Source organism: Cuneatibacter sp. NSJ-177, assembly GCF_022867805.1.
Classification (GTDB): domain Bacteria; phylum Bacillota; class Clostridia; order Lachnospirales; family Lachnospiraceae; genus Pseudolachnospira.
Map to the genome: position 1 here is coordinate 1 of NZ_JALIFO010000002.1, position 230686 is coordinate 230686.

Here is a 230686-nt window from a genome sequence, read left to right on the forward strand (position 1 = left end):
ATCCACATCTCCCATTACTGCTGCTGTACCGATCATAGCAATCGCGGCTTCCGCCACTGTCTTTACTGCCCGTACCCCGGCAGCTTTAATCCACAGCTTCGCTTTGTCCTTGTTCACTCGTATCTCCTTTCTCAGCGCACGTATTGCGCGATCAACATAATCAACCCTACCGCCAATCCGCCAGACAACGTAGATACGATGGCTGTAAATGCCGTCTTTTTGGCGCTATTCCATCGTTCGGCAGGCTCGTTTTCAAGTTTCTCCAACCTTGTTCCCTGATTTCGCTGCTCTTCCATCATATTTTTCATATTTAAGGCTAGCTCTCGAACGGAAAGCACCAATTCCTGAATCACCTTGTTTTGTTCCTCTTGATCGCTCATCCGGTGCTTTAGGGATTTTATTTCATGGTCATGGGCGGTCAGCTTCAGGGCGATTTCTTCATCCTGCATAACAAGCTCCTCTCAAATCGCATATTAAAACGCCCGACCTAAGTCGGACGCTTTACGGTACAATTTGATTCACTAAATAGTAATTTACTTCTCAGGGCATATCCAGTGGGATCAATTTATATGAGTACCAGTTCTACCAACCCTGGCACCTTATTTGGTGGAAGTTGGGAAGCATGGGGAAGCGGACGGGTTCCTATTGGAGTGAATTCTTCAGATTCTGATTTTTCAACTGCCGGGAAAACCGGAGGAGCTAAGGCAGTCAATCTCAACCATAGTCATACTGTCAATAGCCATAGCCATACAACGGCTAATCATACGCTGACTGTGGCGGAAATGCCGAGACATCAGCATCCTATTGCAAATTCTGCGAGCGGATCATACGTCGCATCCGGCGCTTCATGGTTTGCCTCTACCGGATGGGGGCCAGACCTGAATCCTCCAAGGGTAAATACTGATAATATTGGTGGCGGTGGGGCGCACAACCACGGTAATACAGGTGATAGTTCGCCTGGTACCAATTCCGCTTTATCAACCACCCAAAGTGTTGTACAGCCATATATCACGTGTTATATGTGGAAGCGGACAGCTTAAAGCTAATTTCAGGCAGTTCTTAGCCACATATAGCAGGTAATAAATGGCTGTACAATGCTTTGAACTGTGGATAACTGTGTATTTGTTCCAGGCGATGCTCCCCCACTGTTTACAGATGATGCCCCTCCGGTTGCTGGAGATGCCTCTCCGGTATTTCCGTGGCCATGCGAAGCTCCTGCTCCTACACTCCCTGTAGTGGTTAATTCCTCTTGGTTTAAGTTATTGCCAGAACTCCATCCACCGAAACTCCAACCTGCTCCAGATGAGGGAAGTCGTAAAGCCTTGTTAATGGAATGGCTATGACTTGGAATTTCGTTTATGGACAATGAGTGTCCATTTGTAGTATGAACATGGCTATTGACCGTATGTGAATGCGATATTGTATGTGTATGGCTGCTGACAGTATGACTATGACTTAAGTTGATTGTTTTCGTTCCACCTGTTTTTCCGGCGGGAGAGAAATCAGAATCTGAAGAATTAACTCCGACCGGAACTCGCCCACTTCCCCAAGCTTCCCAGGTGCCACCGAAGAGCGTCCCTGGGTTGGTGGAACTAGTACTCATATAAATTGAGCCCACCGGATAAACCCTCAGAAATAAATTACTATTTAGTTCACTAATCTTATCATCCAACGTTTTCAAAACACGATCCAGCTCATCCGCATTTCCATTAAAATCCTCGATGTTGTAAAAATCATTCGGCTCCGGCTTCTTCAGGGAATAATTCGTTGTTGTTTTCATACGATTGCCTCACTCCTTATGTCTTTATTTGTGTACGTGCTCAGGGTGCCGTGCGTCAGTCCCCCTAGCTTGTCATGGGTATTGTACAGTAAGTCCACACTACGCATCAAATTACAAGGTATCACCTCATCGATCATTTCTGCGACTGCTTCTAGCATATGCTTCGAAGTCAGGGCAACTTTAATTTCAATATAGTAAGCCCCGGGCTCCAACCTCAGGCTGTACCCATCGGCTCCGCACAAAAAAGCCAAACGCTCTTTCAAATACCATAAATTGTACAAACTCCCCTCACTAAACTTTGCCAAAAGCTGAAAGCGTCTTTCCTGAGCCGTGGCTCCAGGCTGCTTTATAATTCCGTAGGCGCGCTCAAACCGTTCCAGACCAATCTCACTTGCAGTCAAGATAAACTGATCTGATAGATTCAACTGCTGCTGCACAACTAGCTGGGCAATCTCCGGCTGCTCGGCCCCCATAATAAGCTTCATCTCCCGGATTCCTGCCAGAAAATCCGGAAGATATTCAATTAAATTTTTATGCTCCATTAAACGTCCCCCTTGTAGGCAACTCATCATCACCTAAAACTAGATTCCGATCAGATCCATTTAACAAGGTATTCTGAACATCGAGCACGTCATCCAGCTCCAGAATTCTGGACTCAATCTGGCTTACCCGAACGATGGAAGACTCGCTAGACTCCCACTCTTTGCTGATCTCGGCAAAGTAATTATCAATTACCTCATTGATCGATGCCGCTGCAGAAGCATAGCCATATCCAGTTCGATAAGTTACTGTCATTTCAATGTTAATTGGCAATGCTTCGGCTCCTACCACGGTTACGATGTGTCCAATAGGGGCAAATCCTTTCCCCTTACCTACCTCATCCACTGGATCCAGAGCTGACTGTACGGAGTCAATCAGAGTTTGACTTGGTGGCTTATACTGGGCATCTATAATCATTACTTTTACTGTTCCGCCGCCATTCCAGACTGGATACACTTTGCACCCTCCGACTCCATTAAGGGCATTGGTAATCATTTTGTAATCTGTCACGTTTCCTCCAAAGGGTTGCGTGTCCAAGGATGCAAAATACCGGCTACGGAGCACTTCTGTATCTTCTTCATCTTCTCCGGGTATTAAGATGCCCATAATCTGAGCACTCTCCAATCCTTCTATGTAGTTAATCGGAATCAAAGTTCCCACGGTGATGTTACCCACCTCACCCGCAGTCTCACATTTCAGCTTATATCTTCCTGGTTCAATCTGCTCTGAACAGACAAAATTCAGCGATTCACAGTTAAATCTCTGTCCCAGAAGATCAATCGTAGTCGGCGTAAACACCCCTTGTAAAACCGCATTGGTTGCTTCTTCCGGTAGAATTCCTCGCTCCGCGCATCGATGAATCAAATATTCTCTAGACGCTGTATCTGCGAAGGTCTCATTCAGTAGTAGATCCATTTCCAGATACATGATGGACATTTCCGCCGCAGCCGGTGCAAGGGCGTCATAAATGATGGATCCTTCCCGCTTATCGATCCCCGTAGGAATTCTTTCCAGCATACGGTTCATGATTGCATCAAACGTCATATTTTCATACACCGGTCCTCACCTCCTTTTCCATATCCAGATCACCATACACCGTCTGGACCTGGAAGGACACAGACACTGCATTCCGCCGATGGTTAAAACTAAAATTGTTAACTGCTAAAATTCGCTCATCATAAATCAGCGCTTCTGTAATATTATCGCTGATTTTTGCGTAAACCAAAGGCATTGGCCCACCAATTAACTCCTCCAGCTCGATGCCATATCTCCAGCTATATATTTCGTACCGGTAACGCTCCGTGTTAAGTGCCAACAAAACAAACTGCCGGATTGCCTCCAAGCCATCACATTGTCCGCGTATCATGCCCTTATCCAAATCAACCAAGTAGGTTTTATTCGGCATCACGGCCACGGTGAAATCCAACAAATTCTCATACTGCGGGATCATATCTCCACCACCTCACCCAGGATAATATATTTCTGGCCGCCCTGCTTCCGAAGCAGAAGCACTTGCATTCCCTTTGACAGGGTACCAGCACTTTCAAGTTTGATCAGGTGCTCTTTTGCAAGGATTAGTTTTTGTTCCACTTGGATCTGAAAAGGATCGGAGGACACGACTTTCCCGGCCATGACCGCGGCAGGCGCATTTTGTTCAACAGCATCCAATGCTGCTCTCTTTACAATTTCTAAGATATCAGACATTGAACTCTCCTTTCACACCCGATAGGCTCAGATTCATAAAGTGCTCCCCATTGGAGAATGTATGGCGAACACTTTCCACCACCATAAAGTTCCGTAGTTTGATCTCTCCCAGGTCCATCATAACTACCACAGAGGAACCACCGCGTACCCGAATATCACCGAACACGTTATTAATCACCAGTTCCCGCTGCTTTTTGTTATAATAGTTCAGCAGAACCGACGCTTTCGTTTTAGCGGTTTCCGCATCCTCGGCCTTATCATAATATTGCAGGATTCCCCAGGCGGCTTGGTTATCAGTTCCATTTGCCATGTAGATTTCCCGCTCTCCGGTAGTATCATTGTCATAGGCGATTTTGATCCGGTTATACACATCTTTATCTATCGTGCTGGTATAGCTATAATCGCCAGCTGTATCTTTGTCTATCAGAATAGGCAAAATCATAGACTGGATGTTTTTCAGGCATAGCTTCCCAAAATCGTCATACAGTACATACAATCGCCCTGTATTCAGCACGGTCTCATCAGCCGCATTTCCTAGTATGTCAAACAGAGTCGCCTCTTCAATCCGGCTTGGAATCACATATCCGGTGTCCTCGATTTCCCCACAGGTCAACCCATAGTCATCTGCAATCATACGAAGAAGATCCGAATACTTTTTGTTAGAGTAAGCTAATGTATCCTTATTTTTCAAATACCGAAGCTGGTCATAACAAGTAAGCTCCCACACGCGCTCCTCCTTTCGGTTTCGCCCGAAGATATAGCCGTAAAAAACATTTTCCCCGTTTACCCGAAAACTGATCGGGTTTCCCTCTTGTATCCCCAGCTTCCCATCATCCAGCACGGTCAACTTAAGCGAACCAGGTGAACTCTTTCGGTTGTACTCCAGAGTTATTTTGTCCGCAACAGTAGGCATATAAATTTGGTCGTTTTGAATCAGGATTTCACACCCTCGTGATAGCACTATCCCGTTGTTCTTAAGCTCCGTATATTTATAGGCCCCTGGAGCACCAGTGATGGATCTGTTGGCGACGCTCGTAATTTCCACTGTCTGTGGTGCGCTAGCACTCTGATCTGTGGTGGTGATAGTCTTGTTTCCAGATTTTCCGGCGAGTGAAGAATCTAAATTCGACAACCCCGTCTGGCCAAACCCCAGTACATATCGATCGTCCACACTATACTTTCTTCGAGCAACACTGTCTGAGGTATTCCCTTCAATAGTATGAATTTTTGAGCCTTCCATCTTTTCTACAATTCCAGTATGTGTTGCATCGGATTGAGTATATTTCCTGGAAAAAAATATAATATCGCCGCGTAAGGGCGTATAATCTCCACCATAGGCCTTACTTTTTTTATACTTTCCTCGCGCTTTAAACCATCTCAAACCTTCATCACAGTCCGCATACTTAGGCACATGAGTTCCTAAGACTCCTGCTTGTTCCGCACACCAACTGACGAAGATGGCGCACCAAGCCGTGCTGGAAGAAAACCCGCCGTACCACTTTATAAACTTATCGTGCCCCTTGCCGGACTCACTCACGCCGATCTGGGAAATAGCGACACTTACAATATCAGTCATGATACCTCCCTTCTATGCCGGCAACCGAAGGACCACTCCAGGGTATATCCAATGTCCGTTCGATGAACTCTTTTTCCCGTACTTCCTGGCAGCCGCTTCAATGGTATCTTTATTTAATTCGTAGATGTCCTTCCACCGCAGCTCATCGCCAAGTTCCTTACGGGCAATTTTCCAAAGATTGTCTCCTTTTTTTATTGTGTAGTTCTTCTCCGGTTCTTTTTCCGGCCGGCTCTCTGTCACCGTTGCCTCCGGTTTGGACGTTTCTTTTTTTTGAATCGTGAACGTTTTCGTTCCATATTCCCGATATTGCTTCAAGTCAATGGATACGGTAAAATCCAACCCATTCTTCACATCCTCAGAAATCGTATATTTTTCCAGCGTCACCATCATAGACAGCGGGAGATCCAATGCCTGTCCGTTATCCAACTGGCGCAGCACCCGGAAAGAAAACGCCTTCCCCTGAACCTTCAACTGCTCCAGTACACTCAGATAATAAGATGGTTTCTGGAATCCGCTCTGATACCTCGCAAAAGGATACTCGGTGGCTGGAAGCAAACATTCAAAGGAGAGATCAGTCAGTCCGGGAGTCTTAGGTAAATTTATTTCTCCCTCATTGATCAATACCATTGTCTTATTCTTGTTGCTAATTTTCGTCTGCAACTTAGATGGAGCAACAGGAAGCAACACATCTCCCAAGTAAAACAGATACATTAAATATGCACCCCCTCTGCACTGATCATCAAAGCACCTTCCAGCTTTTGAGTCAGCACATTCATCACGCCATCAATGTCCATGTCGGAGCTGATCTGATTCGTCATACCCGTCATATCCACCTTGATTTCCGCTGTGGTAAACTGGTTAATTGCTTGCCTTTCAGCAATCTCCCGCAGGTACTTCAACTCCTCGCTGCTGGTAGATACCGAATCCTTAATATCCCCGGTATTGTCCGCGATGTCCGATACTCCACCAGCCACCGTATCCCAGTTTGAACTTGTATAGTCTCCGGCATCCGGGATGTCAATTTCTGGGAATAAAGACGAAGGATCAAAGTTCGATATTTTTTCATCGATACCCTGCCCGAAGTCATAGCCTGTATCCCACGCTGTAGAGTATTCAAATCTTTCCACATGGTAATCTTGCGCATTGACCTTTGCCATGACTTCTTCGCCCTTACCGAAAGTGGAGTCCACCCAGCTGCCAAGCGAGTCTCGCCACCCAGTAACACTCTGCGCCAAATTTGAACCAAAAATGGTGTCGATTACACTCGCAAGCGATTCTAGCAAAGAAAGAATTGTATCGACCAAATCAAAGAACAATCGAGCAATCGCCCCCACCGGATCATTGAATACATTCGCAAAGAAGTTAGCAAATGTTGCGATAAAATTCCAAAGCACAACAAAAACATCGATTACGGCGTTGATTAGAGCAACAAACAAATTTCCGATGAATGCTGCCGCTACAGTCAAAGCACCGCAAATTATTCCAGTTGCACTTATGCTGGACCCAGTCACCTTGTTTATAACTGCAACCACGGCGTAGATAGCTGCGATGATTGCTATAATGATAATCAGTATCCAAGTAAGCGGAGAAGACAGCAGAGCAGTATTAAATCCATATTGCGCTGTTGTGGCAGCCGCTGTTGCGCTAGCCTGCGTTCCAGTTGCTGCTGCATGTGCGTACGAAAGCAAACAAGACACCACTTTTACCGCATTACCTGCCAATTCTGCCCCCTTTGTTATAAGCAGCCAGCCATAGTATATAGCCAATGCTGCGGCAATTCCGTATACAATCGGGGAGATAATCGACCAATTCTCAGCCACAAATGCTGCCCCCTGAGTCAGCAGATCCAGAGCACCAAGCGCGATACCAGCCAAAACAACCAGTGCATCTGTAATCCCATTGATCAACGCGTCAAATCCAGAGCTATTTGCGATCTCGTTAAGCTTTTGTAACGCCGGCTGGAATGCCATCATTGCTCTGTTTCCGATATCCGTAGCCATCTGCTCAAAGGTACGTGGCATCTCCTCAAACTGGGCCTCAATCTCCTCAGTTGCGCCCAACATCGCATTTTTCACAATATCCGCAGTGATCTCACCTTCTGACGCCATTTCCCGGATCTCGCCGATGCCAACCCCCAAGTAGTCGGCAATGGTCTGGATCACATTCGGCGCCGCCTCGAATACCGCGTTCAGTTCCTCTCCACGCAGTACACCGGAACCCAATGCCTGGGTGAGCTGCAGGGATGCGGAGGACATTTCTTGTTGAGACGCCCCCGCAATCACAAACTGCTTATTTAAGTTCTCTGCAAACTGGATCGTTTCTGCGTTGGAGGCAAATGCGTCTCCTGCTCTGACCCCAAGTTTTGCCACGATATCGGCCGTGGCTGTATAGGACGCCCTGGATCGCTGTGCTGCCAGGTAGATTTGGTCTTGCAGCTCTTTTGTGGTCTGCATTCCGTCGTTCATCATATTTAACCGCGCTGTGGTTTGTGTAAGTGTGTCCGACAAATCCAGCACTGTACCGACTGTCCTGATACTCGCATAAGCAGCGACCAATTTCTTTGCCCTTCCAGCCAGACTATCTGCTTCGCTTGATCCACGCTGAAAACTTTGATTCAACTGCTCCTGCTGTTCTTCAGCTCTCGCCAGGTTTTGAGTCATCTCCTCAATGCTGACACTCGCCTGGGCAATTTCCTGCCTGATAGCATCAAAATCCCCTGCATTGACACTGGCATCACAGGCACTCTGCATAGACTGGAATGCGGATACCGTCATGTTTAACGCAGCGGTGATCCGCATCAGGGGGGCTGCCATCGCATCATTTAATTGTACTGCAGTTTGTATCGTTGCCATAGTGCCCTCCTACTTTCGCTTAGCCTCGCGCTCACGACGCTTTTCCTCCGCAACTCGGAGCTGGATCGAAGCAATAACAAATGCTTTTTCCTGGGGATCCAGCTCCGCAAACGCGGAAGGCTTCCAATGAAACTGATGAAGGCAATAGTGAGCAAACCCTGCATCACTATCGCCCTCAATTAGTTTTTTGCCTCATCAACCTTTTGCTCCATCGAAACGTCAAAACCACTAAAATTTTGGACAAATGCCGCCAAATCCTGGTATTCTCCCGGATTATCCACCATCTCACGGACAAGATCCTCCGGATTGGTGACCCCATAAGAATCCTGAAGCTCTGCATCATACAGATTCGGGCACACCACAGATTCTGCCACCATCTTAGCAAGGTACTTGTTGGAGTCAAGTTTAGGACGGTACATGTGAGGTTTTCCGGGGATAGGAATCTCCTTCATACATGCCTCTCGGATTGCCTCATCCTCCCGTGTGCTCAGCGCCCGAATTTCCCACTGCAAAGGCTTTCCCTGCTCATCCACCAAAGACTTAGTCGCAGGGTAGAAAGCATTGGCCTTCGTCATTTTGTTCTGCTTTAAAAATCTAGTAAATTTACTCATGACTCCTCCTTTATCTCATACCCGCGAGTTGCTTAAACTCTTCGGCCAGGCGAAAATCTTCGAAAGTGAAATCCATCTCCTCGTCCAGATACTCTCCATTGGAATCAAATTTCGCCAGGATTCCTCCGTTGATGTTGCAGTCCACGAAAATCATCCTGTGCCGGCCAGCGTCAGATGCCGGATCGTCATTGGTAACCTGGATGTCAAAATAGACATCTTTTCCGGTATCCTTATAAGACAACATCATCTTCCGGAAAATATCCGTGTTGTAATGGAAGGTAGCTTTCCCGGTTCCCTTCCACCCAGACGCCTTGTTCCCCGTCCCAGTCTTTCCAAGAATCGGTACTTCCGTTTTTGTCTTCTCAAATTTCGCTTCAAAATCAATTGCTTGCATAAAGTTATACCGATTTCCATCAATAGTCACATAGCACTGTGCCAATTTGGCTGATACTGAATCCTTTGCAAGCATGGTAGCTGCTGTAGCCATATCTTACTCCTTCCTAACCAATCTGAACTGTCATATAAAGCTGAGCCATCGTACCGGTAACCCTCACATTCTCTGTCACAACCACGGCCTTACGGCTGTCTCCCTCCGACACAGAAATGTCTCCGTCATTCACTCCCTCGATCGCACCCAGGTCCTGCAGCTTCTGATGGTATGTGACAAGATCCGACCATAGAGCAGCCCGAGCATCCGCGTCATTCGGCATGATCCCCAGATATTTACTATTAAACAATGTCGCAATGTCGTTTCCGATCTGGTCAAGCACTCGAATGACTTTATTGTCCTTAAACTCTTCTTGTTTTTCGTTGGAGAGCGTCACCAGGGAATTGATATCCTCCAGAACACGCACCTCGCTGCCCACGCGGTGAAAGATGAATTTTCCGGACTGCAAGGCTGACGCCAGCTGCTTTTGCGTATATTCCACGTTTACATCAAAATTTCCATCATAGAGTTTATTGGTACTCGAAGCATTGATCGCACAGCTCGCAGTGACCCCAGTAACCCAATACACCAGGGATGACGCTGGCCACCCACTGTCCGTCACTGTGTTGGCCAGATTGATTACACCCTCATAGTCTCCCTCATAATCCTGCAGCACCAGCTGAAATTTGGCTCCCACCTCGTCACGCATACGCCGGACATAATTAGCATACAAAGCTTTCGTTACTACATCCGTGACCACGGCTCCCATTGCGTTAAATGAATAGGATTCCGCCTTGTCCAAATATTCCTGGTGTTTATCGCCGGTCGTCGTGCCATTCGTACCGCCGGTAAAAGTGTCGGCGGCCGTCGCCACAAGCGAGGCATCTTTTTTCCACGTCACAAAAGGGTTATCCTCCAGATTAGCAGCTGACGTAACAGTCTGACTGTCAATCAAATCCGCTTCCAAGTAGGTTTTAACGTCAAACGCATTTTCATCATCAACGTTCGCCTGGACCACAACCTTTAAGGCATTCCCTCTGGTACCGCTATAAACTGCGGTGCCAAACGTCCCAGACGCCTTGACGCCACCGCCGTTAAGCCGATAGGCATACAAGGTCTGCACATTCAAAAACAGATCCGCAAGCCCCTTCATCTTCTCGTGCGATGCCGGATAGCCAAAGAGCTCTTGCGCACGATTTCGGAAGTCATTCGCACTCACCTCAAAAATACTGTCCTCAGGACCCCAGTCCAGCTCCAGGGGCAGGGTAGCCGTGCCTCGGTCGGATAAAACACTTCCAACCTTTGCAGCGGACACGAAATTGATATAGCTCCCCGGCAAGACCTTATCCTGCGCGGTGAATTTTCCGCCTCCCAATGCCATTTCACTTCACCTTTCCTTTCATATATTTGTCAATCGCCGTATCAATTTGCTTCAGTGTATATCTACCGGTATCCTCCAGCATGGCCCCCAACAAGTCTCTCCGGTCCTGATACCTCGATGAGGTTAAGATCTGACTCTTCTCGTATGTCGGTTCTACATTTTTAGCTAATTCAGCCACTTTCTACTCCTTTCTCTGGACAATGTCACACGTCACCGATTCCATTTCATCTCCATGTGCCCCTCCCGCGCGTAGGAATACGGGATATCCCGCATAAAAATTCAGCGCTTCTTCTCTGGGCTCCGCGCGTAGGCCGGCAGCATAAACCACCTTGTTTAGCACGATGATTAACTCAAGGCATTCAAAAAGCCTTTCCGCGGCATCGCTCATTTCCTCGTGAACCTGGCTGGTCCCAGGGAAATACTGGATCACATATTCATTTTCCTGCCTGTGCCACGGCCCCCGCACACGCTCCCGACTGGTGCTTACGGGCTGCACAAAAAAGCAAGGGGCCTGAAATCCCTGCTCCAATGGATCCACATATACGGGGTGCTCAAACTCCTCGCGGATGGCAGCTACAATGCCGTACAATATATCATTATCCATTGAAACACCTCTCAAGCTCTTTTAGGATCTTGCGCTCGACAATCTTCGGGGCCATACGGTTCATCTCGATCTCGGTTTTGGTCATAAAGAACTTACCCTGCACCCATCCGGTATGATCCCTAGTCCGGTGACCAAACTCTACATAAGCTGCATATTCCACCGGATTGATAATGCTGATCTCGTATCTGTCTCCCGAATCAATAATGGTTCCTGCAGTCCATCCACGACGGAGATTTCCACCGGTTCGACCGCTACCGGTAGGGTAGACACCCACCGGAGTTCGTTTTATGAGCATCCTCAGTGTTCGGGATGCGATTTCTTTTGCACAAGCTTCCATGATTTTCCTACGGTTTCTCTGTAGCTCATTTATCCGCTGCTGCAATTCGATCAGCTCGTGAAAATCACAACTTCCCCATGTCGCCATTATGCCCACCCCTCAAATAGTTTTAACGGGATTTCCTGATGGGATGAGTATATAGCACCTTTCCCACTTCTGGCATATTCCGTGGTCCCCCCACATTGAGTCACCACGATCTTGCTTCCCGGTCGAACCTCGTGTTCTGGAGACAAAAAAAGGATAATTTGCTGATCTTGATCAGTAACCGTGCCACTGCCCTCCGCAGATGAAAGCTGGGAGTAAGACAATCGACATGGTGCATCTAATAAAACTGCATCTTCTTGAGTTCTAGTAATTCTTGTAATTGGATCTTCATAGGATCTTATCTCATAAATCGTACAGACTCCGGAATACATACTTTCTGCCGCCTGCCTTACCTCTTGCAACGCAGAAAAAACACTACGGTTCATAAGGCCACCTCAAGTTTCTATACCGATTCAACCATTGTTTGTCGCGGACATTCAGCTCTGTGATTGTCACCCAGGAATTATCTGAGGATTGGGCGAAAGAAACCCTTACATCTCCCTCGCTGATACTTGCAACCGGGGGGGTATATCCGCCAGCATTGGATTCCTCAAATTCCAAAATCCCCTGAACTTTCCTCCGTACAAATGATTCCAACTCGTCCGGGATCCGGTGCCAAGATAAATTACAATAATCACAAACCGCCTGAATAGTATCCAAGATTTTTAAATCGTAATCTCCTGTGTCAAGCTGCAGATTTGTTTTGACTTTCTTCATCATTTCATTTTTATCCATCACAGCCCCCTATTCAGTCGTCCCTCGCGATCGCAGATTATGATGAGTATATTTTTTCAATTGGCCATGTGTCGAATGGCCAAGATAATTATGGGTTACAATTGTGATACTGATTATATACTGTTCTTTAATTCTTACAGGGTTTTTACTCAATTCTACCCGCTCAATCACAATCAATCAGATCACCTCCATCTGCTCCCGGTTTTTAATCATCTCATCCGCGATACGTAAGGTAATCTCAAGTACATATAGTCGGCTTTTGCACGTAGGCTGAAGTTTTACATCCACGTAGCTTCCTCTATCTTCCTGTGACACCTGGCATACACCAGATGACTCCACTTCTCCATTATGCAGTAGACGCCAAGATGCCTCTTTAATAACAAAATATTCAGATTGGACTGAATGGACAAAATATTTCACATGTCGGTCCTCTCCTAAAATAAATCGAATCACAAAGACACCTCCTGGCATACCGGATAAATCCGGTCTAATACTGTCATACGTGGCTGAAGGTCAAACAGGTATTTAGGCAGAGGCAACATGTGTATACAAAGGTTGCCTGCATCCACAGTATACAACAACTTAGCTATATAAGACCAATTCCCTGCTTCATCCTCGGCGACGATTTCTACTACATATTCCCCATCTGTATCTAGGGGAACCAGTATATTCCACCGATCCCCCTCTTCGCACTCCAAGACCACGTCCGTACCATCTATCTTTCCGAATACCCTTGCTACTGCCATATCTTTAATCCGTCACTTCAACACTGATAACATAGGTTTTACCACAATCCACTGGATTCGGAGTAATGGACACAGACATAATCACCGGCGCTATTGTATCCAGCGTTACGGTCCTTGTCACTGTTGTGGATTTGCCTGCAGAATCCGTGGAAACAACCGTAATGGTATTGGCACCGGAGACTAGTGTCAAAGCTTTACTGAAACTCCCATTTTCGTTCACTGTCACAGCTTCTGCCGTACCGCTATTAAGCTTTATGGTTACCGTACATGGGCTAGAAGTCACATCATTGGTAGTACCTGTGACCGTACAAGCAGATTTATTCGTCACCAACCCATTTGTTGGCGCCGTTACACTTAAAGTCGGTGGAACAGTATCGATCTTGAAGGTAACGCTTTTTTGAGTCGCTGCATTACCATCATTGTCGAATGCGTCAACTTTAATCGAATGACTGCCATCCGCAAGTGCTGATGCCGGCGTATATGTACACTCATACCCACCAGTGATAGCCGTCTTAGTAATCGCGTCGCCAGTCACCTTGCTACCGCTATCAATAGTAATCCCGATTGTTGCTGACGCAACGCCTGAATCGTTATCGGTAACCTTCCATTTAACAACAGGCTTGTTGTTGACAATAAGCGCCGATGCCGTTGGATAAGTAATGGTAATAACCGGGGCCGTCTTCTCTTTGACCTTCAGTTTCAGACTTTCCCCCAGCGTGGCATCCGTATCGGTCTTAGTAGTCACGTTTCCCGCCTGATCGGTCGCTTTTATTGTTATCGGGTACTAATGACCGCTGTTTTGATTATAACTGGAGATGCTGGGGGCAGCGACGGTTGCCTCGTACTTCCCCGTACTACTGTTCAGAGTCAAATTTGTGGTTACGCCATTAACGATGGCCTGTACCGTTTTTACTGCCATCTATTCATCCTCCTATCCAAGCTTGTGCTTAAAGGCGACAATTCGGATCTGCTTTGGTTCATATACTGGTGTCCAATTTACTGCGTTCTGAAGCTCATCACGAGATGGGCCCTCCGTTTTGGCCACACTAGCACTGGTAAAAGCAACTCCACGGGGATGCAGAATCATGGTCTTACGGTTAATCAAGTAATCCACACCAGAGCCTTTACGCTTTGCACGGTCTGTCTCCGTTGGTACAAACCCTGCGGGGGTTCCATTGCCGAGAGCTACTGCACCTGCGCCGAAGAGATACGTGGTATACACTCCGGATTTTACCGGGCATCCATCATCCACAATCACCCGCTTACCCTGGTATGTACCAAAAGCCACGTCATTGGAGGGCTGCACCACATCGATCAGATTCTGCTTTTTCAGGTATGCTTCCGTCGCACTGTGCATGCAGATGCCAGTGAGCTGAGCCTTAGCGTCACCCAGCAATTGCTCAGCATCAATGAACGCGGACCCACTCCAATTAGCCGCTGCACCGGACTTGCTAGAGATATCCAGAAGATTGGAGGCCAGCCTCGTCTGAGCTGCAACAGCTGATTCCCCGGATCCAGATGCCGGAACTGTACCAAAAACTCCGTTTAAGATAGCCACTAATTCTTTCTGCATATCACGTTCCCAAAAGCGTGCTACCAACATGGCAATGGCCGCCATTGGATCCGCGCCAGATAAAGCTGCGGATAAATCCGTTGCGCTCCACATCTTGGCTCGGCGGATAATGGCCGCTACATCCTTGTTGGATTCGATCTTGTTATCATCCAAGTCCGTACCCTCAATGATCTGCTCCGATTCACCGGTCAGATCCTCGAAAAATGGCATATTTACCGTGGGGGCTGCTTGGGAGGCTAGACTGTCAAACTCCTGGTTATTGGCGACGATTCCACTCTGCACTAGCGCAGAAAGTTCCATCGTCCGATTAATTACATAAGGATTAAATAATTCGGGGACAATCACGTCCTGTAAAGTAGTTCCAGACATATTTTCCTATTCCTTTCTCTTACAATTTGACTCCGGCAGCCGCTGCCAGCTCTCTGGCCCGCGCCGGATCTGTTTTGAAAAGCTCACCTTGCTTGGTGAGATTAAAATTTTCCTTGGCCCAGGGATTCCCCACGTCGGGATTTCCCCCACGCGCGGGATTATATCCTGTTGGTTTATCAGCTTTGAACAGATGAGGCATTGACTCTTTCAACGGTTTAACGATATCATCCACCCCGATCGGGTTCCCTTCCTTGTCAAAGGCGAATTTCTCAATTCCCCCCTGCTTATAGATCAGGTAATCGGCATCCACCACGCCAGCGGACGCAAGTTTCTCCTTCAGGGTATATTCCCTGCGGGTGTTTTCCGTCACGGCTTTGAGCTTTCTGATCTCTGTCTCGTAGGTAGCTATTTTGTTCTGTAGCTCCTCATTATCACCGTTTGCTTTTTTCAAGTCGGTTATGGTGTCATTCGCCGTCTTCAGCTCGGCCACCTTGTCGTTAAACTCTTTTTTAGGCACCGCGTGCTTTGGAAACTCAGCATTCACCAATTCCATCACCGATGCCACATTCAGAACACCGTCTTTGAACTCTGCCTTTTCCAGGATCGCTTTCAACCATTCCATGTTCCTGTCCTCCATAGATTTTTATTCCCGCTCTCCGGGTACTGGGATTCCGCCGGTTATTCTCGCGGCTGAGTAGTAGTTTACCCTCATTTCGGAGCATAAAAATACCACCGGCATTAGCCCGTGGTATCTGTTACCATTTAATAATCCGTATCATCGTCATACTTATGCTCTTCCCCTAGGTATTCTTCCCAGGTAATGTCCTGCACGATACACTCCTCAATCATGTCTACAATCTCTGATATCGACAAGGTAAGCTCCGCTGTCGAAACACCCACACCAAAATGCTCTTCATAACGTTTGAGGGCTTTCGTAAACTCCGGAAAATCATCTGACTTTGGTGGCCGATTCAAAAAATCTGGCAAAATGTACTCTGACATCGCATCATCCTCCAAACAATTTCAAAAACTCTTTATACGCAGTCGGAAATACAGATTTGATAATCTCCACTTCCTCCGAACTCCTCATGGTAGCACTGTAAAAATGCGCAAAAGCTTCCCTCTCCAGACGATTCGGTGAATTCCAGTACTCCGGTTCTCCATGCTTCCAACGACCGACACATTGATTATTACTCATTGCACCAAATAAGTCTGATACAGCATGGTACTCATTCGCTTGTATTTTTTGGCTTATTTCTGCATATGCTGCCGCTATGTTTATATTATATTGTTTTTGATAAGCTTTTACAAGTGCGTCAAAATCGGATCTCAGCATATCCCCGAAAGATGGCGATGCGCTGGATACTCGTCCTGCGGCTCTGTCTAAAGCATGGCCAATTTCATGGAATGCCGTCGTATATTTTCCTCTGGAATTTGTGAAGTCCGCCTTCAAATTCATCCAAATTCCTTCCGTGTTTGTTCGTCCTCTTCCCGTCGTACGAATATTTTTAAACCGTACGGCATCCATGTGGGCCAAAGTAAAACTACGAACCGGTTCTGGCGCAGAAGCAATGATTTCCTCGATATCTGTTCGGTATCGTTCCGGTAACTGGTCAATCGTTCGTGCCTCAGCATAAGCAAACATCTTGTCCACTTTATCGGATATAGACTCCCCGGATGGCTCCGCTTCAACGTATAGCTGCTTCCACGCCCTATATGTCATGTCCGGTACATAATAGGTGCCGCCGGTACTGTCTCGAACCGCGCGGGTTTCGCTTACGGTAAACTCGTCATCAAAATACGGACATGTCGTTCCACGGCATCGCGGATGGAAGGGCGGTGCCGTCAATCCAACAGCAAAGTCACACCGTGGGAACTGTTTCCCATCCATGTCCTGGCATATAGGGCAAGTATGTGAATCCAGCGTTTCCACCACCTCAAAAGCTTCTATATCAAGTTCTTGGAAGCATTGTTCCTGCGCCACGGAAGATATTGCTGCAGACTCAGTCATAATCAAATTGCCTGCCTGAGATCTGCTGACCTGCATACATCTTGCCAGGTTATCAATCGCACGCTGAGGCAGCTCGCCGCGGATGATATTCTGAGCCAGCTCAGTATGCAAACTTTGAACGAGCTTATCCTTATTCGCCCAGATCCGGTCCGAAAACGTCTTTCCATCTTGGGCCCAGGGACGTTTCAGAAGTGCATCGATTTTCCGGAAATCCAAGGCTGCCAGATTGGTGCCAACGCCGGTGCCACGTGCGATCTCATAAGCAGATCGGTAATAGTTCTCCGAAAAGCTCTTTTGTAGGAAATCAGTCATCCCGCCCTCAAACTCGGTAAACAAAAGCTCCGCATGTTGCTGCATCTGAAGCTTCATGGCTTTCAGATAGGATATGTGATATCTGGCTGAGGCGTTTTCTAGCTGCTTCATCCAACGCTGATTTAGCGCGTTTTTCTGACCGACCTTGACATATTCCTCCACGGACCACTTAAACTCTTCCAACTCTGAGATATTGAGAAATCGTTTAGCGCTGGCGTAGCTGATATCATTATTCTCGGCGAGGCGCCGGTACCAACGCTCTAGATCCATCTGAATGCTATTCTGAGCCCGCCGAAACTGTTCTTGGACATCGCAAAAATAGGCCTGACTTCTTTGGTATTGCTCATCCTCCAAAGCCTCAAAACGCGTTTTCCAGTAGTCCTTACTTCTCGTTGTCATTCAGGTCACCATCTCCATCCTCGGCCCGGTCACCCCCATCATTTGCGTTGACGCGAGTGCCAAAGGCATCTTGGTATGCCTCCTCCGCCGCTTTCTTCTCCGCTGCAAGAAGGGCCTCCTCCTTTTCGGGGTCCTCCACCCAGGGGTGGCGGGCAATGATTGTCGTATCGGAAATGATTCCTTTGCTTTGTTGAGCAATCTGGGACAGCTCTAGGTCGTTCCGAACCGAGGTTCGAGTCCAAGTCTGCACGATAGTATCATCTTTGATCGGAAGCCCCAGCAGCCGGCAAACGCAGCGAATAAAGCGGCCAAACCCCAGCCGAAACTCTGTCTCCTGAAGCCCGGCCTTAAGTTCCAAAAGCGAGTAAAGGAAGTTAAGAGCCACTCCGGAGCTATTGCCGAAATTCTGGGGATCTGGGTCAATGCCCTGGCCTTGCTCGAAAATACACTGTCTGGTCGCCTTCAGGAGTTTTTCACGGGCCTCAACCGGAATCTCGATAGTGAGGGTAGATACACCTGACTTATCGTCCCCGCCCTCACTATCAATCTGGATCGCTTTGTATTCCTTTAGATCTGTCAGAAATTCTCGGAGATTAGCACCTCCGTAATTTGTCAGGACAAATATAACTTCCTGGATGTCCTCCAAATCATTCAAAAAGCCGCTGAACACTTTGCAATAAGTGTCAATCAGCGGCTTGATACTGATCAGATCATTGGTGTTGATATTATTGTTAAAAAACGGAAAAAATGGAACCTCACCAACGCCGTGCTCATACCTACCTGTCGGCTCGCACAACACTGGATCTATAAACACCTGATACGGAATCAGCTGCTCTAACTCATCCCCCGCCTTTAGCCGGTAGACATCGCACTCCGTGTCGTTCCAGTATTCGTAGATCGTATAAACATCCCCGGTAACGTCATCTACATCCTGATATCGCCTCAAACACCCGAGTAATTCATTTTCCAGGTTTTTGGACCACACTGGGATAATCTGCTCCGCTGGCACATTCGCATATTTCCATCCGTCCTCGCTTCTCCAAATATGCAGCCACCCTACTGCGCTGTTGGACGCATCAATACAGAGGTCTTTGCACACTTTGGGATATTTGTCCCCCAAAAAAGAGCTCAGCTTCTTATTTGCGCCCTTGTTCCCAAGATCAAACAAAGGTGGAGAGGTAAACATGTAAGAAGCCTTCTGGTTTACTAGAAGGCCGTGAAAATTAAAGGGGATCCGATTGTCCGCGCTCCTCATCGGGTTCTCTTCTCTGTCTTTTGGAGGCTCCTCAATCAAAATATCCGTCCTGTTCATATAATAATTCCAAGCCTTTTGCGACTGTCCCACAAAAGCGGAGTGCCCTGCCTGGTATTTCCGGATCAGGCCCTTAATCACTTGAATATCCACATTTTCACCTCTCTACTTCATAACTTTCATGCCTTTTCCACGGCTTAATACTCGGAGAAGGCTCGACGCACTGTCCGGGCTGTCGTCGTGCTCTGTAAATTCGTTGTAATCCAAGATTTCATTGATATACTCTGGATCTGTCTCCTCAAGCCAGATCATGTCTTTCCAGTTCTTCCGCAGATATGTGGATATCTTCATAAACTTGTTCATGCTTTCGTGATATCCATGTACTGGGAGACCTAGCTTTTTGATCTCTTTCCGCAGATAACCCTTGTCTGCGTTGTCCTCACACTCGATTGTCCCAAGGCGAAAACGTTCGTGGTATGCCGCGATCTCCGTCAGGCAGTCATCGACGTGGCGTTTCCAGCGTCTTCCAAAGCCAATGATTCGGCCATCCGGCAGCTTGTGCAGCGCTGTAAGGGCAGTCCCATCCTCGCCGCCATAGGCAGCGTCAATGTGAGCAATCCCATTATATATCTGTGTCTCATCAGACGTAAATTTAGGATCCCGAAACATAGCATCCGCATCAGCAATATGTTTGAGCTCATAGTTGGCTGCAAAAAGGGAGTCGCTCATAGACTGCCGTAACTCTTCTAGCTTATCCCGGGTGATTAATCCCGTGGAATAGCAGTCAAACCGGCTCACATTCGGCATGATGGAAATTGCATCCTCCTTATGCCACGGTGTTCCTGTATTGATAAACCGACCGCCTCGGTTTCGGATGTTTTGGAGCTCCATATACTGGATTTTGGTACGCTCCCTTTCAGCTCGGCTGATCCGGTCCTTCAGGTTAACAATATCATCCGTCACGACGATGTCAGCATGTTTGCCAGTTATACTGGTACCGATTCCAAGTCCTAGCACCTGGGAGGCACCACGGGCGGATGTACAGAGGTTTGTGCTGAATTCACTATCCGTCTGCTTGACAAATTCCAGTCTGACCCCGTAAAGATCCTTTACAAGCTGCTGTATGCAGCCAGACTGCATGATCTTTTCAGTTTGCTTGATCACCTCTGCCACGTCCACATCCGTCTTACGGAAGAACATAATGTTCTGGTTCGGCCGGATGATCGGATGGATTGCCAGAAACAAGGAGAGATCTGTGGTCTTATAGGAGCCGCGGTGGGCCAACAGCGTCTGATCCTTTTCAGTGTATAAAAAAGACCGCAGCCACTCGTTATGCAGCTCGGTCAAATCGGTGAAGCCGACCCAATGGCCTATCCTATACGGTTCGCTATATAGGAGGTCAAGTGCCTGCTTTTTTCTGCTGTTCAAAATACTCCTCCATTGCCTTAATGGACTCATCAAGTACCGGCATAGCCAAATCCAGCTTGTCATTCCACATACCCAGGTGGCGTCCCAGCATTTCCAATGCTTTTTCTTTATCATTCAGCTTAATCTCGATACCGTTTGCCCCCTCTTTTATTCCGGCAATAGCGCTGACCTGGGCATCCGAAAGAAATTCGGTGGACTTAATTATAACTTGGCTAGTAATACCGTTGTTTTGGATTTCTGCATAGTCCGTCGCCCGGGCGAAGGCAATAGCCGCTAGCTCTTGTACAACTCTATCTTGTGTTACCTCAGTGCGCTGCTGCCGCTCCTCCATACGTTGCTGAATATATGCTGCAACCTTAACATTCCTTAACAGCCTGGCAGCCGCGGCCGCGGCAGTTTCCTCTTTCTTTACAGAGGGGTATGCGGTAAGATATGCCCTTGTTGCGTTCAGATCAACCAAGTAATCGTCTGCAAATATTTTTTGTTTTCTGGTCAATTCAGGCTCACCACCTTTTAAAATCTTGACACTTTGCCGGGCCATAACATGTATCAAAAGTATAATATTTCTAAATATCCTATTTTTGCGCTTGACATATACGTACGTATATGTTATAATTAAACCATAGAAAGGAGGTGACAAGATGGAAGAAACGATACAAAAGATGAAGGAACTAATCAAACTGTTAGAACAGCTCGAAAAGCTCCTCATCAAGCTCATATCAGTTATTGGTTGGCTCCTCATACTGATTAAGCTACTCTCTTAGAGGTTGGGGCTTCGGCCCCTTCCTCTAAGGAAATTATACCATATTCGATCTTCCATCGCAAGTATGAGAAAAGAAACCGGAAAACTCTTAATTCACACTGCAATCTGTATCGGCTTAATTGCCTTTCTCCTTGCTTTAGTATCATTATTATTCAAAGGAGGCATTTAAATGGACGAGAAAAAATATTCAGCCCAGCAAAAACACCTGCGTTCCAAGTATGTCCGTTTCCCTCTCGATCTGAAACCGGATATGTTGGAGGCATTCCGCCAGAAATGTGACGAGATTGGAACGACTCCTACTGCGGAAATAAAGAAGTTCATAGCCAAATTTATTCAAGATTAGGCGGCTTCGGCCGTCTTTTCTTTTTCCTGCCGCCGGTGAAGGGGGAAAAGGCCGGCGGCTTAAGGAGGAGATGAACGAAAAAGCAGGCTTCCATCCTTGGTTGCCTGCTTTCATGATATTAGTATAGCATACCATTCATGGGCATCGTGGGCAACTTTTGAAAAATGAATAAAACTTTCTGCTTGCCGTCCTCCTGTCCATCCCGACTTCTTCCCCAATTTCCTCCCACTTCATATTATTTACGCATCTAAGCCGCAAAATCAGCCTCGTTTCTGAATTTTCTACACACTCAAGAAATTCCTCGAAGCGCTTTCTTTCATATTGCAATTTTCTAAGTGCATAGTTTAGTATGTCTTGAATCTGCTGTTTTTTTGCCAGATATTCATCTGTGACATCAATATGTTCTCCCCCCTTTGGCATATCGCTCATTATGATAGGTTTATAATATGTTCTGGCTTCCTCCATTCTTGCAAGTTCCATCTGTAAAGCTTTTATCTCTAGGTTGATATAATAAATCTGATTTGCCTCTTCTATTGTCACCTGTTGCCTCCCAGAACTAGTTCTATGTATGTACGTGATACCCACAGACCACAAGGCCGCTCCATTACTACCAAATATTGATATTTTCCTACCACCCGGCAGTACTCTTTCCGCCTCACCACGCTTTCGTCTCCCATCGATGCGGCTTCCACTGTTATGCAGATTTTTTGGCCTACCTGGATCCAGCCCCGCTGTTCCTCAATCTCCCAGGGCATGATCCCGCCTTGTATTTCGCTCCTCGGCCCATCCCTGTGTACTCTGACCGCCTCTTCTGCCGGCATTCCCATCCTTAACCGTTTCTGGACCAAATGGGTACGGTGCTGCAAACCATACGCCTTTGAGATTGCATATGCAGAGGCCAAGCCGCCCCGAAAGGGGAATAGTTCTTTTGCTTTACATCCCATATATTCTTGCTCCTCTATAGCTCAGTTTAAATAAACTGCCTCTGCCTTTCTCACGGGCTGGCTGCAATATTCTACCGTAACATTCCGTTGATAAGAAAACACACTGCCACAGCAAGGGCAAACACACTCGTCTTCATCATCGTCAGCTTCCCAGCTGTCGCCATCTTCATACCCACAATATGGACAAGTAATCTGTCCAGTGTAGTCTTTGTCTTCTGGCTCTTCGCCATCTATAAAAACTTTCTGCGACTTTAATTTTTCAACGTATGCCGTATGATTCATACCACCTTTTCCGTGCAGAGAAGTAATGCTGTATGCAGTATCGCCTATAATTAGCGTATCTCCAATGTCGACTTCTCTATCAGTCTCTATGATAGGCTTAATTCCGTCGTCTTCTGGAGTTGACCCGTTTGGGATATAATCCCATAACCGTTTACGTCCCAAATCCGCATAATCAAAAATTTTCATCAAGTTCCTCCATCAAAACTTAATTTACCTTCTCAAATCGCCGGCGGAGGAATTCCTCCCACTTGGCTTCCTGTTTCTCCTCGCGCTGCCTGGGGCAATTACTCTGGTCCCAGTCACAGCGGTCCTCGTCATCGCAGTCTGTGCATTTCATCGTTCCATCTCCTCTTTCAAAATTTTGATTACTTTTCTTCTCTTCGTGGGATTGGCAATGGCAGCCTTTTCGGCTCTGAGTTTCGTGATCAGCCGGCTGATTTCCTGTATGCGGTCCTCGTCGCGATTAGCCTGATCCTCCTCTGCGGCCAGATCTTCCCGTAGGGCCGCCATCAGCGCCTCGTCACCGCCCCGCCGGATCAATTTCATCAGCCTGCGGCAATCGGCTGGACCACTGCGGCGGATGAACTCCGGCAGATTGATATCCATGCGTCCGTTTGGGGTTTTTATGTGCAGCATCCTTATACCTCCGTATTCTGGCCTTGACAGCCTCCAACAGGCTCTCCTGGCCCATCGTTTTGCTTTCCAATCTTCGTACCACCTCTTCGTCCATGGTCCCAGCGGCGATCAGTCGGTGAATAACAACCGCTTCCTGCTGCCCCTGCCGGTACAGCCTAGCGTTTGCTTGCTGATACAGTTCCAAGCTCCAGGTAAGCCCGTACCAAACAATGATATGCCCACCGGCCTGAAGGTTCAGTCCATGGCCCATGCTCGCTGGCTGCGCCAGCAGCAGCGGGATCCGCCCGGTGTTCCAATCCCGGATATCCTGTTGCCCCTGGATTGTCCGCGTTGCCCCGAACCGTTCTCGCAGCTGGTCCAGCTCAAAGCGGTAATTGTAGAACACCAGGACCGGCTGCCCCTGGGAAAACTCCAGGATATCCGCCAGGGCATCCAGCTTCCGCTCGTGGATCTTCACTGGCACCCCGGCGGCATCATAGACGCATCCATCCGCCATCTGCAGCAGCTTGTTACAAGCGGCGGCCGCCGTCACTGCTGTGATCGTCTCCCCTTCCAGTTCCAAGATACGCTGTCGTTCCAACTCTCGATATCTGGCTTCCTCCGCCGGCGCCAGCTTCACCTTGATATCGTTGACCGTTAGCTCCGGCATCGTAAGATAGTCCTCGGCCTTCATGGAGATGCAGACATCTGATATCTTCTTTGTGATGGCCTCCGCGGATCCCGGCTTTAGCTCCCAGGTGTACACCACTGGACCGTTGACCTTGGCCGGGAAAAAATACCGCTGCCGGTAGCAGGTGATCGTTTTCCCCAGGCGCTCTCCGCGGTCGATCAGGTACAGCTGCGGCCACAGGTCGATCATGCCGTTCGGCGCCGGGGTCCCGGTGAGCCCCACAAACCGATCCGCCAATGGTATCATCTTCCGCAGGGCCTTAAAGCGCTTCGCCTGGTTATTTTTAAAGCTTGATAGCTCATCCACCACCACCATATCAAAGTTCCACTTATGATTTTCCACCAGCCAGACCACATTCTCCCGATTGATCACATAGACATCCGCGTCCTCCCTGAGTGCTTCCAGACGCTCCTTCGCGCTGCCCAATACACGGGAGATTTTCAGGTGCTGCAAGTGATCCCACTTTTCTGCTTCCGTGGTCCAGGTATCCTCCGCTACCCGTTTCGGGGCGATGACTAATACCCGGAAGATTGTAAAGCGGTCATAGATCAGTTCATGAATCGCGGTAAGAGTACACACGGTCTTGCCTAAGCCCATCTCCAAAAACAAGCCGCAGGATGGCAGTTCCAAGATCTTCTCTATGGCGTGTGTCTGATAATCATGCGGTACGAATTTCATCCTTCAGCTCCTTGATCAGCGCCTTTGCCTGTTCCATCCCCTTCACCCGGCGTACCCGGCAACCCAAGCGCTCCAACTCTTTCAACTGCCATTTCTGGATTCCAGAAAATCTCCCTACCTCCGTTTTTAGCTCCACGAAGTAGACCTTCCCGCCAGGAAAAATATATATCCGATCCGGCACCCCGGGATTCCCTGGACTTACAAATTTCCGCGAGATGCCCCCCAACGATTTCACCTTTTGATTCAGCCATTCTTCCAGATCTTTTTCCAGCACGCCCAATCCTCCTTTTCTGCTCTCTCTGCTCTCGCGTACGCGTATACGTTTGTAACGCGTGTTTTACGGGTGTATATTCCTTATTTTTTATTATTACAACTTTATAATAGTAATAAGGGCAGAAGGGGCAGAAAAATTCGTGAACCCCTTGATTTCACTGGCTTTTTGTTTCTGCCCCTTGTCCAAAATAACGGCAGAACTTACGGCAGACATGGCAGAAAATCTAAAAGTTTTTTTCTGCCCCTAAAATTTTTTTTCTGCCCTAAAATCGTATTTTTCTGCCCTTCTTTCTGCCCTTCTTTCATAAACTTTTACGGCGGTTGAATACCCCCTTATCGCCTGTTTTTTAGGGTTTTGTTTCCACTCCGGCAGCTTCTCCAGAATCTTTTTAATCTCGTTCCGGTCCTTCGCCGTCATGACCTTAAGGGGGCTTCCAAAACACTCACACCAGATTTCCTGATAGCATACCCGTGTCCTTTTCAGAGATCCCTCTCCTCCCCCATAGCGGAACCAATCGCTCCTCGCTTCCACATCCCACCGGTACCAGTCTTCTGGCAACAGGGTATCCAAATATTCCTGGACCATGCCCATCCGGGGATCCTCCTCGATGGCTGCCTGCTGGCGTCTGGCTGCCTCCTCGGCTGCCTCGCCTTCCAGGGTTAGAGGCTCTCCGGCTTCATACCTTACAAGCGCCTCAGCCCAGATCTGATCCACTTCTGCGGTGGTCAGGTCCCAGACCTTCTTTTCGCCTATCCTAGGCGTCTCTACGGGCCACCAGCGGCGTCCGCCTGTGGTATCCCGCAGGAATCCTTCCTCCTCATTCGTCGTTCCGATGAAAATGCACTGCCGGGGATGGTGCCCGACCCGGTGCCCGTAGCTGGCCCGGTACTGGTCATCTTGGCGGCTGATAAACCCCTTCAGGCTGTTTGTCCCGGCCACCCCCATTCCAGCCAGCTCTCCGATCTCCATGATCCAGATCCCTTGCAACTTCTCGGCAGCAGTTTTGTCCCGAATATCCGCCAGATTGAGAGAATCAGAATACCATGGCCCCGCCAACTTATGCACCAGGGTGCTCTTCCCAATGCCCTGAGGCCCGACCAGAGTCAGCGTATAGTCAAACTTACATCCCGGCTGCTTCACTCTGGCAATGGCGGCGCACAGTGTCTTCCGCATGACTGATTTTGTGTAAATGCTGTCCTCGGCTCCCAGATAGTCCATCAGCAGGGTGTCGACCCGGCATATACCATCCCAGGCGGGCAGACTGTCCAAATATTCCCTTACCGGATGGTAGGCCCGGTCATCGGCCACTTTCGTCACGGCGGACAGGATCCGGGTCTTGGTAAATTCTGCATAGCTTGCATCCAGATAGTTTTCCAGCTGGGCATCGTCTGCGTCCCGCCAAAACCGTCCTTCCTTCGCCCAGGGGAGGCCTTCCCCGCGGATTTCCAGATTATCCGCCATCTGATTGAACACGATGGTTTTCAGGCAGGGATCATTCTGCATGATGAGGCGGACGTTCTTCAGGGAGTTTGCGATAGTCCCACCTTTTCCGACTTCCAGCTGATCCACCCAGGCCGCCGGATCTTCCCCAAAATCCTTTATGGATTCCTGCTTCCGCTCCTCCAGCAGGGTGTGCTTGGTGCCAGGATCATCCTGGACAAACTCAATCATGGCTTTGTAACTTGGCAGTTTTACGTTTTCTGTGTCCGGCGTTACGTTCTCATCCTGGGCGCCAAACTTGTGAATTCGGACCAGATCAAAGGCATTGCAGAGCTTCCCGCCGGCCGGATCGGTGGCATGGTTGCTGTAGGCAAAGCGGTCATCGTAGATTACAAGACCCGCCGCCGTGGATCCTTCCGCGTAGGTGTAGCGGCCCGGCATGGAGCAGGGAATGTAGATGTCGGACAGAAATTCCTTTATGGCATCTTCGACGCTGTACGTCCGGCAGAAGGCCCCGATCAGGCCGCTCTTAGTCAGGGGATCCCCCTGCTTATCCGCAAGCTTCCTCCGGCGTTCCCCTGCCCGGCTGCTCTCCGGCCAGTAGGACGTATCTCTCCAATCCGGATACCGGTCCAGCACCGCGTCGGCACAGGTCCAGGGATCGTCATAGTACCGGAAAATATATTCACCGTCTGCCGACACACTGGCCCAGTACATCAGCCGGCTGGGCTGGTAGGTGGTGTCGTCGAAATAGTCCATTCCGATATCGTCCGCCAGCTTCCGGCTGATGGCCTCATATTCCTCCGGCGTCACCGGCCGATCAAGCGGAATAAGAACGCGAAACCGGGGCTTTTCCGGGCTGTGCTTGTGGGTGGAGTAGACGGCATAGCCACAGCCTAAAAACATCTCCAGATCCTCCAGCAGACCCGGCTCCGCAAAGTCTGCGTCCAGGGTTACCAGCTGGCGCGCCTCTACCGTATCACTCTTCCGGCGGCCTCCCCGCAGGCTCCCGCCAACAAAACCGCCCACGTCCTTGATATGATCTTGATCCGACTTTGACATCTTCAAATATTCCGCATGGGTTTCCGGAGTACGGGTCGGCTCGGACAACTTCCGAAGCAACCAAGACCAGGACACGGACCTGTTTTTCCAAGTTTTTTCCATCCGGCTTTTCCCGGTGGAGATCGGCATTTTCCCGTCGTATTTCAGCGGTATCCGGTAATTAGCCAGGCTTTCTATCATCTTCCCGCCTCCTAATCTTTCTTGTAATACGGTGTACAGTAGGTATCCCCCTTCAGCGGAAGGTCCGGCGCCCAGGGGATGGACTGCCCCATGATTTCGGTAATACGTCTCTCTGCCGTCTGGTCGGACAGGGGTACCTCACAGATAATCTCATCGTGGACGTGCATCACAATCCGGTAGCCGGCCTCCGTAACCCGAAGCATGGCGACTGCCAGACAGTCCCGTGCCGTGGCCTGAACAATGTTCTCCACCAGCTTCCCGCCGTAGGTCTCCAATCGTCCCCACTTCTTGCTCTTCTGGTCCACGCCCGAATAGGTGATGGATTCCTTGCCGGTATCTTCGATCCGGGCATTATAATAAGCGATCTTCCGTCCAGATGGTAGTTGCATAAACAGGATTCCGTCTCGATAGGAGTATTCCAGGCCATGCTTCAGGCGCACCCTTCGCCTTTCCCGGATCGAGGTCTTGGCCGCGGCTTCCGCGTTCTTCCAAAACTTCACAATATGGGGATTGGCACGGCGCCAGTTTTCCACCAGCATCGGAATCTCCTCCTCCGGGATGCTGCCATCCTTGTCCATGGACTTGATCGCTCCGACATGCCCTTGGTATCCCAGAGCCAGCTCCGCGATCTTCCCCTGCTGCCGAAGCTTGGAGCCTTTTTTAATCTGATCGATCGGGACATGGAACATCTGGGAGGCGGACGCCTCGTAGATCTTCCCGTGGGTCCGGAACACCTCCAGCCGCCACTCCTCGCCGGCCAGCCAGGCAATCACCCGGGCCTCGATGGCTGAAAAATCGGAAACGATAAACTGGCACCCCGACGGCGCCACGAATGCCGTGCGGATCAGCTGAGAGAAGACAAAGGGGATCCCCGGGAACAGCATCTCCAGGGTATCGAAGTCCCCCGCAGCCGCAAAATCCCGTGCGAGGTCAATATCCGGCAGCTTGTTCTGTGGAAGGTTATGAACCTGCACGATTCTTCCCGCCCAGCGTCCGGTCCGGTTGGCCCCATAAAATTGAAGGATGCCTCTCAGACGTCCATCCCCGCAGACAGCCTGCTCCATCGCCTGATACTTCTTGACGCTGGTCTTTGCTGACAGCTGCCGGATCTCAAGCATCCTTCGTACTTCCGGGTTCAGGTTCTCTGCACTCAGAGCCGTCGCCACCGTCTCCTTTCGCAGGTTCGGTATCTCGCAGCCATGGTCCGCCAGCCAGGGGCGCAGCTGGGCAGGGCTGTTGGGATTGGCCAGTCCGGTGATCTCCCGGGCTTCCGCTTTCAGCCGGGTCTGATATTCCCCGTCATAACAGATGATCTTGTCTGCAAAGTCCATATCCAGGAGAATCCCTCGGTCATTGATATGCTGGTCCATGGACCAAAGCTCCTGCTCTGTCTGCGGTACCGGATAACTGGACAGCTTCTCCCGGATGGCGGTTTCTGCCACCACATCCTGGCGGTTGTACTCGATAAACAGCTTCCACTTATCCGGGTCATGGGAGGGATAATTCCGGGTCCGTCCGCCGTTGGTCTTGGTCGGCTTGCAGGGTTTACAGAAATAGTCAATCAGCCGCTTGCCAATGGAAGCCTTTGTCTCATCTTCTCCCAGATCCAGGGCCGCACCTACCCCCGCCAGATTCCCCGGCAGTCCCAGGGTAGCCGCCAGGACCATCGTACACCGCCACTCCTCCGGAGGCATGGGTACGCCGAAATACTTGGCAAGACAGGTCCGCTCAAAGTTTGCATTGTAAGCTGTCTTGATAACGCCCCGGGAGAGCAGAGCCGCTGTGAAGTCAGGGTCCAGCTCGATCAATTCTTCCCACCGGCTGGGGCCGTCATCTGCCAGGATCCATTCCGTCAAATCCAGGACCCGGACCGGACCGTCAGCCAGCTGGTACCCGATCAGCAGGATTTCAAAATCCGGGGAATCCGCGTAAGCGTAAACCCCGGATTCCCTGATATCCTTCCCGCTGTAGGTTTCAATATCGATTGCGAGAGTTTTCATACTTTCTCCACTTGAATCACAAGACATAAAAAGTCATCCTCGGTCCGGCAGCCCACCGGGTGCAGGGAAAGCACACGACGATCTGCGATTGATCCGGAATAGTCAAACTCCTTCTTTTGGCATCGTAGAATATAATCATTATGCTTATCCCAGATTTGAATTCCCGATGATTCCGTCAGCAGTGGAACAATATCCTTTACTTTCATTCAATGTCTCCTCAATCCAGCATGTCATCATCTTCCTCTTCAAAGTCCCGAAGAGCGGATTCTGCCGTCACGACAGCACCAAAGGGTTCATCATCCCGAACCTTTTTGATCGCATTCAGGCCAGCGCCGATCCCACGGTTTCCGTTTGTGTCATAGGAGAACAGGTTGACGCTTGCCCTGGCCCAGCAGCCGGAATATATCTCTGACTGATCCAGGATCTCATCTCCCTCCTGGTCAAAGAGGATCGGTTTGCTTTCGCTGCTGGCATTCATGAAGTACATCCCTGCGTATTCCGGATGCTCTTCCACGTCTTTTTCTTCGTCTCCATCCCGCAGTGGGCTTTTCAGTCCGGTCGGGATCTTCCCTTTGCCGAAGCGTTCCGCCCACTCTTTCTTTTCTTCTTCGATTGCTGCCTGGATCTTCTTTACCTGTGTCTTGTCCTTTTTCGGGATCAGCAAGCAGACGGAGTATTTCTCCGGCTGTCCCGCGCTCATGGCCTTGGGCTTAAAGATGTTGGCGTAAGACAGACGTACATTTTTGGTAACCAGTTTCGTGCTCATGTTATTTTTCCTCCTCAAAATCAGCGGCAGCCTGCGCCGCAGTATTCAGTTCCGGTCGTTTGTCCGATTCGGGGACCAGGACCGGCTTCCCTTCCGGTTTCACCACCAAGTCACTCAGCAGCTCCCCGAACTTCTTCTTTCCTACCATTTGCTCCATAGCCGTAATTCCCAGCAGCTTCTTCTCATAGATAAGGGTGTCCTGATAGCCTGCCTTGTTCAGGGCCTGGGCCACCTGCAGCTCGTTCGCATATTTGCGGTTACTGCGGCCTTCCACCAGCTTCCATCCGTCAAACTTCCTGCCGGCCAGAGCCTCATGATAAGCATACTCCGACAGATCCTTCACCCAGGCGGCCAGCCGGTCAGCCTGCGCCAGAACTTTCCCGATCTCTTCATCAGACAGCAGCGCCGGATCTTCAAACTCGTACTTAGTCATGGCCAGGTTTTCTTCCGCCCGGGCTCTGCAGGTTGCTCGTGCCCGGCAGAACCGGCAATGATCGCCAGGCTGGAAATTTCCCTCCCCGGCATAGGCCGTGGCTGCTGCAGGTCTCACCGTGTTCTCCGCCCAGGCCAGCAGTTCCTCCGCCGTTATCTCTTGGGAGGTGCGGCTTTCCAAGCGAGGCTGGATGATGTGCATGGCAATGTTCCGAATGTCATACAATAGGGAGTGTTCCAGGTATGCCCCCAGACCGTACAGCCGCAGCTGGGGGTTCTCCTCCGCCGTGACTCCTACGCCCCGGCCAAACTTCAAGTCCACGACGTGGATGGTGTCGTCTGCGATCATCACCACATCGCAAGTTCCGAAGCCATCGGGGGCATATTCCGAGTAATCCAGGCGCTGCTCAAAGAGGATCTGCGCATCCGGACACTTTTTTCGGACGCTATTCCACAGCTCCCACACCTGGCCGGCGTAATCGGATATTTCCTCCTCCATTTCCCTGGTATATAACTCTTCTTCCCGGATCTTATTCATCCGGCCAGTAAAGGCCTTTTTTGATATCTCGTTGTTATTGTAGCGCAGGATCAACTCCGCCATCTTATGAGCCAGAGTTCCCTCGGCAGCGTACTTGCTACCAGGGTCCGGGAATTCCAGTTCCAGCCGGGCGGACGGCGGACAGGACATCCACCGTTTTGCGCCACTCGGGCCCAGCAGTGCATGATCTCCCATCACAGTGCCTCCGCTTTCTCCATCAGCTCGCCGTAGCGGGCCGGATCTACACTGGACAGCTTTCCGCCGCCCATCTCTTTCAGGATCGCCTGAACCTCCGCCCTCTTCCCTGCTTTGGTTTTTCCAGCGAGAAACGCCCGTACTTCCTCAACGGTGTACTGTTTCTCTGAAGGGTCGACCGTCTTCGGGAGAGGCTCGGCCACCGGTGATGGCGCTGCCGGCTGCTGCACTGGCTCAGGCTGAAGTTCCACCGTCGTCGGCCGCGGTGCGGCAGCTTCCTTCTGATCCGTCGCGCCCAGCAGCTCGCGCGCAAATGCCTTCATCTCCTCAAAATCTTTAAACTCGATCATGATTCCCATTTTAAAATCCTCCTTTTAGTTGTTCGTACTCTTCCGGCGTCAAGGTCAGGCCCTTGCTCATCCGGGTGTAATCTTCGTTCCATCTCCGCAGGTCCAGCGTTGCTGGTCGCCCGTTCCAACTGGTTCGAGTCAACGCTAAGTGCCATATTCCCCTCGCCGGGAATTCCTTCAGCACTTGTTCCACGTTAAAATCCACTTTACAATCCTCCGTTTCTGCCCTATAATAAGGGCATAGGTTTTTGGTTATCGGGTCGCCATGTTGCAGCATGACGGCCTATTTTAATACCAGCAACGCAGCCATCCCTGGAAGATCGCAGGGAATCCGAATAGCTATTGGTCGGCAGCCATCAAATATTAGATGGATTCCCGTCCTTTTTTCCAGCTCATGAATCTCTTTCAAAGTCATGTCTTCCAGTTCTTTCCCATACATCAGCGTCACCCTCTCACCTCCCTCTGATCAACATCACCGTGTTGACACCGAAGAACACCATCCCCAATCCCAGAATCGCCAGCGTACTCTTATTGGCTAACACCAGCAGGATCACGATCCAACCAATTATGTAGACTAGGGCCAGTAATGTGCTGATGCTCTCATACTTCAATCGCTTCATCCAATATCATCCTTTCTCCCAGCCGCTGCCAATGTGGGCCGTACTGGGCATATTTTTTTACCCACTCCAGATAGATCAGGTATTCATAATTCTTGGCGCCAGATCGGCAGCACGTCCCAATCGGTAGCATGCCAGCCTGCATTTTCTGCCGGACCCCCTCGGCACTGATGTTGAGAAGTTCCGCAGCTTCTTCTGGCGATATCCTCGTTAATAACGGCATCTGTTCTCACCTCCCATTTGATGTTATCCTAACTTCAAGTGTGATTGTCAACTCCGCTGGTTCTCCGGCGGAGTGCTGCACATTGTATGAAAGGACTCTCTTAAGTTCGATCCCGTCCAGATACAGTTTTTCACCCTCTTTAATATCAAAGCAATTTGTGTGTTCCACGTCTCTCCCCTCATTCCTATCCCATGTCCTCTTCTGTGTAGGCCGCTTTTTTAAGTTTCGTTGGTATTCCTTGTTGTTGAGTTTTTCTCAACTTTTCGATTAAAAAAATATATATGCACCTCACTATATGGTATTTCCAGTGCCTCGGTAGAGTTTTCAATCTCTTCTTGTCTCCAATCTACAACATTATTTAATTTATTGCTGACAGAAACCTCCGAAAGACCTATGGCGTTAGCGAAAGCGGCTTGTGTCCCAAATTTTTCCCGTATCCGCCCTTTTAATTTTCTGTAATCGAATGGTGCTTTATCCATCTAATTTTCACCTCCTAAATAGTTTAGTTTTTCTCAACTGACTATATCTTATCATTTCTCACAGTTGTCGTCAATCCCCTTTTTAAGTTTTTCTCAACTTTTTTAAATAACAGTTGATTTATTCTTAACTATGCCTTATACTATATTTAAAGATTCCTTTAAGGAGGGATATATGGAAAAGGCTGAAACGAAGGATCGAATAAAATATGCTTTAGAATTAAGAAATATGAGACAATCAGAATTAGTTGAAAAAACAGGAATTGACAAAGGACAGATGAGCTCCTATTTATCAGGAAAATACAAGCCCAGGCAGAGAAATCTCCACCTTATCGCAAATGTTCTGTCTGTAGATGAGGCATGGCTCATGGGATATGATGTTCCGATGGAACGAGTTAGATTTGAGGATTTATCAAAAACCCAGCGTGAGCGAGATTTGCTTACAGCGTTTAAGAAATTAAATGACGATGGTAAAGATAAAGTAATAGAATATACTAATGACTTGATTGATAGTCCCAAATACTCAAATACTATTTCGACACCAGCTCCCTCTATCCTCATGGCTGCGCACAACGACAATGCCGACGACCCTGAAGAACTAAAGAAAATCCAACGGGACCTGAAGATGCTGAAAAAGATTGACGAACAGAAAAAATAAAGGTTTTTACTGGTGAGGAAAAGTCTATGACAAAATATGAATGTACGTTACAGGGCGCTACAGACAGAGGCCTCCAGGTCATTGAAAATCTGGATTTTGACTCAGAATCTGCCGGGCTGATCTATGGAAATACCATAGGTTTGCACCGTCGTCTCTGGGCGTATAGGGAAAAGGCATGTGTTTTGGCCGAAGAAATTGCCCATCACGATGTCAATGTGGGAAACATTACTGATCAAAACGACACAAATAACCGTTGGCAGGAACACAAGGCCCGGACATTGGCATACGATCGGCTAATCGGCCTTTGTGGGTTGATACAATGCTTTAAGGCAGGCGACCGGAATTTGTATGAAATGGCTGAAAGGCTTGAAGTTTCCGAAGCCTTTCTTCATGATGCCCTTTACTCCTACAAACTCCGTTATGGTGAGGGTATACAAGTTGATAATTTTTGGGTGTCTTTTGAACCATATTTTGATATTGCAGAAATGATTGATTAGCTACGATAACTATAGTATACTAAAACAAACAGAGTAAGCATGGTAAAAATGGCCTCTGCACCAACAGAGACAGACTAGCAGATATCTGAATTATAGTTGCTCCCTTCACTAGAAGTGTGGGTTGAAACAATAAATCGCCTGAGGAGGAGAAATTTATGAAAGTTGCTAAAATTGTAGGAAGCATAATCAGTCTCGTTATGGTTTATCTTGGCTTTTCCACATACCAAAAAGATCATCAACCTCAAAACCTAATTGTCAGTGCTATATTTGCTCTTCTATTCCTCTTTTTAGTGTATAAAATAATTAAACCGGGAAAGAAAAAAGAGAAACCAATTAATAATCCTGCCTCAACGTCGGTAGACTCACCAGTACAGACTGCTTACGGTAAACATATAAACGGTCTACCAATTGCCGAGAATACACAGTGCACTCTCAATTCCTATCCCCAAAAGATCGAGATACAGGCCAGCGGAACCACCTTTAATCTTAAACGAGATAAAATAACGGATATTTGTCTTCAAACAGAAACAGAAATTCAGAAACAATATGTTTCTAGTGTCGGGGGAGCCGTTGGAGGTGCTGTTCTTTTCGGGCCGCTTGGCGCGATGATTGGCGGACGCGCCAAAGAAAAGAAATCGAGAACTGTTAGTACATATTTTATAATTACCTATGCTAGTGAAAATGGGATTCAATACATCGGATTCGATGTCACAAATAACTACGCTAAAGCGGGTAAAATAGTCGACGAATTTAAAAAGAGTAACCTTAATTCTGGTCATACTGTGGATCTATAACTAAAAACCGGCCCCTGTTGGCGCAGGAACCGGTTTTAATAGCCCACCAAAGGATGGACAAATACATTGACGAGTATAGTATACCATCCTCTGGCGGGCAGGGTCAAGTACCCTGTTATTTTTATGCCCAAAATTCGCAGTCCGCGCCATCCAAAACACGCGGATTATAGGAGGATGATCATTTATGGCAACGAAACGTACAAGCCGCCCGATGCGGCTTCCCAATGGCTTCGGCAGCGTCGTAAAACTATCTGGCAAGCGCCGAAATCCATATATGGCCCGCCCGCCGGTTACAGAGTATTATCCAAACGGCAATCCCATTACGCCAAAAGCAATCGGCGTCTATCCGGACTGGCATCAGGCCTACGCAGCACTTTTGGAATATAACAAAAACCCTTATGATGTAGACGCCCGGCGGATCACTTTTGCCGAAGTCTATCAGAAGATGGTTGCTGAAAAGAAAAAAGGTAAACGCAAGCTATCATCCGCAACATATCGAGCATATGATGCAGCATTTAAAAACAGTTCCGTTCTCCATAGGATGGCTTTCTTTGGCATCCGCGTGAACCATATGCAGGGTGTCATAGACGATTGCCCATTAAAGCACTCTTCTCTAGAGCAGATAAAGAATCTATACCGCCAGATGTATAAGTACGCAATGAAGTATGATATCTGTGAAAAAGACTACTCTGAGTATGTGTCAATCAATATCCCGGAGGACGACGAAAATGGAGTTCCCTTTACGGAATCCGAACTTTTAATTCTCTGGAAAAATGAAGGAGACTCGATAGTAGACATCATGCTGGTCATGGTGTACAGCGGTTTCCGGATATCAGCCTACAAAAATCTGGAAATCAATTTTGAAGATCGCTATTTCCGCGGAGGAGTGAAGACTGCCGCTGGCAAGAACCGAATTGTCCCTATCCATGATTCTATCTATCCTATCGTTGTACGGCTCTACGAGGCTCAAGGCGCGATTTTAAATGTGACCCCGGAGAACTTTAGGGGTATGATGTATCAAAAGCTGGAATCGCTCAAAATACAGCGCCATACTCCGCACGACTGCCGCCACACCTTTTCATGGCTATGCGACAAGTACGGCGTGGACGAGCTATCCAAAAAGCTTATGCTTGGTCACTCCCTTGGAACCGATGTCACGAATCGAAAATACGGTCACAGAACTTTGACACAATTAAAGGCAGAGATCCAAAAGATTGTCACTAGTACGTTACTTAATAATATATGATTTCAAATTATCTGACAGGCAAAATACACTATTTCACGTGGTTTTGCCTATTTTATTGCCTTGATCTCCTTAGCGGTTCTTTAACAATTTTTCCTCTCTGACTTCTCCCTCTTTTTCTGCGCTGAAAAAGAGGGTTTTTCTTTTTTCGTCGTCTAAGGTCGAAAGATGTTGAAATAAGAGACATGTTTTTCCTTTACATTTACACATTCATGTCCAATTCTGTCCATTACACTTTTTTTCTTGGCTTTTTATCCTATTTTGTTCCTATCCCATAATACGAAGGAGAGACGTTCTATGAAACAGAAAGAAATCTATCAGCTCATCGTCACCATTTCCGGGCGGCCGGCCTCCGTCGGCTATCGCCAGCTAACACGGGCCGTTGCTCTTGTCGTTCAAAGGAAGGAATTTCCGGTCCGCTGCCTGACCAGCGAACTCTATCCGGAAATCGCCAGAGATACCCACAGCTCGCCCCAGAATGTGGCCAGAAATATTGCGCGGGCCGTGGAAGACTGCTGGGAACATGGGAACCGAAAAGAACTGGAACGGATTGCCGGACGGCGTCTGACAGAAAAGCCATCTCCCGGTGAAATGATTCTCTACCTGTTTAATTATTGTATCGCCAAAGAGGAGCAAAAAGACTAAGCAACACAAAAGGGAAGGCATCTCGTTCCGTGCCTTCCCCTCTTCTTAATTGGTCTCTTCGGCCATCCGGTAGCCAATACCGATTTCAGTAAAGATATACTGGGGCTCCGCGGGATTTTTTTCAATCTTCCGGCGGATGTTTGCCATGTTCACCCGCAGGATCCGGTTGTCTTCTTCCACGTAAGGCCCCCACACCTGGGTCATAATCGCATCGTGAGTCACCACCCGGCCCGCGTTTTTGGCGAGCAGCGACACCAGCTTATATTCCACGGCGGTCAGATGAATCTCCTCTCCGGCCAAGGTTACGATGCGCCGGGCAAAATCAATACACAGATCGCCTACTTTATAGCAGGAGCTTGGCCCTCCGTTCGGCGTCACCAACTGATTATTATGGCGCAGCGCGGTTCGGATCCGGGCTAAAAGTTCCGAGGAGCCGAACGGCTTTGTAATGTAGTCGTCCGCTCCCAGATCCAAGACCTGCACTTTCTCCCGCTCCTGGGTTCTGGCAGAGATCACGATCACCGGCAGGCTGGACCACTCCCTTACCTTTCGTATAATCTCACTGCCGTCCATATCCGGAAGCCCCAGATCCAGGAGCACCAGGTCGGGACAGCGGGAAGTAATGATCGAAAGTCCTTCCGACGCGGTATGTGCGATACTGATGCGGTAATCCTGCACCTGAAGGGCTGCTTTGATAAAATTACAGATACTTTTCTCATCTTCGATGATTAAAATGTGTACTTTATTGGACATCGGAATTCTCCTCCCTATCCTTCCATTCCTTTGAGCCGCATTTCAATAATATGAAATCACAAGGAAATTATAAAGCAGATTTCTGTACTCCGCAAGAGGGAATCCAATCCGGCTGCCGTTCCGCGCCGGTTGGGAAAAAATACCTGCCACGTCACACTCCGCAGTTCCTTCTTCGTTTTCTTTTTTCATATAAGAATGAACAAAAAATAAAATTGACTTATCAACCATTATTCGTTATACTATCGGTTGGAATGAGATTGACAAGTCAACTAAGGAGGTCCGGCATGATCACACTGCTCGGCAAATATGTAGCCACCCTCTACCGAAATGAGCTAAAATACATCAATACCGTCATGAAGCCCTACGGGCTCGGCTATTCCAGCTACTATTTTCTTCTCTATATCTCCAAAAATGAAGGCACCAGCCAAAAAGCCCTCTGCCGGTCGCTCTCCCTGGACGAAGCGATGGCCACCCGCGCCATGAAGCGCCTGGAAGAAGAAGGCTTTGTGCTGCGGAAACGGGAGGCGCCAAATCCCCATTCCAACGCCCTTTATCTGACGGAAAAAGGCTGGGAGCTGGTCCCGAAGATCAAGGCTGCTCTGACCGAGCTGTGGAGCGGCCTTACCGAAACATTGAGCCCGGAAGAAACAGATACTTTGACGGAGCTTTTACACACCCTGGTAAAAAATGCGTCGTCCCAGGTCTTAGAAAAAAATGAAAAGGAGGATTCTTCCCATGGACAAAGCCAATAATCCCCTGGGTACAGAAAAAATCACACGGCTGCTGGCCCGGTTTGCCATTCCCAGCATCATCGCGATGGTGGTCAGCGCTCTTTACAACATTGTCGATCAATTTTTTATTGGCCAGAGCGTCGGTATGCTGGGTAACGCCGCCACCAATGTTGCGTTCCCTCTGTCGATCACCTGTACCTCCGTCTCCCTGCTCTGCGGAATCGGCGGTTCCGCCAATTTCAACCTGTCCCTCGGATCCGGAGACAGCAAGCGGGCCGAGCGCTTTGCCGGGAACGCGATCTTCCTGATGCTGACCATTGGGATCGGCCTGTGCATCGTTGTCCGCCTTTTCCTTAGGCCGATGATGCTGCTCTTTGGCGCAACGCCCGATATTCTGGACTACTCGCTGACCTATACCGGCATTACCTCGTTGGGTTTTCCGTTCCTGATCTTAGCCACCGGGGGCTCCAATCTGGTCCGGGCGGACGGCAGCCCAAAATATTCCATGGTCTGTACGTTGACCGGCGCGGTGCTCAATACGATTCTGGACCCGCTGTTTATCTTCGTCTTTCACATGGGTATTGCCGGGGCGGCCTGGGCAACCGTAATCGGACAAGTGGTCTCCGCCGTCATGGTCGGAACCTACCTGATACACTATAAAACCGTCCGCCTGACGCTGCAATCCCTGAAGCCGTCCAGACAGTTCTGCCTGCGAATTCTTTCGCTGGGCATGGCTCCGTTCTTCAATCAGCTTGCCATGATGGTGGTCCAGGTTGTGATGAACAACACCCTGACTTATTACGGCGGCCAGTCTGTCTACGGGCCGGAAATTCCTCTGGCCTGCGCCGGAATCATTTCCAAAGTCGGTATGATCTTTTTCTCCCTGGTCATCGGACTCGCCCAGGGACTTCAGCCCATCGTCAGCTTCAACTACGGAGCCGGGAAATATAAGCGGGTCGAGGAAACGTTCCTACGGGCCGCCGCCATCGCCACCGCGATCTCCGTCGGCGCATTCCTGCTGTTTCAGATCTTTCCGCGCCAGATCATCGGACTCTTCGGAGAGGGCTCGGAAGAATACTTCCATTTTGCAGAACAGTATTTTCGGATTTATCTGTTTTTCACCTTTATCAATGGACTCCAGCCGATTGCAGCCAATCTGTTTACTTCGATCGGAAAAGCCACCAGGGGTGTTTTCCTGTCGCTGACCCGGCAGATTCTTTTCCTTTTGCCGCTGATTGTTCTTCTTCCGATGTTTCTCGGCATCGACGGGGTCATGTATGCCGGTCCCGTCGCCGACCTAGCCGCCGCGCTGCTGGCAGTTTTCTTCGCCGTGCGGGAGCTGAAACTGATGCGGATGCTAGAACACGGCAGCTCTTCAATCGCTGCAAACTCCAATGCCTCCTGCCAATAAAACAAAAAGAACACAGGAACCTTCTCCATCTAGGCCAGGTTTCTGTGTTCTTTCTTCTTACTGATTCTCTATTTCGTTTCCGACTCTTCGCTCTTCTTGTTGTTCTCATAGTATTCCACAATATGCCGTACAAACTGCTGCATCAACTTCCGCTTGTGTTCCATCTCCTTCGGCACTACCAGCACCGTATTCCGCGCAAGAGGACGGTCAATCCGGACAGACTTCACATCATACCGTGACGTCGCCACACGCTTAGAAAGCAGAGACACGCCAAAATCTTCCTCAATTAACCCTAGAATCGTGTCGACTTGATCACATTCAAATACAATATGAGGAACGATCCCCACTTGCCGGAAGGAATCTCTTATGATGGAATTCAAACTATAGCTTTTGTCTAAGATTACAAATTTTTCTTCCGCCAGTTCCTTCCAGGAAACGACCTCCCGCTCCGCCAGCGGATGATTCCGATTTACAACCAGATGATACTCGTCCTCCACCAATGTGTACCGGTCAAAGGCTGTTAAATCATAAGCATCTATATTGGAGGTATCTCTCTTTGCCGAAATGATATGAGCGATAAACGCCATATCAATCTTCTTTGAAATCAGAAGATTCATTAAACTTAAAGTGTCTCCCTTGTCAATTTCAATTTCCACATCGCCATCCGGAAATAAATTTAAGAAGGATGCGATTGGCGTTGTCAGCCCTACACGTCCCATGTGTTCAATACTCCCGATATGGAGAATCCCGCCGACCGTATACTTCTTCATAGCATTCTGCATCTGGTAATATCCATCCAACATCGCCCGCGCATACTCATCAAACTCACGGCCTGCCGGTGTCAGCTCGGTCTGTCGCTTGCTCCTGTCGAAAAGTTTTACCTTCAACTCGTCCTCCAGCTTGCTGATGTATTTGGAAAGAGATGATTGAGAGATCGCCACCTCATAGGAGGCCTCGGTAAAGCTCTTACAATCTACAACACTGATAAAACACTTAAGCTGAAACACATCCATTGGCTTTCCTCCTCTGTGAATCTTGTACAAAAAGAGATTTTTTCATCATACCATTTTACATTACAAAATGCAATGTCTTCATCTCTTTCCAATATGGAATATACTCTTTCCAAATTGAAATTGTTTTTCTGAAGCGAGATAGGTACAATACGAGATAAGAAAAACATGAGAGAAAGGAAACACCCTATGCACCATCAAAATCATTTCGATTTAGTCATTGTGGGCGGAGGGACTGCTGGTACGTTCAGTGCAATTGCTGCGGCCAGAGAAGGGCTGAGCACCGCTGTCATTGAGAAAAATTCATATCTCGGCGGCATGGCCACTGGCTCCGGGCTGACCGAGATGAACGCGGCCGGCTTTCGGGAATCCCCGCTCTACAAGGGCATTGAAAAAGAAATCTTCGATGAAATGATTGCCGAAGGATTTGCCGAGTACCATTTCGCAGTCCCGATGTCCTCCAACAAGGAAGTCAAAATCGACCGTCTTCGCTACAATCCGGAAATGCTAAAGATTCTGCTGGAGACCAAGGCAACGGAAAGTGGCGTTACACTCTTCTACCAGGCAGAGCTGGATTCCGCCGAAGAAAATGAAGACGGCTGTATCGTACACGCCCGCAGTCTGTATGAGACTTTCACCCTGACCAGTGATTATCTGATCGATGCCACAGGAAATGCGGATTTAATTCGAAAACTAGGCTGTGAAACAATCAAAACTCAGGCTGATAAACAGCTGGTCTCTACGCTGATGTTCCGACTTTCCAATGTAGATCTAACCAAACTGGACGCCTTCATCCACAGTGAAGAACTAGGAAAAATCATTCAGGAAGGCTATGAAGCCGGTATCTTAAAGGGAAAAATACTTGCCTTTACGCCAATTCCCGGCACAAAGGACGTCAGTTTAAATGTGACACGGGCCAAATTTGACTACGAAGATATCCGCGGCGCCTCCATGGGATTGGCTGAAGCCCGCCGCCAAATCCTCCCAGTTTATCATTTTGTTCAGAAGCGCGTACCGGGCATGGAGGCCTCCTATATCGCCAATATTGCTTCCGTGATCGGTGTCCGGGACGGCCGCCGTATTCAGGGACAATACATGCTGACGCTGGATGATTTGGAGCAGATGACCAATTTCGAGGACAGCATCGCCTGCGGCTGCTATCCCATGGATATCCATGACCCGGTCACGAACTCCGTAATCTGGAAGGTGCTGCCCGGCGTCTACCACATCCCTTACCGAAGTCTCCTTCCCAAGGGACTGCATCGCACTCTGGCAGCCGGAAAATGTCTAGGCGCCGAAAAGAAAGCTTTTGCCGCCATCCGCGTGATGCCGATTATGATGAACGTCGGTGAATCTGCCGGATACGCTGTGGCACTGGCTAAATGTGAGAAAAAGAAATTGGATGAATTGACGGCTGCTTCTCTCTCGCAATGCCTGACAGATAAGTATTCCCGTTAAATGTACAAAAGGAGATAAACTATGAAACAAAACAAAACCAAATTGATCATGATGATCGTATCCATCCTTTTTATCCTTGGTTTTCAGTTCATTCCTGCGCCGGAGGGCCTCTCGGTCACCAGCATGCAGGTCATTGGGCTGTTCATCGGTATTATGCTGATGTGGAACTTCATCGGTATTGACTGGCCCAGTTTCCTCTGTATGGCGCTGCTGGCTGTGTTCGAAATCATGAAGCCAGCCGATATCTTTAAAAGCGGTTTCGGCAACGCGACCATCGCTTTTCTTCTGGTATTCTTCATGCTCAGCCATGTACTGAGCCAAGTTGGTTTTTCCCGCCGTATGGCAATCTGGTGCATTACCAACAAAATTGCAAGAAAGAGTCCCTGGGCGTTTGTAATCATGTTTCTGTTTGGCGCTATGTTTATGGCTTCCTTTATGTCCCAGACTGCTGCACTCCTGATCTTTCTTCCGATCGCAGAGCAGATCTTTAAGGAGCTGGACTACATCAAAGGAGACCGTTTCCCTCAGATGCTGGTCCTTGGCCTTGGCATTGCCGTCGGAATCGGTTCCGCCAACACGCCTTTAGGACATGCGATTATCTTGATCCCAATCCAGCTTTTGGCTGAACAGACCGGGCTTAGCGTCAACATTGTTTCCTACAGCATTTTTGGTATCGTGACCGGCATCCTGATCTTCCTTGTGCTGATTCTGGTATACCGTTTTATTTATCGCCCCGACATCACAAAACTGCAAACCTACGACGTAACGACGCTGCGTTCAGAGATCAAGCCGATGAGCAAACAGGAAAAACTTTCTTCCGCCCTTTTTATCGCCGTTATTATCATCTGGATCTTGCAGGGCTGCCTTAAAAATTTTATGCCGACTGTTGGTGCTTACCTGGCTGGCCTTGGCAATGCCGTTCCAGTATTGATCGCTATCATTATCCTCTGTGTAGTAGAAATTGATGGAAAGCCTGTTATGAACTTTAAGGATGCCGCTACCAATGGTGTTCCGTGGAGTGCATTGATCTTTAACGCCGCAGTTCTGGTGCTTAGTGGCGCACTAGTTCTGGATAAAGTCGGCATCTCCGATTTCCTGGTTGCAAAGGTCTCTCCTCTGGTTCAGGGAATGAATCCTTCCATTTTCATTCTGGTGATTTCGGTGCTCTGCATCCTCTGCACGAACTTTTCTTCCAACACCGTGTGCGCCACCGTATTCTATACGATCTCCGCACCGATCGCTCTGGCAATGGGCAATGTAAACATGGTTGCACTGGCTTCCGTCATCGGCGCCGCTGCCTCCTACGCATTCGCCACCCCGCCCAGCACCATGCCGATGGCGGTTGTGGCCGGTACTGGCTGGGTTGATGTAAAAGCGATGTTCAAGTACGGCGGACTGATGGCAATCGCCAGCATGCTGATTCTGGCCTTCATCGGCTATCCGATTGCAGCAGCCGTGCTGTAACAATCAGTTCTTTCTAAAACGAAAGTATAAAACAAGCTCCTGTCTTTACAATAAGGCAGGAGCTTGTTTTATGCCATCCCTTTTCAAAAAAGCCTCTATTTTCTGGTAAAGCCAAAGGCGCACCCGCAAACGCCCCCTACAATGTGGGACAGATGCGAGATATTATCCGCCGTAAAAATTCCGTCGTAAACCTCCTGCCCCAGATACAAAATTGCCACAACGATCAGCGTCAGCGGAATCTGTCCGCGCCCCACGCTGGTCATCGAAGCCAGAACGATCATCATAAAGACAATCCCGCTGGCCCCCATCAGGGCCACGCCGGGAAAGAAAACCATGTTCACCGCCCCGGTCACCAGGGCGACCACCGCGAACATCTGCAGCATGGCCCGGCTCCCATACTTTTCCTCCAAAATCGGCCCCAGAAGCAAGAACAGCATCATATTTCCGGTCAAATGGGCCAGATTCGCGTGGCCCAGCACATGTCCGAACAGCCGCACGTAGGTCAGCGGATCCAAAAGCGAACTACGGTAGACGCAAAAAAGCATCTGATCGGTCCACCCGCGAGTCAGCTGCCCCAATCCCAGCACACAGAAAGACACCAGGGCAAAGGTTAAAACAACCGGCGAATTATACTGAATTTTTTTGAAAAATGATATCATAGCGTATGGATAAACCTCCGAAATGCAGTCCTGCCTTCCTTCGTCACTTTGTAAACTCCCGCGTCTTCCAAAACCCGGCGGAACACGTCGCCGGTTTCCCTTCGCAAGATCTCTGAAACGGTCTCACTCTCAAAGCGTCCGTACTTCGCTTTCAGCTCCTCCGCCCAGTCCGCATGTTTCTCTAAATCCGCCTGTCCGCGAATCTCGGTTCCTTCCACCAACGCCCGGCCCAACGCGTCCAGTTCCTTTTTCAGCCGCGCCGGAAGAATGGCAAGCCCCATCACCTCAATCAGACCGATATTTTCTTTTTTAATGTGATGCAGTTCCTGGTGCGGATGGTAAAGGCCCAAAGGATGTTCCGGTGTGGTCAAATTATTTCGAAGCACTAAATCCAGCTCAAACTTGCCGCCCCGCATCCGCGCAATCGGCGTGATGGTATTGTGGGGTTCCCCCTCGCTCTCAGCCAAAACCATGGCCTCGGCATCCGTGTATCCCCGCCATTTTTCCAGAACATGCCCGGCCAGACGCACCAGCTCCTCCCGGTCCTCCGAGGACAGGCGGATCACCGAGAGCGGCCAATGGACAATACCTGCCGTCACGTTCGAAAATCCCTCTACGAGAAACGCCTCTTCCACCTGCGCCCGCTCCATCGGAAACTCGTAGCAGCCTCCTTGAAAGTGATCATGGCTCAGGATGGATCCCCCCACGATCGGAAGGTCCGCGTTGGACCCGACAAAGTAGTGAGGAAACTGCGCCACAAAGTCCAGCAGGCGGCGGAACGTCTCCGTCTCGATCTTCATCGGCACATGCTCGCCGTTAAAAACGATGCAGTGTTCATTGTAATAAACATAAGGGGAATACTGGAACCACCACTCCGCTCCGCCGATTGCAACCGGGACGATCCGGTGATTCTCTCTGGCGGGGAAATCCAGCCGCCCGGCGTAGCCCACGCACTCCCGGCAGAGCTGGCATTTGGGATATCCGCCCTGCTTCGCCGTCTTGGCCGCTGCGATCGCCTTGGGATCCTTTTCCGGCTTGGACAGGTTGATGGAGATATCCAGAGGGCCGTAAGGGCTTTCCGCCGCCCATCGGATATCTTTTTTCACCCGGTAGCGCCGGATGTAATCGGAATCCTGGCTCAACCGGTAGAAATATTCCGTGGCCGCCCGCGGGGATTTCTGGTAACGGCGCTGAAACTCTGCGATCACCTGGGAGGGACGGGGCACCAGGCAGTTCATCAGCTTCGTATCAAACAAGTCCCGGCCGGTCACTGACTGATCCTTTAAAATCCCTCTCTTTGCCGCCTCATCCAGCAGCCCGGCAAGGATCTCCGGCAAGTCCTCTTCGCCTGGATTCTCCGGCTCCGTATATTCCGGTTCCTGAAAAATCTCCAGCAGCAGGTTCGTCGTATAAATTCGCTCGTACTCCGATATCAATCCGGTACGGATACCATAATCCACTAATTGGCGGATCCTTTGATTCAGCATGTCTCAATCCCTCTCTTTTTTATTGCGTTCCTCGGCCGCTCAAAAAAACTTCTTGATTGATTTTATTTTATCACAGAATCCCAAACTTTTCCTTGCTTTTTTCACAATCTATGTTAGAATCTCAGGGTGGGAGGAGTACCAATTTATGTTTACGATCCGAGAAGGCCTTGCAGCCATTGATTTTTCTAAAGTTACAGCCATGCTGGCGGCTACTCACTGGAGCCCCGGAATCACCGAAGAGGAGGTCCGCAAAGGGGCGGAGAATTCCGCGCTGGTCACCGGCGCGTTCCGGGAAGACGGAACGCAGATCGGCTATGCCCGCGTGGTCTCCGATAAGACCCGTTTTGCCTACCTGATGGATGTGATTGTGGAAGAATCCTGCCGGGCATCCGGCATCGGGGAGCAGATGATCTCCTATCTCTTAAATCATCCGGAACTGAAAGACGTCTATCAGTGGATGCTGGTCACCACCTACGCCCATGATTTCTATGAGAAATGCGGTTTTACCCGGACCGCCCGCGCTAATGACCTGATGGAGATCCGAAAACCGAGACCAAGATAAGATAAAGACTTTTATAGAAGGCTGAAAGATGGAGCAGCCGGGACTTACCCGTCCCGGCTGCTCCATCTTTCTTGTTTCATAGGAAATTCCTTTGGAATTCCCTATGAAACAAGATACGCTCCGCTATGGAGGCACACGCAAATGCAAAGGAAAATGTCGCTGACGCGACACATTTGCGGCGCAGAATTTCGCGGCGCGAAATTCTCTCTTACGCCTCTTCCTTCGGAAGAATGATATTCAAAATAATCGCCACAATCGTTGCCACCACCACCGGCGATTTTCCAAAAATCGTCGTGGCCCAATCCGGAAACTGGGACAGGGACGCCGACGCCTGGGACACACCCATGCCCAGGGCCGCAGCCAAGCCGACAATCGAGGTATTCCGGTAGTTCATCGGCGCCGACGTCACCAGCTTCATGCCGGTCATCGCAATCGATGCGAATACCGATATGGTAGCGCCTCCCAAAACGCACTGGGGAATGGTCGTCAGGATGGCCGAAAACTTCGGCACCAGACCGGCCAGCAAAATCAAGGCGGCCGCCATCCCTAAAACAATCCGGTTGATCACCTTGGTCGTCACCACAATGCCAACGTTCTGGCTGTAAGTCGCCGTCGGAAGGCCGCCCAGCACAGCGCCGAGAATATTGGATGCGCCGTAGGCCACGATTCCTCGCTGGAGCTCTCCGTCCGTAGGCTCCCGGTCCATGCCTCCGATCGTCGTCGCCGTATAGTCCCCGATGGCCTGTATGGAGTTGATGGCAAACAGGATCCCGATGGCCGTACAGGCCGATATATCAAAGGATATCCCAAAGTGCATGATCTTGGGAAGCTGGAAGAATCCGGCTTCCGCCACCGGACTTAAATCCACCATTCCGAAAAACGCCGCCACCACGTAGCCGAACGCCATGCCGAGCAGAATCGACGCCAGCTTCGCCAGCCCCTTGGCATAATGATTCAGAACCGTCACTGCAATCAGAGTCAGAATCGCGATCATCCAGTTCTGCCAGGAACCGTACAGCAGCGCCGGCGTGGCCAGCCTGGCTGCATCGGTATTCCCGGTGCCTCCCGCCATGTAATTGACCGCGGTCGGATAAAGGGAAAGCCCGATGGTAAAAACGACCGTGCCGGTGATCAGAGGAGGAAAGAGCCCCCGGAGCTTTTTCACAAAAAGCCCGACCAGAATCGCCACGACGCCGCCCACTATCTGAGCGCCGAAAATCGTCGCCACATCGTAGTCCCCGGCAACCGCCACCAAACTCGGCACATAAGCAAAGCTGACTCCCATGATCATCGGGAGCCGGGACCCTAAAACGCCGAAAATAGGAAACAGTTGAATGAATGTGGATAATGCGGCAATGACAAGCGCCGCCTGAATTAAAAGAACCCGGTCCTCCACGGCCAGACCCGCCGCGTTGGATACCAAAATAGCAGGTGTCACACACCCGACAATCATAGCCACCACATGCTGGATCGCCAGGGGAAGCGCCTGTCGAAGCGGCGGAACGCCATCCAAATCAAAAATGGAGCCCTTCCGCCCGGAAATCTGCTTTTCTGCCATAAATCAATCTCCTCCTACCATTCTTCCTCCAACAGGAATGAATCACCCTCACCATTCGTCGGATTCCAATTGATTTACTCGCTATCACCCGCCTACAGCATAGCATAGAATCCGTCCAAATTCAAGGAAATTTTTTTGTATTAATCTATAGATATTCTGTTTTCTTTCCTTATTTTCCTTCAAATTATTTGACGTTTCCGGAGTTATAGAATTGACAGGCCCAATGAAAAATGATACACTTTTTGTATAAAAAAAAGGAGGAACCGTATATGAAAAAATTTGTATCCGCATTCTTGAGTTTCGCGATGATTTTCAGCTTAGCCGCCTGCGGCAGCGGAAACAGCGAAACGACGGCAGCGCCTACCACGACGCCTGCCGCAACTACATCTGCCGACACCACGGCCGCTGAGAAAGACACCACAGCCGCCGCTACGACGGCAGCAGAGGCCACCACAGCGGCGACCGGCGATGTTGACTATTCCAAGCTGAAGATTGGCTTTGTCCATATCTCCGATCCCAGTGACAAGGGCTACACCTACAATCACGACCTGGGAACTCAGAAGATGGCGAAGGAGCTGGGACTGGATGTTAACACTCAGATCATCAACAAGTACAACATTCCGGAAGGCGCTGAGTGCGGCACCGCGCTGCGCGAGCTGGTAGACGCCGGCTGCAATATCATCTTTGCAACCAGCTTCGGCTTTGAGAACTATGTCCTGGAAGTTGCCAAAGAATATCCCGACGTTCAGTTCTGCCATGCCACCGGTTATCAGGCGGCTACCAGCGGACTGAGCAACGTACATAACTATTTTGGTGAGATTCATCAGGCCCGTTACCTGTCCGGTATCGCCGCCGGCCTGAAGACCAGCACCAACAAGATCGGTTATGTCGCCGCTATGGCAACCCCTGAGGTAATCAGCGGTTACGATGCGTTTTACCTGGGCGCCAAAAGCGTAAACCCGGATGTCACGATGGAAGTAATGTACACCAACAGCTGGAACGATCCGACCAAGGAGGCACAGGTTGCCAAGGCTCTGATCGACGACGGCTGCGACGTGATCGGCCAGCACTGCGATTCCACTGCGGCGGCCACCACGGCGGAGCAGAACGGCGTGTTCCACGTTGGATACAATTCCGACATGAGAGACGCTGCCCCGAAGGCTTCCCTGACCTCCGCAGTCTGGGATTGGTCCATCTATCTGGAGTACGCTGTGAACTGCGTGGCTAAGGGTGAGGCCATCGACGTTGACTGGTCCAAGGGCCTCAAAGACGGCGTCTGCGATATCTCCCCTCTGAACGACAGCATTATTGCCGACGGAACCAAAGAAGCCATCGACGCAGCCCGTGAAAAGTTCCTGACCTCTGATTGGGATGTTTTCACCGGCCCGCTGAAGGATAATGAAGGCAATGAGGTTGTAAAAGAGGGTGAAACCTTCAAAGAGCCCGCTTCCGCCCCCAGCTTCAATCATATCCTGGAAGGCATTACGGTTAAAGAGTAATCCGAGCTGTTTCGGATTTCCGGGACAGAGCCGCTTATCTGCGGCCCTGTCCCTTTTCTAAAAAGGAAGCTATGGAGGAAGAAGAGTGCAAACGCGGTTTGCCCTGTTCTTCACTCATAGAAACAAGGAGGGAGAAGGTTTGGAAAATACGAAGACGAATGCCGTGGAGATGAAAAACGTCACAAAAACGTTCGGTTCCGTCGTCGCCAACCACGATGTGAACCTGACGCTGCGTACCGGGGAGATTTTAGCTCTGCTCGGGGAAAACGGCAGCGGAAAGACAACGCTGATGAATATGCTGTCCGGCATTTATTTCCCGGACCACGGAGAAATCTACATTCATGGCAAAGAGGTATCCATCCGTTCGCCGAAGGACGCATTTGCCCTGGGGATCGGCATGATCCACCAGCACTTTAAGCTGGTCGACGTGCTGACGGCGGCGGAAAATATTGTTTTGGGACTGCCCGGCGGCGCCACAATCAACCGAAAACTGCTGTCCCAGAAAATCCGCGATATCTCTCAAAAATATGGTTTTGATATTGATCCGGATAAAAAGATCTATCAGATGTCGGTTTCGGAAAAGCAGACGGTGGAGATTATCAAAGTGCTTTACCGAGGCGCAGGTATCCTGATCCTCGACGAGCCCACCGCCGTGCTGACTCCCCAGGAAACGGAAAAGCTGTTCCGCGTGCTGCGGGCGATGAAGGACGACAACAAAGCAATCATCATTATCACCCACAAGCTCCACGAGGTGCTCTCGGTCTCCGACCGGGTCGCTATCCTGCGCAAGGGGGAATATATCGATACCGTAGAGACGGGAAAGGCCACCCAGCAGTCCCTGACCGAGATGATGGTGGGACACAGCGTAAGCCTTTCCATCGACCGGCCGGAGGGGATCCCGAAAAAGGACTGCCTGAAGGTTCATTCCTTAACCTGTATCAATTCGGACGGCGTGAAGAAACTGGATCAGGTCTCTTTCGACGCCTTCGGCGGGGAAATCCTCGGCGTGGCCGGTATTGCCGGAAGCGGCCAGAAAGAGCTCTGCGAAGCCCTGACCGGGCTCTATCCGGTGAAGGGGGGATCCATCCTCTTCCACAATGAGGTGGACGGCCATCTGGTGGATGAAAATCTGGTCGGAAAATCTCCCGACGAGATCATTAAAAAAGGAATTTCCATGGCATTTGTGCCGGAAGACCGGCTGGGCATGGGACTGGTCGCCTCCCTGGACATGGTGGACAATATCATGCTGAAAAATTACCGGCAGAATTCCGGTCCTTTTGTGGACCGGGAGACGCCGAAAAAGACGGCGGAGCGCCTAATCGAAGAGCTCCAGATCGTAACCCCAGGCGTCCACACGCCGATCCGCCGCCTCTCCGGCGGAAACGTCCAGAAAGTGCTTCTCGGCCGGGAAATCGAATGCAGTCCCCAGCTTTTAATCGTCGCTTACCCGGCGCGGGGACTTGACATCAACTCCTCCTATACGGTTTACGATCTGCTGAACCAGCAGAAAAAGAAAGGGGTTGCCGTCATCTTCATCGGTGAAGATCTGGATGTCCTTTTGGAGATCTCCGACCGGCTTTTAGTCCTGTGCGGCGGCCAGGTCAGCGGTATTGTGGATCCCCGCACCACCTCAAAGGAAGAAATCGGCCTGATGATGGTGCATGTCGGCGACCAGAATAAGGAAAATCAAGCAAACTTACAAAAAGAGAGAAAGGAGGCGGCCACTCATGAGTAAGGAAATCCGGGAACATCAGGAACCCTTTGTCCGCATGGTCAAGCGGGCCAGCATCGAACCGAAGAAAGCCTGGCTCATCCGCGGCATTGCCCTCTTAGGCGCAATCATCACCGGGGGGCTCTTGATCCTGACGCTTGGCCACAATCCCTTTGAAGTATACGCCAGCATGGTTCAGGGCGCTTTTGGAAAGAAAATTGCCATTCAGGAAACCGTGAAACTGACCATTCCTCTGCTGATCACCGGCATCGGCATTTCCCTCGCCTTTAAAATGCGTTTTTGGAATATCGGCGCGGAGGGCCAGATCTTGGCCGGAGCCATCGCAGCCTCTTCCATTGCCATCTACTTTGATCACCTGCCCCACGCAATCGTTTTAATCCTGATGGGCTTGGCGGCTTTCATTGCAGGCGGCATCTATGGGATGATCCCGGCGTTCTTCAAGGCCAAGTGGAACACCAATGAAACGCTTTTCACCTTGATGATGAATTACATTGCGCTCCAATTCGTGATCTTCCTGGAGCATCAGGCCAGTTGGCAGGATTCCCGCAGCACATTCCCCAAGGTCCGCATGTTTACGGACACGGCGCGCCTGCCGAAGGTTTTCGGTGTACATATCGGATGGATCATTGCCCTGATTATCGTAGTAGCCGCTTTTATCTATCTGACGAAGACCAAGCATGGATATGAGATTTCCGTCGTCGGCGAGTCCGCCAATACGGCACGTTATGCCGGTATGAACGTGAGACGGATCCTGGTCCGCACCATGTTTCTCTCCGCGGCCCTGGCAGGCCTGGTCGGTTTCCTCCAGGTGTCCGGTTCCGACGGCACTCTGACCGAGACCACGGCTGGCGGCGTTGGATTTACCGCCATCACAGTGGCCTGGCTTGGCCATATGAATCCCTTTGCAATGGTGGTGGTCTCCCTGTTCATCGCCATGCTGGAGCGCGGCTCCAACAGTATTCAGACCTCCCACAACATTCCGGCCTCGGCGGCCGATCTGTTGACCGGCCTGATTCTGTTTTTCATGCTGGGCTGCGAATTCTTTATCAACTATAAGCTGATCTTCCGCGGAAGCAGAAAGGAGGAGGCAAATGGATAATATCATCAATCTGTTGAACGCCGCCGTGGCAGCAGGTACCCCCCTGCTTCTCGGCACTCTCGGAGAAATCCTGACGGAAAAATCCGGCAACCTGAACCTTGGTGTGGAAGGCATGATGTTTATGGGCGCAGTCTCCGGCCTGGCCGGCGGGCTGGCAGCCGAACAGTGGCTGGGCGGAGCCGGAGTGATGGCAGCCGTAGGCGCTCTCTTGATCTCCTTTTTGGCCGGCGCGCTCGGCGCTCTGATCTATTCGTTTTTGACCATCACCCTCCGGGCGAACCAGAATGTAACCGGTCTGACGCTGACCATCTTCGGCACCGGCTTCGGCAACTTTTTCGGAGAGATCCTGGGCCAGCGCTCCGCCACCGGCTTTGCGCAGGTGACCCAGGGCACCCAAGCCATGTTCCAGCCCATCCATTTCGGCGCTCTCTCTGATATTCCGATTTTGGGGAAACTTCTCTTCTCCTACAACTGGATCGTGTATTTTTCGGTTGCTCTGGCAATCCTGATGGCCTGGTTCTTTAAGAAATCCCGGACCGGCCTGAACCTGAGGGCGGTCGGGGAAGACCCGGCAACCGCCGATGCGGCCGGGATCAATGTGACCCGCTATAAATACCTGGCCACGATTGTCGGAGGAGGAATCTGCGGCATCGGCGGCATGTACATGTGCATGGTCACCTGCAACGGCATCTGGGTTCACGGCTGCGTCAGCGGCTACGGCTGGCTGGCCGTGGCGCTTGTGATCTTCGCCACCTGGAATCCGGCCCGTGCCATCCTCTGCGGCATTATCTTCGGAGGCCTGACCGTACTCCGGATGTATTTCCCGATCAAGGGTCTGGCCACGCAGTTTTACGATATGGTCCCCTACATCGTGACCATCGTCGTGCTGGTGATCACCAGTATCCGGCAGAGCAGAGAACACAGCCAGCCGAAGAGCTGCGGGAATAACTATTTCCGGGAAGAGCGGTAAGGCTGGCTTTTCTTCACTTCTCTCTTTGATGAATGAGCGCAGCTCAGATCATAAAAAAGCAGACCTTCCGTGGGAACTCCATACAAGATTTGGAATCAAAGATCTTTTGAAACCTTTTCCTGCCGGAATCCCCATCGAAGGCCTGCTCTTTTTCTACGATCTTCCGTCACTTCCGATAAACAGATCGGATTTCCTGTTTCTACAAAACCGCCGGCAGAAAACCTTCCCCTTCCAGCACATATTTCATAAATTTCAGGCTCTCCGAGGCCATCTGATCCATTTCCTGCTCCGAGGCCCCGCCGGATAGGTCTCTCCATACCCCTAGTTCATTCCCGATACTGCCTCCCGGCAGAATGAACGGCTCCATCGTCACCGGTCCGTCAAAATGGATCTGCCGCAATGCGTGCCGGATCTCATTCCAAGGAATCCTTCCAGCCCCCGGAAGTTTTCGGTTGCACTCCCCTGTGTGAAAATATCCCAAAGCCTTCCCTGCCGTATGGATTGCCGCGGAAAAACTGTCTTCTTCAATATTCATATGGAAGGTATCCAGGATCAGGCGGACGTTTTCCTTTCCCAGTTCCTTTAAAAAGGCAACCCCCTCCTCTGCGGTATTGATGAGATATCCTTCATACCGGCATACGACCTCCATCATCAACGTAATTCCACAATCCCCTGCCTGTCCGGCGAGCCGGTCCATCCGGGCCAGCAGCCGCTCCCGGTCCCCTTCCTTGTCGATCGGCAAAGGGAGGGCCTGCGGAGCGCAAGAATAGTGGTTGCCGCCGAGATAAGGGATACCAAGCCGCTCCAGCACTTGAAAAATCCGCCCATAGTAGCGGAAGGCATGATCCACAACCGCCTGGTCCTGGGAAGCGAGATTGCAGTCCGGGCCGGGCCCGAACCCGGCGTGCAGTTCCACTTCCCATTCTTCCGCTTCCCGGCGCAGCGCATCCAGTTCCGCCTCGGTTTTCTCAACCAGATAGCCGCTGGACACGGCCAAAATATCAAAACCACACTTCTTAGCCCTCGAAACGAGCGGCAGATAATCCCCGCTCCAATCCCGCTTCCAATAGCCGTAAAACATTCCGTACTTCAAGTTTTGCCTCCTCTTCGACCATAGAATTAGCCTTCCCTTTCGGGGGCTTTCTTCGTATTGCCCGTCCTCTACGCCTCCTGTGGGGTAAACATGACCCGCATCACTGCTTTATCATTCAGGGCCGTATCAAACGCCTCCGTATACCGGGAGAGAGGATAATACCGGATTGGCACTTGATCCAGCGGGAATTCTCCTGTGGATATCACTTCCAAAGCTTTTGTAAAATCTTCCCGCGTATACTGACGGCTTCCAGTCAGCTCGATTTCCCTGCCAAGCAAATCCCGTTCCAGTTCCACCGGCTTCGCAGCCTCCCCCACATTGATCACCCGCCCCCCGCTTTTCACCACATGGACCGCCTGGGAAAAAGTAGGGCCAACACTGGCTGCGTCATAGACGACATCCACACCGCCTTCGCCGTATCTCTCCTGGATCGTCCGGATCAAATCTTCCTTTCCGGAGTCAATGACCTGGTCCGCTCCAAACTTTTCGGCAAGGGCCAGCCGTTCCGGAGCCACATCGCTCATGATAATTTTTTCCGCGCCTCCCCAACGGACTGCCTGGGCAATCAGGAGCCCGATCGCACCAGCTCCCAGGATCAAGACGGTATCCCCCTTTTGAATCTTTCCCCGCCCCAGGCAGTGCATGGCTACTGCCACCGGCTCCACCAGGCAGCCTGTCGTAAAATCCATCTCTTGGGGAAGAGGGATCACCATCCGGGCAGGAACCGAAACATACTCGGCAAAACCGCCGGGGAAACCGGGACGCCCCCCGATAAAATCCTGGGAGCGGCACAGGTTGTATGCGCCGGATTTGCAAAAATCACAGCGCCCGCATCCGATTCCCGGTTCCGCAGTCACCCGGTCTCCCGGCTGGAATCCAGCCGCCTTCCGGCCAACGGAGTGCACGGTCCCTGCAAACTCATGTCCCAACACCAGCGGGAACTTGGTCCCTTTGTACTCCGCCCGGTAAAAGTGGGCGTCGGAACCGCAGATCCCTGCCCTCTCCACGCGGATCACCACATCCTCATCCCCCGGCGCCGGTACCGGCGCCTCCTCCAGCTGCAACGTTTCCCTGTCAGTCAATACAATCCGTTTCATTTCATACGCTCCTTTTTCTCTAAAGGCCGCCCAGATAGGCCGCTTTCACGCTCTCATGATTCAGCAGTTCTCTCCCGGTGCCTTGAAGGACAATGTTTCCTACCTCCAGCACATAGGCTTTGTCGGCCAGCGACAAGGCCATCCGCGCGTTCTGCTCCACTAAAACAATTGTCACACCCTGCTCGCGGATTCGCAGGATCGTCTCAAAAACCTGCTCCACCACTACCGGGGCCAATCCCAGGGACGGTTCGTCCATCAGCAAAATTTTCGGCTCCGCCATCATCGCCCGGCCGATTGCCAGCATCTGCTGTTCTCCGCCGCTCAAGGTATCCGCCACCTGATGGATCCGCTCCTTAAGACGTGGAAACAGGCCAAAAACCCGTTCCAGGGATTGGCGTTCCTTTTTCTCCTTCCGATGGGTGTAATAGCCCATCATCAGGTTTTCCTCCACCGTCATGCTGCAAAAGCACCGCCGGCCCTCCGGTACCTGCACAATTCCCATCTGGGCGATCTTCGGCGCTCCCGCCGACTGAATCTCCCGGCCCTCAAAATAAATTTTCCCGCAGGTCTGCTTCATCAATCCGGAGACCGACATCAGGGTAGTGGACTTTCCTGCCCCGTTTGCACCGATCAAAGCGACGATCTCTCCTTGATCTGCCTCAAAGGATATTCCATGCAGCGCTTCGATCTGATCGTACCGTGCAATGAGATTTTCAATTTGAAGGATGCTCATGGTTTACCCCCTTTCCCAGATAGGCATCGATGACCAGCGGATTCTTCTGAACCTCTTTCGCATTGCCTTCCGCGATTTTCACGCCATGGTCTATGACGACAATGTGGTCGGAAAGCTCCATCACCATGTTCATGTCATGCTCGATCAGCAGGATGGTCAGCCCACTGCCCTGAAGCTCCTGGATCAGACGGATCATCGTCTTTTTCTCCGCCGGATTCATGCCCGCCACAGGCTCATCCAAAAGCAGAAGGGACGGTTCCGTAGCCAAGGCGCGGGCAATCTCCAGCCGCCTTTGATCCCCGTAAGACAACTCGCTGGCGCGGGAATCCCAGAGCTGTTCAATCCCCATATAGCGGAGCAGCCCCAGCGCTTTCTCTAGGACCCGTTCTTCCTCCTGCCTCTCTGCTTTTGTTCTCAGCATCCCGGCAATCGGTCCTGCTTTTGTCCTCGCATAGGTTCCGATCAGGACATTGTCCAGCACGCTGATCTCACGAAACACTTTGATTTTCTGAAAAGTCCTGGCCATCCCCAGCCGGCAGATCTGGTAGTCGTCCAGGCTGGTCACGTCCTGGCCCTGAAACCAGACTTTTCCCGAAGTCACCTGATAATAGCCGGTGATCAGATTGATCAAAGTGGATTTCCCTGCTCCGTTGGGACCGATCAGGCCCAATATTTTTCCTTTATCTAGTTGAAAGGAAACACCGTCCACTGCATGGAGAGCCCCAAAATATTTACAGACTCCCTCCAGCTTCAGCACGAGCCGGTCATCCGCCGCCGGTCCCGCCGTTTTCTTTCCGTCATCACTCACCGCCTTCTCCTCCCTTTTCATTTAATAAATTCCCTCTGGAAATCGCTATGCACTGTCGTGCCTTCCCACGATTGTTCCCAGTCCCAGGAAAGCTTACCGATTCTCGCCTGCTTCCAGAATCCGGCGCACCTGATCTTTTTTGATCCGGGATATGCGGTGGCTTGCCTTCCAGAGTCCCTGGGGCCTGCGGACGGCAAAGCACAACAGTAGGACCGCATAGAACAACATCCGTGTGTTGGTCATATATCTTCGCAGGGGCTCCGGCAAAATCGTCAAAAGCAGCACGCCGAGGATTACGCCAAACACATTTCCCGTGCCCCCGACTACCACCATGCTGAGGATCAGCGTCGAGTCTGTGGAAGTAAAATTAACCGGGCTCACAAAGGACTGGCTGGCCGCAAAAAGCACGCCGGCAAGACCGGCCGGCACCGCTCCGATTCCATTGGCCAAGATCTTCAGGTTCTTTGTATTCAGCCCCATGGCTCCGGCGGCGTCCTCATCCTCCCGGATTGCAGCCATCCCCCTCCCAATCCGGGACTGGGAGATCCGGTGCAGCAGGAACGCCTCCAGGGCGACCAAAATGGCAATGGCATAATAAAATTTCCCCGGGGAATCCAGAGTCAAAATCCCCAGATCCGGTTTGTCGATCGACATAATCCCCAGCGCCCCATTGGTCAGCTGCATGTTATTCACAATCAGATAAAAAACTTCCCCAAAGGCCAGCGTCACCAGCGCCAGATAGTCCCCCCGCAGCCGCGCTGTGGGAATGGAAAGCACCGCGCCCAAAATCCCGGTCAGAATCCCGGCAAGCACAAACACAAGAAGGAAGGGAACATGAAGCCCCAAGTGGGGAGAGGCTAAAATCGCATAAAGATATGCGCCAATCCCGTAAAACGCCACATATCCCAAATGGAACTGCCCAACGTTTCCCAGAATCACATTGAGGCCCAAGGCGCACATCAGCATTAGGCCGGTGTTGATCAGGATCCGTACCCACCAATTTCCAAAAGCAGGCATTGCTGCGATCAGGACCGCCAGGGCGGCGACGAGAAGCCATTTCACCGGTTTCGGCCTTTCTTCCATCCACCTGCCGGCCTGCTCCGTAAAAGGAATCCTGGAGCTTCGATCGGATTTTTTCTTTCCTACCATATCACGACCTCCCTTTAATCGGCTCTCCGAACAGGCCCTGGGGCCGGAACAAAAGCACCAGCATCAACAAAATCAGGGCAAACACCTTGGAATACTCCGAACCGATCACGCCATTGGTCAATAGCGGCAGATAGCCGGAACCAATGGTCTCCATCAGCCCCAGGAGCATGGCGCCTGCTACGGAACCGCGGATGCTTCCGATTCCTCCCACGACCGCTGCAATCCAGGCCCTGGTAGCCACCTGGCTTCCCATGCTGTAAACCGATTGGCCGTAATACATGCTGTAAAGCACCGCGCTGATACCAGCGATCGCCGGGCCTAAAATAAACACAACCTGAATGACCCGGTTTACATTGACCCCCATCAAGGAAGCCGCCGCCCGGTCCTCTGAGACGGCCCGGATTGCCCTTCCCATATAGGTGCGATGAACAATAAATGTCAGAAGGAGCAAAATTCCAATGGTAATCCCGCCGATAAAAATCTGTAGACTAGTCACATTGGCCCCCGCCACCGTAAAGGTTTTAGACGGCAGAAGCATCGGAAAACCCTTGGCGCTTCCCCCGGAGACCAGCATTGCCACATTGTCCATGGTCATCCCGGCCGCCATCGCGGCGATCACAACCGACAGCCGGCTGGCATTCTGCAGAGGACGGTAGGCCAACCGCTCCAAAGCCAAGCCGAGCAAAGCGCAGAAGGCAGCCGCAGCCACTGAAACCAAAAGGAATACCAGGATTTTACTCGTACTGCTCATCTCCACTGTCTCCGACGTCAACTGCCCTTCAATGACATGTAAGCCCTTCAGCATAAACCAGGCAAACATGGAACCCGACATAAAAATAGAAGCATGGGCAAAATTGATCATACGCATCACGCCGTAAACCATCGTATACCCCAGTGCAATCAGCGCAATGATGCAGCCGGAGACAAGTCCGTTTACTATCTGCTGTGCCAGCATACCGATCCCTCCTTACAGATCTCATCCTTTCCGGAAAAATCCGGGGAAGGAAAAACAGCTCTCCTTCCCTGGACGATCCCCCGTTGTTCTCTATTCATATTTGGCAGAAATTTTTTCAATCTGGGAGAATTCCCCGGCTGCCGTACACTGCCACACGAAAGTGATTGGTTCTGCCAAGCGGCCTTTCTCGTCAAAACTCCAATGGAATTCTTCCATACAGATCCCATCCATTTCCGTTTCACGGAGAGCAGCGATCACCGCCTCCTTCTCTGTCGATCCGGCCCGCTCAATGGCGTCCGCAATCACGAATACACTGTCATAGGCATAGAAGGACCACGGTTCCGGGTTCAAACCGAAATCTGCCTGGCAGCGTTCGGTGAATGCCCGCGTCGCATCATTCATGGTCTTTTCATTCCGGTCCGGAGCTGAACTGATCGTATAAGCTCCCACCAGGTCTGCCCCTGCCTGATCCATGATCTCCGCCCCATCCAGCTCTGCCCCGATAAAAATCATATCGGTCATGCCGAGGGACACCATCTGTTTGCGGAACCGTCCCGCCTCCACAGCCATACCAGTGTAGATGGCGTCCGGATTCTCATTCTTGATCTTCGTCAGGATTGCCGAATAGTCTGCGCTGTCCGTATCCACTCCCTGGAAGCTGGTCACGGTCATCCCCAGTTCCTCCGCCTTGGCTTTGAATTTTTCCGTCACGCCCTGCCCCCAGGTTGTTTTGTTATGCACAATCGCTACGCTTTTAGCGCCCAGGGTGTCGTGAAGATACATCGCCGCTACCGGCCCCATCAGGCTGTCATTGATACTGTTGATAAAAATATTGGTGGCTCCCTGCTCTGTAATCTGGGAATTGCTGGCATTGGTGACCTGGGGAATATTGGCCTCCATGGTAATCGGGAGGGCAGCCAGGGTCACCCCGCTGTAGGCAGGCCCCAGAAGCCCAGCATATTTGGAATCATCCACAATACCCTGAATCACGGTTACCCCCTGCTGAGGATCCCCCGCATCGTCGTAACAGTCCAAAATCACCTTCCGGCCCAAAACGCCTCCGGCTGCATTGATCTCATCCACCGCCATCAGCATCACCTTTTTTTGGACCTCCCACTGGTAGACATCCTCCCCGGTCAAGGGCATGGTCGCCGCCAGATAAATCGGGTTGCTCTCATCCAATGTGCCGGAGGCGGCGGCGCCTTCCGACGTGCCTCCCGCCGTAGTGGCCTCTGTCCCGCCTTGCGGCGTAGATGCCGGCTCTGCCTCCTTACCGCAGGCACAGACAGAACCCATCATCCCCAGGACCAATAAAACGGCTAATATTGACTTTTTTTTCATTTTCATCCTATTTCCCCCTTTGCTTTTTCCATCCTTCTTCTATTTTCCCGGTAATGCCTCCAACCCCTGATACGTGCCGCTCAAACAGCCATAGATTCTCCGGTACATCCCGTAGGTTTTATCATAAAGCTCCTCGTTCGCCGGAATCGGTACGGTTTTGATCGTTCCGCTTTGCAGCCATTGTTGGTAAAACGGATCCAGATCTGAAAAATATCCTGCTCCCATTGCCGCCAGATAACAGCCTGCCAGGGTCTCTTCCCCACACGGGTTGTAGATTGTCTCCACCCCCAGCACATCGCTGGTAATCTGCCTCCACAGGGCGCTCTTGGCCCCGCCTCCGCTGACGCTGATCCGGTGAACCGGCGTCACCTCTCCGTTTTTCACCATCTCTTCCATTGCCTGCCGGACACTGTAACAATAGGACTCCATAATGGCCCGGTAAACATGGGTAACACTGTGATCCAGCCGAAGCCCGTACAAAACGCCCCGTGCATGCGGATCCTTCGTTGGGTTCCTCTCCCCGTTCAGATGGGGCAAAAATATCAGCCGGTCCGCACCGATCGGAAGGCGCGCTGCTTTTTCATCCATCCAGGCAAAGAAATTTTTCCGGTCATTTTGGGCCTGTACAGATTCCGCCTTGGCAAATTCGGCCCGGAACCATTCCAGCAGGATCCCGCTGACCGGGAATGCCGGCCCCATTTCGATCGGGTCTTTTGGGAGCCCCATCATGGTTGGCTTTTTTAGAAAAACAGACAAATCCTCTGCCATCCCAAAATACATGCCGACGCTGCCGAAATAGAGCATGCCGTCTCCCCGGCCTCTGACCCCGGCCGCCATCAATGACTCATAAAAATCGCCGGTTCCCACACAGACCCTGGTGTTTGTTGTCAGGCCAGTCAATTCCGCCGCGTCCTCCGACAAGAAACAATTGGCATCAACCGGGGACTTTACCTGGGGCAGCTCGCAAAGCCCCAATCCAATCGCCGCCAGGACCTGGGGGTCGAATTCCTTCTTCTGCGGGTTGAACAAAGGCGTCACCCAGCAGGCCGTGTTGAAATCAATGGCATAACAGCCGGTGAGGCGATAATACAGGTAGCTGTGAGCATAAAAAAGCTTTCTCACTTTCCCGTATTCTTCCGGCTCATTCTCCCGAACCCAGAGAAGGCGCGGAATAATATAGGTACTCTTCTCACAATGATCCCACGGCGTCACGCCAAAATCGAAAAGCGTGTGTTCCGGCTCCCGGATATCCGACTGGGTGATCCCGTTTCTCAAAGGACGGCCTTCCTCATCGGTTAGCCCGATGGAAGGGCACATGCCGCTGACCATGATGGATCTCACTCCCTCCGGCCGGACGCCGGAATCCTCCATAAGCCGGCGGATGATCCGGACAGCATCCAGCCACCAGTTCTGTTCCATGTCATGTTCCGCCCATCCAGGCTGTGGGCTTTGAACCAGATGGCCGATTGAATGGCTGGAAAGCAATCTGCCGCCGGCATCCATCAGCGCCCCTTTGGTGTTGGTGGTCCCAATATCCACACTGATAAACAGTTCTGTCAAAGACTCTTCCTCCCCTCTGACCGGCTACCGGCCGCAAGTTTCCCGGTAAATCTCCACGGCTTCTTCCACCCCGGCTCCGTGGTGAACCAAAGCCACCAGCCCTTTCGTCATTCCGAGCGGACAAGGGTCCTGCCAAATTTGGCGTCCAAACACGCATCCGGCTGCCCCTGCCTTCAGGGCATCCTGCATCATAACAAACGTATCCCGCGGTGTCGCGCATTTTTTTCCGCCTGCAATGATAATCGGAACTGGGCAAGCCTTTGTCACTGTCTGAAAGCTTTCCACACTCCCGGTATAATCCGTCTTCACCAGATCTGCGCCGAATTCCGAGGCAATCCGTGCCTCAGAAGCCACCACCTCCGGCTCGTAAGGGTCCGCCACGCCGGGCGAAGGGCACGCGTGCATCTCTGCAATGCTGACCAGTCCATAGCGGTCGGACGCCGCCGCAAGTCCCCCGATGATCCGCAGAGTCTCTGCATCTACCCCGATCCCTGGAAATCCATAGGAGATCACCGCATCGGCTCCGATCCGCAGCGCATCCTCAACCTGATACACTTGGTGCCATTCACGGAACTGTTCCCAATCGTCCCTGAACCGGGTCGCCCCTGTATCCATGCGGAGCACCTTGGCCAGATTACCGTCCAAAAGACTGCGGTAATGCTTCATCACTCCATAAGAAGTCATAATCGCATCGGCCCCGCCCTCGATCGCCGCCTCCATGGCCGGAACCGGATCCTCCAGTCCCCGGAATATTCCATTCATTCTGGCATGGTCCATCGCCAGCATCACCACCCGGCCGTCCTTGCCGAGAATTCTGCCAACCGCCGGTTTTTTGTCATATTTCATTTTGCCTTCCTCCTTCCCAAACCTTGTCTGTGTATTCATCTTCCTTCCACGGCCGCTGGTAGGAAGTGTTTAAAATTATAGCAGAGATTATTTTTCCCGTATATGTCACACGCTTTTAAACTTTATCCTTCAAAATGTGCTATAGATACAATTTGTTTATTTTTTATCTTTTTATTCTTTTATTCTTTTTTATTTTTTCTGCTTATATATTATTATTTTTTAATTTTTCTTTGATTTAGGTACAATTACATTTAAATCCTTTGCCTATCCTGTTAATTATTTTTGTGTTTTTATACCAATACCCTGTTTCTTCTACTATTACCGTTGAATTGACAAACAAAAAAATATGTTGTACGATAGGAAGCATAAAGCGGATCGTTCTTTCCGGAGGTATCGAATATGGATGTTTCTGATCTCATTAACGAGCTATCTTCCTACCATCCCCTAGCTCTCAATATGTGCGACCACTGCCGTTCCTTCTCACAGGTCATGAAAATCCCGGAGTCCAGGGAAAACTTCCAGGAGGATACCCTCTACATCGGCACGGTATCCCAGGCCAAACGGCATCTCTCCAACATCAATTTCCTGCTGCTCCTCCTCATACGGGACCAAGAATCCATTCCTTCCGGCTGGGTCCCCGGCAATACGATTTACCTGTTCGACCGGATGTTAGACAGCGAAAAACTTTTGCTTCAATGCCGTTCCATTCTCAAGACATACGATGCCTATCTGCACCATTCCAGCAATCTTCTAAACCTGATGTTGACCGGTTCCTCTTTGGAAAGTATGGTGGATGCGGCAGCCCTTATCCTGCAAAATCCTCTTGTGGTCGTGGACCTCAACTTTAAAATCCTGGCATTCTCCCATGAGCAGCCACTGAGTAACCACCAATGGCTTCGAGCCATCAGCAGAGGCTACTGCTCCTTTGAATTCATCGCTGAATTCCAGCAGTCACGCCAGGTCCAGGAAGCATCCTCCTCCAAACGCCCTTTTTCCGTTCTCCTATCGGATGGAATGCAAATATGCGTCAGTAAAATGATGTTTCAACAGCAGCATTCCGGATATCTGATCGCTTTTGAACATAAATCGCCCTTTAGCTGGATGAACACGGACCTGATGGTGCTGGCCAGCAATGTGATTTCCTACATTGTAAAGACGCAAAATGAGCTGGACCGGACGATCCACGGCTATTATGGGGAGCATATCATCATTGAATGTCTGATGGGAGAATTCAAGAACCGTCAAGGTTTTCAGGAACGGATCCGGAATACAGAATTTGAGCAGCCGGCCCTTTACCGGGTGATTGTGATCGATGTGGAGCATTATCAAAATTTTGATCCCAAAAAAGAAGTGTTAAAAGAACAATTTTCCAAAATGTTTCTATCTTCGTGGACGATCTGGTGTATGGGGCATGTAGTCTGCGTGGTCAACACCAGCGAAATGGAGGATACCTTCCCGGAAATCCTGGAAGCGGAGCGGGAATTTTTCCTGGACAAGCATCTCCGGCTGGGAATCAGCGACACTTTTTCCGATCTGTATGAGATAGCCGCCTACGATAAGCAAAGTCTGAGAACTCTGGATCTGTCCGCCAAGCTCCGGCCGGAACACTGGTTCTGTTTTTACGACGATTACAAATTTTATGATTTGATTCAAAGCACATCCCACACAAGAATTGAGAACTTTTTCTCCGTCGCGTTTCGGAAGGTCCAAAATTATGATCAGGAAAATCACACAGACTATCTGGAGACCATCTATGAGTACCTGATCTGCGGAAAAAACCTGAACAAGACCGCCAACAAACTTTACGTTCACAAAAATACGGTCTCCTACCGCATCGGTAAAGCAAAGGAGTTGTTCGGTATTGACTTGGCCAATACCCGGATCAGCGTCTATTTCCTCTACTCTTACTGGATGATGCAGATGTTGGATTTACAAATGCTGGAGGAGGTGAAATAGGCACGTATCCCCCTCTTTCCAGCCGGTTCTATGTATGGAGACCCAAAATACCGCAGGCTTTCACAGCCTGCGGTATTTTGGGTCTCCATGTTAATACTTTCTTTTATCACCCATTAAACGTCAGAGGATCCAATCCCATATGCCCATTGCATTCCAGCCCGCGCATGGCTTCCATCTCCGTCTCTGTCAGGCTGAAATCGAAGACATCGGCATTCTCTCTAATGCGCTCTGCATGGCCGGATTTGGGAATCGGCACCGTTCCCCGTTGCAGATGCCAGCGCAGGATCACCTGGCTTGGCGTTTTCCCGTATTTCCCGCTCAGGCTCTTGATCGTCTCATTGTCCTGATAACGCCCGCGCCCGATCGGGCTGTAGGCGATCCTGACAATGCCCCGCTCTTTGCAGAAATCCTGAAGATCGTTCTGCTGGTAACCCGGATGCACTTCCATCTCATTGATGGCAGGATAAGCTCCGAATTGACGGCGAACCACCTCGATCTGATCTTCTTGGAAGTTGGATACCCCGACGGTCCGAATGAGCCCCCGCTCCCTCAGATTCAGCAAGACCTCATAGGCTCTCAGCCTCCTGGCCTCGTCGGTTCCGGGCCAGTGCAGCAGCATGGCGTCCAGATACTCCACGCCCAATTCCTTCATGGAGGTTACAACGGCTTCCTCTGCCGCATCGTAGGCGGTCGGCCAGACCTTAGAGAGTACGAACAAGTCTTCCCTTTTCCCGGCAAACTGCTTCAGCGCAGCACCGACCTCCGCCTCATTCCCGTACCGGGCCGCAGAATCGATATAGCGGTATCCGGTTTCAATCGCCGTAGCCACGGCCTTGGTGATTTCATCCCCATAAGAATTATAGCAGCCAAATCCAAAGACCGGCATCTCCCTGCCATCCAGCAGCTCTGTCTGATCCGTAATTGTCATCATTTTTCACACTCCTTCATTTTATTTTCCGCAGGCTTCTTTGATCTTCCTTACCACGTCCCGGAGCATCAAGCCTGTCCCATCCACGGTCACATGTGCGTATCGCTCGTAGAGAGGAACCCGTTCGTCGTAGAGATCCCGCAGGGACTGATCCTCCCGGACCGAGACGCCTCTCTGCGCCAGATCTCCCAGCCGCTCCTCGATCTCCTCATAGGTCAGCCTCAGGTACACCACGGTTCCGATGTTCCTCAGATGTTCCATGGCTTTGCACCCGTACACTACGCTTCCCCCTGTGGCAATGATGGATCGCTCGGCTTCGATGGAGGCATTGACTTCCTCCTCGATCTGATTGAAACGTATCAGTCCCTCCTGCTCAATGATTTCACACAGAAGCCGTTTTTCCCTGGCCTGGATCAGCAGATCGGAATCGATAAACTCATAGCCCAGATTTTTGGCCAATACCACGCCAACGGTGCTCTTCCCGCATCCCGGCATTCCGATTAAAACAATGTTGTCCACGTCCGCCTCCTTTGTCAATATTTTATCATCATACAATATTCTGCGTTCAAAATCAATGGGGACTTCTCTCCCGTTTTTCATCGAGTGATTGAAAAAGAAGAGAGGATTGCGGTTTCCAAAATAGAAAACGCTGTCCTCTCCTCTTTTCCTTTCATCCGCCTTCTTCTGTACCCATCTCTGCGGCCGGATAAAAACCGGTTAGGCTGCGCCGCCTGCCAGCTGATCCAGGGATTTAAATTGGTATCCCATCTCCTCCCATTTCGTCAAAAGCTCATCCATGATCTCCGCGTTGGTCTGGGAAGTGCTGTGCAGCAGGACGACGGCGCCGGGGTGAATCCGGCCGAGCAGCTTTTTAAACGCTTCCTCCTTGGTCGGCTGCTGATCCTGATACCAGTCCACATAGGCCAAGCTCCAGAAAAACGTCTGATATCCCATCTCCTTTGCCATAGAAAGATTGGATTCGCTGTATTTTCCCTGGGGCGGCCGGTAATATTTCGTCATCGGGGCTCCGACGATCTGTTCATACAGGGTTTCTACATCCTGAAGCTCCTTGGCAAAAGCTTCTTTCGTAGAAATCTTGGACATGTCCGGGTGGGTGTAGGTATGATTTCCGATGGTATGGCCCTCCTCGACGATCCGACGGATCAGATCCGGGTCGGATTTCATCAAAGTCCCGACTACGAAAAAGGTTGCCGGAGCATTGTGTTTTTTCAGCGCATCCAAAATGGCCGGCATATTTCCATTCTCATACCCACAGTCAAAGGTGAGATACAGCACTTTTTCCGTCGTATCCTCGGCATAGTAGGCATTATACTGCTTGAGCTCCTCAAAGCTGGCATTGGCAACCGGAGGTTCGCCTTCCTGCTGAAAACTCAATCCCCAGTCCCCCTCGGCCGCCGCGGGAACCGCTTCCGGCTGAAAATATTCGACGCCCCGCGCCGTCAGATCCCCGGCCAGGAAAGCCGCGGCAAAGAGGAGGAGCACCCTCGCTCCCTTTACAATCTTCCGTTTCATATACGACCACCAATCAGAGTTTGTATTAAATATATGGATTCGGCTGGCTTTTATGCCAGGCTTTTTGTTCCGTTTCCTCTTCCCGGCATAGGATTCCCTACCATCCCTAGTTGATCCAGCAGATCAATGGATCTTGTCCATAGCAAAAAGCAGTCCCCGGATCCCGGAAACTGCTTTTGCTGTCAGCGGCATGTTTCATTTTCTGCGGATAATGGGACTTGAACCCATACCTCGTGAGAGACAGGAACCTAAATCCTGCGTGTCTGCCAATTCCACCATATCCGCGCAATTTCTGATAGAAAAAACAAGCTTGAATATCAAGCCTGTTTCAAACGTGCGTGAGAAGATTCGAACTCCCGGCCTTCTGATCCGTAGTCAGACGCTCTATCCAGCTGAGCTACACGCACTGATTCTGCCATATTTATGGGCAACTGCCGGCAACCGGAATCGAACCGGTACGAGTGTCGCCACCCGCAGGATTTTAAGTCCTGTGCGTCTGCCAGTTCCGCCATGCCGGCATGGAAGCTGTATGCGACCAACGACCCGAATGGGACTCGAACCCACGACCTCCGCCGTGACAGGGCGGCGCTCTAACCAACTGAGCCATCGGGCCAAACAAAAATTTTCACACCCGGAGGATGCGCAATGGACCTTCGGGGACTCGAACCCAGGACCGACCGGTTATGAGCCGGTTGCTCTAACCAACTGAGCTAAAGGTCCAAGCGAAGTGACTCCGACGGGAATCGAACCCGTGTTACCGCCGTGAAAGGGCGATGTCTTAACCGCTTGACCACGGAGCCAAAAGCATTCCCCGGTAAGGGACTGACCTAAAATAGAATATCACATTTACCAGGGAAATGCAAGGACTTTTTCGCAAGGATTTTTTACAAATTTCATGATCCGCCGCAGCCTTCTTCCCGGCAAACTGCGCTTTCAAAAATGCAGGGAAGACCGGGCTATATTTAGGACAGCATCATCCGGTCGTTGGCAAAGTTTCCGCCGCTGGCCTGCTCGAATTTCTCCAGGAGGTCCGAAACCTTCAGTTTCTTCTTCTCCTCTCCCGCGACATCGTAGATGATTCTTCCCTCGTACATCATCACCAACCGGTTTCCGTGGGCGATGGCGTCCTTCATATTATGGGTGATCATGATGGCGGTCAGATGATCCTTCGCAATGATCCGGTCCGTCGCGTCCAACACTTTAGCCGCGGTCTTCGGATCCAGGGCCGCTGTGTGCTCATCCAAGAGCAGCAGCTTCGGTTTTTTTAATGTCGCCATCAAAAGCGTCAGCGCCTGGCGCTGTCCGCCGGAGAGCAGGCCAACCTTCGAGGTGAGCCGGTCTTCCAAGCCCAGATCCAAAATCCGCAGCTGCTCCTGAAACAGCGTCCGCTCCTTGTGGGTGATCCCTGGACGGAGGGTCCGAAGCGCCCCTCTGCGGGAGGCTAAAGCCATATTCTCTTCGATCTGCATGCTGGCGGCGGTCCCGGTCATGGGATCCTGGAACACGCGGCCCAGATAACGGGCCCGCTTAAATTCGGGTAGACGCGTCACATTGATCCCATCGATCTCGATTCTTCCCTCGTCCACCGGCCAGACGCCGGCCACTGCGTTGAGCATTGTGGATTTTCCCGCGCCGTTTCCGCCGATGACCGTGACAAAATCGCCGTCCTCCAGGTGAAGAGACAGGCCGTTCAGCGCTGTCTTTTCATTGACGGTTCCCACATTAAAGGTTTTACTGATTTCTTTGATATTAAGCACGGGAAGCGCCTCCTTTTTTCAACGATTTCACAGGCTTGGAGAAATACTTTCCTTTGATATAAGGGATCGCCAAAAACACAGCGACGACCAGAGCGGAAAGCAGCTTCAAATCATTGGAATTTAGGCCGAGCCACAGGACTATCTGGAGAACCAGATAATAAAGAATTGCGCCCAGGGCCACCGAGAGCAGCTTAAATGCGAAATTCCCGGAGATCTTTCCGAACACAACCTGTCCGATGATCACGGCGGCCAGACCGATGACAATGGCGCCTCTTCCCATGTTCACATCGGCAAAGCCCTGATATTGGGCGTACAGACCGCTGGCAAAAGCCACGATGCCGTTGGAGAGCATCAGGCCCAGGATCTTGCTGAAATTGGTATTGATCCCCTGGGCCCGCGACATGTTGGGATTGGAGCCCGTCGCACGGATCGAGCAGCCGAGCTCGGTGCCGAAGAACCAGTATAAAATTCCGATCAGGACAAGAATGATCAGCGCGACGATGAAAATGGTGTTCTGATAAAACGGAACATCCTTCACATTGCGCAGGGATACCAGCAGAGGATACTTGTCCACACTGATGGCTTGATTAGCCTTGCCTCCCATAATCCGAAGATTGATGGAATAAAGGCCAAGCTGAGTCAAGATGCCCGCCAGGATGGCCGGGATCCCCATGGTTGTATGGAACAGCCCCGTCACCAGTCCGGCCAGCATTCCGGCTCCAAAGGCGCACAGCAGAGAAAAGCCAACGGAATGGCCGTCCAGCATCAGCATGATACAGACCGCGCCGCCGGTGCACATGGTCCCATCCACAGTCAGATCCGCCAGATCCAAAACTTTGTAGGTAATGTACACGCCGATGGCCATGATGCCCCAGATCAGTCCCTGGGCGCACGCCCCCGGCAGCGCGTTGAACAGTGCAGTAATATCGAGATTCACACTACTATCCTCCCATTCTCCAATAATCGCTTTCGATCGAAATACCATCCCAATCAGAGTAAAGTGCAAAAATGGGATGCTGCAAAAACGCCCGGTCGGATGTTACTGCCGCCTATTCCTCAATGGCCACATAATCATCCGGCACCGTGATGTTCAGCGCTTCGCAGTTCGCCTTATTGTATTTCTTGACCACCTTGGGAGCGAACTCAACCGGCATGGCGGAAATATCCGCATTGTTTACCAGAATCTCGTAAGCCATCTCGCCGGCTTTGTAGCCGATATCGTAGTAGTCGATGGACAGAGTAGCTGCGCCGCAGCCCTTGCAGATTCCCTCTTCACCGGCGACAACAGGAATCCCGGCGGGCTGGCAGATGTTATTGATGATCTCGGTGTTGTTGGCCGCCGTGTTGTCCGTAGGCACGTAGAGAACTTCGCATTCAGAGACAGCCGTGGTCGTGATGGAGGCGATATCGTTGGAATCCGCAAAGGTGTAGGTCTTGCAGGTATATCCCAGCTTTTCCAGTTCCGCCTTCACGACATTCACCTGGTAGGTGGAGTTCGGCTCAGCCGAACAATACAGAAGGCCGACGGTCTTCGCATCCGGGAACAGCTCATGAAGCATGGCCGCCTGATCCGCCAGAGGAGCCAGATCCGAGGTACCGGAGATGTTTGTCCCGGTGGTGCCGTTCCAGTTGTCGATCTCCAGAGCCGTCGCATAGTCGGTGATGGAGGTTCCCAAAATTGGAATCTCGTTGGTGCCCGCCGCGGCTGCCTGAAGGGAAGCGGTGGCGTTGGCAAGGATCAGATCCACGTTTCCGGAAACAAACTGATTGATGATCGTCGCACACGTCGAAGAATCTCCGGACGCATTCTGCAAATCAAAGGTTACATGATCCTCTCCGAGGAGGTCGGTCAATGCCTTCTGGAACCCTTCCGTGGCGGAATCCAATGCCACATGTTGGGTCAGCTGGCAGATTCCAATCTTGTAAACCTTGCCGTCCGCAACTGCCCCGGTCGACTCCGCTCCGCTGGAAGCAGCCGGCGCAGTTGTCTCCGCAGCAGTCGTGGCCTCCGCCTTTGTGGTAGCCGCTTCGGTCGTCCCGGCCGCCGCCGTCGTGGTTCCGGAGCCAGAACCGCACCCCGTCAGTGTTGCCATTGCCATGACCAATGCCATGGCAAGCGCCGCCATTTTTTTCATAACTCTTTTCCTCCCATTGCTTTAATCCTGCCACGCTTTAACGCGTGCAAGCGTTAATGATAATAAGTAGACTATACCTCGAACCCTCTGCTTCGTCAAGCAGAAAATTCTATAATTTTCCTTTCTTTTCGAAACAACAGCCGGTTTTGACACTTTTGTCCTCTTTTTTCTTTGTACAATGAGAAATAGCGGCTACAGCGGAGCCCACCGGAGTATAAGCTCAAGGGCCTTGGCTCGCGGCGATAAAAAAGTGCGGAAACCTGATCTTTTTGATCCTCCAAAGAAGAGTCCAAAAAAATCGGATTTCCGCACGGATTCCTTTCTCTCATTTCCCGGATGCCTGCCCGGCAAAAGCCGCGCGCCCGGCTGTTACAGGTACCAGCCTCCGGTGATATTTACCGTGTCCCCGGTGATATAGGCGGACTTTTCCGAGGCCAGGAACACAAAGAGATCCGCCACCTCTTCCACCGTTCCGAACCGCTTCATAGGAATCAGCTTGTGGTGCAGGTCATTATAATATTGGTTGTTGGCAGCCGACATCTCAGTCTCGATCCGCCCGGCGGCCACGGCGTTCACCGTGACCCCGAAAGGGGCCAGCTCATAGGCCAACGCGCGGGTCAGGCCCACGACGCCGGTTTTGGAAACCGTATAGCAGGCGGAAGCCGGCCCGTGCTCGCTGGAGGTCAGGCCCACCACCGAGGACATGTTAAGAATCCTGCCGTATTTTTGCTCCATCATCCCCTTCGCGGCCGCCTTGGAAAAATAAAACATGGAATTCAGGTTCACATCGATCACCCGCTGCCACTGTTCCACGGTGATGTCATAGAACGGAAGTTTCATTCCACCCTCGGCTTTCGGCGAAATGCCCGCGATATTTGCTAAGATATCGATGCCGCCTAAAAATTCCGCCGCCGCCCGGACGGTCTGCTCCGCCTGCGCCGGATCCGCCACATCGCAGACAAACGCCTTGGCCCGCACCCCAAGGTCCAAAAGCTCCGCCTCAGACGCTTTCAGCTTTTCCTCATTGGTGCCGCAGATGACGACGTCCGCCTTATTTTTTGCAAAAGCCAGGGCCACGGCCTTTCCGATTCCTCTCGTGCCGCCGGTCACCAGGGCTCTTTTTTTCTCTAACATTTTATCCTCCTACTTTACATACCCCAACAAAGAGGGCAGGAACATGGTCAACGGTTTCCATGCACAGGTTACCACAAGAGTCAGCGCATTGCAAGCCACAAAGGGAAGGGCTGCCCGGAACAGCCGGAAGATGTCCACCTTGGCAATGCCCGAACCGATAAAGAGGCAATTTCCAACCGGAGGCGTCGTCAGACCGATTCCCAGGTTAATGGTCAAAATACAGCCAAACTGGATGGGATCGATCCCGTAAGCCTGCACCACCGGCAGTAAAATCGGGGCGAACAAGATCATGGCCGGAACCAGGTCCATCACACAGCCGACCAGGAAGAGGAACAGGTTGATCAGCAGGATCACCAGGATCCCATTGTCCAAGGTCTCTGAGAAAAAGTGGACCAGCAGCGCCGGGATCTGTTCCATATTAATAATCCACGCAACCACCGTGGCCACCCCGACAATCAAAAGCGCTACGGAGGTCGTGACCGCCGAGCGGATCAAAAGCTTGGGAAGCTGGCTGATCTTGTATTCCTTATAGATGAACACGCCGAGGAACAGAGCGTAGAGAACGGCCACCACGCCAACCTCAGAAGCCGTAGCAATGCCAAGACCGCAGCCCAGCAGAATGATCAGCGGCAGCACCAAGGCCAGACAGCTTTCTTTAAACGCAACGCAGATCTCCCGGAAGCTGGCGCGCGGGGAGCAGGGATAGCCGCGCTTTTTCGAAATGAAATAGGCCACGATCATCTGGGTAACGCCCACCATGATGCCGGGGAGCAGGCCGCCGATGAACAGCGCTCCGATGGAGACGCCGGCACAAAGCCCATAAATGCACTGGGGGATGCTGGGCGGAATCAAGACGCCGATGGTCGAGGAAGCCACTGTGATTCCGGCCGCATATTCCGCATCATATCCTTCCTCCACCATGGAAGGGATCATCAAACCGCCGATAGCCGCGGTATCCGCCACCGCGGAGCCGCTGATGCCGCCGAAAAACATGCTGGCCAGCACATTGACCAGGCCGCTGCCTCCGGGGATATGGCCCACCAGGGCTGTGGAAAACCGCACCAGACGTTTGGCAAGCCCGGTCTCTCCGCAGAGGTTGCCGGCAATGATATAGAGCGGCACTGCGATCATGCTGAACGAGTTGACACCATTCACCATCTTGTGAGTAAACGTTACCATCTGAAAATCACTGTTGAAGATCGCCACGATGGCCGCCGTGCCCAGAGCAAACGCAATCGGAGCGCCCATGATAATCAAAAGAAAAAAGAGTCCCATCAAAATTGCCGTCATAGTTCCTTAACCTCCTTTCCCATCAGGCGGGCGGTATAGCCCACCGCCATCAGCACGCTGGAAAGCGGCAGATTGATATACCAAAACGCATATGAAATCTTAATAGCCTCCGATAAGCTCCGGATATTTTCTTTCACCAAAACCGATCCATAGTAAAACACCACCACGATAAAAACATAGACGGACAGATGCGAAAGAAAGCGGAAGACAAGCTCCAGCCAGCTGGGAAAATGAAGCCTGGAAATATCTAACTGCACGTGCATTCCATTTCGGAGAGCAATGGCTGCGCCCCAAAATACCACCCAAACCAGCATCAGCTGGCAGAGCTCCGTGCTCCAGCGGGGGGAGTTGTTCAGAAGATACCGAAATGCCACCTGTATCGTGACGGAAACAATCAGTACGATTGTTGCAAGGCAGACCACCCAATTTGCGATCCGAAACATCCAGTCATCCAAGAAAAAGAGCACTTTCCTGCATGCTTTCATTGGTTTTCCTCCTGTTGATTTTTCTATTCTTGCCTATCAAACAAGCGAAACGGGCGGGCCGCAGTCCGCCCGCCCATACCGCCTCTTTGCTTCTAATCCGCCAATGCCTGAATGTCAGCCACCAGTTGTTTAGAGAAATCGTCCACCAGGTAATCCGGCCAAACTTTTTCCATCACGACATCCTTCATCTTGGCTACTTCTTCCGCCGGCATTTCCGTGACTTCCATCTTTTCCTTCAACTCCGCAAGGAGCTCCGAGTTCCTTTTGGTATTCTCCTCCCCGGCCACATCGCAGGCGTATTTGCCCGCCTCGGCCAGCGCTTCCTGCACGTCCGCAGGATAGGTATCCCAGACTTTTTTCGAGAATTGGAGCTGATCGCAGATCGTGGAATGGTTGGTCACGCACAGATAATCCTGCACCTCATAAAACGCGCTGGTGGAAATCAGCTGGTACGGGTTCTCCTGGGCATCCACCACCTTGGTCTGAAGCGCCGTGTACAATTCGCTGAAATCCAGCGGCGTCGGGTTGGCTCCCCAGGCGGAGAACGAATCCATCAGTACCGGCGTATTGGGGGTCCGGATCACCAGCCCTTTCAAATCTTCCATCTTCTCGATCTTCCGGCTGGAAGTAATCTGTCGGAAACCAGCCTCAAACATGCCAAGCATCTTGATTCCGGCGCTGTCGAAACACTCCGCCACGCGCTCCCTGACGCTTGCACCCTCGTCGCCTCTTAAAACCTTGGTCATATGCTCGTCGCTGGAAAACAGATACGGAAGGTTCAGCACGTCCAGGCGGGAATCAATCTGGGAATGCCGCCCAAAAGCCACCGCATCCAGGGTTCCCATCTGCATTGCCTCGATCATCTCGGTCTGAGTCCCCAGAACCGCATTCGGGTAAATGATGACCTCCACCCGGTCCGCTCCCAGCAGTTCCACCGCCTTATCCCGGAACGCCTCGGCGCAGACCTGATAAATATTGTCCTCCGACATGGAATGGCCGATCCGGATGGTAATCTTTTCTCCGCCGCCCGACTCGCTCGAAGGCGCCTCGGTGGCTGCTGCGGCAGCTGTGGTCCCTCCTGCCGCGCTAGTGCCGTCCGCAGCCGCCGTGGTGGAAGTATTTCCCCCTCCGCAGCCGCTGAGTATCAATCCCGCCGCCATGGCTGCGCTCAATACCAAAGACAGTCCCCGATTTCTTTTCTTCATACTTTAATCTCCTTCCCTTTTGAATGGGTTATCCCCATCTTCTCAAAACCATCCGGATCTACACGAAATCGATCCGCCTTCCCTCTTCCGCCGACTGGTAAGCTGCATAGAGAACCTGCGTCGCCAATTTCGCCAGCCCGATCCCGGACTCCGCCGGCCTTCCTTCCGCCGCGGCCAGAAGAAAATCCTGCATTTCTTCCGCATATCCGTAGATGCTTTCCTTTAAAATCTCCGGCTGGGTCCAGCCCAGTTTCGTCGAGAGCATCATGGCCAAAGGCTCCTCCTCCATCCCGCGCTCATCGGCCAGATATAGATTCATCAAATCGGTGGGGCCGATCTTACAGTGCATGACCGTATCATTGCAGTAAACTTCGACATAATCCTTCATCCCGCCCAGCACCGTATCGGTGGAGAGCACCACCGCTTTGGTTCCGTCCAGAAAGGTAACGGTCACATTGGCGAAGTCCTCCACATCATCCGGTCTTGCATGGATGTAGCGGTGTTCCCACTCCGACAGGCATTCGGTGGCCCGGCCGGTGTCGGCCAGCACGCTCCGAATGCCGAATTCCTCACCCCGGCACCGGCTCTCCCATTGTTTCAGATACAAAATCCCGGTCAGTGGGTGCGTCCCGCAGCGGATCAGCGTCCCGCCTCCGGTTTTCTTCCAGGTACCGGCGGCCAGGGAGGTGGACCCTTTCAGGCTGGTCTCCCCCTTTAGAAAAAGGATCTTGCTCTTCCGCTTTTCCAGAATCGACTTTGCTTTTTGGACCGCCGGTGCATAGATGAAATTTTCCGCATAGAAAAATTGTTTTCCGCTCTCTGCAATCAGCTGCTCCAGCTCTTTTAAATCCTCATCAATCTTCCGCCGCATCCGGCCGCAGGGAACCCGCATGCCGACCGGAGCCGGATCCCCGGCCTGGCCGAAATAACCCGTCAGCGGTTTTTCGCAGATCACATGTTTCCCGGCCCGCAGGGCATGGCAGATAAAAGGAAAATGCAGATACGGAGGCGTAAGAATATCGATGAGATCAATCTCCGGATCTTTCAACATTTCTTCAAAGCTTGCCGTCGCCTGCTCATAGCCGTACTCCCCCTTCAATTCCTCGGCCCGTCTCTGATCCGTGTCACAGACGGTTTTCAGCCGGAACGGCACCCCTGATACCTTTTTCAAAGCCTCTGCGTGCAGTCTGGCGGCAAATCCGCTGCCCACGGTCCCGATGACGAGGGGGCGGAGTCCGTTCCTATTAATATTGGAGCCCTCCATTGACATCTAAAACCTCCCCTGTGGTCCAGGCGGCGTCGTCGCTGGCCAGGTAGGCGATGGCGGCCGCTGCCTCCGAAACCTTCCCCAACCGGTGAATTCGCGTGCCTTCTTTCAGACGCTCGATGTGCTCCTGCGTCAGGGAAGACAGCATCCGGCCTGCCAGAGGTCCCGGCGCCACACAGTTCACAGTGATGTTCCACGGGCCCAGCTCATATCCAAGGAGCTGTGTCATGCCCACCAGACCGGCTTTGGACGCCGCATAGTTGACGCCGACGCCGGGTCGGCCGCGGCGGCCTCCGATGGAGGACACCAACACGATCCGGCCATAGTTTTGTTCCTTCATGATCGGAACGGCGGCTTTCACACAGTAAAACACGCTGGTGATATTGACGTCCATGACTTTGTGCCACTCCTCCGTGGTCAGAACATCGATGGGCTTATGGATCAGAATTCCCTGGGAGCAGACCAGAACATCCAAGCGCCCATATGTCTTTTGGATCGTCTCGGCGGTCTTCACGCAGCCTTCATAGTCCAGAGCGTCCCCCGCCAGATAGTGGATCCGGCCCTCATAGCCTTTTTCCTCCAATTTCCGGCATTCTTCGCCAAGGCGCTCTTCGGAGCGGCTGCTTAAAATCACGGTCGCCCCTTCCTCCAAAAGGCGCTCCGCCGTTGCACAGGCAATATCGCCGCTGCCCCCTGTGATCCATACAATTTTCCCCTCATACCGTTCCATGACAATTTCTCCTTTTATTCAAAATTTTTCTTGGCATATTCCAGGGCTCTTCTGGCGTGTTCTTCCAGGCCGATCTCCCCCAGCCGTTCCAGATGAGGCACCTCGATCCCCCGCGAGACGCCGGGCAGTTTTTTCAGGACTCCGGCGATGTCAATCTCACCCTCGCCGGGATACAGACGTTCCGCCCGTCCCGTATGTACCAGTGCTTCCTCCTCCTCCGGAATCTCCTTGTATGTATCGCAGAGATGAACGTAGTTGAACCATTCTCTCGGCATCGAGTCAAACTCTTCCAGCTTGCAGCGGGAACGGTGGAAATGCAGCAGGTCCACCACCACGCCGACATTCTTCTTTCCCGAACGAAGCAGCAGCTCTTTTACCGTCTTCATGTCCTTTACGCTGGCCCAGGTGACGAATTCCACGTTCACCGTCATATCGTATTTCTCAGCCAGCTCGCAGAGCTCGCAGAATTTCTCCGTGTAATAATCGGAATCCGGGGTCCAGATATTCGTCAGGATGTGATGAACGCCCAGACGGGAAATCGCTTCCAGCGCCGGTTCATAGGCTGCGATGTCGACGCCGTCATAGATCCTGGCGTTCTCCGTGTCGTTGATAAAAATCCCCGTATCCTTTAGCGCCTGCTCGGTATCCCGAAAGAGCTGTTTGTCCGCCGCAATATCGTGGGGGACTTCGCCTTTCAGACCCATCGGGATCGTCCGCAGGCTGACGCACTGATAGCCCGCCTTTGCCGCAGCATGTATGAATTTCGGCGGTGGACAGGTGATATCGCTCAGATGTACCAGAGAATAAACGGTTTCCATAGTCAATCTCCTCCTACTGTTTTGTGAATTATTTTTACTTTTCCTTCCATATAATCCGATTATACTTTCTCTTCCGTCACGTTGCCAATGTTATATTTACATCTTAACATGGCCAAAATTCATATTTTCCAGTCAGCGCGCTCTTGCACTTGATGGAAATATGCGCCTTTGCTATAATACAAGTGTTATCCAAATCAGCAGTGTTTCTGGCGGCCTTGCTGGCTATCTTTCATGCGCCGAGCATATCCTCTGCACGCGGAGGTAAATTTACCCAGTCAGCAATCAAGATTAGCGCTGGACCATTTCTGTCTTCAAGGCCGGCATGGGGATCTGCCCTGTTTTCTCTTATAATTCTAATCACCGCATTTCATAAAATCGGGTTTCATGACGCGCCAATGATTCATCATCCGCCGCCATGATCAAAGGAGGCTCTTGTGAATTTACAGCAACTATATTATTTTCAGGCCATTGTCAAAGAAGGTAGCTACACCAAAGCAGCGGAGAAACTGAGAATCACCCAGTCCAGCCTCAGCCATTCCATGGCCAATCTGGAGCAGGAGCTAAAGCTGGAGCTCTTTGAAAAACAGGGGCATCAAATCCGTCCGACCCCGTTTGGAAGACAATTTTTAGATCATGCCGGCCGGGCCATCAAAGAAGTGGAGGCAATCCGGGAAGAAGCAGAAGCCGCGGTCAATCCCAGGCATGGCCGGATCCGGCTCTCCGTGGCCCACACGATGACCTTTGGTTTTCTGCCCAATATGCTGCGGTATTTCCGCCAAATTCCGGAAAATGAAGAGATTCAGTTTGATTTTGTGGAAATGGAATCCAGTTTGGAAGCCATGAAGCAGATCGAGGAGGGTACGATTGATCTGGCCTTCGGCGCTAAGATTTTAAAGCCTGGATTTCGCTTTTTTGAAGTGATGCGGGAAGAATTGATTGCGATTGTGATAAAAAATCATCCGCTGGCGGAGCGGGAAAACGTCAGTTTAAGAGAACTTTTGGCCTATCCTCTGGTCACCTACAGCTATTCCTGCGGCACCAGGCTGATCATTGACCAGATTCTCCTGAACCATGGAGTCACCCCTCCTGCCATCAAGGAAGTCAAAAATGAAAAAATGATTGCAAGTATCGTCTCCGCCGGTCTCGGCGTGGGGATCATTCCGCGGCAGCCGGAGCTGGATTTGTATGATATCTCGGCCGTCACACTGGAAAATCACGCGCTGCGCCGTTCCCTTTACATGATGTGGAATATCAACCAGCCCATGCCCACAGCGGTGAAAAACTTTCGGGATTTTATTCTGGACGTCCTGAAAACAGAGGATTAGCGTTTCGTTATATCCCGTTCAGCTGATAGAATTCCAATATGTGATCCACAAAACGGCTGCATACCTGGGAGCGGAGTTCTCGCTTCGGGGCAATGATAGCCGTATTTCTTTCTATCGGCACCTCCATGCTGACCGCACAGATATGAGGGCTCTCGATGACCATCCGGCGGGAAAGAATGGAAATGCCGAAGTTTTCAAGGAGAAGAAGCACATTGTCGTGGACGCATGGTAAAAAAACCTATACCACCGGTGTCTTAGTCGTGGGAGGGTGTGAAAAATTCTCAGCAGAACAAAAAACGAATCAAATGGTAAAAACTGCATTTGGAAGCACCTCGTGCAGTTTACCGCGCAGTCTGCTGGCATGGTATCTATTGTACCTTTCTCTCCGCCGCCCGAATGGTTCTGTGCAGTTCACGGAACAGGACATTGATATCCACTGGCTTTGATACAAAGCCGGACATACCTGCAGCCAGGGCCGCATCTACATTTTCCTGAAAAGAGTTGGCAGTCATTGCAATGATCGGTATCGTTTGGGCGTCAGAACGATCCAGGCTTCGGATGGCTTTTGCTGCATTCAGCCCGTTCATCTCCGGCATCTGGATGTCCATGAGAATTGCCTGAAATTCTCATGGAGTGCTTGCTTCAAAGCGTTCCACCGCCAATTTTCCGTTTTCCACCCGCTGTATACCGGCTCCCTGGGCTCCCAAAAGTTCCATGGCGATCTCTGCACTCAGATCATTGTCTTCCGCAAAAAGAATCCTGACACCGTGCAGAGTCATGTCCGTTTTTTGGCACAGCTCAGGCTGCTGACTATGCTCCCCAAAAGGAAGGGTAATCGTAAAATAAAAGGTACTGCCCCGGCCCAGTTCGCTGTACAAAAGCAAATCACCGCCCATGAGCCGCACAATGCTTCGGCTGATGGGAAGCCCCAAGCCGGTTCCCATGCTCTTGGAGGTGCTGGTTCCCACCTGCTCAAAGCTCTGGAACACACGCTCCTGGCTTTCGGGTGCGATTCCCACGCCGGTATCAATCACCTGGACCGTCAGCGCCTGATCAGTCCGGCCGGCGGGTGCGCCGTCTACACGAAGCGTAACGCTGCCGCCCTCATAGGTAAACTTGAACGCATTGGACAGCAGATTCAAAATCACCTGCCTCAAACGGACATTGTCGCCCAGATAAGTTTCCGCACGCACGTTATTCTCGATCTGAAACTCTAAACCACGGCGTTCCGCGTCCATAGCCAGCATACTTTCAATATTTTCCAGTAGTTCGTCCATGGAGAAGGGCGCACAGTTTCATACTCCCCACAAAGTTTAATACACCATTTATTATTCTGCCTTAATATACCGTGCGCTCCGCGCCTGACCGATCCGCTTAATACTTCCGCTTTTCACCATAGCGCCCAGCACAGCTTCCACCGTAGTTGGGCTGACATCCGGCAAGATTTGACAGACTTCTGCCTTGGAAATGGGCGTAAGGCTGTTCAGCACGGTTGCCTCCACACGGGCCTTCTTCGTGATTTTCTTCCCATGCACAACGGCAAACCGCTTGTCCAGCTCCTTATAGCACATATACAGCGTGGAAAGAAAGTTTTCTATAAAAGGAAAGTAGCTGTTTTCGTTATTTTCCCAACCTTCTGAAGATTGACGTAAGGCTTCGTAATAGTAAGCTTTATAGCTGTTAATCTGCGCCTCGAAAGAAACATACTTTCCAGCATCATAGCCGTTTTTATAAAGCAGAAGCAGGGAAAGTAACCGGGACATTCTTCCATTACCGTCCCGGAACGGGTGGATACATAGAAAATCCAAAATCACACAGGGAATAAGAAGAAGCTGGTTGATATTGGCGTCATTTCTGGCTTCCAGATACGCCAGTTCCAGCTGCTCCATCGCCTGAGATGTTTCCGCCGCAGGCGTGGGACGAAAACGCACCCGCCTCTGGCCCTGGGCGTCCACCTCCAGAATCACGTTGTCATCAGTCTTATATTGACCGCCGTACTCATATCCGGCAATGGACATCATCATTTCGTGAAGCCGTAAAATATCGCTCTGTCGAAAATCCAAATGTTTGTATCCCAGATGGATAGTATTCAGCGCATCCCTGTATCCGGCAATCTCGGCTTCGTTATGATTTAAGGGAGCACTGTTTTGGTTGACAATCGCGTTGATACGCTCGTCGCTGGTGACAATGCCCTCGATAGCATTGGAGCTTTTGACCGACTGCACCTTGGCAATGGCCTCCAGTTCTGTAAAAATCCGCGTATACTCCTCCTTCCGCACACCCGCCATGGTTTTCAGCGATGCGATGCTGGAAGTCAGGTTGATAAAGTTTGCAGGTAGCAAACCATTGTTTAAAAAGGAATAATCAAATATCCTCATTCCATAGCCTCCATTTTTCCTGCATATAATTTTACCATATTATATGCAGGAATTCAAGCAGTTACACTCTTTTTCTGCATATATTATTTTAAAATATATTCAATAGGCTATGTAAAAGGGGCTGTTGCAAAATGACGGATATTCCGTCATGATATGCTCCCTTCTAGGTAGACAAGTAAAATAATAAAAACTTGTCACTTAGGAGGGAGTATATTTTTCACTTCAAAAAAACCCACAAACATAATGTCTGTGGGTTTTCTATACATTGCAATATGCAGCTGATTATCGTTTGCTGAACTGCGGTGCGCGACGTGCAGCTTTGAGGCCGTACTTCTTTCTCTCTTTCATACGAGGGTCTCTGGTCAGATAGCCTGCTTTTTTCAGGATCGGACGGAACTCCGAGTCTACCTGCAGCAGTGCGCGGGACAGGCCGTGACGGATTGCGCCCGCCTGGCCGGTAAAACCGCCACCGTGTACGTTTACGACCACGTCGAACTTGTCGCCGGTGCTGGTCGCTTCCAGAGGCTGACGAACCACTACCTTTAAGGTCTCCAGACCAAAGTACTCGTCAATGCTTCTCTTGTTGATCGTGATATTTCCATTTCCCGGAACCAGATAAACGCGAGCAATGCTCTTTTTTCTTCTGCCGGTGCCATAGCATTTGTTAGCCATTGTATTTTCCTCCTTCTACCCTGATTAGATTTCCAGCGCTTCCGGCTTCTGAGCCTGCTGCTCATGCTCCGGTCCGGCATATACGTGAAGCTTCGTCAGCATCTGAGCTCCCAGGGGTCCCTTGGGAAGCATGCCCTTCACTGCCAGTTCCACAACCTTCTCCGGCTTTTTCGCCATCATCTCGCGAAGGGTGGTCTCCTTCATTCCGCCAACGTACTCGGAATGTCTACGGTAAATCTTCTGATCCAGCTTCTTGCCGGTTACCGTAACCTTGGCAGCGTTTACAACAATCACATAATCTCCGGTGTCTATATGAGGAGTGAAAATCGGTTTCTTCTTACCTCTCAATACATTGGCAACTTCCGATGCCAAACGACCTAACGTTTTTCCCTCGGCGTCGACGACATACCATTTTCTCTCAATTGTCGACGGGCTGGCCATAAAAGTCTTCATGGGGTGAGCCTCCTTAATTTTATCTTTTCTTCCTATAAAGTGCCTATCATGAAGTGGTTCCGCCCGTTTCCGGGGCATTGGATTTCTGGCGTCTCCACCTGATGCCGCAGTAATAAATTATATTACACTTCGCGGTGTGTGTCAATCCCTTTTTGTGGAAAAAGTGAGGTAAATCACGGGTTGGGGGGATTTTTCAGCTTGATTTCCATCAGGCACAGCCCTTCTGCCGGAGCCTTGGGACCGGCGAAGGTCCGATCCCTTTTTCCCAAGATTTCTCCGACCTCATCCGGCGTCCAATACCCGGTTCCCACCCGGATCAAAGTCCCCGCGATGATCCGCACCATATTATACAGAAAGCCTGTCCCGCTGACGCGGATTTTAATCAAAGGCCCTTCTTTTTTTACATCCAGATCCAAAATCGTCCGGACCGTGGTCTCCACCTGGGAGCCAGCCGAGCAGAAACTCTGAAAGTCATGTTCTCCGATCAGGTATTCGGCTCCCTCCTTCATCGCCTCCACGTTTAAAGGCGTATAAAAAAAATAGGAATACAGGCGGAACACCGGATTGGGGAGTCTTCCGTTATAAATCGTATACTCGTAAGTCTTTACACTGTCACATTTTCTCGGATGAAACCGCGGGGGCACCTCCTCGGATTTTTGCACCGCGATATCCGATGGCAGACTTTGATTCACCGCATAACAGATCTTTTCCGCGGGGATTTTGGTCTCGGTGTCAAACACACAGAGGTTTCCCATCGCGTGAACGCCGGAATCCGTCCGGCTCGCGCCCTGCACCTTGACCGGCTCTTTGAGGAGCCTTGTCAGTTCCCGGTTCAAAACCTCCTCAATCGTGATGCCGTTGGGCTGAATCTGCCAGCCGCAGTAATGGGTGCCGTCATAGGCAACCGTCAGCATAATCCGCTTCATTGCCCTGCCCCCCTCCCCTTCGCTTCCGCAGCCCGGAACAGTTCATCGAATTTTGGCGCGCTTCGTTTCAGGGAAACTGGCCGGCCTTCCCGGTTGAGAAAGCAATGGCTGCTTGCGCCCAAACAACGCAGTTCGCCGCTTGCCGCATCTTCCACCCGGTAAGAAAGCGTCATCTTCACCCCATTGTATTGCTGAAGGCACAGGCGGACTGTCACCGTATCACCGAAGTGAACCATGGATTTATACTCCGCTTCGACGGAAAGTACCGGGCTGACGATTCCCTGGGCTTCCATGACATCATAGCCGAAACCAATCTGATTCATAAAATCGATTCTGGCTTCCTCGAACCAACGGATATAATTGGAATGATGGATGATTCCCATCTGATCGGTTTCATAATACTGCGCTTTATGCTGATAAGGGACATACGTCTCCACGGTAGTTCTCCTTCTGTTCGTTTCTAAAGAATCCGTTTTCTATCCTACCATATAATTTTTGATTTCTCAACGGTTTTTGGCGTCCTTCCTTGCGCAGGGCTCCCAAAATAGGGTATAATAGGAACAAAACCACTTGGCCGGAAGGCCGATGTAAACTCACGGGAGGGTGTTACATGAAGAAGGAACTATTGCGCTTGCGGGAGGCCATGGAAAAAAGAGGATTGGATGCCTATCTGATTCCCACCGCAGATTTCCATGGCTCAGAGTATGTCAGTGAACATTTTCAGTTCAGAAAATATGTCTCCGGCTTCTCCGGCTCCGCCGGGACTTTGGTCGTCACGCCGGAAGCCGCGGGTCTGTGGACCGACGGCCGGTATTTTCTCCAGGCCGGGCAGCAGCTTGCCGGGACCGGAATTGATCTTTACCGGATGGGGACCCCAAATACCGAATCCATCCACGAATTTTTAGGGAGGCGGATGCCGGAAGGCGGCTGTCTGGGGATGGACGGCAGAACCGTATCCTTCCAGATGGGCCGCCACCTGGAAAACATGTTGGAATACAAAAAAATCACGCTGGCTTATGAGGAAGACCTGGCCGATGAAATCTGGGAAGACCGCCCGCCGGTTCTGCCGCAGCCGGTCTGGTCTCTGCCGCTCTCCTCCGCCGGAGAATCCAGAAAAGAGAAACTGGCGAAGGTACGGCAAAAAGTCCAGGACAGCGGGGCCAATTCCCATCTCATCACCGGTCTGGACGACATTGCCTGGCTGTTCAATCTCCGCGGGAACGACATTCCCTGCAATCCGGTTTTCTTCTCTTACTGCCTGCTGACCCCGGAGAAGACAGAGCTGTTTCTCTATCCGCAGGCGCTTCCGGAGGAGGTACGCCGGGAGCTGACGGAGGATGGAATTGGTATCCGCTCTTACGAGGAGATCTACCGTGCTTTAGAGGAGCTTCCTTCCTCCTGCCGCCTTCTCCTTGACAATTCCCGCGTCAATTACCGCCTGAAAAAAACAATCCCCAAGCCAATCCACCGGGTTTTCGGGCCGAATCCGTCCACGCTCCTAAAGGCGGTAAAAAATCCTACTGAAATTGCCTGCCTGAAGGAAGCCAACCGGAAAGACGGCGCCGCCATGGTGAAATTCCTTTGCTGGCTGAAAGAGACCGTCGGCAAGGAGCCGGTGACCGAACTCTCGGCAGCCGCCCGCCTGGAAGAATTCCGCCGGGAGCAGGAAGGCTTTCTGGAGCCAAGCTTTGACACAATCGCCGGTTACGGTCCCCACGCGTCGGTGATTCACTATAAAGCCACCCCAGAATCAGATTCCCCGCTGGAACCCGAAGGCTTTTTCCTTGTGGATTCCGGCGGACACTATCTGGAGGGCACCACCGATATCACCCGCACCATCGTCCTGGGGCCGCTGACGGATGAGAAGCGGGCCCGTTATACCACCGTTCTGAGGAGTATGCTAAACCTGGCCGGCGCGCAATTTCCTTATGGCTGCCGGGGGGAGCATCTGGACGTTTTGGCGCGCCGTCCTCTCTGGGAGCAGGGATTGGATTACCGCCACGGAACCGGACACGGAGTCGGTTTTCTTTTGAATGTCCACGAAGGCCCCAACCGCTTTGCCTATAACACAGACCCGGAAAGGCCGAGCTGCGTGCTGGAACCCGGCATGGTGACCACCGATGAACCCGGCTACTATGAGGACGGAGCCTTCGGAATCCGGATCGAAAACGATTTGCTCTGCGTCTCCGGGCCGGAAACCGCCTATGGCCGTTTTCTCGCCTTGGAGCCTCTGACGCTCTGCCCTATCGATACGGAAGCCGTTGACCCCTCCCTGATGTCCCGCCGGGAGATCAGCCTGCTGAATCAATACCATGCGCTGGTATGGGAGCAGCTCTCCGGCCTTCTGCCGGAAAAAGAAAGAGCCTGGCTGCAAGAAGCAACCAGACCCATTTGATCATTCCTTTTCCCGTCTAACCTCTTTTCAGTACCCGAAGGGCGTCCGCATAGCCAAGCCCCATCCGGCGCCGGACCCCCTCCGGGGAAAAATCCAATGTTCCGTCAAAAAAATCTCCGATGCTCTCGCTGGGCCGGATCACCAAAAATTCCGCACCGGGAAATTTTTTCTCCGGGACCTCGGCGTGATCCGACAGTAATACAGCGATCAGTTTTCGATATCCTTTTTCATATAAAGGCCTCACCGGCAGGTTATCCGCCACGCCCCCGTCAATAAAGGGCTGCCCATTGATCTCCACCGGCGGGCAGACGCCGGGAAAGGCGGAGGAGGCCAGCAAAATCGCGCGACGTTCCGCGCTGCTTTTATCGTTCAGGCAAAAATAGCGGCATTCCTTCGTACCGGCCGGGCAGGCATTGGCGTAAACTTCAACGGCCCAGCCGGAACTCTCCGGGCCGCCGACTGCCTCTCCCATCCTTCCGATCAGAGCGCCCAAATCCTCCATCGTCACGGCCTGTTTTGGATCTCCCGTCTGCCTCAGCGGTTTTAAATTCTTCCACGTCTGTTCCGCCCGCTCCAGGTCGCCGCCAGCAAAAAATGCGGCGTTCAGCGCACCGATGGACGCTCCGGAGACCGCCTGAATCCGGCCGGTAAAACCGCATTGTTCCATTGCTTTCATTGCGCCGATCTGGTAAGCGCCTTTTCCGCCGCCGCCGGCCAGCACCAATCCATAAGAATCCATTGAAATCCTCCTGTCAGCCGGCTCTGCATTCTCTGCGGGCAGAACCGTCTATTTCCCTCGCTTTTCCAAAAACCCGGAGGTCAGCGACAGCAGCAGCAGGAACAGCGCCGTGGCAGCCGCTCCCAGGGGCAGCAAAAGCCCAACCATCCGGAACGTAATCCATTCCAGTGAAAACAATTGTCCCAGGAACAAAAAGGCCAGGACAAACGCCGTCCCCACTGCGCCGAAAAGCAGCACTCGCTGCCAGGTAAACGGAATACATACCTTAAACAAAATCATCATGCCGGTATACCCCAAAAGCACAACCGCCATAGTGGAAATCTGCGCGGTGGAAAAGTGCATGTTCCGCGCTAAAAGCACCAGTAAAATCGTATTGAACACGTTGGTCAGCGCCCCTGGAATCGCTTTCCGGATGATATTCCAAAGGAATTTCCCACGGACCCGTTCCCGGTTGGGCTCCAGCGCAAGAATAAAGGAAGGCGCCCCGATGGTCAATGAGCTGATCAGGGTGAACTGAATGGGCTCAAAGGGGTAGGTAGCGTGAAGGAAGATAAAAATCACTGCCAGGATCGCGCTGAAAAACGTTTTTACCAAGAACAAGGAGGCCGACCGTTGCAGATTGTTAATCGAACGCCGTCCTTCCGCCACGATATGGGGCATGGAGGCAAAGTTGGAGTCCAACAAAACCAACTGGCTGACCGTGCGGGCCGCGTCGCTGCCGGAAGCCATCGCAATGCTGCAATCGCTTTCTTTCAGCGCCAGCACATCGTTCACGCCGTCCCCGGTCATGGCTACGGTGTGGCCCTCGGCTTTCAGCCCCTGCACCAGCTGTAATTTTTGCTGCGGCGTCACCCGGCCGAACACGGTGTACTTTTTCGCAGCCTCCTGGACCTCTTCCACACTGTGAAGCGTCGTGGCGTCCACATAACGGTCCGCGCCGGGCAGGCCGACCCGCCGGGCAATACAGGCCACGGTTCTCGCGTTGTCTCCGGAAATCACTTTAAGATCCACTCCCTGCTCCACAAAATAACTCAGGGTCTTCTCCGCATTTTCCCGGATCGTATCGCTGACAAAAAGCAGGGCAACCGGCTCCAGCCCTCGTGGAAGCTCCTGGCCGCGGAACCGTTCCCGGCTTGCCGCAAGCACCAGCACCCGCTGTCCCTTAGAGGCCGCCTCGTCAATCTGGCCGCGGAAGGGCTCCAGCCCTTTCTTCAGCACAAACTGTTCTGCTCCCACCACATAAGTGCCGTGTCCCGGAAATTCAACGCCGCTCCATTTTCTGGACGAAGAAAAAGGAACCATCGCTCCTGGTTTCCACCCCGGCGATTTCGGGCAGAACTTCCGCATAGCCTGGGCCGTCGGGTTATGGTCCGGCAGAGAAGCCACAATGGAGGCAATCGCATTTCTGGCTTCCTCCTTCGTATGGCCTGCCAGGGGATGCAGGCGATCCACCTGCATGTCCCCGGTGGTGATGGTTCCGGTCTTATCCAGACAGAGCACATCCACCCGCGCCAGAGTCTCGATGGAGTAGAGCTCCTGAACCAACGCATTTTTCCTTCCCAGACGGATCACGCCGACCGCCAGCACCACGCTGGTCAGCAATACCAGACCTTCCGGGATCATGCCGACCAGAGCCGCCACCGTGCTGACAATGGCTTTTTCCTTGGTCATCGCCCCGAAGAAAACCTGTTTGCAAAACAGGGCGATGCCCACCGGGATAATCGAAAATCCGATCACCTTGATGATTTTATTGATACTGTCCATAATCTCCGAGTTGGGCCGCTTCAGATATTTGGCGTTCCGGCTGATCTGGGACGCATAGTTTTCTTCTCCGACATGGACTACCTTGGACCATGCGGTTCCGGAAACCACAAAGCTTCCGGAAAGAACCGAGTCCCCCGCGGTCTTTAAAATCGGGTTGGGTTCCCCGGTGATCAGAGATTCGTTGACTTCGCAGCTCCCGGAGAGGAGGATACTGTCCGCACAAATCTGGTTTCCGGCCTCCAGGACCATCACGTCATCCTTCACCAGTCCTTCGACCGGGATCACCTGTGTCTTCCCGTCCCTCCGGACATGGGCCTTCGGCGCCGCAATCAAGGACAGCTTGTCGATCAGCCGCTTGGCCCGGATTTCCTGTACGGTGCCGATCACCGCATTGCAGATGATCACTCCCATAAACAGCATATTTTTATAGGATCCCACCATCAAAATCAGCGATGCCAAAATCACATTTAGAATGTTGAACGGGGTCACAACATTGTTCCAAAGGATTTCTCCAAAGCTTTTGCTTCGGATTTCCTCCTCCCCGTTCACCAAGCCTTTTTCTATCCGCTCCTGAACCTCCCGGCTCGTCAGACCGGTCAGGCCGTCTCCCTCCATGGCTCACTCCTCGTTTCTATGTAAAATCATTTCTGTATCTCAGAATCCATATCCCAATCTGACAACCGTCCCGGAGACCGCCTATGCCAAAAGGCGGTCCCTCCTTCCCGTATGACGGAAATTTCCTGGGATGAAAGAAGAGCTGCCACAGGAGTCGGAAAACAGACTCCCTCCTGGGAATACTCTTCTCCTGCTCCTGTAACAGCCCTCTCCTCGTCTCTTAGTTAGCCGCCGTAGTCTCTGCCTGCGTCGTAGTCTCCGCCGCGGTCGTTTCCGCTTCGCTCGTCCCGGCCGCCGTGGTGCTCTCCTGTCCGGCCGCGGTGGTTGCCGCAGACGTGGTCTCCGCCGCAGTGGTCTCACCGGCTGCGGCCGTCGAGGCCTCCGTGGTCTCTCCCGCTTCCGTGGTGGCGTCGCCGGCAGCCGATGTCGATTCGGCCGTGGTGGCTTCCGTCGGCTTCTCCACGTAAATCATCTGATCCACCTTCAGGTCATCCCAGGCCTTCTGCACTTCATATTCTGGTGCAGCGGCCGCCCATTCGGCGTAAACGGAGTTAAAGTATTCTTCCCTCTTGGAATCCTCCACCTCCGCGCGTTTCTTCTCGGTGGCCTCCTCATCCAAATCCGAAGTACACTGAATCACATACCAGCCGGTCTCTGCAGTTACCTTCTTGATCTCTCCGGTCTTCATCGTGGAGCCTTCCTGATACAAAACCGATGTATTTTCCGGATCCACCTTCAGATAACTCTGGGTTGAACTGCTCGTCCCAAGCTCCTCTGCGAAATCGCTGAACTTCTTTCCTTCATTCAGCCTTTTTTCCATCTCATCCGCCAGCGCCTCGCCGGTCAGCTTTTCCGTATCGGATGCTTCCGTGCTCTCGGTGCTGTCCGTGCCGGAGCTGTTGCTGACGAACACATACTCCAGCGTAAATTCCTGGGACTCTTCGTCGGAGACGGTGACCTCTGTCTCCTGTTTCACTGCATCCCACACCTTAACGGCTAAAGCGTTCTTTTCCATCCAGCCTTGAATGCTCTCGTCACTGGCATCCGAGTATTCTTTGAACTCCTCCGCAAAGGCGTCCCGGAATTTCGCGATCTGCTCCGTGACCTTCGTCTTGTCCTCGTCGGTCAGGCTGATGCCCTTCTCTTCCGCGTGATCATTCAGGATGCAGGTCTGGATCAACTGCGCCATCACGTCTTCCTTCATCTGCTGGGACAGCGTCTTATTCCCGTCGATCGAAGCTTCCCACATATTGGCGTAGCCGTAATACTGGTACATCAGGCCGTACTGTGCTTCCGTGGCCCACTGTTCATACCGCAGCCAGAAATTGGCTTCATCCAGATACACCGTCTGATCTCCATACTTGAGCGCCGGCGTGGTCGCATATTCATCCATGGATGTGGAACATCCTGCCGCGGTCCCTACCATCAAAGCAGCCGCCAACAGCGCTCCAATCCCTTTTTTCCATCCCTTCATATCTGCCTCCAAAGGTTATATTCTCCGGTTTTTGCCGGACGCGCCAAAAAGTACGCAGTTTTTGACACACTAAGGGTATTATAAAACCTTTTTCCTTTTCTAGCAACAATTTTATTGGAAATCACGAATTTTTCATGATTCCGTAAGAATCAAAAAATGCGCGCGGGGATGGCCTGCTGACCATCACCCACCACATGCAGAAAGAGGCGCTGGAGCTATACGATGAAATCATCTACATGGATCAGGGACGAATCGTCGAAATGGGCTCTTTTGAGGAATTGATGGAGCGCCGGGGCGGATTTTACGAATTTTTCCGCCTGAAAAAATAGCCCTTCCGGAAACCCGTTCCGTCAGTCCTCGATTTTGCTAAAAACCCGTTTAGAATACAGTCCGATCAGTAAGGATACCACAGCCGCCCCAATCATTACCACCCATTCGCTTCCCGCGAACCGGTCAAACAGCACTCCGTAGAGAGCCTGCCCCACCGGCTGGGCGCACATGGAAATCGAGATCATAGCAGCAAGAATCTTTCCCACCAGATGGGCCGGGCTCTCCCTCTGAACCAATGTAAACATCTGCACCGAGAACAAAGTCGCCGCCCCCATGGCCGCAAAGCTGAGTCCGGTAATCACCCAGTAGCAGGCTTCTGCCGGGAGTCCCGCCATCAGGGCGAGGCCCACGATGCCAACCGCCAGGGAACAGGCGGCAAGTAAGAGCGGGGAATCTTTCAGATGAAGCCTCTGGGACAGAACCGCCGCCAAGAGTCCTCCGACCAGGCCGCCCAGGGCCAGCGCCGCTTCGGCCAGGCCCATCCGCATGTCGCTCATCCCCAGAACCTGGACCACCAGCACCGGAATTCCAATCATCATCACAGCAGACAGCACCAGATTAAATGCCGCCACCAAAAAGACCACCGTGAAGAAAATTGGTTTCTCTGTCCTGACGAATCGATAGCTTTCCGCCAAATCCTCTCTGGCCACTCGAAAAATCCCCTGGGTCCGCGGCTGACGCTGATGAGGAATATGGATGAAAATCTCCATGACCGCGGAGACCGCAAAGCAGACAATGCTGACCAGGAGGATCGGAAAGATCCCGGCCGCCCCAAAGATCGCGCCGCCGATCACCGGCCCCAAAAGTCCGGACAGCGTGCTGACCTGATTGATCACCGCATTTCCCGCCATCAGATTCTCATCGGACACCAGCGCCGGGATACTGGCCTGCACAGCCGGCTGGTAGGTGCCCGATATCCCGTACAGCAGCATCAAGACCACAATAAACAGCGGCACGGTCGGCACTTTTCCAAGAGACAGGTAAAAAACTGTAATCAAAATCGCCGTGGAAAAGTCTAAAATCACCATGATGTTTCTTTTATTGACCCGGTCGGCCAGGATGCCTCCGATCAGGGAAAGCACGATCATCGGAATCATCGAGCAGGCCGTCACCGCCCCGAAAAGGGATGAGGAGCCCGTCTCCCGAAGCAGGTAGAGCGGCAGGGCGAACCGCAGGATCGCATTGCCGAACAGAGAGATAATCTGCCCGATTACTACGAGGGTAAAGTCCCTCCGGAATAGTTTCTGGGTATTGGTTTTCATCGTATCCTCCTTTTATCAAACCAACCGTCGGTTTGTATAATGGTAAAATAAAATCCGTTTTCCCGGATTTTACTCCTTCTTTCCTTCCTGCTGAACCCGGCAGTACTCCTTGTACTGGTTGATGATCTCCTCATCCTCCAGATCAATCCCGGCGCCCTGCAGCAACCTGGCAAAGACCAGGCAGCGCCGTCCCATCGTCTCCTCGTCGGCAGGATAAATCAGCGGGTTCAGCCAGATATTGCTCAGAATAATCATGGCTTCCGCCAGCTCCCCCGGCGCTTCCGTTTGAATCGAACCGTCCGCAATGCCCTGCTCGATCACCGGCTTCACATACTGGGGGGCAACCATCTCATAAATCTCCTGGATCTGGGCCGCCAGAAAACGGGGATTTTCCAGCAGATTTGGAGCAATCCGAACCAGGGACCTCTGATTTCCATTGGAAACGGCCGCGCGGAACAGTTCCCGCAGCTTATCTTCCCCATTCAGGGAAGCATCGTCGCGGATTTTCGAGAGCAACTGTACATTTTCCTCTCCCATCCGGTCGCAGACCGCCTCAAAGATATCTTCCTTGGAGCCAAAATGATGATAGATCGCTCCTTTTGATAACTTTGTCTCATCGATTATATCCTGGAGCGAGGCACCGTCGTACCCCTTTTCCAGAAACAGATGGGCTGCCGCATCCAATATCTTCCGGACCGTCTCCTCCGGATATTTGTTTCTTGCCATCCCCAACCTCCAAACAGACCGTCGGTCTGTATAAAAGATACCACAGGGATGCCCTCTTGTCAAGCAATATTTCCCTTGCTTACCGAGGACATCCGGCCTCCTCCAGCAGTGCCTTTAAATCCCCAAGAATGCTGCGGACCGTCTCCAACATTTTCACTGGATCCGTATTCCGTTTCCGCTGATCCCGGTAAGTAAAACAAGGATTCTTTCCGGCCGATACCCGGAGGTCTCCCTTGTACTTTCCGATCATCGGCGCAATCCGGGACGGATCTACCGGCGCTTCCGCAAACATCGTAAATTTCAATTCTTCCTGATTGCCCGACACTTCGGTCACATACGCCTCGTGGGCCAGCGACTTTAACAGCGACACCCGGAGCAGGTTCTGCACCGGCTTCGGCAGTTCCCCGAACCTGTCGATCAGTTCGTCCTGCATATCCATATAGTCTTCGTCGTTCTCGATCCCGGCGATCCGCTTATAGAGGTTCATCTTCTGCGCCTCATTGCGGACATAACCGGCGGGCAGATAGGCGTCGATTTCCAGATCGATTTCCGTTTCGAAATCCGCCGTGCTCTTCTTCTCACCCTTTGCCTCCTGGACGGCTGTTCCCAGCAGCTTGCAGTAGAGATCATACCCCACCGCTTCCATGTGGCCGTGCTGCTCCGCACCCAAAAGGTTCCCGGCGCCGCGAAGCTCCAGATCCCGCATGGCAATCCGGATGCCGGATCCCAGCTCCGTATACTCCCGGATCGCCTGGAGCCGCTTTTCCGCGATCTCTGGCAACATCTTGTCCCGGCGGTACATTAAAAACGCATAGGCGGTCCGGCTGGAGCGGCCCACGCGGCCCCGCAGCTGATAGAGCTGGGACAGGCCGAACCGGTCGGCGTCGTGGATGATAATCGTGTTGACATTGGATATATCCAGGCCGGTCTCGATAATCGTTGTGGAGACCAGCACATCGATCTCCCCGTTGATAAAGTCCAGCATGATCCGTTCCAATTCATGCTCCCGCATCTGCCCGTGGGCAAAAACCACATTGGCCTCCGGCACCAAGGACGCGATATGGTTCGTCATATCCGAAATATTTTTCACCTGGTTATAGACATAATAAACCTGGCCGCCCCGGTCCAGCTCTCTCTGGATGGCCTCCCGCACCAGTTCGTCGTTGAACTCCATCACATAGGTCTGGATCGCCACCCGGTCCATCGGTGCTTCTTCCAGTACACTCATATCCCGGATCCCGATCAGGCTCATATGCAGCGTCCGGGGGATCGGCGTTGCCGTCAAGGTCAGAACATCGATATTTTCCTTCAGCTGCTTGATCTTTTCTTTGTCGGAAACGCCGAAGCGCTGTTCCTCGTCAATGATCAGCAATCCCAGATCCTTAAACCGGACATCCTTGGAAAGCAGGCGGTGCGTCCCGATCACAATGTCCACCATGCCCCGTTTTAATCCCTCGATGGTCTTTTTCTGTTCCCCCGGCGTCCGGAACCGGCAGAGCAGGTCCACTTGAACCGGGTATTCCTTCATCCGCTGGACAAAGGTATTGTAGTGCTGCTGGGCCAGGATCGTCGTGGGCACCAGGTAAGCCACCTGTTTTCCGTCCTGCACGGCTTTAAACGCCGCCCGGATCGCCACCTCGGTCTTGCCGTATCCCACGTCGCCGCAGATCAGCCGGTCCATGATCTTTCCGTGCTCCATATCGCTTTTGACCGCTTCGATGGCGCGCATCTGATCCTCGGTCTCCTCATAGGGAAACTGTTCCTCAAACTCTTTCTGCCAGACCGAATCCTCGCTGTAGACGAACCCTTTCTCATTCTGCCTAGCCGCATACAGGCGCACCAAATCCTGCGCGATCTCCCGGACCGCCCCGCGCACTTTAGTCTTGGTCTTATGCCACTCGGCACCGCCAAGCCGGTTCAGTTTCGGCACCTTTTCCGCATCGGACCCGGCATATTTTTGAACCAGATTCATCTGAGTGACGGGAATATACAGGTTGCCGCCGTCCCCGTAGGTGATTTTCATGTAGTCTTTGGCTACGCCGCTCACCTCGATCCGTTCGGTTCCCTTATAAACGCCTAGCCCGTGATTTTCATGGATCACATAATCCCCGACGGCGAGCTGGGAAAACTCCTGAATCTTCCGCCCCTCATAAGCGGTCTTTTTCTTCTTCTTTTTCTGGTTTTTGCCGAACAAGTCCCCCTCGGCCAGAACCAGGAAACGAAGCATCGGATAAGAGAAGCCCTTGTGAATGCTGCCGCAGGTCACCAACACCTGGCCGGGATGAACCGTCTTATTCTCCTCCTCCGAGAAAAAAGCGGCCAATCCGTATTCCTGGAGGTTGGTCGAAAGGCGCGCCCCGCGGGTCCGGGATCCGGAGAGCAGAACCACCCGGTAGTTCTCTCTTTTCCAGCGCTTCAAATCCGCAATCAGGGTCTCAAAGCTATCCTGGTAGGAATGAAGGGTCTGGGCCTGAATCTGATAGCGCCCTTCTACTTTTAGGCTGCCGCCCTTTTGCTCCAGGCCGGTCAGCGCCACCGCCCTTTTACGGCCCAGCAGGGAAAAGACCTCCCCAGCCGACAAAAGGGAGGGGATTTTGCCCGCGTCCTCCAGCCCGTTTTCCAGCCGGTGTACCATGCTCTCCTGGAATTCCTTTGCCACGCCGCCTGCCTTTTCCTCCAGCCGCGCAGGCTCATCCAGAAAGAACAGCGAGTCTTCCGGAAAATATTCCAAAAACGGGATCGTCGGAGCCTTCTCCTCCTCCCACTCATCTTCCGCCGGATAAATCCGCACCGACTCCAAATTTTCCATGGAACGCTGGCTTTCGATGTCAAAGCTCCGGATGGAATCAATCTCATCGCCCCAAAGCTCGATCCGGACCGGCACTTCCTCGGTCAGCGGGAAGATGTCGAGTATTCCTCCCCGGACGGCAAATTGGCCGGAGCCCTCCACCTGGGCCTCCCTCTCATATCCCATCTCCGCCAGTTTTTTCCCAAACCTGGTCAGATCCAGCTGCTGGCCGACTTCCAAGGATAGGATGCGCTGCTTCAGCTCCTTTGCATCCGCAATCCGGTCCATACAGCCGTCCACAGTGGTGACGATGATCCCCCGTCCTTCTTCCAGCATCTGCTTCCAGACCGCCATCCGCTGCTGCACCAGCAGATTTCCGTGAATATCCGCCTGATAAAACAGCAAATCCTTGGCCGGGTAGAAAAAAACGGCGTCAGAAAAACACCGGGCATCCTCGCAGATCTCTTTTGCCCGCGAATCATTGTAGGTCACGATCAGGGAAAGCGGAGAAGATTCCGCCAGCCGGCAGGCCAGATGAACCTTCTGCGAGTCCACACAGCCGCTGATTAAGAGCGGCCCCCGCCCCGTGGCCAATGAATTTTTGATCTCTTCATACTCCTTTAGTTCCTCCAAAGGACAATCAAAGCTCGCCGCCATTTTCTTCCTTTCTCTTGAACGCGTTAAACCGGTTCATTGCCTCCTTCACCCCGTCGGTGAGGATGAATTCCGCAGCCTCCGCAGCCAGCTTTACCGACTCTTTTATCGCCGCCTGCTCCTCTCTGCTGAAATGTCCCAGCACATAGTCGGCCAGATCCATCTGCTCCGGCTTCCCGCCAACTCCCACTTTGATCCGCGGAAATTCCTGGGTGCCCAGATGGCCGATGATGCTCTTCATGCCGTTGTGGCCTCCTGCGCTTCCCTTGGCGCGGATCCGGATCTGCCCGATCTCCAGGCTGATGTCGTCGTAAATCACCAATAGCTCGGACGGCTCCAATTTATAATAATCCATCAAGGGGCGGATACATTCGCCGCTCAGATTCATAAATGTCAGCGGTTTCACCAATAAAACCTTTTCGCCGCCGATGATCCCGGCGCCGCACAATCCTCTCTGCCGGTTTGTGTTCACTCGTATAGAATATTTTTCCGCCAGCCGGTCAATGACTGCAAATCCGGTATTATGCCTGGTTCCTTCATATTTTGCAGCCGGATTTCCCAGCCCTGCAATGATTTTCATGATTCCCTCCGTTAATCTGTCCTGCGGCAGCGATATCGTAACGCTGCCAAATCGTTTCTATTGTAACAAAGGGCCGGGCGGCGGTCAAGCCGAGGAATCCTTTTGTTTTGACAAAGATTCGAAGGATGGCTATACTAAAAATAGTAAAAGGAGGAAGATCCGATGAAACAGATTCTCCACGCAGTGCTTGTCGGCCTGGGAGCCGTCGGCATCATGTACGGAAAACAAATCGTAGACCATCTGGGGCCGGAGTCTCTGACCGTCATGGCGGATGCCGAACGGGTTCAGCGCTATCGAACCGGAGGCATCCTGGCCAACGGAGAACCCTGTCCGTTCCGCTACCGTTCCTGGGAAGAGGCGGAGGGGCCGGCCGACGCTGTCTTTTTTGCCACGAAATATACCACGTTTGCCGATGCGGCGGACCGTGCGGCGGCCGTGATCGGCCCGGACACGATTTTGGTCTCGCTGTTAAACGGGATTGTCAGTGAAGAGGATCTGGCCCGCCGCTATGGCGAGAAAAATCTGATCTACTGCTCGGTCCAGGGCATGGACGCCACGAGAACCGGGAATCACGTAACGTATCAAAACCTGGGCTATGCCGCCGTCGGGGAAAAGGATGGTTCGCAGAGCGAAAACTTGCTGGCCGTCCGGGATTTCCTCGCCTCCGCCGGACTGGACTGCCGGATTCCGGAGGACATCCGGCATCACCAATGGAGCAAAATGATGCTGAACACCGGCATCAACCAGGTGACCGCCGTCTATGGAACCACCTACGGCGGCGTCATGTCGGATCCAAAGCTCACCGCCCTGACCAGGGCAGCGATGAAAGAGGTGCAGGCCGTGGCCGAGCCGGAGGGCGTCCACTTGACCGATGAGGAGATCGACGATTGGCTGAAACTGGTGGCCAGCCTGGCTCCCGACGGCACCTCCTCCATGTGCCAGGACACCAGGAGCCGCCGGAAAACCGAAGTCGGCTTGTTCGGCGGGACCGCGGTCCGTCTGGGAAGGAAACATCACATTCCGACTCCGGTGAACGACGAACTGGTGAAAAGGATCCATGAGATCGAGGCTTCGTGGGAGTAAAAAGAAATATTAGCATTTATCTGTAAAAATACGGGTTCCGGCCCTGGCTGACGCCAAGGGCCGGAACCCGCTTTTCACTTAAAAGAACTCATTTTTGATCAACCCAAACGCCACTCCCTGTTAATGGGTTACAATCCGAACGGCTCCTTCCTCTCCCTTGATCTGGGTTCCCGCCATAATCTTGGTCCGGGACTCCACGATACAGTTCTCCAGAGCCACCCCGTCCCCGATGGAAACATCGTTCAGGATGATGCAGTTCCGGATATGGCAGTTTCCGCCGACAAACACTTTTTTAAAGATCACGGAATCCTTTATTGTGCCGTTGATGATGGTTCCGCTGGCCACCAGACTGTTTTCCACAAAGGATCCCGGATTAAATTTAGCTGGCGGATTGTCGTCCACCTTGGTGTAAATCTCAGGAAAACCATAGAAGAATTCCTGGCGCACCTCCGGCTTTAGGAAGTCCATATTGCACTGGTAGAAGGCGTCCACCGTCGCAATGTTTGCCCAATACCCTTTCAGATTATAGGCGTAAATCCGCTTCGCCTTCCGCTGGCGCATCAGCACGTCCCGCACGAAATCGAACCACTCCATCTCCTCGCACTGCTCCAAAAGAGAGATCAGGAGGCGGCGGCGGATGATATAGATGCCGCAGGAAACCGTATTCAGTTCGCTGATCACCGGCTTCTCCTCAAACCCGGTAATCCGCATGTCCTCATCCAGTTCCACAACACCGAAACGGCTGACATCCGTCCCGGCCGGGAGCTTTTTGCAGACCACGGTGATATCGGCTTCCTTCTGCATGTGGTATTCGATCACTTTGTTGTAATCCACTTTATAGACCCCGTCCCCCGGAGCAATCACCACATAGGGCTCATGGCTGTCCCGCAGGAAATTCAGGTTCTGCGCCAGAGCATCCGCGGTTCCCCGGTACCACTCATTGTTCTGAGGAGTGATTGTCGGGTTAAAGACGAACAAACCGCCCTGTTTCCGGCCAAAATCCCACCATTTGGAGGAACTCAGGTGCTCGTTGAGGGAGCGGGAACTATACTGGGTGATGACCGCAACCTTGCCGATCTGAGAATTTGTCATGTTGCTGAGCACAAAATCAATCGCCCGGTAGCTCCCGGCCACTGGCATCGCGGCCACGGCCCGCTTGTTGCTGAGTTCCCTCATCCTGCGGCCGTTTCCGCCGGCTAAAATGATTCCTAATGCTTTCATCCCATCTCACCTGCCTTCACAATGTATCCTCCGTCTTCCAGACGTCCGTTCGGGTAATCCTCCAGCTCCGTACAACCGGATATGGCCGTATTCTTTCCAACCGATACTCCGGCCGGGATAGAAGAATTCTCATCTACCGTCACAAGATCGCTGCAATACACCCTGGGATCCAGCTTGCTCTCCGCATAATTCCCCTGGCCCAGGACTGCATTCTCGCCGACCGCAGTATTGTCCGCGATAATCGCTTTTTCCACTCTGGCGTTCTTGCCGATCTTTACGCCGCTCATCACAATGGAGTCTTGGATCACGGCCCCTTCCTCCACCAGCACGTTCGGCCCCAGGACCGAATGGATCACAGTCCCATAGATCGAAGAGCCCTCGCCGATGATGGAACGCTCCGCCCGTGCGCCCGAAGCCATGTAAAGAGGCGGAAGCGCGGCCTCCCTGGTATAGATTTTCCAGAACTCCTCATAGAGATTAAATTCGGGCACCAAGTCCACCAGGCCCATATTGGCCTCCCAATAGGAGCTCAATGTGCCCACGTCCTTCCAATAGCCGTTGAACTCATAGGTGTAAAGGTTATTGGTCTTTTCAAAACAGTAGGGAATGATATGCTTTCCAAAATCGCATCCCTGCACGTCTTTCAGCGAAATCAGCGCTTCTCTGAGGATTTCCCAGTTAAAAATATAGATACCCATCGAAGCCAGGTTGCTCCTGGGATTCGCAGGTTTTTCCTCAAATGCCGTGATCTTCCGGTTCTCGTCGGTCACGACGATCCCGAACCGGCTGGCCTCCTCCCAGGGCACGGGCATCGAGGCGATGGTCGCATCGGCGCCGTTCCTCTGGTGGCATTCCAGCATTTCCTCATAATCCATCTTATAGATATGGTCGCCGGAAAGGATCAGCACATACTCCGGATGATGCTGCTCCATGTATTCCAGGTTCTGATAGATGGCATTGGCTGTTCCGGTATACCACTCGCTGTCCTCGCTCTTTTCATATGGCGGCAACACCGTCACTCCTCCGTCACGCTTGTCCAAATCCCAAGGAAGTCCGGTTCCAATGTGGCTGTTCAGCCGCAGAGGCTGATACTGAGTCAGGACACCCACCGTGTCCACCCCGGAATTCACACAGTTGCTCAAGGGAAAATCAATGATCCGGTACTTTCCTCCGAACGCCACCGCCGGCTTTGCGACTTTCGCCGTCAAAACACCGAGGCGGCTTCCCTGCCCTCCCGCCAGCAGCATGGCAATCATTTTCTTTTTCATCACAGCTTCCCTCCCTTTCTAACAAGTACATAAATCCCTCCGATTTTCTCCTCATTCCTCAAAAATGCTCATTTTTCCGGAACGAGGTTCGGTATGTACTTGAAAATCTTTGCTAATTCTATAAATTTACAGATATTATACCACAGGATTTCCGACTTGAAAAGCATGTTGCTAATACATTTTTCCTATAATCGTTTTTTGATAAATCGTGGAAATCTGCGAAATCCAGTTGAAGACAACCCTTAAATCTACTATAATCGGGATAGGCAACTTTTATGACAAGTTTTTTTGAAGGAGGTACTATTTTGCGTTTTCTGCACACCGCCGATATTCATCTGGGCGCCGTCCCCGACGCCGGAAAACCCTGGAGCAAGGAGCGGGCGGACGCCATCGGCGCCACCTTCCGCAAAATCCTGCAGGACGCCGTAGACAAAGAGGCGGATCTGCTCCTGATTGCCGGCGATCTCTTCCACCGGCAGCCCCTGAAGCGGGAATTAAAGGACATCAACTATTTATTCTCCAAGCTGACGCACACTCAAGTCGTGCTGATTGCAGGAAACCACGACTATCTTTCCGAAACCTCCTCCTATCTCGACTATCCCTGGGCGGAAAATGTACATTTCCTGACCTCCGCATCCATGACATCCGTCTATTTGGAGGACATCAACACCGAGGTCCACGGTCTCAGCTATCACCGGCCGGAGATCCGGGAACCGCTCTATGACGGCTGCCGGGCGCCTTCGGACGGGCGTTATCACATCCTTCTGGCCCATGGAGGGGACGCGCTGCATATTCCGTTCCGCCCCACTGCTTTTACCGGCTCCGGTTTTCGGTATGTGGCCCTTGGACATATCCACCAGCCGCAGGTTTTTGAGGAAGTGCCTGCCGCCTATCCTGGCTCACCGGAACCCTTGGACCGCACGGACACCGGCCCCCGCGGATATATCTTCGGCGAAATCCTTCGGGATAAAACCAGGCTGGACTGGGTGCCCGCCGCCTCGGCCCAATATGTGCCGCTGTCCATAACGACCGACCGGAATACCACGACGCCCCAGATTCTCGATATCATCCGCCCCGAACTAACAAGGCATCCCGGCGATATCTACAAGCTGCGCCTGACCGGGTTCCGGGATCCGGAAATCACATTTGACACGGAAAGTTTGAAAAATGCCGGGAGAATCGTGGAAGTCATCGACGGCACGGAACCGGAATACGATCTGGAGGCTCTTGAGAGGGACCATGCCAATGATTTGATCGGCTACTATATCCGCGCGCTGTCGTCCGGGGAAGAAGACCCTATCCGGAAAAAAGCGCTCTATTACGGGCTGCAGGCTCTGTGCAGCACCGAAAACAGATAAGGAGTTTTCTTTGAAGATTCGTCGCATTCACATCAATCATTTTGGAAAACTGGAAAATCAGACCATCTCCTTCTCACAGGGAATCCATGTGATTTCCGGGGAAAATGAGAGCGGTAAAAGCACCCTGCACGCCTTTTTGCAGGCCATGCTCTTCGGGATCGAGCGAAGCCGCGGCAGAGGGGCGCGGACCGACGCTTACAGCCGCTATCTGCCCTGGAACGGCAGCAATACCTATGGCGGCGTCATGGAACTGGAAAAGGACGGCGTCTGCTATTCCATCCACCGGAATTTTGAGAAGAACGTCCAGCCTTGTACCCTGGTCGATGAAACCCACGCCAAAGAACTGACCCCGTCCGGCGCCAACTTCAGCGAACTGTTCTCCGGCCTGACTCCCGCGCTTTACGCCAACACCCTGTCCGTCGGTCAACTGCGCGCGGCCACCGGCCCGGAGCTTGCCGACGAGTTACGAAATCACATTGTAAACCTGCGCTCTGCCGGGTCTTCCTCCGTGGATATCTCCCAGGCGCTGCTTTCCCTCAAAAAAGAGAAGAAGAAACAAGAAAGCGCCTTTTCGCGGGAGGCAGACCATGAGAATGTGGAACTTGGGAAGCGAATTCACATTCTGGAAGAAGAGCTGAAAACCATGCCGGCCGGCAAGGAAATCCCTTCCCTGGAGCATAAAAAAGATACGCTGGACCGGGAAATCCTGCGTTTGGGAGCCCATCACCAGCAGTTGACCAATATCATCTCCCGTGGGGAAGAAAGCCTGAAAAATCACCAGATCGCCCAGGAAGCAGACGTGGAAGAAACCCTGGAGCAGGTGAGAGAGCTGGAAGAAGACCGGCAAAAATTCCTTTCCCATTACCGGAAGCCTCTGACCGGGGCGCTTCGCCCTCTGGCAGCGGCACTGGGACTCATCCTGGCGGCGGGAGCTCTGGCCGGACTCTGGTTTTCCTGTACCTTGGTCCTGTCCCGCCACTATCTGCCCGCCATCGGGGTCTTCCTCGGCAGCATTGTCAGCGGCACGCTGGCCGTCCGGCTGGGCCGGAGGCGGGAGGCATCCTCGGATTACCGGGAAAACTGCCGCATGATGAGAGAAATCTATGAATACCACTTCGGGGAAAACCCGGATGTTCCGGATGAGGAGCTGGCTTCTCTGCTGGAAGAGAGGCTGAACCACTGCCGGAATCTCTATCAAACCATTGCTCAAAGCCACCAGACTCTGCGCCAGGACATGGACGCTCTGCTGAAAGCCCAGCAAAAGCAGCCGGCCATCCTGGCCCAGCTGGAACAGGCCCGCCGGCAGCAATGGCTGATGGAGCAAAAAGAAGAAGCGCTCCGCTCCCTGCAAAACCATCGGGATGCAATCCAGGAAGCAGTCCAGATGAACCGCCGGGTGGAAGAAGAAATCGCCGCGATCACGCTGGCCATGGAAACCATGCAGGAACTCTCCTCCACGGTATTCGATTCCTTCGGCTTTTTCCTGGAAGAAAAGGCTTCGGAGTTGGTGAAAGGACTGACTGACGGCGCATATGCAGGGCTTGCCATCGACGAGGATCTCAGTTTGTCCCTGATCCAGGACGGCAAGAGAATTCCTCTGTACCAGGCGAGCACCGGCACTATCGAACAGGTCTATCTGGCGTTTCGGCTGGCCTGCGTCGAATTCTTGTGGCCGGATGAACAGATGCCGCTTTTCCTGGACGACAGCTTTGCCTACTACGACAGCGAACGGCTTTCCGCCACGCTTCGGTGGCTTTCAGAGAATTACAGTGGGCAAATCTTCCTCTTCACCTGTCATCAGAGGGAGGAAGAAATCTTGTCCGCCGCAAAAATCCCGTACCACAGAATCCCCTTATCTTAAAAGTGCACGAAAAAACGGAGTCGTTTCTCACGGCTCCGTTTTTTACTGTAGACAAAGCCCGTCGCAGCAGGGCTTTTAATCAATTTTTGACCGCTGATTCCACCGCAGGGCTGTCCGGTGGCAGAAAAAATTCGGGAACAGTCAATCAGGACTGCAGCGCATTCGAGATCAGATCCCATACGCTGTCAGACTCCATGCCGAGTTTCCAGCCGGCTAATCCGGCCAGGTCAAAGGACTTTACAGCCTCCAGCTTTGCCTTGATCGACTCCTCGTCCTCCAGCCAAATCTGGTACGTAGTTCCATCCTGATCCATCTCCGCGTAGTTCTGGCCCAATTCCTCCTGCCAGATTACCGTGTACTCCGGACTGTCGGCCAGCGCCTTTGCTTCGTCCATGCTCTTCACTTCCGAAGTCAGCTCCGCTCCCTCGGTCTTCCAAAGCCGGGTATAGAAAGGAAAAGCCGTCACCACTTTCTCCGCAGGCACTTCCTTCAATGTGTCTTCCACTCCCTGCCGCACGAAATCCACCGAAGCGGTGGAACCGGCCTCGGATCCATTGTAATGCTCGTCGTAAGCCATGATGATGACATAGTCGGCCACCACGCCCTGCTCGGCCCGGTGATAGTGCTCCGTCCAGGCCGAGGGCACATAGTTATCCACGGACAGGATCAATCCCCGTTTCCGGCAGGCGACGGAAAGTTCGCGGATAAACTGGATATATCCCTCTCCGGCCGAGGAAGGAAGTTTCTCCAAATCCACGTTGATACCGTCGAGATCGTACTCTTCCGCATACTGGATCAGGCCGTTGATCAGATTGGTCCGGTGGGAAGTGACGTTCAAAAGCTTTTCCGCGTCGACTCCCTCAATGTTGATATTCTCCACCAGCGCCCAGATCTGGATCCCCTTATCGTGGGCCTTCTGCACATAGTCATGGTTTGCCCTGGACTCCAGGTTCCCCTCCTCGTCTTTGATGGAAAACCAGGTGGGTGCCAGTACATTCAGCCCTTTCGCATCGGCCAGCAGAGAATCCAGAGAATTCACACCGGATTCCTCAAACACCTGATGCCAAACCAGGAAAACTTTCTGATCCAGCGTGGTCCGTGTGTATTCCGGCTGAACCGAAGGACCTTCGTCCGTTTCCGTGCGGACATCCTTCAAGTCTTCCTTCGAAATATAACCGACATATCCGTCTTTCGTGTAGACCTTGTCCCAGTCCTCGCCCTGCTCCATCACGAGAAGACCGCTTCCCGGCTCCACGTCTGTGAGAATCGGACTCTTCACATCGGCTTCCGTGCGGACCTGGGCCGTCTCGGCCACATCCGCTCTCGTGCTTTCGCCCCACTGAGTTCGCAGAAATACCCGGTTAGGGTTGGAAAAAGAATCCACCTGAATATTTGTATACTGGGCAACATAATCTAAGGATACATAGATGGTATCCTCCCGATTCAGGAAAACCGGCCCGCCTTCAAATATCGTATCCGAAGCAGCCGTAGCCACCTCGGAGGCGGTCGTCACGACCAGCAGTTTTTCCGTACTGTCCCAATAAAACCGGCTGTTCAATTCCTTTTGTACAATGGAAAGGTCCAGATAGGCGCGCTTGGCTTCCCAGACCGCGCGGGTTTCCGATAGAACCCCGTTCGATATGACAACAGCCGACCCTTCGGACACCGGATATATTTTACCAAGGTCGGCCCGCTCCGCTGAGGGCGTGTTCATATGAATCAATTCATAGATGATACCTACAACCAAAACGATGAGGATCAGGGCGGCGACTACCAATACGGGAAGGTTCTTATTGCGTTTCGCGTTCGTCGAGCTCATGAAATACCTCCTTAACCTCCGACGATTATAACATAACATATGGTAATTTTCAAACGCTCTTCAGGAATCGCGGAAATTTCTTTTCGGCAGAAGATTCTCCGGCGCATCCGTTTCAGATATCGCTCGTTATTTTGTCAAACCGTATTTCTATCAGTTTGCCCCGTTCGTCCTGAATATAATCTCTCATGTAGGCTCCGGCCTCCCTGAACACACACAAATCGGCAATGTCCTCCGCGGACTTCGCCTTTCCCTCCACGGTCAGGGAGATTCCTGCCTTTTGATAAGCGAGAAGCGTTTTAAGTAAGATCTGATATTCTTCGTGATATATTAGAGATGATTGCTTCATACGTAACCCTTGCTCTCGTATTTTGAGATGAACAAAGACCTTCCCGCATTGGCCCCGGCAAACGCGTTTCATCTCGGAATACATTCTACAAAATTAGACCGTTTTCGTCACGCAATCAGCCGGTACGAATCGTATCAATTATTGCATAGCGACGACAAAGTACGTTTTTTGTTCTTATCCCCTCTTTTCAAACTTTTTCGGGTATGCAGCTATAAAATTTTAACCTTTTTCACATAATATTTCCTTTACATTCATAAAGTATTTGGGGTATACTAATGAAAAGACAGAGTTAGATGGGATGTGAGATCATGAAAATAGAACGTATCAGTGAAAATCAAATCCGCTGTACTTTAAATCGGAACGATTTGTCCGCCCGTCAGCTGACTCTTCGTGAGCTTGCCTATGGGACAGACAAGGCCCGTGTGCTGTTTCGGGAGATGATTCAGCGCGCCACGGCAGAAGTAGGTTTCGATGCGGAAGATATCCCGTTGATGATAGAGGCAATTCCTCTCTCCAGCGATGGGATTATGTTAATCATAACAAAAATTGATGACCCGGAGGAGCTGGACACCCGCTTCGCCAAGTTTACGCCGTCCGACCAGGAGGAGTTCAGCATTCCGGATGAGGAGGAAGATTTGGATTTGTCATTCCCTTCCGGAGTCGGCGATATGCTCGACGCCCTGAACCGCTATGTGGAGAATCAGCAGCCGGAGACGTCCGTGCGGACCCGCTGCTTCCGTTTTTCCAAACTGGACAATGTCATCGAATCCGCCCATGCCCTGCGGGGTCTGGAAATCGGAGCCAATACGCTATATAAGGCGGGTGACGGGATGTTTTATCTGACCGTCAGTAGCGCCGGCCAGTCGCCGGAGGATTTTACCCGGCTCTGTAACCGGATGCTGGAGTACGGTTCCCCGCTCCGCACGGTGAATGGAATCGAGCTCTACTACGAAGAGCACTACGACGCCTTGATCAAAGACAATGCGTTGGAGCTGCTGGCAAATGTGTAAAAGATAATGAAAACCAAATCTGTGAGACAAAGTTTGAGCCGCTCTTTGGAGCGGCTCAAACTGCGCCTTTCAGTAAAAGAAGGCAGCATTCCAAAGGCAGCACCGCTGACCAAATCCAAATCAGAGACGCCCACGTCCCTACCCCGGCCGCAATCAGCAGCAGAACCAGAGGAACCAGATATTTCCTTGGATGATGCCACAGGTCGCTCTCGGTTTTCCAGCCGCGGATCGGGCGCATCCATTCCAAAAGAACGGTTAAAACCGCACTTTGCAGGTCAAACAGCGCCGCCGTCCAGATATCCATTCCGCCCACGTTGCGGTAGATCAGCTGCCAGCTGCACAGGTATAAAAGATAGAGGAACCCGCTGACCATACAGAGAAACAGGCTGTAACGGCTGCAAAACCGGACGGTTTGTCCAGGCAGCATTCGGATCGACCGCTCCAGGTTTTGGTCGCTGGAAAGCAGGGTGCCGATGGGGGTATTGATGCTGAGAATAGCAAATCCAAACGGCAGCATCCTTATCCCTTCGAAGGACCCAAACAGCAGCGGCAAGAAGCAGGCGATGCCGCATAACCCCGCCGTGTTGGCCAGATAGCTCGGATTGGCCGAGAGATACCGCGTCAGATAGACAAAGACGCTCCCCTTTCTTCCCTTATGCCGCGCCGGCCGTTTCACCTGGGAAGCCGGGTAAAAAGCGTAGGCGTCCGCGGGGCGCAGAGATAGCGCCGCGCCGAACCAGCTGAGCAGGGAAACGGCGATAACCGCCGGAGCCTGACGGACAAAAAAAATCACGAAGAAGATACCGGCTATCCAGACGGCAGGCAGCCCATAATTCTTTTTCTGAAACATTAAAGTGAATGCCGCAGCCAGGAAACAGGCGTTGACTCCGCAGACAAAAGCCGCGGCGATCTCAAAACCGCTCCACGCTTTGACGACAAAAAACAAAGTCCAGACAGGCAGCGTTTTCGTGAGAATTGTACCTCCCCCTAAAGCCAGGACATAGGAAAACACAAAGTCCCGGTTCTCAAAGGGAAGCAGAAACATCCCATTAAGAGTTTCCGCTTGGCGGCTCCCGTGAAGCATCTGCCACATGATGCACATGCTGAAACCAGTGGAAGCAAAGAAAAGGACGTACGGCGCAACCGGCAGTTTGATTTCCGCCGCATAGACTGCGACAAACAAAATCACGCACACTGACAGACTGTGCCTGATACTCTCGTATTTTGCCCCAAAGAGTTGTTTAGTGAAGGCATGCAGCATTTTTTTCAAAGGAAAGCACCTCCCGGATGGTTCCGGCCGCAATTTCTTCGCCGGTAAAGGTCTGTCTGATCTTCCCCTGCTCCAGCACAAGGACCTGGTCCGAAGTCAGGCAGATGCTCTCTAAGATATGGGAAGAAAATAGAATCGTCCCATGTTCTTTATAACTTCCCATCTGCCGGTACAAAAACTCCGTGCTTTGAAAATCCAGGCCATTGACGGGTTCATCCAGTAAAAGCAACTCCGGCTGAAGGGCAAACGCAGTAATCAAATCTGCTTTTTTCCGGTTCCCGGTGGACAGTTCTTTTAGAAGGACATCGGTGTACGCTTCAAAATGGAAGCCTTCGATCCACTCGGAAGCATCCGGCAAGGGAACGCCGTAGGATGCGGCCACATACGAAAGATACTCCCGAAAGGTGAAATACGGAAACGAGCGGCCTTCCGCAAACACGATAAAACGTTCTTTTTTAAAGGCTCTGTCGCGGAAAGAAAACGGACGCCCATGCCAGGCAGCGCCGCTCAGCCGGAAACCGTTCAAAAGACCGGCCACTGTTTTGATCAAAGTGGTTTTTCCGGCTCCGTTTAGCCCGATCAGCCCCACCACTTCCTTTTCCCTCAAATCCAGAGAAAGATCCGAAAGGACAGGCTGATCCGGCGCGTACCAAACACTGAGATTTTGGAGGGAGAGAAGGGTTGTGCCGTTCATGTGAAATCACCTCCGATTGTCTTTATTTTTCTTCCAGAGCGAATAAGCGGAGAGTAAAAACACGCCTCCAAGAACAAGGTACATCAGCGCGAAGGGGATATTCGCGGTGAAGAAGCTGTAAATCATGCAGGCCAGAAAGACGATGCCGAGAATCAGGCGGAAATAAATGTGACGCATAATCAAACCTCCTATCCGAAGAACTTGTAATCGTTTCGATGAAGAAAGCATACACCAAAATCACAGGTTCTGCGGAAATGTCCGCAAACAGCAGGTTTTTGACCACGAAAACAAAGCGGACCCCAAATGGAGCCCGCCTGAGAGCAAAAGACTAGATTCGTTTCACAGGATGAAAGGACAAAGTGGCGACGGACCGGAACACGCCGCCGGCGTAGTCCGTATCGACCGAGCCGTCATAGCGCTCCACGGCGGTGCGGACGCTTTTTAGTCCCCAGCCGTGCATGGCGGCATCCTCTTTGGAAGTCAAAAGCCGCCCTTCTTCTTGAACCGGCGCTTGCCCGCATCCATTTTCCACTTTGATGATGAGCATATTATTAATGCGGCGGATGGTCAGGTTCAAAAAGCGCAGATGCTCCGGAGCCGTTCCGGCCGCTTCTACGGCATTGTCCAATAGATTTCCCAAAATCGTCGTCAGGTCAACGTTTCGGATGTTGGTGTTGCGGGGAAATTCGATATTTACCTTGGTCCTAACCTGCCTCTGCTCTGCTAGCGCCACTTTACTGCTGATCAGATAATCCACGGCCCGGTCGCCGGTCCAGACGGTCTCTGCAATCTCCTTCATGGGCGTACGCAAATCCTCGCAGTATTGCAGGGCCGCTTCCACTTCCCCCTGCTTTAGCGTTTGATAGATCGCTTCTATATGGTTGTGCAGGTCGTGGTACAGTTTTGCATTGGCCGAGTAGGTCCGGCTCAATGTCTGAAAATCCCGTTCCAGGATTTCCGCCTGTTCTTCTTTCAGGCGCGCGATTTCCGCTTCCATATCTCTCTGCCGTCCCATACGGTAGAATAAAATCGCAAACAGCAGCAGCATCGACAGGATAACCCAGGCGCCGGTCCTATCGTCGCCGATGGGCAGGATGGTTTGTTCCGACAGGGTAACCGTGCCGAAGAGCCCCAGCATGGCAAGGATCGAAACGACCCGGAACGCTTGTGGATTTCCCGGATTCCAGCGTTTGGCAAACAGCACGGCGAGTACGGCCAGGAACAGACGCGTCAGCCAGACGCCGGCCAGGGATTCCGGCGCTCCTGCATCCAGAAACGCTGCGGTCCGGAACAAGATCCCGAAGGCAGCCGAAAATAGAAACTCCCACAGCGCTACGCCGACTTCATAGAAAAAGATCAAAAACAGGCAGATTCGCAGCCGTTCCCGCAGGGAATACCAGGAAACCGCGGCCACGAGAAGGATTTCTGCGGCGATCAAACCGGCCGCAGGCACATAAGCCGCGCCGAAAATCGTGACGGCAGCTTCCCCAAAAACGGCCAGAATCCATGCGTTCCGGGGCAGCGAAACATTCAGCAGCTTCGTCAAAAGAAACAGCCCAAAAAACAACCGCAATTCGTTGGTCAGCAGACCGGACAGGACTTGATACCATTCGCTCATATGTGCGCCCCCCAGAACCGGTTGATCTGCTGTTTGACTTCGGACAGATGGGAACGGCTGATCGGAAGCCGCTCCCCATTTTTTAAAACCGCCGTCCCGCCGCTGATCTTCATGACCTGAATGATATTGACAATATACCCGCGGTCAATAAAGAGAAATTCCGGAGCATTCAATTCCTCGTAGACTTGCTGCAGGCTCTTTCTGACCTTCGAGGTTCCGGCGCGGGAGATAATGCTGGCGTTCTTCCCGTCCCGCTCGATATAGTAGATATCCTTGAAGGGAATCTTCTCCATACGGCTGCTGGTCTGAATGGTATATTCCTGCCCGGCCTCCAGCTCGATCCATTTTGCGGCGTCCGTCACTGCGGCGGCCAGCTTCTGATCCAAATTGTTTTTGGGGACATAGCGGAAGACCGACAGCTCGTAGGCGTCTATGGCATATTCGATGTGCGAAGTCACAAAGATGATTTTGACGTTTGGCAAAAATGCCCGGATCTTCTCCGGAATCTCCATTCCGCTGATCCCCGGCATCTCGATATCCAGCAAGATCAGATCATAGAAAAAATGATCATCCGCAATATCATCGATCAGATTGCTGCTCCTGGTATAGGCAGTGATTTCGTAACCGATTCCGCACTGCTGTAAGCTGCGTTTCACAACTTCCTCATCCAGGGCGATGGCCTTTTCCTCATCGTCACAGATTGCAATTTTGATCACAGCCGTCACCTCCCTTCTCTCTGTCCACTTAAAATATTTGATTAATCCCTGATCAGCCAAGGGCTCACCTCCCTGCCGGCTGTCCTGATCTGATCTCTTTTTCCAACGACCGCTTTCATTTTCGTTTTTCCGCGGAAAATCTCCCTTTCACCTGTCGAAACAACACGATGACATTTTCTTGCTTTCTCTCTTCCTTTTGTCATATAATGAAGGAGGCGGAGGCCTGTCCTCCCCCATCAGCAATAGGTCACAGGAACCGGAAAGGGGACAAGATGGAAGAACAACGCTATCTGATATCCGAGGCCTCCAAAATCACAGGCACAGAGGCACATGTTTTACGGTACTGGGAAGATGAGCTGGCATTAAAAATACCAAGGAACGAATTAGGACATCGCTATTATACGGAGGAGCACATCCGGTTATTCCAGGAAATTCAGGAGCTGAAAAATAAAGGCTACCAGCTTCGGGTCATCAAAGACCTGTTAGGCGGCGATAAGATCCTGCCCGACACCAAGGAGCTTGCGCTCCCCTCCGAGGAGGACGTCCAACAGATCCAAGCCGCGAAGATGGAGCAGTTCCAGAATATCATGACCAACATCATGGCCGAGGCCCTGGCCAGAAACAATGACACTCTCAGCAAAGAGGTCAGCAATCAGGTCGGGGACAAGCTGGTCAAGGAGATGAATTATGTGCTCCGGGAGCGGGAAGAGCAGGAGGAGGAACGCTTTAAGCGCCTCGACGAATCTCTTCGCGCCATGCAGCAAAAAAACAAAGTGCGCGCCGAAGCGGCGGCGGCCAAAGCACCCGTTGTCAAGCTGAAAAAGAAACGCTTTCCCTTTCGAAAGCAAAAGTAAAAGGAATCGCTGTGCAGGCTCTTGCGCAGCGTTTTCCTACTTTATAGGGGATTTTTCCGGAATTTCCCATCAAACAAAAAAACTGTCTCACAGCGATGCCAAATCACTCATGCGACAGTCTTTTTATGATCATTTTTCCATGTATTGACCGGTATTTTGTTCCCATTCGTCCGCTTCAAAAATCCCCGGACCGGGAACAACCGGCATTCACGGCGTCAGCTGAATCATCAGCCCTCGGAAATCGCGCCGTTCGGGCAGGTAGCTGCACAGGTACCGCAGTCGATGCAGGTGTCCGCGTCAATTACATATTTGTCATCGCCCTCGGAAATTGCGTTAACCGGACATTCTGCTTCGCAGGCGCCGCAGCTTACACACTCGTCAGAAATCACGTATGCCATAACTATATCCTCCTAAAAGATTGATTTTAGGATATTGTAATACAAGCTCCTTCAGAATTCAAGTGAAAGTTTCATTTTCTGATAAAATTTTGTTTTTCCCCTGGGACGCCGATCCAAAGCGGGAAAAAACCGGAAACAAGCTTCCAAAATTTCTCTGAATAAGACTTTGGTTTTTCCATAAACTATCCCCGATAAGCCGGCTTTCCGGCTTCGCTTTTCACTGGACAATCCTCCTGCTCTATGCTATACTGATACCGGAGCCGGAAGGCTTATGTACAGCGGAAATCCCGCCGAGACAAGGAAAAAAGGAGGAACTAATCCATGGCTTTAACCATTAATAAAGATATGCTGATCGGTGAAATTCTTCAAAAGGATATCAGCATCGCTCCGATCCTGATGGCAGCCGGAATGCACTGCATCGGCTGCCCCTCCTCTCAGGGCGAATCCCTGGAAGAGGCCTGCATGGTACACGGAATGGACTGCGACCAGCTGGTAAACACGGTCAACGAGTACCTGGCCAATAAAGAGAACGCATAAATAGGGTGCTGGATTCCATTTCCGGTCCTAATGCCGAAACGAGTCAAAAGGGAGCGTGGATGCGCTCCCTTTTCTTTTCCCGATTTGCTGCGTAATCACGCCAAAACCGAAGCAGGTATGCTCCGGTTTCCCATCATCCCGAAAGGAGAATCATCCCGTGGACCATTCCCACCACATTCATCTTCTGGCCACCGGCGGCACCATCGCCGGAAAAGGAAAGGCAGGAAAGACCAGCGGCTATGAAGCCGGGAGCCTGCCTCCGGACAGCTTGCTTGAGACGCTGCCGCCCCTTCCCTCTTCCATTCATCTGACCGTGGAGCAGATTTGCAGCATCGACAGCAATGAGGTCGACGATCAGCTCTGGCTGACCCTGGTCCGGAGAATCAACGAACTGTCCCAAACGGATATCGACGGCTTCGTCATCACCCATGGCACCGATACTATGGATGAAACCGCCTATTTCCTGAACTTGACGGTGAAGACGGAAAAACCGGTGATCCTGACCGGAGCCATGCGACCTTCCACCGCAGCCAGCGCCGACGGACCGCTGAACCTGTACCAGGCCATCCACCTGGCCGACAAGCCGGAAGCTTCCGGCAAAGGAGTGCTGGTTTGCTTCTGCGACAGCATCTATTCCGGCCGGGACGTACAGAAGATCAACACCTACAAGACCGATGCGTTCAACGAACAGGACCTTTCCTGCCTCGGCTACATGCGCGATGAGGAATGCTATTTTATGAATGAAAGCCTGGCGATCCATACCACGGCCAGCTGCTTTGACGTCAGCCGGCTGGACCGTCTGCCGCGGGTGGATATTCTTTTTTTCTATGCCGGAGCCCCGGCCGACGCGCTGGACTATCATGCCTCCAAGGCCCAGGGACTTGTGATCGCCGGGACAGGCAGCGGAAACTACAGTCCGGAATGGAAGAACAAGATCAGCGAACTGGCCGCCCGCCGGATCCCCGTGGTGCGGGCTTCCCGGATCGGCCACGGGATCGTCAGCCGGGATATTCATTTTGAAGGCTCTGAGAACTGTTTCCCGGCCTATACGCTGCCGCCCCAGAAAGCGCGCATCCTGCTCTCCCTGGCTCTGACGGTGACGGATTCCTATGAGGAGATGGAAAAACTGTTCCGGACCTACTAAAAAGAATTTCGCTCTGCGAAATTTATGCGCCGCAAATGTGCCACATCCTGTGGTAGAAAAGAGCTGCCGTAAAATTATGAGATTTTACGGCAGCTTTTCTATTTTTCTTCCATACAAATCCGGTAAATATTCACCGGCCGTCCCTTCAGCCCAAGGCGTTTCTGCCCTACGATCTGCGCGGCCCCGCCTTCCTCCAGGTGGGATAAAATTTTATTGGCCGTGCGCAGGGAGACACCCAGCCGGTTGGTCAGGATTTCCGAGGTCAGTTCCTCATTGCCGCTGCTGCGGGAAAATTCCAGGATCTTCAAAACATTTTCCGAAGACAGGCGGCAGCGGGATGCTACCTTTTCCACGAAGTCCGAGGAGACCGCCTCCGTCTGACCGTCCCCTTTCCGGACCCGGTGGTTGGCCAGGAGAATAATATTGTTTTGATTGTTGATCAGATAACTTTGAAAAACCCCCTCCGAAGCCCGGCGCGCCGACAGAGCCGCCGCCTCATAGGCATTTTCTCTGGCCTGCTGGAGGCTGATGCCGATCCCATAACCCACGCCGCCTTTAAAACGCAGCTCCTGGCGCAGATATTCGTACAGGGGGCTTCTCGTGAAATTCTCCGTCATCTGCTGCACGGTTTGAGCGTCTGTATAAATCTCAAAATCCGTCTGAACCGGCTTCAAAATCAGGTTATATCCGGTCTTCTGGCTGAAATTGTATATGGCCTGCTGGAATTTCAAACTTCTCTCTTCCCCACGGGCCCCAGCCTCCTCGGAACGCATATCAAAATAGATCAGAGCGGTCAGACCGTTTTTCATGGTCTGAAGTTCCAGCCCTTTTCTCAGCAGGTCAATCTTATAGAGGATTTCGTTCCGGGTCGGCTCAATGAAATGGTAGGGTACCCCCCGCTCCTCAAACATCCGGATCGCAACTACCGAACGGGTCACGAAAAAACGGATCCTCCCCTCCTCAATGGCTCTGCGGTGACGGGTCACCATCTCCTGCTCGTAAGTGATGGTCTGATCCTCCGTAAAATTCCGCACCATCACCACCTCGTCCGTCATCATCTGCTCTAAACGATTGTGGAGTACGATTTCCCTCAGATCATCCTGCTCTCCCATCAAATCCAGGCGGATGCTGCCCAGATCCAACCCCGGACTCAAGACGCTTTTTTCCAGCAGATAGCGGTAATAGCTCTCCACCGTCGTGTTGAAATATTCCTGCGGCACATCCCGGCGCGGGGACAGCAGAGATATAAACCGGTCAGAAAATACGCCGGAGCTCAAAAAACCGTCGTATTCCTTTTCCGTAGCCAAAAAAGCTTCCTTTAAGTCCATCAAGGAATCGACATAGTAATAATCAACCCGCAGGCCCGGAAATTGTTCCTTTACGATCTTCCCCTCCGTCTGCAGACGGCTGTAAAATGCAACCTTGTATTCCATAAACCTTCTCTCTCATCCCCCGCTGTCTTTCCTCGCGTTTCCAGCAACTATTAAAACTTTACCACAATCTGGACCGAAGTTCAATCTCTGTCGCTTTCCATCCGCCAAACAAAAAGAGCGCTGCAAAATTCGTTCAGCCGAGGCTTTCGGCCTGCCCAACCGGCAGACTTTCTGCTCTGTGACCCTTCGTATTTTGCAGCGCGTCTTCCTTTTCTCTATCTACTTTCTCTCCCACTCCGAAAATAGCTTCTAATCCTCAACCACTCCGGTCAAAAACGCGTCCGTACTCTCCATAAAGCTGCAGTTCCTAGTATGCTCCACAAAAATCCCGTTTCCCACAAAGCGGATCCGCAGAGTGTTGATATAAGAGGTTTCCTCAAAGCAGAGTTTCAGGCAGTAACTCCCATCTTCCTTCCAGGCCCCGCTTGCCGCCACCTTCTCAAACAGGATGGAAATGTCCGTGTCCGTATCCTTTGTCTTTACCGAGGTTTCCCCCTCGGCCCAACAGTCAAACCCGATCGGGGCGGTAAACACGCCTTCCCGGCTTTCCAGCGTAAAGGAATCCTTCCCTTCCTCCGAAAAGTGGAAGGTCAGAGCATTCCAGTTCAGCCGGTTATCCCCCAGGCGGTAGCGCCTTCCGGAATAAGCAAGACGCTCTTCGGCTCCGGAGGGGCGTCCCGCGGGAACCGGAATGCGGAACCCGGAAATCCGCTTCCGCTCTTCCTCCCAAAGGGCTTCCCCCTGCACCATTCCTGTCTTTCCCAGGGCTTCAGACGACTCCTTCATTCCCGGAACCAGAACCTCCCAGACCAGATTTTCAATGGCTTGGCGCTCCGGCCCATTGGCGCCCGCCGTGTAAACCACCACGGCTCCCAGTTCCGGGAACACGGTGCAGATCTGACCGCAGGCTCCGCGAAGGGAAAACGCATTTTCCCTGGAATCCACCCAGATCTGGTAGCCGTAGCCAGCCATGTCAGGGTTCGCCTTCGAGTGCATGGGAATCTGCACGGTTGTGGCCCGGTTCACCCAATCCTCGCTTAAGAGCTGCCGGTCTTTCCAGCGTCCTTTCTGCATCAGGAAAATTCCGGTTTTCAGCAGATCTTCGGTCTTAACCATCAAACCCCAGCCGCCGACATCATACCCCTTCGGGTCCAGCTCCCAGGTAGCTCCCGTGATGCCAAGAGGTCCGAACAGCTTTTCTTCCAAATATTCCAGTATGGTTCTCCCGGTCGCAAGCTGCACGATCACCGAGAGCATGTAGGTGCCGTGGGTACAGTAGACAAACTCTGTTCCCGGCTCATAGGCCACATAGTGGTGAAAGAAATTCCGGACCCAGTCAATGTCGTCCAGGATCTTTTCCTCGTGGAAGCAGCCGGGGCTCCGGGCCAGAACATCGTCGGGCCGCGGCCAGTTAAAATCATGGGGATCCGCGGCAAATCCGGTGCTCATGGTCAGGAGATGCCGCACCGTCATCTTTTCCATATTTTCACAGGTCTTAGCCGGAAGGCGGTCCTGAAAAAAGGAAACCACCGACTGGTCCAAAGACAATACCCCTTCCTCCACGGCAAAACCTACCGCAAGGCCGGTATAGGTTTTGCTGGCGGAAAACAGCGTGTGGCCCAGTTCCCTCCGGTAAGGCTCCCAGTAAGCTTCCGCCGCGATCCCGCCGTTCTTGTAGACCAAAAAGGAGTGAAGGCCCAGTTCGGGATCCTCCAGCTTCCGATACAATTCCGCCAACGAGGCGGGGGAAATCCCCGCCTCGTCCGCCGTAATCCGTTTAAATTCACTCATCTCCTATACCTCTTCACTCTTTTTCTTCCGGTCCACGCGGGATCTCCAGGCATGGAGGATCAGGGCGACGGCAATGATGCCATAGCAGGCCACCATCCGGAAGTATCCTCCGACCATGGAATTGGAGAACATGTTCTGGGCCGCCAGAGGGCTGACGTTGAACAGCAGATGGAACAAAAGCGTGCCTAAAATCGCCTGCCCGATCGTGGCCTTCTGCACCGAGGCTCCGCCGATCAAAATGGCGGCGACGCAGTAGGTTCCCACTTTTTCATGGCCGTAGTAGGTATCCATGGTTCCCAGGTTCTGGTAGAAGATAATCTGTCCCAGAGCGGCAATCACCGTGGAAAGGATGATCGCCTGGATCCTTACCTTATCCACCCGGATCCCGGCGGAGGCAGCCACCTTGCGGTCATGGCCGACCGCCCGCATATCCTGGCCCAGCTTCGTCTTCATAAACGCCTGGATCAAAATGCAGACTCCGATGATGACCAGATACGTCGGGATCGGCACCCGCACCATCATCTTATACATGACGAGGGCAGGCAGATTGTATCCCACCGCGCCGGCCACGATCAGGGCGGCGCTGATGCCAAGGCGGATCCGGTATTTCTTTTCCCGGTTCTTTTTGACCAGAACGCGGAAGAGATAGTAAAGCAGGAACAATGCTCCAAAGAACATCATAGCCGTAAACAGATCCACCTTCGTGCTGACGCCGAAGATCTTAATGTCATCCAGGGCGTACTGCATGGAATCCAGGGCAATCGTATTTTTGATGCCGATTCCGCTGGAAAGCAGCAGATCTGAGGAAAATTTGATCACGCCGCCTGCGATGAACAGGAAGATAAACTGATAGATTCCATTGGCAAAGAAGCCAAGGATCATGCTGGTGATCATTTCCTGCCCTTTGGTCTGGTTCAGCATCTTTCCGGCCAGGAAGCCGCAGAAGGAGGCCACCACCATCGCGATCAGCATGGCGATCAGGATCGCAGGCAGCCCCTGGATCTTCCAGATGCTGACCAGGATCAGCCCCACCTGACCGCTCATGGCGCCGAGGACAATACCGAAGTTCAGGCCCATGCCGCTGATGACCGGCAGGATCAAAGAGAGCACCAGGAGGGCGTTCCGGTCAAACCGGTTCACTAAATCCGACAGGATGGTCGGTATGCCGGTTCCCGAATAATAGACGCCGACCGCACAGAAACAGGCAAACAGCAGAGGGACAATGTTTTTTCCCAGGAAGCCCCTGACTTTTCCGTTCTTTCCCATTATCTTTCACCTCCTGCCTGAGACAGCGCGTACAAAATGATACCGTTGGATACGATGATCCGGAATACCTCGGACAGATTTCCGTCCGGAAGCAGCATGTTGGCCACCGGGAGCGCCGCGGTCAGCATGGTCTGGAACAGCAAGGTTCCGATGATTGCATGCCAGACGCTGACCTTTTTCATTGTAGCGCCGCCTAAAAGCACCGCTGCCATCGGGGTAAAGGACATGGTAAGCGGGGCTTCGTACATCGAATAAAAGCCATAGCTCTGCGCGTAAACCACAATGCCGAGGGCGCCCAGGGCCGTCGAGAGGGACGCGCCGATGATCCGGCAGCGGTTCACGTGGATTCCCGAAGAATTGGCGTACTCCGGGTTGTCCCCGGCTGCCTGGAGCGTCACGCCCACCTTGCTCTTACAGAAAATCCGGATGATCCAGCAGATGCCAAACACAAACAGAAATAGCCCGGTTGGGATCGTAACGCCGCCGATCTGAAATGACAGAAAATTATTGAGCACATGCTCGTAGTATCCGCTTAAGGTGACCGTGGAGCGGACACCGTCGCCGCCCATGGGCCAGATGATCGCCGGATTCTTAAAGGGCGCGATAAACCAGAACATACAGAGCAGATAGACCACCGCATAGCCCAGATAGTTTCCGATCAGCATCTCTGATCCTTTAACCCCGTTTAGAATCCGACCGTAAAGGACGCCGACGGCGCTCCCGATCACCAGGGCGATCAGGCTGGCGCAGGCGATGCCGACCCAGGAGGTCAGTCCCATCTCAATGCTGACGAGGCCGCCGAACAGGCCGCAGACGATGCCGATGGCAAGGCCCATGTTGAGGCCGATGCCGGAGAGAATCGCAGGCATCATGGCCAGCGCAAAAATCAAGTTCATCCCAAAGCGGACCAGGGAGTCGCTGACCAGCTGCTTCATATCCTGCCCCTGCAAAAAGGCGCCGATGAAGATCAGGATGATAAAGGCAATGATGATGATGCGGGGCAGCCCCAGCTGGTGCATCCGTTTTTTAACCGTTTCCATAGTATCACCTCTCTACTTTCCGCCCATGGCAAGGCCAAATTCCTCGTTGGTCGCATCCGGCGGCAGAATGTCCGCCACTTTACCGCCTGAGACAATGGCGATCCGGTCGCAGACCTGGCGCAGCTCCCCAAGCTCCGAGGACGTGAACAGAATGGTGACGCCAGTCTCCTCATTGATCCGGGAGATCGTCTCCAGCACGATGGATTTCGCGCCGATGTCGATGCCTCTGGTCGGTTCCGAGACCAAGAGTACGTCCGGCTGCAGCAGAATTGCCTTCGCAATACAAACTTTCTGCTGGTTTCCGCCGGAAAGGCTCTTCACCTCCTGTTTCGGCCCGGTGCAGCGGATTTGAAATTCTTCTATGTATTTCTTCGCGGTCTCCTCCACCTTTTTCTTGTCGATCTGGTGGAAAGGCCCGAATTTCCGAAAGAACTCATCGTGGTTTACCATGGCCGGAATCACCATGTTCATCTCGATAGAAAGATCCGGCGCAAATCCTTGCTGCTTCCGGTCCTCAGACACAAAAGCAAATTTTGCCCCGATGGAACTTTTCGGGGAATTCAGCTTTAAAGGCTTTCCGAATACGGTGATCTCCCCGAAAGTCGGATAGATTCCCATGATTCCGTTGGCAACGCCCAGTTTTCCCTGTCCGGCCAGGCCGCCGATACCGAGGATTTCCCCTTTATATACATCCAGATTGATGCCGCTGACCCGCTCCCCCGGCATATCCACCCGGAGGTTTTTGATCGACACGGCAATCTCTTTGTTTTCCGATTCGTCCCGGTCGCGCTGCTTTACGGCGACCAGCTCTCTGCCCACCATCAGCTCGGCGATCTCGCCGGCCGTGGTATCCGCAATTTTCATGGTCTTCACATTCAGTCCGTCCCGCAGGATCGTGACCGTATCCGCCACGTACATAATCTCGCCGATCCGGTGGGTGATCAGCAAGACGGCGATGCCAAGTTTCGACAGCCGCTTGATGATATCCAGGACGATCTCCGCTTCGGACTCCGCCAATACCGCCGTGGGTTCATCCAGGATCAATAACTTTACGTTACTCTTATCCAGCTCGCGTGCGATTTCTACAAACTGCATGTAGCCGACCGGAAGGGTTTCCACGTCGGCGTGGGGATCCAGCTCCACCCCCAGCCGGTCCAGGGATGCCTCGGCATCCTTTTCGATCTGTTCAAAATCCACATTGCGGAGCTGCTTGCCGAAAACGCGGCTCAATGCGCCGTTTTTCAGGGGTTCCCGGTTCAGCTTGATGTTCTCTCCGACCGTAAAGCCGGGGATCAGCATGAACTCCTGGTGAACCATGCCGATGCCGTAGGCAATGGCTTCCTGAGGTTTTTTGATCTGCACTTCCTTCCCGTCGATCAGGACCTTTCCCGTATATCCCCCGGTGGACGAGATCACCGGCATTCCAAACAGGATATTCATCAGCGTGGATTTTCCTGCGCCGTTCTCCCCGCAGAGCGCGTAGATCTCTCCGGGCATAATATCCAGTGAAACATCCTGAAGCACCTGGTTGCCGGAAAATGCTTTTCCGATATTTTTCATGGAAAGCACTGGTGTAATTTCAGCCATGTGTTTCCTCCTCTCAATTCTTTTCCCATGGATAACTGCAAGACTTTTTCTTTACGCTGATTCGCAAAAAGCACCATAGAGTGCCCCCTTATGGTGCTTTTCGCGTCAGCCAAAAGGCGATCGATACCGGATTACAGGGTTACGAAATCCATCAGGAAGGCAAAATACTGCGGGTAGGTCGTCCCGTTATTTTCCCATTCGGTCAGATAGACGTTCACATCCATACCGGCCATCTCATCAGCCCGCTTGTCGATGAGGTCGGTCATCGCTTTGATATCGGTTTTCTCCGTGATCGTGCCCTCGGCATAAGCGCAGGCATAATCATAGATTGCATAGAAGTAAAGTGCGGAAGAAGCGACCGGCCAGGTCGCGGTGCGCCCGGTCATGCCAAGCTCCGCCATCTTTGCCTTGATCTGCTCCACAGCATACTGGGCGTCGTTGGACTTGTCGTCCGGGATCTGGATACCCAGGCCGCTGATGAATCCCTGGAACGGGCTGGGGTCACAGGTGGAAGGAAGCATGGCTCCGCTCTCCACGGTGGCCTTCACGATCACGTCCATCATGGCCGTGTTGGTTCCAAAGAACGCGGTATCTTTGCCGTACTCGGTTACCTTCTTCGGGATGTCCTCCAGGATAAACTGCTGGGTTCCGGTTACACCGGCGTCGCCCATGGGATCCGGGGAGGTCTCTTCCACGAACTTGATGCCAAGCTCCTCACATTTCGCCTTCATGATGTCGCGGCGGTTTGCCAGAAGCTCCATGGCCATATGGCGCGGGAAAGAATAATGTACAAATGTGGTGGCTCCCATGGCCTTGGCCTGCTCGATAATCGTATTTCCCATGCCGGTCTGGTTCGGGTTCAGCATAACGTCGAAGGCGGCAGCCGACACAGCCGGGTCCTCGGCCACAACGCCGCAGGCATACCACACGTCCGGACGGACTTCCTTACAGGCCTTCACAGCCGCTGCGCAGCCGTCCTGCTCCTGGAAGATCAACAGCGCTTTCACGCTCTCGTCGGAAACCAGAGAAAGCGCCGTGGACATAATGGCTTCCGGCTCCTTGTTCGGAAGCACCGCGCCGACGATCTTATCGCCGTACTCGGCTTTCAGATTCTCATAGGCACGCACCGGCTCCTCGCCCTGGGAAGAATCCGTGTAAATGATGGCGATCTTATAATCCGAGGCCGCCTGGGCTCCGGTCGCGTCTGCCGCTGTGGATCCACCGGCCGCCGTTCCAGCTGCCGTCGTGCCGTCCGCTGCGCCTCCCGCCGCCGTGGTGGTGGTATTGCCGCCGGAACATCCGGCCAGCACAACCATCATTGCGGCCATCGCGATAGCCGCTGCTTTCTTACCTAATCTGAGTTTCATGGGATCACGCTCCTTTTCTTGTCTGTTTTTTTCACATTTTCCCAATGTGTCGAACACTCCTTGACTTCTCCTTCCGCAGATGTTACTATAATGCTGTATTTAAAGAATGCTTTCGGAATGTTCTTAATTATCATAGCATACTTTTTTACCATCCGCAAGTATTACTTGTCGAAAATCTACAACTCATCATAAAAAGGAGAGAACAGATGGACAACAGAAAAATAGAGGCGGCCGGCTGCATGGCGGATTTGACCCGTTGGTACCGGGACCTGCATCAAATTCCGGAGATCGGTCTGAATCTGCCGGAGACTTCCGCCTACATAAAAAAAGAGCTGACGGCCATGGGGTATCAGCCGGTCACTCTCTGCAATCACAGCCTGTGCGCGCTGCTCGCCGGATCGCGTCCGGGGCCGACCATACTCCTGCGGGCCGACATGGACGCTCTTCCCATGGAAGAAATCAACGATCTCCCTTTCCGCAGCCAAAAAAAGAATGCGGCCCACATGTGCGGCCATGACTCCCATATGGCCATGCTCCTCGGCGCGGCCAAACTGCTGAAAGCCCGTCAAACCGAGCTGGCCGGAAACGTCAAATTTATGTTCCAGGCCGGGGAGGAGGGGTTCAACGGTGCTCTGGAAATGGTTCAGGCGGGAATTTTGGAGAATCCGAAGGTGGACGCCGCCATGGCCCTTCACTGTCTCTGCGGAGACCGGTATCCCGCCGGGACCATGCTCTGCGCCGTGGACGGACCGGCCAAGGCTTCTGCGGACACCTTCTCCATCCGCGTCTATGGAACCGGCTGCCACGGCGCGATGCCGGAGACCGGCGTGGATGTGATCAATATCCTCTGCCATATCCAAAACAATCTCCAGACCATTGTCAGCCGGGAAATCAGCTGCTTTGCGCCTGCGGTCCTCTCCATCTGCCATATCGACGCCGGCAGCGCCGCCAATATTCTGCCGGAGGAGGGGATGATGGAGGGAACGATCCGCACCTTTGATGAAGCGGTGCGCAAAAAAATCAAACAGCGCCTTTCGGAGATTGCAGACGCCACAGCAGCTCAGTTCGGAGGCCGGGCAGAAGTGCTTTACGCCGACTGCCTCGGCGCAACCATCAATGATACAGATCTGGCTGCCGAACTGTTCTCTTATGTGAAGGATCTGTTGGGCCCGGAGCAAACAGACGTCATCGGACCGATCATGGGCGCGGAGGACTTTTCGGAAGTCAGCAGCCGGGTTCCCACCGTTTACATGGACTTAAGCTTTGGAAGCATCAAGGAAGGCTATCCCCACCGCGTCCACAGCCCCTACTTCCGGATCAATGAGGAAGCCCTTCCGGTCGGGGCCGCCTGCTTTGCGGAGTGCGCCATGCGGTATTTAGAGACCCACGGGAAGAAGGGGGCGGATTCCGCCTCTTAAACGCCGGAACTTTTCCACAGAAAAAGGAGCGGGAGGATTTTTTTGTCCTTCTGCTCCTTTGCTTTTCCCTTCCTGTTAACCGGGCCAAACGATCCGGCGGCAGGCAGCCGCGCCCGCCAATGTCCTAAGCCTCGCTCCGGTGAACTTCTTTCCCGCCCATGAATACAACCTTCAACCGGTTCAGGGCCGTGATGTCCTCCGCCGCATTTCCTTCGACCACGATCAAATCCGCTTGCAATCCCTCCTTCAGCTGGCCGGTCAGGGATTCGATCCCCAGCACCCTGGCCGGATTGCCGGTGGCGGTCTGGATCGCCTGCAGCGGAGTGATTCCATACTCCACCATCAAAGATAACTCCCGGTTGATCGGAAGAGGCGGCGCGTTGTACAGGACCATGTCGCTTCCGGCCAGAACCGTCACGCCGGTATCATACAGCTTTTTGAAATTATTTTTATAGGCAAAGTAGGCGGGCTCAAAGAAGCCCATATCCCGGATCGCCTTCGCCGCAATGCGGTCGCTGGGATCCGCACCGGAGGCAATGATCTCTTTGGTGAACTCGTACAAAACCGTGTAGGCCGTGATGGTCGGATCCCAAGCAATGCCCTTTTCCGCCATCTGCTCCGCCTGCTCCACGGTCAGGAATGTACCGTGCTCGATGGTGTCGAAGCCCGCATCGATACACATCTGGATCGAGGGTGGAATCCCCGCGTGAACCACGCACTTTCTTCCGACCCGGTGGGTTTCATCCACCGCAGCGTCCAGCTCTTCCTGGGTAAATTCCGGAATCGACGCCCGGTTGCTGGTTAGAATCTTGATCCAGTCCGCGCCGTCGCGGATCTGTTCCCGGATTTTTTTTCGGATCGGCCAGGGCCCGTCTACTTCCGGAATCCCGTCGTCATGGCCGTGGCCTCCGGTCATGCAGATTCCCGTGTCGGTGTGGAAAATCCGCGGCACCGTGAGATATCCTTTCTCGCCGGCCAGACGCAGCTGCTTCATCAGATTGTGGGGGGAAGAAACGTCACGCACCGTGGTAATCCCTAGCCGGATCGCATGCTTGGCCTGCTCCGCCGCATAGTAGGCAATCATGAAATCATCAAAATTCGCCTGGTCCGGCTGGCTGTAATAGTAGCCGAAATGGACGTGCATGTCGAACAGGCCGGGAAGCAGGGTAGCGTCCCCATAGTCTGTCACCGGCTCATCTGGATACCGCGCCGTTATTTCCTGCTTCGTCCCGACGCTGCTGATCGTGCCGTCCTCCCCGACACGCAGAGCGCCGTCCAGGATCACGGTCTTGCCGTCCCCAATCACCAGGTGCTTCGCAGTATAGATCATATGGTTTCCTCCTTTTTTCTCTGGAATTCACTAGACCTTGTTACGAACTGAATTCCAGACTCTCCATTTCTTATTGTAGCATATTCAGGAAGGAAATCAATATTTTGCAGAAAAATCTTTGCGAATCCCTGGAATGCCTGCCTACCGCACGTTTTTCTGGACTTCCCGCCGCCTTTCTCCCATCAGATCAAATGATACCGCCGGAGCAGTTCCTCCACCATGGTGCCGGAAACCTTTTTCAGCGCTTTCTTCTCCAAAAACTCCGCCATAAACGGCAGTTTCACGTCCGCAAGCTTTTTCCCGTCCATCAGTTTGGAGGTGGCATCCAGAAGGCAGCGCACATCGTAGACACTGCCCCAGACTTCCGGCACGCCCCGGTCAATGTCAAGGAGCGTATAGACAGCCTCCATTCCGGTGCGGACCGAGTATTCGGTGGTAAAGATCGTATCCCGCGGCGTTTCCGCAAACTGGCCGATAAAGGCAAAGTTCACGCAGCCCTCCGGCACCACATCGGGGCGGTCGCCTTTCCGGCGGGGCATAAAGAACGCGGTGATATAAGGCATCATGACCGGCACGCAGACGGCCGAGTGAGCGGCCATCTCCGGAATCTCTTCCTCCGGCACACCCAGGTGGTACAGCCATTCTTCCGTGATCTCCATACCGGTGCAGTCCCGCATGGGCTTTTTGATAAAGTCGCCGGGCCGGTCGGTATAAAGCCCGTACACCCAGACGCAGAGCTGATCTTTCGGCTGCTCTCTAAACTGGGGCTGGCGGTTCACGGTCCAGCTCATGTACCAGCCGGAATCCTTGACAGTCACAATCCCGCCGGTGACCACCTTGCCGGAGAAGGGGTCCCGCTTACAGATCTTTTCAATGTAAGGCGGGATCTTTCCGTCCAGGGTGGTGACGGTGGCGGATTCCCAATTGCTCTTTTCAATATCCGAGCAGAATTTTTCCGGCCGGCCAAAGGTATCATCCTGCGCCGCAATGTTCCTCCACAGATCCCAGCAGTCGCCCTCGCCGTCCTTGACCGTGACAACCGCCGGGTGGTTCTGGTCCCCATAGGCCGAGCTGTCCGTACAGCAGCCGTTGGTCACGAATACCAGGTCGTCCTCGATCAGATCGATGGTCTCTTCGTTTCCGTTCCGGATGCAGATGATCTGTCTCGCAATCTTTTTCTCCCCCTGCTTTTCAAAGATCACGTTCGTCACCTTCACCCCGTACTCAAAGCGGACGCCGTGGCTTTCCAGATACTTGACCATGGGCAGAATCAGGGATTCATACTGATTGTACTTGGTAAAGCGAAGGGCGCGGAAATCCGGAAGTCCTCCGACATGGTGAATATAGCGCTGAATATAAAGCTTCATCTCCAGAGCAGAATGCCAGGTCTCAAAGGCAAACATGGTCTGCCAGTAGAGCCAGAAATTGGACTGGTAAAATTCCTCGTCAAATACATCGTCGATGGTTTTGTCATAAAGCTCCTCATCCGGCGTGAAGAACAGCTTCATGATCTCCATGGCCGCTTTGTCGGAGAGGGCGAATTTCCCGTCGGTGTGAGCGTCTTCTCCTCGGTTCACCGTGGCACGGCAAAGGGAGTAGTTGGGATCGTGTTTGTTCAGCCAATAATATTCATCCAGCACGCTGACGTCCTCGGTCTCAATCGAGGGGATCGAGCGGAATAAATCCCAGAGGCACTCGAAATGATTGTCCATCTCCCGGCCGCCCCGCATGATAAATCCCTTGGTGGGATCTTTGATGCCGTCGCAGGAACCGCCGGCCAGATGAAGTTCCTCCAGAATATGAATGTGCTCCCCTTTCATCTGTCCGTCCCGGACCAGGAAACAGGCCGCCGACAGGGAGGCAAGTCCGCTGCCCACCAGGTAGGCTGATTTTTTATCCACATCCTTCGGCTTTTCCGGTCTCGCAAAGGCTTCGTAATTTCCATTTGAATAATACATTTGTTTCTCCTCCTTTGATTTGTTCTGTATATAGGATAGCCTTTTCTATCCCGGAATGCCATAGACAGAAAAACCGCTGTGCCGGAATTTTCGGCACAGCGGTTTTTCTGTCAAAATTTTATACATTCGATATGTTTTGTCTGGTTTTGCCGGTCTGGAATTTTTCCAGAGCCCGCGCGATATCCCCGTGGATCAGCACGGCCAGCCGGCCGACGATCTGCTCCGGATCCTGCTTCATCCCGCCGCGGATCCACTCCAGCATCAGCCCGACAAAGGCATACTTATAAAAGTCTGCAATAAATTTCTTGTCCTCCTCCCGGACATTCCGCCCGGTGGCCTGCTCTTCCACCACTCCGATCAGCAGCCCATAGGTGACTTGGTACAGATAGCGCTCCACCTGTTCTCTGCTGACGGAATGATAGACGTTCAGGATAAAAGGCTTGTTCTCCTGAACCGCCTCAAAAATCTGTAAAAACCCCTGCTGCCAGGTGTCATAGGTCTTTTTTCCGTCCAGCGCCTTCGAGGCTTCGTCCATACAGGTCCACTCAATCAGATCGTAGATATCCTTGAAGTGGTAATAAAAGGTCTGACGGTTCACCTCACAGTCCTCCACGATATCAATCACCGTAATCTTATCGAGAGGCTTTTTCAACAGTAGTTTTTTCAGGGAAGCGGCCAGCGCCCGCTTGGTAGTCTGAGACAAATTTTTGCAGCGCTCCTTATTTCTTCATATTTACGAACTTCGTGTAGTTCGGCAGCCATACCAGCTCCACGGTTCCGATGGGGCCGTTTCTCTGCTTCGCCACGATGACCTCCGCAATGTTTTTTGCGGTGCTGTCCTTGTTATAGTAGTCGTCCCGGTACAGGAACATCACAACATCGGCGTCCTGCTCGATGGCCCCGGATTCCCGGAGGTCCGAAAGCATGGGTCTCTTATCGTTTCTGGATTCCACGGCGCGGCTCAGCTGGGACAGAGCCAGCACCGGCACATTCAGCTCACGGGCAAGCCCTTTCAGGGAACGGGAGATTTCCGAGATTTCCTGCTGCCGGTTGTCGGAGCTGCGTCCGCTGCCGCTCATCAGCTGCAGGTAATCGATAATGATCACGCTCAAGCCGAATTCCAGCTTGTACTTCCGGCACTTGGTCCGCATCTCCGAGATGGAGATACCCGGCGTATCATCAATGATCAGCTTGGAGCGGCCCACCGTGTTGACGCCCTCCACCAGGCGGTCCCAGTCGTCATCGGTCAGATTACCGGTCCGGATCGCCTGGGAATCCACGCGGGACTCCATCGCAAACAGACGGTTCACCAACTGTTCCTTTGACATTTCCAAACTGAAGATCGCCGCACAAAGATTCTTTTTAAAAGCCACGTGCTGGGCGATGTTTAACACAAATGCGGTTTTTCCCATGGACGGGCGGGCAGCGATCAGAATCAAATCCGAAGGCTGGAGTCCCGCCATCCGGTAATCCAGGTCCGTAAAACCGGTCGGAATTCCGGTCACCGGGTTCTTGCTCTTCGACGCTTTATGAATCCGCTCCAAGGCGTTGAGAGCCACTTCCTGAATCGGCACAAAGTCGTCGCTCCGGCGGCGGTTCAGGATATGAAACATCGTTTTTTCCGTGTCCGCCAGGATGTTGTCCACGCTATCCTTGCCCGCATAGCAGGCGTTGGCGATCTCCTCGTTTGCCTTGATCAGGCGGCGGAGGACTGCCTTTTCCGCTACAATCTCCGCGTAATATTTCGCGTTGGCGGATATCGGGACCGCCGCGATCAGCTCGCCGATATAGGCCATGCTGCTGACCTCCGGCGGCACATCCTTTTCCTGCAGGCGGTTCTGAAGGGTCAGCAAATCCACCGGACGGCCTTCTTCGTAAAGCTCGATCATGGCATCGTAGATGATGCCGTACTGGCGATGATAAAAATCTTCTCCGCCGATGATGTTCTCCACGACGGAGATCGCCTCATTGTCCAAAATCATCGAGCCGATCACGGTCTGCTCCGCCTCAATACTGTGAGGCTGCACCCGCTTGACGAGAGCCTCTTCCATACCTGCCGTCTCCTTATACTTCCGTTACTACAACCTTCAGGTTCGCCGTCACATCCTTGTGGAGTTTTACCGGCACCAGATGGGTGCCCAGGGTTTTGATCGGTTCCGGCAGAACCACTTTCTTCTTGTCCAGCTCCAGGCCGCACTGATCCTTGGCCGCCTGCACGATTTCCTTTGAGGAGATCGCGCCGAAAAGGCGTCCGCCCTCGCCGACCTTCACCGCCAGCTTCACGCATTTCTTCTCCAGCTCCGCGCCCAAGGCCTGGGCTTCCGCCAGCTGCTCGGCCGCCTGCTTTGCCTCAAAGGCTTTCTGCTGCTTTAACTGGTTCAGGTTCTGGGCGGTTGCCTCCACCCCCAGCTTCTTCGGGAGGATGAAATTCCTCGCGTAACCATCGTTTACCTTTACCACGTCGCCTTTTTTTCCCAATGCTTTTACATCCTGCAATAATACAACCTGCATATTAAATAGCTCCTTCTTCTAACATCTGCAATATTGTTTCCTTGACCAGCGCCTTGGCTTCTTCCACCGTACAGCCGGCCAACTGGGTGCCGGCCGTGCTCAGATGGCCGCCGCCTCCCAACCGCTCCATGATCAGCTGCACATTGACCTCATCGATCGAACGGGCGCTGACGTAAACCTTATCCTCAAACTTTGTAAATACAATGGAAGCCTTCACACCGATCACGTCCAGCAGCTCATTGGCCGCCTGGGCTCCTACGATCATCGGGCTCTCGATTCCTTCGCTGGGACAGATCCCCAGGGCAAAAGAACCCTCAAAAATTTCAGCGTTCCGCAAAGTCTCCGCCTTGGCACGATAATCCTCCATACGTTCCCGGAACAATTTGCGCACCCGGGTCATATCCGCGCCGCTCCGGCGCAGGAACGCGGCTGCCTCAAAGGTACGGACGCCGGTTTTGCTGACAAAATTATTTGTGTCCACCACGATACCGGCATAGAGCGCCTCCGCCTCCACCGCCTTCAGCTTCAAGTCATCGGAAAAATACTGGAGGATCTCCGCCACCATCTCGCAGGCAGACGAAGCGTAGGGCTCGATGTAGGACAGCGTCGCCCGCTCCACGGTCTCTCCGCCCTGGCGGTGATGATCCAGCACCACAATGCTGGACGCCCGCTTTAAAAGCTCCGGACACTCGCTGTAGCTGGGCTTGTTGACGTCCACCACCACCACGGTGGTGTTCTCATCCAAAAGCTCCAAGGCCCGCTCACTGCCGACAAACATATCCTCCGGGTAGTCGCTGTTCCCCTCGAAGCGCTCTTTCATCGGGCGCACCGAGGAGGTTACATTGTCAATGACAATGCTGGCTCTTTTGCCCAAAGTCTTTGCCGCGCGGAAAATACCGATCCCGGCTCCGAAGGCGTCGAAATCCGCCAGCTTATGTCCCATAATCAACAGTTGATCCTTGGTCGCAAGGAGTTCCTTTAACGCCTGGGCCTTCACCCTTGCCTTCACGCGGGTCGTGGTCTCCTTCTGCTGGGTCTTGCCGCCAAAATATTTGTTGCCTTCCGGATTGCGGACAATGGCCTGGTCGCCGCCGCGTCCCAGGGCCAGATCCATGGCCATACGGGCATATTCCCCGTTTCTCGCATAGGTTTCCCCGCCGACTCCCACGCTGATGCTCAGGGTGACCGGGGTCTCATTTCCGATGTTCAGAGCTTTCACGTCTTCCAGCACGGAAAAACGTTCCTCCTCCGCCTTTTTCAAATCCTTTTGTTTCAGCAGAAGGAAAAATTTATCCTTCTCCATCCTGCGGACGATCCCTTCATGGGAACTGAAATACTGGTTGATCTTCCGTTCGATCAGCGCCGCTAAAAGGGATTGACGCACCGACTCGGTGCTGTTCATGACTTCCTCATAGTTGTCGACATAGATCAGGCCGATGGCAGCCTTCTGCCCCTCCATCTCCGCCAAAGTCGCCAGATGATCCGTCTCATCGAACAGGCTGACCGAGATCAGCGGGGTGTCGCAAGAGATCCACTGCATCTCCACCTGAAAGTCCGTCCCTTCAAAGTGGATGTGGTCGGTTTTTTCTTCGCCTTCTTTTGGAAGGCTTTTGGAAAGCTCCGGAAACAGATTGCACAAGTGTTTTTGATAGTGCGGATTCTCATAGGTGATTTTCTCAAAGCTTCGGTTCATCCACAGGAAATTTCCCTTTTCATCCACCAGCGCGTAGGGGATCGGGATCTCCTCCAGCTGCTTTTTCTGAACGCGGTCAAAGGATGTGGCAAAATCCACCATTTCCTTGGTCAGACGTGTCTTCCAGAATAAAAACCACCAAAAAGAAAAAATCGTATACGCACATGCAAAGATCAGCGCCGCCGCCACGGCCCCGCTTTCCAGGACGCAGGCAATCAGTGCCAACGCAATGACCGCCGGCAGTACATAAAAGGGCCAGTAGAGAGTCATCTTCAATCGGCCGCGTATTGTACCGTCATTTTTCATTTTTTCGCCTCCAGGCCCTATTCACTTCGGGACAGTGCCTTCACATTCTATCTGTACATAGCCCCATAAAATGGGAAAATACTGATTTTGTAGCTATAATAGTATACCATAAACCGCAAAACCTTGCAACCAGATTAGACAGGATGCCTCCTGCTGCACCGGCAAAAAGGCCGGTTTCTTATTTGAAGATACCGGCCTTTCCGTATTTTTATTTCATTCCTTGTATTCTCTCTTTATGGTACGTTGCGTCTGCCCCATGATTAATCCACCAGAACTCCCGCCTGATACACGGCCTCCAAGGCTTCCGTAAACGCTTGAAGCTTCTCGTAAGGGTTCTCCGACAGGATCAGCACATCCGCCGTCTTTCCTTCGTCCAGGGATCCGATCTGCTCTTCGAGCCCTAACACTTCCGCCGCAGTCAGGGTCGCGCTGCGGATCACCTCGGCGGACGGCATCCCGTATTCCTCCATGGTCAGCATTTCCTGGAAGGCTGCTGGCTGAGGTCCAAAGTTCGGGGACCCCGAATCCGTGCCCAGCGCAATCCGGACGCCCATCTCCCGCGCTCTCGCAAAAGTGCTCTTTTGATTCTCGGTCACAGCTTTGGATTTCGCCACCATCCGGTCCGGAACAATCCCGTAGCTTTCCGCCAGCACCTTATAGATTGCCAGGGTCGGAACCAGGGTCAGGCCTTTGTCCTTCATCATGCGGAGATATTCATCCGGGATATCCGCCCCATGTTCGATGGTATCGATCCCGGCCTTGATACATTCCACAATCCCTTCCCTCGACACCGCATGAGCCGCCACTTTCATGTGAAGCCGGTGGGCTTCCCCCACGATCAGCTGGAGCTGTTCCTGGGAATACATACTCGGCCCGACTTCTTCCATACCGGCCGCCCCACCGGTCGCCATGATCTTAATCCACTGGCAGGAGATCTCTTTCTCGGTCAAGAGAAGCTTTTTCTCCCGAATCTCGCGGATCAGCTCTCCGTCTGTGTCCGCAATCACACCGATGTTCGGCACATGGCCGTAGATACTCTGAATCGAAGCACCGCAGGGAACAATCCGGCAGCCCTTGGCGTATCCTTTTTGAATCGCGTATGCCACCTCCACGGCCACATCTCCCATGGATCCGGTATCCCTCACTGTTGTGACACCGGCTTTCAGAGAATCTCTGGCATGGTTCAGGCCGCGGACCATGGCCTGGTAAACGCCTTCTCTTTCATCCAGTCCAACCGGATCCGAACTTCCGTCCCAAGTGATGTGCACATGAGCGTCGATCACGCCCGGCATCACAAATTTCCCGCGGCAGTCGATCTTTTCCGCGCCGTCCCCGGTCAGTCCCTTTCCGACCGCCTTTATCTTGCCGTCCGCGCAGAGCACATCCAGCCCCTCCCGGATCTTGCCGGTTCTCACGTCCGCCACATTGCCCCCGCAGAACATTACCATTTTACTCATCATGATCCTCCTCTCAGATCAAAACCAAAGCGTCTGTTTCCTTGCCTACTTTTTCTCTTTGTCTGTTTCTTTTTCTTTCCCAATGATTCCGGCCTGGTACATTCCTCTGGCGACCAGAACCGTCAGCACGATTCCGCCCAGCAGGACCCACTGCATATCGATTTTTAAAACCAGCAGCCCTAAAATGCAGATCAGAATCGAGGCCACCGAAACTTTTACTTCTTTTAAGAACCACATGCCGGCCAGCGCGCCGAAGATGGCGGGCACGACGTTGTTAAAGGCCGGAGCCAAGAATTCGGAGTTCAGAACCGGCTTCAGCGGGGTCATCAGGAGAATGCCCAGGGCAATGATGATCGTGGTCGTGATACTGGACACCGCCACCGCCACCACGGATACCGCATTGGCCTTCTCCGTTCCTGTCTCAATCCCAGCCACACTCATGGCGGACAGGGCACAGGGAATTTTCTGATTTTGCAGATTTCCGGTGATATAGGTCAGGTATAAGCTTCCGGGCCCCAGGATCGGCGGGAAGGCAATCATTTCACTGAGCACATAGGAGGCCATCAAAATCCACATGGTCAAAACGCCGGGCCAAATCACGGCAAGATCCGGCCAAATTCCAAAATAGATCGATGCCATTACCGGAAACGCGCTGATGGCAAGCAGCATCGCCCAACCGTAGATCCGCCCATAACGGTGCATCAATTTTTCAAAATCCGACATAATTTTTCCTCCTTATGAGATGATCGGCGATACAACCAGAGAAACCACCAGTCCGAACAGGATGGTAAGCGGGAACGAATAGTCTTTCATCCATTTCAGCTTCGGATTCTTGGCCACCAGGGTGCAGATATACGAAAACACAAAGCAGGAGACAATCACGATCGTCGGCATCGCGCCCTTGATTGCATTGCTGACGCTGAAAGCCGCGATTACCGTGATCAGTGCGCAGAGACTGAATATTCCAATCCAACGGCTGTCTTTTTGCCGGAAGGTATCATAGGTACGGCAGACCGGTTTCAGAACAACCAAGACAATGGGAAGGGCGATGGAACACCCCAGGGTCATGGCCCAGGCGGCGTTGATCCAGGCAGGCATGGTCATACCGTTTGCCGAAAACTCCACGCCGGTCGCCTCCGCCGCCATGGTGGCTGCGATCAGTTCATTGTTGGCGGAGCCGATGACCGAGGTGCGCAGCCAGGGAAGCGCCACCCCCAGAACCGGGACCATCACCATCACGCTCAGCACAATCGGGATAGAGGGAACGAGGCTGATGCCTACGCTGTTTACTACAATCTTTTTTAGTTCCGCCTGAGTGACCCCCAGGGTTTTCGCCTGCGACCACCCTTTTCTCAGAAAAATGATACAGACAATCGTCACCAATAAAAGAATGACTCCAACAAAGAGGTTCAGAATACCGCTGTTTACCAAGCTAATGTAATCATCCATGCCAAAACTACCTCCTTTTCCTTTCTCAGGCCCTGTGGTATCATCAGATTTGCAGCTGCATAATCTTATTTTAATCAAACGGCTTTTATTACACATTGTATTTTTTATACAAAAGTTTCGGCCGATCTTTTCTTCTATTCCTATTTATTTTTGCCTTATTCTGTGTTATTGTTATTTATTAGGGGTATTATCTATATCTAACTACAAGAGGAGGAATTATGCCGAGAACATCTGACTTGTTAAAAACGCTATCCGCCCTTCCCATCCGCAGCAGGTCCGTGCGAAATGAGGATGCCAACATTTATCAGGTCTGCTTTTTGTCCGATTCCTCGCAAGCCTTTGACGAAGGCACGGTTTATATTTCCCTTCTCTCCACCTACTGCGAACACGCCACCATGAAACGTTCCTCCTGTCCCTCGCTTTTTTTTCTGATCGAAGAACCGGAGCCTTGTTATTTTGTGTCGGATTTTCCTGACAACTATGTGCTTTTTGCCGCTGGAACCAAACAGGACCAGCTGTTCCAACTGGTTTTCTCCCATATCAACCTGTACCACCGGGTTGGTCAGGCCAAGCTGATGATCAGCCACGCCCTTCTGGACCGGGTTAAAATCCCGGAATTTTTACAGCTTGTCTCCGATCTTTTGGGGAACCCGGTGCTGCTTCAGGATACAACGACCCGGCTTCTGGCCCATTCCTTCATCCGCACGGATTCGCGGGAAGGAGATGAAATCCTGGACAATCTGCTGAATCTTGGCTTCGTCAACGCCAGTCTGTTTTCCAAATACGATTACGCCAATGTCTTGAAAACGATCGAGAATCAGTCTCATGCCTTTTTCCTGGAATCAGAGAAAAAAAGCCGGCGTCTGATCGCCCCGATTCGGGTTCGGCAGCGTTATTTTGGCTGGGTTTTATCAATCGAGTGCCGTCAGCCCTTCCAGGAAGGGGATCTGGAAATCATGGATTTTCTGGCGGGAATCCTATCCCTTCTGCTGGAGCAGGAGCACCCTCTCGCCCTGACCAGCCAATGCGAGTCACTCCTTCTGGAGCTGCTGTCTCCCCACTCCTACACCGAAGAAAGCTTTAAAAAGAGAGCCTCCGGCTTTTCCTGGGAACTGAAAGGCCATTACCGGGTCATTGTGCTGTCCACGCCCCAGGGGCCCAGCGACAACCCGATTCGAACGATCCTGGCCTACAAAAACCACCTTTCCCTGGAGTTTCCCTCCATGAAGGCTTTCCTGTACCAGGAACGGCTGATCCTGTTTTTCGATACGCCGAAAATCCAGCTGATCTTAGAAAAACTGGTTCCTTTCTTGGCGCGTTACAACCTAAGGGGCGCCCTCAGTTTTCCGTTTCACCAGATCCTGGCGTTTCCGGACCGCTGCCGTCAGGCGTTGTCCGCCCTGTCGTTGGGTTTAAAATTGGGACGTCCGGAAACGCTGTTCTCCTATGAAGACTATCTGGTATACGATGTGGCCGGCCGATTAAAAGAAGCCGGAAATCCTCTTGTTTTTTGTATTCCCCAGCTGCTGGACGCCATCCGATATGACAAAAAATACCATCTGGATTATACGGAATCGATCCGCACCTTCGTCCATTCCCGGAGCCTCAGCGACGCCGCCGCAGAACTCCACATTCATAGGAATACCATGGTATACCGGGTGGAAAAATTTCAGGAACTTACCGGGCTGGATTTAAAAGACCCCGCGGTCCTCCACCGTCTCTGGCTCTCTTTCGCCGTCCTGGAACTATACCCAGAGATATGGGAAGAAATATAACACCGTATGCCTTCTCTAAATATTTCCAGGAAACCGGCCGCCGATGTGCTCTCCGCTTTGCGCAAAAAAACCGCACCGATTTCTCGGTGCGGTGCTTTTTTGAATTCTTCTGCCGAAGCTCAGGTTAGTCCTGTACGTAGGGCATCAGAGCGATATGTCTGGCGCGCTTTACAGCCGTGGTCAGAGCTCTCTGGTGCTTTGCGCAGGTACCGGTAATTCTTCTGGGAAGGATCTTTCCTCTCTCAGAAACATACTTTCTCAGCTTGTTCACATCTTTGTAATCGATTACCGCATTTTCCTCGCCGCAGAACACGCAGACTTTCTTTCTTCTGCGCATGCCGCCGCGTCTCTTCATCGGGCTATCCGATTTATCGCCTTTATTATAAGCCATGATTCAAAACCTCCTATTTTAATTGAACGGAAGCTCTTCGTCTTCCACGCCGTCCGGGATATTCATAAATCCGTCATTTACGGCTGCCGCCGGGCTGGGTGCCGGGCGGTCGGCCGGTGCATATCCACCGGCATTTCCTGCGGAAGCGGAAGCGTTTTTGCTCTCGGCAAACTCGATCTCCTCCGCAATCACCTGTACGCTGAAAACTTTCTGTCCTTCTTTGTTGGTGTAGTTGTCGTTTTGGATCCGACCACTGATCAGAATCTTCGTCCCCTGCTTTAAATACCGCTCTACAAACTCAGCCTGCTTGCCGAAAGCGGTGCAGTTAAAGAAGTCCGCTTCCGCGGTATCCCCGGCGCGCTTAAACCGGCGGTCCACCGCCAGGCTAAACCGGCCGATCGCCATCTGGCCATTGCTTCCGTTGCTGTAGCGGATATCCGGGTCTCTGGTTAATCTTCCCATAAGAATGACTTTGTTCATGCAATACTCCTTTTCTTTATGCTTCTTCCCTTACGCATAAATAACGGATGACCTGCTCCATCAAACGAACGTGGTTCTCCACTTCGCCAGGGCAAGCAGCGTCAGCCTCAAAATGAATGAAGTAATAGTAGGCTTCTTTCATCTTCTGAATCTCGTAAGCCAATTTCTTCTTACCCCATTCGTCTACGCTGGTTACCGTGCCGCCGAAACGAGTCACATAGCCCTTCACCTTCTCCAGGGCTGCTGCTCTCTCCTCGTCTTCAAGCTTGGCGCTGAGAACAACGGATAATTCGTACTTGTTCATGCTTTCTACCTCCTTGTGGTCTCTGGCCTCCTGACTCGCAGGAAGCAAGGATGTGTCTAATATGTCACGATTTGTTATTTTAGCATATTTTAGACAAGAAAGCAAGCGGGAAATCGTCAAAAATTTCCTTTATACGTAGAGATAATCGCTCATCACCGGCTGAAGCCCCCGCCGGGTCAGACTTTCCCAAACCTCCGCTACCGTACGGCCGTCGGAGATCTCAAACTGGCTGTCTCCTTTATCCTCCACCTCCTCGCAGTGGCTTCCGACCCCGGTGCTGACGCCGGCGGAAATCTTGGTGGCGGCCAAGCCCATCACATGATCGCGGAACCGGGCGCATTCCCTCGTGGACACCGTAATCCCGGCGTAGGGCAGGAAAAGCCGGTAAGCCGTGATCACCTGGAGAAGCTGGGATTCATGGACGTCCTGCGGGTTAATTTTTTCATTGTTGATGATGGGGCGAAGGCGGGGGCAGGAAAACGAGATCTCCGCCTGGGGGAATTTCCTTTGCAGCAGCCAGGCATGGATCCCCGTGGCAAAGGCATCTTTCCGAAAATCCGCAAGGCCCAGAAGGGCCGCAAAGCCGACGCCCCGCATCCCGCCCAGGAGCGCGCGTTCCTGGGCGTAAAAACGATAGGGAAAAATCCGCTTTGGCCCGGCCAGATGCAGCGTCTCGTACTTGCCGGCATGGTAGGTTTCTTGAAACACCGTGACATAGTCGGCCCCGCAGCCGTGCAGATACCGGTAATCCTCCGTGTTCATCGGATATACCTCCAGCCCGATCACCTTAAAATAGCGCCGGGCAATCCGGCAGGCCTCTCCGATATAGGTCAAATCAGACTTCGACGGACTTTCGCCGGTCAAAATCAAGATTTCCTGCAATCCGGTTTCGGCGATTTTCCGCATCTCCTTTTCGATCTCCTCCTCGTTCAGCCGGGCCCGGCGAATTTTATTGTGGCAGTTGAAGCCGCAGTAAATACAGTAGTTTTCACAGTAATTGGCGATATAGAGCGGCGTAAACAGGTAAACGGTATTGCCGAAATGCTTTCTCGTCTCCTCCTTTGCCTTACGTGCCATCTCCTCCAGAAAAGGGGCGGCGGCGGGCGAGAGCAGCGCGGCGAAATCCTCCGGCGTGCGATTTTCCTGAGCTAAGGCCCGGCGCACATCCCCGGCGGTATACCGGGCGGGATCATAGGCGTCCATGCGGGAAGTTACCTGTTCCAAAAGATCGGAGGAAATCCTCTCCATCCCCGGCAGGTACTCCATATGGCTGATCCGGTTTTCTTTTAAGTGTTCCCGGATCTCATCATTCAAAATACTTTCATTGATCTGCTGCACGCCTTACTCCCTCCCTTCCGCGTCCTGCAAGAAGCCGGTCAGCGGGGAGGAAGGGGACGCACCCTGATCCAAAACGCGGCCCAGCCCGGCCAGATAGGCGCTGCGCCCGGCCTCGATTGCTTTCCCAAACGCCTCCGCCATCTGAGGAATCCGGCTTGCCGTGGCGATAGCCGTGTTGGCCATCACAGCGGCGGCTCCCATCTCCATGGCCTCACAGGCCTGGGAAGGCCGTCCGATTCCGGCGTCCACAATGACCGGCAAATCGATCTCATCGATCAAAATCCGGATGAATTCTCTGGTGCAGAGTCCTTTGTTGGAGCCGATCGGCGCGCCGAGAGGCATGACCGACACGGCGCCGGCGTCTGCCAGATCCCTGGCCGCATTAAGATCTGGGTACATATAAGGCATCACGAGAAAGCCTTCCTTTGCCAAAATCTCGGTGGCGCGGATGGTCTCAGCGTTATCCGGCAACAGATATTTGGAATCCCGGATAATCTCCAGCTTGACGAAGTCCCCGCAGCCCACCTCCCTGGCAAGGCGGGCGATCCGCACAGCCTCCCCGGCGTTCCTGGCTCCGGAGGTGTTGGGGAGCAGGGTCACCCCTTCCGGGATATAGTCGAGGATGTTGGCCGCGCCGCCCGGATTTGCCCGGCGTAACGCCAATGTGATGATCTGCGCCCCGGCCTGCTCCACGGCGGCTTTGATCAGTTCCAGGGAATACTTCCCGGAACCCAGGATAAAACGGGAGGTGAACTCGCGTCCTCCAAGAATGAGTTTGTCTGTTTCTCTTGTCTTCATTGGAATCCTTCTTTCTTCTTTTCTTTCTTTTTTATATGTCCGGTGCAATGTTTCCGCCGGATGCCTCTTACGGCTCTTCCCTGCCTAAAATCAGGCGCGCTGCCATCAGAGCCTGCTGTCCGGCGCAGATGGCGACCCTGGCGGCGGTTAGGCCGTTTCCGCGATGTCCCTCGGAGACTCCGTCGCCGCACAGGTAGAAATGGCTGGATATTTTTCTGGTGATCACGGTGTTTCCGCTCTCAAACCCTGCCATGCCGGAGGAGGCAATGATCCGCTTTTCCGGGGCAGATTCCCACACGGCGTTGACCAGCATGGCCTTTTCCTCCGGCGCGTCAAAGGCTTCGCAGATAACATCCGAGTTCGCCGCCAGAGCAGGGGCATTCTCCGGAGTCACCCGAACGGTGTCGAGGCTCAGGTTCAGATAGGGATTGATCTCCCAAAGCTGCGCCGCCAGCGCCTCGGTTTTGTATTGCCCCACATGGCTCAGCAGATATTGCTGGCGGTTCAAGTTGATCAGCTCCACCCGGTCGAAATCAATAAGATGCAGAGAGCCGATACCCATGCGGGCCAGGAAAAACGCCGTGTGGCTTCCCAGACCGCCGAGGCCGAAGACCGCCACTCTGGCCCGTTTCAATATTTTTTGGTTTTCCGCGCCGTGCCGCAGGGACAGGGCGGCGTCAAATTCTTCTTCCGAAATTGGGTTCTGCCCCATACGATCAGCCTCCTCCCACAAATTGAACAATTTCCAGCGCGTCCCCTTCATCTAACCAGGTCTCCCCAAAACGGGACCTGGACAAAATCGCGCCATTTCGCTCCACAGCGATCCGGGCCGGATCATAGCCGTTCTCCCGGAGAAAATCAAGGAGCAGCCGCCCGGCGCCTTCCGCTGGACTTCCGTTTACAGTGATCATCAGCAATTCCTCCTTTCTATTATCGGTTCCTGAAAAAATTTCGCTCTGCGCAGGGCCTGCCCCGGCGAAACATAGAGATCACCAAAAAAGGTTCACGAAAGAATACACCCGCGGTGGTGTACCCCTTCGTGAACCTCTGGCTCACTCTCATCCTTTTTCTACCCAATCGCAAAAAACGGGAAATGCCATGAGCATCTCCCGCTGTCCTTTGCGTTCGTCCCTACGTTGGCATTATCCAAATCAGGTATATGGGTCGAAGTTCTCAACTTCCTCTCAGCCTATCTATAAGCTCCCCTATTCAATTAACAGGTTCAGTATAGTACAAGAAGGCGGGTTTGTCAATCCTCTGCGGCTTGTGCAGGAAAGTTTCCTTTCCCCGTGCCAAATAGAACGGCAATATTATAATGCAAACAATTATGTGCGCCAAGAAAAATTCATTCCGGCTCTTGCATTTTTTCTGATTTTTGATAAAATAAATATACAGCGAGTAGCAAACCTGCGTAAATCCAGTTGTTTGCCACTCGCTGTTTTATTTGTGCCGGGACGCTGGTTCCCGTGATTGCGGAAGGGAGGTGAATGGATGGAGCAAGCCAAGCCAGGCCAGGCCATATGGCGGACAACAACCGAAAAACGGCTGAAAGACCAAGCGTGTAGCCAAAAAGCGTAAATCCAGCTCTTTTGACTACACGCTATTTCTTTGTTTTGTAGAGAAGTATATCTATAAACAGAAACCCTCCGCTTTTGCCCCATTGCTTCACCAGCTCCGGGCAAAAAGCGAAGCCCTTTAGCAAGAAAGGAGGCATCATCCCATGGATCAAAGATCCAACGCCTTTCTGGAGACAGAAAAAATAGGCGTACTCATGCGAAAATACGCAGTCCCCTGCATTATTTCGCTTCTCGTGGCCGCGCTTTACAACATTGTGGACCAGATTTTTATTGCCAACGCAGATTATCTGGGCTCTTACGGCAATGCGGCCAACACCGTAGTATTTCCCTTAACCGTCGTGGCTCTCGCCATCGCCGTCATGATCGGCGACGGCTGCTGCGCTTTTGTCAGCATCAGCCTTGGTGCCGATGAAAAAGAGAACGCGCACCGCAGCATCGGCAACGCGGTAATTTTGTGTATTGCCGGCAGCCTGATTCTGACCGCCCTCTATCTGATCTTTCAGGATCCGATCCTGTCCATGTTCGGCGGTCAGGTCAACGAAGAAACCTTCCGCCACTCGAAAGAATATTTTATCTACATCTCGCTCGGTATTCCTTTTTACATGTTTGGGCAGGCTTTAAATCCCATCATCCGCTCGGACGGCAGCCCTAAATTTGCCATGATTTCCACGCTGGCCGGGGCTATGGTCAACATCATTTTGGACCCAATTTTTATCTTTGTTTTTCAATGGGGAATGATGGGCGCCGCCGTCGCCACCGTGCTCGGCCAGGTCTTGACCGCAGTCCTCGCCGTCTGGTACCTCTGCCATATGAAAGCGGTGAATCTGAGCCGCCAAAGCTTCCGGCTCAGCAGCAGGCTGATGAAAAAGTTTCTGCCCCTTGGCGTGTGCAGTTTCCTGTCCCAGATCTCTCTTGTGGCAGCCATGGCCGCTATCAATAATATGATCCGAAAATATGGCGCGGTGGATGCGGTATTTGGCCAGGAACAGTATGCCCAGATCCCCATGGCCGTTGTCGGAATCGTGATGAAATTTTTCCAAATCGTGATTTCCATCGCCGTCGGCATGGCGGCGGGCTGCATCCCGATCGTCGGCTACAACATCGGCGCTGGGCGGAAGGATCGGGCCAAAAGCCTGTTTACGCTCCTCTTGATCTCCGAAGCCGCCGTCGGGGCAATCGCCCTGATCATTGTGGAGTGTTTCCCCCGCCAGCTGATCGCGATTTTCGGCGCTGCCAACGAAAGCGTCCACTACACGAATTTTGCCGTCCGGGCTTTTCGCATCTATCTTTGCATGATGATTTTTGCCTGTGTCAACAAAGCTACATTCATTTATCTGCAATCCCTGGGGAAGGCCCTTGCCTCGACCCTTTTGTCCATGATCCGTGAGGTGGTTTTCGGCGTAGGCTTTGCCCTCTTGCTTCCGCTGTTTTGGCAGTTGGACGGTGTCCTGTATTCCATGCCGGTATCCGATATCCTGACCTTTGTTCTATCACTCCTCGTAATACGAAGTACTTACCGCGCTTTATCCGAAAGAAAGGAGCTCGCCACATGAAAAACCGCATTATCACCATCAGCAGAGAATTCGGCAGCGGAGGACGCACGGTCGGAAAGCAAACCGCGGAGAAGCTGGGAATCCCCTGCTATGACCAGGAAATCCTGGAAAAGCTTTCCGAAGAGAGCGAATTTGTTAAAGACTATGTGAAGGAACAAAGCGAGTACGCCAACTACGGCGGCTTTTGGGCCAATGCCTTTTCCAGCCGTTCCCTCTCCGGAATCTCCAATCAGGATTACCTCTGGATCATCCAAAAACAGTTGATTCTGGATTTAGCCGGGAAAGGGTCCTGTGTAATTGTCGGCCGCTGTGCGGATTTTATCTTAAAGGATACCACTGACTGTCTCACTGTATTTATCCACGCCCAACCGCAGAAACGGATGGAGCGTGTGGTCAAAATCTACGGGGAAACGGATGTCCCGACGGAAAAACGGCTCATGGATAAGGACAAACGCCGGGCAGCCTACTATCAATTTTACACCGACATGCAGTGGGGGCAAGCCCAGAATTACCACATTGCGCTGGACAGCGGAATCCTCGGCATCGAAACCTGCGTCGGTCTCCTGACTCAACTGTATCAACACGGCCTCCCCGACGGCCGCTGAAGGATAAGCCCGTCAGGCTGACTTGAGGAGGAAAAAGAAAGACCGGCGGGAAACAGGAAATCGCCTGTTATCCGCCGGATTTTTGTGTTATACTCCTCCTATGGAAAATCATTTTTATTCTCTCAACGATTACTGCCGGGAACAGTTCGGCGAAAAGTTATATAAACTCTCCCTAAACGCCGGGCTCTGCTGCCCGAACCGGGACGGGACGCTGGACACTAGGGGCTGCATTTTTTGCAGCGCCGGAGGATCCGGAGACTTTGCCGCTCCCGCCTTTCTCCCCATCGGAGAACAGATCGACGCGGCAAAGGAACGGGTTTCCAGAAAGTTTTCCGGCGGCCGCTACATCGCTTATTTTCAGGCTTATACCAACACCTATGGTCCCGTGGAATATTTAGAACAGATTTTTACGGAGGCCATCTCCCGGCCGGAGGTGGCGGCGCTCTCCATTGCCACGCGGCCGGACTGCCTGCCGCCGGAGGTGCTCTCTCTTCTGGCGCGACTTCGCGCCCGAAAACCGGTCTGGGTGGAACTGGGGCTCCAGACCGTCCATGAGGACACGGCCCGCCTGATCCGCCGCGGCTACCCGCTCTCTTGTTTCAGCGAAGCTTGGAGCTCCCTTCACGCCCTCCGCATCCCGGTGATCGCCCATGTGATTTTAGGCCTTCCCGGAGAGGGGCCGCAGGAAATCTATGAGACGATCCGGTATCTGTCGAAATCCGGTCCCTGCGCTCCGATCGACGGCGTCAAGCTCCAGCTGCTCCATGTGCTGGAAGGCACGGATCTGGCGGAACTTTACCGGGCAGGGCGCCTGACGGTCCTGCCGCTGGAAGAATATCTCCCGCTTCTGGCCGGATGCCTGAAACGCCTCTCCCCCTCCACAGTGGTCCACCGCCTGACCGGAGACGGGCCAAAACGACTGCTGCTTGCCCCGGCTTGGAGCGCCGACAAGAAGAAAGTCTTAAATGCGGTCAACCGCTATTTCCGTGATTCCGGCCTCCGGCAAGGGGAGCTTTATCCGGCCCCTAAAGAAACGGTCCTCATATCATTGCCGAAACGGATAAAGACGGGTCTGCCTCCCAGCGGATCCTAAAACGCTGCGGCTTTCAGGAAGAAAAGCAGGGAGAAACCATATGGCGGAAATTGTAAACGCTTCCTTCCTACATCGAGACAGCCAACGGGCAAAAAAAGAATGCTGAAAAAGGAACCTTCGTTCTTTCCCAGCACTCTTTTTTAATTTCTCCCTCAATCTATGGCTATGTGAAACTGCGTCTTTTCCGACGGTTCCGCATTTATCGCATTTCGTTTTTCTTTGCTTCCTGTTTTTCTTTATACTTTGCCAGACGGGTCTGGATCTTATCCACCGGATTTAACAAGGGCTCCAAAGACATATCGTGGTTCATCGTATCGATCAACAGGGCAATATATTTGCTCAGGTCAACGCTGACATAGTAAGGTCTCGCCAAGGTTTCCGGAGACTGGTAAATCGCGTTGGTGGTCAGGATCTTATTGATCAGTCCGTCGTTCACCGCCTGATCGAAAATCTCCATCCCCGCCGTAAACAGGCCAAAGCTGGCGCAGACAAACACCTTCCTGGCGTTTCTGGCTTTCAGCTGCTTGGCAACGTCGATCACGCTCTCGCCGGATGCGATCATATCATCGACAATCACCACATCCTTCCCTGCCACCGAAGAGCCCAAAAATTCATGAGCCACAATCGGATTCTTTCCGTTTACCACACGGGTATAATCTCTTCTCTTATAGAACATACCGACGTCCAGGCCGCCCAGCATCGTCGAGAAGTAAATAGCGCGCCCGACCGCGCCCTCGTCCGGGCTGATGATCATCATATGCTGAGAATCCAGCTGCAAATCTTTTTCCGTGCGCAGAAGAGCCTTGATAAACTGATAGGTCGGTACAATCGTCTCAAAACCGCTGAGCGGGATGGCGTTTTGTACACGGGGATCATGGGCGTCAAAGGTCAAAATACAGCTAACCCCCATGGAAACCAGCTCCTGCAGGGCCAGCGCGCAGTCCAGGGATTCCCGGCCGGACCGTTTGTGCTGACGGCTTTCATAGAGAAACGGCATAATCACAGTAATTCTCTTGGCCTTACCGCCGACCGCAGCAATGATGCGCTTTAAATTCTGAAAATGATCATCCGGCGACATCGGATTTTCCTTCCCGTACATCGGGTAAGTCAGACTGTAATTGCAGATATCCACCAGGATATACAGATCGTCGCCGCGGACGCTGGCGTTCAGCACGCCCTTGGCCTCGCCGGAGCCAAACCGCGGCAGGCTGTTTTCAATCATATAAGAGTCTTTCTTATAACCGTTGAAATCCTGTTCCCGTCCTTTTCTCCACATCGCCAGATAGGCGTCCACCCGCTCCGCCAGCTCTTCGCAGCCGGGAAGTGCCACCAACCCCAAAGGGCCGACCGGCAGCGTATGGGAAAATTCATCGTTTTCGGCAGCCATTTTGATCTCGCTCATTTTGTCATCTTCCTCCATCATCGTTTCTGTCCTTTGTATTCGCAGCTAAACCCAGCCGCTCTTCCCTTTTTTTCAGACGGATGTCCGAATTATACAGGCGCAGCAGCCGGTAATTCTCCATCAGACGGGACGCCACGCGTTCCGAGTAGCTGGCCCGGATTTGGTTCATCGTCAAATTGGTAGAAATCATCGTAGATCTCCGGCGAAGTTCCCGCTCGTTCAGGCAGAAAAATAATTCCGAGCTGACCAGTGAGTTGTTCAGCTCCGTGCCGAGATCGTCCACGATCAGCAGATCGCTGTCCAGCACCCAGTGATAATATTCTTCCTGACCGGCTTCCTCTCTGGAATAGGCGTGGTCCGCCAGCGCCTCAAAAAGCTGGTTGGCCGACAGGTATATCACAGAGATTCCCTTTTTCATCAGGGCGTCGGCGATGCAGTTGGATAGAAAAGTCTTTCCCGTACCGGCGCTCCCCATGAGCAGCAGATTTTCTTTCCCCGGCTCAAAGGTATCGACGAACCGCCTGCTCTGCAAGAGCACCTGCTGCATGTGCTCATAGGGACTCTCCCCGCCGGAAGGAGCTTCCCTGTCATAGTATTCCAGGGAGAATGTGGAAAAATTCTCCCGTTCCAGTTTTTCATGGATCGGATGCTGGGAAAACAGCATGTCCACAATCGCCTGCTCAAAGCACCGGCATTTTTTCCCGTTTACATAGCCGGTGTCCCGGCACAGCGGACAATGACACGGCATCTCCAGGTAATCCGGTGGATATCCGGCCGAAGCCAGAAGCACCTGCTTTCCCTCCCGGAGTTCCTGAAGCTGTCTGGCCAGCTTGTCCGCGGCCTTGGTATCCCCGGCCAGCAGGCGCTCCGCCCGCTGATAGGATAAATCAGCCGTGGTCTCCTCCATCTCCCGAAGCCTGGGGAGCCTGGAGTAAGCTTCCCGGATGTGCGCTTCCTGAGCCGTGCGGTTCTCCAGTTGTTTTTTATCATACTCCCGCCGGATCCTGTCATACTGTGGATTTGTCAGCCCCATAGAGTTCTTTTTCCTCCTGCATCAGCAGAGCGTCGTAGTCCGTGTTTCTCTGATTGAAATTGTGGAACCGGTTCGGCGCTGCGGTCTTCTCCGGTTTCTTTCTCTCTGCTTTCTGCTTTTCATAGTAAGCCTTCGCGGCCTCCGCAGTCGTGATCCCCGCCGTCTTCCAGGCTTTCACAATTTTGTCCGTGTATTCGAAGCTGGGGGAGTGGATCGCTTTCATGGTCCGGTTGCAGGCCTCCACCACGACGGACAGCGGCATCCGGTCTTCCCGAAGCCAGGTATTCAGGTACTTTCGCTCCTCCGGGGCCAGCATCCGACCCGTAATGCCAAATGCCTTCATCACCGCCTTATTTTCCTTCTTGAAGGCCCGGTTTGCTTCCTTCGCCTGCTGCAGGGTCAGGATGCCTTCGCTGTGCCAGCCCAAAGCCACGCTTTCCATGTAGCGGCAGCTTCGGTGTCCGCCGTCCACACAGTATTCCACCAGATATTCGATCAGATCATCCGGAAACTGCAAGGTCTCCTTCATATAGCCGAACAGTTCCACATCCTTGACGGACATCGTCCGGCCCAGATACCGCTCGGCGGCAAAGATCACAGCCTGAAAATCATCGTCTTCCTGAATCCGCTCCAGAAAATCCAGAGAACAGGACACGCGCCGTTCCGGTTCCTCCGCCGGCGCAGCCGCCGCGGTTTCCACTGCAACCGGATGTTCGGGCATTGGTTCGGCCTTGGGCGCTTCCTCCGGCCCGTCCTCGATCTGGGGTGCCGGCACATCCAACACGGCGACACGGGACAGCTTTCCGCCGGGCCCATACTCTAACTGCAAAAGATTCAGCTTTTCCCAATAGCACAGCGCTCTCACCACGTCTTTTTCCGTGTTGTTCAGCTTATCGGCCAGAAAGGACACGGAAAACTCTTTGTCCTCATCTGCTAAAAGACGCAGCAGATACAAATAGACTTTGACAAACTCGCCATTGGCATCCGCCATATACCCGTCAATAAAAGCGTTGGAAACCGCTGTCTGCTCCCACCGCCTGCTCTTTAATAACACCACTGCCAATTCCCCCGCTTCCTCGTACACGCCCTCAAACAATCCTCGTAGCCAAGTGTTCACATTATAGCACAAACCCTTCGGATTGGAAATAGCCAATTTCTCGAAAACCCCAGTAAAACCGCGGGTTCCGGGGATTGTGGATATTGTGGATTGTGTGGATAAGTGCCATTTTCCGACAAAAAATCCACAATTTTGTCAACCACTTCATTTGTTGATAAAATTGTGGATAATGTGGATAACTACTGTCCCAACAGCTTTTCCCCAACAATTACGATATCTCCGGCACCCATAGTTATCAACAAGTCACCGTTCACAGAATTTTCCAATAAAAAATTTTCGATCTCGTCAAAAGAAGGGAAATAATGGACCTCGGTCCCCCTGGCCGAAAGCCGTTCCGCCAGGTTCTTGGATGAAATTCCCAGGTTGTCAGTCTCCCTGGCCGGATAGATCTCCGCCAGGACCACCGAGTCCGCCAGAGATAAAGCGTCCGCGAACTCCTCCATCAAAGCCTTGGTGCGCGTGTACGTGTGGGGCTGGAATACACAGACGATCCGGTCCGCCTCACATTTTTTTGCCGCCAGGAGCGTAGCCCGGATTTCATCCGGGTGATGGGCATAGTCATCCACGATCGTAATGCCGCCCAGGTTCCCCTTCAGCTCAAAACGCCGGTGAGTGCCGGTAAAATTCTGGAGACCGTCCCGGATTTCTGCGAGGGACAAACCAACCTCCCTGCCCACCGCAGCCGCGGCTAAAGCATTCCAGACATTGTGTTCGCCGGGTACCGAAAGAGAGGCCGCCAGCTCCTCCCCGCCTTTTTCCTTCAGGAGGAACGAAGGGTTCGCATGGCAGTCATAGGTGATATCCCTGGCGCAGAAATCGTCTTCCGGCCTGGTTCCGACCGACCGGACCCGGCAGGACAGCCCCGCCGTGATCTCCTGATAATCCGGAATACCGCTGTCAATAATCAGAAGGCCGCCTTCCGGAATCCGCTCCGCAAACAAACGGAAGGACCGCCGGATATCCGCAATATCCTTGAAAAAGTCCAGATGATCTTCGCAGATATTTAAGATCACGCCGACGGTCGGAAAGAAAGAGAGAAAGCTGTTGGTATACTCACAGGCTTCGGTCACAAAAAGGCCGGATTTTCCCACTCGGATATTGCCTCCGATGCTGTCCAGCATCCCCCCCACCGAGATGGTGGGATCACAGCCGGCGGAAAGCAGAACCTCCGTGACCATCGAGGTTGTCGTGGTCTTCCCGTGGGTCCCGGCGATCGCAACAGCCGTCGGATAATTTCTCATCATCTGACCCAGAAGCTCTGCGCGGGTCAAAAGAGGGAGCCCCTTATTCCGGACGGCCTGAAATTCCTCATTGTCCTCGTGCACGGCCGCAGTATAGACCACCGCGTCGATGCCGTCCACAATATTGGCGGCGCGCTGCCCATAGAAAATTCTGGCCCCGTCCGCTTTCAGCTTTTCCGTCAGATCGGACTTTCTGGAATCAGAGCCGGACACCTGGAAGCCGCGCCCTAAAAGCACCTCCGCCAGGCCGCTCATGCTGATGCCGCCGATGCCGATGAAATGAATCCATATGGGTTTATTAAAATCAATCTGATACATGCCGCCACTTCCTATCGTTATTTGTAAACTTGCCGCTGCGCCCGGAAGATAACCGGGTATTTCTCCAATACCAATAATAAAACCGTCCCCAGGATTCCCACGGCTACAATTTCTCCGATCCCCACGGTAAACATTAGATAAGGCAGCAGTTCCGGAGCTCCATAGGCAGCTTTCAGCACCCACGGCACAATCAGCGTGTTGGACACAATCGGAGGCACGCAGACCAAATAACGGTACCGGCGCAGGGCATAGGAACCGAGAGCGCCCAGAAGGCTCGCCATGGTGCCGAAGATCACGTCCATCGGCACACCCCCTCCCAGAAGGTTCCCAAGGAAGCAGCCGATCGTCACTCCTGGAATCGCCGCCGGTGTAAAATACGGCAGAATCACCAGGGCTTCCGAGATCCGGCACTGGATCGGGCCAAAGGCAATCGGCGCAAACAGCAGGGTCAGCGCGGTGTAGAGCGCCGCGATCATCGCCGCCGTCGTCATGTTGCGGACAGTTTGTTCTTTTTTCATTGTTCATTCTCCTTTAGTTTTGTTTTCCGTCAGGAAGGTCTCGAACTGACGTCTATTCTAAATTCCCGAAAGGAATCAAGAAATCACATAAAATCTGTCATTCCTCTCCTTTCGGTTCGGAATGACAGTGAATGTTTTCCCGGTACAGGCCCACGATTGCTCCACAATCCTGGTAAATTCTATTCTATTCTTCCGTGTCCTCGTTTAGAACACCGGCCATATCGCTGACTACCATCTCGGTCCGGTTATAGTCCGGACGGCTGGCCTGATAGGCCTTATACTGATTGATCCCCGTCATGGCAATCGCAACCACAACAGCCACGGCAAACACAACGCCGCCTACCTTCCAAAGAAACAGTTCACGCTTTTCTTTCAGACGCTCCCGCTCTTTTTCTTGCTTACGGTTATATTTATTCTCTTTGTAGGAATCCACTTTTTCTTTGCTCATCAGAGGCTACCTCTCTTATCCACGTACTTGTACATATTTTACAACGAAAATGACGATTTGGCAAGGTTTTTCCTATTTTCCGAGGACCAGGCGCACTGCTCCGTAAATTCCCGCCTCATTGCCGAGCGTAGCCAAACGGATCTCTGCCTTCTCCGAGAGAATCTTCGTCATCTCCTCATATTTCTTCCGGATCAGGCCAACCAAAAACTCTCCTGCCGCGGACACGCCGCCGCCGATCACAAAAGCCTCCGGATCCACGATGTGGGTGACGCATGACATCGCCCAGGCCAGGCAGCCTCCCATCGCCTCCGCCACGCCGAGAGCCAGCGGATCGCCTTCCTTCGCCGCGTCCAATACATCTTTCGCGGTTAAATTTCGAATTTCCCGCAGAACGCTGGGAATCGTACTTTTTGCCATCTCCCGTTTCGCTTCCCGAACGATTCCGGTGGCGCTGGCATACTGTTCCAGGCAGCCGCGGTTTCCGCAGTTGCACGCCTCAGTCTCATCAAAGCGCACGGTCAGATGTCCGATCTCCCCTGCAATTCCGTGAGAGCCTTTTAAGATCTTTCCGTCGAAGACCGCGCCGCCTCCGACTCCTGTGCCGAGAGTGATCAGAAACATGCTGCGAAAGCCTGCGCCGCCCCCCTTCCAGGATTCTCCCAGGGCAGCCACATTGGCGTCGTTTTCACAACAGACCAAAGGAAGGCCCAGGCGGTCGCTCAGTTCTTTCGCCGGGTAGATATCCTTCACCCCAATATTTACTCCAATCTCCATCCGGCCGTCCGGCAGCAGGGAACCGGGCAGTCCCATCCCCACTCCTTTGATCTCGGAGGGCTGACCGCCGGCCTGAACCGCTTTATTCAGGATCGAGGCTGCGATGTCGTCAAAGATATATTTCCCATTCTCTCCCGTCCTGGTCGGAAGCTCCCATTTTTCCTGCAGTACGCCTTCTCCCTGGAAACGCCCCAGTTTGACCGTCGTACCTCCGATATCCACTCCAAAATACAAGCTTCTACCTCCTCTCCCCCTGTCGGCTCATTCCGGTTCCCTGCGCCCCGCAAAACCGGTCGCTGGGAACCGGAACCTCCGATCACTGCTTCATATATTTTTTCAGATCTTCCACCTTATCCAGACGCTCCCAACTTAAATCCAGATCATTCCGGCCGAAATGGCCATAAGCTGCCGTCTGGCGGTAGATCGGACGGCGCAGATCCAAGGTCTTGATGATTGCCGCCGGGCGCAGGTCAAAGTTTTCCCGGATAATCTCCACCAGGCGGGAATTCGGCAGCTTGCCGGTGCCGTAGGTGTCGATGTTGATCGAGGTGGGCGTCGCCACGCCGATGGCGTAGGAAAGCTGAACCTCGCACTTGTCCGCCAGACCCGCGGCCACCAGATTCTTCGCCACGTAACGGGCAGCATAGGCCGCAGAACGGTCCACCTTGGTGCAGTCCTTCCCGGAGAAAGCGCCGCCGCCGTGTCTCGCATAGCCGCCGTAGGTGTCCACAATGATCTTCCGGCCCGTCAGGCCGCTGTCGCCGTGGGGTCCGCCGATGACAAAACGCCCGGTGGGATTGATGTAAAATTTGGTCTTCTCATTGACCATATGGGCAGGCAGGATCGGATCAAAGACATACTTTTTGATATCTTCGTGGATCTGCTCCTGGGTTACGTCGGGATCGTGCTGGGTAGAAAGCACCACACAGTCAAGCGCCACTGGCTTTCCGCCCTCGTCGTACTCCACCGTCACCTGGGTCTTTCCATCGGGCCGCAGGTAAGGCAGCGTCCCGTTCTTTCTGACCTCGGTCAGACGGCGGGCCAGCTTATGGGCCAGGGCGATGGGATACGGCATGTATTCTTCGGTCTCATTGGACGCAAATCCAAACATCATGCCCTGATCTCCGGCGCCGTAGTTGCCGATCTCTTCCTCGCTCATCTCGTTTTCTTTGACCTCCAGGGCCTTGTCCACGCCCATGGCAATGTCCGGGGACTGCTCGTCAATGGCGACGAAAACGCCGCAGGTGTTGCCGTCAAAGCCGTATTCCGACTTGTTATAGCCGATATCCAGGACCGTCTCACGGACGATCTTCTGGATGTCCACATATGCCTTCGTGGTGATCTCCCCCATCACCACGACGAAACCGGTGTTCGTCAAAGTCTCACAGGCCACGCGGCTCATGGGATCCTGGGCCATCAATGCGTCCAGAATGGCATCGGAAATCTGGTCGCACATTTTGTCGGGGTGTCCTTCCGTTACGGACTCGGATGTAAATAAAGTTCTCTCCATCGGTTCTCCTCCTTAAAATAAAATGGGAAGAAAAAATCGAGCCCGCAAAAGCGGACTCGTTGAATATTCTTCATCGAATCCTCTTATTGTTCGATTTCTCGCTCAGGTTGGCACCTTCCATATCGCAGGGGTTGCCGTGATATCATCGATCCTTGGGTCTCCATCACTCTGAATAAGGGGCTCGTTTTCTCTCTTTACTTGTGGGTATATCATACACCTTTTTCGTGCACATGCCAATAGTTTTTTTTGAGAAATGAGGAAATTTACAAATTTTTAAGAACCAAAAATTTTGGAAGAACATAAAAAAACAAATCTTGCAGGGTATCCCCTGAGAATCAAAGGGGCTTGGCAAAGCGTTTTCCTAGAAAGCAGAAAAAGACCTCCGATTTCTCAGAGGTCTTTTTCTTCCAAGGCTGCCCTCAGCCCCGGCTTTTCAACTTATACCAGCTCCAGGATCACTTCCATCGCAGCGTCACCGCGGCGGGGTCCGATCTTGATGATGCGGGTGTAGCCGCCCTGACGGTTTGCATACTTGGGAGCAATCTCGTCAAACAGCTTTGCCGGAAGATCCACTTCCTTGGCGGCTTTCTTACGGCCAGCCAGCTCCTTCGGCATCTCGGTAACCGGATACAGAACCTTTAACATCTGACGGCGTGCGTGCAGACGGCTGGGCATATCCTTCTTGATGGTCTTTTCTTTGGTCTCGAAAACCGTGACTTTCTTGCCGTCTACGACTTCTTTGACTCTCTTTCCATCTTTATCCTTCTGAGCTACTTTGGCAGTAACCGTAACAGTCTCAAAATTGTCCTTTTCCTTTACGGCCAGGGCGATCAGGCCCTCCGCAATCTTCCGGACTTCTTTGGCTCTAGCCTCGGTGGTCACAATCTTGCCGTTGTTCAGCAAGCTGGTCACCTGGCTTCTCAGCATGGCCTTACGCTGGCTGGAAGTCCTTCCAAGCTTTCTATACTGTGCCATTTCTTCACCTCCGATTTATTCCTCACTGGGATTGAGTTCCAAGCCCAGTTCTTTTAACTTCGCCAATACCTCTTCCAGAGATTTCCGACCCAGGTTACGCACCTTCATCATATCCTCCGGAGTGCGGTTTGTCAGTTCTTCTACCGTATTGATTCCGGCTCTCTTCAGACAATTGTACGAACGAACAGAAAGCTCCAGCTCGTCGATATTCATCTCCAGAACCTTTTCCTTCTCATTGTCTTCCTTCTCCACCATAACCTCGGCGGTCTTGGCGTTCTCGGAGAGATCAATAAACAGGTTCAGATGTTCGCTGAGCACTTTCGCCGCGAGGCTGACGGCCTCGTCGGGGGCCAGCGTGCCGTTGGTATAGATATCCAGAGTCAGTTTGTCATAATCGGTGATCTTCCCGACACGGGTATTCTCCACCGTCATGTTGACGCGCTCAATCGGCGTATAAATCGAATCCACGGCGATCACGCCAATCGGAAGATCTTCCGACTTGTTCCGCTCGGCGCTGACATAGCCGCGGCCGCGCGTGATCGTAATTTCCGCGTTAAACTTGGTATCTTTTCCACCGCTGCAGGTAGCGATGACATGCTCCGGATTCATGATTTCGATGTCGGAATCCACCTGGATATCGGCCGCCGTCACGACGCCCTCTCCCTCAAACTCAATGTATCCGATCTTCGGCTCGTTGGAGTCACTGTTGTTCTTGATTGCCAGCCCTTTCAGGTTCGTAACGATTTCCGTCACATCCTCCTTGACGCCGGGGATGGAACTGAACTCGTGAAGCACGCTGTCAATCTTCACCTGGCTGACTGCTACGCCAGGCAGGGAAGACAGCATGATTCTGCGCAGGGAATTGCCCAAAGTGGTGCCATAGCCCCGCTCCAGGGGTTCTACTACAAATCGGCCGTATTTTTTATCTTCCGAAATCTCAACGATTTCGATGTTGGGTTTTTCAAATTCAAACACGATTCTACCCCCTCCTTCTGGGTTGTTGATTGTCTGGGGATGTCATAGCTCCGCTAATTATTTGGAGTACAACTCTACGATAAGCATCTCATCAACCGGAACGTCGATCACTTCTCTGGTGGGCTTCTCGGTGATAGTCACTTTCAGGTTCTCCAGATCGCTCTCCATCCAAGAAGGAGTGGTTCTGCCAGCGGTCACAGCCAGAATATCTTTATATCTCTGAGCACCTTTGTGCTTCTCTTTGATCTCAACCACATCGCCGGCCTTTACACTGTAGGACGGAATGTTCACGCATTTGCCGTTTACCAGCACATGCTTGTGGTCTACGATCTGGCGGGCTTCCATGCGGGTTCTGGCCATGCCGGCGCGGAACAGGACGTTGTCCAGGCGCAGCTCCAGGAGAACCATCAGGTTTTCGCCGACCATGCCGCGCATCTTCGCAGCACGATTATAATAATTACGGAAAGGCTTTTCCAAAACGCCGTAAATGAATTTCGCTTTCTGCTTTTCTCTCAGCTGAAGGCCGTACTCACTCATCTTCTTATTGGCTCTTTTGGGCTGTCTGTTTGACTTTTTGTCAATTCCCATGTGGATCGGGTCTAAGTCCAAAGCTCTGCATCTTTTAAGAACAGGAACTCTATTAACTGCCACTTTTTTTTACCTCCAATTATACTCTTCTACGTTTGGGCGGACGGCATCCGTTGTGAGGAACGGGCGTTACGTCCTTGATGCTCGTTACTTCCAGACCACAGGCGGACAGGGCGCGGATCGCAGCCTCACGTCCCGAACCGGGGCCTTTCACAAAAACGTCGACGGTCTTTAAACCGTGCACCAAAGCGGCTTTCGTAGCAGTTTCAGCTGCCATTTGTGCTGCATAGGGGGTAGATTTCCTTGAACCTTTAAAGCCCAGACCGCCCGCACTTGCCCAAGACAGAGCATTACCCTGCGTATCCGTAAGGGTAACAATCGTGTTATTGAAGGAGGATTGAATGTGCGCTTGTCCGCGTTCAACGTTTTTCTTGACACGCTTCTTTGTCACTTTTTTTGCAGATGACACTTTTTTTGCCATTTCTAAACTAACCTTCCCTTATGGGTTCCTTTCTAAAAAATTTCGTTAGTCGAGTTGCCAATCAGAGGATAAGCGGACTGCCTTTCCATAGTCTTTTTCCTGCACAAAAACGAAAGCCTTTTTGCACACGAAAAAGACTACGTCCAGTCCGCAAATGCCTCTTATTTCTTCTTGTTTGCTACTGTCTTCTTCGGTCCCTTGCGGGTTCTCGCGTTGGTTTTGGTCTTCTGACCGCGAACCGGCAGACCTTTTCTGTGGCGAATTCCGCGATAGCAGCCGATTTCCTGCAAACGCTTGATGTTCAGCGCAGTTTCTCTTCTCAGATCGCCTTCCACCGTGTGGTTCGCTTCAATAATTTCACGGATACGGTTTACTTCCTCATCCGTCAGATCCTTGACGCGGGTATCCGGATTTACATTCGCCTGCTCCAGGATTTTGTTAGAAGAAGTTCTTCCGATGCCGTAGATATAGGTCAGACCGATCTCGACACGCTTTTCTCTCGGTAAATCAACACCTGAAATACGAGCCATTTGTGTACTACCTCCATAAATATTTTCTATTGAATACCGGACGGACTAAGCCCATCCGTTTAGAATCGCGAAATCAACCCTGTCTCTGTTTATGCTTCGGGTTCTCGCAAATAACTCGGATACTGCCTTTCCGTTTAATGACTTTGCATTTCTCGCAAATCGGCTTTACGGATGTTCTGACTTTCATTTGCGTATCTCCTTTCAAAAAAGTGCACCAAATAGTATAGCACCTTTGTCTCTATAAAGCAAGAACTATTTTCGTTTTTCAAGGAATTTCTTTCCAATCCGTACCTGCTCTCCACGAGTGGCAGCGGACCGAACTCTTGCTCCTTCCAACCGGCCGTATTACTTATCGCGCCAGATGATCCGTCCTTTGGACAAATCATAGGGCGAAAGCTCCAGCGTCACTTTGTCGCCCGGCAGAATTCGGATATAGTGCATCCGGAGCTTGCCGCTGATGTGGGCCAGCACCTGATGACCGTTCTCCAGCTCCACCTGGAACATGGCGTTGGGTAACTTCTCCACTACGGTCCCCTCGATTTCAATCACGTCGCTTTTGGACATTCCCTGCTCTCCTTGATATAGCTTTGAATTGCTTTTTTAACTGCTTCATCGGTTCGGAGAATTTCTCCGCCCTGCTTCCGCCGGATCGGCTGCACATGTTTTTTGTTCTTGCGCTTAGGCTGCCCGATGGTTCTCAGGCGGCCATCAGCGACAAAAACAAAGCTACCTTCTTCACGGATGATAATGGAAATACTGTCCTTGTCGTGGCCTGCCAGAGACCTGACTAAATTTCCAGCGCTGTAACAATCCATCCTCCGTTACCTCTTCATGGTGAAGATTTCCGGCTCTCCCTCGGTGATCAGAATCGTGTTTTCATAATGGGCCGACAGCGCTCCGTCTGCGGTCACCACGGTCCAATCATCATCCATCCATTCCACGTCCTTGGTCCCCATGTTGATCATCGGCTCAACCGCCAGGGTCATACCCGGTTTCAAGCGGATGCCCTTGGTGTGCTGATAAAAATTGGGAACTTCCGGTTCTTCGTGGAGGTGGGTGCCGATTCCATGCCCAACCAGTTCTTCCACCACTCCATACCCGTACTTTTCAGCATATGCGGCGATCGCGTTGGAGATATCATGCAAATGATTGCCTGCTTTTGCGAACTTAATACCTTCAAAAAAGCATTCTCTGGTCACATCAATCAATTTCTGTGCCTCTTTGCTGATCTCGCCGACCGCGTGGGTCCTCGCCGCGTCGGAATGGTAACCTTTGTAGATGAGCCCCGCATCCAGGCTGACGATGTCGCCCGCATCCAGATGCCGTTTTTTGCTTGGAATTCCGTGTACAACCTCGTCGTTGACGGAAACGCAGATCGAAGCCGGATACCCGTTATAGTTGAGGAAGTTCGGGGTGCAGCCAAAGCTGCGGATGATCTCCTCGCCTAAACGGTCAATGTCCTTGGTCGTCATGCCCGGCCGGATTGCTTTGCCCAATTCATCGTGGACGATGGCGAGAAGCCTTCCGGACTCCCGCATCAGGGCAATCTCCTTTTCGGATTTAATCGTCACTGCCATGGGATTATTCCCCCAGACGGCTTACAATCGCCTGAAAAACTTCTTCCATGGGTTTGGTGCCGTCCACATCCACGACCAGTCCTTTTTCCTTATAATAATCATACAGCGGCCGGGTCTGTTCATGATAAACGGCGAGGCGCTTCTTTACGGTCTCCGGCTGGTCGTCCTTCCGGGTGATCAGCTCTTCTCCGCAGCGGTCGCAGATCCCGTCCTTTTTGGGAGGAATGTTGACCACATGGTAGCTGGCACCGCAGTTCGGGCACATCCGCCGTCCTGCCATCCGCTCTACGATGGCCTCGTCGGGCACATCCACGTTCACCGCGTAATCGATGTCGCCGCCCTTGACGCCGAGGGCCTCGGTCAGCTTCTCCGCCTGGTTGATCGTGCGGGGGAAGCCGTCCAGGATGTATCCTTTTTTGCAGTCCTCGTGATCAATGCGGTCCATGACCAGATCCACAGTCAGCTCGTCGGGAACCAGGGCTCCGGCGTCGATGAACTCCTTCGCCTTCTTCCCCAGTTCCGTGCCTTCCTTGATGTTCGCCCGGAAGATATCTCCGGTTGAAATATGGGGAATGGCATATTGATCTGCCAGCATTTTTGCCTGAGTGCCCTTTCCGGCGCCCGGAGCCCCTAACATTACAATCTTCATGAGACTGCTCCTTTCCTCATGTACCGGCAATTAGTCGTTCAAGAATCCCTTGTAGTTCCGAACCAGCATCATCGACTCGATCTGCTTTAAGGTCTCCAGGATAACGCCTACAATAATGATCAAGGAGGTTCCCAGGAAGCTCAGCGAAGAGCCGACCCCAAAGAGTCCAAAGAGCACGATCGGAACCAGCGCTACCACCATCAGGCCGACGGCGCCGATCAATACGATATAGTTCAACACATGGTTCAAGTAATCCGAGGTGGGTTTCCCCGGACGGATCCCAGGGATAAAACCTCCCTGCTTCTTCATATTGTTGGCGATCTCCAGCGGATTGAAGGAAATCGACGTGTAGAAGTAAGCAAAGAAGATCAGCAGCACAATGTAAAGCAGAAGGCCGATGCTGTAGACCGGCTCATCCAGGTTGCACCAGCTGCTCTGGCTCAATGCCTTGATAATATGGCCTGCGGTCGTGGTCGGAGCCACCGTGTTGATGCCGGCAAAGCTGGCTACCATCGACGGAATACTCAGCAGCGAAGCGGCAAAGATGACCGGGATCACGCCGGCGGTGTTGACCTTAATCGGAATATGGGAAGATTGGCCTCCCATCATCTTCCGGCCTACCATCTTCTTCGCATACTGCACCGGAACCCGGCGCTCGCCGCCCTGCAGGTAAACGACAAACAGGACCAGTCCGATCAGCAGCGCTAAAATGATCAATGTGATCACAACGCCGAGGGCGATGGACTTGCCCATAACAAAATGTTGATACAACGTCATCAGATCGCGGGGCAGACTGTCCAGGATGTTAATCAACAGGATAATGGAAATACCATTTCCGATGCCCTTGATGGTGATCTGCTCGCCGAGCCACATCAGCACCGCGCTGCCGGCGGTCATGATGATGGAGACCAGGATCACATTGTACCAGGTGTAATTGGTCAGGTAGTTGGAACCAAAACCAATCGCCATCGATACGGACTGGATGATTGCCAGAGCCACCGTCAGAAAACGGGTGATCTTAGTGATCTGCTTCCGGCCTTCAGCCCCTTCCTTTTGCAGTTCTTCCAGCTTCGGGATCGCAATGGTCAGAAGCTGGATGATGATCGACGATGTGATGTACGGGGAAATACCCAGCGCAAACACCGACATTGTCGTAAAGGAGGTTCCGGTGATGGTCGTGAAAAAGTTAAAGGCCGACGTTGTCTGGCTGTTCCACCAGGACGTCAGGTAAGCCGTATTGATTCCCGGTGTGGGAATCTGGCTGCCCAGCCGGACAATCACAAGCACCAGCAAAGTAAATGCCAGGCGCCTGCGAATGTCGGCAATTTTAAACGCATCTCGAAGGGTTTTGAACATATTATACCTCCTCGGCAGTACCACCTAACGCTTCGATTTTCTCTTTCGCTGCAGCGCTGAAAGCATTCGCCTTCACGTTCAGCTTCTTCGTCAGTTCTCCATTGCCGAGGATTTTTACACCGTCTTTCGGGTTCTTTACGATGCCTTCTTCCACCAGCTTCTCCACGGTGATCTCTGCGCCGTCCTCAAAACGCTCCAGAGCGGAAACGTTGATGCCGACGATCACCTTGGTGTTGATGTTGGTAAAGCCTCTCTTGGGAATCCGGCGGTACAAAGGCATCTGGCCGCCTTCAAAACCGGGACGGGGTGCTCCGGAACGAGCCTTCTGACCCTTATGTCCCTTACCTGCGGTCTTTCCGTTTCCGGATCCATGGCCGCGGCCTCTTCTGAAATTATCGCTGTGCTTTGCGCCTGCAGCGGGCTGTAAATTTGACAGTTCCATGGCTTACCTCCTATGCTTCTTCTACCTTAACCAGGTGCTTCACCTGCTGGAGCATGCCTCTGGTCGCTGCATTGTCCGGCAGTTCTACGGTCTTGTTGAGTTTTCTAAGGCCCAGAGCTTCCACGGTTTTCTTATGCTTGGGAATCGCACCGATGGTGGATTTCACCAATGTTACTTTTAATTTCTCTGCCATTTTCAGCTTCCTCCTATCAACCCAGAATTTCTTCTACGGATTTGCCGCGAAGCTTAGCAAACTCTTCCGGGGTCTTCAGGCTCTTCAGACCTTCGATGGATGCCAGCACCACGTTCTGCTTGTTCGTGGAACCCAGCGCCTTGGTACGGATGTTCTTGATTCCAGCCAGCTCCATGACCGCACGGGCCGGGCCGCCGGCAATCACGCCGGTACCTTCCGGAGCTCTCTTCAGCATCACGGAAGCGCTGCCGAATTTGCCGATATAATCATGAGGAATGCTGTTGTTCTCATCGATCGGAACCGTGATGATCTTCTTCATCGCATCCTCTTTGCCTTTGCGGATCGCTTCCGGAATCTCGGCAGCTTTGCCCATTCCGGCGCCTACGTGTCCATTGCCGTCGCCGACCACGACCAAGGCCGTGAACCGCATGTTGCGGCCGCCCTTGACGGTCTTGGATACACGCTTAATCGCAACTACTCTATCCTGTAATTCTAAATTGCTGATGTCAACGATTGTACGCTTCATGCTTTCCTCCTCTTAGAACTTCAGGCCGGCTTCGCGGGCTGCGTCTGCCAGTGCCTGGACTTTTCCCTGATAAATGAATCCGCCTCTGTCAAAGACAACCGTGTCGATTCCCTTTTCCAGCGCCTTCTTGGCGATGACGGTTCCCAGGTAGGAAGCCGCAGCAACATTGTTGGTTTTCTCAAGCTCTGCCTTAACATCCTTCTGAAGCGTAGACGCAGAAACCAAGGTAGTCTGAGCGACGTCATCGATAATCTGGGCATACATATGATTGTTGCTCCGGAACACGGCCAGGCGGGGACGCTCGGCCGTGCCGCGGAAACGATTACGGATTTTCAAGTGCTTTTTCACACGGATTTCCGTTCTGGATTCTTTCCTAATCATTTTTACTCGCTCCTCCTATTATTTCTTACCGGCCTTGCCGACCTTGCGTCTGATCACCTCATCCGCATATTTGATACCTTTGCCCTTGTAAGGCTCCGGTCCTCTCTTCGCTCTGATTTCCGCAGCGTACTGGCCAACTTTTTCCTTGTCAATACCCTTTACGATAATCTTGTTCTGGCCTTCGCAAACGGCTTCGATCCCTTCGGGATCCGCCATCTCAACCGGATGGGAGTAGCCCAGGGAAAGTACCAGGGTTTTGCCCTGCTTCTGAGCACGATAGCCGACGCCGTTGACTTCAAGAGTCTTCTCATAGCCCTGAGATACGCCGATTACCATGTTGTTGATTAAGGTTCTGGTCAGACCGTGAAGGGATTTCATCTTCTTCAAGTCATTGGGACGGGAAACGGTAACTTGGCCGTCTTCTACCTTGATTTCCATCTCAGCCGGAAGAACTCTCTCCAGGGTCCCCTTCGGACCTTTTACCGTCACTTTATTATTTTCTGCAACTTCTACCGTAACTCCGGCAGGAATTGCGATGGGCGTTCTACCAATACGTGACATTTCGCCTTACCTCCAAATTTATTTTCCGCCCGCATGGCCTTGCGGGCTCATTCAAAATTTCTGTATACGGGGATGTTCTTCTCGCTAGGCTCGAAACTACCTCGCCAAGCTCCAAGAACGGCCTCGCATCCGCGCTCGAAAACACCTCGCTGGATGCTTTCGGTCACCAAACAAACGCCAGAACCTCACCGCCGACATTCTGCTTTCTCGCTTCCTTGTCGGTCAGTACGCCCTGGTTCGTGGAAATGATCGCGATGCCGAGTCCGCCCAAAACCTTGGGAAGCTCTTCCGCATTCGCGTACACACGCAGGCCGGGTTTGGAAATTCTCTTCAGGCCGGTGATGATCTTTTCGTTCTTATCTGCGCCGTACTTTAAGGTGACGCGGATGGTCTTGAAGCTGCCGTCCTCCAGCAGTTCATATTTCGCAATGTAGCCTTCCTTCACCAGGATGTCAGCGATCGCAATCTTCATCTTCGAGGAAGGAATATCTACCGTATCGTGCTTCGCCGTATTTGCGTTACGGATTCTCGTAAGCATATCCGCAATCGGGTCACTCATCGTCATTTTCAGTTGCCTCCTTTACAATTTCTCTACCAGCGCCAAGTGCCGATCATAATGGAAGTTCTTTTCGCTAAGCTCGTGAAACACCTCGCTAATCTCAAAGAACGACCTCGCACCCGCGCTCGAAAATACCTTGCTGGGTGCTTTCGGTCACCAGCTTGCCTTTTTCACGCCGGGGATCTGTCCCTTGTATGCCAGCTCACGGAAGCAGATTCTGCAGATTCCGTATTTTCTCAGGTAGGCATGAGGACGGCCACAAATCTTGCAACGGTTGTATTCTCTGGTAGAGAATTTCGCCGGACGCTGCTGCTTAATCTTCATAGAAGTTTTTGCCATGGGAACTTTCCTCCTAATTCTTTCTAAACGGCATGTTGAACATGGTCAGCAATTCACGGGCTTCTTCATCGGTCTCGGCCGTGGTCACGAAGATGATATCCATGCCGCGCACCTTGTCGACCTTGTCATACTCGATTTCCGGGAAAATCAGCTGCTCTTTGATGCCCAGGGCATAGTTGCCTCTGCCGTCGAAAGCGTTGGGATTTACGCCGCGGAAGTCACGTACACGGGGCAGTGCCAGGTTGATCAGACGATCTGCAAATTCATACATCTTGTCGCCTCTTAAGGTAACCTTGCAGCCAATGTTCATGCCCTCACGGAGCTTGAAGTTCGCGATGGACTTTTTCGCCTTGGTCAGAATCGGCTTCTGTCCGGTGATGGTCTCCATATCCTTCATGGCAGCTTCCAGGACCTTCGCGTTTTCTTTGGCTTCCCCTACGCCCATGTTCACGACGATCTTCTCCAGCTTCGGAATCTGCATCACGTTCTTGTAACCGAACTTCTTCATCATGGCGGGAGCGATTTCATTGATATACTGTTCTTTTAATCTACTCAACGTATTGAACCTCCTCTCTCAGAATTAACCGATCACAGAACCGTCGATCTTTGCGACGCGGACCTTTTTGCCGTCCTTCACTTCAAAACCGACGCGGGTTGCCTTGCCATCTTTTACGAGCATTACGTTAGAGATGTCAATGGTGCCCTCTTTGTGAACGATTCCTCCGTTGGGGTTCTGAGCGCTCTGTTTGTTGTGCTTGGTAATCATGTTCGCGCCCTCTACGATGACGCGGCCAGTCTTGCGGTCAATTTTCAGGATCTTCCCCTCATGACCTTTATCTTTACCGGCGATCACTTTCACGGTGTCGCCAACTTTGATTTTGCTCGTAGCCATTTCGTACCTCCTTATAATACTTCGGGAGCCAGAGAAACGATCTTCATGAACTGCTTCTCACGCAGCTCTCTGGCAACCGGCCCGAAAATACGGGTACCTTTGGGAGTCTTGTCATCGCGGATAATCACGGCCGCGTTCTCGTCAAACTTGATATAGGAACCGTTTTTGCGGCGGGCGCCATGCTTCGTGCGGACCACAACAGCCTTCACTACATCGCCCTTCTTTACAACACCGCCAGGCGTTGCATCTTTGACCGTAGCAACGATGATATCACCGATATTCGCATATCTTCTCAGGGAACCGCCCATAACTCTGATGCAGAGCAGTTCTTTAGCGCCGGTGTTGTCGGCGACTTTCAGTCTGCTTTCCTGTTGAATCATATCTATTTCCTCCTGGCTTATTTCGCTCTTTCGACAACCTCGACAAGTCTCCATCTCTTATCCTTGGACAGAGGTCTCGTCTCCATAACTCTCACGGTATCGCCGATCGCGCAGGTGTTTTCCTCGTCGTGCGCCTTCAGCTTGTAGGTTCTCTTTACAATCTTTCCGTACAGCGGATGTCTTACGTGGTCCTCGATTGCAACAACGATGGTTTTGTCCATTTTATTGCTGATAACCTTACCGGTACGCGTTTTTCTCAAATTTCTTTCCACGTTACGCTTCCTCCTTATTACTCAGCAACTTTCGTCTGCTCAGTGATAACAGTCTGAATGCGGGCAATGTTCTTTCTGACTTCCGTAATTCTGCCGGTGTTATCAAGCTGATTCGTTGCATTCTGAAATCTCAGGTTGAAAAGTTCCTTCTTCGCAGCTACCAGTTCTGTATTCAGCTCTGCTACGGACTTATTTCTCAGGTCTTTTAAATATACATTACTTTTCACTGTTATTCACCGCCTTCTAAGTCTTCTTTGGAAGCGATTTTGCACTTGACGGGCAATTTGTGCATGGCAAGACGCAGTGCTTCTTTCGCTGTTTCCTCAGGTACACCTGCAACTTCAAACAAAACGCGGCCGGGCTTTACAACGGCAACCCAATACTCCAGGGAGCCTTTACCGGAACCCATACGGGTCTCAGCGGGCTTCGTGGTAACCGGCTTATCCGGGAAAATTTTGATCCAAACTTTACCGCCACGCTTCATATAACGGGTCATCGCTACACGGGCAGCCTCAATCTGGTTGGATTTGATCCAAGCGGGCTCGATGGCAACCAAACCATATTCGCCGTTGCTGATGGTGTTTCCTCTGGTCGCTTTGCCGGCCATGGAACCACGGAACTGTTTACGATGTTTTACTCTCTTCGGCATTAACATGATTATTTCTCGCTCCCTTCCTTGTTTTTCTTGGCGGGAAGCACCTCACCTTTGTAAATCCAAACCTTTACGCCCAGTTTTCCGTAGGTGGTGTCGGCTTCCGCGAATCCATAGTCGATGTCAGCGCGCAGGGTCTGCAGCGGAATGGTTCCCTCGCTGTAGAACTCAGTACGGGCGATATCAGCGCCGCCCAGACGGCCGGCAACCGCTGCCTTGATGCCCATGATCCCGGACTTCATGGAGCGGGACATGCTGGACTTCAGCGCGCGGCGGAAGGAAACACGGTTCTCCAGCTGCTTGGCAATGTTCTCCGCAACCAGCTGAGCCTCGCGGTCAGGTCTCTTGATCTCTTTGATGTCGATGAAGAGTTTCTTCGCGGTCATCTTCTGAACTTCCGCTTTCAGTCTCTCGATCTCAGCGCCGCCCTTGCCGATGACGATACCGGGCTTTGCGGTGTGGATGATCACTTTCACGCGGTCGGATGCTCTCTCGATTTCGATTCTGGACACGCCCGAATCATACAGTCTCTTCTTCAGGAATTTTCTAATATTGTAATCTTCTACCAAGTTGTCTGCGAAATCAGCTTCTGCATACCAATTGGAATCCCAGTCCTTGATGACGCCGACTCTTAAACCATGAGGATTAACTTTCTGTCCCATTTTGACCCTCCTTATTTCTCATCCAGCACGATGGTGATGTGGCTCATACGCTTTTCGATGCGGTAAGCTCTGCCCTGTGCTCTCGGCTGAATTCTCTTCATCGTCGGTCCCTTGTTTGCATAGCACTCTGCCACATACAGATTCTCAACGTTCAAACCATTGTTGTTCTCCGCGTTCGCAATCGCTGATTTCAGCAGTTTTGTAATCACTTCGGAAGCGTAGCGGGGGTTGTAGCTCACAATCGCCAGGGCGGTCTGAGCGTCCTTGCCCCGGATTGCATCTAATACAAAGCATGCTTTCTGAACGGATACTCTGGCATAAGACACCTTGGCGCTGGGTCTGGTATCCTTGTTCGCATTTCTTTCTCTCTTAATCTGACTTCTATGTCCTTTAGCCATGGATGAAACCTCCTTCCTGTTATCGTCTACTAGCGCTTGCCAGTCTTCTTCTCGTCTTTGCCGTGTCCGCGGTAGGTTCTGGTAGCTACGAATTCACCCAGCTTGTGACCTACCATGTCCTCGGTGACATACACCGGTACATGTCTTCTTCCGTCATGAACGGCAATCGTGTGACTTACCATCTGAGGGAAAATCGTGGAGCGGCGGGACCAGGTCTTGATAACAGTCTTCTGTCCTGCTGCGTTTAAAGCTTCTACTTTTTTCAGCAAATGGTCATCCGCAAAAGGGCCTTTTTTTAATGAGCGAGCCATAATTTACCTCCTAATTATTTCAGTGTTCTGCCGTCGCGTCTTCTGACAATCAGCTTGTTGGACTGTTTCTTCTGCTTTCTGGTCTTAAGACCCAGTGCAGGCTTACCCCAAGGAGTGCTCGGACCGGGACGGCCGATTCCGCACTTACCTTCACCACCGCCGTGGGGATGGTCGTTGGGGTTCATCACAGAACCGCGGACTGTCGGGCGGATGCCCATGTTGCGCTTGCGTCCGGCTTTACCAAGATTCACCAGAGAGTGCTCGCCATTGCCGACAACACCGATGGTGGCGCGGCAGATAATCGGAACCATTCTCATCTCACCGGAGGGAAGTCTCAGAGTCGCGAACTTGCCTTCCTTAGCCATCAGCTGAGCCGAGCCGCCGGCAGAACGAACCATCTGGCCGCCCTTTCCGGGATGAAGTTCGATGTTGTGGATCTGAGTACCAACCGGGATATTCTGTAAAGGCAGGCAGTTGCCGACCTTTGCTTCTGCATTCTCACCGCTCATGACCTGCATGCCGTCGGTCAGGCCTTCGGGAGCCAGGATATAGGTCTTCTCGCCGTCCGCATAGCAGATCAGCGCGATGTTCGCGGTACGGTTCGGATCGTATTCGATGCCGATGACCTTCGCAGGAATTCCATCCTTGCTGTTTCTCTTAAAGTCGATAATTCTGTATTTTCTCTTCGCGCCGCCGCCCTGATGTCTCACGGTGATTTTACCCTGATTGTTACGGCCTGCGTTCTTGCTCTGAGAAGTAACCAGAGACTTTTCCGGGGTGGTCTTCGTGATTTCCGCGAAATCCAGGCCGGTCATCTGTCTTCTGGACGGGGTATATGGACTATACTTTTTGATTCCCATTGTTCTATCTCCTTACTTATTTGGTCTCACGGCGTTGGTCTCGCCGTATAGGTCGGGTCCTTCGGACTCCGCTTCGCTCCGCCAATGGGGAGCGCGGGCTAATTATAACCCTTCAAAGATCTCGATATCCGCACTCTCAGCCGTCAGCTGAACGATCGCCTTCTTGGATTTCGCGGTGCGGCCGACCGTCGCGCCTCTGCGGCGCTTCTTGCCGTCGATGTTCATGGTGTTGACCGAAGCAACCTTGGCGCCGGAGAACATCTTCTCCACCGCTTCCTTTACCTGGATCTTCGTTGCTTCCGGATGAACATAGAACGCATACTTCTTCTCGCCCATCATGTTCATGCTCTTCTCGGTGATAACCGGTCTGAGGATTACGTCATAATATTTAATGTCAGCCATTATGCATATACCTCCTCAATCTTTTCCACAGCAGCCTTGGTGATGACCACGGTGTTGTATTTCAGAATGTCGTACACATTGATGGTGTTGGTCTGAGCCGTCTTTACATCCGGGATGTTTCTGGCGGACAGGACAACATTCTGATCGTTCTCGTCCAGAACCACCAGGGCTTTGTTCACCTTCAGGTTGTTCAGAACGTTCTGGAAATTCTTGGTCTTGATCTCGTCCATCTTCAGTTCATCCAGAACGAAGAATTTGGACTCATTGACGCGGGAAGTCAGAGCGGACTTCAAAGCCAGCTGCTTTTCTTTCCGGTTCAGCTTGAAGCTGTAGCTTCTGGGCTGGGGTGCGAACACTACGCCGCCGCCGGTCCACTGGGGAGCTCTCGTCGACCCCTGTCTTGCATGACCGGTTCCCTTCTGTCTCCAGGGCTTTCTGCCGCCGCCGCTCACTGCGGAACGGGTCTTCGCGCTCTGCGTGCCCTGACGGTTGTTGGCCAGCTGCTGCATCACGGCCATGTGGACCAGATGCTCATTCACGGCAACTCCAAATACGGCATCGTTTAATTCCATCTCGCCGATCTGGCTGCCTTCCATATTATAAATCGATACTTTTGCCATGTCTCGTTTCCTCCTTTCCTATAAAAGCCTTACGCCTTTACGGTCGTCTTCAGCGTTACCAGAGCCTTCTTCGGTCCGGGTACGGAACCTTTCACCAGAATCAGGTTGTCCTCAGCATCTACACGAACCACTTCCAGGTTCTGAACCGTGATTCTGCGGTTGCCCATCTGTCCGGCCATCTTCTTGCCCTTGAACACCCGGCTCGGATCGGAGCAGGCGCCGTTGGAACCGGCATGACGATGATACTTGGAGCCGTGAGCCATGGGCCCTCTGTGCAGGCCGTGGCGCTTGATCGCACCCTGGAAGCCTTTTCCCTTGGAGGTCGCGGTGGCATCCACCTTGTCGCCGGCTGCAAACGCTTCGGCCTTAATCTCCTCGCCCAGCTTCATCTCTTCCGCATTGTCCAGTTTCAGTTCCCGCACATATCTTTTATAGGAAACTCCGGCCTTCTCAAAGTGGCCTTTCTGGCACTTGTTGATCAGTTTTTCTCTCTTGTCAACAAAGCCAACCTGTACGGCACTGTAGCCGTCGTTTTCCACGGTCTTCACCTGGGTGACCACACAGGGGCCAGCCTGCAGTACCGTAACCGGAGTCAGTTCTCCGTTTTCGCCGAAAATCTGAGTCATTCCGACTTTTGTCGCTAAAATAGCCTTCTTCATTTTTTCTGTCCTCCTACAGCGGAACGCATCTTGGCGTTCATACTAGAATTGAGTCGTTGTTTGCTTGTTACTTGGGATCGGGCCTGCGGCTAACCGGTCAGCCAGCTCGGTTGCACCGATCACCGGCCAGCAGAAACCGCTGCGCGCTTTCTGCACGCGGGCTGTCGCCCGCTTCCGTCTTTGCCGGACCTTCCGCCATGTCTGCGAGCAGCCCTGGCGGCAGCCCCGTCAAACCCGGAGCCCGGCTCGTAGCCGTCGCGTTTATTTCATCTTAATGTCGATGTAAACGCCGGCGGGCATCTCCAGACGGGACAGGGCGTCCACGGTCTTCTGGTTGGGAGCGATGATATCGATGAGTCTCTTGTGAGTTCTCTGCTCGAACTGCTCTCTGGAGTCTTTGTACTTGTGTACGGCCCGAAGGATGGTTACTACCTCCTTCTTGGTGGGCAGCGGAACGGGGCCGCTGACTTTTGCTCCGGTTTTCTTCACATTCTCAACGATTTTTGCTGCGCTCTGATCCACCAGCTGGTGATCGTACGCCTTCAATGTGATCCTCATTACTTGACTTGCCATAAAAAAAGTCGCCTCCTTTTCGTACTTGCTAAGCACGACAAGCGGTGACTGTACACTTTCCCGTGTGTATCCTAAAGATTCTCACACGTCATCTCTGCCTGTTTCGCAGATGGTATGTTCGGTACAGTGACTTGTCGTCAGTTTCCTAACTTGACATTCGCTCCACGGAAAACCTGCCACTGAATGGGCAGCAACCTCACGCTTCACAGCTATCAATGTCACAGCCTTTGGATCATAACACAATTTTTCCCGAATTGCAAGGGGAAATTTATCTTTTTATCAAAAAAATGCCAAAAGCCGAAATTCCACGTTTCTGTGTGGTTTCGGCTCTCCGCTCTTCTCGCCTACAGCTGAATTAATTTTTCTTGTAGAACCTGGTACGACCATCGGATGTGGGCCCGGATCATCCGCTGCAATTCTTCCTGATCCCGCTTCTTCATACACTCCAGAAGCTCCAGATGCTGGTTTGTGCTCTCCTCCAGATCCAAAGAGACCGCATAGGAGATGGCCCGGTACCGGTCCACATTAAAATAGATCTGATCCATCAGATATTTCACATACCCGTTTTCCGACCGGTCTATCAGCATATCGTGAATTTCTCCGTCTGTCTGGGAAAAACGCGCCTCCTCAATTTTAATTCCATGCCGGAAATCCTCCAGCATAGCATTCAGCTTTTCTTCCAGGTCCTGAATATCCTGATCGCTGATATGCTTCAAAGCCGTCTCCGCCGCGAGCATCTCCATGTGCTCGCGGACCTCGAAAAGATTCCGGATGTCCTTCAGCGTCAGCGGTTTTAGAAAAGTTCCGGACCCTTTCCGCACTTCCAGCACCCGCTCCGCTTCCAGACGGCGGACAGCCTCTCGCACCGGCGTCCGGCTCATATTCAGGTAAGCCGCGATCTGATTCTCACTGACCAAATCGTTCTCCTTGATCTCACCGTTCAGGATCAAGGACCGTATGGATTGATACGCTAATTCTGCGCAGCTCGTTTTTTCGCGTTTCTCTTTGAGCTTTTGAAACTCACTCATGCCTTCTCGCCCTCAGTCGCCTTTGACTATATTCGCTCCATTCCAGGGGTGCGCTTCACTTCTTCCAGCAAAGCCTCCGACACCTGGATTCTTTCCAAGTCCAGCGTATTCTTTATCTTCACAATCCGAGGCGCTTTCCGATCCACATTCCGGCAGATCTTCAAAGCCACCCGGACAGCCTCCTCTTCGGTATCCACCATGCAGGGAATCTTGCAGTCCTCGATGCACTTGCAGGCGATGGCGTTGGCATAGGTCGCCTCCAGATCCATCTTTCCGAAGCATTTTTTTGTGATCACATCAAACAAACCGATACCGATGGCATTCCCGTGGGAAGCCTGCGTCACGTCCAGGCAGATCATGGTCTGGATCTCCGGATGATGGATCACATAGGCATCCCGGCAGGAGCTGCGGCCGACAATATTAGGATCAAAGCCCGCACCGGAAACCTCCTTGCCGATCTCTTCCATCACCAGGACATCAATTTTGCTTAACTTCAGTGATGGCATGGACTCGGCGCACAGGCGCACCATCTCCTTCTCCTCTTCCACCAGTGTTTCCCGCGGAAGAGCCCGGATCTGTTTGGTCTGGTCATAGGCATTCTCCAAAATCGCCAGCCCAAAGGCCACCGGCATTTTTTCCAGAATCAGACGGGCCGCCGCCTCGATGATTGCACCGAACCGCGCCGGAGGTTCCTCATGGATGCCGGAGCAGCCGATCTGATTGCCCAGCCCGATAACCAGCATCTTGCAGATGCCGCTTTGAAGCTCCCCGTTGAAATCGGTATGAAGCTTCACCCGATTGATCGGGATAATCAAATCCGCCCCGGCGGCGGCCCGGTCGAAATACACGGGGACATTCCCCAGGACCGTCCCGATCCGGTCGCTGTCCACCTTGGTCACCACCGGGACTCCCAGATTCTCCTCGGTAAAGCCATAACCGGCCAGCACCTCCCGCTGGCCTCTCTCTGTGCCGGAGCCATGGCTGCCCATAGCGGAAACGAGAAAAGGGCTGGCTCCCCTGCTTTTCAGAAACGCCAAAACCGTCTCTACGATTACGCCTTGGTTCCTTATCCCACGGCTTCCGACGGCCACGGCCACCTTGGCTCCCGGAAAAATTTTACTCTCAATCTCCGGCCGGCGCAGTTCCTTTTGCACCGCAGTCTGGACATCCGCCAGCTGATCTCCGGGAAAAATCTGCCTGACCGGATACATCCGGGGCAGAGGATACTCATAATCTTCTTTCAGCAAGTATGGCATCAATGCCACCTCCAGTTTATTATACCTTGCAAATGCAATTTGTCAAAGGGTAAAATCCATACCTCCCGCACAGAATGGCAGTCCGATCACCGGAAAACAGCCAGCGCGTCCTCCATCACCCCGGCGGAAGCCCACGCTTTGTAGCGCCGTCCGCTGGTGCCCCGGATGTGTTCCTCCAGCATTCTTCCCAGAAGCCGCCCAGTTTCCCGATCCGGCTTCCTGCCAGTCAGAGCTCGTTCCATGCCCCTCATCCGCAGCGCCTTCTCGCCGATGGCGCCGATGGCGATCCGGGCCTGTACCGCCGTTTCCTCTTCCAGGCGCAGTGCGATGGCTACGCCGAAGCGGGAGATGGATACTTGTCTGCGGGAGCCCAGCTTATAATAGTGGCTTACCGTATTCTCCGGGCACGCAGGAAGCCAAAACCCCAGGATGACGTCTTTCTTTTTCAGCAGCGTCTTCTCGGAGCCGGTAATCAGCCGCTCCACAGGAATCCGCGCCAGTTCTCCCCCTCGCAGCACCACGGCTTCCGAATCGAAGCACATCAGCGGCGCCGCCAGGTCCGCCGCCGGGGAAGCGTGGGCAATATTGCCGCCGATGGTTCCCCGGTTCCGGATCTGCACAGAACCCACGTCGGCGGCAGCTTCCGCAACCGCCGCAAAGGGTCCCGCAAGAACCGGACTTTGCTCAATCTGGCTCATGGTACAGCAGGCGCCGATGAACATGCCGTTCTCCGCAGCCTTCCATTCTTTCATCTCCGCCACGCCGCCCACATAGATCAGCTCCTCCGGCTGCCGCCCGCTCCGGCGCTCTGCGATGATAAAGTCCGTACCTCCGGCCAGGATCTCCGCGTTTAAAGCGGAATTCCGAAGAACCTCCTCCAGCTCCCGCAAATTTTTCGGCTGATAGGCTTTCAATGTCTCCCCTCCTCCGCCGCCCGCCTGACGGCCCGCAGAATTTGCTGATACCCGGAGCAGCGGCACAGATTTCCCGCCAGAGCGCGCCGGATCTCCTCATCCGTCGGATGGGGCCGGTGCATCAGCAGCGCTTTTGCGGACAAAATCATGCCCGGCGTGCAAAAGCCGCACTGGATCGCAGACTCCTCCGCAAAGATTTTTTGGAGAGCGGAAAGCTCCCCGTTTTCCTCCAGTCCCTCGATGGTGGTCACATGACATCCCTCCAGCTGGATGGCCAATACCATGCAGGCGTGGGCCGCCTCGCCGTCCAGGATCACCGTGCAGGCTCCACACTCCCCTTCGCCGCAGCCCTCCTTTGTTCCGGTCAGGCCCAGGTCTTCCCGAAGGAGATCCAGCAGTCTGCGGTCCGGTTCCGTATCCAGCTCAATCGGTTTCTCATTCACCCAAAAAGTAAGCTTCATCTCATTCTCTCCTAAGTATGTTCCTCCACCCATGCACAGATCCGGTCCTGGTTCAGCGGCAGCTGGCACAAATCGGAGCCCAACGCCTCATTGACAGCCCCGGCGATGGCGGCCGCAGGCGGGACATGGCACACTTCCCCGATGGATTTGCACCCAAAAGGGCCGTCTGTTCCTCCATCCTCTATCAGTTCTACCTGGATCTCAGGCGCCTCCGGAAGGTTCAGCAGGTGATACTTCCCCAGGGAAGACAGCCCGGCAGCGTCCCGTCCCAGCGGAATCTGCTCTGTCAGCGCCGCTCCGGCGCCCATCAAGACAGCGCCCTGAATCTGCGCCCGGCAGAGTTCCGGATTGATGGCCCGGCCGATATCGTGGACGGCCAGATAATGAAGAATGCGGACATTTCCCAGAAGAATATCCACCTCCACTTGGGCGAAATGGGCCCCGGTCACCCCAGGATTGCTCTCATTGCGATACTGCTCGACGGCAGAAACCTCCTCCTGAAGGCGGCTGTGGCTCTCCTGGACAATCTGGGCAAACGACCAGCTGCGCCCATTCTCCGCCTCCATCCTTCCGTCCTTGGGCATGAGTTGCTCCGCGGGTACCCCGTAGAGGCGAAAGACCGCCTGCTTCATCCGTTCCAGCAGCTGCCCGGCACACTTTTGCGCCGCCCGCCCGATCACATAGGTGGTCCGGCTGGAAAAGCAGCCGTAGTCAAAGGGCGTCACCGCGGTATCTCCCTCCCCGGCCTGAACCCGATCGACATCCAGCGTCATGGTCTCCGCCACAATCATCCGGATCGCTTCCACGGTGCCGCAGCCGTGATCGTGGAGGGTGGCATTTACCAGCACATCCCCGGTCTCCGTCATCCGCATATCCACTTCCGTGAAATCATTGACCCTGGGATAATAGCCGTTCAGATGCCCTCCGCAGGCCACCGCGCAGCCGCGGCGGAACCGTCCCTGGCTGAGATTAAAACGTTCGTTCTCTTTCCTTTGCTGATCCCAATGAAATTTCTCCCGTCCCAGCCTCAGGCACTCTTCGATGCGGATCTCTCCCAGCGGCACGTGGATGCGGATATCCTCGTCGCCAGGATGGGCCACATTCCTCAGCCGCAGTTCCAGCGGGTCGATGCCCAGCTTTCTGGCAGCCATGTTCAGCTGATGCTCCATACAAGCCGCAAGCTCCGGGCTGGTCCAGCCGCGGAACGCGCCGGATACCGGGGCGTTGGTCAGCACCGCCCGGCCGGTGTAGCGCATATGGGGATATCGGTAGCAGCGGAAAAACTTGTTGGCCATCGCATTGCAGTAGTCAAAGGAGTTGCCCAGATAAGCGCCTGCGTTAAGGGTGTTGTCCACCTGGAGGCTGATCAGCTTTCCCTCCCGGCTGTACAGTCCCTTTGCCTTCAAATCCATCGGAGCCCGGCAGCAGGTGGACTGAAAGACTTCTTCCCGGCTCATCACCAGCTGCACCGGCCCCCGGCGGTATATCGCGGCAGCCGCGGCAACGGGCTCCGCCACCCATTCCTGTTTCCCGCCGAAGCTGCCTCCCATCGTGGTCTTGATCACCCGCACCTTGTGATAGGGCAGGCCAAAGATATCTCCGATCACCGTGCGGATCCCGTGGACAGACTGGCTGGGGCTCCAGAGCGTCAGCACTCCGGTGCGGGGATTATAATCCGCCGTGCACACATGGGGCTCCATGGCCACATGGCTGATCCGCGAAAGAATGGTCCGCGACTCCACCTCGGTCCATTCCCCATCGGGCAGCTCCCCCTCCTCCACCTCGATCTCCCTGGTGACGTTCCCTCCCTCATGGATCCCTGGCGCCCCCTCCGCGAGGCTCTCCTTCGGAGTCAGGGCCGACGGGTACTCTTCGTACTCCACCTTCACCATCAGGGCCGCCCGCCGGGCTGTTTCCAAACTGCCGGCCATGACACAGCCGATCCGGTCTCCCACAAAGCGGACGTGACGGTTCCAGATCAACTCATGATCCACGGTATTCTGCCCCTTTGTCGTCCGGTACCGGCAATAGGGGGCTCCGCATTCCTCAAGGCAGCTCATAAAACCCGTCACGCCTTTCAGCTGTTCCGCCTCCCGGAAATCCATATTCTTTACGTATCCATGGGGAATCGTGCTGCGGACCAACGCCGCATATACCATCCCCTTCAGCCTCATGTCCCCCGCATAGACGGCCGCTCCGGCCGCCTTATCCAAAGCGTCATGGATGGGCTGAGATTTCCCTACAATCTTCATCATTTTTCTGCACCTTTTTATCCTGTTGAAACGGATCCGATCTCGTAAGGAAGACAATCTCCTCCCCTAGGCAGGATCCCGACTCTCCCTTCCGGACGTTCCGCAAGCGCCGCATCCACAGCCTCCTGCAGATCGGAAAAATACCGGCAGCCCATACGGTCCGCTTCCTCCCGGCTTAAACCGGTGGTGCAGAGAAAGATTTCCGCCTTCTCGCGGACCATCACCGCTCCCAGCGCAATGGCGGCCGCCACCAAATCCCCGCTGCCGCCGTTCTCCCAAATCCGGCGGATCCGGCGGGCCGCCTCCTCACTGTCCAATGCCAGCCAGTCCAGCAAATCGTCGTGGTTGTGGGCCAGCCCTTCCAGGCAGGGGGCCGCCAGAATCATAATCCCACCCTTCTTTACAGCGAAATATCCGGAAATCATAGCCTTTTCGCACTGCCAGTAGTCTGCATCGTACGGGTAAGAGCAACTGATCAAAATATCTACCGGTGCCGGAATCGGGACGCCGAAGGCAGCTTTTGCCATCCGGGTTCCGGCCCGGTGGGCCTGGATAAAATCGCCGGTCACAACCCCCGCCACGGAATTTTCCGCATCCAGCACCACATTGATGATAAAATCAAGCCCGGCCTCCCCCGCCACTTTTTCCAGAGCGCTGCGGCAGGCATTTTCTTCCATGCCTAAAGGCAGATACCCCATCAGCGCTGCGGCCGTGTGAATCGCGGACACGGTTTCTTTTCCGCAACACCCCGGACAAAGGATCTTCGCCCCGCCGGAATATCCCGCGTTGGGATGAGGGATGATATTGCCGGTACCGATGAGAAGATCCGCCTCCACTGCAATCCGGTTCACGGCGACCGGGATCTGCATGGAGCCGATCCGCACCTTGGGGAGCTCCACGAGGATCTTTTCATCCCGGTAATCATGCTGGCTGATCTTCAGATTTGTCATGGCAAAGCTGCCAAGCTTCTCCAGAAGTTCCTGCTCCGTTAAAATCCGGTGGCTTCCGGGGGCCACCAGAACCTCGATCTGTTCCAGCAGGCAGCCATGTTCCGCCAAATATCCGCACAAAATTGGAAGAATCTCTTTCACCGGCGTGTGGCGGGTCTGATCCTCCACCAGGATCACAATGTGCTGCTCCGGCCGGAGCAGATCCTTTAAGGCCGGGCCGGCCGTGGGACGTTCCAGCTTTTCTTTCAGCTCTTGCTTTAACGCAGCACAGCCGGCTGTTTCGGGTAGCGTTCCGATAAAATCCACCCGTTCTTCCGGCAGCTTTACGGGGAGGGCCGAACGTGAATAAGGAATTTCATATTGCTTCATCCACACAATTCCTTTCCTAATTAAAAAGGAAAGCCGCCGGGAATCCTCCGATCGTGTCCCCAACGGCAATTTCCCGATCTGCCATGTACTAAGCCAGCAAATTTACCAGGCCCATGGTAAGCGGCTGGAACATCATTGTCAAAACAGCCGCGAGCAGCATGGCCAGCATCAACGGGATGGCCCGCTTGGCAATCCGCAGCAGCGGAACCTTGCTGAGCTGGCTGGATACAAAAAGGTTGATGCCATAAGGCGGCGTGATAAAGCCGATGGCCAGCAGCATCGTCATAATAACGCCGAACTGCACTGCCGTCAGACCGCACTCCAGTACCGTGGGAAGCAGCAGGGGAGCCAGAATAATGGTAGCAGAGATATTATCCATAAAGCATCCGACGATCAGAAGCATTACCGTGATCAAAATCATGACCGTGATGGTTCCGCCGGGCAGATTGGCCAGGGTTTCGCTTAACATCTGCGGGATCCCTTTCATGGTCAGCACGCGTCCCAGGCAGGTGGTAATCCCTACCATAAATAAAGTGGAGCCGCTGATCAGGACGGAATCCACAAGGGAGGCCACGATCTGCTTCCATTTCAATTCTCTATAAACAAAGGTTCCGATAAAGAAAGAATAGACAACGCCAGCCACGGCCGCCTCCGTCGGGGAACAGATCCCCGCATAGATGCTGCCCAGGATAATGACCGGGGACAGAAGGGCTAAAATAGAATCTTTAAAAGCCTTCCAGATTTCTTTTCCGCTTGCCCTTTTGTCATTGCCGTGCCAGCCGTGCTTCTTCGCCTGGACATAGCTGACAATGATTAAAAAGACTCCGATCAAAATACCGGGCAGGACGCCGGCCAGGAACAAATCACTGACCGAACAGCCGACGGCCACCGCATAGAGGATGAAGGGAATGCTGGGCGGAATGATCACGCCGATGGCTCCGGCGCAGGCTGTCAGAGCAGCCGCAAAGCCTTCATCATAATTTTTTTGTTTCATTTCCGGAATCATAAAAGAGCCGATGGCGGACACCGTCGCCGGACCGGAGCCGGAGATGGCAGCGAAGAACATGCAGGAGACGGTGGTAACAGCCGCCGTCCCGCCTACGATATGGCCGATCAGGGCGTTGAACAGATTTAACAGACGGCGGGAAATCCCTCCGTACATCATAAAGTCTCCGGCTACAACAAAAAACGGGATGGCCAGCAGGGTAAAGGAGTCCAGCCCGGTAAAGCAGGACTGTGCCAGCAGCATGGGGGACATATCCGTGGTAAAAATCATCAAAGCCAGTGTGCCGCATCCCAGGCAGACGCCAATCGGCACTCCCAGAAGCAGGAGCCCAAACAGGCAGCCAAACAAAAGTACAAAATCCATATGCCTTACTCTCCTTTCTGCTTAATCCCCATCCACCGCAATCAAAGTCCGGTCATTGGGATCCGTCCAGAACCTTCGTATCCGCAAAAAGCCATATTGTAGGAAACGGAAGGTTCCCAGAAAACAGCCGACAGGAAGACACATGTAACAAAGGGTTTTCGGAATCTGCAGCGCCGGGGTCACCTGATTCATCTTGGCAATCCCCTGCACCACGCTGACAGACTGGATGCCGATATAGCCAAAGAAAGCGGCGCTGACCAAGAAGAAAATCAAATCCAGAACAAATTTCCCCTTGGGTCCCACCGTGTCCGATAAAATCTCCAGATGGATATGGCGCCCTTTCACGACAGCATAGGGAACGCCCATCCAGACCGTCCACACGAAGCAGTAACGGGCCAGTTCCTCAGACCAGGCCAACGATTGGTTCAGGCAAAACCGGGCGATAATCTGAAAAAAGATCAACAGAATCATAACGATTGATACAAACACCAGGATCGCTTCCTCAAAATGCTTGTTCAGTATATGCAAAAACTTCTTCATGAGCTCATCCTAACCTTTCAATCATGACCGGGGAGGCGCCGCCCGCAGCGCCCCTCCCCGCACTCAAAATACTTGGTTTCAACCGTTTACTGGGCGTACTTGGCTGCCATATCCAGCATCGTCTGACCGGCCTCACCGAATTCCGCCGCAAAATCGTCGCGCACCTTCTGCGTGGCATCTGCAAAGGCCTGCTTTTCCTCGTCGGTTAAGGTGACAACCTCACATCCCTTTGCCTTCATCTCTTCCAGGTATGCCGCTTCATTCTCATCGATCAGCCGTCTTTGTTCTGTGATCATATCATCGACCGATTCCCGCAGAGCTTTCTGATAGTCTTCCGGCAGAGAACGGAACCACTCCGCATTGACAACGACACAGTTGCCGCAGAACAAGTGCTCCGTCAAGGTGTAGTATTTCTGAACCTCGTAAAACTTATTGGTACAGGTGATCGTGATGGGATTATCCTGACCATCCACCTGATTCATCTGCAGAGCGGTATACACTTCGGAAAAAGCCATGGGAGTCGGATTTGCGCCCAATGCCTCAAAGGTAGCCAGATGATATTTGTTTTCCAGAACCCGGATCTTCAGCCCGGACAAGTCCGCCGGAGTGGTAACCTTTTTGGAACCGGTAGACAGCTGGCGCATTCCCGATTCTCCATAGCCCAGACAGATCAAACCGCAGGACGCTTCCAGACTGTCGGAGAGATACTGGCCCAGATCGCCGTCCAGCGCTGCCCTGGCCTGCTCTTTGCTCATGAACACATAGGGCACGTCTAAGATATACCAATTCGAATCAATGGTGGCCAGGGTAGCGCAGGCAGGGCCGGTCATATTCATGTTTCCCATGATCGTAGCCTCCGTCGTCTCCGCATCCGAACCCAAGGCGCCGTTTACCTGGACGTCAATGGTAAATTTTCCCCCGGTTTTTTCTGAAATTTCTTTTGCCAGAACTTCTACGGCCGCAACACTCTGGGGATGGTCTGTGGCCAGCATATTGCAGAATGTGGCAGTCACCGTTTCCCCGCTGCCGCCGCTTGCCGCCGTCGTATCGCCTGTGGCCGCGGTACCGGCCGGGGTCGTGCCGGGCGCCGTGGTGCCCGATGCGCCGGAGCTCCCGCATCCCGCCGCAGAACTTAGGAGCAGAGCCGCCGTCAGCAGCATCGCCGTCTTTTTCATGATCTGTTTTCTCATCATAACACGCTTCCTTTCTTCCTCCATAGAGGGAATGTTACACAGAGGGTTCCGTCACTGAATGGCCTTTTTCAGTTGCTCCAATAACTCCTCAACAAACAGGAAGGTTTCCCTCTTCACCGTCACGGAAATTCCGGCTTCCCGGATGATCTGACTCTTCTTTTTCATCTCTCCTTGTGCCAGCTCCACCGCCTCGGAGACCTGAAACCCTTTCCCTTGTTCCGTCAGATAGCGCTCCGTATCTTCCAGCTCCAGCACCTTTGTGGCAATCGCCCCCGCCGTCAGCCGGACCTGTCCGGGCTGATACCAGCAGGCAAAGTTAATCATGGGGAAATCAATGCTGCCCCGCAGGCTGTACTTACGGAAGCCTCCCCAGCTATCCTCCAGTTTTTCCTTCGGGATCACAAACTCACGCACCAGCATCTTTTCATTTTGATCCCTGCAGTGGGCCTCCACGAGTTCCCGGCAGCTTATGCGCTTCTCGCCGTCCGCCGTACGGACCACCGCCAAAGCCTCGCAGGCCAGGAGCACCGGCGCCAGGTCGGAATAATAGATGGCCCGGCAGACAGGGGAGTTGGGAATCTGAATGCACCGGTCGCCTCCTACCTTATAGCAGAGGGGGATCCCCTTGCGCCACTCCTTGGTCTGGTTGTAATAAAAGCAGCGCCTGGCCTGAAGGAGATTGCCCCCGATGGTGGCCCGGCTGCGGATCTGGGGGGACGCCACATTCCTGGCCGCCTGGGAGACGGCGGGGACTTTCTCCAGAATCAGCGGATTCTTCGCAAGATGGGATAAAACGGCCATAGAGCCGATATGGATTCCATCTTCCTGTTCCTCCACCCGGCGCAGTTCCTCAATTCCGGCCAAATCCACCAAGGCCTTGGGCTTGATGACAGCCGTCTTCAACTGGGGCAGCACATCCGAGCCGCCGGCGATGATCACACTGCCTTCTTCCTCCAGCAGCCGCCACGCCTCCTCGATTGCGGCGGGACGATGATAGGAATAATTGGCTAAAATCAGCATTCTTTTCTCCCCCCTTCCTCAAAGAAATCATCACACCGGTTGTTTCTGACAAAAAACTGGCGGCTCAGCGGAAGTTCCGTCACGTTTTTACCGCTGGCCCTCACAACAGCCTCCCGGATCGCAGCAGCCACGGGGATCAATCCCAGCTCGCCCACGCTCTTGGTGCCATTGGCGGACCTTGGTTCGTAGCTGTCCGCCACATAGAGGTGAATCTCCGGCATATCCAGCATCAGCGGGTTCCGGTAATTCAGCAGATCCGCGGCAATGATTTTCTTCGTGACCCGATCCACCTCCAAGTCCTCAATCAGCGCATAACCGACTCCCATCTGCATCTCTCCCTCCAGCTGTCCCTTGACGATCAGAGGGTTCATGACCCGGCCGATATCCACACTTTCCACCACATGTTTCAATAAAATGGAATTGTCTTTTTTCCGGTAAGCCACCTTGGCCAGGCAGAGGGCGAAGGGTTCAGGGGCATCCTCCAGATGTGCCACGGCGCTGCCCATGATGAACATATTCGTGCAGCCCTGGGAGATCTCAAGGATGGCCTCCTTAAACGTCAGGCGTTTTCCCGGATATACAATGTGAAACTTTTTTTCCTGCCAAAGTACCTGTTCCACCGGTACCTGGTACAGCTTCGCCAGCTCAGCCTTGGACTTGCGGATCACTTCCTCGCAGGCCATGGCGACAGCGTTTCCTGTCAGGAACATCTGGCCGCTGGAATAACTGCCGATGTTGTACGGGCTGGTGGACGTATCCAAGTCGGCATGGCGGACCTCGGAGAGATCCAGCCCCAGTTTCTCCGCGCAGACCTGGACCATGGCGGTCTCAGAGCCGTTTCCCATGTCGGTGGTGCCGCTCATCAGGCTGACCGAACCGTCCGGCAGACAGATGATGGAGCTTCCGGTCAGGCCCTGCAGGGAGGAGATGGAGCTGGTGTGGCTGCACAAGGCAATGCCCCAAGCCTCCTTCACATCCCCGTCGTCTCTGACTCCTTCCTTTTCATCGATCTCCTGCCGAATCCTGAAAGCATTCCCGAATACCTCTTCCGCCGGAAAAGTGCTTAAGGGCGCGCACCCATGTACCTTTTCACCAGGCTTCAGGACATTGTCAAAACGGAATTTCAAAGGATCCCAGCCCATCTTCCGGCAGGCGTCGTTGATCAGGCATTCGCGGCCAAAGGTCCCCTGAGGATTGCCGTATCCCCGAAATGCGCCGGAGACAGCCCCGTTTGTGGCCACGCCGATTCCGTCATAGCGGAAATAAGGCATATGATAAGGCATCTTGCGGTCCGGGGCCGCGGTGACCAGCGGGCTGTGGGTGCAGTAGCTCCCGCCGTTGGTGTACATCGTCTGGTGGAACGCCACCATCTGGCCGTCCTTGGTGCACCCCATCTTCACCTTGGAGTAAGAAGCATGGCGCACAGCCGTGGCGGTCATCTCGTCGCTCCGGTTGTTGATGATCTTAACTGGCCGGTAGATCAGGCGGGAGAGGCAGGCCGCCACATCCTGATGATACATCTCCTCTCTCTGGCCGAAAGCGCCGCCGATCATGGCCCGGTGACAGCTGATATCGCTCTCCGGTATACCGAACTGGGCGGCCAGAATCCGCCGGTCCTGATAGGGCACCTGGCTGGTGGCCCAGGTATGCAGCTTATTGTCCCGGTTCCAGTAGGCGATGCAGGAGACCGGTTCCATGGGGATCGGATGCTGGGACGGCGTGCGGTAGGTTCCTTCAAATATGTAGTCGCTCTTCTCGAAGCCTTCTTCCAAATCCCCCCGCGTTCCGATCTTATGGCAGTAGAAATTGTCCGGATAGAATTCCGGGTGAATCACCCGCGCCCCTTCCTTGATGGACTCGTCAATGGTCATGGCGGCGGGCAGAACCTCGTACTCAATCTGAATCGCCTCCAGGGCCCGATGCAGCGTTTCTTTGTCCTCTGCCACCACCGCACAGATCCGGTCGCCTTCGTGGAGCGGATGCCAGGTCAGAATACTTTGGTCCTCGATCAAAGCAGGGCTTTTCAGGGATCCGGTGACATTGAAATGCACCTGGGGCACATCGTCGGGCGTCAGGACTCCCAGCACGCCCCGCATCGCCTTGGCGGCGGAGGCATCGATGGAAACCACTTTTGCATGGGGATAAGGGCTGCGGATGATACCGCCGTAAGCCATGCCCTGCATCTCCAGGTCATCCAGGTACTGGGCGGTGCCCGTCGCCTTTGACGCAGACTCTACCCGCCGGATCGCATTCTTCATTTCACGCATTTTGTAGATATCCATGCTTACTCCCCTCTCAGCACCGCAGCCGCCTTTTTCACCGCATTTGCCACCGACACGTATCCGCTGCAGCGGCAGATATTGCCGCTGAGGGCATAACTGATCTGGCTGTCCGTGGGATCCGGATACTCATTCAGCAGCCGCTTAATGCTCATCACCAGCCCCGGCGTGCAGAAGCCGCACTGGATGGCGCCTTCATCCATCAAAGCTTCCTGAATCGGGCTCAGCTCATCGCTGCCGGCAATGCCCTCAATGGTCGTAATTTTCGCCCCGTTGGCCTGAACGGCCAGAACATGGCAGGAATAAACGCATTCGCCGTCCATCAGAACCGTGCAGGCGCCGCATTCGCCGTTGTCGCAGCCCCGTTTGGTGCCCTTCAGCTTCAACTCTTCCCGGATAAAATCCAACAGGGTCATGGATGTCCGGACCAGACGCTGATGTTCGACCCCGTTCACCTCCACACATATCGGCTCATAATACTCTTCCATTCTTCCCTCCTCCTATCAGCGCTTCCCGTCCGGCTGTTCCGGGCTGCCGCTGTCCGGCCGCCGGCCGTCTGCAAGCAGCGTTCTCTAGAGAATCTCCACATACCCTTCATCTGCGTTGACCACCACGGTGTCGCCGTCTTGAACGGTCTCATAGAAAGCCGGATCCACCTGATCCACCATGGGAATTTCCATGATAATTGCGCTGGAAACCAGCACGGTCTCCGGGTACTGGATGATCATGGCGGCAGGCATATTGCCGTGAAGATTCAGCTGATACATACCATCCGCCTGAACCACGGAGCTTCCCTTGCCGCCGGGAAACACCATTACCTTCTTTGCAATAGATTTGCCTTCCAGATTGTGGGAAGCTTCAATGACGACGCCGTCTTCCGGCCGCATCAGATAAAACATCACACGGTCCTTGGACACGACCGCTTCCGCCTGGGCCTTGCCCTCGGAAATTTTATGACAGGAATATTTTTTCGACATGTTATTTCACCTCACCGCTCATTGCTGCTTCAATACATTCATCTAGGTTCCGGATCACAAAATGAATCTCTCTGCGTTTTGGATAATACGCACATTTCGGCGACTCTGTCACGCCGTACTTTCCCGACAAGAAATGCCAGCACGGCTGATCCGGGCAAGTATCCGGAATGACCTCGGCGCCCGCGGCATTGAGAATCCCGGTCAGATCCATACGGTCTGCCATTTCTTTTGTAAAGCTGGATACCAGAATGTACATCGGAACAGCCAGTTTCTTCCCTTCCACCAATTTCGCAATGTGGCGAACCTGATCGAGATTAAAGTGAGGGCAGCCAAACATGGCAAACTCGATCCTGCGGCTGCCTTCTTCGCTGACCATGTCCCGCCCGTCTTTCAGATCTTGATTGGTGATCACCACCTCATATTTCGGCTTGCGTCCTCCGAAAGCAGCTTCAAGGGTCTGTGCTTCCGGGGTGAACCCTAAAATATGATACATGGTGTAAGCGCCGGAGGTATTCAGCTGTGCGCCCAGGTTTGTTAATGCTGCAGGTGAAATATTTTTAGGAAGACCGGAGAACACGGGAATCCCCTCTCCGATTTTCTTTCCGCACATGCCGAGATAGTGATAATCCGAATCATCCTTCATGTCAGCTTCCACATGAACCAGGATATCCCCTTTTCGGTTCTCACTAAGCAGCAGGCCATATTCCGGCACATAGCCGGTGATCGCGGCACATAAAGCGCTGTTGGCCCCCTCCCGGTTCGATCTGGCCCCCCAGACAGAGTTAATGTAAGGCGTGGCGCTGGACTCTGAGTACGCGCAAATCTCGCCGAACTTTGGAATGTTCATCTCCGTGTAGGGCGTACAGTTATAGGACAGGACCGCGCCCAGTCCTTTGTAGGCGTTGTGGGTCCGCATCATTAAATCCGCATACTCCGGCGCAACCATGTTGCGTTTGGTGAAATACTCATAGCAGAAGCCCGGATTGACCGTGGGGGCGACGCGGCACTTGGCCCCGCCGGCCAGCAATTTTTCCGCAAACCACAAATCCGCTTCCTGATTACTCAGGGCCACATGGGCACGGGTGATAGGCACCATCCGGGGCGCGTCAAAGGACTCCCCGATCGCAAACTGGATTTTCATGGCATAGGCTGTGCCCGCGCCGTATTCGCCTTCCAGCATCGCCTTTTGTTCCTCGTTCAAAACCATAACTAACTCCTTCTTCCTTTCACGCGGCGTCGCAGCCGCTTTTTATAAGTATAAAATTCAAGATTCCCGCCTGATTCCAATCCGATCAGCTCCCCTTTTCACCGTCCTCGAAAAATCCCCCCTTTTTCTAAAGAAAATAAAAAGGCGTGTTCCTCATCATATCCCAGAATGCTTCTTATCGAATTCTTTCAAGAATAAAGGAAGGCGCCTTTGCCCTTCGGACTGCTTGTATTTCACTTGTATGTAAGTATTATACTCTATCTCATCCAAAAGTCAATACTTTTTTAGCATGTGCCTATACGAATTCAATATATATCTAATTGAAAGGCTTATTTATCAGGGATAAGCCCAAAAAGAACTTCTTGAGCCTCTATTCAGAAGTTTCTCCCGGTATTTCTTGCAATGAAAAAAGGTGAAAGCCGCATCCCCTTACGGTCTCTCACCTCTTTTTCTCTCCTCGAATATCCAAAATACGGCCGCAGCGCATTTTACGGCGTCAAAACGGATAAAATACGGTCCATCTTATCATCCCCATACTGGCTCCGCAGAGCTGCCTCCACCACAGGGCCTGCGGCCTCTCGCATCTGTTCACGCAGTTCCTCCGAGAGCTCCAGGCTCTCTACTCCCGCCGCTTCCAGCGTCCGTTCGCACCGCTTCTGTTCCGCCTCGTCCATCTCAGCGGCGTAATCCGCCGTCTCGGCCGCCACTTCGTTCAGCAGGGCCTGCTCGTCCGCATCCAAAAGATCATAGAATTCTTTTCCCATCAACATACAATCAAAGTAAATTTTATGGTTGGTCTTTAGCAGGTAGCGCTGCTGCCGGTGAATCCCGCTGCTGACAATGATGGGCAGAGTATTTTCCTGGGAATTCACCAGTCCCTGCTGCAGAGCCGCAAAAACCTGGTGGATATCATAAACTGCCGTTTTCGCCCCCAATGACTGCCAGTAAGGGCCCTCCGTCGCATTGGAGGAGAAAATCCGCATGGTCAGCCGGGAGAAATCCTCAAAGCTCTGCACTTTCACGTTGCTGGTGGCCACCCGGTACTGGGGCGGAAAAGCCGCCAGCAGCTTCGTCCCCTTCTCTTCACACTCCCTCTCCATGATGCGGCGAATCTCTCCCTCCTGCAAGAGATCCGCGATCTCCGGCAGAGACAGGCGAGACAAAGTCGGAGCCCAAAGCATCGTCATCACCGAAAGGGTTCCACCGGCTCCAATCCTCATTTCAATGGAGCCATTGATCAAAGCGGCATCATTGTCCGTCACATAGCCTAACGTGTCGTCCGGAAAAATATCCACCCGGAAATGACCGCCCGACCGTTCCTCTAAGAGTGTCTTAAACTTCTCCGCCACCCGGTGGGCCGCGCTGCTCTCCGGCATGGAATGGGTCAGGAGAATCACCCTGCCGCCGTCCGGCAGCTCCGCCCGCGTTTCTGTCTGTTTCTGAATGGCGTCAAACAGATATGTTTCTCCGGAAGCCCCGGCACAGCCTGTCCCCAATAGGACTGCCGCCAGAAACGCGGCGCCTACCATCTTTTTACGCATGTTCTGCCTCCTCCTTCCGGCGCTGCCGGAACTGGCCGGGCGTTTCCCCCTCATAACGCTTGAATACCCGGATAAAGTTCTGAGAAGAATTAAAACCGGTTTTAAAGCCAATCTCTCCTATATTATAGTCGGTCTCTTCCAGCAGTTGTTTCGCCCGTTCCAGCCGGCAGCGGTTCAAGTAATCCAGAAAACCGGGCGGCTGGTACTCCGTAAACAGGCGGGAAAGGTAGGGGGCTGTCAGTCCCAGCTGCTCTCCGATGCTTTCTAACGACAGAGAGCTGTCGAAATACTGCTCTTCGATCCAGCGCTTCGCCTCCTCAATATGGGCATACTGTTCCTTCCGGCCGGCACGCCGGAGAACTTCGACGCCCTCTGAGAAAAAGTCGTTTACGGTGTCTTCCGGCACGCCGTCCTTTGGATCCGCCTGCTCCAGCTTTCTCCGGAGAAGCCGCATATGATCGGAGATCGGCGCCCGCAGCTGCACCATCTTTTCGATGAAAAGATCCCCCAGCGCCCGGTAAATCAAAAGAGCCTGTCCAGGGCGTTCCTTTGCCGCCCGCATCAAAACCCCCTCCAGTGGATTTTCCTTTCCAGGCCGCCGCAGAAACGGCTGCAAGATCTGGTCCGCCGCCTTTCGATATTCCTGAATGACCACGGAAGATTCCTCCTGCCTCTGCTTTTCTTTCTCCGAGTAATAGATCCTCTGCTGAAGCTCCTCCCTTGCCTGCCTGCGCAGTTCCCAGAGCTCAAAAAGACTGCCGCACAGGCCGCTGCTCCCCATCTCGAATGCAAAAGGCTGGGAGTCCAGGCTCCGGTTCAAAAACTTTCGAAAGAGTTCCACCTCGCGGCAGAACATGGTCTCCGACTTCTTTTGACGGGGACAGAGGATCAGGCTCTTCTCCCCCTCCTGAATCCCGACCATCTGTCCGAGATACTTCTCCTCCCAGAACTCCTGACATACACGGGTCAGCTGAAGGCCGTAGAGCTCGGCGTCCACCGGGCCGCCGCCCTCCTTCTCCTTGGGCCAAAAACGAAATTCCAAAACCAGATACTCACCGTCCAGCGGGAAGGGGCTTTCAATCTGTTCCATAGTCTCCCGCACGATCCCCGCATCACACTCCCGGTCGCTCAATAGCCGCGCAAACATATTTTCACTCAAAGATTCTCCCACCGATTGCAGGATCGCCCGGAATCTGGCGTTTTGTTCCGAGTGATCGGTGGCAATATCCTGAATCAATTCCCACTCGCTGGAATCGCTGACCGCAAATTCTTCCTCTCCCTCCCGTCTGCTCCGGGAGATCAAAGACAGCAGCAGCTGGCGGAAAGGACGGTAAATCCGCAAAATCAGATAATAAGAAGCCAGGAGCAAAAGTCCCAGGGCCACCAGCCCATAAGTTCCCAGCGCCTTTAGAAGATCTGAAGCATCCGGTATCACCGTGATCGCTTCCATCCGCTGCAAAAAAATCCAGCCGGTTGCCTCTGAGCGGCTGACCAGAAAATATCCGTCTCCAGCCGGATAGACGGCATTTCCGCCCTCCTCGGACTGCTCCGGCCCGACCAGGAGTTCTTCCCTTTTCGGATAGACCAGGAGACTGGGAAATACCGGCTCCCCGCCTCCGTCGTAGATGTAAACGGCACTGCCTCCGTAGACCAGGCCATCCTGCCGGATGCTGCGGTAGATGGCCGTGGAGTTCAGGCGGACCGTCATCACGCCAAGGGGCTTGGACTCCGGATAGGCTTTTCGGTAATAGACTGCGCCGTCCTTCACGACAACCCCGGTCTCTTTTTCCAAATAAACCGAGTCCAACCCGCTTTCCACTTCCATCACTGTCCGGTCGGAGGAAAGCACCTTGCGGGCATAGGGCAGATAGAGCCAGGCGCTCTCCACCCCTTCATCCCCGGCCGTGAACCCAGCCAGCTCCTGAATCACATTTAACGTCTGAGGCTGAAGCAGCTCTTCTCCCGCCACCAAAAGGCGGCTGCAATCCTGGGTTCCCAAAAGCGTCTCCATCTTGGCCGACACGGCGGAAAACACCTGCTCCGCCCGTGATCCAATCTCTTTCATCCAGGAAAATCGGATGTCCGCCTGCTTTTCCACATACTGTCTTTCATACAGCCTGCTCACAAAGTGATAAAAAAAAGCACCGATTACCAGCGTCAGTGCGAGCAGCACCAGCAAGGTCTGTCCAAACATGCTGGAAAACCGGAACGGATAATGTGCTTTTTTCATTTTTCACCCTAACCTCTCCCTTTTTCGATCCTCTGTCACCGAATTACATTCTGACAACATTATATCAAAAAAATCTTTGCAAAAAAAGCGAAATATGCGAAGGACCCCCGAAACGGCGGCAGCTCGTTCCGGGGGATCCAAATACCTCAAAGAAATTCTTTCTCAGGCTGACACGTTTGAATCCGTTTTATTTAAGCGGTGCGAAAGCGGAAGGTATACGTTTCCGTTGTGCTCTGATCCGGCCCAGTGATCACGACCACGGCGGGAGAACCGGCTGAAACCGTTACCGGGCAGCGGCTGGAAGCGTTTTTCCCATTCACCGTCATTCCTGCAATCCGGTCCGACATAGCGACCGGTGTAAGGGTGACGGTTCCTTGCAGGGATCCTACGATTACATCGTATTCATACTCATAAGGGACAAATTTTCCGGGGATCGCATACTTCAAACGTCCGTCCGGGAGCATCTCATTCTCCGTCTCCTGTCCGGCCTTGTACTTAAAGTCATGACCGACAAGCTCCGCGTCCTCAAAGGTTACATTGCTTAGATGCGCGTTGGTCCGGTAATCAAAATACAGATTGCTCTCGACCGTATCATTCTCGCCGGTATTGTCCAGCTCGATGCGGCGGAACGTTCTGCCGTCGTACTGTCCGGTGTATTCCGCCACCACCTGTTTGCCGGCCACGGCAAATGCGGTCCAGTTCAGTGTATCGAAACTGTTTCCGTCCTTGGCCACCAGAGCGCCGTCGCCCCGCCGGTCATCCGAAATACCATCCGGACCATAGTTCACCAGATTCTGGAGGCATTGTTCCCAGACCATCAGATAATCCGCGCCGACTCCGATCCGGTTGTGGCCAGTGTAAAGTTCCTTGACTTCCCCGCCGTCCTTCGCATATTCCTCCATCAACTGCTGATGCAGGGACAGGAGAAGATCCTGGCGCACGCCTCTTGCGGCGAACTGATCCGCCACCCAGTACCGGTTTACCCCGTAGATATCCGACGAGAACAGCAAGCCGTGCTTTCTGTCGTAAAGCAAGAGCATTCCGTCCTCATGGCCGGGCAGCTGATAAAACTCAAATTGACAGTTCCCAAGATCCAGCACGTCTCCTTCTTTCGCAGCATGGATCGTGCTTCCGCTGTAGGTTCCGGTCTCCGTCGAATCGATCACCGGGTTCCCGCTGGTGTAGTCCTTGGCGTAAACTTCGATACTCCACTCCCCGTCCACAGGTCCGACCCGGTCGCACAGGTAGACGTCCAGGCCGTCCCGGTAAGCGCTGGCCATCGCTCCCTTGTGATCCGGATGGTTGTGGCCCAGCACAAAGACAAAAGGCTTAGTCGCCAGCTCGCGCACCTGGTCGATCAGGGAGGTCGACGTGTTGGTCGGCATCAGGCCGTCATAGAGGATTCCCATCTTGCTGCCCTCAATATAGTAGGCTGCGGCCTGGAAATTATCAAAGAACCGGTAAACCGTCGGATAGTCGTCTGTTCCCTCGTGAAGCTTGTCCATCGCGAAATCGTGCCACGCCGGGCGGTCGATGCGCCAGATAAATCGGGAAACCGGGCTGTCCAGAAGCCCTTCCCTGGTGGCGTAAGCTTCCACCTCCACGCAGAAATAAACGTTATCGTAGGGAAAATCTTTGTTATTGTTGAGCCCGAACATTGGATCTGTGGAATAGCCGGGGATGTAGTCCGTCCATTCTCCCCACTCATCGCTGAGAACCACGCCGTTTCCCCGGTCCCCGATGAACAGCCCTTTCATGGCTTCATGGGAAATATTGAAGGCACGGCAGCGCCAATGAACCGTCGCCTGCTCGGTGGCGGTAAACCAGATCGGGCGGCAGCGGACAAACTTTCTGAGGGAAACCGGCATCGCCCAGACCGGCGCCGCCACCCGCTTGTCGATGGATTCAATCAAAATCCGCGCCTCCGTGTCGGTAATGCCGTCGGTCGGGTTGATGGTCTTGTTTGTCCGGCCCCGCAGGAAATTCCGTCCCACCAGGATATTCAGGGCCGAATAGCATTCTTTGCTGATCTTATCCGCATCGCTGAAAGCTGCCAGATAGTCGTCCTCCAGCTCATCCATCAGGAACGCGCGGCAGAGGATCACCGCGGCATCTTCTCTCGTCATTGCCGACATCGGATAAAAGCAGTCCTCCGGGGACTCGGCCTTCAAAACTCCCATATCCAGGGCGCACTCGATGGGTTTCACGTAGTCGTTGCGGCCCGTCACGTCGTGGTAGTTCCTGACCCGCTCTTCTTTCAGGATATTTCCGGCTTCGTCGATATCGGTTCCATCATCCATGACCCCGTTATAGTGATACCAGCCGAAGTAGTTTGCGAGGCGAATCATAAAGTCCCCGCGGGTCATCGGCCGGTCCACTTCGAGAGAGTGTCCGCCCGCCGTCTGGCCGGTGTGGAACATAACCTGATAACTGATATCACCCAGGCTCCAAGAGACCTCCACATCATAACCGCCCACGCCGTCCCGCATCAGAATGGTTCCGTCCGGGTCCACCGAGACCAGATGCTTGTTGCTGGTCCGCCAGGTTCCTTCTGTCTGGGTAACGCCGTCCACGACCGCCGTCAGCTTGACTGGCTGGATGAACTCCAGAGTATAGGTCTGGCCGTTCATATTCACATCTCCGCCCTCGATGTAAATGCCCCCCTCCGGCGTCTTGTCCGCTGCGGAGGCCGTAGTCGCCGGTTCCGTCCCGGTTGCCGCCGTCTCTTCGCTGGTCTGCGAAACCGCCCTGCTGCATCCGGGCAGGATCGCTGCCAGGCTGAGAGTGGCCGCTCCCATGGCCAGGCCCTTGACGAACTGCCGTCTTGTCAGATCCGGCCCGCCCGGAAGTCCGTCCGCCTGCTGCATTTTCGTTTCTTCCTTCATGCAAATTCCTCCTAACTCATCTCATCTTCATTTTCTTCCTGCATCCGCTTTTTTCTCTTCCGGAACAAAAGATCCGACAGAAAGAGGCTGATCTCAAACAGCAGCATCATAGGAAACGCGACCAGCACCTGTGAAGTCACATCCGGAGGTGTGATCAGGGCTGCCACGATGAAAATGGCCAATACAATATATTTCCGCTGCTTTCTTAAAAGCTTTGGATCCAGAAGTCCGATTCTGGTCAGCGAAATCGTGACGATGGGAAGTTCAAACACAAGCCCAAACGTGACCATCGTCGTGATCATGAAGCTGATATAACTTTCGATGGATACCATCGGGGAGATTGTCTGGGAGGCGTTGAGGCCGGATAAAAATTTCAGTGCAATGGGCATAACAATCTGAAAAGAAAATACCGCCCCGCCCACAAACAGCGCCAGCCCTAAAGTCAGGATCACCAGCCCGGCCTGGCGTTCCTTCTTCCGAAGGCCTGGCCGGATAAACCGCCACAGTTGATACAGGATCACCGGAAACGCAAGGACAATCCCTCCCAGAAAAGCCAGTTTTAAATAAGAAAGAACCAGCTCCGTCGGGGAGATGTAAACGAACTGGAACCCCTGCGCCTTTTTTATCATTTGATCCGCAACCCATTCCGCCTGGCTCAGGCAAGCCAGCATTGCGAGGATCAATGTCCCGGCGCAGACGATCAGCCGTTTCCGAAACTCGGCCAGGTGAGAAACCAGGGACATGCGCCCTTCCTCTGCGCCGATCCTCAACCGGCGTTTCACCGCGGCCACCACCATAGCCAATCGCTTTGCAATACTTGCCCCTCCGGTTCTCGAAGGGGCGCTCATCCCGCCGTTCACCCGCGGGCTCAGGCTTCTGCCTGTTCTTCTTCCATCGGCTCAGCTTCCGCCTTGGCGCTGCTTCTTTTAAAGTTGCCGATGGTCTTCCCGATTGCCTTTCCAAGCTGCGGCAGCTTCTTCGGTCCAAAAATCAACAATGCAATGCACAAAATAATCAGAAGTTCCTGTGTCCCTAATTTTCCCATCCTACTACTTCCTTTCTTCTTTTCTTCATTTACTCTTCCCCTTTGCCTCCGGCGGATCTTAAGCTTCCGACTGGACCGCAGATCCTTCTGTCTCCATGGCTTTCACTTCCACAACCTTTGCCTCCGCCTTTACCGGCGCTGTCTTTTCTTTCTGCTTCCTTTCCTCGTCCTCCCAGTCGGCTTCGTAAGAATTCACGTACTTCTTAAAGGAACCGATGGCCCGTCCGGCCAGTTTACCCAACTCCGGCAGTTTGGACGGCCCGAAGATGACCAAGGCCACCACCAGGATTAAAATCAACTCTGTCGTTCCGATTTTCAACTGCATCCCTCCTCACCGGCACGTCTGCGCCTGTTATGATGAGGCCACTTTAGCGGAAAAATAGAATTTTGTATATTTCCAATTCTTTTTCTCCGGATTTTTTAATTGAAAATATTTGCCATTGGGTAGATTTTTGTTCATTCGATTCTTCCCAGCGCAAAAATTGGCAACAAAAAAAGAAACCGCCGCGGTTTCCCGCGGCGGCCCCTTGGTAGAGAGAGATATTACAAACATAAGGCAAGATGACTTTGTTTTTCCAAACGCCGCGCGTCTTTCCGCCTGCGGCCGGCTTATTTCTTCAGCGCCTCGGCCAGTTCCAGATAGGCCAGAACATAGGGCTGCTGCATCTCCCGTTCCATCAAACGCTCCATCAAGCTCTTCTTATTCTGCTTTTTCATCATTTCTATCCTCCTAAATTTTGTTTATTTTCGAACAATTCCAACCTGCGCCAGATACACATCCGCTTCTCTTTGAGCGCTCTCGCTGATCATACGTACCACTTTATTTTCTTTTTTCTCATTCTTTTTCATCACAGATACCTCCTTAATTCTCTTAAACACAAACTCTATTTTCTGTAACGGACCTGCTCCAGATAAACCTCAGCCGCTTTGCTGCCCTCTTCCTGAAGTACTTCCAGGAAACGTTGAAACCCTTTTTTCTGTTTTCTCATAACAAGACCTCCATTCGATTCATCACAGCGCCTTCCGGAAAGCCGGTATCCACCGGCAGCTGTCCGCCAAGGCGTATCAGCGCTTTTATTCCCTTCTCCCTTGACATGGCAGTCCCATGGGAATTGTTACAAGATCTCCGGGCCTCCATCTCTACAATCCGGGTGAACATTCCATTTTCTCTTTTCATCCTAAGGCCTCCTTTTCTTTTTCTCTTCTCTTTACAGTTAGTAGGATACCACCGTTTTACTTATATGTCAACTTTATTTATTCTCTGTTATAATATTAAATATATATAATTATCACTTCATATGCTTGTTTTTCTGTCCTAAATATTTATAAAAAATTAGCTGTGATATTTAAGTAATATTTGTTTGTTTTTTGGCACGCTTTATGCTTTTATAAGCAATTAACCTCCCCGTTTTCTTTATCTTTCGTTTCGTTTTTCTTCATAAACCACAAAAAAAGTTATTTTTTTGTTAGAAATTCCTCATCTTTTATCCATAGCATGGTCACAATTTCCAGATATACTAGACTCATCAAAGGAAAAGGAATCCTTCCATTTTCTCACCAGAGGTATCGGCGGGCCGACATGCTAACCTGGCGTCATGTGTATTCCGCATGATTCTGAATGCTGCCTGAATCGGTACGGTACTTCGAAGGGAAAGGCAAGGGAGGGAATTCCTCCGGCTTCGCAGGGAACAGACAGACATGTGACCTTGGGGAACTCCCCGAAGGTAACCGTGGTTCAGAGGCAGCGCAGACCGGGTGGAGCTTTCCCAACGAAAGATTTCTGATTTCCAGATAATAAAGAAAAAAGGAGGCTTGCCTATCGAATAGACGTTTGAATCCAAATAACAAAACAAATCTAGAGTTAAAAATATACACTTCCTGAATTTCATCTTCAAGAAACTTTTACAATACATGATACGAAAAAGAAGGCTGCCGCATTTTTTTGCGGCAGCCTTTTCTCCGGGCAGTTCCAATGTTCTTATTTTCTATGTTACCAGAGTTCCGGACCTCCTCTCCCGACATCTTCCGTCTAATAGAATACCGGATAGAGCAAGGCCGCGCACGGCACCAGCACAATCACCCGCACCAGCCAGATTTCCATCTGTTCCTTCAATGAGCTTAAGCCCTTTGAGGCCAAAGTTAACAGCAGAGGAGCAATATAGACCATCTCGCTGAGGGTGAGACAGAGCATCCGGAGCACCACGCTGGGATCCGCCACCTCGGACAACACCACCGTCGGCATCACCACATCCAGGAAATTCAGTACCAGCACCGGAGCCACCTCCGTGCCCTGCGCGACGCCAAAGAGCTGCAAATACAATCCATAAGGGTAGGTCAGGATATTTACAATATCGGTATAAGCCAAAATCAGTTTCAGCACGGTTCCCCAAGCCAGGATATAAGGAATAAAGGAAATCATGCTCAAAACAATGGTGAGAAAATGGTCTGCCGGATGATACTGCATCCGCAGAGCCCGCTCCGAAGCCTGGCGCAGGCTGAGCTTCCATTTGCCACCCTTCTCTTCTTTTTCCGGCGCCGGAGGCTCCACCGCATATGTTTCAGGAATTTTCCGGATCGGATACAGCCTCACCACAATAATGCCAGCCAAAAGACAGGTGGCCAAGATATACACATACAGATGAAACCATTCATTCTCCAATCCGACCACGCTGCAGATCAGCATGGTGACAAACATGGTGGGAATCGTCAGACAGGTCAAGGCAGCCACGGCTTCCTTCCGGTTATAGACGCCTTTTTGATACTCTTCCCCGGCCATTACCGTGCTGGCCGCAACGCTGACAAAGCTGCTGGTCATCATATGAATCACCGCGCAGCCCGGCACCTTTAAGAGAGGCTTCATGATCGGGCGCAAATACACCTCCAGGAATTCCGAAAGGCCAAAATCGCTGATCAATGGCAGGGTCATTTTGGCTAAAAGCAAAAAGATGAACATATCGCCGCACATATCGATCAGGGCGCCGCTCTGATCATTCAAAAAGGGCACCGGGAGGAATTGATAGCAGAAGACAACCGCTAAAGCCACCGACAGCGTCACGGCCTGCATCTTTTTTCGATAAAAAGTACGTTTTAACCGCGGGGTATTCCGGATCAACGGGTGACGGAACAGGCCCATCACCGTAAATGTCAGGGATATCACCAGGAAAGCCATCAGAATCCAGGGGTAAATGGGAGCCAAAGCATCCTCACAGAGAGTTGCAAAGGCGGAAAAAGCCGGCCGCCCGATCCCCGGCAGGTTGACCGCAAAAAGGACAATACCGATTGTGGTACAGAGAAAAAATTTAATGACGCCTTTTCTTTTGATTTCCATGTTGAACCTCTCCTAACCCCTTTCCATATGGCAAATTTCCAACATACATAACGGGAAAACAGACCGCCGCGGCGGTCTGCTCCTTTGCGCTTTGTTATTGTATCACTGGAAAGCGGAGATGGCAAGAGAAAATCTTAATCTGCGTTTTCTCCCAGCATAATTTTTAAGATTTCCCGGTCCGTGCCGCTCATCCCGACCTTTCCCAGGCGTCCCACATTTTCCAACGTCTGCTCCACTCCTTTTGAGAGGATCCCATCGCCCCCGTAAAATTGCTGTCCCGCCTGATACATCCGGTAACCCAGGATCCCGGCATCCACAGCCGCGGCAATTTTACCGGCGCAGGACGCCTTCGCCCCGTCGCAGACAATCCCGGAGACAATGGCCAAAGCGTTCACTACCGTGTGGATCACATCCTGATAGGACCCGCCGTCCAGATAGGCAATGCCCGCCCCCGCAGCCGCCCCTGCGCTGACTGCGCCGCAGTATGCGGAAAGCCTCCCGATCCGCCGCTTCTGATGGATCGTGATCAGATTGGATAAAACCAGCGCCCGCAGCATTTTTTCCCGGTCTACGCCAAGCTCTTTCGCATAAAGAATCACCGGCACAGACGTGGTAATCCCCTGGTTGCCGCTGCCGGAATTGATCACCACCGGCAGGCTGCAGCCTCCCATCCGCGCATCGGAAGCGGCGGCCGCAGCCGCCTTTGCCCGAAACATAACATCCAGGGATCCGTAGGTCTCATTCAGCACCCGGCCGACGTTCGCCCCGTAATCGCCCTGCATCCCTTCCTGGGAAATCGCCATATTATAGGAAATCTGGCGGTCCAGAACCTCCTCCACATCGGAAAGCTCCACGCACTCGGCAAAATCAAAAATATCCTTCATATTCAACAGGCTCCGGTCTGCCATCCCGTTTTCCGCTTCCCCTTCTACGGGCAAATCCAATAATTTCTGTCCATCCCGCTCCAGATAGACCAGATTGGTGTGGTAATTCGCCAGGCGGAGCCGGACCATATGCTCTTCCTTCCATAGGGTGATCCAAATATCAAATACAAGGCCGCTGTTAAGGCTCTTCACCTGGACGGGCACGCGTTTCAAAAAGGCAGCGGTCTCCTCCTGCTGAGGCTGCGTCACTTCCGCAATCACCTCCAAAAGCCGGTCCGCCTGCCCGGCCACGATTCCCACCGCGGCCGCGGCCTCAATCCCTTTCATGCCACCAGTGTTCGGCACGATCACGCTCTTTACATTTTTAATGATGTTTCCGCTGGCTTCCACCAGCACCCGGTCCGGAAGACCGTCCAGGGTCTCCCTCGCCTTTGCCGCCCCGTACGCAATGGCAATCGGTTCCGTACATCCCATTGCAGGAATCAGCTCTTCCTCTAAAATCTGTATATACACACGATACGTTTCACTATCACGGTTCATCTTCCGTTCCTCCTTAGCTATTTTTTATTGCGCTCCTTCGTCGCTCCATAAAAAGGGCGGGAAGTCCGAACTCCGCTACGCTCCGTTTGGACAAAAATATCTGCTTCGCAGCTATTTTTTATTATAACCGATATCGGTTGTTTTTGGAATCCACATTTCGGACCGGCGGAAATTCCCTTGCAGTTTTCGCCGGCCGGGGCTATACTGAAATTGTCCCGCCGGTTCCGGGAGGAGTGCAGCGAAAGCTGTATTGCCGGTGTCTAGGCTCAACTTCGATTATCCCTTAGAAACACGCGGCTGCCGGCAGGGCTTTCCTTGATTGGCCAGAGATTTCCTTTATGAAACAAACGGTAAGTCCTTGAATGAGATAAATCAAACCAGGCAATGCTATCTTTAACTAAAATCCTTTTCTTTTCAGGAAGGAGCATTTGCCATGCTGGATCAAAAAATCATTTATTTGCTAAACGATCAGGTCAACAAAGAATTTTTTTCCGCTTACCTGTATCTGGACTTCTCCAATTATTATGAAGACAAAAGCCTGAAAGGCTTTGCCAACTGGTACCGGGTTCAGGCCCAGGAAGAACGCGACCACGCCCTCCTGTTCTATCAATATCTGCTGAACAATAACGTCCGGGTTCAGCTGAAAGCGATTGCGGAACCCGATGTGAAACTGGATTCGCTGAAAGCTCCTTTAAAAGCAGCTTTGGCTCATGAGGAGTACGTGACAAGCCTGATCCATACCATTTATGCCGCCGCTCAGGAACAGAAAGATTTCCGAACCATGCAGTTCCTGGACTGGTTCGTGAAGGAGCAGGGCGAGGAGGAAACCACGGCGCAAGACCTGATCACCCGGATGGATCTCTTCGGCTCCGATCCGAAAGGCCTCTATCTTCTCGACAGCGAACTGGCCGCAAGAACCTATGCGGCTCCCACATTAACCTTATAATTGTTCCGTAAATCTTCCTGCGCATAAAAACCGGCAGATCATTCTGTTTCTTTTTCCATAGAACGCAGAAATCATCCGCCGGCTTTTCTCTCTCCCTGTCATTCTTGAATTGATTTATAATTAGTCAAATTCTTCCTTTTTCTCACTTTAATTTGTCGAATCCTGTCGAAATCCTTTTGTTTCGTTACGTTTTGAGCGACAATGGAACTACAGACGATACACAAGGAGACATTCCCATGTACACTAAATTAGTTAAGTCCGTCATTCTCCGCATTGCCGGCCGTCCCACCGCAATCGGTTACCGGCAGTTGACCAAAGCTGTCACCCTGGTCTATCAAAGCGGGGGAACCGACCGCAATCTGACTACCGTCATTTACCCGCAAATAGCCGAAGAAATGGGCAGCACCCCTCAGACCGTAGCCCGCAATATCGCCCGCGCCGTGGAAGACTGCTGGGAGCACGGGGACCGAAAAAATTTGGAAGGAATCGCCAGACGGCGTCTGAACGAAAAACCTTCTCCTGGAGAGCTGATCTACTATATCTACCAATATTGCGCCGACATGCTGGACGGCAGAATAAAACAATAAGCTTCTCCTACCTGCTTTTACAAAAGAAAGCGGCGTTTGCAGGAACGCCGCTCCATAATTTCATAGGCGATGCCTAAAAAATCTCCTGCGGAATCATAAAAATAGCGGTGAAGCAGAGATGTTTGCCCAAGCGCAGCGGAATCCAGAGTCCGCTGTTTTTACGGGCCGGCGCAGGAGTGCAATAAAAAAGCCCGCAAAAATCAGCAGGCCTTTTAACGTATGAGTATAAAATGCACAAAATCCGAACTCCTTTCAGAGTCCGGATTTTCATTTTCCTGGAGCATAGGGGATTCGAACCCCTGGCCTCTTGACTGCCAGTCAAGCGCGATCCCAACTTCGCCAATGCCCCGTGTCAAATCAAGCTTTTATAGTATAACACATATTTTGAAAATTTCAAGCATTTTTTTCAAAAATTTCCGGTTCCTAAAATTCCCCCTTCTCTCTTTTCCCGGTAGATTTTTTTCCGATTATCAGTTATACTATTCGGAGAAAATTTGCGGCCGTCACGGCCGCTGGAATGAGGAATCAATGCGATGTGGATTGCCGATCAATGGAACGATTATGAAATATTAGATACCAGCCGCGGGGAAAAGTTGGAGCGCTGGGGAAACTATGTGCTGGTGCGCCCGGACCCCCAGGTGCTCTGGGACACGGAGCGCAGGCTCCCCGGCTGGCGGAAACCAAACGCTCATTATCACCGCAGTTCCCATGGCGGGGGGCAGTGGGAATTCTTTCAACTGCCGGAACAGTGGAGCATTCATTACAAAGAATTGACTTTCCAGCTGAAGCCTTTCAGCTTTAAGCACACCGGGCTTTTTCCGGAACAGGCTGCCAACTGGGACTGGTTCTCCGAAAAGATCCGCAAGGCAAAAAGGCCGGTTAAGGTTTTGAATCTGTTCGCCTACACCGGAGGGGCCACTCTGGCCGCTGCTTCGGCCGGAGCTGCTGTCACCCACGTGGACGCCTCAAAAGGAATGGTCGGCTGGGCCAGGGAAAACGCCAAATCCAGCGGCCTGGAAAGCGCCCCGATCCGGTGGATCGTGGACGACTGCATAAAATTTGTGGAACGGGAAATCCGTCGCGGCAACCACTACGACGGAATTATCATGGACCCGCCTTCCTACGGAAGGGGACCGAAAGGAGAGATCTGGAAAATCGAGGAGGCGATTCATTCTCTGGTCCAGTCCTGTGCCAAACTGCTCTCCGAGGAACCTCTTTTTTTCCTGATCAACTCCTACACCACCGGCTTGGCCCCCGCCGTTCTCTCCTATCTGCTGGGGATCGAAGTGGACCGCCGGTTTTCAGGAAAAATAACCGCCGATGAAATCGGGCTGCCGGTCACGTCCACTAAATTGATCCTGCCCTGCGGCGCCTCCGGGCGCTGGGAATCGAAATAGTTTGTTTTCCTTACTTCACCGCCGAGAACAAATCATTGAAACTTTCCGCCATCGTCGGGTGCGTGTAGATCATATCCCGCAGGAACGGATAAGGCAGTCCTGCGTCCATCGCCGTCTTGATCAGATTGATGATCTCGTGGGACTCGGCGCAGAACAGGTGGGCCCCCAGGATCTTCCCAGTTTTCGCGTCAATCACCGCCTTTAAGAGTCCCGCCGTCTCCTTTAGAACCTGAGCCTTCGGGATTGCCGCCGCAGGCAGCTTGGCGATTTTCACTTCATAGCCCTGCTCCCTGGCTTCTTTTTCCGTAAGGCCCACCCGTGAAAACGGCGGATCCAGGAATACGCTGTAGGGCACGGCCCCCCGGTTTTCCGTGGTGCGGCCGCCGTCTCCCAAAACCGCGGATTTCACAATCCGGTAGTCATCCAACGAGATATACGTAAACTGCCGGCCGCCCACCACATCCCCCATGGCGTACACGGCAGGATTGGACGTGCGCAAATGTTCATCCGTCTTTACCGCCCCGCGTCCGGTCGTCTCCACGCCTGCGGCTTTCAGATTCAGCCCGGCTGTGTTGGCCTCGCGTCCGGTGGCCAAAAGGATCGCTTCCGCCGCCAGTGCGGCCGGACCTTCCGGCGCATCCAGACTCAGCACGGCATAGCCGTCCCGGTCCTCAATCTTTTTCGGTTCCGCGGAAAACAGCACCCGCACCCCCAACTGGTTCAGGCGTTCCAAAACAGCCGCCGCGATCTCCTCATCCTCTCTGGGAAGGAAGGTGGAGCCGCGCTGAACGACTGTAACCTCGGAGCCGAAATTCGCGTACATAGAAGCGAACTCCATCCCGATATACCCGCCTCCGACGATCACCAACCGGCGGGGCAGCTCCGAAAGCTGCATCAGTCCATCGCTGAAATACACATACCGGCTGTTTTCTGCGCCCTCAATCTGTGGTTTTCTGGACGAGGATCCGGTATTGATAAAAATCTGGGGAGCAGTCAGCTCTTCTTCTCCGCCATCGGATACAACCTTCACGGTATTCTTGCCGGTAAAGGAAGCCGTTCCGGTCAGCACGTCGATGTTTGGCTGGCCGGCTAGCTTGTGATAATTTTTACCCCGCAGCATCGTCGTCACCCGCTCCCGCTCGGCAACAGCATCCGCATAGCGCGCAGCCTTTTCCTCAAAACTGCCGCCCCGGCCCTTCGACTGTTCTGCGCTGGTCTTCAGGGATTTCGACGGAATGCACCCGACATTGATGCAGGTTCCTCCGTACATCCGCTCCGACCGCTCCGCCAGCGCCACCTTTTTTCCCGCCGCCGCCAAGGCTCCGGCCAATGTTTTCCCGCCTTTTCCAAATCCAATGATAATCGCGTCGTACTGTTTCATGTACTTCATCCTTTCTCGGCGTTCTGAAAGATACGCCGGTCGATGTCCAAAATCGTCAGCAGTTCCATTTTTTTTCGGCAAATACCATCCAGATCCAGATAGATTTCATCCAGTACGGCTCCGATTCCGGATGCAATCTGGCAGTCCATATCCGGATCCCCGCTGGCTTTTCCGCCGCTGACAAACCGAGCCTCCACCGCATCCGCCACCTGCCGTAAGGTGACGCTCTCCGGCGCCAGCGTAAACTGGTAGCCTCCGCCGCCGCCCTCCCTGGTCTCCACAAGTCCGGCCTGTCTGAGCTTCGCCATAATCTTCCGCACCCTCGCCGGGTTGGTACAAATATTCTCGGCCAGTTGTTCGCTGTTCAAACTGCATTGTTTATGGTTTAGGTAGGTCAAGGCGTGTACCCCAATTCCAAAATCCCCTGTCATGTTTCTCCTTCTATTCCGCGTAAGAATCCACCGCCAAGATCTTCATGAGAGATTTTCCCGCATTGTTTCATCCGGTTCCTTTCCAGTGGAACCCCCAAAATTTTTCAGCGGTGTCCTTTGCCTTTTCTGCAATTATTTTTTATACTGTAATATTATCATTTTCAGTTTGCTCTGTCAACCGGAAAATCAAAAACTTGCGGCAGCAGCCATCCGAATATTCTAGGGATGTGCACAGTGAACGGAGCGCTGTATGCCAAACAGCACATATGTCTCCTACAACAGATGAGGAAATTAAAAAAGAGCTGTCACGAAAATGGCCTCTCAAACAAGATATCGGCTTTCATATCACAGCCAAGGGTATATCTTGTAGAAATTCTCCATTCTGTGGCAGCCCTTTTCAGGCCGGCGCACTTCACCCGCCGACCAGCTTACATATCATCCGGCCCAGGCGGCGGTCCGGGAGGCATATCCTCATATTCAATCCCGCCGTCCAGATGAAGGCTGGCATCCTGTCCCATCCCGTACATCTCACGGCCAACCACACGGGTATGTACCCTGGATTCCTCCACCATCTTGCTGATCATCTGTTTCACTTCTCTGCTGTTTACAATATTTTTCAGATAAATCACCTTATCGGAGATATCTCTTGTCGTCAGGCAGACCGTACCGGTTCCAAAAATCTTCTGGGCCAAGGTTCTCTCCAGGGAAATATCGGTGATACGGTACAGCAGGCATTCATTCTCCTCTGATTTCAGCAAGCCTTCTTCTACATACAGCCTTCCGTCCTCGATCCGGTATTTGGTAAAGGAAAACGGGAACCACATCCAATGCTTCCGGTCTTTCCAGACAAGCCCTGTATTCTGTTCCGTCTCCTGCCGGTTCTCTTCACCCATGGAATCACTCCCTCCATATTTTCATGGTATCACTTTAGCATAAAGCAGCCTTTTTTACAAGATGTTCCTGCCGCCGGACGGGAAAAGGCATCCGGGCCGCTGTTTCGTTCCCCGGATGCCTGAAAGTTCCCTTTTCTTATGAATCTCCTGTCGTCTCAGTCGTCGTGGTGGTCGTCGTGATCATCATGGTCATCGTCGTGATCGTCATGGTCATTGTGGTCATCATGGTCGTAATCATCGTCATGGTCATCCCACTCATCGTGATGAGTATTGCTGCTTTCTGTCTGATTCCCGGATCCCTGAGTCTCGCTTCCATGATTCCCGCAATGCTCCACATCCCAGTCGAGAACGGTTCCGGTATAAGCGTCGATCTCGAACTCATACTTACAGGATTGATCCCGCATGTGGCCTTCATAGATCAAATGATCGTCATCATGATGCTTCCGGATGCTGACAATTTCTGCCCCGCTGTCCTGAGCCTTGGAAAGTGCGATCGAGGAGGCCTCTTCCTTGCTGATGGTACTGGCGCCGTCGGAAGCCGTGGGCTGAGTCCCCGCATTCTGATTCCGCGTCTCTTTCTCCCATTTCAGCACAACACCAGTGTACGCATCGATCTCAAATTCATACTTGTAAGAATCGTCCCGCATATGGCCGTCGTAGACCAGGCTGCCGTGCTCTCTTTCCAGCTCCATCTTCGTGATGGAAGCATTTGCCGCCTCAGCTTTGCCCAGCGCGATTTCCTTTGCCTTCTCGCTCCCGATCTCTTGTCCGGATGCAGGCGTCGTCTGCTGTCCTGCGCTCTGGGAAGGCTACGCAGCCGCATCGGTCGAAGAAGTCTCTGTCGAAGCCGCCGTACTCGACGGCGCCCAATTGGTCACTTCACTCTCCTGCTTCAGGATCTCGCCGTTTAGAGCGTTGTAAGTCAGCTCATATTTCTTACCCTCATGCAGGAATTCCACCTCGTAGACATACTGCCCGTCTTCCCGGTCCATCTCCAACATGGTAATCTGACTGCCCGGATACGCTTCTTCCACCTTGGAGCGGATATCGGCTTCTTTCAGAAATGAGGTCTCCGCGGAAGTGCTTCCCTCCTCGGAAGGAATAACGATCGGATTCCCGAATTTCACCTTGCTCTCCAAAACAGCGCCGGTCTCTGCATTGAATTCCAGCGTGCCATACTTTCCATCGGCGCGAAAATAGACTTCGTAAGAATAGTAGCCGTCGTCCATTCCTAACTGGAGAGAGGAAATCTCAGCGCCGGGATAGCGCTCCTCCACAAGCGCTCTGATCTGGTCTTCCGACAAGGCAACGCTTTTCGAACCGGTTCCGCCGCGAAGTTCCGTCTCTACCTTACGGACTTCCCCGGATTTTTCGCTGATCTCCACTTCATACTCCATGCCTTCCGACTCGGAATAAAACTGGAACTGATACATCCCGTCGTCCCGCTCGCTGGTCTCCAGAACCGCATCCACAGGAACTTGGCCGCGGGCCGTATTCTCCGCCTCCTTGCGCTCCGCCGCGGAAACAACGGCGTGGGAGCCAAAAATAATCCCGCCCACGAGAACAAACACCAACACCCAAGTCCATTTTTTTGATAAGAATCGTTTCATCTATTTTCCCTCCGTCTGTGTTTTTCTTTGTGCCATAACTTTACCAAGCCAAGATGAATATCAGATGAAGAAAACCAACTTCTTTTTTCATCCTGCTTTCATGTTGTTTTCATATTTCCCCCTTAAAATAAGGAAAAACATATGATAGAATGGAAAAGAAAGAGGTGATCCCCATGAGACTCCTGTATGTAGAAGATGAAGATTCCCTGCGTTCTCTGACGGAAAAACGCCTGATTGAGGCGGGATACAGCGTTGACTGCTGTGCAGACGGTGTGGAAGCGTTGGATTTTCTGGCCGTTACGGAGTACGATGTGGTTATTTTAGATTTGATGCTGCCGCGGCTGGACGGACTTTCCGTGCTGAGGCAGATGAGGCGGGAGGGAAAGAATACGCCGGTCCTGCTTCTGACCGCGAAAGGGTCTGTCGCCGACCGGGTGGAGGGCTTAGACAGCGGCGCCGATGACTATCTGGTCAAACCCTTTTCTTTCGAAGAGCTGACCGCCCGCATCCGGGTTCTGGTCCGGCGGATGGCGGATTCCTCCGGCTCCAGTCTGCTTACTTTAGCGGATTTGCAGTTGGATCTGAATTCACACAAAGTGCTGCGGTCCGGAAAAGAAATCCTTTTGACCAGCAAAGAATACGCCATCCTCGAATATTTAATGCTGAATAAGGGGATCGTGCTGAGCCGCGAGAAAATTGAACACCACATCTGGAATTATGAATACGAAGGCGGAAGCAATGTGATCGATGTTTATATCCGCTGTCTCAGAAAAAAACTGGACACCGGATTTGATCAAAAGCTGATCCATACGATCCGGGGATCCGGCTATGTGATGAGGGAAGAAAAATGAAAAACTGGTCCATCCAAACCCGCGTTTCCCTGTTTTACTCCACCTTTCTGCTGGGTATCGCCGCCCTGATGGTACTCTTTTTATTATTAACCACAGATACCGCGGCCCAAAATATATCGGAAAGCACATTGCAAAAGGCGGTGAAGGAGTCGGCCAACGGAATCTCTTACTACGAAGACCGCATCGAAATCGATCCGGATTTTAATTTCTACGCCAAAGGGTCCAACATCCTGCTCTACGGCCCCAAGGGGACTCCCATGGCCGGCAGCACCCCTTCCGGTTTCCCCGCTCAGGTCCCTTTGACCAGCGACAGCTTCCAGACGATTGACAATGGGGAGGATTCCTGGCTGGTCTATGATCTCCTGGTCCACCATCCGGATGCCTCCAGCCTCTGGATCCGCGGCATCTATCTAATGGACAATACGGCAGCCGCCCTTCACTTCGTCCACCAGATCGCATTGTTCGCTCTCCCGGTTCTGTTTTTGACCGCTGTCCTGGGCGGATGGCTTGTGACGAAACGCGCCTTTGCCCCGCTTGCAGAGATCCGGAGCGCCGCAGCCGAGATCAGCGCCGGAGACGATCTGTCCCGGCGGATTGAACTGCATCAGTCCAAAGACGAACTCTATGATCTTTCGGTCACGCTGAATCAGATGATTGCGCGCCTGCAAAGAGCTTTCGAGAATGAGCGCCAGTTTTCCTCGGACGTCTCCCATGAGCTTCGGACGCCGATTGCCGTCATTCTCTCCCACTGCGATTACGCGCTGTCCCAGGACCGTACGCCCGACGAATACCGGAAAGCCCTGGAAAGCATTCAGACTCAGGGAAAGCGGATGTCGGCTCTTTCCGCGCAGCTCTTGGAGCTCTCTCAAAATTTTCACGCCGCCAATGCCCTTCAAAAGGAAGAGATCAATCTCTCCCTGCTCTGTGAAAGCATCTGCGAGGAAATGGGGACGGCGGCGGAAAAGAGGAGAATCCGGATCCGCGCGGAAATCACAGAGGATCTGACCGCCTGGGTGGATGAGATTCAATGGATGCGGCTGATGATCAATCTGATCTCCAACGCGATCCGTTACGGAAAAGAGGGCGGGACTGTTCTGGTTTCTCTGACGGCTCCGGCTGATTCCGAGATTATCCTAAAGGTTCAAGATGACGGCCAGGGGATTCCCAAAGAACAGCAGGATAAAATCTTTACCCGTTTTTACCGGACCGGCAGCTCACAAAGTTCCGGTGCGGAAGGAAGTTTTGGCCTGGGCCTCTCCTATGTCAAGTGGATTGCCGAAGCCCACGGCGGCTCAGTGGCGCTCTCCAGTGAACCTGGGGAAGGGAGCACGTTCACAGTCCGCATTCCGCGGGAAAATTAGGCCGCCCTTCCAATCGGCTTCACTCCCACCGCCTTCCGGACCCGGTACATCGAAGAGATGAAACAAAATCATATTTCCTATTACCAGAGCCCTGATATTACGGCGGCACTGTACTAAAAAGAAATGAAAGACCGGCAAGCCCGCTCCAATATGGCCGCTGGATTAACAAAAAAATCCCCTGTTTCCGCAAATCGGAAAACAGGGGATTTCTAAATTCACTTCAAGCGAAAGTGCTGATTACTCGATGATGGAAGCAACAGTGCCGGCGCCTACGGTACGGCCACCCTCACGGATAGCGAAACGCAGACCCTGCTCCATAGCAACCTTGTGGATCAGCTCAACGGTCATCTGAACGTTGTCGCCAGGCATGCACATCTCAACGCCTTCCGGCAGCTCGCAAACACCGGTAACGTCGGTGGTTCTGAAATAGAACTGCGGTCTGTAGTTGTTGAAGAAAGGAGTGTGACGGCCACCCTCGTCCTTGGACAGAACGTAGACCTGGCAGGTAAATTTCTGATGAGGAGTGATGGTGCCGGGTTTCGCCAGAACCTGTCCTCTCTCGATTTCGTTTCTCTGAACGCCACGCAACAGAGCGCCGATGTTGTCGCCAGCCTGGCCTTCGTCCAGCAGTTTGTGGAACATCTCAACGCCGGTGCAGACAACCTTGCGGGACTCGTCCTTTACGCCAACGATTTCAACTTCGTCGGAAACATGGATGATGCCTCTCTCTACACGGCCGGTAGCAACCGTACCACGGCCAGTGATGGAGAATACGTCCTCAACAGGCATCAGGAAAGGCTTGTCGGTGTCGCGCTCCGGATCCGGAATATACTCATCAATCGTGTGCATCAGTTCCAGGATCTTGTCGCCCCAAGGGCCTTCCGGATCTTCCAGAGCCTTCAGAGCGGAACCCTGAATGATCGGGGTGTCGTCGCCGGGGAACTCATACTCGTTCAGCAGCTCACGGATCTCCATGTCAACCAGCTCCAGCAGTTCTTCGTCCTCAACCATATCGCACTTGTTCATGAAAACAACTACGTAGGGAACGCCTACCTGGCGAGCCAGCAGGATGTGCTCACGGGTCTGAGCCATAACACCATCGGTAGCAGCCACTACCAGGATCGCGCCATCCATCTGAGCAGCGCCGGTGATCATGTTCTTTACATAGTCAGCATGGCCAGGGCAGTCAACGTGAGCATAGTGACGCTTCTCGGTCTCGTACTCTACATGAGCGGTAGAAATCGTGATTCCACGCTCTCTCTCTTCCGGAGCCTTGTCGATGTGATCGAAAGCAACGGCTTCGCCGGTACCCAGTCTCTTATTCAGAACATAGGTAATCGCAGCGGTCAGAGTGGTTTTACCATGGTCTACATGGCCGATGGTACCAATGTTACAATGGGGCTTAGTTCTTTCAAATTTAGCTTTAGCCATTTTAGAATGTCCTCCTTGATTTTAGCCCACCTTCGGGCAATCCATATTTTATTTCGGTTACAAATCAGGCTGTACAATATTATATTGCATAAGCCCTTTTTTTTCAAGCTATTTTTGTTATTTTTGACGGTTGGAGATGATTTTCTCCTGCACGGACTTCGGCGCCTGCTCGTACTTGTCAAAGAACATGGAGTAAGCTCCGCGGCCCTGGGTCTTGGAACGCAGATCCGTCGCATATCCGAACATTTCCGCCAGCGGTACATAGCCGCGAACCATTTTGGATCCGTTCAGATCCTCCATGCCCTCAATACGGCCGCGACGGCTGTTGATGTCGCCGATTACGTCGCCCATATATTCTTCCGGGGTCGTAACCTCGACTCTCATGATGGGCTCCAGGATCACAGGATTTGCCTTGTGCATCGCATCCTTAAACGCCATGGAACCGGCAATCTTAAATGCCATTTCACTGGAGTCAACCTCATGGTAAGATCCGTCGTACACCGTAGCTTTTACGCCGAGTACCGGGAAGCCTGCCAGGATACCGGCCTTAGAGGCCTCCTCGATTCCTGCGCCGACTGCCGGAATATATTCCTTCGGAATCGCGCCGCCGACTACCTCGGAGACAAACTCAAAGGTCTTCTCGCCGTTGGCGTCCATGGGCTCGAAGCGGACTTTACAGTGACCATACTGGCCGCGTCCGCCGGACTGCTTCGCATACTTGCTGTCCACTTCCACGCTCTTGGTAAAGCCTTCCTTGTAGGCAACCTGAGGGGCGCCCACATTGGCCTCTACCTTGAACTCACGCAGCAGACGGTCTACGATGATCTCCAAATGCAGCTCGCCCATGCCGGCGATTACGGTCTGTCCGGTCTCCTTGTTGGTGGAAACGCGGAAGGTCGGATCTTCCTCGGCTAGCTTTGCCAGAGCTTCGCCCATCTTGTCCTGACCGGCTTTGGTCTTGGGCTCGATGGCGATATCGATAACCGGCTCCGGGAATACCATGGACTCCAGGATTACGGGGTGTTGTTCGTCACACAGCGTATCGCCGGTGGTGGTGATCTTCAGGCCCACCGCAGCAGCGATGTCGCCGGCGTACACCTTGTCCAGCTCCTGTCTCTTATTCGCGTGCATCTGCAGGATACGGCCGACTCTCTCCTTCTTGCCCTTGGTGGCGTTCAGGATATAGGAGCCGGAGTTCATCGTTCCGGAGTACACGCGGAAGAATGCCAGCTTTCCGACAAACGGATCCGCCATGATCTTAAAGGCCAGTGCGGAGAAAGGTTCATTGTCGGAAGAATGGCGCTCTACCTCATTTCCGTCCAGGTCGGTTCCCTTGATGTCCGGGATGTCCACCGGGGACGGCATGAATTCGATGACGGCATCCAAAAGCTTCTGAACGCCCTTATTCCGGTAAGCGGAACCGCAGCATACCGGGATCGCCGTACACTCGCAGGTAGCCTTTCTCAGAACTTTCTTCAACTCCTCGACGGAAGGCTCCTCACCCTCCAGGTACTGCATCATCAGATCGTCGTCCAGCTCGCAGATCTTCTCCACCAGCTCGGTGCGGTACAGCTCGGCGTCGTCCTTCATATCTTCCGGAACGTCGGTGATGGTGATATCCTCACCCTTGTCGTCGTTATAGTAATAGGCTCTCATCTCGAACAGGTCGATGATTCCTTTGAACTCATCTTCCTTTCCGATCGGGAGCTGCAGGCAGATGGCATTTTTGCCCAGACGGGTGCGGATCTGATCCACGGCACCATAGAAATTCGCGCCCAGAATGTCCATCTTGTTGATGAAGGCCATACGGGGAACGTTGTAGGTATCCGCCTGACGCCATACGTTTTCGGACTGAGGTTCCACACCACCCTTGGCACAGAACACGCCGACGGCACCGTCCAGCACGCGCAGGGAGCGCTCTACCTCAACAGTAAAGTCCACGTGGCCAGGAGTGTCGATGATATTGATGCGGTGTTCCAGGGCACCGGGAGCCGGTTTGTGTTCCTTCTCCAGGGTCCAGTGACAGGTGGTAGCAGCCGAAGTGATCGTGATACCGCGCTCTTGCTCCTGCTCCATCCAGTCCATGGTAGCGGTGCCTTCGTGAGTATCGCCGATCTTGTAGTTTACGCCAGTATAATACAGAATACGCTCGGTCAACGTGGTCTTTCCCGCATCGATGTGAGCCATGATTCCGATATTCCTGGTTCTCTCTAACGGATATTCTCTTCCAGCCACAGGTTTTCCTCCTAATCCTAATTAAAAACGATAATGAGCAAACGCCTTGTTGGCTTCTGCCATCTTGTGCATGTCTTCTTTTCTCTTTACGGATGCGCCCGTGTTGTTGGAAGCGTCCATAATTTCATTGGCAAGACGGTCCACCATGGTCTTCTCGCCTCTCTTGCGGGAGAACATGGTCAGCCATCTCAGAGCCAGAGCCTGGCGTCTCTCGGGTTTTACCTCGATCGGCACCTGGTAGGTAGCTCCGCCGATACGTTTTGCTTTTACTTCCAGGACAGGCATGATGTTATTCATGGCCTCCTCGAACACTTCCAGGGCAGGCTTTCCAGCTTTCTCCTCCACCTGGGTAAAAGCGCCGTATACAATTTTCTGAGCAACGCCTCTTTTTCCGTCCAGCATGATATTGTTAATCAGCTTGGTCACAACCTTATTGTTGTAAAGCGGATCGGCTAACACGTCTCTTTTTTGGGTATGTCCTTTACGCGGCACGTTACTTCCCTCCTTAAATATTTTCCCATTCTTATGGGGGTTGTTTAATTCATCGGTACTCACACTATCCGTGTGTTCGTGCAGGACATAATCTATGGTTTCGCATGCCTACACGTACAGTTAGAGTGCTACGCGACTAGACCTTATTTCTTCGGTCTCTTGGCGCCGTATTTGGAACGAGCCTGTTTACGGTTTGCCACGCCTGCAGTATCCAATGTGCCACGAACGATGTGGTAACGGGTACCGGGCAGGTCTTTCACTCTGCCGCCTCTAACGAGAACGACGCTATGCTCCTGAAGGTTGTGGCCTTCACCGGGAATATAGCTTGTCACTTCAATGCCGTTAGAAAGACGTACTCTGGCGATTTTTCTCAGAGCGGAGTTGGGCTTCTTCGGGGTCGTGGTCTTCACAGCCGTGCAAACGCCTCTCTTCTGGGGAGCGGACTCATTGGTCGCTCTCTTGTGCAGGGAGTTATATCCTCTCTGCAGAGCCGGTGCTGTGGATTTCTTCTCCGATGTCTGTCTGCCTTTTCTCACTAACTGATTAAATGTGGGCATACGTTTCACCTCCTGTAGATTTCTTTGGGACTCTTTTTCCCATGCGCACAAAAAGAATACGCTTGAAATTGCGCGCTTTTTCATTATATCATAAGATTTTGAGAAGTCAAGGATTTCTTTTTTTCTCAGATAAGTCCGATGGTTCCGGGGAACCCCTCGTCTCCTTTGCATCCGGGCAGGCCTGCCCGCAGGTGCGGCAGCAGCCGCCGCATCCCTTCTTTTTTCCGCGGCGCAAGGCTGCGATCACCCCCGCCGCAATCAGTCCAATTAAAATGAGGTCCGCCATGATTTTTCCTCCGTTTTGCTATCGTAGCACAGCTTCCGCCGTCTGTCATCTAAAAATTTCCGGACAGACGTTGAAAAAGCGCGGCTGAACCGATATAATGGAGTTAGTCCTACCGATTCCCAAGAAATAACCGCGCGGCAGGTATTTTATCAAACGGTGTGAAACGGAATTCGAACCTCCCGTTATCTGTGGAGTGAGGAAGGAGCGGGATAAGAACTCTGCTCCGACGGTACGCTCTCCTACCTATTATATATAAGAAGGGATCGCTCATGAATATCCATTATTATCAGTTGACCGCCCCGCCGTCCTGTGACGGAGATCTGCTTCGCGTAGAGAATGGCCATTCGGAATTATTCCGTCCCGGAGCGGTGCAGGAATGGTTCCCCGTCTCCTTCGGCCCTGACCCGAAGGCTCAGGAAATCACAAAAGACGAGGCCTCCTGGCTGATGCGGTGGACGCGGCGCAGGATCCAGCAGATCTATACGCTGGCGGTTGAAATCGCGGCCGAGGCCCATCAGGGACAGGTGGATAAAGGAGGCGCTCCCTATCTGCTCCACCCGGTTGAAGTGGCGCGGCAGGTCCCCTGGATGGAAAGCAAGATCGCTGCCATGCTCCATGACGTGGCGGAAGACACGGCCATTTCCCTGGACCGCCTGGCGGCCCTCTTTCCGCCGAAAATTCTGGACGCCCTGCGGCTCTTAACCCACGATCCCAAAGACACCTACGAGGAGTATATCCAAAAAATTGGATATAATACCATTGCCACCCAGGTAAAATTAGCGGATCTCAAGCACAACATGGATATCAGCCGGATCCATCATCCCACGAAGAGAGATCTGGAGCGGTTAATGCGTTACCGGAAGGCTTATGCCTATCTGTACGCCCGGCGTCTGCCGGTAATGGAGGAAGCTCCGGCGAAATAGCCGGAGCTTCCTACATTACCGGGTATTTTTTGCCGGCTTTCCTTCTACCTTTGGTTCCTATATTCTAAGGGCGTGCTGCCGTACCGCTTTTTAAACTGACGGTTAAAGTGCTCCACGCTGGGATAGCCGACTTTTTCCGCCACCTTTTCCACGGAGATCGTCTCCCCTCTTAAGAGCGTGCAGGCCCGCTGCATCCGGATTTCCGAGACCGTGTCGCAGAACGTTTTCCCGGATTTTTCTTTGATGTATTTAGACAGGTAAGGGACCGACAAGTAAAAGCGGCGGGCCAGTTCTTCTAAGGTGACGGTCCGGTAATTGGTCTGGATGAATTCCAGGATCTCTCTCAGGCGGATGTCGGCATCCTGGCCTTTCCCCGCACAGAACAGGCAATGGTTGACCGCCACCACCAACGCATGGATCGATGCCCGGACAATGTCTTCGTCGATGCCAACGCCCCAGTCCGTCTTTCCGCCCCGGCACACGCCGATATAGGCCACGGCCTTGGAGGAAGATCCTCGTGTTAAGGCATGCTCTTCATAGACCGCCAGCTCATAGCTTAACTGAAAATACTGCTTGATTGCGTTGCTGACGGCATCGATGCGCCCATTTCCCGCTGCAGTCACCGTGGTCTCTTTTCCGTCCGACCGGATGACGGCCTCTGCAGTGATTCCCTCTTTCTGCGTGAAATGACAATCCACGACAGTAAACAGATCCTGATATCTCAGATACCGTGCTTCAAAAATACTGTAAATCCATTCGGGGGAAAGTTCCTTGTGCTCCCGGTCCGACACGCCTTTGACCGCATACCCGACCTCCTCGCGCATCTTTTCCGGCAAGATCAGGCCGTAATGGTTTTTCAGCACATAGCTGACCCCGCCCTTGCCGGACTGACTGTTGATTCGGATCACATCCGAATCGTAGGTGCGGCCGACGTCCTTGGGATCGATGGGCAGATACGGAACATCCCAGTAGGGGCTTTGTTTCTCTTCCTTCCAGGTCAGCCCCTTTGCAATCGCGTCCTGGTGGGAGCCGGAAAACGCCGTGAATACCAGGTCTCCCGCATAGGGCTGACGGGGGGAAATCTTCATATTGGTCAGCTTTTCATAGACCTCCACAATATGCTTCATGTCGCTGAAATCAAGGCCAGGATCTACGCCGTGGGAAAACAGGTTCATCCCGATGTTGACCACGTCCACATTGCCGGTCCGCTCTCCGTTACCAAACAGCGTTCCTTCCACCCGGTCCGCCCCGGCGAGGATTCCCACCTCGGCTGTAGCCACTCCGGTCCCCCGGTCATTGTGGGGATGGATGGAGAGGACGACCGCTTCCCTGCGGTACAGATTTTTGTGCATATATTCCAGCTGAGATCCGAACACATGGGGGAAAGCGTTCTCCACCGTGGTCGGAATGTTGATGATGGCCTTGTGCTCCGGGGTGGGTTCCCAGACTTCAAGAACCGCATTGCAGACTTCCAGGGCATAGTCCACCTCGGTTCCGGAAAAGCTCTCCGGGGAATATTCGAAAGAAAAGTTCCCCTCTGTCTCACCGGCCAGGTGTTTCAGCATCCGAGCCCCGTCCACGGCAAGTTGCTTGATCTCTTCCTTGGTTTTACGGAAGACCTGCTCACGCTGGGCGCGGGAAGTGGAATTATACAGGTGGACGATGGCATGCTTCGCGCCTTTTAAGGACTCAAAAGTTTTCTTGATGATGTGCTCTCTGGCCTGGGTCAGCACTTGGATGGAGACATCGTCTGGGATCATGTTTCTCTCAATTAAAGCGCGGACAAATTGGTATTCCGTGTCGGAGGCGGCGGGAAAGCCGACTTCGATTTCTTTGAAGCCGAGATCCACGAGGAGCTGGAAGAACTCCAATTTTTCGTCCAGGCTCATGGGCTCGATCAGGGCTTGATTGCCGTCCCGGAGGTCTACGCTGCACCAGATGGGGGCGGAGTCGATCTCGGTTTTCTTGACCCAGTCATAGGTCATGACCGGGGGAAGGTAGTAGGGGGGATGATATTTAGTTGGGTTCATGGTTTTTATTCCTCCGTGGGGGTGATGGTTTTTTGGGTGGGGTTGGCTAGGGAGTTTTGGGCATTGGGTTTTAGGGTCTTGGAAAGCTGACGGAGGAGTCCGCTTGTGGCTCTGGGGTCCGGGGGCTTGGAAAGCTGACGGAGGAGTCCGCCGGGCTCAAGCGAGATTCCGCTTCGCTGGGATCAAGCGAGATTCCGCTTCGCTGCATCTCGCTTGAGGCTGTCGCCTGATGCTCGCCTGATTGCCGGGACCCGCCGGTGTGCTAGCACCCCGGCGGGTCCCGGCAATCTGGCGAGCGCCCGGCTCGTAGCTAACAAAAAAAGTCCCTACAGCCATTTGGCTGTAGAGACGAAATGTTGCTTTCGCGGTACCACTCTACTTCATGTTTTCACATGCACTCTGGGATACTTGAGCTGGGCTCGTTATATCCTGTCCGGGTAACGGGGGACGGTCCGGCAATTCTTACTGGGGCGTTTTGGTCCTTTTCGGTTTGCAGCTCCGAGGCCAGTTCACCGCTTCGCTTCAACTGCCTCGCATCGCCCGGCAGCTTTCTGGAATCCACTTTGCGGCTACTCTTCCTCTTCATCGCCTTTCGAAGCATACTATAACACGTTCCTGTGGTTTTGGCCAGTGATAAATTTAATCATTTTTCTTGATCTATTTTAATTATCATTCATCCTGCAGGGCATCATACCCTTCTTCTCCGGTCCGAATCTTCACCACATTTTCCACATTGTAAAGAAAGATTTTCCCATCTCCGACATGCCCTGTGTATAAAACCTTCTTGGCCGTCTCGATCACCGTTTCTACCGGGACTTTAGAGACTACGATCTCCACCTGCATCTTAGGAAGAAGATGGGGTTCCACGGCGACGCCCCGGTAATAACCGGCGCTTCCCTTCTGGATTCCGCAGCCCAGGACATTGGTCACGGTCATGCCGGTGACACCGATCAGCGCCATCGCGTTTTTCAGCTCTTCGAATTTCGAGGCATTGGTCACAATATCCACTTTGGTAATCTTCGCTTCTTTTGCCTGCTCCACTTTCTCCAGCGGCATCGCCTCCACGGTCACAGCGGCTTCCACCGGGACCTCTCCCAGATCAACCGGCGGCATCACCGAGGTTACGGAGGAGGCTGTGCTCGGCATAAAGTCTGCATAAGAACTGCTGATCCCATGCTCCGTCACATCCAGGCCGCGGATCTCTTCTTCCGCTCCGGCTCTCAGGCCTATGGTATGCTTGATCGTCAGGAATACAACTGACATCAGCGCCAGCACGTAAACCGCTACGGTGACAACGCCCAAAACCTCAACCCCCAGGAAGTGGAACCCTCCGCCGTAGAGCAGCCCCAGCGGTTTTCCCGCTTCATCCACCAGGTATTTGGCAAATACCCCGGTCAGAATTGTACCGGTAGCTCCGCACAGACCGTGAACCCCGATAGCGCCGACCGGATCGTCGATCTTTAAAACGCGGTCCACGAACTCGATCCCGAAGACAACCACAAAAGAGGCAATCAGACCGATAAAAAATGCACCGGACGGATCCACCGCATCACAGCCGGCCGTGATGGCCACCAGCCCGGCCAGAGAACCGTTCAAGGTCATGGAGATATCCGGTTTTCCGTAACGGACCCAGGTGATGATCATCGTCGCCACCGTGGAGGTAGCCGCCGCCAGGTTGGTGGTCACGAAGATATTCCCTGCCGAAAAAATAGTTTCCGCGCCGGTCATGCTGACCGTAGAGCAGCCGTTGAATCCGAACCAGCAGAACCATAGGATGAACACGCCCAGAGCGCCCAGTGTCAGGCTGTGGCCCAGGATCGCCTTCGGTTTCCCGTCCTTATCGTACTTCCCGATCCGGGGTCCAAGAATCTTGGCCCCGGCCAAGGCCGCCATGCCACCGACCATGTGGACTGCTGTGGAACCTGCAAAATCATGAAAACCCATCTGGGAAAGCCAGCCGCCGCCCCAGATCCAGTGGCCGGAAATCGGATAGACCACCAGGCTGATGATAGCGCTGTAAATACAGTACGAGAGGAATTTTGTTCTCTCCGCCATAGCTCCGGAAACAATAGTAGCTGCCGTGGCGCAGAAGACCGTCTGAAAGATCAGGAAAGCCGGGAGAGGTACGCCTTCCGGCAAGACCGAGCTGTAGTCGCCGAGGACCAGCGGGTCCAGGCCTCCGACCAGAGCCCCTGCGCCGCCGAACATCATACCGAAACCGGCCAGCCAATAGAGCGGCGTCCCGATTGCAAAATCCATCAGGTTCTTCATGATAATGTTCCCTGCATTCTTTGCTCTCGTAAAGCCGGTCTCCACCATGGCAAACCCTGCCTGCATAAAAAACACCAAAGCGGCTCCGACCAGAACCCAGATTGTGTTTACTGCTGAATATTCCATATTTGAAACCCCCTACTCACATTTTGTTTCCTGTCTCCAGGCAATGTACATTTTCGGCCAACCGGAGCAGAAGGGAAAAAGCGCCGTGAGATTGCTCTCACAGCGCCTTTGCTAAATATGGGCTTAATTATAAAATCTATTTTCTGTTCTGTCAATTACTTTTTCCCTAGTTGCTGATAGGGAAACGGTATGACATACACGCCGTTTTACCGCAGGTTTGCCATATATTTCAGCGTGCGGACCAGCTGGCTGGTATAGCTCATCTCATTATCATACCAGGAAACGACTCTTACTTCATAAATCTTGGTGCCGCATCTCTGGGCCAACGTCTGGGTGGCGTCGAACAGGGAGCCGTAAGACATGCCGATGATATCGGTGGACACCAGCTGTTCTTCGGTATAACCGAAAGACTCATTGGCAGCTGCCTTCATGGCGGCGTTGATTCCCTCCACGCTGACGCTTTCTGTGTCATCCTTCAGCGTCGCATCCAAAATGGTGATGGAGCCGGAAGCCACGGGCACACGCTGGGCGGAGCCGATCAGCTTGCCGTCCAGCTCCGGGATCACCAGTCCGATCGCCTTGGCCGCGCCGGTGCTGTTGGGCACGATATTGATGGCGCCCGCTCTGGCACGGCGGAAATCTCCCTTGCGGTGGGGGCCGTCCAGAATCATCTGGTCACCGGTGTAGGCGTGAATGGTCGTCATGAATCCGGTGCGGAGTTCCCGGTACTGGTTCAAGACCTTGGCCATGGGGGCCAGGCAGTTGGTGGTGCAGCTGGCGCCGGATACGATCAAATCATCTTTGGTCAGCTTTTGGTGGTTGACGCCGTACACAATCGTCGGCAGATCGCTGCCGGCCGGTGCGGAAATCAGCACCTTCTTCGCGCCTGCTTCCAGATGCGCCTGGGATTTCGCCTTGGAGGCGAAGAAGCCGGTGCACTCCAGAACGATATCCACATCCAGTTCCTTCCACGGAAGCTCCGCCGGATTCGCCTTGGCAAAGATCGGAATTCTAACGCCGTCTACTGCGATGGAATCTTCATCGTTGGTCACCTGATGTTCTCTGGCATAGCAGCCCTGTACGCTGTCATATTTCAGAAGATAACCCAGCATATCCGGCTTGGCCAGGTCGTTGATGGCAACCACTTCAAACTCCGGATCTCCAAAAACTTTGCGAAACGCCAAACGGCCGATGCGGCCGAAACCATTGATTGCAACACGAATACTCATTCTTTATTTCCTCCTTCATTTTGCCGCCGGTAAATAATACCTTTCCAGCAGAAGTGTACATTTGCTCTCTATTTATATGTATTATACCCAAAAAGCTTCCCTATTGCAAGTTTCCCACATTTTTGATGGGAATATGGGTAAAATCGGAGACTTTTCTTTGCATTTTTACTCGTTTGGGGATGGATACTTTTTGAAAATGTTTTTATGGATTCCCATCCGCCGCAATTCCTCTGGATCGAAATCCGGAAAAGCAAGGACGGGCAGCGGCTCCGGTCCGTGCGGCCCGATTTTTTTCTCCATCCAAACCATGTTGTACCAGGTTCCGAATTTATACCCGCATTGATGAAATTCCCCAACGAGTTGATACCCCATATGTTCGTGAAACTGCACACTGTTTTTTGTCAAATACTGGTCTTCGGTTTCTGGATAGCCGATGCAGGCGTTCAGATTCCGGATATTTTGTGCTTTGGATATTTCCTCTAAGGCATGGTAGAGAATTTTTCCAACGCCCTTCCCCTTTTGATCTTCTCTCACATAAATACTCACTTCCGCAGACCAGTCATAGGCGCTTCTCCCAATAAACGGCCCGGTATACGCATAGCCTAAAAGGATTCCGTTTTTTTCCGCAACGAGGTAAGGATAGCGTTTCAACGTACGTTTCATCCTCTCCTCCCATTCCCGGAGGTCCGGCACCTCATATTCAAATGTGATTGCCGTTTTTGTTACATATGGCGCGTAAATGCGGAGGATTTCTTCCGCATCGTCCAGTCCGGCGGTTCGGATATTGATCTCATTTGGATTCATGCCCCTATCTCCTGTCAAATCCCTGTCTCCTCTCTTGTCAAACATGATTATACTTCATTACGCCCTCAAGAATCAATGCTGGATCCTGCATTTTTCCAGTACACCGGCAACGATTTCTTATTGCCAGGCAGTCCTGCCGGCGGGAAGACCGGGTAAATTATTTTTTTCACAGGCCTTGCTTTTACGGCTGTTCTGTCATATAATAAAAATGAGTTTCATATTGCACGTTATAAGTGCCTGTCAAAAACAGGTGAAAAGGGAATCCGGTGTAAATCCGGAGCTGTCTCGCAGCTGTGAGCGGGGAGCGCCTCTCAAATACCACTGAGAAATCGGGAAGGGAGAGCAGCGTTTGGATCCGCAAGTCAGAAGACCTGCTTATAATAAGATTTATCGACGACCCACCCAGATGGCAGATAGATGAAGGGATGCGAGAAGGAATCGCGCCCATCAGGATGCCGCTTAAAAGAGCGGTTTTATTTTTTCCTGATTCTGAGACGGGAAACCGTACGTGCTTATGAACTTTTACTCTTCGAATCCCGCACCCGCAGCTTTGCCGCCCTAGCCAAGCAAAAAAGCTGCCTGCGGGCAGGGAGGACGGATCGGACCGTTCTTTCCCAATCTCTCTATACCTTTTAGGAAGCCTCCCCAGCGTGGATAACTGGGGAGGCTTTCGTATTTCCGGAAAAGCCGAGAAGAAAAGAGTGACCGAACCTTGACGTCCAGTCACTCTTTTCTTCTCATGCTTGTCCGATCCCTTTTTCAATTCTTCCCTGTCAGCCCACGCGGAGCCGGAATTTCCGCGCTTCCCGCTCGTCGCTGACCAGTTCAATCATTGCTCCCAAGCCCTGGAGCTTTTTATCAAAGCCTTCGTATCCACGAAGAATGTATTCGATGTTATCTACGGTCGTGATTCCCTCGGCGCTTAATCCCGCCAGCACCAGCGCGGCTCCGGCCCGCAGATCCGGCGCTACCAGCTCGGCTCCGGTCAGGCGGTTGACGCCGTCGATCACAGCCACATTGCTCTCAACCTTGATCTGAGCTCCCATCTTGGTCAGCTCGTCCACATACTTGAATCGATTTTCAAAGATACTTTCGGTTACAATCCCTGTCCCGCCGGCCAGCGTCAGCGTCACACACATCTGAGGCTGCATGTCCGTCGGAAATCCGGGGTACGGCAGAGTCTTTACATTACAGGAACGAAGCTGGGGCTTCCCGACGACACGGATCGTATCGTCAAACTCAGCTACCTCGCAGCCCATCTCCAAAAGTTTCGAGGAGACCGCCTCCATGTGCTTTGGAATCACATTCTTCACCATCACGTCGCCCTTTGTCACCGCGGCGGCGAACATGAAGGTACCGGCTTCAATCTGATCCGGGATGATCGTGTACTCCGTGCCGTGGAGCCGCTCCACGCCGCGGATCCGGATCACGTCGGTCCCGGCCCCCTTAATGTTGGCTCCCATGGAATTCAGCATATTGGCGACGTCCACCACATGAGGCTCCTTGGCGGCGTTCTCGATGGTGGTGTTGCCCAGGGCCAGCACAGCGGCCAGCATCACATTGATCGTCGCTCCCACCGAAACCATATCCAGATAGATATGCCCGCCGGCCAACTGCTTCGCATCGGCGATCACGCAGCCGTGGAGCACGTCCACCTGAGCATTCATCGCGCGGAAGCCTTTTAAATGCTGGTCGATGGGACGGCTCCCGATATTGCAGCCTCCGGGGAGGGCTACCTCCGCATGACGGTATTTTCCGAGCAGAGCGCCTAAAAGGTAATAGCCGGCCCGGATTTTCCTGATGTAGGCATTATCCACGCGAACCTTGTGGATATTGCTCCCGTTAATTTTGACCGAATGGTTGTCCCGCCGTTCTACGATGACACCGATCTCCCGCATGGCATCCAGCAGGACCCGGATATCCTGGACATCCGGCAGGTTGTCTATGAAGACAGGCTCATCGGTCATGATGGCAGCCGCCAGAATTCCTAATGCAGCATTCTTAGCGCCGCTGATTACCACTTCGCCGACCAGAGGGTTTCCCCCCTTCATGATATATTGCATGTTCAGACTCCCCTGACTAATTGGTTTCTCTCACTGAATGTTATTTTACCATTATCCGTAAAGTTTGTAAAGATTTTTTAACATTTGAAAATAGGACAAGCAGCCCGGAAAGCCCGGAAAAGACCGCATTTTTCCTCTTTTTCCGCCACATCTTGACCTTCTGTGTCGATCCGGCAACAAGATGTGGCGCTCTGGATATTAATTCTTTTTTACATTTATTTCCTGGTTTTCCGGGGCTTCCCTTCTTATTTCACATACCCTATTTCACATAGCCCAGGAACTGGCTTCCGGCTTGCCGGAAATATTCCTCCGCATCGTTCTGTCCCTTTTTAAAGACGGTCCCTCCCACCGGGTCATAAAGCTCCACATTGTACTGATCGTATCCAATCAGCAAAATGGGCCCCAAGTCCTCGCTGAGGGCAATCACCGGCGTCCCCAGGTTCAGGTAATAGAATAATTGCTTCAGGGTACAGCCGCTCAAATCCATCACTGTGCCGGGGAGAAGTTCCGAGAGGATCGCCTGGGCATTTTCTCCCGACGCCAGCCGGTCGGAGATGTCTTCCTTTACTCCTTCTTTTCGCAGGATTCCCGTAATACAGCCTTTCAGCCGGTCACTCGCGCCGGTAACCACAGCTTCCTCCGGAATCGTAATGCTGACGCTTGACTTCCGCTCCGTCCGGCGCCAAATCGAATTCCCCTTGCTGTCGGTCACCCAGCCCATCTGGTCGTAAATCAGAGAGATCGCCTCCCCGGCCCGGTCCCGGATCTCCTGGAGATGGCCGTAGGCATAGGCATAATAACGGGTGTGTGCCGGCGTCCCGGCATAATGGGAAAGATCCATGGAGGATCCCTCGCCGTACAAAATCTTGTTGGGAGACGTTACGCTTAAGGTCTTCTTCCCCTCGCTGGCGGAGGTAAACGGCAGATACCAGATCCTCTCCCGCTTTTCCCCTTCTTTTTGAGCCAAGGTTTCCTTCACCGGCCCGGTCTCCGCGCTGCTCTGCATCAGCGTATCCTCGTCGATGTACTCGAAATCACCGGAAGCATTTTTCTTGAGGCGGCTCAAATGCACCTGGCCTTCCCCCACCGACACCGACGAGATATAGATCCCATCATACTGATAGCGGGAAATCTCCTTCCCCTCCTGGTCGGTGATGGTCAGCGCGTACTGCGGGTACAGGGCTTCCAGGCCGGAGCGCTGAATCTCCGAGGTCCGGCCGATGCTCAGGATAAAGTCCTGATCAATGAATCCCTGGGTCCGCAGATATTCCCCGTCCCCTGCTTCCAGCACATGGCTTTCTCCGGAATCCAGATATAAGACCCGGACCGAATCCGCCTCCTGGAGGTTGTCCCCCTGCTGCCAGGCGATCGCATCCTGGGCCTTGTTGACGACCAGCCCGCGCGCCTCGGCATTTTCCACCACCACGACAAACTCATTGCCCACATAGTCCACCGCATAGACATTGTTGTCGAATTTCAGGTAGAGAAGTTCCCGGCTGCTCTTGTAGGCCAGGGTGTCGATGCCTTCCTTTAAGACCTGATACGGCTTGTCCGAGGCAATATAGAACACTTCCTGGAGCGCATTGTCCGCTTTCACGTACCGGTAATAGGAAAGGCCGGTCTGCCCTTCGTGGGCGCCCTGGTTCATATAACCGAAGACAAAGAACTCCACATTCCCGTAGTTGTCCACGTTTACGGTACGGATCCCGTACTCCTGATGGTTGCGGCGCCAGCCTTCCTCTTTGTCGTCCCGGAAGGTGAAGATCTTAACGGCTTCCTGATTTTCCGGGCAATAACTCCAAAGCTCGCCGTTGACCACGAACACCTGGTACTCTTTCTCGCCGTTATCTTTGCTGGCAGGCTTTCCGGACTCGGAGAGGGAAATCCGCTCCGGCATCGTCACACCGAATTCAATGCCCTCCCCTGTGATGGTGTCGGAGGACGCTTCGAAAATCTGGTTGACATTTCGCTCATAGGCCATCAGATAAAACCGCTGCGGCGACCAGTTCAGGCAAAAATACTCTTCCGCAAGATAAGTGCCGATCCGGTCGTTTTCTCCCTCCGCCTGCAGTTCATAGCGCACCAGGAAGGAACCAAAGGTCTGATTCATCTGCAAAATCTGAACCTGTGGCTCCCCTACCTGGATGGGGGAGAGGTCCGCCCAGGTGATCTGGTCAAAGCTGGAGCGGATGTTCGTGTAGGCCAGCGTGCCGTTGTCCGCCGACTTGTCAGACTCCAGGTTTACCGCAAAGTTATTGCTGTCCGTTTTCGTGAAGGTCTCGTCGTGGAACCCGTTCACGTAATCCAGCATTTCCTTTGTCTTCATATCCTGGCCCCAGAGAATCCGGGTATAATAGGAGACTGCCTCCCGGTCTTTTGTGGATACCAGAATGCGGAGGCGGTACTCGGTATTGCGTCCGATCAAATCCTGCACGGGGATTTCCGCCTGGATCCGGCCGTCCTTTTCCTGCCAGTCGGAAATCGTGTTCCGCTCGATCAGGCTGCTGCCATCCAGGGTACGGATCTCATAGGAAAGACCGGTCACCGTGTTTCCGTAGGAGGAAATTGTCACCGGCAGCTTCCGGTCTTCCGGCAGCGGCGTCAGGGTCTCGCCCATGTAGGCCTCGTCCATCTCCGCCGTGTAGCCGTAGAGTACATTGACCTCCTGATCCTCCACCGTCAAAGTAACCACCGGCAGGGTGGCCGGTTCCATGGCTTCATAGGAAACGGTATCCCCTTCCCGGTCTCTGGTCAGAAGGAAAAATACGACAATGGCCACCACCAAAAAGATGCCGGCCAAAATCAAGATTTTCTTTAAAACTTTTCCCATTTATAACTCCAGTTCAACTTTTCGTCCCGTTTTCTGGTACTGGTAATACCGGACGCCGGCTGCGTCGAACATCCGCTTGGATGCCCGGACGGCATCGGAATCCGGATACTTATCCATCTCATAAACCACGGTACGGATCCCGGCCTGGATGATCGCCTTTGCGCACTCATTGCAGGGGAAAAGGCTCACGTAAAGTTTGCTCCCTTCCAGACTGCCTCCCCGGTAATTTAAAATCGCATTGAGCTCGCTGTGGGTCACGTAGAGATACTTGGCGTCCAGCCCTTCCGCTTCCCGCGACCAGGGAAACTCATCGTCCGAACATCCGCTGGGAAATCCATTGTATCCCATGGAGAGAATCTTGTTGTCTGCGCTGACGATGCAGGCGCCGACCTGGGTGTTCGGATCCTTGGAGCGCTCAGCGCTGAGCTTAGCCACTCCCATAAAATACTCATCCCAGGTAATGTAACTATTCCGTTTTTCCATGTCCGCCCCCGTCTTACTCTTCAATCTTGGAAATTCTCCGCATATGGCGCTCGTCCCCGGAAAACTCTGTGTTCAGAAACGTTTCTGCAATCTTAAGCGCCAGGCCGGAACCTAAAACACGTGCGCCCAGGCAGAGTACATTCGCATCGTTGTGTTCTCTGGTCATCTGCGCGGAAAAACAGTCTCCGCAGAGAGCGGCGCGGATCCCCTTTACCTTATTCGCCGCCAGGCACATGCCGATGCCGGTGCCGCAGATCAGAATTCCTTTTTCGCACTCTCCGTCCGCCACCGCATGGGCCACCGCGTGGGCATATTCCGGGTAATCACAGGATTTCTCATCGTAACAGCCAAAATCCTTATATTCCAGGCCTTTCTTTTCCAGATAGGCAATCAGTTCCTGTTTCAGGGCGTATCCGCCGTGATCGCTTCCCAGTGCTATCATATCGTGTCCTCCTTTAGTAATTTTTCCGCCGCCATCTTCACCATCAGATCAATATATTCATAGCATGCCCCATATTCTGCCAGCGTACCCCCGTGAGGCTGATTGATGTCTCCGGGTTTCCGGACAAACTCTCCGATGGAATAGATGTCGGCTCTTCCGTTAAAGCATTCCTTCGCCTGACTGCTTTCATACTCGGTCATGGTCAGCACCAGCGTGCCTTCCTCCTCCAGGTCCGAGAGAGTCAGCTGTTCGGAGCTCTCCTTGGAAGGCTTCAGCTGGTTCCCCTTTAAAACCGCGACAGCCTTCGGGTTCATGGGTTCCGGAAACAAGACCACCAATCCCCGCGAGAGCACTTGAAGTTTCTTCTTCCGGTTCACACTGTTCATGACCGCCTCGGCCATAATGCTCCGGCATGTATTGTCAATGCAGACAAAGATCACTTTATGATAGGTTTTCATCTTCGCCTCCCGCCGGAAGAACCCGGTATCCGGCCGCCTTCACCAGCCGGTTCATAATCGCCGCCCCCAGAGGGCCGTCCGAAAAGGCTTCAGAAAAAACATACTCTGCTTCCTCCTCGTCAAATTCCCGCAGGCAGCGGTACAGATTGTGGGCGATGGTCTTCTCATCGGCCCGTGTGCCGACGGTTTTCACCAGAGACGCATCATAGCGCCCCCTGCTTTCCTCCGGGCACAAAATCCCAACGCGAAATCCCAAGGCTTTCTTTTCTCCGGCCAGAGCGGCAATCGCCTTCACGACTGCCTCCGTATCCCCCTCCACAATCGTAAGCTCCGCCTTCGGCGCATAGTGCCGGTACTTCATCCCCGGCGCCTTCGGGCGCAGGTTTGGATCCGGCTTTCCCAGGATAGCAGGGTCAAAATCCCCCTGCCCCAGGACCTCCCGCATCTGCTCAAGGCTGATGTAGCCCGGCCGCAGGATCAGCGGCGTCTCTCCGGTCACATCGATGATCGTGGATTCCAGCCCGATCTCCACCGGCCCCGCGTCCAAGATCATATCGACCCGGCCGGACAGGTCCTCGGCCACATGCTCCGCTGTAGTCGGGCTTGGATGGCCGGATAAATTCGCGCTGGGCGCCGCAACCGGAACCCCGGCTTCCCGGATCAGCTCCTGCGCCACCGGATGGCTGGGAAAACGAACAGCCACCGTGTTCAGCCCCCCCGTGCTTTCATCCGGCACTCTCTCGCTTTTCTCAAAGATCAGCGTCAAAGGTCCCGGCCAAAACGCATCCATCAAACGCACGGCCGCCTCCGGAATCCGCTTCACCAGAGGGGAAAGTTCGCTTCGGTCTGAGATGTGAAGAATCAAAGGATTATCCGAGGGTCTTCCCTTTGCCGCATAAATGCGGGAGGATGCCTGCGGATCCAGGCCGTTTCCGCCGAGGCCATAGACGGTTTCGGTGGGGAATGCCACAAGTTTTCCCTCTCTCAGAAGCTTGGCCGCGCGCAAAATAGCCGGGCGGCGCTCTTCTTTTGTTGTCATCGGACAGATTTCCGTTTTCATTGCGCCCCATTCCTTTGATTGTTATTCTTTCCAGGTGATATGATTATAGCATCAAGGGGAGAAGGATTCAATAAGAAATCGAGGGAGGCGGCGGAGGCTTCCAAGTAGGCGGTTCCTTCTCCCAAAAAACCGAGGGTATTGTTAGGTTCTTCTTCGGTTTTCCTCCTGAACTTACCACTTTTTCCAGACCCTTTCCGCACATTTTTTTCAATTTTTCCCCAAACTGAATTCTTTTTTCAAAACCGGCTCTTTTCTTATCTGCTGTTCATCATCTGAAAAATCGTTCGTTTACAGCCTGTACTATCTCTGCATATAGTATAGAGGAAGAAAGAACGCGCGCCCTTTCGTCAGAATTTATTTTTGGGAGGTTAATATGATAGGAAAACGATTGCGATATTGGCTGGCTGCCGGAGCACTGAGCGCCGTCCTGGCCCTCGGCGGCTGCGGTGGGAATACGGATGAAATCACCACCACAGCCCCGGAGACGGATGCCACAACCACAGAGGCTCCGACCACACAGGCCACCACCACAGCAGAAGCAACCACAGCAGCCCCGGCCGCAAACGGCCTGACCGCACAGTCGCTGGACACAATGGAACCGCCGGAGCACGATTACTCCCGCGCCAATAAACTTCCTTTGACCGGCTATCTGGAAAAAAGTTTTGAAGGAGGACGGACCGCCAAGGTCTATCTATCCTCGGAGGCTCCGATCCGTACTTATTTTACGGTAATCACCGTCCCGGACGGGATCACCACCGAGGAATTTTTGGAAAAGAGCGGCTGGAAAGAGATTGCCGATGAGCGGGAGGAAGGTTTGTTCCTCTTGGAGCCCGGTTCTTCCGGCTGGGGAAGCGCCGAGGAGGAAGCCTCTTACATAGAGGAAGCGATGACCTTCTACGCCGGAAACGATTATTTTTCTATCTTCGGTGAAAATTACCTGGTGGGCTACGGAAATGGCGCAGCCGCGCTGGAGCATTGGGCGGCCGCCAACCCGCTCCGCGTCATCAGCCAGGTTTATGTGGATTCCCAGGGACTGGATTCCTCTTATCTAAATACCCTGGCGGATCAGGAATTCGGCGGGACCAATGGCAAGTATAATGAAATTCAGTTCCCGGAAGGCTTTGAAAAGATCACTTATGACGAGGTGGTCCTGCCCACCTGGTACATTCAGGCGGACCCGGCGAAAATAGCTGAAAGCCTGGATTATTGGCTGGAAGCCAATGACTGTGTGGAGACGCCGGCCGACGACGCGGCGCTTGGAAGCGTCTACGCCCAGAAAGAAGACTCCGACCGCTGGATGACCGATTACTGGGGACCGATCTCCAAGGTGGCCGTCAAGGAAGAATCCGTGGATCCGCTCTCTCCGTCCACGTCCAAGGAAATCCTGAATTTCCTGACCACTTACACCCGCTACGAAAACATGGTAGCTTACGGCAACACCCTGGGACTTCGGGCCGATTATAAAGAGCTTGGCATCGAGGTAAAGACCATGGAGGTAAATGGGGAACTGCGGGAATATATGGTCTATGTCCCGGAGAATTCCTCAGAAAAATTCCCGGACGGAGCGCCGGTAGTATTTGTCTTCCCCGGAGACAGCCAGACCGACAAGGTTTTCCTGGATGCAGCAGGCTGGTGGAAAGTGGCAAAGGAAGAGGGCTTTGTCATGGTCACGATCTGCGAGCAGTATAATAAAAAGGCGATTGCCGTCAGCCATAAGGACACGGATCTCTTCTATGAACAGCTCAAGGAGGAAATCCTCGGCAACAGCGCTTACCACGTGGATCCCAGCCGCGTGTACGCCACCGGCCAGTCCGCCGGCAGCATGAACAGCCAGAGCTTTGCCATCACCCATCCGGAGTATTTCGCCGCCGTAGCCTCCACCTCCGGCGTCGTGTCCGCCGACGATGCGGTGACCAAGGTAACCGGCGAGAACGGCACCGTCAGCAATCAGAGCATTCCGGTTTACCAGATCTATGGAACCGGCGACCTGGAGATGCTGAAAGGGAATCTTTGGGATGATATCTCCAATAACCTGGACGCTTGGGCCGAGTATCACATGAAAGTCAACGACGTTGCACTGATGGATCAGGAAGACAGTAAGGCCAGCGGAAAGCATGACCGTTATTCCACCTGGACCTGGGAAAAAGACTTTGACGGCACTTCGGTCCCGGTCATGAAGCTGACGGAAAATCATTACCGCTCCCACAACTGCATCGCGGAAGAGATGCCCATGCTCTGGAATTACTTAAAGCACTTCCGCTATGAGCTGGCAGACGATGGAACGGTCTCCGCCCGCTACTACAGCCCTTCCGGGTTTGAGAAAGACGATGAGGTGAAGATCATGTAAAGGGATTATCGCAGCTTCGTCCGACTCGTATCACAATAAAATAAGGTACTGCGCGTCTCCAAAAGAGAGATTTCCCCGCGCAGCAAATTCCAGGGGAACAGCCCCTGTTCATGGATAGCGGAGCATTTTTGTTTCGCAGGAGCATAGAAGGCTCCACTAAAAATAGATACGGCGCAAAGACCGGACAGGCACGGTCTTTGCGCCGTTTTTCTTTCTGCGCGGAAATATCGTCCGCCCTCTTTTCCTCCCGCCTCTTGGAACTGCTATAAATTTTATTTATCT

At 52.7% G+C, this 230686-nt stretch carries 238 protein-coding genes, 7 tRNA genes, 1 pseudogene, 3 riboswitches and 1 other annotated feature; of the genes and pseudogenes, 38 read left to right on the forward strand and 208 right to left on the reverse strand.

What is annotated here, in order from left to right; translation table 11 throughout:
- Positions 1-131: 131 nt before the first annotated feature.
- Positions 132-449 carry a hypothetical protein gene (locus tag MUB23_RS03970; RefSeq protein ID WP_244799039.1) on the reverse strand — a complete coding sequence of 106 codons (318 nt, stop codon included), beginning with the start codon at positions 447-449 and terminating at the stop codon, positions 132-134.
- Between the two features lie 105 nt (positions 450-554).
- On the opposite strand from MUB23_RS03970, the gene MUB23_RS20090 reads away from it, so the two are divergent.
- The gene (locus MUB23_RS20090; protein WP_442874105.1) at positions 555-1040 is read left to right on the forward strand and encodes a phage baseplate protein; all 486 of its coding nucleotides are present in this window, start codon (positions 555-557) and stop codon (positions 1038-1040) included.
- Between the two features lie 8 nt (positions 1041-1048).
- Here the strand turns inward: MUB23_RS20090 and MUB23_RS03975 are convergent, their stop codons facing one another.
- The 26 genes and pseudogenes from MUB23_RS03975 to MUB23_RS04100 all read right to left on the reverse strand — a co-directional run bounded on the left by MUB23_RS03975 (position 1049) and on the right by MUB23_RS04100 (position 21217).
- Positions 1049-1780 (reverse strand): phage baseplate protein, encoded by a 732-nt coding sequence (locus tag MUB23_RS03975; RefSeq protein ID WP_244799040.1) that lies wholly within the window; start codon positions 1778-1780, stop codon positions 1049-1051.
- Positions 1777-2322, reverse strand: a complete 546-nt coding sequence (locus MUB23_RS03980) for a putative phage tail protein (RefSeq protein ID WP_244799042.1) — start codon at positions 2320-2322, stop codon at positions 1777-1779. The genes MUB23_RS03975 and MUB23_RS03980 overlap by 4 nt, the downstream gene beginning before the upstream one ends.
- Complete coding sequence (locus MUB23_RS03985; RefSeq protein WP_244799044.1) at positions 2312-3376, reverse strand: baseplate J/gp47 family protein; 1065 nt, start codon at positions 3374-3376, stop codon at positions 2312-2314. The genes MUB23_RS03980 and MUB23_RS03985 overlap by 11 nt, the downstream gene beginning before the upstream one ends.
- Positions 3369-3770: a DUF2634 domain-containing protein gene (locus tag MUB23_RS03990; RefSeq protein ID WP_244799045.1), complete on the reverse strand. Its 402-nt coding sequence runs from the start codon at positions 3768-3770 to the stop codon at positions 3369-3371. The genes MUB23_RS03985 and MUB23_RS03990 overlap by 8 nt, the downstream gene beginning before the upstream one ends.
- Complete coding sequence (locus MUB23_RS03995) at positions 3767-4024, reverse strand: DUF2577 family protein (protein ID WP_244799047.1); 258 nt, start codon at positions 4022-4024, stop codon at positions 3767-3769. The genes MUB23_RS03990 and MUB23_RS03995 overlap by 4 nt, the downstream gene beginning before the upstream one ends.
- Entirely contained in the window at positions 4017-5600 is a 1584-nt protein-coding gene (locus MUB23_RS04000; RefSeq protein ID WP_244799048.1) for a CHAP domain-containing protein, read from the reverse strand. The genes MUB23_RS03995 and MUB23_RS04000 overlap by 8 nt, the downstream gene beginning before the upstream one ends.
- 12 nt (positions 5601-5612) lie before the next feature.
- Entirely contained in the window at positions 5613-6227 is a 615-nt protein-coding gene (locus MUB23_RS04005; protein WP_244799050.1) for a LysM peptidoglycan-binding domain-containing protein, read from the reverse strand.
- Positions 6228-6310: 83 nt separating this feature from the next.
- Complete coding sequence (locus MUB23_RS04010; protein ID WP_244799052.1) at positions 6311-8452, reverse strand: tape measure protein; 2142 nt, start codon at positions 8450-8452, stop codon at positions 6311-6313.
- A gap of 179 nt (positions 8453-8631) precedes the next feature.
- Entirely contained in the window at positions 8632-9063 is a 432-nt protein-coding gene (locus tag MUB23_RS04015; protein WP_244799053.1) for a phage tail assembly chaperone, read from the reverse strand.
- Positions 9064-9073: 10 nt separating this feature from the next.
- Entirely contained in the window at positions 9074-9550 is a 477-nt protein-coding gene (locus tag MUB23_RS04020) for a phage tail tube protein (RefSeq protein ID WP_244799055.1), read from the reverse strand.
- Between the two features lie 13 nt (positions 9551-9563).
- Positions 9564-10871 carry a phage tail sheath family protein gene (locus MUB23_RS04025; RefSeq protein ID WP_244799057.1) on the reverse strand — a complete coding sequence of 436 codons (1308 nt, stop codon included), beginning with the start codon at positions 10869-10871 and terminating at the stop codon, positions 9564-9566.
- A 1-nt stretch (position 10872) separates the two neighbouring features.
- The gene (locus MUB23_RS04030) at positions 10873-11049 is read right to left on the reverse strand and encodes a hypothetical protein (protein WP_244799063.1); all 177 of its coding nucleotides are present in this window, start codon (positions 11047-11049) and stop codon (positions 10873-10875) included.
- Positions 11050-11052: 3 nt separating this feature from the next.
- A complete protein-coding gene (locus MUB23_RS04035) occupies positions 11053-11475 on the reverse strand; it encodes a phage tail terminator family protein (RefSeq protein WP_244799065.1) in 423 nt (140 codons plus the stop codon).
- Entirely contained in the window at positions 11468-11899 is a 432-nt protein-coding gene (locus tag MUB23_RS04040; RefSeq protein WP_244799067.1) for an HK97 gp10 family phage protein, read from the reverse strand. The genes MUB23_RS04035 and MUB23_RS04040 overlap by 8 nt, the downstream gene beginning before the upstream one ends.
- Positions 11899-12282 carry a hypothetical protein gene (locus MUB23_RS04045; protein WP_244799068.1) on the reverse strand — a complete coding sequence of 128 codons (384 nt, stop codon included), beginning with the start codon at positions 12280-12282 and terminating at the stop codon, positions 11899-11901. Before MUB23_RS04045 ends, MUB23_RS04040 begins: the two co-directional genes overlap by 1 nt.
- A complete protein-coding gene (locus tag MUB23_RS04050; RefSeq protein ID WP_244799069.1) occupies positions 12272-12631 on the reverse strand; it encodes a hypothetical protein in 360 nt (119 codons plus the stop codon). The genes MUB23_RS04045 and MUB23_RS04050 overlap by 11 nt, the downstream gene beginning before the upstream one ends.
- Positions 12632-12808: 177 nt before the next feature.
- Complete coding sequence (locus tag MUB23_RS04055) at positions 12809-13084, reverse strand: hypothetical protein (RefSeq protein ID WP_244799070.1); 276 nt, start codon at positions 13082-13084, stop codon at positions 12809-12811.
- A complete protein-coding gene (locus MUB23_RS19970; RefSeq protein WP_244799071.1) occupies positions 13081-13377 on the reverse strand; it encodes a PF13754 domain-containing protein in 297 nt (98 codons plus the stop codon). The genes MUB23_RS04055 and MUB23_RS19970 overlap by 4 nt, the downstream gene beginning before the upstream one ends.
- Before the next feature lie 4 nt (positions 13378-13381).
- Positions 13382-14296: pseudogene (locus tag MUB23_RS04065) on the reverse strand (Ig-like domain-containing protein).
- 12 nt (positions 14297-14308) lie between these two features.
- Entirely contained in the window at positions 14309-15319 is a 1011-nt protein-coding gene (locus MUB23_RS04070; RefSeq protein ID WP_244799072.1) for a coat protein, read from the reverse strand.
- A 19-nt stretch (positions 15320-15338) separates the two neighbouring features.
- Positions 15339-15941 carry a phage scaffolding protein gene (locus MUB23_RS04075; RefSeq protein ID WP_244799073.1) on the reverse strand — a complete coding sequence of 201 codons (603 nt, stop codon included), beginning with the start codon at positions 15939-15941 and terminating at the stop codon, positions 15339-15341.
- A gap of 140 nt (positions 15942-16081) precedes the next feature.
- Positions 16082-16321 (reverse strand): hypothetical protein, encoded by a 240-nt coding sequence (locus MUB23_RS04080; protein ID WP_244799074.1) that lies wholly within the window; start codon positions 16319-16321, stop codon positions 16082-16084.
- Positions 16322-16325: 4 nt separating this feature from the next.
- On the reverse strand, positions 16326-18041 hold the full coding sequence (locus MUB23_RS04085) for a minor capsid protein (RefSeq protein ID WP_244799075.1): 1716 nt from the start codon (positions 18039-18041) through the stop codon (positions 16326-16328).
- Positions 18025-19446: a phage portal protein gene (locus MUB23_RS04090; RefSeq protein WP_244799076.1), complete on the reverse strand. Its 1422-nt coding sequence runs from the start codon at positions 19444-19446 to the stop codon at positions 18025-18027. Before MUB23_RS04090 ends, MUB23_RS04085 begins: the two co-directional genes overlap by 17 nt.
- Positions 19447-19458: 12 nt before the next feature.
- Positions 19459-20721: a hypothetical protein gene (locus tag MUB23_RS04095; protein ID WP_244799077.1), complete on the reverse strand. Its 1263-nt coding sequence runs from the start codon at positions 20719-20721 to the stop codon at positions 19459-19461.
- Positions 20693-21217: a terminase small subunit gene (locus MUB23_RS04100; protein ID WP_244799078.1), complete on the reverse strand. Its 525-nt coding sequence runs from the start codon at positions 21215-21217 to the stop codon at positions 20693-20695. The genes MUB23_RS04095 and MUB23_RS04100 overlap by 29 nt, the downstream gene beginning before the upstream one ends.
- 436 nt (positions 21218-21653) lie before the next feature.
- Here MUB23_RS04100 and MUB23_RS04105 point away from each other — a divergent pair, with 436 nt between their 5' ends.
- A complete protein-coding gene (locus MUB23_RS04105; RefSeq protein WP_244799079.1) occupies positions 21654-21827 on the forward strand; it encodes a hypothetical protein in 174 nt (57 codons plus the stop codon).
- A 135-nt stretch (positions 21828-21962) separates the two neighbouring features.
- Here MUB23_RS04105 and MUB23_RS04110 read toward each other — a convergent pair whose 3' ends face one another.
- The 18 genes from MUB23_RS04110 to MUB23_RS04190 form a co-directional block, all read right to left on the reverse strand.
- Positions 21963-22367 (reverse strand): sigma-70 family RNA polymerase sigma factor, encoded by a 405-nt coding sequence (locus MUB23_RS04110; RefSeq protein ID WP_244799080.1) that lies wholly within the window; start codon positions 22365-22367, stop codon positions 21963-21965.
- Positions 22364-22771 carry a hypothetical protein gene (locus MUB23_RS04115; RefSeq protein ID WP_244799081.1) on the reverse strand — a complete coding sequence of 136 codons (408 nt, stop codon included), beginning with the start codon at positions 22769-22771 and terminating at the stop codon, positions 22364-22366. Before MUB23_RS04115 ends, MUB23_RS04110 begins: the two co-directional genes overlap by 4 nt.
- Before the next feature lie 21 nt (positions 22772-22792).
- Positions 22793-23239 carry a hypothetical protein gene (locus tag MUB23_RS04120; protein ID WP_244799082.1) on the reverse strand — a complete coding sequence of 149 codons (447 nt, stop codon included), beginning with the start codon at positions 23237-23239 and terminating at the stop codon, positions 22793-22795.
- A gap of 19 nt (positions 23240-23258) precedes the next feature.
- Positions 23259-23390: a hypothetical protein gene (locus MUB23_RS19650; RefSeq protein WP_280515657.1), complete on the reverse strand. Its 132-nt coding sequence runs from the start codon at positions 23388-23390 to the stop codon at positions 23259-23261.
- Positions 23387-23599: a hypothetical protein gene (locus MUB23_RS04125; protein WP_244799083.1), complete on the reverse strand. Its 213-nt coding sequence runs from the start codon at positions 23597-23599 to the stop codon at positions 23387-23389. The genes MUB23_RS19650 and MUB23_RS04125 overlap by 4 nt, the downstream gene beginning before the upstream one ends.
- Entirely contained in the window at positions 23574-25037 is a 1464-nt protein-coding gene (locus MUB23_RS04130; RefSeq protein ID WP_244799084.1) for an SNF2-related protein, read from the reverse strand. The genes MUB23_RS04125 and MUB23_RS04130 overlap by 26 nt, the downstream gene beginning before the upstream one ends.
- Positions 25018-25311, reverse strand: coding sequence for a VRR-NUC domain-containing protein (locus tag MUB23_RS04135; RefSeq protein WP_244799085.1), 294 nt, complete (start codon positions 25309-25311; stop codon positions 25018-25020). Before MUB23_RS04135 ends, MUB23_RS04130 begins: the two co-directional genes overlap by 20 nt.
- Positions 25312-25554: 243 nt before the next feature.
- A complete protein-coding gene (locus MUB23_RS04140; protein WP_244799086.1) occupies positions 25555-27993 on the reverse strand; it encodes a virulence-associated E family protein in 2439 nt (812 codons plus the stop codon).
- Positions 27994-28004: 11 nt separating this feature from the next.
- Complete coding sequence (locus tag MUB23_RS04145; protein WP_244799087.1) at positions 28005-29993, reverse strand: DNA polymerase; 1989 nt, start codon at positions 29991-29993, stop codon at positions 28005-28007.
- Positions 29990-30199, reverse strand: coding sequence for a hypothetical protein (locus MUB23_RS04150; RefSeq protein ID WP_244799088.1), 210 nt, complete (start codon positions 30197-30199; stop codon positions 29990-29992). Before MUB23_RS04150 ends, MUB23_RS04145 begins: the two co-directional genes overlap by 4 nt.
- 11 nt (positions 30200-30210) lie before the next feature.
- A complete protein-coding gene (locus tag MUB23_RS04155) occupies positions 30211-30759 on the reverse strand; it encodes a DUF2815 family protein (protein ID WP_244799089.1) in 549 nt (182 codons plus the stop codon).
- Between the two features lies 1 nt (position 30760).
- Positions 30761-31924, reverse strand: coding sequence for a DUF2800 domain-containing protein (locus MUB23_RS04160; protein ID WP_244799090.1), 1164 nt, complete (start codon positions 31922-31924; stop codon positions 30761-30763).
- Positions 31924-32283 carry a hypothetical protein gene (locus tag MUB23_RS04165; protein WP_244799091.1) on the reverse strand — a complete coding sequence of 120 codons (360 nt, stop codon included), beginning with the start codon at positions 32281-32283 and terminating at the stop codon, positions 31924-31926. Before MUB23_RS04165 ends, MUB23_RS04160 begins: the two co-directional genes overlap by 1 nt.
- Before the next feature lies 1 nt (position 32284).
- Positions 32285-32479: a PC4/YdbC family ssDNA-binding protein gene (locus tag MUB23_RS04170; RefSeq protein WP_244799092.1), complete on the reverse strand. Its 195-nt coding sequence runs from the start codon at positions 32477-32479 to the stop codon at positions 32285-32287.
- A gap of 78 nt (positions 32480-32557) precedes the next feature.
- The gene (locus MUB23_RS04175; RefSeq protein WP_244799093.1) at positions 32558-32722 is read right to left on the reverse strand and encodes a hypothetical protein; all 165 of its coding nucleotides are present in this window, start codon (positions 32720-32722) and stop codon (positions 32558-32560) included.
- A 4-nt stretch (positions 32723-32726) separates the two neighbouring features.
- On the reverse strand, positions 32727-32894 hold the full coding sequence (locus MUB23_RS04180) for a hypothetical protein (RefSeq protein ID WP_244799094.1): 168 nt from the start codon (positions 32892-32894) through the stop codon (positions 32727-32729).
- On the reverse strand, positions 32875-33114 hold the full coding sequence (locus tag MUB23_RS04185) for a hypothetical protein (RefSeq protein WP_244799095.1): 240 nt from the start codon (positions 33112-33114) through the stop codon (positions 32875-32877). Before MUB23_RS04185 ends, MUB23_RS04180 begins: the two co-directional genes overlap by 20 nt.
- A gap of 218 nt (positions 33115-33332) precedes the next feature.
- Positions 33333-33593 carry a DUF739 family protein gene (locus tag MUB23_RS04190; protein ID WP_244799096.1) on the reverse strand — a complete coding sequence of 87 codons (261 nt, stop codon included), beginning with the start codon at positions 33591-33593 and terminating at the stop codon, positions 33333-33335.
- Positions 33594-33765: 172 nt separating this feature from the next.
- Here MUB23_RS04190 and MUB23_RS04195 point away from each other — a divergent pair, with 172 nt between their 5' ends.
- The 5 genes from MUB23_RS04195 (at position 33766) to MUB23_RS04215 (ending at position 37427) form a co-directional block, all read left to right on the forward strand.
- Complete coding sequence (locus MUB23_RS04195) at positions 33766-34248, forward strand: helix-turn-helix domain-containing protein (protein WP_244799097.1); 483 nt, start codon at positions 33766-33768, stop codon at positions 34246-34248.
- Between the two features lie 26 nt (positions 34249-34274).
- A complete protein-coding gene (locus MUB23_RS04200) occupies positions 34275-34745 on the forward strand; it encodes an ImmA/IrrE family metallo-endopeptidase (RefSeq protein WP_244799098.1) in 471 nt (156 codons plus the stop codon).
- 155 nt (positions 34746-34900) lie between these two features.
- Positions 34901-35539, forward strand: a complete 639-nt coding sequence (locus MUB23_RS04205) for a hypothetical protein (protein ID WP_244799099.1) — start codon at positions 34901-34903, stop codon at positions 35537-35539.
- Between the two features lie 184 nt (positions 35540-35723).
- Positions 35724-36785 carry a tyrosine-type recombinase/integrase gene (locus MUB23_RS04210; protein WP_244799100.1) on the forward strand — a complete coding sequence of 354 codons (1062 nt, stop codon included), beginning with the start codon at positions 35724-35726 and terminating at the stop codon, positions 36783-36785.
- Between the two features lie 294 nt (positions 36786-37079).
- Positions 37080-37427 (forward strand): sporulation initiation factor Spo0A C-terminal domain-containing protein, encoded by a 348-nt coding sequence (locus MUB23_RS04215; protein WP_244799101.1) that lies wholly within the window; start codon positions 37080-37082, stop codon positions 37425-37427.
- A 45-nt stretch (positions 37428-37472) separates the two neighbouring features.
- On the opposite strand, the gene MUB23_RS04220 is transcribed toward MUB23_RS04215, so the two are convergent.
- Positions 37473-38180, reverse strand: a complete 708-nt coding sequence (locus tag MUB23_RS04220; protein ID WP_244799102.1) for a response regulator — start codon at positions 38178-38180, stop codon at positions 37473-37475.
- A gap of 284 nt (positions 38181-38464) precedes the next feature.
- On the opposite strand from MUB23_RS04220, the gene MUB23_RS04225 reads away from it, so the two are divergent.
- Both MUB23_RS04225 and MUB23_RS04230 read left to right on the forward strand, forming a co-directional pair.
- Complete coding sequence (locus tag MUB23_RS04225) at positions 38465-38932, forward strand: MarR family winged helix-turn-helix transcriptional regulator (RefSeq protein ID WP_244799103.1); 468 nt, start codon at positions 38465-38467, stop codon at positions 38930-38932.
- The gene (locus MUB23_RS04230) at positions 38916-40322 is read left to right on the forward strand and encodes an MATE family efflux transporter (protein WP_244799104.1); all 1407 of its coding nucleotides are present in this window, start codon (positions 38916-38918) and stop codon (positions 40320-40322) included. The genes MUB23_RS04225 and MUB23_RS04230 overlap by 17 nt, the downstream gene beginning before the upstream one ends.
- Positions 40323-40390: 68 nt before the next feature.
- On the opposite strand, the gene MUB23_RS04235 is transcribed toward MUB23_RS04230, so the two are convergent.
- Positions 40391-41335, reverse strand: a complete 945-nt coding sequence (locus tag MUB23_RS04235) for a LysR family transcriptional regulator (protein ID WP_244799105.1) — start codon at positions 41333-41335, stop codon at positions 40391-40393.
- A gap of 186 nt (positions 41336-41521) precedes the next feature.
- Here MUB23_RS04235 and MUB23_RS04240 point away from each other — a divergent pair, with 186 nt between their 5' ends.
- Both MUB23_RS04240 and MUB23_RS04245 read left to right on the forward strand, forming a co-directional pair.
- The gene (locus MUB23_RS04240; RefSeq protein ID WP_244799106.1) at positions 41522-42790 is read left to right on the forward strand and encodes an FAD-dependent oxidoreductase; all 1269 of its coding nucleotides are present in this window, start codon (positions 41522-41524) and stop codon (positions 42788-42790) included.
- A 21-nt stretch (positions 42791-42811) separates the two neighbouring features.
- The gene (locus MUB23_RS04245; protein WP_244799107.1) at positions 42812-44254 is read left to right on the forward strand and encodes an SLC13 family permease; all 1443 of its coding nucleotides are present in this window, start codon (positions 42812-42814) and stop codon (positions 44252-44254) included.
- Between the two features lie 95 nt (positions 44255-44349).
- Here MUB23_RS04245 and MUB23_RS04250 read toward each other — a convergent pair whose 3' ends face one another.
- Together MUB23_RS04250 and galT are read right to left on the reverse strand one after the other, a co-directional pair.
- Positions 44350-44913 (reverse strand): rhomboid family intramembrane serine protease, encoded by a 564-nt coding sequence (locus MUB23_RS04250; protein WP_244799108.1) that lies wholly within the window; start codon positions 44911-44913, stop codon positions 44350-44352.
- Complete coding sequence (galT, locus tag MUB23_RS04255) at positions 44910-46400, reverse strand: UDP-glucose--hexose-1-phosphate uridylyltransferase (protein ID WP_244799109.1); 1491 nt, start codon at positions 46398-46400, stop codon at positions 44910-44912. Before galT ends, MUB23_RS04250 begins: the two co-directional genes overlap by 4 nt.
- 145 nt (positions 46401-46545) lie before the next feature.
- Between galT and MUB23_RS04260 the strand changes: the two genes are divergently transcribed.
- Positions 46546-46962, forward strand: a complete 417-nt coding sequence (locus tag MUB23_RS04260; RefSeq protein WP_244799110.1) for a GNAT family N-acetyltransferase — start codon at positions 46546-46548, stop codon at positions 46960-46962.
- A gap of 208 nt (positions 46963-47170) precedes the next feature.
- Here MUB23_RS04260 and MUB23_RS04265 read toward each other — a convergent pair whose 3' ends face one another.
- Positions 47171-48520 (reverse strand): uracil-xanthine permease family protein, encoded by a 1350-nt coding sequence (locus MUB23_RS04265; protein WP_244799111.1) that lies wholly within the window; start codon positions 48518-48520, stop codon positions 47171-47173.
- 269 nt (positions 48521-48789) lie between these two features.
- Here MUB23_RS04265 and MUB23_RS04270 point away from each other — a divergent pair, with 269 nt between their 5' ends.
- The 4 genes from MUB23_RS04270 (at position 48790) to MUB23_RS04285 (ending at position 53820) form a co-directional block, all read left to right on the forward strand.
- On the forward strand, positions 48790-50019 hold the full coding sequence (locus MUB23_RS04270; RefSeq protein ID WP_244799112.1) for a BMP family ABC transporter substrate-binding protein: 1230 nt from the start codon (positions 48790-48792) through the stop codon (positions 50017-50019).
- 169 nt (positions 50020-50188) lie between these two features.
- Positions 50189-51754 (forward strand): ABC transporter ATP-binding protein, encoded by a 1566-nt coding sequence (locus tag MUB23_RS04275; protein WP_244799673.1) that lies wholly within the window; start codon positions 50189-50191, stop codon positions 51752-51754.
- Entirely contained in the window at positions 51747-52850 is a 1104-nt protein-coding gene (locus MUB23_RS04280) for an ABC transporter permease (protein WP_244799113.1), read from the forward strand. The genes MUB23_RS04275 and MUB23_RS04280 overlap by 8 nt, the downstream gene beginning before the upstream one ends.
- Complete coding sequence (locus MUB23_RS04285; protein WP_244799114.1) at positions 52843-53820, forward strand: ABC transporter permease; 978 nt, start codon at positions 52843-52845, stop codon at positions 53818-53820. The genes MUB23_RS04280 and MUB23_RS04285 overlap by 8 nt, the downstream gene beginning before the upstream one ends.
- Before the next feature lie 199 nt (positions 53821-54019).
- On the opposite strand, the gene MUB23_RS04290 is transcribed toward MUB23_RS04285, so the two are convergent.
- The 9 genes from MUB23_RS04290 to MUB23_RS04330 all read right to left on the reverse strand — a co-directional run bounded on the left by MUB23_RS04290 (position 54020) and on the right by MUB23_RS04330 (position 63402).
- Entirely contained in the window at positions 54020-54913 is an 894-nt protein-coding gene (locus MUB23_RS04290) for a D-psicose 3-epimerase (RefSeq protein WP_244799115.1), read from the reverse strand.
- Between the two features lie 68 nt (positions 54914-54981).
- Positions 54982-56010 (reverse strand): zinc-dependent alcohol dehydrogenase, encoded by a 1029-nt coding sequence (locus MUB23_RS04295; protein ID WP_244799116.1) that lies wholly within the window; start codon positions 56008-56010, stop codon positions 54982-54984.
- A 19-nt stretch (positions 56011-56029) separates the two neighbouring features.
- Positions 56030-56743 carry an ABC transporter ATP-binding protein gene (locus tag MUB23_RS04300; RefSeq protein ID WP_244799117.1) on the reverse strand — a complete coding sequence of 238 codons (714 nt, stop codon included), beginning with the start codon at positions 56741-56743 and terminating at the stop codon, positions 56030-56032.
- Positions 56724-57551 (reverse strand): ABC transporter ATP-binding protein, encoded by an 828-nt coding sequence (locus MUB23_RS04305; RefSeq protein ID WP_244799118.1) that lies wholly within the window; start codon positions 57549-57551, stop codon positions 56724-56726. Before MUB23_RS04305 ends, MUB23_RS04300 begins: the two co-directional genes overlap by 20 nt.
- Positions 57552-57644: 93 nt before the next feature.
- Entirely contained in the window at positions 57645-58700 is a 1056-nt protein-coding gene (locus tag MUB23_RS04310) for a branched-chain amino acid ABC transporter permease (protein WP_244799119.1), read from the reverse strand.
- Position 58701: 1 nt separating this feature from the next.
- Complete coding sequence (locus MUB23_RS04315; protein ID WP_244799120.1) at positions 58702-59655, reverse strand: branched-chain amino acid ABC transporter permease; 954 nt, start codon at positions 59653-59655, stop codon at positions 58702-58704.
- Positions 59656-59745: 90 nt separating this feature from the next.
- Positions 59746-61002 (reverse strand): branched-chain amino acid ABC transporter substrate-binding protein, encoded by a 1257-nt coding sequence (locus MUB23_RS04320; protein ID WP_244799121.1) that lies wholly within the window; start codon positions 61000-61002, stop codon positions 59746-59748.
- Positions 61003-61035: 33 nt separating this feature from the next.
- Positions 61036-62556: an FGGY-family carbohydrate kinase gene (locus tag MUB23_RS04325; protein ID WP_244799122.1), complete on the reverse strand. Its 1521-nt coding sequence runs from the start codon at positions 62554-62556 to the stop codon at positions 61036-61038.
- 24 nt (positions 62557-62580) lie between these two features.
- Entirely contained in the window at positions 62581-63402 is an 822-nt protein-coding gene (locus MUB23_RS04330; RefSeq protein WP_244799123.1) for a class I fructose-bisphosphate aldolase, read from the reverse strand.
- A gap of 399 nt (positions 63403-63801) precedes the next feature.
- Between MUB23_RS04330 and MUB23_RS04335 the strand changes: the two genes are divergently transcribed.
- A complete protein-coding gene (locus MUB23_RS04335; protein ID WP_244799124.1) occupies positions 63802-65358 on the forward strand; it encodes a PucR family transcriptional regulator in 1557 nt (518 codons plus the stop codon).
- Between the two features lie 106 nt (positions 65359-65464).
- On the opposite strand, the gene MUB23_RS04340 is transcribed toward MUB23_RS04335, so the two are convergent.
- The 19 genes from MUB23_RS04340 to MUB23_RS04430 all read right to left on the reverse strand — a co-directional run bounded on the left by MUB23_RS04340 (position 65465) and on the right by MUB23_RS04430 (position 78640).
- Positions 65465-66289, reverse strand: a complete 825-nt coding sequence (locus MUB23_RS04340) for an aldo/keto reductase (protein ID WP_244799125.1) — start codon at positions 66287-66289, stop codon at positions 65465-65467.
- Between the two features lie 18 nt (positions 66290-66307).
- Positions 66308-66805 (reverse strand): shikimate kinase, encoded by a 498-nt coding sequence (locus tag MUB23_RS04345; protein WP_244799126.1) that lies wholly within the window; start codon positions 66803-66805, stop codon positions 66308-66310.
- Positions 66806-67003: 198 nt separating this feature from the next.
- Positions 67004-67819 (reverse strand): delta-lactam-biosynthetic de-N-acetylase, encoded by an 816-nt coding sequence (locus MUB23_RS04350; RefSeq protein ID WP_244799127.1) that lies wholly within the window; start codon positions 67817-67819, stop codon positions 67004-67006.
- Between the two features lie 203 nt (positions 67820-68022).
- Positions 68023-68104, reverse strand: a tRNA-Leu gene (locus MUB23_RS04355).
- Between the two features lie 48 nt (positions 68105-68152).
- Positions 68153-68226 (reverse strand) — tRNA-Arg (locus tag MUB23_RS04360).
- A 25-nt stretch (positions 68227-68251) separates the two neighbouring features.
- A tRNA-Leu gene (locus MUB23_RS04365) sits at positions 68252-68337 on the reverse strand.
- A gap of 21 nt (positions 68338-68358) precedes the next feature.
- Positions 68359-68432, reverse strand: a tRNA-Asp gene (locus MUB23_RS04370).
- 33 nt (positions 68433-68465) lie between these two features.
- Positions 68466-68539 (reverse strand) — tRNA-Ile (locus MUB23_RS04375).
- 8 nt (positions 68540-68547) lie between these two features.
- Positions 68548-68619: transfer RNA gene (locus MUB23_RS04380), tRNA-Glu, on the reverse strand.
- A 162-nt stretch (positions 68620-68781) separates the two neighbouring features.
- Positions 68782-69576, reverse strand: a complete 795-nt coding sequence (locus MUB23_RS04385; protein WP_244799128.1) for an ABC transporter ATP-binding protein — start codon at positions 69574-69576, stop codon at positions 68782-68784.
- Positions 69569-70513 (reverse strand): ABC transporter permease, encoded by a 945-nt coding sequence (locus MUB23_RS04390; protein ID WP_244799129.1) that lies wholly within the window; start codon positions 70511-70513, stop codon positions 69569-69571. The genes MUB23_RS04385 and MUB23_RS04390 overlap by 8 nt, the downstream gene beginning before the upstream one ends.
- A gap of 112 nt (positions 70514-70625) precedes the next feature.
- The gene (locus tag MUB23_RS04395) at positions 70626-71711 is read right to left on the reverse strand and encodes an ABC transporter substrate-binding protein (RefSeq protein WP_244799130.1); all 1086 of its coding nucleotides are present in this window, start codon (positions 71709-71711) and stop codon (positions 70626-70628) included.
- A 369-nt stretch (positions 71712-72080) separates the two neighbouring features.
- Complete coding sequence (locus MUB23_RS04400) at positions 72081-72845, reverse strand: SDR family oxidoreductase (RefSeq protein WP_244799131.1); 765 nt, start codon at positions 72843-72845, stop codon at positions 72081-72083.
- Positions 72846-72854: 9 nt separating this feature from the next.
- Complete coding sequence (locus MUB23_RS04405) at positions 72855-74135, reverse strand: TRAP transporter large permease (RefSeq protein ID WP_244799132.1); 1281 nt, start codon at positions 74133-74135, stop codon at positions 72855-72857.
- Complete coding sequence (locus MUB23_RS04410; RefSeq protein WP_244799133.1) at positions 74132-74620, reverse strand: TRAP transporter small permease; 489 nt, start codon at positions 74618-74620, stop codon at positions 74132-74134. Before MUB23_RS04410 ends, MUB23_RS04405 begins: the two co-directional genes overlap by 4 nt.
- Before the next feature lie 92 nt (positions 74621-74712).
- The gene (locus MUB23_RS04415; protein WP_244799134.1) at positions 74713-75825 is read right to left on the reverse strand and encodes a TRAP transporter substrate-binding protein; all 1113 of its coding nucleotides are present in this window, start codon (positions 75823-75825) and stop codon (positions 74713-74715) included.
- 58 nt (positions 75826-75883) lie between these two features.
- Entirely contained in the window at positions 75884-77095 is a 1212-nt protein-coding gene (locus MUB23_RS04420) for a Gfo/Idh/MocA family protein (protein ID WP_244799135.1), read from the reverse strand.
- Entirely contained in the window at positions 77070-77822 is a 753-nt protein-coding gene (locus MUB23_RS04425) for an SDR family NAD(P)-dependent oxidoreductase (RefSeq protein ID WP_244799136.1), read from the reverse strand. The genes MUB23_RS04420 and MUB23_RS04425 overlap by 26 nt, the downstream gene beginning before the upstream one ends.
- Before the next feature lie 14 nt (positions 77823-77836).
- On the reverse strand, positions 77837-78640 hold the full coding sequence (locus MUB23_RS04430; protein ID WP_244799137.1) for a sugar phosphate isomerase/epimerase family protein: 804 nt from the start codon (positions 78638-78640) through the stop codon (positions 77837-77839).
- Between the two features lie 434 nt (positions 78641-79074).
- Between MUB23_RS04430 and MUB23_RS04435 the strand changes: the two genes are divergently transcribed.
- On the forward strand, positions 79075-79965 hold the full coding sequence (locus MUB23_RS04435) for a LysR family transcriptional regulator (protein WP_244799138.1): 891 nt from the start codon (positions 79075-79077) through the stop codon (positions 79963-79965).
- Between the two features lie 368 nt (positions 79966-80333).
- Here the strand turns inward: MUB23_RS04435 and MUB23_RS04440 are convergent, their stop codons facing one another.
- From MUB23_RS04440 to MUB23_RS04470, 7 genes are all read right to left on the reverse strand, one after another.
- Positions 80334-80579, reverse strand: coding sequence for a response regulator (locus MUB23_RS04440; protein ID WP_330641812.1), 246 nt, complete (start codon positions 80577-80579; stop codon positions 80334-80336).
- A 12-nt stretch (positions 80580-80591) separates the two neighbouring features.
- Positions 80592-81242, reverse strand: coding sequence for an ATP-binding response regulator (locus tag MUB23_RS04445; protein ID WP_244799140.1), 651 nt, complete (start codon positions 81240-81242; stop codon positions 80592-80594).
- A gap of 51 nt (positions 81243-81293) precedes the next feature.
- Positions 81294-82343, reverse strand: a complete 1050-nt coding sequence (locus MUB23_RS04450) for a Fic family protein (protein WP_244799141.1) — start codon at positions 82341-82343, stop codon at positions 81294-81296.
- Positions 82344-82625: 282 nt separating this feature from the next.
- On the reverse strand, positions 82626-83015 hold the full coding sequence (rpsI, locus tag MUB23_RS04455; protein ID WP_244799142.1) for a 30S ribosomal protein S9: 390 nt from the start codon (positions 83013-83015) through the stop codon (positions 82626-82628).
- 24 nt (positions 83016-83039) lie between these two features.
- Positions 83040-83468: a 50S ribosomal protein L13 gene (gene rplM, locus MUB23_RS04460; RefSeq protein WP_244799143.1), complete on the reverse strand. Its 429-nt coding sequence runs from the start codon at positions 83466-83468 to the stop codon at positions 83040-83042.
- Positions 83469-83641: 173 nt separating this feature from the next.
- Positions 83642-84394: a tRNA pseudouridine(38-40) synthase TruA gene (truA, locus tag MUB23_RS04465; protein WP_244799144.1), complete on the reverse strand. Its 753-nt coding sequence runs from the start codon at positions 84392-84394 to the stop codon at positions 83642-83644.
- Positions 84391-84831, reverse strand: a complete 441-nt coding sequence (locus MUB23_RS04470) for an acyl-CoA thioesterase (RefSeq protein WP_330641783.1) — start codon at positions 84829-84831, stop codon at positions 84391-84393. Before MUB23_RS04470 ends, truA begins: the two co-directional genes overlap by 4 nt.
- A gap of 173 nt (positions 84832-85004) precedes the next feature.
- On the opposite strand from MUB23_RS04470, the gene MUB23_RS04475 reads away from it, so the two are divergent.
- Positions 85005-86789 carry an aminopeptidase P family protein gene (locus MUB23_RS04475; protein WP_244799145.1) on the forward strand — a complete coding sequence of 595 codons (1785 nt, stop codon included), beginning with the start codon at positions 85005-85007 and terminating at the stop codon, positions 86787-86789.
- A gap of 16 nt (positions 86790-86805) precedes the next feature.
- Here MUB23_RS04475 and MUB23_RS04480 read toward each other — a convergent pair whose 3' ends face one another.
- From MUB23_RS04480 to pth, 7 genes are all read right to left on the reverse strand, one after another.
- The gene (locus tag MUB23_RS04480; RefSeq protein ID WP_244799146.1) at positions 86806-87528 is read right to left on the reverse strand and encodes a patatin-like phospholipase family protein; all 723 of its coding nucleotides are present in this window, start codon (positions 87526-87528) and stop codon (positions 86806-86808) included.
- A 48-nt stretch (positions 87529-87576) separates the two neighbouring features.
- Positions 87577-89907 (reverse strand): cation-translocating P-type ATPase, encoded by a 2331-nt coding sequence (locus tag MUB23_RS04485; protein ID WP_244799147.1) that lies wholly within the window; start codon positions 89905-89907, stop codon positions 87577-87579.
- 220 nt (positions 89908-90127) lie between these two features.
- Positions 90128-91381, reverse strand: coding sequence for a hypothetical protein (locus tag MUB23_RS04490; RefSeq protein ID WP_244799148.1), 1254 nt, complete (start codon positions 91379-91381; stop codon positions 90128-90130).
- 350 nt (positions 91382-91731) lie between these two features.
- Positions 91732-92973, reverse strand: a complete 1242-nt coding sequence (locus tag MUB23_RS04495; protein ID WP_244799149.1) for an MFS transporter — start codon at positions 92971-92973, stop codon at positions 91732-91734.
- Between the two features lie 69 nt (positions 92974-93042).
- Positions 93043-93699: a TetR/AcrR family transcriptional regulator gene (locus MUB23_RS04500; protein WP_244799150.1), complete on the reverse strand. Its 657-nt coding sequence runs from the start codon at positions 93697-93699 to the stop codon at positions 93043-93045.
- A 79-nt stretch (positions 93700-93778) separates the two neighbouring features.
- Positions 93779-97144, reverse strand: coding sequence for a transcription-repair coupling factor (gene mfd, locus MUB23_RS04505; RefSeq protein WP_244799151.1), 3366 nt, complete (start codon positions 97142-97144; stop codon positions 93779-93781).
- Positions 97128-97721: an aminoacyl-tRNA hydrolase gene (gene pth, locus MUB23_RS04510; protein ID WP_244799152.1), complete on the reverse strand. Its 594-nt coding sequence runs from the start codon at positions 97719-97721 to the stop codon at positions 97128-97130. The genes mfd and pth overlap by 17 nt, the downstream gene beginning before the upstream one ends.
- Positions 97722-97883: 162 nt before the next feature.
- Here pth and MUB23_RS04515 point away from each other — a divergent pair, with 162 nt between their 5' ends.
- Positions 97884-98804, forward strand: a complete 921-nt coding sequence (locus tag MUB23_RS04515) for a ketopantoate reductase family protein (RefSeq protein ID WP_244799153.1) — start codon at positions 97884-97886, stop codon at positions 98802-98804.
- A 120-nt stretch (positions 98805-98924) separates the two neighbouring features.
- Here the strand turns inward: MUB23_RS04515 and glgD are convergent, their stop codons facing one another.
- Together glgD and MUB23_RS04525 are read right to left on the reverse strand one after the other, a co-directional pair.
- On the reverse strand, positions 98925-100025 hold the full coding sequence (gene glgD / locus MUB23_RS04520) for a glucose-1-phosphate adenylyltransferase subunit GlgD (protein WP_244799154.1): 1101 nt from the start codon (positions 100023-100025) through the stop codon (positions 98925-98927).
- Positions 100022-101296, reverse strand: a complete 1275-nt coding sequence (locus MUB23_RS04525; protein ID WP_244799155.1) for a glucose-1-phosphate adenylyltransferase — start codon at positions 101294-101296, stop codon at positions 100022-100024. The genes glgD and MUB23_RS04525 overlap by 4 nt, the downstream gene beginning before the upstream one ends.
- A 302-nt stretch (positions 101297-101598) precedes the next feature.
- On the opposite strand from MUB23_RS04525, the gene MUB23_RS04530 reads away from it, so the two are divergent.
- Positions 101599-102651: a metallophosphoesterase family protein gene (locus MUB23_RS04530; RefSeq protein WP_244799156.1), complete on the forward strand. Its 1053-nt coding sequence runs from the start codon at positions 101599-101601 to the stop codon at positions 102649-102651.
- A 10-nt stretch (positions 102652-102661) separates the two neighbouring features.
- Complete coding sequence (locus tag MUB23_RS04535; protein ID WP_244799157.1) at positions 102662-104512, forward strand: ATP-binding protein; 1851 nt, start codon at positions 102662-102664, stop codon at positions 104510-104512.
- A 145-nt stretch (positions 104513-104657) separates the two neighbouring features.
- Here MUB23_RS04535 and MUB23_RS04540 read toward each other — a convergent pair whose 3' ends face one another.
- Both MUB23_RS04540 and MUB23_RS04545 read right to left on the reverse strand, forming a co-directional pair.
- Positions 104658-106331 (reverse strand): glycosyl hydrolase family 18 protein, encoded by a 1674-nt coding sequence (locus MUB23_RS04540; RefSeq protein WP_244799158.1) that lies wholly within the window; start codon positions 106329-106331, stop codon positions 104658-104660.
- 112 nt (positions 106332-106443) lie between these two features.
- Positions 106444-106677 (reverse strand): hypothetical protein, encoded by a 234-nt coding sequence (locus MUB23_RS04545; protein ID WP_244799159.1) that lies wholly within the window; start codon positions 106675-106677, stop codon positions 106444-106446.
- A 308-nt stretch (positions 106678-106985) separates the two neighbouring features.
- On the opposite strand from MUB23_RS04545, the gene MUB23_RS04550 reads away from it, so the two are divergent.
- The gene (locus MUB23_RS04550) at positions 106986-107687 is read left to right on the forward strand and encodes an adaptor protein MecA (RefSeq protein ID WP_244799160.1); all 702 of its coding nucleotides are present in this window, start codon (positions 106986-106988) and stop codon (positions 107685-107687) included.
- Positions 107688-107742: 55 nt separating this feature from the next.
- On the opposite strand, the gene MUB23_RS04555 is transcribed toward MUB23_RS04550, so the two are convergent.
- The 5 genes from MUB23_RS04555 to MUB23_RS04575 form a co-directional block, all read right to left on the reverse strand.
- Positions 107743-108957, reverse strand: coding sequence for a hypothetical protein (locus MUB23_RS04555; protein ID WP_244799161.1), 1215 nt, complete (start codon positions 108955-108957; stop codon positions 107743-107745).
- The gene (locus MUB23_RS04560; protein ID WP_244799162.1) at positions 108929-109651 is read right to left on the reverse strand and encodes an ATP-binding cassette domain-containing protein; all 723 of its coding nucleotides are present in this window, start codon (positions 109649-109651) and stop codon (positions 108929-108931) included. The genes MUB23_RS04555 and MUB23_RS04560 overlap by 29 nt, the downstream gene beginning before the upstream one ends.
- A 6-nt stretch (positions 109652-109657) precedes the next feature.
- Positions 109658-109828 (reverse strand): hypothetical protein, encoded by a 171-nt coding sequence (locus MUB23_RS04565; RefSeq protein ID WP_244799163.1) that lies wholly within the window; start codon positions 109826-109828, stop codon positions 109658-109660.
- A gap of 151 nt (positions 109829-109979) precedes the next feature.
- Positions 109980-111269, reverse strand: coding sequence for a sensor histidine kinase (locus tag MUB23_RS04570; protein ID WP_244799164.1), 1290 nt, complete (start codon positions 111267-111269; stop codon positions 109980-109982).
- A complete protein-coding gene (locus MUB23_RS04575; protein ID WP_244799675.1) occupies positions 111266-111985 on the reverse strand; it encodes a LytR/AlgR family response regulator transcription factor in 720 nt (239 codons plus the stop codon). The genes MUB23_RS04570 and MUB23_RS04575 overlap by 4 nt, the downstream gene beginning before the upstream one ends.
- A 272-nt stretch (positions 111986-112257) precedes the next feature.
- Here MUB23_RS04575 and MUB23_RS04580 point away from each other — a divergent pair, with 272 nt between their 5' ends.
- Positions 112258-112839: a helix-turn-helix domain-containing protein gene (locus MUB23_RS04580; protein WP_244799165.1), complete on the forward strand. Its 582-nt coding sequence runs from the start codon at positions 112258-112260 to the stop codon at positions 112837-112839.
- A 227-nt stretch (positions 112840-113066) separates the two neighbouring features.
- Here the strand turns inward: MUB23_RS04580 and MUB23_RS04585 are convergent, their stop codons facing one another.
- On the reverse strand, positions 113067-113237 hold the full coding sequence (locus MUB23_RS04585) for a DUF362 domain-containing protein (protein WP_244799166.1): 171 nt from the start codon (positions 113235-113237) through the stop codon (positions 113067-113069).
- Positions 113238-113558: 321 nt separating this feature from the next.
- Between MUB23_RS04585 and MUB23_RS04590 the strand changes: the two genes are divergently transcribed.
- Positions 113559-113774, forward strand: a complete 216-nt coding sequence (locus MUB23_RS04590; RefSeq protein WP_244799167.1) for a DUF1858 domain-containing protein — start codon at positions 113559-113561, stop codon at positions 113772-113774.
- Positions 113775-113931: 157 nt separating this feature from the next.
- Entirely contained in the window at positions 113932-114918 is a 987-nt protein-coding gene (locus tag MUB23_RS04595) for an asparaginase (RefSeq protein WP_244799168.1), read from the forward strand.
- A gap of 98 nt (positions 114919-115016) precedes the next feature.
- On the opposite strand, the gene MUB23_RS04600 is transcribed toward MUB23_RS04595, so the two are convergent.
- The 6 genes from MUB23_RS04600 to MUB23_RS04625 form a co-directional block, all read right to left on the reverse strand.
- The gene (locus MUB23_RS04600) at positions 115017-116351 is read right to left on the reverse strand and encodes a hypothetical protein (RefSeq protein WP_244799169.1); all 1335 of its coding nucleotides are present in this window, start codon (positions 116349-116351) and stop codon (positions 115017-115019) included.
- A gap of 249 nt (positions 116352-116600) precedes the next feature.
- Entirely contained in the window at positions 116601-118142 is a 1542-nt protein-coding gene (locus MUB23_RS04605; RefSeq protein WP_244799170.1) for a serine hydrolase domain-containing protein, read from the reverse strand.
- A 3-nt stretch (positions 118143-118145) separates the two neighbouring features.
- Positions 118146-119408 carry an ABC transporter permease subunit gene (locus tag MUB23_RS04610; protein WP_244799171.1) on the reverse strand — a complete coding sequence of 421 codons (1263 nt, stop codon included), beginning with the start codon at positions 119406-119408 and terminating at the stop codon, positions 118146-118148.
- Positions 119408-120448 (reverse strand): ABC transporter permease subunit, encoded by a 1041-nt coding sequence (locus MUB23_RS04615; RefSeq protein WP_244799172.1) that lies wholly within the window; start codon positions 120446-120448, stop codon positions 119408-119410. The genes MUB23_RS04610 and MUB23_RS04615 overlap by 1 nt, the downstream gene beginning before the upstream one ends.
- A 12-nt stretch (positions 120449-120460) precedes the next feature.
- Positions 120461-122035, reverse strand: a complete 1575-nt coding sequence (locus MUB23_RS04620; protein WP_244799173.1) for a sugar ABC transporter ATP-binding protein — start codon at positions 122033-122035, stop codon at positions 120461-120463.
- Between the two features lie 131 nt (positions 122036-122166).
- Positions 122167-123402, reverse strand: coding sequence for a DUF3798 domain-containing protein (locus MUB23_RS04625; RefSeq protein WP_244799174.1), 1236 nt, complete (start codon positions 123400-123402; stop codon positions 122167-122169).
- Between the two features lie 206 nt (positions 123403-123608).
- On the opposite strand from MUB23_RS04625, the gene MUB23_RS04630 reads away from it, so the two are divergent.
- Positions 123609-124820, forward strand: coding sequence for a M20 metallopeptidase family protein (locus tag MUB23_RS04630; protein ID WP_244799175.1), 1212 nt, complete (start codon positions 123609-123611; stop codon positions 124818-124820).
- 124 nt (positions 124821-124944) lie between these two features.
- On the opposite strand, the gene MUB23_RS04635 is transcribed toward MUB23_RS04630, so the two are convergent.
- The 9 genes from MUB23_RS04635 to MUB23_RS04675 all read right to left on the reverse strand — a co-directional run bounded on the left by MUB23_RS04635 (position 124945) and on the right by MUB23_RS04675 (position 135524).
- Positions 124945-126150, reverse strand: coding sequence for an amidohydrolase family protein (locus MUB23_RS04635; protein ID WP_244799176.1), 1206 nt, complete (start codon positions 126148-126150; stop codon positions 124945-124947).
- A 182-nt stretch (positions 126151-126332) separates the two neighbouring features.
- Positions 126333-128108, reverse strand: coding sequence for an oleate hydratase (locus MUB23_RS04640; RefSeq protein WP_244799177.1), 1776 nt, complete (start codon positions 128106-128108; stop codon positions 126333-126335).
- 118 nt (positions 128109-128226) lie between these two features.
- Positions 128227-128811 (reverse strand): TetR-like C-terminal domain-containing protein, encoded by a 585-nt coding sequence (locus MUB23_RS04645; RefSeq protein ID WP_244799178.1) that lies wholly within the window; start codon positions 128809-128811, stop codon positions 128227-128229.
- A gap of 16 nt (positions 128812-128827) precedes the next feature.
- A complete protein-coding gene (gene dnaB, locus MUB23_RS04650) occupies positions 128828-130159 on the reverse strand; it encodes a replicative DNA helicase (RefSeq protein ID WP_244799179.1) in 1332 nt (443 codons plus the stop codon).
- Between the two features lie 13 nt (positions 130160-130172).
- Positions 130173-130619 (reverse strand): 50S ribosomal protein L9, encoded by a 447-nt coding sequence (gene rplI, locus MUB23_RS04655; RefSeq protein WP_244799180.1) that lies wholly within the window; start codon positions 130617-130619, stop codon positions 130173-130175.
- Position 130620: 1 nt separating this feature from the next.
- Positions 130621-132618 (reverse strand): DHH family phosphoesterase, encoded by a 1998-nt coding sequence (locus tag MUB23_RS04660; protein ID WP_244799181.1) that lies wholly within the window; start codon positions 132616-132618, stop codon positions 130621-130623.
- Between the two features lie 260 nt (positions 132619-132878).
- Positions 132879-134075: an amidohydrolase family protein gene (locus MUB23_RS04665; RefSeq protein WP_244799182.1), complete on the reverse strand. Its 1197-nt coding sequence runs from the start codon at positions 134073-134075 to the stop codon at positions 132879-132881.
- Between the two features lie 45 nt (positions 134076-134120).
- Positions 134121-134798, reverse strand: a complete 678-nt coding sequence (locus MUB23_RS04670; RefSeq protein ID WP_244799183.1) for a hypothetical protein — start codon at positions 134796-134798, stop codon at positions 134121-134123.
- A gap of 12 nt (positions 134799-134810) precedes the next feature.
- Positions 134811-135524: a DUF5058 family protein gene (locus MUB23_RS04675; RefSeq protein ID WP_244799184.1), complete on the reverse strand. Its 714-nt coding sequence runs from the start codon at positions 135522-135524 to the stop codon at positions 134811-134813.
- 218 nt (positions 135525-135742) lie between these two features.
- On the opposite strand from MUB23_RS04675, the gene MUB23_RS04680 reads away from it, so the two are divergent.
- Positions 135743-137299 (forward strand): PucR family transcriptional regulator, encoded by a 1557-nt coding sequence (locus MUB23_RS04680; RefSeq protein WP_244799185.1) that lies wholly within the window; start codon positions 135743-135745, stop codon positions 137297-137299.
- 124 nt (positions 137300-137423) lie between these two features.
- Here the strand turns inward: MUB23_RS04680 and rpsR are convergent, their stop codons facing one another.
- The 7 genes from rpsR to thiS form a co-directional block, all read right to left on the reverse strand.
- Entirely contained in the window at positions 137424-137690 is a 267-nt protein-coding gene (gene rpsR, locus MUB23_RS04685; RefSeq protein ID WP_244799186.1) for a 30S ribosomal protein S18, read from the reverse strand.
- Positions 137691-137708: 18 nt separating this feature from the next.
- Complete coding sequence (locus MUB23_RS04690) at positions 137709-138170, reverse strand: single-stranded DNA-binding protein (RefSeq protein ID WP_244799187.1); 462 nt, start codon at positions 138168-138170, stop codon at positions 137709-137711.
- Between the two features lie 16 nt (positions 138171-138186).
- Positions 138187-138474, reverse strand: a complete 288-nt coding sequence (gene rpsF / locus MUB23_RS04695; protein WP_244799188.1) for a 30S ribosomal protein S6 — start codon at positions 138472-138474, stop codon at positions 138187-138189.
- Positions 138475-138603: 129 nt separating this feature from the next.
- A complete protein-coding gene (gene thiH / locus MUB23_RS04700) occupies positions 138604-139812 on the reverse strand; it encodes a 2-iminoacetate synthase ThiH (protein WP_244799189.1) in 1209 nt (402 codons plus the stop codon).
- 3 nt (positions 139813-139815) lie between these two features.
- Positions 139816-140610 carry a thiazole synthase gene (locus MUB23_RS04705; RefSeq protein ID WP_244799190.1) on the reverse strand — a complete coding sequence of 265 codons (795 nt, stop codon included), beginning with the start codon at positions 140608-140610 and terminating at the stop codon, positions 139816-139818.
- 67 nt (positions 140611-140677) lie between these two features.
- Positions 140678-141322, reverse strand: coding sequence for a sulfur carrier protein ThiS adenylyltransferase ThiF (gene thiF / locus MUB23_RS04710; RefSeq protein WP_244799191.1), 645 nt, complete (start codon positions 141320-141322; stop codon positions 140678-140680).
- A 4-nt stretch (positions 141323-141326) separates the two neighbouring features.
- Entirely contained in the window at positions 141327-141521 is a 195-nt protein-coding gene (gene thiS / locus MUB23_RS04715) for a sulfur carrier protein ThiS (protein ID WP_244799192.1), read from the reverse strand.
- 199 nt (positions 141522-141720) lie between these two features.
- Positions 141721-141827: riboswitch (TPP riboswitch) on the reverse strand.
- A gap of 503 nt (positions 141828-142330) precedes the next feature.
- Here thiS and MUB23_RS04720 point away from each other — a divergent pair.
- From MUB23_RS04720 to MUB23_RS04730, 3 genes are all read left to right on the forward strand, one after another.
- Positions 142331-143740, forward strand: coding sequence for an MATE family efflux transporter (locus MUB23_RS04720; RefSeq protein WP_244799193.1), 1410 nt, complete (start codon positions 142331-142333; stop codon positions 143738-143740).
- Positions 143737-144345 carry a cytidylate kinase-like family protein gene (locus MUB23_RS04725; RefSeq protein WP_244799194.1) on the forward strand — a complete coding sequence of 203 codons (609 nt, stop codon included), beginning with the start codon at positions 143737-143739 and terminating at the stop codon, positions 144343-144345. Before MUB23_RS04720 ends, MUB23_RS04725 begins: the two co-directional genes overlap by 4 nt.
- Positions 144346-144445: 100 nt before the next feature.
- Complete coding sequence (locus MUB23_RS04730; RefSeq protein WP_244799195.1) at positions 144446-145438, forward strand: TIGR01212 family radical SAM protein; 993 nt, start codon at positions 144446-144448, stop codon at positions 145436-145438.
- A 199-nt stretch (positions 145439-145637) separates the two neighbouring features.
- On the opposite strand, the gene MUB23_RS04735 is transcribed toward MUB23_RS04730, so the two are convergent.
- The 63 genes from MUB23_RS04735 to MUB23_RS05045 form a co-directional block, all read right to left on the reverse strand.
- Positions 145638-146825, reverse strand: a complete 1188-nt coding sequence (locus MUB23_RS04735; RefSeq protein ID WP_442874107.1) for a ribose-phosphate pyrophosphokinase — start codon at positions 146823-146825, stop codon at positions 145638-145640.
- A 19-nt stretch (positions 146826-146844) separates the two neighbouring features.
- Positions 146845-147873, reverse strand: a complete 1029-nt coding sequence (locus MUB23_RS04740; protein WP_244799197.1) for an ATP-binding protein — start codon at positions 147871-147873, stop codon at positions 146845-146847.
- Positions 147848-148930, reverse strand: coding sequence for a DnaD domain protein (locus tag MUB23_RS04745; protein ID WP_244799676.1), 1083 nt, complete (start codon positions 148928-148930; stop codon positions 147848-147850). The genes MUB23_RS04740 and MUB23_RS04745 overlap by 26 nt, the downstream gene beginning before the upstream one ends.
- Positions 148931-149169: 239 nt before the next feature.
- Positions 149170-150549, reverse strand: coding sequence for a UDP-N-acetylmuramate--L-alanine ligase (gene murC / locus MUB23_RS04750; protein WP_244799198.1), 1380 nt, complete (start codon positions 150547-150549; stop codon positions 149170-149172).
- A gap of 17 nt (positions 150550-150566) precedes the next feature.
- Positions 150567-151067, reverse strand: a complete 501-nt coding sequence (locus tag MUB23_RS04755) for a QueT transporter family protein (RefSeq protein WP_244799199.1) — start codon at positions 151065-151067, stop codon at positions 150567-150569.
- 184 nt (positions 151068-151251) lie between these two features.
- Positions 151252-151515, reverse strand: a complete 264-nt coding sequence (locus MUB23_RS04760) for a hypothetical protein (RefSeq protein WP_244799200.1) — start codon at positions 151513-151515, stop codon at positions 151252-151254.
- 72 nt (positions 151516-151587) lie between these two features.
- Positions 151588-152523 (reverse strand): ROK family glucokinase, encoded by a 936-nt coding sequence (locus MUB23_RS04765; protein WP_244799201.1) that lies wholly within the window; start codon positions 152521-152523, stop codon positions 151588-151590.
- Between the two features lie 82 nt (positions 152524-152605).
- Positions 152606-153799 carry a methionine adenosyltransferase gene (metK, locus tag MUB23_RS04770; protein ID WP_244799202.1) on the reverse strand — a complete coding sequence of 398 codons (1194 nt, stop codon included), beginning with the start codon at positions 153797-153799 and terminating at the stop codon, positions 152606-152608.
- Positions 153800-153879: 80 nt separating this feature from the next.
- Positions 153880-153978, reverse strand: a riboswitch (SAM riboswitch).
- A 259-nt stretch (positions 153979-154237) separates the two neighbouring features.
- Complete coding sequence (locus MUB23_RS04775; protein WP_280515670.1) at positions 154238-154774, reverse strand: bL17 family ribosomal protein; 537 nt, start codon at positions 154772-154774, stop codon at positions 154238-154240.
- A 15-nt stretch (positions 154775-154789) separates the two neighbouring features.
- The gene (locus MUB23_RS04780) at positions 154790-155749 is read right to left on the reverse strand and encodes a DNA-directed RNA polymerase subunit alpha (RefSeq protein ID WP_244799203.1); all 960 of its coding nucleotides are present in this window, start codon (positions 155747-155749) and stop codon (positions 154790-154792) included.
- Positions 155750-155806: 57 nt separating this feature from the next.
- Positions 155807-156400, reverse strand: a complete 594-nt coding sequence (gene rpsD, locus MUB23_RS04785; RefSeq protein WP_244799204.1) for a 30S ribosomal protein S4 — start codon at positions 156398-156400, stop codon at positions 155807-155809.
- Positions 156401-156416: 16 nt separating this feature from the next.
- A complete protein-coding gene (gene rpsK / locus MUB23_RS04790) occupies positions 156417-156818 on the reverse strand; it encodes a 30S ribosomal protein S11 (RefSeq protein ID WP_244799205.1) in 402 nt (133 codons plus the stop codon).
- Positions 156819-156979: 161 nt separating this feature from the next.
- A complete protein-coding gene (gene rpsM / locus MUB23_RS04795; RefSeq protein ID WP_244799206.1) occupies positions 156980-157348 on the reverse strand; it encodes a 30S ribosomal protein S13 in 369 nt (122 codons plus the stop codon).
- Positions 157349-157421: 73 nt separating this feature from the next.
- On the reverse strand, positions 157422-157535 hold the full coding sequence (gene rpmJ / locus MUB23_RS04800) for a 50S ribosomal protein L36 (RefSeq protein ID WP_244799207.1): 114 nt from the start codon (positions 157533-157535) through the stop codon (positions 157422-157424).
- Between the two features lie 158 nt (positions 157536-157693).
- Complete coding sequence (gene infA / locus MUB23_RS04805; protein ID WP_244799208.1) at positions 157694-157912, reverse strand: translation initiation factor IF-1; 219 nt, start codon at positions 157910-157912, stop codon at positions 157694-157696.
- Positions 157894-158163, reverse strand: coding sequence for a KOW domain-containing RNA-binding protein (locus tag MUB23_RS04810; protein WP_244799209.1), 270 nt, complete (start codon positions 158161-158163; stop codon positions 157894-157896). The genes infA and MUB23_RS04810 overlap by 19 nt, the downstream gene beginning before the upstream one ends.
- 6 nt (positions 158164-158169) lie before the next feature.
- Positions 158170-158925, reverse strand: coding sequence for a type I methionyl aminopeptidase (map, locus tag MUB23_RS04815; protein WP_244799210.1), 756 nt, complete (start codon positions 158923-158925; stop codon positions 158170-158172).
- Positions 158926-158929: 4 nt separating this feature from the next.
- Complete coding sequence (locus tag MUB23_RS04820; RefSeq protein ID WP_244799211.1) at positions 158930-159574, reverse strand: adenylate kinase; 645 nt, start codon at positions 159572-159574, stop codon at positions 158930-158932.
- A 30-nt stretch (positions 159575-159604) separates the two neighbouring features.
- Entirely contained in the window at positions 159605-160930 is a 1326-nt protein-coding gene (gene secY / locus MUB23_RS04825) for a preprotein translocase subunit SecY (RefSeq protein ID WP_244799212.1), read from the reverse strand.
- A 1-nt stretch (position 160931) separates the two neighbouring features.
- Positions 160932-161372 carry a 50S ribosomal protein L15 gene (gene rplO, locus MUB23_RS04830; protein ID WP_244799213.1) on the reverse strand — a complete coding sequence of 147 codons (441 nt, stop codon included), beginning with the start codon at positions 161370-161372 and terminating at the stop codon, positions 160932-160934.
- Positions 161373-161382: 10 nt separating this feature from the next.
- Positions 161383-161565: a 50S ribosomal protein L30 gene (gene rpmD, locus MUB23_RS04835; protein WP_244799214.1), complete on the reverse strand. Its 183-nt coding sequence runs from the start codon at positions 161563-161565 to the stop codon at positions 161383-161385.
- 16 nt (positions 161566-161581) lie between these two features.
- A complete protein-coding gene (gene rpsE, locus MUB23_RS04840) occupies positions 161582-162091 on the reverse strand; it encodes a 30S ribosomal protein S5 (protein ID WP_244799215.1) in 510 nt (169 codons plus the stop codon).
- 12 nt (positions 162092-162103) lie between these two features.
- Entirely contained in the window at positions 162104-162472 is a 369-nt protein-coding gene (gene rplR, locus MUB23_RS04845) for a 50S ribosomal protein L18 (RefSeq protein WP_244799216.1), read from the reverse strand.
- Positions 162473-162490: 18 nt separating this feature from the next.
- On the reverse strand, positions 162491-163033 hold the full coding sequence (rplF, locus tag MUB23_RS04850; protein WP_244799217.1) for a 50S ribosomal protein L6: 543 nt from the start codon (positions 163031-163033) through the stop codon (positions 162491-162493).
- A 163-nt stretch (positions 163034-163196) separates the two neighbouring features.
- The gene (gene rpsH / locus MUB23_RS04855) at positions 163197-163598 is read right to left on the reverse strand and encodes a 30S ribosomal protein S8 (RefSeq protein ID WP_244799218.1); all 402 of its coding nucleotides are present in this window, start codon (positions 163596-163598) and stop codon (positions 163197-163199) included.
- Positions 163599-163745: 147 nt separating this feature from the next.
- The gene (locus MUB23_RS04860; RefSeq protein ID WP_244799219.1) at positions 163746-163931 is read right to left on the reverse strand and encodes a type Z 30S ribosomal protein S14; all 186 of its coding nucleotides are present in this window, start codon (positions 163929-163931) and stop codon (positions 163746-163748) included.
- A 13-nt stretch (positions 163932-163944) separates the two neighbouring features.
- Positions 163945-164487 (reverse strand): 50S ribosomal protein L5, encoded by a 543-nt coding sequence (rplE, locus tag MUB23_RS04865; protein WP_244799220.1) that lies wholly within the window; start codon positions 164485-164487, stop codon positions 163945-163947.
- A gap of 24 nt (positions 164488-164511) precedes the next feature.
- On the reverse strand, positions 164512-164823 hold the full coding sequence (gene rplX, locus MUB23_RS04870) for a 50S ribosomal protein L24 (RefSeq protein ID WP_244799221.1): 312 nt from the start codon (positions 164821-164823) through the stop codon (positions 164512-164514).
- 11 nt (positions 164824-164834) lie between these two features.
- Positions 164835-165203 carry a 50S ribosomal protein L14 gene (gene rplN, locus MUB23_RS04875; RefSeq protein WP_244799222.1) on the reverse strand — a complete coding sequence of 123 codons (369 nt, stop codon included), beginning with the start codon at positions 165201-165203 and terminating at the stop codon, positions 164835-164837.
- A 17-nt stretch (positions 165204-165220) separates the two neighbouring features.
- Positions 165221-165475, reverse strand: a complete 255-nt coding sequence (rpsQ, locus tag MUB23_RS04880; protein WP_330641785.1) for a 30S ribosomal protein S17 — start codon at positions 165473-165475, stop codon at positions 165221-165223.
- 17 nt (positions 165476-165492) lie between these two features.
- On the reverse strand, positions 165493-165702 hold the full coding sequence (gene rpmC, locus MUB23_RS04885) for a 50S ribosomal protein L29 (protein WP_244799223.1): 210 nt from the start codon (positions 165700-165702) through the stop codon (positions 165493-165495).
- Between the two features lie 2 nt (positions 165703-165704).
- Positions 165705-166130, reverse strand: coding sequence for a 50S ribosomal protein L16 (gene rplP, locus MUB23_RS04890; RefSeq protein WP_244799224.1), 426 nt, complete (start codon positions 166128-166130; stop codon positions 165705-165707).
- Positions 166131-166132: 2 nt separating this feature from the next.
- Positions 166133-166789: a 30S ribosomal protein S3 gene (gene rpsC / locus MUB23_RS04895; protein ID WP_244799225.1), complete on the reverse strand. Its 657-nt coding sequence runs from the start codon at positions 166787-166789 to the stop codon at positions 166133-166135.
- A gap of 11 nt (positions 166790-166800) precedes the next feature.
- On the reverse strand, positions 166801-167187 hold the full coding sequence (rplV, locus tag MUB23_RS04900; protein ID WP_244799226.1) for a 50S ribosomal protein L22: 387 nt from the start codon (positions 167185-167187) through the stop codon (positions 166801-166803).
- A 29-nt stretch (positions 167188-167216) separates the two neighbouring features.
- Positions 167217-167498 carry a 30S ribosomal protein S19 gene (gene rpsS, locus MUB23_RS04905; protein WP_244799227.1) on the reverse strand — a complete coding sequence of 94 codons (282 nt, stop codon included), beginning with the start codon at positions 167496-167498 and terminating at the stop codon, positions 167217-167219.
- A 14-nt stretch (positions 167499-167512) separates the two neighbouring features.
- Positions 167513-168358, reverse strand: coding sequence for a 50S ribosomal protein L2 (rplB, locus tag MUB23_RS04910; protein WP_244799228.1), 846 nt, complete (start codon positions 168356-168358; stop codon positions 167513-167515).
- A 102-nt stretch (positions 168359-168460) separates the two neighbouring features.
- Entirely contained in the window at positions 168461-168760 is a 300-nt protein-coding gene (rplW, locus tag MUB23_RS04915; RefSeq protein ID WP_244799229.1) for a 50S ribosomal protein L23, read from the reverse strand.
- Positions 168760-169380, reverse strand: coding sequence for a 50S ribosomal protein L4 (gene rplD / locus MUB23_RS04920; RefSeq protein ID WP_244799230.1), 621 nt, complete (start codon positions 169378-169380; stop codon positions 168760-168762). Before rplD ends, rplW begins: the two co-directional genes overlap by 1 nt.
- A gap of 29 nt (positions 169381-169409) precedes the next feature.
- The gene (rplC, locus tag MUB23_RS04925) at positions 169410-170039 is read right to left on the reverse strand and encodes a 50S ribosomal protein L3 (RefSeq protein ID WP_244799231.1); all 630 of its coding nucleotides are present in this window, start codon (positions 170037-170039) and stop codon (positions 169410-169412) included.
- A 261-nt stretch (positions 170040-170300) separates the two neighbouring features.
- Positions 170301-170612: a 30S ribosomal protein S10 gene (gene rpsJ / locus MUB23_RS04930; protein WP_244799232.1), complete on the reverse strand. Its 312-nt coding sequence runs from the start codon at positions 170610-170612 to the stop codon at positions 170301-170303.
- 344 nt (positions 170613-170956) lie between these two features.
- Positions 170957-171640, reverse strand: coding sequence for a GntR family transcriptional regulator (locus MUB23_RS04935; RefSeq protein ID WP_244799233.1), 684 nt, complete (start codon positions 171638-171640; stop codon positions 170957-170959).
- 26 nt (positions 171641-171666) lie between these two features.
- A complete protein-coding gene (locus tag MUB23_RS04940) occupies positions 171667-172896 on the reverse strand; it encodes a hypothetical protein (RefSeq protein WP_244799234.1) in 1230 nt (409 codons plus the stop codon).
- 86 nt (positions 172897-172982) lie between these two features.
- Positions 172983-173810 (reverse strand): FAD binding domain-containing protein, encoded by an 828-nt coding sequence (locus tag MUB23_RS04945; RefSeq protein WP_244799235.1) that lies wholly within the window; start codon positions 173808-173810, stop codon positions 172983-172985.
- Positions 173807-174271, reverse strand: coding sequence for a (2Fe-2S)-binding protein (locus MUB23_RS04950; protein ID WP_244799236.1), 465 nt, complete (start codon positions 174269-174271; stop codon positions 173807-173809). The genes MUB23_RS04945 and MUB23_RS04950 overlap by 4 nt, the downstream gene beginning before the upstream one ends.
- An 11-nt stretch (positions 174272-174282) precedes the next feature.
- Positions 174283-176526, reverse strand: coding sequence for a xanthine dehydrogenase family protein molybdopterin-binding subunit (locus MUB23_RS04955; RefSeq protein WP_244799237.1), 2244 nt, complete (start codon positions 176524-176526; stop codon positions 174283-174285).
- A 14-nt stretch (positions 176527-176540) separates the two neighbouring features.
- A complete protein-coding gene (gene larA / locus MUB23_RS04960; protein WP_244799238.1) occupies positions 176541-177842 on the reverse strand; it encodes a nickel-dependent lactate racemase in 1302 nt (433 codons plus the stop codon).
- Between the two features lie 88 nt (positions 177843-177930).
- Positions 177931-179211: a TRAP transporter large permease gene (locus tag MUB23_RS04965; protein WP_244799239.1), complete on the reverse strand. Its 1281-nt coding sequence runs from the start codon at positions 179209-179211 to the stop codon at positions 177931-177933.
- Positions 179212-179232: 21 nt separating this feature from the next.
- On the reverse strand, positions 179233-179751 hold the full coding sequence (locus MUB23_RS04970; RefSeq protein WP_244799240.1) for a TRAP transporter small permease: 519 nt from the start codon (positions 179749-179751) through the stop codon (positions 179233-179235).
- 86 nt (positions 179752-179837) lie between these two features.
- On the reverse strand, positions 179838-180944 hold the full coding sequence (locus tag MUB23_RS04975; protein ID WP_244799241.1) for a TRAP transporter substrate-binding protein: 1107 nt from the start codon (positions 180942-180944) through the stop codon (positions 179838-179840).
- Positions 180945-180995: 51 nt separating this feature from the next.
- Positions 180996-181964, reverse strand: a complete 969-nt coding sequence (locus MUB23_RS04980; RefSeq protein ID WP_244799242.1) for an FAD binding domain-containing protein — start codon at positions 181962-181964, stop codon at positions 180996-180998.
- Complete coding sequence (locus MUB23_RS04985; protein WP_244799243.1) at positions 181958-184246, reverse strand: xanthine dehydrogenase family protein molybdopterin-binding subunit; 2289 nt, start codon at positions 184244-184246, stop codon at positions 181958-181960. Before MUB23_RS04985 ends, MUB23_RS04980 begins: the two co-directional genes overlap by 7 nt.
- Positions 184247-184248: 2 nt before the next feature.
- On the reverse strand, positions 184249-184731 hold the full coding sequence (locus tag MUB23_RS04990; RefSeq protein WP_244799244.1) for a (2Fe-2S)-binding protein: 483 nt from the start codon (positions 184729-184731) through the stop codon (positions 184249-184251).
- Positions 184732-184815: 84 nt separating this feature from the next.
- Positions 184816-185220 (reverse strand): aconitase X swivel domain-containing protein, encoded by a 405-nt coding sequence (locus MUB23_RS04995; protein WP_244799245.1) that lies wholly within the window; start codon positions 185218-185220, stop codon positions 184816-184818.
- Position 185221: 1 nt separating this feature from the next.
- Positions 185222-186427, reverse strand: a complete 1206-nt coding sequence (locus MUB23_RS05000) for an aconitase X catalytic domain-containing protein (protein ID WP_244799246.1) — start codon at positions 186425-186427, stop codon at positions 185222-185224.
- A 488-nt stretch (positions 186428-186915) separates the two neighbouring features.
- A complete protein-coding gene (locus tag MUB23_RS05005) occupies positions 186916-187968 on the reverse strand; it encodes a TRAP transporter substrate-binding protein (RefSeq protein ID WP_244799247.1) in 1053 nt (350 codons plus the stop codon).
- Positions 187961-190198: a helix-turn-helix transcriptional regulator gene (locus MUB23_RS05010; RefSeq protein WP_244799248.1), complete on the reverse strand. Its 2238-nt coding sequence runs from the start codon at positions 190196-190198 to the stop codon at positions 187961-187963. The genes MUB23_RS05005 and MUB23_RS05010 overlap by 8 nt, the downstream gene beginning before the upstream one ends.
- Before the next feature lie 191 nt (positions 190199-190389).
- Positions 190390-193083 (reverse strand): cadherin-like beta sandwich domain-containing protein, encoded by a 2694-nt coding sequence (locus tag MUB23_RS05015; protein WP_244799249.1) that lies wholly within the window; start codon positions 193081-193083, stop codon positions 190390-190392.
- A gap of 11 nt (positions 193084-193094) precedes the next feature.
- Positions 193095-193931, reverse strand: coding sequence for a twin-arginine translocase subunit TatC (tatC, locus tag MUB23_RS05020; protein WP_244799250.1), 837 nt, complete (start codon positions 193929-193931; stop codon positions 193095-193097).
- Positions 193932-193951: 20 nt separating this feature from the next.
- A complete protein-coding gene (locus tag MUB23_RS05025) occupies positions 193952-194128 on the reverse strand; it encodes a Sec-independent protein translocase subunit TatA/TatB (RefSeq protein ID WP_244799251.1) in 177 nt (58 codons plus the stop codon).
- 58 nt (positions 194129-194186) lie between these two features.
- Complete coding sequence (locus tag MUB23_RS05030) at positions 194187-194447, reverse strand: twin-arginine translocase TatA/TatE family subunit (protein WP_330641787.1); 261 nt, start codon at positions 194445-194447, stop codon at positions 194187-194189.
- Between the two features lie 666 nt (positions 194448-195113).
- Positions 195114-195305 carry a hypothetical protein gene (locus MUB23_RS05035; protein ID WP_244799253.1) on the reverse strand — a complete coding sequence of 64 codons (192 nt, stop codon included), beginning with the start codon at positions 195303-195305 and terminating at the stop codon, positions 195114-195116.
- 852 nt (positions 195306-196157) lie between these two features.
- Positions 196158-197456: a hypothetical protein gene (locus MUB23_RS05040; protein ID WP_244799254.1), complete on the reverse strand. Its 1299-nt coding sequence runs from the start codon at positions 197454-197456 to the stop codon at positions 196158-196160.
- Between the two features lie 134 nt (positions 197457-197590).
- Complete coding sequence (locus tag MUB23_RS05045; protein WP_244799255.1) at positions 197591-198880, reverse strand: L-cysteine desulfidase family protein; 1290 nt, start codon at positions 198878-198880, stop codon at positions 197591-197593.
- Positions 198881-199313: 433 nt separating this feature from the next.
- Here MUB23_RS05045 and MUB23_RS05050 point away from each other — a divergent pair, with 433 nt between their 5' ends.
- Together MUB23_RS05050 and MUB23_RS05055 are read left to right on the forward strand one after the other, a co-directional pair.
- A complete protein-coding gene (locus MUB23_RS05050; RefSeq protein ID WP_244799256.1) occupies positions 199314-199826 on the forward strand; it encodes a ferritin in 513 nt (170 codons plus the stop codon).
- 236 nt (positions 199827-200062) lie between these two features.
- Complete coding sequence (locus tag MUB23_RS05055; protein WP_244799257.1) at positions 200063-200413, forward strand: sporulation initiation factor Spo0A C-terminal domain-containing protein; 351 nt, start codon at positions 200063-200065, stop codon at positions 200411-200413.
- 276 nt (positions 200414-200689) lie between these two features.
- On the opposite strand, the gene MUB23_RS05060 is transcribed toward MUB23_RS05055, so the two are convergent.
- A tRNA-Ala gene (locus MUB23_RS05060) sits at positions 200690-200762 on the reverse strand.
- Positions 200763-200946: 184 nt separating this feature from the next.
- On the opposite strand from MUB23_RS05060, the gene MUB23_RS05065 reads away from it, so the two are divergent.
- Positions 200947-201810: a class I SAM-dependent methyltransferase gene (locus MUB23_RS05065; protein ID WP_244799258.1), complete on the forward strand. Its 864-nt coding sequence runs from the start codon at positions 200947-200949 to the stop codon at positions 201808-201810.
- A 10-nt stretch (positions 201811-201820) separates the two neighbouring features.
- Here the strand turns inward: MUB23_RS05065 and MUB23_RS05070 are convergent, their stop codons facing one another.
- The 5 genes from MUB23_RS05070 to MUB23_RS05090 form a co-directional block, all read right to left on the reverse strand.
- Positions 201821-203191, reverse strand: coding sequence for an FAD-dependent oxidoreductase (locus MUB23_RS05070; protein ID WP_244799259.1), 1371 nt, complete (start codon positions 203189-203191; stop codon positions 201821-201823).
- Positions 203192-203196: 5 nt separating this feature from the next.
- Positions 203197-203622 (reverse strand): Rrf2 family transcriptional regulator, encoded by a 426-nt coding sequence (locus MUB23_RS05075; protein ID WP_244799260.1) that lies wholly within the window; start codon positions 203620-203622, stop codon positions 203197-203199.
- A 428-nt stretch (positions 203623-204050) separates the two neighbouring features.
- Entirely contained in the window at positions 204051-204515 is a 465-nt protein-coding gene (locus MUB23_RS05080) for a PH domain-containing protein (protein ID WP_244799261.1), read from the reverse strand.
- A 155-nt stretch (positions 204516-204670) separates the two neighbouring features.
- Entirely contained in the window at positions 204671-205276 is a 606-nt protein-coding gene (locus MUB23_RS05085) for a PepSY domain-containing protein (RefSeq protein ID WP_330641815.1), read from the reverse strand.
- Between the two features lie 48 nt (positions 205277-205324).
- Positions 205325-206125, reverse strand: a complete 801-nt coding sequence (locus MUB23_RS05090; RefSeq protein WP_244799262.1) for a PepSY domain-containing protein — start codon at positions 206123-206125, stop codon at positions 205325-205327.
- Between the two features lie 173 nt (positions 206126-206298).
- Between MUB23_RS05090 and MUB23_RS05095 the strand changes: the two genes are divergently transcribed.
- Both MUB23_RS05095 and MUB23_RS05100 read left to right on the forward strand, forming a co-directional pair.
- A complete protein-coding gene (locus MUB23_RS05095; RefSeq protein ID WP_244799680.1) occupies positions 206299-206976 on the forward strand; it encodes a response regulator transcription factor in 678 nt (225 codons plus the stop codon).
- Positions 206973-208337, forward strand: coding sequence for a sensor histidine kinase (locus tag MUB23_RS05100; protein WP_244799263.1), 1365 nt, complete (start codon positions 206973-206975; stop codon positions 208335-208337). The genes MUB23_RS05095 and MUB23_RS05100 overlap by 4 nt, the downstream gene beginning before the upstream one ends.
- A gap of 237 nt (positions 208338-208574) precedes the next feature.
- On the opposite strand, the gene tuf is transcribed toward MUB23_RS05100, so the two are convergent.
- The 5 genes from tuf to MUB23_RS05125 all read right to left on the reverse strand — a co-directional run bounded on the left by tuf (position 208575) and on the right by MUB23_RS05125 (position 213338).
- Positions 208575-209768: an elongation factor Tu gene (gene tuf, locus MUB23_RS05105; RefSeq protein ID WP_244799264.1), complete on the reverse strand. Its 1194-nt coding sequence runs from the start codon at positions 209766-209768 to the stop codon at positions 208575-208577.
- A 117-nt stretch (positions 209769-209885) separates the two neighbouring features.
- The gene (gene fusA / locus MUB23_RS05110) at positions 209886-212003 is read right to left on the reverse strand and encodes an elongation factor G (RefSeq protein WP_244799265.1); all 2118 of its coding nucleotides are present in this window, start codon (positions 212001-212003) and stop codon (positions 209886-209888) included.
- Between the two features lie 21 nt (positions 212004-212024).
- Entirely contained in the window at positions 212025-212495 is a 471-nt protein-coding gene (gene rpsG, locus MUB23_RS05115; RefSeq protein WP_244799266.1) for a 30S ribosomal protein S7, read from the reverse strand.
- A gap of 143 nt (positions 212496-212638) precedes the next feature.
- Entirely contained in the window at positions 212639-213052 is a 414-nt protein-coding gene (rpsL, locus tag MUB23_RS05120) for a 30S ribosomal protein S12 (RefSeq protein ID WP_244799267.1), read from the reverse strand.
- Positions 213053-213158: 106 nt separating this feature from the next.
- Positions 213159-213338, reverse strand: a complete 180-nt coding sequence (locus MUB23_RS05125) for a hypothetical protein (RefSeq protein WP_244799268.1) — start codon at positions 213336-213338, stop codon at positions 213159-213161.
- Between the two features lie 269 nt (positions 213339-213607).
- Between MUB23_RS05125 and MUB23_RS05130 the strand changes: the two genes are divergently transcribed.
- On the forward strand, positions 213608-214261 hold the full coding sequence (locus MUB23_RS05130) for an HD domain-containing protein (RefSeq protein WP_244799269.1): 654 nt from the start codon (positions 213608-213610) through the stop codon (positions 214259-214261).
- Positions 214262-214305: 44 nt separating this feature from the next.
- On the opposite strand, the gene MUB23_RS05135 is transcribed toward MUB23_RS05130, so the two are convergent.
- The 10 genes from MUB23_RS05135 to MUB23_RS05180 all read right to left on the reverse strand — a co-directional run bounded on the left by MUB23_RS05135 (position 214306) and on the right by MUB23_RS05180 (position 228057).
- A complete protein-coding gene (locus tag MUB23_RS05135; RefSeq protein ID WP_244799270.1) occupies positions 214306-216291 on the reverse strand; it encodes a 2-isopropylmalate synthase in 1986 nt (661 codons plus the stop codon).
- Between the two features lie 341 nt (positions 216292-216632).
- Positions 216633-216886: a binding site (T-box leader), on the reverse strand.
- Positions 216887-216960: 74 nt separating this feature from the next.
- Positions 216961-218688, reverse strand: a complete 1728-nt coding sequence (locus MUB23_RS05140) for an ammonium transporter (protein WP_244799271.1) — start codon at positions 218686-218688, stop codon at positions 216961-216963.
- A 206-nt stretch (positions 218689-218894) separates the two neighbouring features.
- Positions 218895-219917, reverse strand: a complete 1023-nt coding sequence (gene gap, locus MUB23_RS05145; protein ID WP_244799272.1) for a type I glyceraldehyde-3-phosphate dehydrogenase — start codon at positions 219915-219917, stop codon at positions 218895-218897.
- Between the two features lie 165 nt (positions 219918-220082).
- Positions 220083-220721, reverse strand: a complete 639-nt coding sequence (locus tag MUB23_RS05150) for a GNAT family N-acetyltransferase (RefSeq protein ID WP_244799273.1) — start codon at positions 220719-220721, stop codon at positions 220083-220085.
- Between the two features lie 214 nt (positions 220722-220935).
- A riboswitch (cobalamin riboswitch) is annotated at positions 220936-221114 on the forward strand.
- A 380-nt stretch (positions 221115-221494) separates the two neighbouring features.
- The gene (locus MUB23_RS05155; protein WP_244799274.1) at positions 221495-222784 is read right to left on the reverse strand and encodes a UDP-N-acetylglucosamine 1-carboxyvinyltransferase; all 1290 of its coding nucleotides are present in this window, start codon (positions 222782-222784) and stop codon (positions 221495-221497) included.
- A gap of 259 nt (positions 222785-223043) precedes the next feature.
- On the reverse strand, positions 223044-225614 hold the full coding sequence (locus MUB23_RS05160; RefSeq protein ID WP_244799275.1) for a hypothetical protein: 2571 nt from the start codon (positions 225612-225614) through the stop codon (positions 223044-223046).
- Positions 225615-226097, reverse strand: a complete 483-nt coding sequence (locus MUB23_RS05165; protein WP_244799276.1) for a deoxycytidylate deaminase — start codon at positions 226095-226097, stop codon at positions 225615-225617.
- 13 nt (positions 226098-226110) lie between these two features.
- A complete protein-coding gene (gene rpiB, locus MUB23_RS05170; RefSeq protein ID WP_244799277.1) occupies positions 226111-226539 on the reverse strand; it encodes a ribose 5-phosphate isomerase B in 429 nt (142 codons plus the stop codon).
- Positions 226536-226997 carry an arsenate reductase/protein-tyrosine-phosphatase family protein gene (locus MUB23_RS05175; protein ID WP_244799278.1) on the reverse strand — a complete coding sequence of 154 codons (462 nt, stop codon included), beginning with the start codon at positions 226995-226997 and terminating at the stop codon, positions 226536-226538. The genes rpiB and MUB23_RS05175 overlap by 4 nt, the downstream gene beginning before the upstream one ends.
- Positions 226981-228057 (reverse strand): L-threonylcarbamoyladenylate synthase, encoded by a 1077-nt coding sequence (locus MUB23_RS05180; RefSeq protein WP_244799279.1) that lies wholly within the window; start codon positions 228055-228057, stop codon positions 226981-226983. Before MUB23_RS05180 ends, MUB23_RS05175 begins: the two co-directional genes overlap by 17 nt.
- Before the next feature lie 373 nt (positions 228058-228430).
- Between MUB23_RS05180 and MUB23_RS05185 the strand changes: the two genes are divergently transcribed.
- The gene (locus MUB23_RS05185) at positions 228431-230404 is read left to right on the forward strand and encodes an alpha/beta hydrolase family esterase (RefSeq protein ID WP_244799280.1); all 1974 of its coding nucleotides are present in this window, start codon (positions 228431-228433) and stop codon (positions 230402-230404) included.
- The last annotated feature ends 282 nt before the right edge of the window (positions 230405-230686 follow it).

Bases quoted from the DNA above. Each gene is read 5' to 3' on its own strand.
- MUB23_RS03970 (WP_244799039.1), bottom strand. From the start codon at position 449: ATGCAGGATGAAGAAATCGCCCTGAAGCTGACCGCCCATGACCATGAA.
- MUB23_RS03975 (WP_244799040.1), bottom strand. From the start codon at position 1,780: ATGAAAACAACAACGAATTATTCCCTGAAGAAGCCGGAGCCGAATGAT.
- MUB23_RS03980 (WP_244799042.1), bottom strand. From the start codon at position 2,322: ATGGAGCATAAAAATTTAATTGAATATCTTCCGGATTTTCTGGCAGGA.
- MUB23_RS03990 (WP_244799045.1), bottom strand. From the start codon at position 3,770: ATGATCCCGCAGTATGAGAATTTGTTGGATTTCACCGTGGCCGTGATG.
- MUB23_RS03995 (WP_244799047.1), bottom strand. From the start codon at position 4,024: ATGTCTGATATCTTAGAAATTGTAAAGAGAGCAGCATTGGATGCTGTT.
- MUB23_RS04000 (WP_244799048.1), bottom strand. From the start codon at position 5,600: ATGACTGATATTGTAAGTGTCGCTATTTCCCAGATCGGCGTGAGTGAG.
- MUB23_RS04005 (WP_244799050.1), bottom strand. From the start codon at position 6,227: ATGGTATTGATCAATGAGGGAGAAATAAATTTACCTAAGACTCCCGGA.
- MUB23_RS04010 (WP_244799052.1), bottom strand. From the start codon at position 8,452: ATGGCAACGATACAAACTGCAGTACAATTAAATGATGCGATGGCAGCC.
- MUB23_RS04015 (WP_244799053.1), bottom strand. From the start codon at position 9,063: ATGAGTAAATTTACTAGATTTTTAAAGCAGAACAAAATGACGAAGGCC.
- MUB23_RS04020 (WP_244799055.1), bottom strand. From the start codon at position 9,550: ATGGCTACAGCAGCTACCATGCTTGCAAAGGATTCAGTATCAGCCAAA.
- MUB23_RS04025 (WP_244799057.1), bottom strand. From the start codon at position 10,871: ATGGCATTGGGAGGCGGAAAATTCACCGCGCAGGATAAGGTCTTGCCG.
- MUB23_RS04035 (WP_244799065.1), bottom strand. From the start codon at position 11,475: ATGGATAATGATATATTGTACGGCATTGTAGCTGCCATCCGCGAGGAG.
- MUB23_RS04040 (WP_244799067.1), bottom strand. From the start codon at position 11,899: ATGGCGACATGGGGAAGTTGTGATTTTCACGAGCTGATCGAATTGCAG.
- MUB23_RS04045 (WP_244799068.1), bottom strand. From the start codon at position 12,282: ATGAACCGTAGTGTTTTTTCTGCGTTGCAAGAGGTAAGGCAGGCGGCA.
- MUB23_RS04050 (WP_244799069.1), bottom strand. From the start codon at position 12,631: ATGGATAAAAATGAAATGATGAAGAAAGTCAAAACAAATCTGCAGCTT.
- MUB23_RS19970 (WP_244799071.1), bottom strand. From the start codon at position 13,377: ATGGCAGTAGCAAGGGTATTCGGAAAGATAGATGGTACGGACGTGGTC.
- MUB23_RS04070 (WP_244799072.1), bottom strand. From the start codon at position 15,319: ATGTCTGGAACTACTTTACAGGACGTGATTGTCCCCGAATTATTTAAT.
- MUB23_RS04075 (WP_244799073.1), bottom strand. From the start codon at position 15,941: ATGGAATGGTTGAAAGCGATCCTGGAAAAGGCAGAGTTCAAAGACGGT.
- MUB23_RS04080 (WP_244799074.1), bottom strand. From the start codon at position 16,321: ATGTCAGAGTACATTTTGCCAGATTTTTTGAATCGGCCACCAAAGTCA.
- MUB23_RS04085 (WP_244799075.1), bottom strand. From the start codon at position 18,041: ATGACAACGAGAAGTAAGGACTACTGGAAAACGCGTTTTGAGGCTTTG.
- MUB23_RS04105 (WP_244799079.1), top strand. From the start codon at position 21,654: ATGGACGAGAAAAAATATTCAGCCCAGCAAAAACACCTGCGTTCCAAG.
- MUB23_RS04115 (WP_244799081.1), bottom strand. From the start codon at position 22,771: ATGGGATGTAAAGCAAAAGAACTATTCCCCTTTCGGGGCGGCTTGGCC.
- MUB23_RS04120 (WP_244799082.1), bottom strand. From the start codon at position 23,239: ATGAAAATTTTTGATTATGCGGATTTGGGACGTAAACGGTTATGGGAT.
- MUB23_RS19650 (WP_280515657.1), bottom strand. From the start codon at position 23,390: ATGAAATGCACAGACTGCGATGACGAGGACCGCTGTGACTGGGACCAG.
- MUB23_RS04125 (WP_244799083.1), bottom strand. From the start codon at position 23,599: ATGAAATTGATCCGGCGGGGCGGTGACGAGGCGCTGATGGCGGCCCTA.
- MUB23_RS04130 (WP_244799084.1), bottom strand. From the start codon at position 25,037: ATGAAATTCGTACCGCATGATTATCAGACACACGCCATAGAGAAGATC.
- MUB23_RS04140 (WP_244799086.1), bottom strand. From the start codon at position 27,993: ATGATAGAAAGCCTGGCTAATTACCGGATACCGCTGAAATACGACGGG.
- MUB23_RS04145 (WP_244799087.1), bottom strand. From the start codon at position 29,993: ATGAAAACTCTCGCAATCGATATTGAAACCTACAGCGGGAAGGATATC.
- MUB23_RS04150 (WP_244799088.1), bottom strand. From the start codon at position 30,199: ATGAAAGTAAAGGATATTGTTCCACTGCTGACGGAATCATCGGGAATT.
- MUB23_RS04155 (WP_244799089.1), bottom strand. From the start codon at position 30,759: ATGAGCACGAAACTGGTTACCAAAAATGTACGTCTGTCTTACGCCAAC.
- MUB23_RS04160 (WP_244799090.1), bottom strand. From the start codon at position 31,924: ATGGGAGATCATGCACTGCTGGGCCCGAGTGGCGCAAAACGGTGGATG.
- MUB23_RS04165 (WP_244799091.1), bottom strand. From the start codon at position 32,283: ATGGGAATCATGATCGAGTTTAAAGATTTTGAGGAGATGAAGGCATTT.
- MUB23_RS04180 (WP_244799094.1), bottom strand. From the start codon at position 32,894: ATGAAGCGATTGAAGTATGAGAGCATCAGCACATTACTGGCCCTAGTC.
- MUB23_RS04185 (WP_244799095.1), bottom strand. From the start codon at position 33,114: ATGCCGTTATTAACGAGGATATCGCCAGAAGAAGCTGCGGAACTTCTC.
- MUB23_RS04190 (WP_244799096.1), bottom strand. From the start codon at position 33,593: ATGGATAAAGCACCATTCGATTACAGAAAATTAAAAGGGCGGATACGG.
- MUB23_RS04195 (WP_244799097.1), top strand. From the start codon at position 33,766: ATGGAAAAGGCTGAAACGAAGGATCGAATAAAATATGCTTTAGAATTA.
- MUB23_RS04200 (WP_244799098.1), top strand. From the start codon at position 34,275: ATGACAAAATATGAATGTACGTTACAGGGCGCTACAGACAGAGGCCTC.
- MUB23_RS04205 (WP_244799099.1), top strand. From the start codon at position 34,901: ATGAAAGTTGCTAAAATTGTAGGAAGCATAATCAGTCTCGTTATGGTT.
- MUB23_RS04210 (WP_244799100.1), top strand. From the start codon at position 35,724: ATGGCAACGAAACGTACAAGCCGCCCGATGCGGCTTCCCAATGGCTTC.
- MUB23_RS04215 (WP_244799101.1), top strand. From the start codon at position 37,080: ATGAAACAGAAAGAAATCTATCAGCTCATCGTCACCATTTCCGGGCGG.
- MUB23_RS04220 (WP_244799102.1), bottom strand. From the start codon at position 38,180: ATGTCCAATAAAGTACACATTTTAATCATCGAAGATGAGAAAAGTATC.
- MUB23_RS04225 (WP_244799103.1), top strand. From the start codon at position 38,465: ATGATCACACTGCTCGGCAAATATGTAGCCACCCTCTACCGAAATGAG.
- MUB23_RS04230 (WP_244799104.1), top strand. From the start codon at position 38,916: ATGGACAAAGCCAATAATCCCCTGGGTACAGAAAAAATCACACGGCTG.
- MUB23_RS04235 (WP_244799105.1), bottom strand. From the start codon at position 41,335: ATGGATGTGTTTCAGCTTAAGTGTTTTATCAGTGTTGTAGATTGTAAG.
- MUB23_RS04240 (WP_244799106.1), top strand. From the start codon at position 41,522: ATGCACCATCAAAATCATTTCGATTTAGTCATTGTGGGCGGAGGGACT.
- MUB23_RS04245 (WP_244799107.1), top strand. From the start codon at position 42,812: ATGAAACAAAACAAAACCAAATTGATCATGATGATCGTATCCATCCTT.
- MUB23_RS04250 (WP_244799108.1), bottom strand. From the start codon at position 44,913: ATGATATCATTTTTCAAAAAAATTCAGTATAATTCGCCGGTTGTTTTA.
- galT (WP_244799109.1), bottom strand. From the start codon at position 46,400: ATGCTGAATCAAAGGATCCGCCAATTAGTGGATTATGGTATCCGTACC.
- MUB23_RS04260 (WP_244799110.1), top strand. From the start codon at position 46,546: ATGTTTACGATCCGAGAAGGCCTTGCAGCCATTGATTTTTCTAAAGTT.
- MUB23_RS04265 (WP_244799111.1), bottom strand. From the start codon at position 48,520: ATGGCAGAAAAGCAGATTTCCGGGCGGAAGGGCTCCATTTTTGATTTG.
- MUB23_RS04270 (WP_244799112.1), top strand. From the start codon at position 48,790: ATGAAAAAATTTGTATCCGCATTCTTGAGTTTCGCGATGATTTTCAGC.
- MUB23_RS04275 (WP_244799673.1), top strand. From the start codon at position 50,189: ATGAAAAACGTCACAAAAACGTTCGGTTCCGTCGTCGCCAACCACGAT.
- MUB23_RS04280 (WP_244799113.1), top strand. From the start codon at position 51,747: ATGAGTAAGGAAATCCGGGAACATCAGGAACCCTTTGTCCGCATGGTC.
- MUB23_RS04285 (WP_244799114.1), top strand. From the start codon at position 52,843: ATGGATAATATCATCAATCTGTTGAACGCCGCCGTGGCAGCAGGTACC.
- MUB23_RS04295 (WP_244799116.1), bottom strand. From the start codon at position 56,010: ATGAAACGGATTGTATTGACTGACAGGGAAACGTTGCAGCTGGAGGAG.
- MUB23_RS04300 (WP_244799117.1), bottom strand. From the start codon at position 56,743: ATGAGCATCCTTCAAATTGAAAATCTCATTGCACGGTACGATCAGATC.
- MUB23_RS04310 (WP_244799119.1), bottom strand. From the start codon at position 58,700: ATGGTAGGAAAGAAAAAATCCGATCGAAGCTCCAGGATTCCTTTTACG.
- MUB23_RS04315 (WP_244799120.1), bottom strand. From the start codon at position 59,655: ATGCTGGCACAGCAGATAGTAAACGGACTTGTCTCCGGCTGCATCATT.
- MUB23_RS04320 (WP_244799121.1), bottom strand. From the start codon at position 61,002: ATGAAAATGAAAAAAAAGTCAATATTAGCCGTTTTATTGGTCCTGGGG.
- MUB23_RS04330 (WP_244799123.1), bottom strand. From the start codon at position 63,402: ATGAAATATGACAAAAAACCGGCGGTTGGCAGAATTCTCGGCAAGGAC.
- MUB23_RS04335 (WP_244799124.1), top strand. From the start codon at position 63,802: ATGGATGTTTCTGATCTCATTAACGAGCTATCTTCCTACCATCCCCTA.
- MUB23_RS04340 (WP_244799125.1), bottom strand. From the start codon at position 66,289: ATGATGACAATTACGGATCAGACAGAGCTGCTGGATGGCAGGGAGATG.
- MUB23_RS04350 (WP_244799127.1), bottom strand. From the start codon at position 67,819: ATGAAACGGAAGATTGTAAAGGGAGCGAGGGTGCTCCTCCTCTTTGCC.
- MUB23_RS04395 (WP_244799130.1), bottom strand. From the start codon at position 71,711: ATGAAAAAAATGGCGGCGCTTGCCATGGCATTGGTCATGGCAATGGCA.
- MUB23_RS04400 (WP_244799131.1), bottom strand. From the start codon at position 72,845: ATGTTAGAGAAAAAAAGAGCCCTGGTGACCGGCGGCACGAGAGGAATC.
- MUB23_RS04405 (WP_244799132.1), bottom strand. From the start codon at position 74,135: ATGACGGCAATTTTGATGGGACTCTTTTTTCTTTTGATTATCATGGGC.
- MUB23_RS04410 (WP_244799133.1), bottom strand. From the start codon at position 74,620: ATGAAAGCATGCAGGAAAGTGCTCTTTTTCTTGGATGACTGGATGTTT.
- MUB23_RS04415 (WP_244799134.1), bottom strand. From the start codon at position 75,825: ATGAAGAAAAGAAATCGGGGACTGTCTTTGGTATTGAGCGCAGCCATG.
- MUB23_RS04420 (WP_244799135.1), bottom strand. From the start codon at position 77,095: ATGTCAATGGAGGGCTCCAATATTAATAGGAACGGACTCCGCCCCCTC.
- MUB23_RS04425 (WP_244799136.1), bottom strand. From the start codon at position 77,822: ATGGAACGGTATGAGGGGAAAATTGTATGGATCACAGGGGGCAGCGGC.
- MUB23_RS04430 (WP_244799137.1), bottom strand. From the start codon at position 78,640: ATGGAAACCGTTTATTCTCTGGTACATCTGAGCGATATCACCTGTCCA.
- MUB23_RS04445 (WP_244799140.1), bottom strand. From the start codon at position 81,242: ATGGACGAACTACTGGAAAATATTGAAAGTATGCTGGCTATGGACGCG.
- MUB23_RS04450 (WP_244799141.1), bottom strand. From the start codon at position 82,343: ATGAGGATATTTGATTATTCCTTTTTAAACAATGGTTTGCTACCTGCA.
- rpsI (WP_244799142.1), bottom strand. From the start codon at position 83,015: ATGGCTAACAAATGCTATGGCACCGGCAGAAGAAAAAAGAGCATTGCT.
- rplM (WP_244799143.1), bottom strand. From the start codon at position 83,468: ATGAAGACTTTTATGGCCAGCCCGTCGACAATTGAGAGAAAATGGTAT.
- truA (WP_244799144.1), bottom strand. From the start codon at position 84,394: ATGAAGCGGATTATGCTGACGGTTGCCTATGACGGCACCCATTACTGC.
- MUB23_RS04475 (WP_244799145.1), top strand. From the start codon at position 85,005: ATGAAGAAGGAACTATTGCGCTTGCGGGAGGCCATGGAAAAAAGAGGA.
- MUB23_RS04480 (WP_244799146.1), bottom strand. From the start codon at position 87,528: ATGGATTCTTATGGATTGGTGCTGGCCGGCGGCGGCGGAAAAGGCGCT.
- MUB23_RS04485 (WP_244799147.1), bottom strand. From the start codon at position 89,907: ATGGAGGGAGACGGCCTGACCGGTCTGACGAGCCGGGAGGTTCAGGAG.
- MUB23_RS04490 (WP_244799148.1), bottom strand. From the start codon at position 91,381: ATGAAGGGATGGAAAAAAGGGATTGGAGCGCTGTTGGCGGCTGCTTTG.
- MUB23_RS04495 (WP_244799149.1), bottom strand. From the start codon at position 92,973: ATGAAAACCAATACCCAGAAACTATTCCGGAGGGACTTTACCCTCGTA.
- MUB23_RS04500 (WP_244799150.1), bottom strand. From the start codon at position 93,699: ATGGCAAGAAACAAATATCCGGAGGAGACGGTCCGGAAGATATTGGAT.
- mfd (WP_244799151.1), bottom strand. From the start codon at position 97,144: ATGGCGGCGAGCTTTGATTGTCCTTTGGAGGAACTAAAGGAGTATGAA.
- pth (WP_244799152.1), bottom strand. From the start codon at position 97,721: ATGAAAATCATTGCAGGGCTGGGAAATCCGGCTGCAAAATATGAAGGA.
- MUB23_RS04515 (WP_244799153.1), top strand. From the start codon at position 97,884: ATGAAACAGATTCTCCACGCAGTGCTTGTCGGCCTGGGAGCCGTCGGC.
- glgD (WP_244799154.1), bottom strand. From the start codon at position 100,025: ATGAAAGCATTAGGAATCATTTTAGCCGGCGGAAACGGCCGCAGGATG.
- MUB23_RS04540 (WP_244799158.1), bottom strand. From the start codon at position 106,331: ATGAGCTCGACGAACGCGAAACGCAATAAGAACCTTCCCGTATTGGTA.
- MUB23_RS04545 (WP_244799159.1), bottom strand. From the start codon at position 106,677: ATGAAGCAATCATCTCTAATATATCACGAAGAATATCAGATCTTACTT.
- MUB23_RS04550 (WP_244799160.1), top strand. From the start codon at position 106,986: ATGAAAATAGAACGTATCAGTGAAAATCAAATCCGCTGTACTTTAAAT.
- MUB23_RS04560 (WP_244799162.1), bottom strand. From the start codon at position 109,651: ATGAACGGCACAACCCTTCTCTCCCTCCAAAATCTCAGTGTTTGGTAC.
- MUB23_RS04565 (WP_244799163.1), bottom strand. From the start codon at position 109,828: ATGCGTCACATTTATTTCCGCCTGATTCTCGGCATCGTCTTTCTGGCC.
- MUB23_RS04570 (WP_244799164.1), bottom strand. From the start codon at position 111,269: ATGAGCGAATGGTATCAAGTCCTGTCCGGTCTGCTGACCAACGAATTG.
- MUB23_RS04580 (WP_244799165.1), top strand. From the start codon at position 112,258: ATGGAAGAACAACGCTATCTGATATCCGAGGCCTCCAAAATCACAGGC.
- MUB23_RS04585 (WP_244799166.1), bottom strand. From the start codon at position 113,237: ATGGCATACGTGATTTCTGACGAGTGTGTAAGCTGCGGCGCCTGCGAA.
- MUB23_RS04590 (WP_244799167.1), top strand. From the start codon at position 113,559: ATGGCTTTAACCATTAATAAAGATATGCTGATCGGTGAAATTCTTCAA.
- MUB23_RS04600 (WP_244799169.1), bottom strand. From the start codon at position 116,351: ATGGAATACAAGGTTGCATTTTACAGCCGTCTGCAGACGGAGGGGAAG.
- MUB23_RS04605 (WP_244799170.1), bottom strand. From the start codon at position 118,142: ATGAGTGAATTTAAACGGATTACGGCGGACGAGGCGGGGATTTCCCCC.
- MUB23_RS04610 (WP_244799171.1), bottom strand. From the start codon at position 119,408: ATGGGAAAGAACGGAAAAGTCAGGGGCTTCCTGGGAAAAAACATTGTC.
- MUB23_RS04615 (WP_244799172.1), bottom strand. From the start codon at position 120,448: ATGGAAACGGTTAAAAAACGGATGCACCAGCTGGGGCTGCCCCGCATC.
- MUB23_RS04620 (WP_244799173.1), bottom strand. From the start codon at position 122,035: ATGGCTGAAATTACACCAGTGCTTTCCATGAAAAATATCGGAAAAGCA.
- MUB23_RS04625 (WP_244799174.1), bottom strand. From the start codon at position 123,402: ATGAAACTCAGATTAGGTAAGAAAGCAGCGGCTATCGCGATGGCCGCA.
- MUB23_RS04630 (WP_244799175.1), top strand. From the start codon at position 123,609: ATGGACAACAGAAAAATAGAGGCGGCCGGCTGCATGGCGGATTTGACC.
- MUB23_RS04635 (WP_244799176.1), bottom strand. From the start codon at position 126,150: ATGATCTATACTGCGAAGCACCTGGTGATTGGGGACGGCAAGACCGTG.
- MUB23_RS04640 (WP_244799177.1), bottom strand. From the start codon at position 128,108: ATGTATTATTCAAATGGAAATTACGAAGCCTTTGCGAGACCGGAAAAG.
- dnaB (WP_244799179.1), bottom strand. From the start codon at position 130,159: ATGGAAGAGGCTCTCGTCAAGCGGGTGCAGCCTCACAGTATTGAGGCG.
- rplI (WP_244799180.1), bottom strand. From the start codon at position 130,619: ATGCAGGTTGTATTATTGCAGGATGTAAAAGCATTGGGAAAAAAAGGC.
- MUB23_RS04660 (WP_244799181.1), bottom strand. From the start codon at position 132,618: ATGAAAAATGACGGTACAATACGCGGCCGATTGAAGATGACTCTCTAC.
- MUB23_RS04665 (WP_244799182.1), bottom strand. From the start codon at position 134,075: ATGAGTAAAATGGTAATGTTCTGCGGGGGCAATGTGGCGGACGTGAGA.
- MUB23_RS04670 (WP_244799183.1), bottom strand. From the start codon at position 134,798: ATGTCGGATTTTGAAAAATTGATGCACCGTTATGGGCGGATCTACGGT.
- MUB23_RS04675 (WP_244799184.1), bottom strand. From the start codon at position 135,524: ATGGATGATTACATTAGCTTGGTAAACAGCGGTATTCTGAACCTCTTT.
- MUB23_RS04680 (WP_244799185.1), top strand. From the start codon at position 135,743: ATGCCGAGAACATCTGACTTGTTAAAAACGCTATCCGCCCTTCCCATC.
- rpsR (WP_244799186.1), bottom strand. From the start codon at position 137,690: ATGGCTTATAATAAAGGCGATAAATCGGATAGCCCGATGAAGAGACGC.
- MUB23_RS04690 (WP_244799187.1), bottom strand. From the start codon at position 138,170: ATGAACAAAGTCATTCTTATGGGAAGATTAACCAGAGACCCGGATATC.
- rpsF (WP_244799188.1), bottom strand. From the start codon at position 138,474: ATGAACAAGTACGAATTATCCGTTGTTCTCAGCGCCAAGCTTGAAGAC.
- MUB23_RS04705 (WP_244799190.1), bottom strand. From the start codon at position 140,610: ATGAAGACAAGAGAAACAGACAAACTCATTCTTGGAGGACGCGAGTTC.
- thiF (WP_244799191.1), bottom strand. From the start codon at position 141,322: ATGGGGCAGAACCCAATTTCGGAAGAAGAATTTGACGCCGCCCTGTCC.
- thiS (WP_244799192.1), bottom strand. From the start codon at position 141,521: ATGATCACTGTAAACGGAAGTCCAGCGGAAGGCGCCGGGCGGCTGCTC.
- MUB23_RS04720 (WP_244799193.1), top strand. From the start codon at position 142,331: ATGGATCAAAGATCCAACGCCTTTCTGGAGACAGAAAAAATAGGCGTA.
- MUB23_RS04725 (WP_244799194.1), top strand. From the start codon at position 143,737: ATGAAAAACCGCATTATCACCATCAGCAGAGAATTCGGCAGCGGAGGA.
- MUB23_RS04730 (WP_244799195.1), top strand. From the start codon at position 144,446: ATGGAAAATCATTTTTATTCTCTCAACGATTACTGCCGGGAACAGTTC.
- MUB23_RS04735 (WP_442874107.1), bottom strand. From the start codon at position 146,825: ATGGCTGCCGAAAACGATGAATTTTCCCATACGCTGCCGGTCGGCCCT.
- MUB23_RS04740 (WP_244799197.1), bottom strand. From the start codon at position 147,873: ATGGGGCTGACAAATCCACAGTATGACAGGATCCGGCGGGAGTATGAT.
- murC (WP_244799198.1), bottom strand. From the start codon at position 150,549: ATGTATCAGATTGATTTTAATAAACCCATATGGATTCATTTCATCGGC.
- MUB23_RS04755 (WP_244799199.1), bottom strand. From the start codon at position 151,067: ATGAAAAAAGAACAAACTGTCCGCAACATGACGACGGCGGCGATGATC.
- MUB23_RS04760 (WP_244799200.1), bottom strand. From the start codon at position 151,515: ATGAGCAAAGAAAAAGTGGATTCCTACAAAGAGAATAAATATAACCGT.
- metK (WP_244799202.1), bottom strand. From the start codon at position 153,799: ATGGAGAGAACTTTATTTACATCCGAGTCCGTAACGGAAGGACACCCC.
- MUB23_RS04775 (WP_280515670.1), bottom strand. From the start codon at position 154,774: ATGGCACAGTATAGAAAGCTTGGAAGGACTTCCAGCCAGCGTAAGGCC.
- rpsK (WP_244799205.1), bottom strand. From the start codon at position 156,818: ATGGCAAAAAAAGTGTCATCTGCAAAAAAAGTGACAAAGAAGCGTGTC.
- rpsM (WP_244799206.1), bottom strand. From the start codon at position 157,348: ATGGCTCGTATTTCAGGTGTTGATTTACCGAGAGAAAAGCGTGTCGAG.
- rpmJ (WP_244799207.1), bottom strand. From the start codon at position 157,535: ATGAAAGTCAGAACATCCGTAAAGCCGATTTGCGAGAAATGCAAAGTC.
- infA (WP_244799208.1), bottom strand. From the start codon at position 157,912: ATGTCCAAAAGCGACGTGATTGAAATCGAGGGGACCGTAGTGGAGAAG.
- MUB23_RS04810 (WP_244799209.1), bottom strand. From the start codon at position 158,163: ATGGATTGTTACAGCGCTGGAAATTTAGTCAGGTCTCTGGCAGGCCAC.
- map (WP_244799210.1), bottom strand. From the start codon at position 158,925: ATGGCAGTGACGATTAAATCCGAAAAGGAGATTGCCCTGATGCGGGAG.
- MUB23_RS04820 (WP_244799211.1), bottom strand. From the start codon at position 159,574: ATGAAGATTGTAATGTTAGGGGCTCCGGGCGCCGGAAAGGGCACTCAG.
- secY (WP_244799212.1), bottom strand. From the start codon at position 160,930: ATGTTCAAAACCCTTCGAGATGCGTTTAAAATTGCCGACATTCGCAGG.
- rplO (WP_244799213.1), bottom strand. From the start codon at position 161,372: ATGGAACTGTCAAATTTACAGCCCGCTGCAGGCGCAAAGCACAGCGAT.
- rpmD (WP_244799214.1), bottom strand. From the start codon at position 161,565: ATGGCAGAGAAATTAAAAGTAACATTGGTGAAATCCACCATCGGTGCG.
- rpsE (WP_244799215.1), bottom strand. From the start codon at position 162,091: ATGAAGCGTACAATCGTTGACATCAGCAATTTAGAATTACAGGATAGA.
- rplR (WP_244799216.1), bottom strand. From the start codon at position 162,472: ATGATTAGGAAAGAATCCAGAACGGAAATCCGTGTGAAAAAGCACTTG.
- rplF (WP_244799217.1), bottom strand. From the start codon at position 163,033: ATGTCACGTATTGGTAGAACGCCCATCGCAATTCCTGCCGGAGTTACG.
- rpsH (WP_244799218.1), bottom strand. From the start codon at position 163,598: ATGACGATGAGTGACCCGATTGCGGATATGCTTACGAGAATCCGTAAC.
- MUB23_RS04860 (WP_244799219.1), bottom strand. From the start codon at position 163,931: ATGGCAAAAACTTCTATGAAGATTAAGCAGCAGCGTCCGGCGAAATTC.
- rplX (WP_244799221.1), bottom strand. From the start codon at position 164,823: ATGGCTACGAGCAAAATCAAAGTTGGCGACACCGTGAAAGTGATCGCC.
- rplN (WP_244799222.1), bottom strand. From the start codon at position 165,203: ATGATTCAACAGGAAAGCAGACTGAAAGTCGCCGACAACACCGGCGCT.
- rplP (WP_244799224.1), bottom strand. From the start codon at position 166,130: ATGTTAATGCCGAAGAGAGTAAAACATCGTAAACAGTTCCGTGGTTCC.
- rpsC (WP_244799225.1), bottom strand. From the start codon at position 166,789: ATGGGACAGAAAGTTAATCCTCATGGTTTAAGAGTCGGCGTCATCAAG.
- rplV (WP_244799226.1), bottom strand. From the start codon at position 167,187: ATGGCTAAAGGACATAGAAGTCAGATTAAGAGAGAAAGAAATGCGAAC.
- rpsS (WP_244799227.1), bottom strand. From the start codon at position 167,498: ATGGCTCGCTCATTAAAAAAAGGCCCTTTTGCGGATGACCATTTGCTG.
- rplB (WP_244799228.1), bottom strand. From the start codon at position 168,358: ATGGGAATCAAAAAGTATAGTCCATATACCCCGTCCAGAAGACAGATG.
- rplW (WP_244799229.1), bottom strand. From the start codon at position 168,760: ATGGCTGACATTAAATATTATGACGTAATCCTCAGACCGGTTATCACC.
- rplD (WP_244799230.1), bottom strand. From the start codon at position 169,380: ATGGCAAAAGTATCGATTTATAATATGGAAGGCAGCCAGATCGGCGAG.
- rplC (WP_244799231.1), bottom strand. From the start codon at position 170,039: ATGAAGAAGGCTATTTTAGCGACAAAAGTCGGAATGACTCAGATTTTC.
- rpsJ (WP_244799232.1), bottom strand. From the start codon at position 170,612: ATGGCAAGTCAAGTAATGAGGATCACATTGAAGGCGTACGATCACCAG.
- MUB23_RS04935 (WP_244799233.1), bottom strand. From the start codon at position 171,640: ATGAGTGAGTTTCAAAAGCTCAAAGAGAAACGCGAAAAAACGAGCTGC.
- MUB23_RS04940 (WP_244799234.1), bottom strand. From the start codon at position 172,896: ATGCCATACTTGCTGAAAGAAGATTATGAGTATCCTCTGCCCCGGATG.
- MUB23_RS04950 (WP_244799236.1), bottom strand. From the start codon at position 174,271: ATGAAGCTTACTTTTTGGGTGAATGAGAAACCGATTGAGCTGGATACG.
- MUB23_RS04955 (WP_244799237.1), bottom strand. From the start codon at position 176,526: ATGATGAAGATTGTAGGGAAATCTCAGCCCATCCATGACGCTTTGGAT.
- larA (WP_244799238.1), bottom strand. From the start codon at position 177,842: ATGAAGCAATATGAAATTCCTTATTCACGTTCGGCCCTCCCCGTAAAG.
- MUB23_RS04965 (WP_244799239.1), bottom strand. From the start codon at position 179,211: ATGGATTTTGTACTTTTGTTTGGCTGCCTGTTTGGGCTCCTGCTTCTG.
- MUB23_RS04970 (WP_244799240.1), bottom strand. From the start codon at position 179,751: ATGAAGAAGTTTTTGCATATACTGAACAAGCATTTTGAGGAAGCGATC.
- MUB23_RS04975 (WP_244799241.1), bottom strand. From the start codon at position 180,944: ATGATGAGAAAACAGATCATGAAAAAGACGGCGATGCTGCTGACGGCG.
- MUB23_RS04980 (WP_244799242.1), bottom strand. From the start codon at position 181,964: ATGCTGATTTTAGCCAATTATTCCTATCATCGTCCCGCCGCAATCGAG.
- MUB23_RS04985 (WP_244799243.1), bottom strand. From the start codon at position 184,246: ATGGATATCTACAAAATGCGTGAAATGAAGAATGCGATCCGGCGGGTA.
- MUB23_RS04990 (WP_244799244.1), bottom strand. From the start codon at position 184,731: ATGGAAGAGTATTATGAGCCGATATGTGTGGAGGTGAACGGGGTCGAA.
- MUB23_RS04995 (WP_244799245.1), bottom strand. From the start codon at position 185,220: ATGTCGAAAAAATATTCCTGTCATAAAATTTCCGAGGGCAAGGCCCAG.
- MUB23_RS05000 (WP_244799246.1), bottom strand. From the start codon at position 186,427: ATGGTTTTGAACGAGGAACAAAAGGCGATGCTGGAAGGCGAATACGGC.
- MUB23_RS05005 (WP_244799247.1), bottom strand. From the start codon at position 187,968: ATGCGTAAAAAGATGGTAGGCGCCGCGTTTCTGGCGGCAGTCCTATTG.
- MUB23_RS05010 (WP_244799248.1), bottom strand. From the start codon at position 190,198: ATGAAAAAAGCACATTATCCGTTCCGGTTTTCCAGCATGTTTGGACAG.
- MUB23_RS05015 (WP_244799249.1), bottom strand. From the start codon at position 193,083: ATGAAGGAAGAAACGAAAATGCAGCAGGCGGACGGACTTCCGGGCGGG.
- tatC (WP_244799250.1), bottom strand. From the start codon at position 193,931: ATGAGCGCCCCTTCGAGAACCGGAGGGGCAAGTATTGCAAAGCGATTG.
- MUB23_RS05025 (WP_244799251.1), bottom strand. From the start codon at position 194,128: ATGGGAAAATTAGGGACACAGGAACTTCTGATTATTTTGTGCATTGCA.
- MUB23_RS05035 (WP_244799253.1), bottom strand. From the start codon at position 195,305: ATGAAAAGAGAAAATGGAATGTTCACCCGGATTGTAGAGATGGAGGCC.
- MUB23_RS05040 (WP_244799254.1), bottom strand. From the start codon at position 197,456: ATGGAAATCAAAAGAAAAGGCGTCATTAAATTTTTTCTCTGTACCACA.
- MUB23_RS05045 (WP_244799255.1), bottom strand. From the start codon at position 198,880: ATGAACCGTGATAGTGAAACGTATCGTGTGTATATACAGATTTTAGAG.
- MUB23_RS05050 (WP_244799256.1), top strand. From the start codon at position 199,314: ATGCTGGATCAAAAAATCATTTATTTGCTAAACGATCAGGTCAACAAA.
- MUB23_RS05055 (WP_244799257.1), top strand. From the start codon at position 200,063: ATGTACACTAAATTAGTTAAGTCCGTCATTCTCCGCATTGCCGGCCGT.
- MUB23_RS05065 (WP_244799258.1), top strand. From the start codon at position 200,947: ATGTGGATTGCCGATCAATGGAACGATTATGAAATATTAGATACCAGC.
- MUB23_RS05070 (WP_244799259.1), bottom strand. From the start codon at position 203,191: ATGAAACAGTACGACGCGATTATCATTGGATTTGGAAAAGGCGGGAAA.
- MUB23_RS05075 (WP_244799260.1), bottom strand. From the start codon at position 203,622: ATGACAGGGGATTTTGGAATTGGGGTACACGCCTTGACCTACCTAAAC.
- MUB23_RS05080 (WP_244799261.1), bottom strand. From the start codon at position 204,515: ATGGGTGAAGAGAACCGGCAGGAGACGGAACAGAATACAGGGCTTGTC.
- MUB23_RS05090 (WP_244799262.1), bottom strand. From the start codon at position 206,125: ATGAAACGATTCTTATCAAAAAAATGGACTTGGGTGTTGGTGTTTGTT.
- MUB23_RS05095 (WP_244799680.1), top strand. From the start codon at position 206,299: ATGAGACTCCTGTATGTAGAAGATGAAGATTCCCTGCGTTCTCTGACG.
- MUB23_RS05100 (WP_244799263.1), top strand. From the start codon at position 206,973: ATGAAAAACTGGTCCATCCAAACCCGCGTTTCCCTGTTTTACTCCACC.
- tuf (WP_244799264.1), bottom strand. From the start codon at position 209,768: ATGGCTAAAGCTAAATTTGAAAGAACTAAGCCCCATTGTAACATTGGT.
- rpsL (WP_244799267.1), bottom strand. From the start codon at position 213,052: ATGCCCACATTTAATCAGTTAGTGAGAAAAGGCAGACAGACATCGGAG.
- MUB23_RS05125 (WP_244799268.1), bottom strand. From the start codon at position 213,338: ATGGCGGACCTCATTTTAATTGGACTGATTGCGGCGGGGGTGATCGCA.
- MUB23_RS05130 (WP_244799269.1), top strand. From the start codon at position 213,608: ATGAATATCCATTATTATCAGTTGACCGCCCCGCCGTCCTGTGACGGA.
- MUB23_RS05135 (WP_244799270.1), bottom strand. From the start codon at position 216,291: ATGAACCCAACTAAATATCATCCCCCCTACTACCTTCCCCCGGTCATG.
- MUB23_RS05140 (WP_244799271.1), bottom strand. From the start codon at position 218,688: ATGGAATATTCAGCAGTAAACACAATCTGGGTTCTGGTCGGAGCCGCT.
- gap (WP_244799272.1), bottom strand. From the start codon at position 219,917: ATGAGTATTCGTGTTGCAATCAATGGTTTCGGCCGCATCGGCCGTTTG.
- MUB23_RS05150 (WP_244799273.1), bottom strand. From the start codon at position 220,721: ATGAATCCAAATGAGATCAATATCCGAACCGCCGGACTGGACGATGCG.
- MUB23_RS05155 (WP_244799274.1), bottom strand. From the start codon at position 222,784: ATGCAATATATCATGAAGGGGGGAAACCCTCTGGTCGGCGAAGTGGTA.
- MUB23_RS05160 (WP_244799275.1), bottom strand. From the start codon at position 225,614: ATGGGAAAAGTTTTAAAGAAAATCTTGATTTTGGCCGGCATCTTTTTG.
- MUB23_RS05165 (WP_244799276.1), bottom strand. From the start codon at position 226,097: ATGGAAAAACGGAATAGTTACATTACCTGGGATGAGTATTTTATGGGA.
- rpiB (WP_244799277.1), bottom strand. From the start codon at position 226,539: ATGATAGCACTGGGAAGCGATCACGGCGGATACGCCCTGAAACAGGAA.
- MUB23_RS05175 (WP_244799278.1), bottom strand. From the start codon at position 226,997: ATGAAAACCTATCATAAAGTGATCTTTGTCTGCATTGACAATACATGC.
- MUB23_RS05180 (WP_244799279.1), bottom strand. From the start codon at position 228,057: ATGAAAACGGAAATCTGTCCGATGACAACAAAAGAAGAGCGCCGCCCG.
- MUB23_RS05185 (WP_244799280.1), top strand. From the start codon at position 228,431: ATGATAGGAAAACGATTGCGATATTGGCTGGCTGCCGGAGCACTGAGC.